Source organism: Methylomagnum ishizawai, assembly GCF_019670005.1.
Lineage (GTDB): Bacteria > Pseudomonadota > Gammaproteobacteria > Methylococcales > Methylococcaceae > Methylomagnum > Methylomagnum ishizawai.
In genome coordinates this window covers 1190046-1420731 of record NZ_AP019783.1, presented here as the reverse complement: position 1 = coordinate 1420731, position 230686 = coordinate 1190046, and the positions used below count along the sequence as shown (strand labels likewise).

Below are 230686 nucleotides of genomic sequence, written 5' to 3'. Positions count from 1 at the left end.
GGCCTTCTGCCGGGCGTCCATCTCCAGGTCGCCGATCTTGCGTTCCAGCGCGGCGGTTTCCAGGTCCGCGATCCGGTCCTCGAACCGCAGCACCGCCGAGAACAGCGACCGCGCCGAATACCGCGACGCCCCCTTGCTGTAGAACACCGTGGACGACAATTGCAGATAGCGCCCCACCACGTCCCCCCGCGCCTTGTCGCGGTTGATCTCGTGGCCGATGGCCGTCTCGAAATACTTCCGCTGCTCGAACAACTCCATCTGCCGCAAGGGATTCGTCTTGATCGACTCCGCCCCCAACCGCCGGTTGATGCTGGCGATTTGGGATTGGTAATGCGCGACCAGGCGCCCGGTCACGAAATTGTGGACCACCGCCAAGGCGTCGCGGGGCGGCTGGCCGGACGCCGCGGCGATGGCCCCCTCGGTCTTGAGCGCGTCCCGCGCCTCCCGGACCAGGGCTTGGTAATCCGCGCCGTCCTCCCAGCCCGGTTGTTCCGCGATGCCCAGCCCCGCCGCCGCCCGCCGCAACATCCGCCGCTCGGTCTCGCCCGGATCGACCCCGGTGATCGTCGCCTCCTGCAACAGCCCCGCCAGCGCGTCCGCCTCCGCCGGATGGGCCGCGTACAGCTTTTCGAACGGCAACCCGATCCGGCGGGCGAAATACTCCCGCACCTGCCCCGCCACCGCCTCCCGCGCCGCCATCGCGGGCACGAAGCGCTGTTCCAGCGTGGGCAGGTAGTCCCGCGCCAGTTCGGCGTTCATCCGCACCGTGAAGCCGCCCAGCGCCAGCGCCTGGGCCCCGTCGCCCAGCTTGTCGAAGCCGTCGCGGAAGTCCGCCATCCCGCGCTTCAACAGCCGCGCCGCCCGGCCCATTTCCCGTGCGGAGGCTTGGACCTCTGCGGGATCGGGTTCGGGGCGCTCCGGGTCGGCCCGGCTGAAACGGATATTGTCAATCCCATCATGCGGGCCTATAGTTGGATCGAATCCCGCGCCCATATTACGGTCGCTAGAGTCAGCCGCGATATGCGTAGCGCCGTCGGTGTCATTGGCCTCCACGGATGCACCGGGATTCACCCGCCACCCGCTCAAAACCCACGCATTGCTTCCACGGTTACGGACCAGCACGGCCTCGTAGCCGCCCTTGGCGATCACAGCCCTGATAGAACCGCCGGTTTCGTTCCTACGGATTTCCGTACCGGCGGCAATCGTTTCGATCAAATGATCGAACAGGCGCAACGCCTCCGCCTCCGCCATTCCATCCTTGCGCCCCCTGGCTTCCAGGATATGGGCCAACCCCATGCCGCCGACTGTTTTGCCCGAAGGCTTCACCCGCCCGGTTTTGCCCCAAACGAAATCGACCCATCCCAGGCCATTGCGGAACATGGCGCGATGCACGGAGGTTTTCTCCAAAACGGCCTTCGCCAGGGCGTCCCGCCCCCTGCGGATGTTGGCGTCTATGTCCTTCATCGCGGAGCGGCTGAACAACGGCTGCCCCTCCTCCAACGCCGCCAGCTTCATCGCGGGTGTAATATCGACCACATGGGCGTCCACCCCGCCGATCATGGCCCGGCCCGGCTTCGCCCCCCACTTCTTGACGTACTTCCCCACCTCTGCGGGCAGGATGCGGTCGTAGAATCCCGCCATGCCCCGCTCACGCTCCGGCCCGCCCGGAAACCGCTCCGCCTGCGCCGCCCCCGGCGTCCAGGCGATCCGGTCGAAGCCGTTTTCGGCGGCGTACCGGATCATCCGTTTCAGCGCCAACAACGGCCACGACTGCTTGAAGGGCGCATCGGGCACGCCTTCCGCGCCATACCCCCTCTTCCGTCCCTCCTGGTGCAAATCGCTCTGCGCCTCTTCCAGGAACAACACCCGCCGCCCCCCGGCATCCGTCCGCTCATTGAACCGGACATGCGCCAGCACACCCGGCTCGTCCCAATGCGGCGACTGGTATCCGCCACCCGGCAGGGTCAGCAGCAATTCCCGGTAGCCTTCCCCGCCCGGTAATTGCCGCTGCGCATACTTGGCGGTTTTCTTGGGGTCGCCGCCGACATAGGCGCTCCAAACGGGCTCATCCCGCTCGGCCTCCTCCACCCGCACCTCGTTCCCGGCCAGGAAATCCAGCAATTCCTGCTTGCCCACCGAACCCGCCCGCCCGGCCAGCCATTCCCCCACCCCCGACCACGCCACCTCCTCCGGCTTCACGCCCGGAGCCTTGCCGATCATCGCCATCCACTGCGCCCCCGGTGCCTTCGGCTGCTTCATGCCCTGCACGGCGCGGGTCAACGCCGAATAGAACATCGGTGCCCGATGGATCCGGCTCGCCATCGGGGGCGACGAATCCCCCGCATCCCAAACCGACCGCCGCACCGCCGCCCGCGCCAACGCCGCGAAATCCCGCGAGGTCAACCCGAACCCGCGCTTTCGCAGCCATTCCCCGAACGGCGAGGCATACAGCGCCGCCCGCAAGGCCGCGACCACCTCCCGGACCCAGGCCCGCACCCGCGCCGACAGCCGCGCCCGATCCTTGCCGTCCAGCCGGGCCACATACTCGACCAGATAGGCGATACGCTCCTCATCGGCGTCGGCGGGTTTGAGCGCACCATCGCGCAATAGCCGTTGCACCTGCGCCTCGGCCCGCACCGCCGCCGCGTCCCCGGCCCCGGCCAATTCATGGAACCGCGCCACGAATTCCGGGAAGCGCCCGCCCAGCCAATCCGCCAGCCCGCCATGCACCCCGGTCTCGTGCAGGAACACCCCGACCGCATCCCCCACCCGGATATTCGGCGCGACCAAGTACACCCGGCCCTCCGCGAACAGCGCCTTGTCGTTAGGTCCTGCATCGGGCGCGAACCGGCGCAGCGCCTGCCAGGAATCCAGGATATGCAGCCGCTTTGCCCGTTCCAGCCGCCGGATCAACCGGCCTCCGAAACGCCGGACCAGCTCGGCGCGGATGGATTCCGGCGTACCCCCGCCCTGGTCGGCCTCCCCGGAAAAGCGGGGGCGGCTGAAACGGTCGGACTTGCCATCGCCTAGAAGCTGGCGTAAGGTTAAACGGTCACTTGGCGGCGCGGGGTAGTTCGTCCGGCCTTGCCCGGATTGAGACCGGGAATATCCAACCGGGTCGCCAAGGCCGACTTCCCTGACTTGATGGTAGTAATACCCCCGCCCCCGCGCCTCGTCCCTCACCGTATCGACCAACACCCGGACCGAATACGGCTTCCCGTCGATTTCAACCGCGGCATAATAGGTTTCGTATCCCACCACGCCGGGCTTGGCTTCGGTCTTGATGTTGTCGGTATATTCCGCGAATATCGCTTTTCCCAACAAATCCGGCAACATGCCATATAAGCGCCGCGCCAGGGCGTTCCGGTTCTTCAAGGCGGCTTCCAGGCCACTGGCGAACACGCCGATCATCTGGCCGGTTTGCTCGTTCCGGTATTTTCCACCTTGGTATTTCTGTTTGAGATAGCGGCGTAACGCGGGGGTATCCGTGACATCCGGCATATCGGGGTCTGCGTGGAAGGGCAACACCTCGACGGGCGCGTCCAGATCGACGGCCTCCCCCCGGCTGAACCGCGCTGGCAACCCCGCTTCCCCTGCCGCCTCACGGGCGGGCGGTTGGGATATGCCGAGGGCGCGCCCCGTGGTCGGTTGACCTTGCCCGGCGTCCGAATTGGCGGACGTTAGGACAGGGACGGTTCCCGGCGCGGCGTCCCCCGCCCCGATCCGCGCCCGCTCCGTCCGCAGCGCTTCCAGCCGGTCGTCGATGGCCCGCACCTGGGCTTCGGCCCAGGCCATCCCGCCCGCCCGCAGTGCTTCCGCCGCCCGCAGCAGGGCCTCCCCCTCCGCCGGGTCGATCCGCCCCTGTGCGGTCAGGGTGTCCAGGTGTTTTTCCAGGCAATTCATCGGGGGGATACCTCGCGGGGAACAACGCTAACGATGGGCGTGTTAAGCGGCGTGCATTGCGCTGGCCGCAGGGTTGAAACCTTAAATTTCTTCCAGAAGATTCACGAAGGGATGCCGATTCTTCCAGCGGTAGGCATTGAAATCGCGCTGGTCGATGGAAACAATGCGCCCATGCCCCAGGTATTCGGCCAGAACGACCAGGGATGCGTCGGCGAAATCCATGGGCAGGTTGGCATATTGCCGCATGAGTTCCGCCATGCGTGGCAGGTGGCTTTCTTCGATGCTGAAAAGCCGGAACAGGCCATCCTGTTGGGCGAGCGGGAATTGCGCGGACACTTCCGGGCCACGGCGGGTTTGCAATAAATAGCAGACTTCGGTGACGACGGGCACGGTGGTGATGAGCGGTTCGGTGAGTTGGGCCGCTTTGGCCCTCACGCGGTCGTGTAGGTTATCGCGCCGGTCGAGTAAGGCCACCCAAAACCCGGTGTCGGCGATAATCACGGATTGCCCCATAGGTGGTTCTTGTAATCGACGGATAGTTGTCCATCGCCCTCCATGCAGCCGAGCAACCCGTGTTGTTCCAGGATGCGCAGTACCTTCCCGCCTTCGGTTTCCAGGGGCGGGGGGGTTTCGTCCAGGGCTTGGGCCAGGAGTTGGGCGACGATTTCCGATAAGGGTTGATCCGAGTGTTTTTGCAGTTCCAGCAGGCGGGCGGCGTGGATGTCGTCCAGTTCGGTTTCAATGTGCATTTCAGGTTCTCCAAAGAGGGGGCAGGGTTAGCCAGTTGGCCCGTATATGGAAGTAGGGTGGGCATGTACCCATGCCCACCACCTCCGAATATCACGATGGGCCGGTAATACCAGCCCGCCCTACCCGACTTCGATGATTATCAAACTCGACAAAAAATATATGAAATTAATAATAGAAATTCTGAAGATAATAATTAAAACCATGACAAGTATTTTTGCAGCCTTATTTCTTGTGGCATCATATATAATTATGTCAATATTTTTATATCGCTCAAGTTTTGGGCTTGAACGGACATCATTAGCTAATGACACTATAATTTATACGTATTGCCTGTTAATTTTTTCTATATTTTCGACATTTTTCTCTAACTTTCTTTGTAAGAAAGAAAGCTCACCAATTAAAATTGGAAAAATCGGATATTTTTATGTTGCCCTGGCTCCATTAGTGCTTTTTTCCATTTTAAATATCACTGGCAGAATTTGTGAAATAAAAGAAGCCAACAAATGCACGCCTTTATTCGCATATTTCTAACCAAAAACCTGCCCGCGTGGCTCCGATTAGCCCGGTAGGGTGGGCATGTACCCATGCCCACCACCTCCGAATATCACGATGGGCCGGGAATACCGACCCACCACCCGGCTATCCCCCCAGCGCTTGCAACGCCGCCCCAACCACCGCCACCAAACCCGGCCCGTATTTCGTCGCGGCATCGCTGGCGGCGGCGATTACGCTGATCCCATCCGCCACCGGCCCGACGTTGTTCTTGATGTTGCTGAGGAAGTGCTTCAGCCAGCCCTTGCCCTGCTCCTTGCCGGAACGAACGTCATTCAGGGTACGGATCGCGGTTTCCACCTCGAACGCGGCCACCTCGCTTTTTGCGGCTTGCAGGTCCGCCAGCAACTGCCCCAGCAGTTCGCCCAACTCATCCAGCGCCGGGCTTTGGTTCTGCTGGTAGAAATTATTGTGGTCGGCCCTGGCCTGTGAACCCGCCGCGCCGACTTGACTTTGTTTGATATTGAAGATGTCGCCCATACCTTGAACCCCTACCTGTTCGGCTTGATTAACATAGAAAACTTGCGTCAATCCGGCTTCCAAGCTTTTCCGCTCGTCTTCCGTCATGATGCCCAGCACCTTTTTCAAATCGTACTTGACCCCTTTTTCCCGATAGAACACCTCGCCGTCTAAGGAAGCGTGAAGGACGTTGATCCAACTCGCCCATAGCTCCTCCTCGCCCGGCCTTTCCCCGAACGGGCCGCGTTGCTCCACCCACGCCTCGTTCGGCAAGCGGATCAATTCCTCATAAGGCAATTCCGGCATGGTGCCAAGGATGTCCTTCACTTCCTGATAAAGCACCGCGAAATAACGGTCCAGCCCAGCGCCGATCACCCATAGGGTCAGGGTGCGGTAATGGGCGTCACCGCGCAGCAAGGCCCGAGCGCCGCCATGGTTGGCGGTGCGCAACAACACGCCATGCCGCCAGACCTTGCCCCGGTCGATATCGGCGTGGCGCTCCACGATCAATCGCGACAGCAGTTGCGGCGGCAGCAGCCCCTCAAAGCGGAACCGGAACGCCCGCGCTTGTGATTCCGGGAAATCCAGTTCGGGTTCCTGGGTGGGCAACAGACTGGGAATCTGCAAATAAGCGGAATTCCCCTTGTCCCGATAGGCCACTTTGAATTGCACCATCGCGTCCAGGATGTAACCGCAGCGCTCCCATGGATAGTCCAACTGATTGCCGAGGTTGTCGGTCACTTCGGCCTCAGCCAGCCAAGCGAAGGCGTCGGCCTCGCCGACCCTGGAATGTTTGCGGGTGATGATCTCGTACACGCCATAGGTCAGCCAGCGCGGATTGAGCAGGTATCCGTTCAGCCGCCCCAAGTGCGGAAAATGCGAGTGCGGGAAATGCAAGATGACGCCCAGGCTATCCAGCAAATCCAGCAAACCCTTCGGATCGGCCCGCAGCTTTTTTTCCTCACACAGCCGTTGGTAGTCGGCCTTGGGCAGGAAGGTTTCCTTGGGCGAGCGGCGGCGCAGTTCGCCCAGCACCTGGAATTCTTCCGGGCTGAATTGCACCTGCACCGTGCCCACTTTGTGCAAGGCATCCTGCAAGTCGCGCTTGAACCCGGCGAAGGCGTGGAAATGGCGGCTGCGCTCGTCCGTCCATTCGGAGCAGGCGAGTTGATAGAAGCCGCCGGGCCAGATGTTGGGGTATTTCGCGCATAGGCGGCTTTGGTTCCATTCCATGAGCGCTTGGTCGGACTTATTGCCCACCAGCAGCACCGGCGCTTGGGGCGCGAAGGCGCGGACATGTTCCAGCCAATAATCCGCTTCGTTGCCTTCGGCGGCGGCGCTGCGTCCGTCTAACACCAGGATGTAGACGCAGTTGGACCGCAGGAAGAATTGATGGGTGGCGTGGTACATGACCTGCCCGCCGAAATCCCAGAAATGCACGATGGGACTGTCTTCCCATTCGGTGGCCGGGCGGTAGTGGCCGGTGCGGGCGTCCAGGCAGGATTCGCGGATTTCGACGCCGGGGGTCATCCTCTCTTCTCCTTTCACCACCGGCTCACCATGCAGGGCGCGGAGCAGCGAGGTTTTGCCCGCCCCGCCGGGGCCGATCAGGATGGCGCGAACCCGGTTGAGCGGGCGTACCTCCTCCCCATCATCAGCATCAGCATCAGCATCAGCATCAGCTATAAGATCATAAGATGTCGTGAATTCGCTAACGACCCGGCGTTTCCGAAGCTTCAACAGATACGCATTGATGGCCGGGACTTCCTGCTTCAGGATTTCCTCGGGCAACAAGACTTGATCGCGGATTTCTTCCCAGATCACCCGCTCGCCCCTGAGCCGGGCCTCGTACCAATCGATCCAGTATTGGAAGCCGGGATCGAGTTCGAGCATGAAAGCTTGCAGTATCCGCCATTGTTTCGCGAACACGGGGGGTAGGGGTTGGACTTCGGGCCAGAGCGGCAGACCGGACAATTCGACGCCTTTGGCGAGGCGGGCTAGGTCGTCGTTCACAGAAGAAAAAATAAAAGCGGCGTAGGCGTAGACGTCGTCGTCGTCGTCGTCGTCGGCGGCGGCGGCGACTTTAGCGGCAGCGTAGGCGGCGTCGGCGGCGGCGGCGGCGGCGGCGGCGGCGACGGCACCGGCACCGGCGACGGCGACGGCGACGGCGACGGCGGCATAAGCGGCGTAGGCGGCGGCTCTGGCGACGGCATAGGCGGTGTAGGCGGCGGCGGAGGTGGCGGCGTAGGCGTAGGCGTAGGCGTAGGCGTCGTAGGCGTCGGCGGTGGCGTCGGCGTCGGCGTCGGCTTTGGCGGCGGCGTCGGCGTCGGCGGCTTTGGCGGCGTCGTCGTCGGCGACTTTGGCGGCGGCGGCGGCGGCGGCGTCGGCTTTGGCGGCGGCTTTGGCGGCGGCTTTGGCGTCGTCGGCGGCTTTGGCGTCGACGTCAGCACATTGATTCGCCCGAAAAACCCAAAGGATTAAGAAAATCGAATCCTCCCGAGGAACAACGGAAGTGGGTTGGGATTTTTTGCCAGCGATTCGCGCAAACAATCTGGCCTTTATGAATGTCACTGTTGTCAATCCCGCCAATACCGGCACCACCCGCATCGCCGCCCGCACCGCCACCGCCGCCGCCTGTTCCGGCGGTAATTCACGGATACGCCTAAGGATTTCCTTCTTCTGCTCTTCTATCGACACACCCGTCCCCCTTTTCCAGACAACCCCGCCCGATTAAACACCCCCGTGCCTCCTCTGTCGAGCCACCGCACACCCCGCCCCCGCTTGACAGCGCCCAAAACCCCCGCCTACGCTATCCCCGCCCCACATTGCTGGGGCCGGGCGTAGAAACCCGCGAAACCTTGTAGGCGCACAGCCCCAAATTCCGCGTAACGGGCGTTTTTTACGCCCGGAATCCGCATATCGAGTTCTGACGGGCGATGCTTGGGAAGGCGCGAGCCTTGCCGGTGCCTACAAGCCGGTTTTCTACCCCTCGCATCGTCCGTCTCCCATTCTGCGTAGAAACAGAACGAGACGGCTCCAAACCTTAATTTGTAGGAGTCCGCCATGCCTAATCTCATCATCTCGGACACCCGCACCCATCAAGTAGCCGGAATTCCGGCTATCTTTGCAAAACAAGGCAAGATGGGTAGGGTGGGTATGAGCGCCAAAGCCCTTGTCATTTCCAACCGCCGTACCTATGCTGTCTACAAGGTGCTGAACACACCCAAAGGCGGAAACGCCACCCGACAGCTTGGCTTTTTTTGCGCCCGCAATCTGCCCAAATTCCCGGTTATGGTTGCGGTGTTCCCTGTCCGTAAGGCTGGGAGCATGTCCTTTGCATGTGTTCAACCACCGCAACCGCCCTTCGGGGCTTTCCAGTTGAACGGAAACAAAGGAGGCAGCCATGCCTAATCTCATCATCTCGGACATTTCCGTCCGCCAAGACACTCAAGGGCGTTACTCCCTTAACGATCTGCACAAAGCCAGCGGCGGCGAGCGCCGCCACGAACCCGGCTTCTGGCTTGCCAACCAACAAACTCAGGATTTGATCGCGGAATTGAAGGGCGAGGAAAATACAGGAAATCCTGTAGTTTCCATAAAGGGCCGCAATGGCGGCACCTTCGTCGTCAAGGAACTGGTCTACGCCTACGCCATGTGGATCAGCGCTTCGTTCCACCTCAAGGTCATCCGTGCCTACAACGCGCTGGCGACCCAACCGCGCAACGCCCTGCGATACCTCCCCGACGCCCCCGCGCCCTTCGTGGACATCCCGCCCGACCTGGAAACCCGCATCGCCGCCCACGTCGCCGGGCTGGCCTACGTCTCGGTGCGCGACCTCATCGCCATGTTCCTCGGCGACCCCGACACCGACCCCCACCGCCGCGCCCACGCCCCCATGGGCAAGCTGCTCCACCGGCTCGGCTTCGTCCGCAAGAAAGCCGTCTGCCGCGAAGGCCGCGACGGCCCCCGCGACTACTACCTGCTCCGCGCCGCCGCCCAAACCGCGCGGGCCGCGCCTCCGGCAACCGCCGGGTGGGTCACGCTGACCGAAGAAGAACTGAACACCCTCTGCGCCCAGGTCCGCACGGCGGAAATCGGCGTCGCGGCGGCGATGGACGCCGTCCACGCCCTCGAAGCCCGCACCGGCCGCCCCTGGTACGGCAGGAGCCAAGCCCGCTGATCCAACACCGCACAGGGGGTCTAACCGCCCCGTGCTTCGCCTCGCGGGGGCACCCCACCCCCGCCCGATCCACCCCAGGAGAACCCCATGGACCCCACCACACCACCCCCCTTGCTGGCGACCCTGCGCCGCCAATACCCCCAAGCCTTCCCCGACGACCCGGACGCCGTGATGCCCCTCGCCATCGGCATCCGCGAAGCCCTCGCCGCCGAGGGCCACGACCTCGAAGCCGTCCGCGCCGCGCTGGCCCACTACACCGGCAGCGCCGCCTACCAACGCGCCCTGGCCGAGGGCACCAAGCCCCGCATCGGCCTCGACGGCCAGCCGGTCGGCCCGGTGTCGCACGCCGAACGCCAAAAAGCCGCTCACTACCTCGAACACCCCGGCAAGCCCTACCGCCGCCGCCGCCAGCGCCACGGCAAGAAGGCCCACGCCCGCATCCTGGAGACCCTCCACATGAAAGCCGTCCAAACCAAGCTCGCCATCACCCTGCAAAACGATTCGTTCCGCCAATCCCTGGACCACGCCACCGAGGGCGCGGCCAGCGTGCCCATCGCCGTCGATATCAACGGGCGCGAATTCACCGCCCACCTGAACCCCGCCAGCTTCCGCAAGGCGGTCGCGGCCTTCCGCGAGGCCGGGCAACCCGTGGTCGTGGTCGAAGGCGTCGTCAACCTGGACGCCCAGGAACCCCGGATCGACTCGGCCCATGTCCGCGTCAAGGACAAGAAGCCGCCCAACCGGCCCAAACCCCAAGCCACGCCCGCCCCGGCCCCGGACCCAAAGCCCGCCCCGGCCACCTCCGGGAAACCCGCTCCGGTGGTCACGGTCGCCAAGTCCCGCGCCCCGGCGCAGCCGCAGCCCCCGGCGGAACCGCCCCAACCCACCCCGTCCCCGCTCGGAAAACCAAAGCTGAGCCTGAAACCCAAGCCCAAACCCTAAGCCGCCACGCACCGCGCCACCCGCCGCCGCAGCGTCTCCAAGGCCCGGATGTCCCGGTCCAGCCGCGCCAGGGCGGTTTCCCGGCCTTCCCGTGGAACGGGCCTATCCCCAGCCCCCGCGCCGGACGCGCCCCCGCCCAGCTCTGCCGGGGTGCCCCCGCTTGCCACGCCATCGCCCGCCACTTCGGGCCGCTCTGCGGCGGCGGCGCTGGATGGGGTGGCTGGTTCATCGGTTCGCCCCTGGGTTTTGTCCGGCCCGGCGACCGGCGCCGCTTCCGCCGCCACCGCCCCACCCGCCGCATCCTGTACCGGCCCGGCCACGGCCTCGGGCGCGGCGGCTTCGCCCACACCGCCCCCCTCCGGCAAAACCCCGGACGGAGGCGGAACCACAGCCCCGCCTTCCCCATCGCTCCGCCGCCCCGGCCCGGCCCCTTCACCGGAGCCCCCCGGCGTCAGAATAGTTGTCGCCTCTAATTTTCCGAATGAAAGAGGAAAGAAGAGGACAATTGCCCATGATTACGACGTATTCCGCAGAGTTCAAAGAGCAAGCGCTTCGGAAGGTGTTTGCGCGTGGCCGCCGGTCGATAAAAGAGGTGGCCGAGGAACTGAACATGAACCACTTGACCTTGAAGGGCTGGATGAAAAAGAAATTACCCGAGGCGGTACGCGGCGCGGTGAAGCGGGAGAGGCGTCCCGGGGACTGGCGCCCGGAGGAACGGTTGGCGGCGTTGCAGGAGAGCCATGGCTTGGAAGGGGAAGCCCTGAACGCCTGGTGCCGGGAGCGCGGCCTGTTCGCCCACCAGCTGGACGGTTGGAAGCGGGACTTTTGCCGGGATCCAGGGGGCACGGGAGAGGCATCGACGAACGCCCGGGAACTGCGGGTCCTCAAGGAGCGCAACCAGAGCCTCGAACGGGAATTGGCGCGTAAGGACAAGGCGCTGGCGGAGGCGGCGGCGTTGCTGGTCCTTCAAAAAAAGTACCGGGCGCTCTTGGGGGGAGGGGAAGAATGACCCCGCCGCAAGAGCGCGAAACCGTGACCGCCCTGATCGACGAGGCCACCGCCGCCGGCGCGCGCCTGGAGCGGGCCTGCGGGGTGCTGGGGTTGTCCGCCCGCACCGTCCAGCGCTGGCGATCCGGGGACGGCGTCCAGGCCGACCGGCGGCCCGCGCGGGTGTACGTTCCACCCCACAAGCTGAGCGAGGCCGAGCGGGCCAAGGTGCTGGCGGTGGCCAACTCCCCCGAGTTCGGCCATTTGCCGCCGTGCCAGATCGTGCCCCGGCTGGCGGACCGGGGGGAATACCTGGCCTCGGAATCGACCTTCCACCGCATCCTCAAGGCCGAAAACCAGTTGGCGCACCGCCGGGCCGAACGGCCGGGACAGCCGCGCGGCAAGCCCAGGGCCCTGTGCGCCACGGCTCCCAATCAAGTCTACTGCTGGGACATCACCTATTTGCCCGCCGCGATCCGGGGCCAGTTCTTCTACCTCTATCTGTTCCTCGACCTGTTCAGCCGCAAGGTCGTGGGCTGGCAGGTCTACGGCGAGGAAAGCAGCGCCCTGGCCGGCGAACTCCTGCGCGACGTATGTCGGCGCGAGGGCGTGGCCCCGGGCCAGGTCGTCCTACATTCGGACAACGGCGGGCCCATGAAAGGCTCGACCATGCTCGCGACCTTGCAATCCCTCGGCGTCGCGGCGTCCTTCAGCCGGCCCGCCGTCAGCAACGACAACCCCTATGCCGAGGCGGTGTTCAAGACCCTGAAATACCGGCCCGACCATCCGGTTCGGCCGTTCGACGACCTGGCGGCGGCGCGCCGTTGGGCCGAAGGCCTGGTCCGGTGGTACAACCACGAGCACCGCCACGGCGCGATCCGCTTCGTCACCCCCGCCGAGCGGCATGCCGGCCAGGACGCCGACCTCCTGAAGCGGCGCCGAGCCGTCTATGAGGCCGCCCGCGCACGGCATCCGCAACGATGGACCGGTGGCCTCCGCAATTGGCGGCCGATCCCGGCCGTACACCTGAACCCGGAACGATCAGCCGCGCCAGCCAAGACCCAATCCGAGGTTCACGCCACGCCTCCAAAAGCGGCCTGAACCCACAACGGCGAGGCGACAACTACATTGAAATCTTCCGGAGCCGGGTTCGCCGACGCTCCCCCCGGTCGGCACCGGATCGTCGGGCCGCGCCCCCTCGGGCCCGGATTCCGCCGCCGGACGCCGGGTCTTACCACTTGCCAACCAGGACTTGAACCCGTCCGGCGACATCTCGGTCATCGCGCCCAGCCCCTTCCAGCCGCGAGCGTAATTCCGCAGATAGGCGCGTTCGGCCTCCTGGCGGCTGGAATACCCGGCCATCACCTTGTGTTCATCGAACCGGCCATCCCCATCCACCTGATCGACCACGAACAGCGGCCCCCCAGGGTCCGGCGACGTGCCCGGCTTGATGAACAGGTCGATGGGGTCCTTGTCCTTGCCCACGGTCCCCTTGATATATCCATAATGGTCGCGCATCCGCACCGACCAGGGCTTGCCCCCCGGATCGACCCCCTTGCGCTCCGAGCCCTCGGGGTTCTCGATGCTCAAATCCAGGCCGAACGCCCGCACATGGCCTTTTGGGTAATTGCCCGCCTCTTTCTGGGCCTGCGAAGGTTCCGGTAGCGGATTGCGCGGCGAGGTCGCGGCGGTATGCGCCGATTGGTCGATAACGCTGGCGGGTTTGTCGGCAACGATCCGCAACGCCCCGGCGGCGGGATCGCCCGCCTTCGCCATGGCCTTGACCCGCTCCCGGATACTTGCCCCATACGCCCGGACGGCGGGTCCGTCCCAGCCGGTATGGTCCTGGACGAACCGCAGATAATCCGCATCCCGCTTCGATTTCGTCGCCTGCGCCGTGATATACGCCGCCTTGTCCAGGTCGGACTCGAAATCCAACCCGAACCCCTGGCCCCGATACCCGAACCGGGGTTTCGCCCCCGCCAAATCCGCCGGGAGCTTGGCGTCGGGGCTTTGCGCCGCCGGGCCTGCCGGGGCCGCGACCGGAGCTTGCGCCGGGCCGGGCACCGCGGTCGATGGCCCGCCGCCGCCGGTCGGCCAGGACAGCGGCACGTCCTCGTCATAGGGCGCGGGCGCGGTGGGCGGCGGGGCCGGAGCGGTTTTCCCCGCCTTGGGCGTTTTCGCGGGCCGGGCCGCTGCGGGGGGCGGTTGCCGCTTCTCCTGCCTCATCCCCCGCAACCGCGCCTGGACCAGGATACCCTGCACTTCCTGCGGCAACTCGAAGAACGCCGTATCCGCCCACCCGTCGCCGGAAATGCCCAGCCGGTCCAAAGCCACCTGCCGCGCCTGCGGCGATAGTTTCCGGTCCCACTTCTCCCGCGCCGCGCCCACCGCTTCCCGGTAATCGGCGTCGGTGGGCGCGGTGCCCACGACCGGCCCCGGCGCGGCGGATGCAGGCGCGACCGGCTGGGTAGCGCCCCCAACCGCCTGGGAATCAACCCCCGGCGCGGTTTCCGGCGCGGACGGGGCAGCGCCCCGGACCGTCGCCGACCCGGCCTCCTCCCCCGCTGTCCGCGCCGGTTCGCTGGCCCCGCCCCCCGTGAATCCACCCGTGACGCCCCCGAGCAATCCCCCCACCGCCGCGCCCGTGGCGACGGCATTGGGCACACCCTCCCACAGGGATTGATTCGGATCGAGGTAATCCCGCTTGGCCTCGTTCTGGGCCCACTGCTCATAGCCACTCTGCGGCGCTTCCTGCCCCGCCTCGACCCAGGCGTTCTTGGCCATCCCGCCCACCGCCGTGCGCGACGGCGCTTCCAGGGCGCGGAACATCCCGCCGCCGGTCGCCGCGCTGGTCAAACCCACCACCGCGCCCGCCTTCGCCCCCACGTCCAGCGCCGCCCGTTCGGCCACCATCCGCCAGGCCCGCCCCTGCCGCTCCAACAGCGGCAAGTCGCGGTCGGTCTCCAGGAACGCCGCCCGGAACGCGGGCAGCCGGGTATAGCGCCCGGGCGGGATCGCCATGAAGTCCTGGAAGGTCTGCTCGGCATCCTGCGCCCCGGAAATCAAGCCCTCCGCGCCGCCATAGGCCGCGCCCGAAGTCGCCACCTTGCCGAGCCATCCGGCCAGCCCCGGCGCGATGCCGTGTTCGACGGCCTTGGCCGCCACCTGCTCCGCCGTGAAGCCCAGCCCGGACAGCGCCGCCTTGCCCAAGCCCCCCATGGCCAGGACGCCCGGCGCGGATTCCAAGGCACCGGACAGGATGGCCTGCCCCGGATGTCCGCCCAGGGCATACGAGGTTTCCCCCGTCGCCGGGTCGGTGTCGCCGCGGATCAACTCGCCGTTCAACAGTTGTTCCCGGCCCGCCGGGGACATCCCCGATTGCCAATACTCCCGCGTGGACTTCGCGAGGTCGCCCAGCCAGTTGAACACCGCCGCCCGCGCATCCCGCCCCAAGGGCCGCACGCCCAGCGCCCGTTCCGCCCCCAGTTCCATGCGCCCCAGCCCGGCCAGGGTCTCCGGCACCAACGCCCCGGCGCTCCCGGCCAGCACCCGCCCATAATCGCCCGCCGTGGGTGCCTGGCCCAGGGCTTCGCGATACTCCCGCAGCCGGTCGCCGATGTTCCGCGCATAGTTGGGGTCGGTGGCGTAGCCCCCCGCCTTCAGGCCATTGCCGTATTCCTCCACCGACTGCGGATGCAGCGCGGCGGCATAGCGCGGATTGCCCAGCGTCGCGCCCAGGTCGTCGAACGATTCGGCAAGGGAGGGATAGGCCTTGAACACCGCCCGGTCCGGCGTGCCCGCGCCCTCGGTGGTGCCGAGTTCCCGGCCCTGCCCGCGATACCGGCCCTTGATCCCGAACAGGTTGTTGCCGGGGACGTGCTTGCCCCAGCCGGTTTCCTGGGCCGCCTGGGCGATGAGATATTCCGGCGCGATGCCGAGCCGGGCACCGACCCGCTCCGCATGGGGGCGTAGCGCGTCGATGAAGTCCCGGCGCGATTGGGTGGCCGGGGAAGGCGTCGGGGCGGGGGTTTGCAGCAGCTTGGCCGCGCCCGCCAGTTCGGGCTCGGCCAGGGACAGGGCGGCTCCGGCCCAGCCCTTGACGCGCCCGGACAGCGGCGGGCTGTAAGGGCGTGCGGTGGAAGGATCGAACCGTGTCGTCCTCGCGGCGACAGGCTCCAACGGGGGCAACTCGAAATCATCGCCGCCGGAGGTCGAAGGAACAGCCGCAAGGGGCCGTGCGGTGGAAGGATCGAAGGCCATGACGAACCCCTGGATTCAGCGTGTTGGGCGGGTCGCGGCCCGCCGCGTTTATGGGTTATACCGGAGCTAGGCGGCGGCTTTCAGGGCGCATCACGGCAAATCCACCCACTTCCCGCCCTGATAAACCGCCTGGTTCCCCGCTCCATCCTGATAAACCTCCCCTTCCTTGTAATTCCCCGTGGCTCCCGATGGGTTCCCGCCCAAATCCCGCACCACGGCCCCATAAATCTGTTCCGCCGTGGCGTTCGGATACCGCGCCCGGTACTTCCCGGCCAACACCCGGCTCTGGTCCATCAATTCCCGCTGGTCCTTGGCGACACCTTCCAGGCTATCGGCGGCGAACCGCTTGTTCAGGAGGTCGTGGACCGATTTCAGCACCTTGTCGTGGGTTCCCGCCTCCGCCAGGTGCTTGACCGCCTCCGCCCGCTGGTTCGTGGCCTCGGCCTGTTTCAATTCGATCTCCGCCGCCTCTTTCGGCGTGTTCCGGCCCACCAGCATCGAATCGAACCCCGCCTTGAACTTGGGGTCCGTCAGATACCGGTGCTGGATTTGCAACAACGCCGCCGCATGGCCGCTGACATCGTTGCCGTCCAGCACGAGCGCCGGATCGTCGGCATGATGGGTGCCGAACAGCGACAAAGGCGCGTCGTAGGTATAGAGCTTGCCATCCGCGCCCTTCACCGTCGAAGTCACCCCGAAGACGAACCGCCCGGTGGGATTCCCCGCCCCGTCCGGCACGGGGATGACGTGGCTCAAGCGCTTGCCCACGATCTCGCCCTTCACGCCCTGGACCGGCGCACCGTCCACGCCCATGGCCTTCACGTCCGGCAAATCGATCTGGTCGCCGATCCCCCGCTGTAGCCGCGCCCCGAACATCCCGTTCGCGGCCTCGATGGCCTCCGGCGCGTTCGGGTCCAGCTTGCCGTCATGCACCGCGGTGAAGGTCCGTAGCAGCCCGTTCACCTGGCCATCGGCGAAGCCCATCGGGTCGATGCCGGTCGCGGTCTTCAAGGTCTGGTAATAGTCCTCCGCGCTGTTCGGATCGATCAACCCGCCCTGCATCTGGGCCAGGATGTTCATGGATTTCCGCACCGCCAGCGCCCTTTCGGACTCGGCCTGCGCCTGCCGGGCCTTCGCCAGTTCCAGTTCCGCGCCCTGCCGCTGCAAGGGGAACAGCGCCCGTTCCCGCCCCAATTTCTCGCTGGTGACTTGGTTCTCGAACGCCTGTTGCTGCCGGGCTTGTTTGAATTTGGACTCGTCCAAACCCAATGCCTGGGCCGCGATGCCGATCTGCCGGTCGGATTGCCCCTCCCGCGCCTGGGCCTGCCGGGTTTGCTCGGCCAACTGGTCTTGCTGCAACCGCAAGGCTTGGCCCCTCAAGCCTTGGCTGAACGCCTGTTCCTGCTCGGCCCGCGCATCCGCCCGGCCCTGGAGGTCCAGCGCGGCCTTCCGCAACGACATCTGGTCCCCCAATTCCAGCCCCTGGGCCAAGCCTTGGACCAAACCCGCACCCATCGAACCGTTCATGCCTCTGCCTCCTAAAGCAGTGCCGCCAGCCAAGACCAAGCAGCCCCAGCGGCATTACCAACCGCGTAAGCGCCATTTACCAATGCCGTGCCCAGGCCCGTCGAACTGGCCGTAGTGCCGCCCGCAGTTCCCGCCGTACCCCCTGCCGTAACACCGCCCGCGTTCGCCAAACCCGGCGTCAACGCCGCTTGCCCGGCGGCGGTGGCCTGGGGCGACAGCACCAAGGCATTCCCGCCCGCCGTCATGCCGGTCAATCCGGTCCCGGCCCCCGACGCGCCCAGCCCGCCCGTGGTCAACCCCCCAGTGACGCCGCCGCCCGCGCCGGTCAGGGTCAAGCCGCCGCCGCCCAATTGGCCGAGCGCATAGCTCGCCCCCACCCCGGCCAGCGTCCCCAACCCCTGCCCCAACGCCTGATTGCGCTGCCCCCGCAAGGCCCGGTTGGTGTTCGCCCGCTGCGTTTCCTGCGCGGAAAGCTCCCCCATGCTCTGCAAGGCCTGCCCGCGCAAGCCCCGCCCCATATCGACGATCCCCGGCATGGCCTAACCCCCCATCTGGATACCGCGCCCGGCGGACGACAACGTGCCACCCCCCACCAGCGCCGTATCGGTGTCCAGCACGCCCTGCCGCACCGCGTTCCGATTGGCCACCAAGGCGCTGGCCCGCCCCAGGTCGAACTGGCGGTCGCTGGCCACCCGTTGTTCGGGCGTCAACGCGAGGCCGCGCCGGGACAAATCCAGGTCGAATCCTTGTTCCTGGGCCTCGAACGCCTTATCCACCGTGTCCGCCGCCGCGTCGGCCTGGTGGTTGGCGTCCACGCCATCCGCCAGCAACGCGCCCGCGAGTTGCCGCTGGACCGGCACGAACCGGTCCTTGTAATCGCCCCAAAGGTTCCGGGCCACCCCCGCGAACCGGGCGCTCTGCGCGAATTCCTGCTTCGTCCCGCCACCATCGCCGCACATCTCAAACCTCCATCGCGAACAAAGCCCCGACCCGCCGGAAGCCCAGCTTGGCGTACAGCGCTTCCGCGCCCACCCCCGCCCCGCCCGTGGATACCCCCGGCCTGATCTGCTTGGCCCCGGCCTGTTTGGCCCACGCCACGAACGCCTTGGCCAACACCCAAGCCGCCCGCGACCCCCGCGCCTCCGGGGCCACGAACACCCCGTAGTCATGGGCCATCAGATCGGCCCCGAAACAACACCGGGACAGATACCCGGCATACCCGCCGACGATGCGCCCCTCCCGCTCATATACCGCCAGGAATTGCCCCTGGCCCAGCAGTTCCAGGAAGGTCGCCGCCATGATGTTCTCGTTGAAATCCAACCCGGCGAACCCGCTTTCCGCGTGCATCGCCTTCGCCAAGCCCACCAGGGCGGGCACATCCATCACCGTGGCCGACCGGACACCCATGACCCCGCCTCCTATCTCAACGCCGACGCCAAGGCCAGCCCGCCCACCGTGCCGACGCCCTGGCCCACGGCCAAATCGTTGGCCGTGTCGTATTCGAGCCGGGATTGGGCGCGGGACGCCTCCTGCCCGGCCAGCGCCGCCATGGAGGCGTCGGCCTGGCCCGCCTGCCCGTTGCCCAACCCCACCACATTGGTGAGTCCCGCCAAATACCGGGTCCGTTGCCCCATCTCCGCGCCGACCCCGGCGGAGGCCACCGCATCCCCGCCCGCACTCCTCAGCGCGGCGGAACGCATGACCGCCGCGCCGCTCCCCGCGCCCACGCCGGACACCCCCATGTCGCGCCGCGCGGCCTGGACCTTGGGGGAAAGCGCCTGCACCACCCCGCTTTCGGCCAATCCGACGGCCCTGGCGATCTGGGATGGGCTATCCATGTGCTCCACGCGGCCGATGTATTGGTTTTCGAGGGGCTTGAAATCCCTGCCATATAAATGGAGCTTATCTCCGGCGATGTCCGCCATCGCCGCTTGATACGGGGATTCCCTTTGCTCGGAACGCCGGGTTGTGCCGCACATGAATCCACCTCAATTGGGCTTTATAACGTATTCATTGCCAAAATAGCCTTGGCGAACAAACCCACCCGGCGGATGGATTGAATAAACACATACAGGACAACACAAAACCTAATAAACCCTGGTGACCTGCATATACCCATAATAGTACACCATACCACTTGTATTCCCTTTCATTTGCAGCTTGACTGTAGGGCTGGTGGCGGGACTCCCGACAACAAAACCACATTTTGCCGTCAACCACCTCAAATCCGCGGTGGAATTGGATTGGGTATTGCTTGACAGGGCGGTCGGGTTGGCATGGGTCAATGTGGTCGAGGTAGCCGTGGTTTCTATCACGAAATCGGTTGGGCCTATCGTTCCCGGACTGGACACCACAAATTGGAAATTCGGGACCACATTGGCCACGCTAAACGGACAATAGGTTAATACGGCTTCCGCAACATAATAATTATTGCCAGAGGCCATATCCGGCAGGGTAACCGAAAAACCACTGACATCGGCGAAGGTGGTATTCACGGTGAAGCCAAAGCTGGCCCCGACGATCACCCTGCCGCCGATCGTGGATAGTCCAGCGGTTGTCCCCCCCGTTCCATTCGCCGCCGCCGTCACCCGGCCCTTCGCGTCCACAGTGATCGACGCCAGCGTGTAACTGCCTGCGGCCACCCCCGACACGGGCAAATCCGCCGCCACCAAGTACCGGAATTCCCCTATCGCATCCGGCCCGGAGGCGGGACCGGCAAACACCATATTGGCCGCCTGGGCCTCGCTCAGGATGGCTTCCAGCGCCGCCACCCGGTCCACCAGCCCGTCAAAGTCCTGGTCCTCCAAGTCCTCGACCCGCTTATCGGCCAGCCCCTCCTCGTCCTCGGCCTGGACCGCGATGCGCTGCTGCAACTCGTCGTCCAGCATGTCCTGGTTGATGGACCCGCGCAGCATCGCCACCAAATCCGCCGTGGAAATCGTCTGCGTCACCGTCTGCGCCGCCGACTTCACCCCGGCCAGGGCTTGCTGGAGCCGGGTTTCCGTCACCGCCGCGCCCGCCGTCCCGCCGCGCTGTCCCAACAGGGTTTGCAGCGCCTCCCGCACCCGGTGCCCGAACTGCGGGTCCGTAGGCTGCGGAATGCCGGGGATTTTGGGCGGACGGGCGGTCATTTTTTAACCTTGGTCACAGGTTCCCACATATTGCAGCCAAAACCACCTTCACTTGCGACAGGCTCGTCGATATATTCAAGATTTCCACTTTCAGGGTCTTTATAAAGCCCAAGTTTTTCTTTTATCTTTGAATGACCGCATATTCCAAGAACATTTTCATCACTCCTAGATGCAAGCTCATCAATCCAATATTCACATGAAATACACTTGCTAACTGGATTAAAGTTTCTTGAAATCCTTCCGTGGTTTTCAATAATAAAAGCAGAATGCTTTTTCCCTTCCTGGCTTTCCAATTCCTGAAAAAGGTAATACTCCAACACTTGGGCCAATCGCCAATACGCTCCTCCGCATTGCCATCCGCGTCCACCATGGTTTTTCGGCTCATATTCAATTCGATCCATGGCTTGCCGCAACAGCAACACGGCCTCATCCTTTTTCATAATCCTTCCATCGGGCACAACCGGGGCTTTCTCGCTCATCCCGCCAACTCCTCCATCGTCGAAGCCGCCACCACCTGCCGCACCTGCGCGGTGCCGGACACTTCCACCTCGAACCCGAACCCCCGATACCCGCCCGGCAACCGGAACGCCCGGTGATTCAGCACGCTCTGGGTCAGCTTCAACACCCCATCGGCATACAACTTGAACGACACCGGATAGGCGTCCGCGTCCACCCTCGCGCACAAAGGCGTCATGGCCGCATCGACCAGCGCCCGGCCCGACTTCCACGTCAGCGTTTTGGCCGCGCCCTCGTTCCACGCGCCCAGGTCGCCCCCGGCCACCACGAACAGCCGGTCGGTGGCCGCATGGTTCCAGCACGCCGCCGCCACCACCTCGACCAGGGCGAGAAACCCGCCTTCCAGGTCGAACACAAAAGCCGCGGTCGTCTCCCCGGCATCGTAGAACCCCACATACCGGCCCTGCCAAAACCCGCCCACCAAGGACGAAGGCGCGAACCCCTGCCACTGCTCGCGGGTCAGAAGGCCCGCCGTCTCCAGCGCCGGGGAACCCGACCGGGTGGACATCAACCCATCCGGCGACGCCCACATCGCCCAGCCGCCCATATCCACCACCGACCGCGCCGACACGCACGCCGCCCGCTCCCGGATCAACTCCGGCACGGCGGAAGCGGGATCGAACCCCCGGCACAGGTAGGGATGATTTTGGGTCAGCACCAAAACGCCGCCATCCACCACCGCCAACGCCACCGGGTCGGGGACCGTGTAGCGATAAGCCACCGGGTAGGCGTAAGGCACATCCGTCTCGGAAAAAACCACCTGGTTTCCGGCGATCCCGGCCAACACCCCGTTGGGCAACCCCACCAGCCCTTGCAAATCGTCCGGCGGCGCATCCCACAACGTGGTTTCGATAGGGTCGCCCAGGTCTTCATCGGCCAAGGCGTCGACCCAATCCCCGACCGCCAAATCCAGCGTGGTCGCCAAGCGGAACGTCCCGGTCACATCCGTCCGGTACAGCCGCTTCTGCGTGATGTTGTCGTAGCCATCCGGCGCGGCGGTCGTCGTCGCGATGGAAGCCTCCTGCCACGGGTACAGGTCGAGGGTATTCGAGACCGGCGACGGCGCCGACTCCTCGCCCCAGGCCGACACCCAGGTTTGGACATAGGCCACCGACACCACCTCCGTATCCGCCTCGCTCACGATCTCCGCCGTGGGCGTGGCCGGAACCCCGGACAACCCCACCGTCCAATGCCCGATTTTCTGGCCCAGCTTCTTGGTGGGCTGGGTATCGCGCCACTGGGTCGCGTTCTTCGGAACCTTGGCGACGAGGCGCAAATCCCCGTTGCCATCGGTGCGGAACACCGCCTTGCGGATGCCGTGCGCCCCGTCCGGGAACGGCGTGGCGTAATCCTCCGCCATGTCCGCCACCAACACCGCATCGGCCTCGGTCACATCCGCCACCGTCGCCGCCGAGGACGCCGCCGTGCGCTTCCAGGTTCCGCCGGACTCCTGGTACAGCCAGCAATACACATAATCCCGGTCGTTCTTCGGGTCCGGCACCGCATCCACCGCCGCCGCCGAACCGCCCGAAGGCGCGACGATCTTGGCCGACTGGAACGCCGACGCCTTGTAGCGCTTCCCCCGCACCGTGCCATCGTCGGTGTAATCGGAATCGTCGTAGGCCAGCTTCTTCACCAGCACATAGGAGCCGGTCGCGGCGTCGTACTCCAACAGGAACTTGCGGAAGGTATTGGCTTTCGCCGTCGCGCCCCCGGTCGGGAACACCGTGGGGGGCGTGGTGTCCAGCCCCGAGAGATAGGCCGACTGCCCCGGCCCCACGCTGACGGTGATGTCGCTCGACTTCGTGCCCAACGTGGCCCGGTGGACCCAGCAATACACGAAGGTCCGGCTGACGCTGTATTCATCCGGCACATCCTCCGCGACGGTCACGACCGGCGCGGCCTCCGGCGCGGGCAACCCCAGCCGGTAGAAATGGGCCGGGTCCAAGGCGAAATCCCCGGCGATGTCCAGCAAGGCCGTATTCGACTGCTTCGGGTAGACGCCATCGGTCCAGAACACCCGGCCCGTGGTATCCGCCGCCACCACCCCCTCGACCACATTCACCGGGTCCGACCACAACAGCCACTTCCCGGAGGAATGCAGGAACAGCGCTTCCGCCGCGCCGACATCGGCGATTTCCACCGCCGGATCATGCAAGGGTTCCAGCATCCCCCGCCGCAAATCCACATTCAGCGCCGTCTGGGCGAAGCCCTGCGGCAACTGGTGCGGCGCGACACGGGGCGCTTCCCCCTTGAACCCGGAAAAGCGGATCAAGGCCATCAGCGTGGCTCCGTCCGTCCTTTGATGGCGATACCGGCCATGACGGCGGTCAGATACCCGCCCAACGCCCCGGCCAACCCGATCAAATCGACCGGCTGGACCAGGAACGGATTCAACAGCGCCGCGCCCGCCAGCAACACGAACCCCGCGAACCCCATCACCCGCCCGAACTCCCAGGTTTGGTTATCCGGGCCGGTCAGCAACACCTTCAAAAATTGCCCCATATCGACATCCCCCCGCTATTGGCTGCCGAATCCAGGCACACCCGCGCCGCCCTGGTTCCGCACGTTCGGCGAGCCGCCCACCAGATTCTTCAGTTTGATCCCCAACGCCTCCGCGAACTGCCGTTCCCAGTCCCGCGCCAAGTCGGGCTTTTGCGCCTTCTGCGCGGCCCGGCGCAACACCCCATACAGCAGCGCATTGGCGTACTGATCGGCCAACGGAATCGGGTCCGACAGCGCCACCACCTTCGTGGGCACCCGCACATAGACCAACTCGACCAGGGTGTAATCCCCCGCCGCCGGGTCGCCAGCGGGCGGGTAGGTGTAGAACACGGTCGGCTTGCGCTCGTCGTACATGAAGTTCTCGACCGTGACCGAGGGCGTGTCCGCCGACCATCCGGGGTTGTACGCCCGGACCACCTCCATCTCGGCCAGCCCGATACCACGCCCTCCCGAGAATTGTTCCGCCAAAACATCATCGGCAATCTTCATGCAGAACCTCCCCCTTAATTCCTAATCATCAATGCCATTCCAGCAGCGGTAGATACCCGATACACTGCGCCCACCGGTACACCCCCAGCAGCAGCAGCAGCGTTATCCGTGTAAAGTGGAATGTTTGTCGGATTCAGGATGATATAACCCCCTCCCTGCGCGGCCAACTTGAGGCTGGCGTCCGATCCGGTCCCCCTGGCCTTGAGTTGCGCCGGATTACCGGAAGTCGCCCCCAATGCCTCGATGGCGTTGACCTGATTTTCCGTGCTAGTCACCCGGAACGCTTCCGCATTCGGATCGCCCCCCAATGTGATATAGGTGCCCACATACCCATTCCGGCCCAGCCGGACCACGGTATTACTATCGGTCTCGGCAGAGTTGACCGCCCGGATAATAAATGAGCCATCATTGGTATTGTGGGTCGCGATATACCAAATTTGTTCATCGTCGTCCGCTAGTGGATCGCGGAAATACAAGCGCGGATTCGATGCGGGCGGGGCCAACCCCAGCCGGTTAAAGAACTGGCTTTCCCCCTGCCCCAACGGAGCCGCCGCCGGGCGGAAATTCAGCCCGGTATAGGCGTCCTGGATGATGAGCTTGCTTTCATCGTTGGTGATCGCCTGGGCAAAAGCCTTGCCCTCATACACCAGCCAATTACTGGTAGGCGTAGACCCATGCACGTCGCTGACGGCAATGGTAATCGTAGTATCGGTAATCGCCGTCATCGCCCCGGAAATCCAGACACTGGGATTCCCGGCTGAATTCAAAATGATGCCGGTGCCCGCCGTGGTCGAGAATCCCGGCGCGACGGTATCCGCGACATTCACCGTCAGCGTGCCGCCCACCACCGCATTCCCCGACCCTGGCGTCAGCGAATCCGTGGACGTGGTATTCACCCATCCCCAGTCGTACATATTCCCGATGAACATGACGCCATCCGTGGTCCCATCGGTTTCGATCAAGAACTTGGCGCGGAACGGCTGGGACGCCGGGGTGTGGTTTTGGAACTCACACCCCATCACGGACATCATCCGGGCATTATTCGCATAAATGTGGGAATAGTAATGTTCTTCCGACCCCGCCTTCAAAAAGCGGCACCCCTGAATAATCAGGGCCCCGCTGACGGTCTTGCTCCACCCCGGCGAGTTATAAACATTATATTCATCGTTCCCATCGAAGGCATTTGCGATGGAGAAAACCGTCTGCGTGCCCCCGGACCTATGTAATCCATTCCTGTGGTTGCCATAGAAATCACAACCCACCACCCGGCCAGCCGAAGCGTTAAAGAAAATCCCGTGACGGGAATTCAACCCCACATCGCAATCCACTACCCGGTGATCGAAAGCCGCCGAAAACGTGATTCCATCGCCATGAACATAAACTTGATAGATCGAAGTATTATCGGGGTCGGTATCCCAATCGCTATCGACATATACCCACTTCGTCGCCCCCACCGAAGTCGTAACGGTCCTGCTCTGCCCGGCCCCGGTGCCTTCGATAATATCCACCGTCGCGCCTTTGTAGGCGTCGTCCAAGGTATTGGCCCCTGAACGCAAAATAATATAGTTAGCGCCGCCGCCCTGCGCCGTCCCGGTGTCCCAAATGCCGTTATAGTTAATGAGGCACTTGTGGATATAAACATTGTTCCGGTTGGCATTGCAGAAAATCCCGGACCCCCGGAAATTCTCGATCCGGCAATTCCTGATATACCCGGATCGCTCCTTATGGGCGCTCGCGATGTTTTTAAAATAGATGCCTCGGCTCAACGCATACTGATGGGTCCGCGAGCCATGGAAAAATACATTTTCGATCAATAAATGGTTGCCATCCTCCACCACGACAAAATCGTCATCGACCCCATTGGCTTGGAGAAGCCGAGAACCGTTATTCGACGCGGGGCCATAGTCGATGTCCATGTTGCACGCCGCCCCCCTGAGCGCGGGCAAACGGCGGTCGTCGGTATAGCTGCGGAAAATCAACTGGGTGGCCGTATAATCCCGCGCCGCCAGCAGCACGGTACCCCCCACCCTGGCCATCGCATCCAGCGCCCGCTGCAACATACCGGTATCGGTATCGTCGCCCGCATCCGCCTCCGAGTCGGTAAAAAACTCCACGGGCGCGGCAGGCCCCAATAGCCAAGTCACCTCGTTCGCCGCTTCTTCCAGCGCGACCTGGATCAACCGATAGTTTTCCCGCAGTTTCGCGCTGGGCGAGGTGGTCCCCTGAACAGGAGCGGTTGGATCAATGTCCTGATATGCGATTGCGCTGCTGACCATCTAAAGCCCCCCGAAAATATCCAAAGTCGTTTCCCCGCCATCCAAAATCGTTTCCCCGTCATCCAGGGTCGTTTCCGGGGGCGGCAGCATGTTGCGCGGCACATCCACCAGCCGGATCGCATCCGGCGGCAAGGTCTGCCGCGCCCCCCGCTCCAACTGCGCCACCACCACGGCGGTGGATGCCTCGCCCAACGCCGCCGCCACGTCCAGCGCGGCATCGTTGACCCAACGCAGGAAATCCGCATCCGGGTAATCCAGGCCGATCTGGTCTAGCAACAACGCCCGCGCCCGGTCCACGACCTCGCCCACCAACACCGTCATACCATCGCCTCCGCCGTGGGCACCGGCTGCGCCATCGCGGCATCCACCGGCACCTTGCCGCCCATCAGGGCTTGGAACAGTTGGAAATACCCCGGCCCCTTGGCCCCCGCGATGTCCTTGGAGAACAACACCCCCAGCGCATAGGCCACCAGCGCGGGCCGGAACTGCTCCGGCACCGGCACCATGCTGGCCGTGGACACCAAGGCCGCGGGCGTTTTGCTGTAGATCAACGGCACCTTGCCCACCCCGGTGGCGGGCGGGAACACCATGAAATTCCGGGGAGACCGGGGATCGAAAAACACCGCTGTCGGCATGGCCGTAGCCGGGGTCGACCGCCACCCCGGATTCATCCGGGTGGTTTTTTCCAGGTCGCGGCGCTGGACCCCAGGCAAATCGATAAACGCCATCCCGCCGGACGGGAGGGTTTGCCGCCAGCCCGGCACCAGGGCGACATCCTCCATAACCGCGAACTGGTCGGGCCGCGCCGCCACCACCGCCAAGACCGCCTGATTCAGCGCGGCCAACCGTTCGGCGGCACTCCAGACGGTCGCGGCATCGTCGTTCAGCGCCGGGGCGATGTCGTCGTCGATGACGGTGGCGGCGGCAACCATCACAGCGTCTCCGCCAACTGGAACAGCGCCGACCGCTGTCCATCCGTCAACCCCAACGCCTGGGCGGCGGCAACGATCAACGGATTCTGGGAATGGATTCGCGGGGCGAAGCCATATTCGATCTGGACCGGGCGCGGCTGCGCGGCCACATACGCCTCCACCGCGTCGAGCAGGCCGCTTTGCAGCAAGGCGAGCCGGAACTGGCTGGGCGTCACCGCGATGTTGTCCTGGGGCGGCGGCATCGGTGGCAAATCGTCTCCGGGCAAATAGCAATCCCATGAACCATCGGCCTCCACATGGACGGCCAGGACCGGGTTGAGGGCGTCGCGTTCTTGGAGGGTCTTGACGTTCTGCATGGCGGCTAGGGTCCGGGGTGGTGGGTGATCGTCAATTCCTTGGTGGTCAGGGTTTCCCCCGCCGACCCGGCGTTCTTGTTGAAGGTGATGCTGAGATAGTTGTTGTTCGCGGCGATGTCCGGGATGGTCGTGTCGGACGCGCCCACGGCGGACGTGCCGCCGCTGAACGAGGTCGTCGAGCCGATGGTCGTGACCCGGATCGCCGTGGCCGAAGCGATCTTGAGGCGCGGGTTCTCGGCGGTGGCGGTATTGGTGGACCCATACCCCAGCGAGAAGACGCTGCTATCGACACCGATATCCCCGGTGCCGCCGAACCGGATATTCCGGGCGAACGCATCGGCGGTCCCCGATTTCAACGTGCGGATGACCAGCCCCAACACATCCCCCACCCGTAGCGAGTTGGCGGGGAACACGACCTGGGCCACCAGCGTGGCCCCGGCGTAGGTGCCGACGAAATCGGTCGTGGTGTTATAGACCTGCGTGGGACCGGCCAACCGCCACACCGAACCGTCGGAGAACCACAAGGAGCCGAAACCCACGCCGTAATCGGTGGCGCGGACCATCCGCCCGGCATAGGCGGCGGCGGGCAGGGCCAACAGCGCGGCGAGGGTGGTGGACGGGAATGCTCTGGGCGCGGAGATCATGGCCCTATAGCTCCGTCACACGGGCGGCCCCGTTGGCCGCGCTCCACACCGCGTCCACCCGCCCCGTATAGACTCCGAACGGCGGACTCTCGTAGGTCTCGTTGGGATAGAGCCTGAGGCTGAAGGAAGTGCTGGAAGCCCCCGCGCCGAACTTGAGGTACAGGATCGAGGCCGAGTCGTTAACGACGATGAGCCGCCTGCGGCGGGCATTGGCGGCCACCAGGACGACGCTGGCGGCGCTGGACGCCACATTGGTCAGGGTCGCGCTGGAAAGGCCGGTGGCCACGGAATCCACCACCTCGAACTCCGCCGCCCGCCCGGCGAAATAAGCCACGTCCGCCGCCTCCACATGGGCGCAGAACGTCCCGTCCGCCCGGCTGGAAAAATAATATTTATTGCCGTTGCCCGTCTCCACGCGGGCACCGCCCGACAACGCCCTCACCAGCACCATACCGTATCCCCGCTACCTAAAAACCGACCGCGTACCCAACGGCCTACACGTCCGCCCCCGCGCGACCACCGCCGCATAGCTCCCGATATCGGCCTGGAACCTCCGCCCATGCCACAGCGCCAACTGCGGATGGCTCCAAGGCTTCCCCGGTACCGCCAGCAACCGGGCCAAGGCCCCATGCGCGATGGTTTCCGGGTAATCCGCCAGCAACCAATCCGGCACCGTGGCCGCTGTCGGGGTGGGTTCCAGCGTCGCGAAGACCTTCAACAGCGCCGCCCCATCCCGCGCCGGGATCGGCACCAGGGCCAGCGTCCCCGGCCCCGGCACCAGATAATTCCGGGGCTCCCCGCGCAAAGCCGTGTCCCAACCCTCCCCATAGCGCTCCAGGGCGTCCTCCCGCGTCATCGGCCCCAGCCGGGCATCCCCCAGCCCCGCCTCCTCGACCCGCGCAACGGTCGCCCCGACCGGCACCGGCAAGGCGTATTCCATTTGCCCCGCCACCACATCCACCGGATCGAGCCAGGCCCGCCACACCCGCGCCTCGCGGCAGAACTGGATGCACGCCCGCAGGATGTCGAGCTTCGCCGCCAGGTCCGGGCATCCCGGCACCGTCGGCAGCACATGGCCCAGGAAGTCCCCCGGCGCGGCCATGGCCTAGCCCCGCGCCATCAATGTGCTGGCGATTTGCGTCCGCATGTCCTTCGGGTACAGTTTCCCGTCCAGGTCCAACTGCAACTCCTGCTGCGCGAATTCCATCAGCGCCCGCTTGTCCATCTTGTCCAGGTCCGGCACCTGCGGGATGGGAGGGGTTTCCGGCACGGGCGGGTCGGCGTTTGCGCCCGGTGCCAGCGGCTCCAACACCCCGGCCCGCGTCGGACCGGCTTCCAACCGTTGTATCCGCTCCTCCAGCAAGGCTTTTTCCTGCCGCAGCAAATACACTTCTTCGCGCAGTTGCGCGTTTTCCTCGCGCAACCGCGCCACTTCCAGGCCGCTGGACGCGGCCTCCGCCAACAGGTCGGGTTGATCCCGGCCGGTCACGTCCTCCCAAATATCCGGGTAGGCCACCAGCCTCGCCGCGACATGCGGCGCGACCACCAACACCGCGCCGGGGCCGGGCCAATGCAGGTCGGTTCCCGCCACCGTATCGCGCCGCCCCCCCGGCTTGCTGCCGATGTATTTGATCCGCCGGGCCACATTCCCCGCGCCGCTTGCAACTGCTGTGTTCATGTAAGCTCCAAAAACTCGAAAGGCGGGGGGAACCCCCGCCAAGTTCAAGGCCGGCCCGTGGCCCGCCCTTCCGCCTTGCCATAGACCGTACCGGTCGCCCCCGTGCCGGGTCCGGTGGTGACGACGATGTTCAGATAGGCATCCACATCGATCTGGACCGGCGGGAACAACTCATAGGTCGTGGTCGCCGCCGCTTGCGCCCATGCCCCCGCCGTCTTGACCTGGGTATCGTCGCCGGAAGCCCCCTCCGTCCCATCGGCGGGCGTGAACCCGATCTTGGCCGCGAGGGCGGGACTGCCGTTGCTGTCCAGGTCCGGGTTTTTAATGACGACGCGGTGGACCTCGGTCCCGGCGGGAATGAGTACCAGCCGGATTTCGTCGTCCTGGGCGGGCGCGGCGGATACCGCCACCCGCCCCGGATAGACCACCGCGCAACCATCGCCGGGCGTGTAGACCGGCACCGTCCGGTCCGTGTAATAAACCGTCATGGGGCCGCTCCTCACAAAGAGATTTTCTTGACCGCCGAATCGACGACGATGACGCCATGATCGGTGGGTTCGAGTTGGCCGTTGGCCGCTTGCGGGGTGAACCGGAGTTTCTGCATCCCCATACAGGTGAACCCCCCGATGGCGTTGCCCCGGTCGTAGTCGTACTTGCGCCGCTTCAACTCGAACCAATAGTTGTTCGACTTCAAGCCGCCTTCCAGGAACCCCAGCGCTTGCCCACCCATCAGCAAGGCCCGCTCCACCTGATAGCTGGAACCCAGCGAGCCATTCACGGTTTGATCGCTTTCGGTGCCCGTATACCGGTTCGCCTCGGTGACGATCCTGGTGGTGTCGCCGGGATTCCAGCCCACCACGTAGTTCACCGGCATTTCCTTGATGAGGATGCCCTTCCACAGCCCCGGCTCGCCGTCGAACAGTGGATGCGGCTCGGACATGCTGGATTTGCGGGCATAGGCCATCTTCACCATATCCGCCCAGGTCCGCCCGCTGTTCTGCGTGGTGAACTGGTTCATCTGCGCGGGGGTCAGGAACAGCACCGCCTTGATGGGCTTGTCCATCGCCGCCCGGTCGCCGGGGATGATGACCGGCTGGAGCGGCACGTCCAGCACGTTCAGCAGCAGCGCCAGATAGTCGATGTGGTCCAGGGTCCAAACGTCCCCCGAATCGATCGACCCCAGCCCCGCCCCGTTGTTGCCCGCGAACCCCGGTCCGTCGATGACCAAATGCCGGTTGTAGCTCGGCGCCAATATCCTGTTGACGGCGATCCGGTCGAAGTTGGCATCGGACGCCAACGGAATCACCCAATCGCCGCCCGTCCGGGTTCCGCGCGAACCCGCCACATGGATCAAGGCCAACTGGTTGTAGGCTTTGGGGAACCACCCGGCCAGCGCCGATTCCGCCATCGGCAACAGCTCGGTCACGATGCGCTTCTGATCCATGCGCTTACCGGCATCGACCCCCTGCCCCATCTCGTCCAGCCGGATATCCTGGCTGGACGACTCCAGGCTCTGTTCGTTGCCTTCCAGATTGCGGTTCCCCATGATCGGCGAACCCTTCAGCGTATCGAACAGGGTGACGCTGGCCTTGTCGCCCGGCGTATTGGCCAGGGCGCTGATCCGCACCACCGGCATGGTCGGCGTGCTGCGCCCTTCCAGGGCGTCCTGGGCTTGCACCTGCCCGGTCTGGGCGGGGCCGGTCAGGTTCTTGAACCATCCCGGTGCCCGTGCGATGCGGCCAAAGGTCGATACCGTATAAGCCTTCACGGCATCGACATGGCCCGCGGGTCTTTGTGTCTGCATACTTGCACCCAATCGAGTAAAGCCGTCCGGGGCCATCCCCGGACGGCGACATCGTTACCAGACGTGACGCCGCATGAACTCCTGCCGCTGCGCTTCGCTCATGGTGTTCATGAGGTTGGAAAGCTCCGACAGGCTCATATGGCCATAGCGGCCCTCGTCCGACTCCGGCGCGACCCCGCCGGGCAGGTCGGCAATCCGTGTCGGCACGAACTGTCCGGCCCGCGCCACGGCGGCGTCCGCTTGCTGCCTGAGGGTTTGGGAGGATTGGTATTCGGGGGGTAGGGCGACCTTGCCGACGGTCTGCTCAAGCTCCTGGGCCACGGCCTGGAAGAACCTCACCGATCCCGGGGGTTCGTCCCGCCAGCGCGGCAAGCCCTCGAACCGGTCGGCGATGTCCTTGGCCTCGGCCAGCAATCGGGCGCTGGCGGGATTGGCCCCCGCCGTCGCCCGCAAATAGCTCAGCACCGGCACTTGGTCCACGGCGGCTTGGATCGCCGCCATTTGCTCCTGCTCCTGGGTCTGGCGTTGCTGCTGGGCCTGTTGATGGATCGGGTCCACCCGCGCCTCCATCGCGGCGACCTTGTCTTGCAGGGTTTTCAGCACCGCTTGCTGGCTCCGGTAGGCTTTGGCCTGTTCCGGGAAGTCCTCCTCCAGGATCGCCAACTCATCTTCCGTCAGCCCGCCCGCCGCAGCGGCCTCCGCCGCCGGGGGCGGCGCGCCCGCTGGCTGCCCGGACCCGGCTTGCGCCGGGTCCGGGCCCAACTGGGCCTTCAGCCTCGCGATTTCCGCCTCCGCCTCGCGGTTGCGCTGCTCCATCGCCTGCAAATTCATCCGGGTGGTTTTCAACACCTCGTAGGGGATGGCGTGCTTGCCATCCGCCGTCAAGACCGGCCTGCCTTCCTCCTCGTTCGCGGGAGGGTTGGGCCGTTCGCCGCCGCCGTTGGCCCCGGTGGGCGCGACCGTGGCCGTTTGCTTATCGCCCGTTGCGACCCCACCGGTTTCCATCCGCCGCGCCAGTTCGGAAAGGCTCGGCCCGGTGGCTTCCGGCTGATATAAATCCCCGAATCCCGTGGAGTCGTCGTCCGCGTCGTCGAACGACACCCAATCCCCGCTATTCACACTCATCCCATTACCCTCGCCTAGTTTGTCGGATAGGTCCGAAAATCCCCCCGTATCGGCGGGGGAGCCGTAATCAGTGCCGGGCCGGTACGGCGGCGTCCGCCCCCGGCCTATGAATCTGGTCGATGGTTTCGAGGTGCAGCCTGTCGGTCTGCGCCCGCCTATGCTCGGCGTCGGCCCGCGCCCGCTCGGCCTCGGCCTGGGTCTTGGCGATGACCGGCGCTTGCTTGAGTTGCTCCAAGGCGGCGGTGAGTTGCTCGACCCGCTGCCGCAACGCCACCGTTTCGGGGTCGTCCCCGGAACCGTCCCCGCCCAGCCCCAGGACTTTCCGCATCGCCCCGGCCAACTCGTGTTTCCTGGGACTGTCGCCCAGCTCCACCCAATACGGCGCGGCGACGGCCTGTAGTTGGGGGGGCAGGCCCTTGATCATCTCGGCCATCATGGTTTGCTGCTGGGTGCGGTAGGTCGGCGTGGACGGCACATCCTCCAGCGCCACCTTCAGCTTGCAGCGCTCGGTGTCGTTTTCCAGGTAAACCAGGCCGGTCCGGGGGTCCACCGCAGGCCGGTTCAGGGTGATGATCGACCGGGGCTTGCCCCGTTCGCCCACCACCACGTCCACCTCCACGCCCTTGATGCGCTGGCGGATTTGGCTCAACAGCCGTTCGCCGACCAGCCGCCGGGCATAGCCGAGGTTGTCGAACAGTTCCGCCAGCCCCGTGGTGCCCTGGTTGATGAGCTGGTTGATCGCCGTGCCCGCCGTCACCGACCCGGCATCGCCGAGCATCTGCCCGAACACCCCGGCCACCGCCTGCAAGCCCTGTTCGGCGTCCTTCATCACCTCGAACTGCTGGTTCGCCAACTGGGCGTTGCGGCTGATGTTGAACCCGCCCGCCTTGTTGGTCCGGTTCGGGTCGAGGATCACCGCGAAGTCCGGGCGGGCCACCCGTTCCATGACATCGCCGATCGTGTTGTTCTTCTGGTCCAGGGCATCGGCGTCCATCTGCACCACCACCGACGACAGCATCCACATCAGCATCTGCCGCCGGGCGTTCACCTCGTCCTGCTGCGAGACCATGGTGCGGATCATCCCGTAGGGGATGCCCGTCAAATCCTCCCGGAACGCCCAGAACGGAATCCACGGCAACCCGTTGGGAACCTTGTCGCTGGCCGAAAGCCGATAGGGTCCGGCCCACAGGCTCACCTGCCACTTGGAATACAGCCGCGCCTCCGGCCTGACGCCCTGGTTGACCGCCAGGAGGTGCATCGGATTGTCCAGGTCCAACTCCACCACCCGGCCATCCGGCAGCGTGAGCACATACCCGCGCACATAGACCCGGTGCCGGACCTCGTGCAGGCACACCCGCCGCCGGGTCCGGTCGATCCACTCCATTTCCGTCAACGAGGACCGCGCGGGCTGTTCCGGCCCCTCGCCGAGCCAGGGCTGGCGGTCGCCGCTATCGATCCAGGCCCGGCCCCAGTTGTCGAACGCCGTGTCGAACACCCAGGCCCATTGCGGCAGCAGCCCCTTGAGGTAGTCCACCTCGTACCAGCGCCGCCGGATCAACCAGCCCGCGTCCTTCAGGTCCGGCTTCCGGGCGAACCAGTCCCACCACATTTCCCGGCGGTGGATGTATTCCACGGTGTCGGGATAGTCGAACGGGTCCGGGCTTTCCCCGACCTCCACCCAACCCAGCCCGGCCTTGACCGAAGCCCCGAACGCATCGGAAATCGCCCGGTCGGCCCGCGCCTCCCGCTCGGATTCGTGCAGCTTGCTCGACAGCCCCTCGGCGGTTTCCTCCACCTCGTCGGTATCGGCCTCCACCCGCCAGTCCCGTTTGTTCTGCGCCTCGATCCCCAGGACCAGATCGATGGTCGGCTTGACCAGGTTGCGGATCAGCGGCCCCATGCCCCGCGCTTCCAGCCGCGCCAGGGTCTCCCGGTCCAACTGGTTGTTGTCGTAGTAGTCGGCGCACCTGTCCGCCTCCACCCGCCAGTCCGGTTGATCCCGGATTTGCTGGGTGAACTTCTCGAACTGCGCCAGGCTCAGGCCATCGGAACGCGGGTCGCGGTCCCGGTCCAGCTTGTCCACCACCCGCTGCTGCATCCCGCCCTCCATCAGCGCCAACCCGCCTTGCGGCTGTAATAGCCGGACAGGGAGGCTTCCACCACGGGCCGGGTCCGGGCGAACCTGAGCATCATCAGCCCGTAGCGGCTGGCGTCGATCCGGTCGTCGTTGGTCTTCACGATCTTGCCTTTCTTGTCCCTTCGGTAGATGGCCTTTTCCTTCAGCCAGCCCTGGCACACCCGGAACACCTTCCAACGCCCGGTTTGCATCCGGGTCAACATCTCGTTCAGCCCGGCCTCGACGCTCACCCGGCTGGACTCCGTCTCGGTGCTTTCCCCCACCTCCGGGAACCTCGCGTGTTCGTGCAGCATCGCCACGCCTTCGGCCCGGTATTGCCCGGCCAACTGGGTGCCCGACCCCTTCTCGTGCTGCAATCCATCGGCGGGCCAGGCCACCGGGATCCAATCCCCCCGCGCCTTGATCGCCGAGGCATGGATCGGTGCCGACGATTCCGACGCCGCGTACTCGTCGTAGACGTACACGGTGTCGGTCTCCCGGTCCCAGGCCAGCCACACGTTGGCGTGCGGATGGTCCCACCCGAAATCCTGCCCGCAGATGCGCGGCCAATGGTCCGGGAGGGGGAACGGATCGACCACGATCCCCTCGTCGTCCACCGGGAAGACCAGCCCCGACCCCAGCACGGGCAGCCCCTGCGACCGCGCCGCCAACAACCTTTTCGGCGTTTCCGCCCGGCGCTTGGCGATTTCCTCCGGGCTCAAATGCGGCGCGTCGTCCCACCCCGCGTTGACCGTGTACTTGGTGGTGGACTCCGGCACCGGCCCGATGCCGATCCCCGGCATGAACAGCTCCACCACCTCGGTGATGCCGTCCAGCGGCGTGTAGGTCAGCATCGACAGCCCGCCGGTCGTCATGAGCCGGACCATCGCCTCGTCGTAGACCTCCCACGGCGGCTCCTCGTCGCCCCAGAACACATCGGCCTCGAACCCCTCGAACACCGCCCGGCCTTGCTCGTAGCTCTTCAACTTGCAAATCGAATAGCCATCCGGTTGGCCCTCCTTCCAATGGACGACATATACCGTGTCGGCCATCGGCGGGTTGATCCCCGTGCGCCACAGCGCCTTGGCGATATCGTCGCCCGGCACCAGGCCCGTGCCCGCGAACGCCTTGCCGCCGACCTGGTAGAGGATGGGACCGAACAATTTCTCCTGCACGATGTCGCGGGTGGATTCCTTCAGCTTGCCCGCCGCGATGGCCTTGACCGGCCTATCGAACCGCCGCCCCGGCCACCACTCCGGGTACCGGCCCGTCAGGTGCAGGGCGAACTCGTAGCCGCCCATCCCCTCGGTTTTGCCGATCCGGTTCGCCGCCATCGCGCAGCGCTCCTGGAAATCCTTCCCGGCCCGGAAAAACTCCAGGTGCTTGGGGTACAACCCGCGCCGGAGCGGGCCGGTCTCCGGGTAGTACGTGAACAACTTCCGCCGCGCCCGCCGCCGTTCCAGCTCAGCCAGCTCCCTATCCAGCGCCAACAATTCCGAGCGCTTCCTGGCGGCGGGCGATGCGTTGTTCGAGTTGCTCATCCGAAATGCTTTCCAGGTCCGCGAAAATATCGGTCTGCACCGACCCGTCCGGGTTGACCGTGACCCGCGCCCCGCCGCGCTTCCCCGCCGGGGGGTTCTTGGCGAGTTCGATCTTCTCCCACTCCGCTTCCAGCTTCGCCACGCCGAGCGCCGCCGACACCGTTTCCGACGCCGACAAGCCCATGACGATCCCGCCGACCACCCGTGGCCCGGCCTGGATTTCCTCGACCACCACCGCGATGGGATCGAACCCCCGCTCGCGGAACATCGCGCGGATTTGCGCCAGCCTCGACTCAACCCGTCCGGCCTGCGGCTTTTCCCCGGCTTCCATCGCTCAACCCCTCCTCGGCCAGGGCGAGGGCCGCGCCGACACGGGTCCGCGCGTCCAGGACGCCCCGGTCCGCCACCGCCGCCTCGATCAACCCATCCACATCGATGTCCACCCCGCGCAGACGGGCCTCCTCGATGGCCCGCGCCCGGACCTCCGCCAGATCGACCTTGACGGTCTTGGCGGGCGGGCGGGGCTTGCCGCGCCACAACGTGGCGATGCCCTCCCCCAGCGACGAATACCCTTGCGCGGCCATCAACCCACCCAATGCGCCTTGACGAAGCCGTAGAGCTTGTCGAAACCCACCAGCATCACGAAGGCGATCCCCGCCGCCAGCAGCCATCTCAATGCCCTGTAGGCGTTGATCAGCTCGTGGAAATCCGCGATGTCCTGGGTGGATAGCGTGCGGCCATCGTCGATATCCACGACCCGCACCCTGTCGTCCCCGTGCTGGCCTTCCTGGCCGGGCCTGCCTTTAGCCGCCATGGGATGCGTCCCGCGCGAAGAAACCCAGCGCGGCCACCGTCGCGGCCAGGATCAAATCCTCCGGCCCCGGGGATTGCCCGCCGGTCAGATAGGGTTGCCAAGCGACGGCGACCGCGCCGCCGAGTCCGCACAGGGTGGTTTTCCAGTTCCGCACGCGCCGCCTCCGGTAAAATTCGGGCCAAAAAAAAGCCCGCTATGGGCCATAGCGGGCTTTGGACATACCTATTCGATATTAGCTACTTTCTACCACAGCTCCGACACGGTTGCAACCCCCCTAGCGTATCGACTGGCGCAAACGATGACCCAGCAATTGCCCTACCCGTTCCACCGCCAGTTTCCGTAGCGATTGGTATTCCCGCTCGCCCATCCGCCCGCCGCCCGCGCCCACCAACCGCACATCCTCCCGTCCCGTGCGGCACGGCATCCGCAACTGGTAGCGCTGGCGCAGGATCACCCGCAACCGGGGTTCGATCTGGGGCAGGATTTCTTCGACCAATCCGGCCAGGGTCCGCACCTGGGCCGCCGCCGCCCGGTCCGGGTCGTGGCCGCAACGGCTGGAGCGCGGCGGGCGCGGGACGTGGGCGCTACGCCTGGGATAACCGCGTAACTCCGCGTCCGCCGCCGCCCCGGACGCCGCATATTCGCCCCAGAGCCTCAACGTGGCCTCCACCACGTCCAGGGCGACGATGGGCGTGACCGTTTTCTGGATTGGATTCCCCTGCCTCATTCCCTCATTCCCCGTTGCTAAACCGACCATCCCCCCACCTTCGTGGCGACAGGACCCAACCCCGACCGGCACCCACCGGATAAGCGGTAAGCGCACGCCGCCGGGCAGACTCCCAGACTCACGGCAAACTCACGGCAGACTCACGGGCGCAAGCCGATGATTTCCAAAGCATTCACCCTGCTTTGGTGAGTCTGGTGAGTCTGCTTTCCATATTCACGCGGAAGCTTTTTCATCCTTTCCCCCTGTGGGCCATGGCATTGCGCGAAACCGCCCGCGCGTAGAAATGGAATCCAAACTCAGCAGACTCACGGAAAGGCCATAAACCCCTTCCAATTCAATCGGTTATCCCCGTGAGTCTGCCGTGAGTCTGCCGTGAGTCTGGTACTTTGGGATTTCCAGGCTCACGCCTTGCCGACCTCGACCACCTTCCACTGCGTCTTGTGGCTTTTCTTCCCGGCATCCTCGAACCGCTTCCCATCGACCACCCGCTTGCCCTTGCGGCTGAGGTGGACGCCCAGGCGGTTGGCGTTGAACCCGCTTTTCTCGCCGCAAATGTCCTTCAGGACCCCGAGCAATTTCGCATTGGGTTCGTGCTTGGGCCGGTCCTCCATTTCCCGGCAAACCTCCTGCGCCGTCACGGGAATATCCCCGTAGCGCTCGCTCCAGGCTTCCAGCAGCCGCGCCAAGTCGGCCCGGTCCTCGTCCTGTTCCTTCCAGGCTTCCTGGGTCTTGCACGGGTCCGGCAATCCCAGCCAGCGCACGGCGGACGGCACCAGGGCCGCCCAGCGCTCGAAACTGCCCAGGCGCACCCCCATATCCGGCGAACCCGCCATGACATAGGCGTGCAGCAAGGTCAGGGCCGCGCACACCAGCTTCACCCGGTTTTCCTTGGCGTGCAGGATGGCGTCGCGGTCGAACACCCGGAGGTGCGGGTCCGCGCAGTTCGGATTCAGATAGCACCGCAGCCAGCGCCGCGAGCTGTCCGCCGATACCGTGACGTTGTTGCCCAGCGCCAGGAACAGGCTATCCGTGGGCCGCACGGTGGCGTTCTTCGACACCCCCAGCACCCGGTCGAACACCGTTTCCTGGGTCAGCATCGAATCCAAGGTCGGGGAGGCCAGCGTCCGCTTCACCTCGTCGATGCAGACGATGCGCTCGCCGCCCAACAAGGTCGCGAACAGCGCCTTCTTGAACTCCTTCTCGTCGGCCTTGCCCTTGGAATCCACCGGCATCGTCATCATGGGCACGGTGCGCCCGGTCAGGATGATGCCGATGATGTCCGCCAGCTTGCCCTTGCCCGAACCGAACACCGGGGCGGTGATGATGAACCCCGGCGCCGGGCCGCACTGGGTCTTGACCAGGCCGGTCAACACCGCCGTGATCAGCACCGCGATATCCGGCCCGGCCTCGGGCTTGAACGGGTTGAACAAGTCCTCGAACTGCGCCCGCGCCCATTGCACCGCCGTATCGGTCCCCGGATCGATCCTTCCGCCCTGGGTCCGGTTCGGCGGCAGCTTCCATTTCACCTCGCTGGCCAGATAAATCCCGGTCTTCGGATCGAAGCCCGGCCTCGATAGGATCGACCCATCCGGGCGCAAGACCGGGGCTTCCACCACGGCCCGCAGCACCGGCACCATCCATTCGTTGCCGTCGATGTACGATTCCGCGTACTCCTTCGGCAGGTTGCAGGGCAGCCAACTTTCGGCCCGGCTATTCCAGGACACGAACCTGCACGCCACCTGCATCCGCCGCCGTAGCCAACCCACGTTGACCGGCACCAGGGTCAAAGCGCCGGGTTCAACCACTACCTCGCCCTGGCGCTCGCGCACCCGGTCGATGTAGGCCGTCCGCGTCAATATCCCGCCCCGCTCGAAGAAGGGCGGGTCGGTGCCCGCGAACAGCACCCGCTCCGCTTCCAACATGGCGCTGATGAGCCGGTCGGGGCCGATCTTGACCTCCGGCCTGCCCTCGCCGCCTCCTCCGCCATCGTCCGGGCCGCCCCCTGGCCGCGCCGTATCGCCACCCAGCCTCGCGACACGCCCGGAACCATGCGACACGGTAGCCGGGGGTGGGGGACCATCATCGGTCCTACAGGTCTGGGTTCGATGCGCCTCGGGCGCGATGTGGACGGACCCTTTACGGATATGGGCCACCAGCGCGACGCCGGTCAGCCCCTCCCCGATGGCATCGGCGATGTCCCAGCCGTCCGGCTTCTCGCCGGGGCGGGGAATCGCCACCAAGTTCACCACCGCGGGCGGTTCCAGGGCGTGGAGTTGCGCGATGATCAGGCGCGCCGCCTTCATCCCCGGTTGCTCCGCCTCCGGCAGCAACGGTTTCGACAGCGGGTCCACGCCCGCCGCCGTTTCCTCGCGGGTCGGCTTGACCCGCTTGGCGTCGCAGTCCGGCCAGATCGCGACGATCCGGCCCGCCAACGGCGACCAATCGGCCTTATCGACGGCTTTGCCACCGCCGGGCCAGCTCACCACCACGAAATCCGTTTCGACGTGCGCGGATGCGACATCCACGCATTTTTCTCCCTCGACGATCAGCACCGGCCTGTCGCCGGGCAGCCGATCCAATCCATACAACGGGCGCGGCACCGGGAACGCCAGGTCGCGCCACATGCGCTCCCCCGCTTCGTTCCGCGCCCAGGTCAGCGGCAAGACTTCCTTGCCGCCGTCCGAGGTGCGGAAGCGCCGGGTGTAGCCCAGCAACCGCCCTTGTTGATCCCGGTAGGTGTACACCGCTTCCGGCATGCCCCGGTGCCCGTGGCTCAGTTTGGCCGCGAAGGCATCGGCATCCGCCGGGACGATGGGCGTCCAATCGCTACGGGCTTTCCGCGCTGGCGGGGCCGGGCTGGCCGGAGGCCTGGACGCGGGCGCGAACGCCCCGCCGCCCAGGATTTCCACCGCCTTGCGGAACCCCACCCGCTCATAGTCCCGCACGAACTTGATAGCGTCCCCGTTCGCGCCGCACCCGAAGCAGTGGTACATCTGCTTGGCCGGGTTCACCTTGAACGAGGGCGTCGCCTCGGTGTGGAACGGGCAGCACGCCGCCCATTCCGCGCCCTCCTTCCTGAGGGCGTCGCGGCCCAGGTAGCCGCGCACCACCTCGACAATATCCACCCCCGCCAGCAAGGCGCGGGTATCGATCCGGTCCGGGGCGGCCATCAACGCCTCCCGGCTTTTTGCTGAGTCTCCGTGTCCGCTTCAGCCCACGGGGTCCGGGGTTGGCCCGGATTCGGGCGAAAAAAAAACCGGGGCCCAGTCCCAAAAGGTGTCGCTGCGCGACGGCCATATTTCACCAGGGCGGCGGGCATTCCGAACCCCCATACCCGGCCCGGCCCGCGCCGGGCTGGCCATCCGGCACGGACGGCTTCGTGGCCTCCATTTCCGCCCAAACCGCCCGCACCTTCTCCTCGATGGCGTCCGCCATGAATTCATGCGGGGGGATATTCAACGCCAGGCATACCCGCAACACCCGTTCCTTGGTGGTGGGCGACAGCGGAACGGGATACCGGCAGGTCCGCCCCTTGGCGCGGCCTCCGGCGTGGGCTTTCCCGTGGGCGCGGTTGCGCTTCGGGGCTTTCAACGAACCCTCGGCCCGCATCCGCCGGGCCTCCTGTTCAAGGGCCAGGACTTGCGGGTCGGTTTCAGCCATGGCCCACCCCCCGGTCCCGCGCCTTGCCGTGCAAGGTCAAGCCGGTCACGGTCCGCAACTCGCCCACCAACGCCATGGCCTGCCCGGCGATCACGTCGAGGGTATTCACCGTGGCGCAGAGGTCCATCAGCAGTTGCGCCGACACGGGCACCGCATCCGGCGGCACGGGCCGCGACTCGACCACGCGGCCCTCTTCGAGGGTCAATAGGAGGCGGGAACGGGTGGGAATGGAGATAGGCGGGACGAGGATGGTTTGCTCTAATTCCGTCAAACGGTCGATGATCCTGGCACGCATTTTGACGCTATAGCCGGAGACCAGGATCAGGGTTTCGCGCTTCGGCAAGATGAAAACGGGATAGGTTTGGCTGTTCTGGGGATTCGTATGGGTGTCCTGAAAATTCAGGAGACCCGCCTCCCCATAAAGTTCAACCAACATCTTGCGGCAATCGGCCATTACATTGTCATGGCGCTTGCCACAAAGCTCCGCGATTTCGCGGGAGGACATGGAGACGACGGGCGGATTTTGGGTACGATTCGGCTGATTAGCCATGACGCACCCCCAAGATTTCCAGGGCTTCCACGAAGGACAGCACGCGCAGGCCCAGGGGGAAATCCTCCAGGGGCCGTCCGGTCAACACCAAGGCGCGGTCGGGAATCGGTGTGCCGGGACGCCATTCGTCCACCAGGGTTTCGCAGCCGAAAGCGGCCATGAAGCGGGCGGCGTTGCGGGTCTTGCCACAACCCCAAGGGCCGTGGATCAAAACGGCGCGGAATAGGGATGAGATTGCCGACTCAGCGTTGAATGGGCGGATTTCGGGCGCAATAGGGGCGTGGTTAGCCATGACGGACTCCAGATGTAAAGCTTGGAACCGTCACCGTCGCTGTCAAACGATATGGTGACGGGATGCGATAGGTTGACAGACCGGCCATCTGGGAACCGGCACACCTTGCGGTGTCCCATGCACCCCGCCATTGAACTCTGAGCGGATTCCGGGCGTAAAAAACGCCCGTTACGCGGAATTGGGGGCTATGCGCCAGATAGTTTTCCAGGCTGTCAAACCCGGCCCCGGATGCGTCCGGGGAGCGGAAAAGAGGATAGCGCCGGGCGGGATGGGTGTAAAGCACGGCCACGACGCCCCCTAATCGGCCAGGGGCAGGGCAAGCTGCTTCACAAGGCCACCCGATTCAGCAACCAGCCCAGCACGAACGACTCATCCTTCTCCCTACGCCCGGCCAGCTCAAGGTAGAACGCCCCTTGCTGGACATTCAACGCCCGGCATAACGCCTTCAAACCGTCCGTCTTGCGGCGCTGGTTCAAACCGAACAACGCACGGACGGTCACCGGCCCGACCTTGCCGTCCACCGACACATCCGGGTAATCGGTCCCGGCCCGGTTCAGCACGTTCAAAGCGCTCTGTAGGTTCCGCCCGGCGCGGGCGATACCCATGTTCACCCCCTGCTCGAACACCTCCAGCGCCACCTCCGGCGAGGTATCCGCGATGGCATCCAAATTCAACTTGTCCCAAAACTCCCCCTTGTAGATACGGCGGGCCTCGCTCAGCGGCATCAACTTCATAGGGCCGGTGTAGCCCGCCGCACGGGCGGTCGCCAGCGTGATGCCGTACAGGGTCTCCCCACCGGAATCCGCCGGATGGTTGCTATACCGCCCCTCGATGCCAACCACCTCGCGGAACGCCCGCAAAAACGCATTGCTCATTCCAGTCATCACTCGCACTCCGGGTCCGGGCCGGTTCCGGCCTGGGCCTGGAATCCGGCGATGAAATCGGCGACCAAGGCGTCCGTGTCCCCGCCCACCAAATGCTCGATGGCGACCTCCCGCGTAATGATCCGGGCCGCGAATTCCTCGACCGTGCATCCGCGCAGGTTCGCCGCCGACTCCAAGCGGAACCACAACCCCGCCGGAATCGGCAAGTCCAGCGTTATCGCTCGCACTTGCGGTGCGACCGTTCGAGCTGCTCCATCAGCTTCCGGGCCGTACAATCCTCGCCCAGCAACTTCTCCTCCAATATCTCGCTGGCCCGCGTCGCCAGTTTCACCCCGCGCCGCGCCGCCGACCGCTCCAAGGCATCGGCCACCGGCACCGACACGGTGAGCTTGAGATTGATGAACCGCTTATCCGGCACAGCATGGACTCCTGAAAAAAGCCGGGCCGCAGCCCGGCGCGAGAGGAGGAAACGACATCCCCGGCACGGTGGGCCTCACCGGACCGGAGGGGATTCGAGCGCGGGATACCGCCGCACATACCGGCGCTTCTGGCGGGGCGGGCCGTTCGCGGCGCAAATGCCCTCGATGCTCAACCCCAGGTCCAGCAGCGCACGGTGATACTTCGCCAACGGCACGCGGTCGCCGCGCCGCCAATCGGCGGCGGTACGGGGTTTCACCCCGCATGCCCCGGCCACGGCCTCATCGCCTTTTTGCCTAATGAAATCGCTCAAGGTCATCTTGCTCATGGAAACCCTATTCTTACGAGATATTCGTAATTGTCAAGACCAAAATTTACGAGATTATTTGATAGCCACCCGCCCATCCCCCGCTGACAATTTGACTATGGACGAAACCACCATCATCGGATTACGGCTCAAAGCTGCCCGCGACGCCAAAAATTGGACGCTCCAAGAGGTTTGCGACCGCGTGCCGGGCCTGAAACCCTCCACGCTGAACGGCTACGAACTCGGCAAGAGCGAAGCGAAGGTTTCGACCTACAAACGGCTGGCGAAAGTCTTGGAAGTCTCCGAGGCTTATGTGCTGAATTGCGACGAAGATTTGTTGAACGAACGGGAACGCCAGATCATCCAGGCCTTCCGTCAAACCAACGAACAAGGCAAGCGCACAATCTGGAACGTTGCGGAATCTCAACCTCAACCCGGTCGCACACCCGAAACAACCGAAACCCCAGCCAACGCCGCCTGACCCCGGCGCACACGATCCCGAGCAGCCGCCCAGCGGCTGATCCTTAACCCCCTCCAAAACCATCCCCCAACCCAGCCCGCTTTTCATCGCGGGCTTTTTACGTTTTATTCGTAAAATCCCCCGCTTGACTTTTACGATAAACTCGTAAAAATAGCCGCCAGCACGTCCCCAAGGCGTGTTGTTGTGAGCCTAACTCGGCGGGCCGGACCCACGGCCCGCGCTTTTCACATTCCACCCAACAGGAGCCATCCCATGCCCGCCCATCGACTCGGAATCCACATCGCCGCCAACGGCTTCGTCCTCATGACCAGTGAAAACGCCACCGATACCCACGTCTTCGGCAGCAAGTCCGCGCTGCTCGACCGCCTCGCGGCCATTTTGCCGGACCCCGCCAACGACGCGGACTCCGCCCAAAGCCCCGCCTTCCGCGAAGGCATGGCGGCGGGTAGGCTGGGACTGACCGCCGCCGACAACCCCTACCCCAAACCCGGCATCGGATATGGCGACTGGGAAACGGGCCGGGCCAGCGCCGCCCCGGACCCATCCGCCGGGACCGCGCAGACCGGACCCACCGCCACCGACAACCCCTACCCCATCGGCACCGCCGCGGCGATGGACCGGGAAGAAGGCCGCGCCGCCGTCGAAGCCGCGTTGGCCCACTGAGGGAGGCCCGCCGCCATGACCCTCCTTGCCCGCCGCCTCTACCTCGCATGGCTCCGCAACCGCCGGGACAAGGCGCGGGCCGCCGCCAAGCTCCACCACGGCCAAGCCCTGGACGCGCTCTACATGGAACACCTCCGCAGCCAGGAAGCCCTCGAACTCGACCGCGCCATCCGCCGCCTGGAACAAGGCACGTCCGAGCCGGAACCCGCGCCCCGAGCCACACGCGCACACTAACCACCCCCCAGCGGGGCCACGGACGGCCCCGCGATCTACCTTCCCCACTTGGAGGGAACCAATGCCCGAATTCCCCCCGCGCTTCATGCGCCCCACCGAAGCCGCCTACTACTGCGGCATGGGCCGGACCCTGTTCGACACCGAAATCCGCCCGCACATCCCGGCCATCCCCATCGGCAAGCAAGGCATCGGCTTCGACCGCATTGACCTGGACGCCGCGCTCGACAACTATAAGACCCGCAACCTGTCGCCGGGCGTGACCACCGACAACGAGGAGGAAACCCCATGGCGAAACGAAGCCACCCAGGGCTGTACTGGGACAAGAAAACCGGCGAAGGCAGCATCGACAAGCGCGTCGGCGGAATCCGCGTTCGACACCGCTTTAAAGCGGGCACGCGACAAGAAGCCGAAGCCGAATACCTCGCCGCCATCAACCGCGCCGAAACCGAACGGGCGCGGACCCGCCAACCCCGGAAGCTGACCTTCTTGGACGCCGCGACCCAATACCTGGAAACCGCCACCAAGGCCAGCATCGGGCGCGATGCCGACAGCCTCGCGGCGCTCCGCCCCCATATCGGCCACCTGCCGCTCGACCAAATCCACCAGGGCACCCTAGAGGATTTCATCGCGGCCCGGCGCGGGGAAGGCATCAAGTCCGGCACCGTCCGCCGCGACTTGGCCGTGGTCCGCATGGTGCTGACCAAAGCGGCGCGGGTCTGGCGCGACCCGGACGGCAAGCCCTGGCTACCCCAGGCCGTGCCGCTGCTGGAAACCCCCGACTGGGACGACGCCGCCGAACCCCACCCGCTCAAATGGGAAGAACAGCGGGCGCTGTTCCAAGCGCTCCCCAAGCACCTGGCCGAAATGGCCCTGTTCGCCGTCAACACCGGCCAACGGGAACAAGTCGTCTGCTCCCTACGCTGGGACTGGGAGGAAAGGATTCCCGAACTGGGCACGAAGGTGTTCGTGGTGCCGGGTCGCCCCGTCGCCCGCTACGGCTGGGAAGGCACCAAGAGCAAGGAAGATGGCGTGATCGTGCTGAACCGCACCGCCCGCGCCGTCGTCGAAGCCCGGCGCGGCCTCGACCCGGAATGGGTGTTCACCTACCGGGGCCACCGCATCGACCGCATGAACAACAGCGGTTGGCGGAAAGCCTGGGCGGCGGCGGGCCTGCCCCGCGACGACCGGACCCGCGCCGGGGTCCACAACCTCCGGCACACGTTCGCCCGCCGCCTGCGCCTCGCGGGCGTGCCGCTCGAAACCAGGAAGGCACTGATGGACCATGCGGACGGCGACATCACCGTCCACTACAGCCCGGCGGAACTCCGGGAACTGCTGGACGCGGTGGAGCGCATCGTGGAGATGGATGGAGCGCCGACCCTGTTGCGGGTGGCGCGGTGAACGGATTTACCCGGCAATTTACCCAGGCAAGAAAAAAGGCTTGGCGAGAAACCGCCAAGCCTTTGAATTCTTTGGTAGCAACGGCGGGACTCGAACCTGCGACACCCGCATTATGAATGCGGTGCTCTAACCGACTGAGCTACGTTGCCTTGGAAGACGCGCATCTTACGTTTCCGGCCATGCCGTGTCAATATCCACGGCCCGCGCCCATCCGCGTCGGATGGGCGCTTACCCTGAACGGAGGATGATCCGGGTGGAAGCATTGCAAGGCTCGTTCGCGCTGTGGAGCCTGTTCGCCAGCGCCTTCGTTTCGGCGACCTTGGCGCCGGGCGGTTCGGAGGCGGTGTTGGCCTATCTGGTCCATCAGGCCCGGCACGAGCCGCTGATCCTGCTGGGAACGGCCACCTTGGGCAATACCCTGGGGGCCGTCACCACCTGGCTGCTGGGCTGGCTGGCCGCTTGGCGCTATCCCGCCGAACGCCCCGCCGCCGACCCGCGCCGCCAGCGGGCCGTGGCCGCGGTGCGGCGGCATGGGGTCTATCTCCTATTGCTGTCCTGGCTGCCGGTGGTGGGCGACGGCTTTTGCTTCGCGGCGGGTTGGCTACGACTACCCTTCTGGCGCTGCTTGCCGGCGATGGCCTTGGGCAAGGGTTTGCGCTACGCCGCCATCGTCTACGCCTTCCTCTGATTCCCCCAAACTCAGCGCGGATCGCCCACCGGGGCGGCGAAGGCGTCCAGCACCAAGTCGCGGACATTGGACCCGGTCAAGGAATTCAGGAATTCGACCAGGTCGGCCACTTCACCGGCGTCGAGTTCCAAGGGCTTCATCAAAGGATCGAGGTTTTCATTGGGCACGCCGCCCCGGTTGTAGAACTCCACCACGGCCTTGAGCGTCGCCAGCGAGCCATCGTGCATATAGGGCGCGGTCAAGGCGATATTGCGCAAGGAGGGCGTCCGGTATTGCCAGCGGTCCGCCGGGTCCTGGGTGATTTCATAGCGTCCCAGGTCGTTGGGCTTGGGTTCGCTGACCGAGGCCAACGCGGCGGGATCGATGTTCACCGCGACCCCTGGCGCGACCTGGACCGGGGCGGCCGCCGCCGACCCCATGGCGGCGCGGTAGCCGACGCCGGTGTTGTGCAAGCCCTGGTCGGTGAACAGCGCATACTTTTCCCCCACCGTGTGGCAGGCGGAACAGCCGGCCTTGCCGGTGAATAGCGCGAACCCGCGCCGGGCGGCGGGACCGAGCGCCCCCGCCTGCTGGCCATAGCGCCAGCGGTCGAAGGGCGAATCGGCGGAATCCAGCGTCCGCTCGTAGGCGGCGATGGCCATGCCGAGGGTTTCCATGGACGGCCCGCGTCTATTGAAAGCCCGCTCGAACAGCCCGGCATAATCCGCCAAGCCCTTGAGCTTCCCGACCACATAGCCGACCGAGGGCGCGCCCATTTCGTTCCGGGCCAACAGCGGACCCCAGACCTGTTGCTCCAGGTTGTCCTCGCGGCCATCGTGGAACAGTCGTTGCAGATAGGCCGTGTTGTATAGGGTCGGGGCGTTGCGCCGCACGCTGCGGCCTTCGATGCCCACCGCCGTGGCCTGTTCGTTGCTAGCGAAACCCTGCTCCGGGATATGGCACATGGCGCAGGAAAAAGTATTGTTGAGCGAGAGGCGGCGGTCGTAGAACAGCTTGCGCCCGAGTTCGATCCTGGCCGGGGTGATAGGGTTGGCGGGCGGCACCGGCACGGGCGGCAAACCCAAGGGTGGATGGCTGACATAACGCCGCAAATCCGCCCGCCGGCCCTGGCGTTCGGTCAGCGCCACCGAGCGGGTTTGGTAGTCGCCGTGTTCGTAGCCAGCTTTGGCGTCGCCCGGACCCAAGGCACCGGCGGCGGGCGGGCCGGGGCGGGCGGCGGCGGTTTTGGGCCGTTCCAGCAGCAGCGTCCTCACATCGTTGAACAAGGTATCGGGATGCAGGAACGACACGGTATAAATGTTGCGGATGCGCCGCTCGCGGTCGATCAAATACACCCGGAGGATATGGGAAAATGTCCCGGTGAAATGGCCCTGGGCGTCGTAATCCTTTTGCGCCGTCTGGCCGTAGGCTTGCAGGATGGGCTGGATATCGGCCTCGGAACGGGTGGTGAGGAAGCGCCACTCCAGCCCCTCGCCGAAGGATTGGCCGTACCGGGCCATGACCTCGGGCGTATCGTGGCCGGGGTTGAAGCTCAAGGTGACGAGCCGCAGTTGGCTCGCGATATCGGGTTGGCGCAGCAGGCGCTTTTGCAGCTTGTGGAACACGGCGGTCGCCAGCGGACAGCCGTTCATATCGGCGCAGGCCGAATAGATGAAGCTCAACAACACCAGCTTGTCGCCGTAAAGCTGGTGCAGGTTCAAATCCCGGCCCGTGCTGTCCAACACGCGGCCATCGGCGGCCTGGCCCAAGGCGGGCAGTTCATAGGAGCCGGGTTCCGGCAACTTGAACGGGAGTTCTTGGTAGCCGGGCGCCAAAGGCTGGGCGGCTTCCCCGGCCCGGACGGAGCCCGCCATCAGGCAGGCGGCGGCGAGGAGCGCCGCGCTCTTGGATAGGATGCTATACATGGATCGCGTGGTCTGGATGGATGAAAAAAGCCAGGACAAGTTTAAGCGCTGTTCGGGCACGCCCCATCCCGGCCGGAGCCGGAATATCGCGCCGCCCCCATACCCGCCCCGCAACCGGGTTGTTCCAACCATCGATGGAGAAAAACATGAAGGAATTCCGCGATTCTTATGCCGTCTCCAATCCCAAGAATATCGGGGAACTGAAAACGGCCCTGGTCAACCGCCTGATCTATTCCATCGGCAAAGACCCCATCGACACCCACGAACGGGATTGGTTCTTCGCCCTGGCGCATGTGGTGCGCGACCAGATCACCCTGCGCTGGATGGAATCCATGCGCCAGTATTATTTGAGCGACGCCAAGCGGGTCTATTACCTGTCGATGGAGTTCCTCATAGGCCGCACCCTGGACCACGCCCTGCTCAATACCGGCGGCTACGAGGCTTTCCGCCTCGCCCTGGAAGACATGGGCATGAGCCTGGAGAACATCGGCGGCCAGGAGGAAGAAGCCGCGCTCGGCAATGGCGGCCTGGGGCGGCTGGCGGCCTGTTTCCTGGACTCGCTGGCCTCGCTCAGGATGCCGGGCTTCGGCTATGGCATCCGCTACGACTACGGTATTTTCTCCCAGCGCATCGAGGACGGCTGGCAGGTCGAGCACCCCGACAATTGGCTACGCTACGGCAATCCGTGGGAATTCGCCCGGCCCGAAGTGCTGTACCGGGTGCAATTCTACGGGCGGCTGGTGGAAACCAAGGATGCCAACGGCCAGCGCCGCTATCAATGGCTGGATACCCAGGACGTGATGGCGATGGCCTACGACCTGCCCATCCCCGGCTACGGCGAGGGCACGGTGAACAACCTCCGGCTGTGGGCCGCCAAGGCCACCCGCGATTTCGAGCTGCGCTATTTCAACGAAGGCAACTACATCAAGGCGGTGGAGCAGAAAACCTCGTCGGAGAACCTCTCGAAGGTGCTGTATCCCGACGACACCACCCAGATGGGCCGGGAACTGCGGCTGAAGCAGGAATATTTCTTCGTCAGCGCCTCGTTGCAGGACATCCTGGTCCATTTCGGCACCGAGCATCGGGACCTGGCGGAATTACCGGACGAGGTGGCGATCCAGCTCAACGATACCCATCCCGCCATCGCCATCGCCGAACTGATGCGTATCCTGCTGGACCAGCATGGGCTGGCCTGGGACCAGGCGTTCGGGATCACGGTGCGGATTTTCGCCTACACCAACCACACCCTGCTGCCGGAAGCCCTGGAAACCTGGCCGGTGCGTTTGTTCGAGCGGCTGTTGCCGCGCCATCTCCAGATCATCTACGACATCAACCAGAAATTCCTGGACGAGGTCGGGCGGCGCTTCCCCGGCGATGGCGGCTTGATCCGGCGGGTGTCCTTGATCGACGAGGACAACGGCAGACGGATCCGCATGTCGCACCTCGCCATCGTCGGCAGCCACAAGGTCAACGGCGTGGCCAAACTCCATAGCGAATTGATGCAAAGCACCATCTTCCGCGATTTCGCCCGCCTGTTCCCCGACCGCTTCATCAACATCACCAACGGCGTCACGCCCCGGCGCTGGCTGCACCAGGCCAATCCCGGCCTTGCGGGACTCATCACCGAAGCCTTGGGCGATAGCGCCTGGGTCTCGGATTTGGAGCGGCTGCGCGGTTTGGTCCCCTTGGCCGAGGACGCCGAATTCCGCCGCCGTTTCCGCGCCGCCAAGTTCGACAACAAGGCGCGGCTGGCCGGGCTGCTGAAACAACGGCTGGGCCTGGCACTCGACCCCCTGTCGCTGTTCGATGTGCAGATCAAGCGCATCCACGAATACAAGCGGCAATTGCTCAACCTCCTGCATGTGGTCACCCGCTACAACCGCATCAAGGACCAGCCCACGGCGGCCTGGATACCGCGCACCGTGATCCTGGGCGGCAAGGCCGCGCCGGGCTACCGCATGGCCAAGCTCGTCATCAAGCTCGCCAACGATATCGCCCGCGTGGTGGACCGCGACCCGGCGCTAAAAGGACGGCTGAAACTGGCGTTCGTGCCCGATTACAACGTATCGCGGGCCATGGAACTGATTCCCGCCGTGGACTTGTCGGAACAGATTTCGACGGCGGGCACCGAGGCGTCCGGCACCAGCAATATGAAGATGACGATGAACGGCGCCCTCACCATCGGCACCCTGGACGGGGCCAATATCGAAATCGCCGAGCAGGTGGGCCGGGACAATCTGTTCATCTTCGGCCTGACCGCCGGGGAATTGGCGGAACTGCGCCGCCGCGGCTACCAGCCCTGGGATTATTACCACGCCAACAGCGAACTGCGGCGGGCCTTGGACATGATCGCCTCCGGCTATTTCTCGCCGGAGGAGCCGGATCGGTTCAAGCCCCTGGTGGATTCCTTGCTGATGGGCGGCGACCAGTGGGCGGTGCTGGCCGATTACGCGGCCTATGTGGCGGCGCAGGAGGCGGTGGACCGGCTCTATGGGGACGAGGAGGCGTGGGCCAGGAAGGCGGTGTTGAATGTGGCGGGGTCGGGTTGGTTTTCCAGCGACCGCTCGATCCGGGAATATGCCGGGTCGATCTGGAACATCCAACCCCAGGCTGGACCGGGTGGATAGCGCGGGGAGCGGCGCTCCGCTCCCCGCCCAGGCTCAGGCCGCGGCCAATCCGGCTTCGGCCAGGCCTTCCTCGGCGTGCTTGCCGGTCTCGAAGTCTTTCTGCGCGGCTTTGAAGCCATCGCGGACGCCTTCGCCCATGGCGTTGTTGCTGGGGATGAGACTGCCGACCATCAGGGCGCCGAACACCACGCCGTAGGTGGCGTAGTAGAAGCCGGTATAAACCCCCTTGCGGACGAAGCCCTTGAGGCTGACCACGGCGGCGCGGGCATCGGACGCGCCCTCGCGGATCGCCTCGGAGAGACCTTCGCTGGGGGCCTGGGTGACTTCCAGGGCGGTGGTCTGGGCCGGGGCCGCTTCGGACTCCATGATGCCGGCGGCTTCCGGGGTTTCCACGGCCTCGCTGACGGTCACGGTGTCGGTGGTGATTTCCACGGCTTCGCTGAGTGCCACGGTTTCGGTGGTCTCGGTGGTGGTTTCCACGGTTTCCGGGGTGGTTCCGGTGGCTTCGGTGTCGGTGCTAGCGGAATGCTTTCTTGCCATCTTCGGTTGCTCCTTGGGGAGGATGGAACGGATTGAACGATCTCGCCGGTTCGGCGATTAACCCCTTTTATAAATCAAACCGGGCGGCTCCCGCTATCGCGAAATCGCCCGATCCGCGAATTTTCATAAAAACTTAACAAAGCGGTGCTAGCCGGCGCAGCCCGCCGAGTAGGCCGTAGATGTACCGCTATTCTCGGTTTGGGCCAAAGGCAACCTCGATAGCGTCGTTCCGGCAAGAATGCCGGAACGACGGATCGTCGTCGGAACCCCCCGCCTACTTCGATTCCTCCTCTATTTGCCGTCGCTGCGCCTCGGCGGCTTCCAAGGTCTGCTGTTCGACCGCGCGGGCCTGATCCAACGGTGCCTTGGTCGCATCCAGCAACACCCTATCCTCCGGTGGTGTTTCCTTGGGGGTTTTATCGGCACCGCCGGAACACCCACCCAACCACAGCGCCACCAGGGCGATGGGCAAAAACGCTTTCGATGACATAGCAAGCTCCGGTAATCTGGAACGACAAGATTTTCTCCACAAGGACGGAACAGGGCCGGGAATCGCCCCCGCCCCGCTCCAACATCAACCCCCGCTCAATCCTCCCAACGCCAATCCGCCACCTCGGGCAAATCCGTCCCGTGGGCGTAGGCATAATGGCGGCAGGCCAGTTGCCGATTCTTGAATTTCTCCTTGGCGTGCGCCCCGGCGACATGCAGCCGCGGCACCCGGTCGATCACATCGATGGCGAGGCTGAAACGGTCGATTTGATTGTTGATCGCCAATTCCAGGGGCGTGTTGATATTGCCCTTTTCCTTGTAGCCGCGGACATGCAGGTTCTTATGGTTGGTCCTACGGTAGGCGAGGCGGTGGATCAACCAGGGATAGCCGTGGAAATTGAAGATGATGGGCTTGTCCACGGTGAACAGGCTGTCGAAATCGCGGTCGGAAAGCCCGTGCGGATGCTCGGTGTCCGGTTGCAGCTTGAAGAGGTCCACCACGTTGACGAAGCGGAGCTTGAGGTCGGGGAATTCCGCCCGCAGCATGGCGACGGCGGCCAGCGCCTCCTTGGTCGGAATATCGCCCGCGCTGGCGATCACCACATCCGGCTCCACGCCCTGGTCGTTGCTGGCCCAGTCCCATAGCCCGATACCCTTGGTGCAATGGACGATGGCGCTCTCCATGTCCAGGTATTGCAGGTGGTTCTGCTTATCGCACACGATGACATTGACGTAGTTTTCGCTCCTGAGGCAATGGTCGGCCACCGACAGCAGGCAATTCACATCGGGCGGCAGATAGATGCGGGTCACTTCGGCGCTCTTGTTGACCACCACGTCGAGGAAACCGGGGTCTTGGTGGGTGAAGCCGTTATGGTCCTGCCGCCACACGGTGGAGGTGATGAGCAGGTTCAGCGAGGCGATGCCCGCCCGCCACGACAGATGGTTGCAGATCGACAGCCATTTGGCGTGCTGGTTGAACATGGAATCGATGACATGGACGAAGGCTTCATAGGTGGAAAAAAAGCCATGCCGCCCGGTCAGCAAATAACCCTCCAACATGCCTTCCAGGGTGTGCTCGCTCAGCATCTCCAGCACCCGGCCCTCGGTGTCCATCTCGGTGCCGTCGGCGTCCTCGGGGAAATACTCGGCGATCCAGAATTTCTTGGCGGCCTCGTACACCGCGTCGAGCTTGTTCGAGGTGTTCTCGTCCGGGCCGAACACCCGGAAGTTCTTCATATTGGCCTGCATGATATCGCGCAGGAACACGCCCAAGGGCCGGGTGTTCTCGGCCTCGATCCGGCCCGGCTGCTCGACCGCGAGGGCGTAATCGCGGAAATCCGGCATCCTGAGCGCCTTCTTGAGCAAGCCGCCATTGGCGTGGGGATTGGACCCCATGCGGCGGTTGCCGGCCGGGGCGTAGGCGCGGAGTTCCGGGACCGGAGCACCGTCGGCGTCGAATAATTCTTCCGGCCGGTAGCTGCGCATCCAGTCTTCCAGCAGTTTGAGGTGTTGGGGTTTCTTCTTCACATCGGCGATGGGCACCTGATGGGCGCGCCAGAAACCCTCGACCTTGTGGCCGTCGATCTCGCCGGGCGCGGTCCAGCCCTTGGGGCTGCGCAGCACGATCATGGGCCAGTGCGGGCGGCGGACCGGACCCCCGGCGCGGGCCGTGGCCCGGATGGCGCGGATGTCCTCGACGCAGCGGTCGATAGTCGCCGCCATGGCCTGGTGCATGGTGTCGGAGTCGGAGCCTTCCACGAAATACGGCGTCCAGCCGTAGCCCTCGAACAGCTTTTGCAACTCGGCATGGCCGATGCGGGCCAACAGGGTGGGATTGTTGATCTTGTAGCCGTTGAGGTTGAGGATCGGCAGCACCGCGCCGTCGCGGGCCGGGTTGAGGTATTTGTTGATATGCCAGGAGGTCGCCAAGGGCCCGGTCTCGGCCTCGCCATCGCCGACCACCGCCGCCACGATCAGCCCCGGATTATCGAACGCCGCCCCGCAGGCGTGGGACAGCACATAGCCCAGTTCGCCGCCCTCGTGGATGGAACCGGGGGTTTCCGGGGTGCAATGACTGCCGATGCCGCCGGGGAAAGAGAATTGCTTGAAGAAAGCCAGCAAGCCTTCTTCGTCCAGGCTCTTGTCGGGGTAGATTTCGGAATAACTGCCTTCGAGGTACACCGGACCCAGCACACCGGGCGCTCCATGGCCCGGCCCCGCCAGGAAGATGGCGTCGAGATCGTATTGCTTGATGGCGCGGTTGAGATGGGTGTAGGCGAAGGCCAGGGCCGGACTCGCGCCCCAATGGCCCAAGAGGCGGTTCTTGATATGCGCCGGCTTGAGCGGCTCGCGCAGCAGGGGATTGTCCTGGAGGTAGATCATGCCCAGGGCGAGGTAATTGCAAGCCCGCCAGAAGGCATGGGTTTGGCGCAATTCTTCGGGGCTTAGGGGCGCACCGGCCACGGTGGCGCGGGCCGGACCAAAAGCGGCGATGCTGGCATTGGCTTGTGCGGTATCCGACATGAGTCCCTCCTGGGATGTGTGGTTTTTGCGATCCGGCGGCAAGGGTACGCCGGTTTTTTGAAGGCTTTCAATACGGAAAGCGCGGATTTGGTATCCGCTAAACCGTTTGGAATCCAAAGCTCGCCTGGGTCGGGCGTGGTTTCCAAAGCAAGCTTTGGACTCCAGCGGCCCCAACGGGCGTATACGGCAAAGCCGCGGCTGTCGCCCGTGAAGGATAGCTTCTATGATGAAGCGGGCCAGACAAGGCCGCCCCCGTCCCCAACGCCAACCGCCACAACAAGGAAACAGCCTATGAATGCCTTGCCAACCGCCCAGACCTTCCGCATCGCCAGCCCGTCCGGCCTCGCGTTCCGATTCAACGCCGACGGTTCGCTCCACCGCATCGACCACGGCGATATCCTGCTGAATTTGTTTCCCGGCAACGCGGTCGAGGGCGGTCCGGCCAATCTGTATCTACGCCGGCTGGGCGCGACGGTCGAGGCGGTGCCGCTGCTGGGTCCGGGCGGCGGGGGCGTGGTCTGGCAGGAGGGAGAACGCCTGCGGCTACAAGGCGAATGGCGCGGCCTCCGCTACACGGTGACGCTGGCGCTGGCCGCGGCCCTGCCCGCGTGGTTCTGGCATATCGCCCTGGAAAATACCGGCGACACGGCGGCGGAACTGGACTTGATCCATGCCCAGGATGTGGGGCTGGCCCAGTATGGCACGGTACGGCTGAATGAATACTACGTCAGCCAATACGTGGACCACACGCCGCTGGAGCATCGGGAACGCGGCTGGGTCGTGGCTTCGCGGCAGAACCAAGCCATGGCGGGCCGCCATCCTTGGAGCCTGGTCGGCAGCCTGGGCCGGGGCGCGGACTACGCCACCGACGCCCTGCAAGTCCACGGACTGGCCCACCGGGCCGGAGCCATGCCGACGGGACTCGCCCAAGGCTTGCCCGGCAGCCGCCGCCAGCATGAGCATTCGATGGCGGCGATCCAGGACGCGCCCTGCCGGCTGGAACCGGGACAACGGGTCGAACGCGGCTTTTTCGGCGGTTTCGTGGCGGATCATCCGGCGGCGACCGCGACGGCGGATTTGGACTTTGTCGATACCCTGCTGGCCCTGCCGGAAGCCCAGGCTCCCGCAGCCGCCGCGCCGCCGGACGGCAGCGCCCCGCCCTGCCCCAGCCTGTTCGCCACCGCGCCGCCGCTGGCCGCGCTGGACCTCGACGCCGAGACCCTCGCCGCCTTGTTCGGGACCGATCTCCGGGCAGTCGAACGGGATGCGGACGGCCAAATCCTGTCCTTCTTCCATGGCGAGCGCCGCCATGTGGTACTGAAAGCCAAGGAGCTGAAGGTGTTGCGGCCCCACGGCCATATCCTCCGCACCGGAGCCTTGCCCACGCCGGACGAAACCGCCCTCACCTCCACCACCTGGATGAACGGCGTGTTCCATTCGATGTTGACCCAGGGCCATGTCAGCATCAACCGTTTCCTCTCGACCACCCATAGCTATCTCGGGCTGTTCCGCTCGCACGGGCAACGGGTGTTCGTGGAGTTGGCGGAAGGCTGGCGCTTGCTGGACCTGCCCTCGGCCTACGAAATCAGCCCGGACGGCTGCCGCTGGTTTTATCGCCACGCCGACGGCTTGCTCGAAGTCCGCGCCACCGCCCCGGCCCAACGCCATGAATTGGGGCTGGCCCTGATCGTGCGCTCGGGACCGGCCCCGAGATGCCTCGTCACCCACCACATCGCGCTGAATGGCGACGATGGCGCGGTGCCGGGACCGGCCAGTTTCGTCCAGGACGAGGAAGGCGTGTTCGTCCAGGCCCTCCCTGACAGCGATGTGGGCCGCCGCTTCCCGGAAGGCGGCTTCCGGGTCGATCCACTACCGGGCACGGTGTTGGAGCGGGTCGGCGGAGATGAACTGCTGTACGCCGACGGGTTATCCCGCGACCAGCCGTTCCTGTGCCTGGTCCTGGCACCGGCACCAGAGCAGCGCCTGCGGATCACCGGGCACCTCACCTCCGTCGAGACCGCGCTGGCCGACGCCAGCACGACCGATTCCGACACCTATTGGGCGGCGATGACGGGCGGCTTGCGCGTCCATCCGCCCGAAAACAGCCCCCTGGCCGCGGAACTGGCCGGTCTTGTGGAAATCCTGCCCTGGTTCGCCCATAACGCCTTGATCCACTATCTCAGCCCGCGTGGCCTGGAACAGTATTCCGGCGGCGGCTGGGGCACCCGCGATGTGTCCCAAGGCCCGGTGGAATTGCTGCTGGCCCTGGGCCAAACCGCGCCGATCCGCGACCTCCTGGTCCGGGTGTTCAAGAACCAGAACCCGGACGGCGATTGGCCGCAATGGTTCATGTTCTTCGAGCGCGAGCGCGGCATCAGGCCGGAGGATTCGCATGGCGATATCGTGTTCTGGCCGCTGTTGGCGCTGGGACAATATCTTTTGGCGAGCGGGGACGCCGGTTTCATCAACGAGATTTTGCCGTTCTTCCACCCGGAGGGCGAGGAAAAAGCCGAACGCGCCACCCTGGATATCCATGTCGAACGCGCCCTCGAAGTCATCGCCCGCCGCCGGATTCCCGGCACCCGGCTGGCGGCCTATGGGCACGGCGATTGGAACGACTCGCTGCAACCCGTCGATCCCGCCATGCGCGAACGGCTGTGCAGCGCCTGGACCGTGACCTTGCACCACCAAGTGCTGACCACCTTGGCGCAGGCGCTGCGGCGATTGGGCCACGACCTGCCGGCGGGACGGTTCGAGCGCGGGGCGGAAGCCGTGCTGAAGGATTTCCAGAAGCTTTTGATCGTGGATGGCGTGCTGGCCGGTTACGCCTATTTCCACGAAGACGGGCGCATCGACTACCTCCTGCATCCCCGCGACGGCCAAACCGGCCTGCATTACAGCCTGTTGCCGATGATCCACGCCATCGCCAACGGCTTGTTGCGCCCCGATCAAGCCCGGAAACACCTCGATATCATCCGCGCCCATTTGTCCGGCCCGGACGGTGCCCGTTTGTTCGACCGGCCCATGGCCTATCGCGGCGGGCCGCAGCGGTTCTTCCAACGCGCCGAGAGCAGTACCTACTTTGGCCGGGAAATCGGCCTGATGTACACCCACGCCCATTTGCGCTACGCCGAGGCGCTGGCCCGGCTGGGCGAGGCCGAACCCTTCTTCGCGGCCTTGTGCCTCGCCCATCCCATCGGCATCGCGGCGCGGGTGCCCGGTGCGCGGCCCCGGCAGGCGAATTGCTATTACTCCAGCTCGGACGCCGATTTCACCGACCGCTACCAAGCCTACGCCGAATACGGGAAGGCGCTGCGCGGTGAAATCGGGCTGGAAGGCGGCTGGCGGGTCTATTCCAGCGGGGCGGGGATCGGGCTGGGCTTGATCGTGCGCGGCTTGTTCGGGATACAGCGGGAAGACTCGGCCCTGGTGATCGATCCGGTGTTGCCCGCGGCCCTGGATGGCTTGCGGGTGGACACCCAGGTGGCGGGCCGTCCCTTGACGCTGCGCTACCGGGTCGGGACGCGGGGTTGCGGGGTGGAAGCCTTGAGCCTGAACGGAAGCGCACTGGCGTTCGAGCGCACGGCCAATCCCTACCGGCCCGGCGGGGCCGCGATACCGATGGCGGACCTGGTGCTACGCTTGGTCGAGGGGAGCAACGAATTGGCGGTGGGTATCGGCTAAGCCGCGGCACCGCCTGACCCCAAAACCCGGCCCCAAGCCCCGTGTTGCCCGGCGGCGGACCGAACCCAAGCGCCTCCTTCCGGAGTATCCGCCATGAACAAAACCCGCCTGATCGCCGCGCTCCTTCCCTTATGGATCTTGACCGCCTCCGGCCCCTCCCAAGCCAAGCAATGCCAAATCGCCTGGAACCCGCCCGCCGTCTCCAGCGGCACCGGCGATTTATCCGGCGTGGCCTGGGGCGCGGGCCGGTTCGTGGCCGTCGACCACCAGGGTTCCGTCAGCGCCAGTCCCACCGGCATGGCCTGGACCCCCACCGCGACCCTTGCCGGCCTCTATTTCGACATCGCCAGGGGCGGCAACAAGTTCGTGGCGGTGGGGGCGGACAGTCTGCAAACCGCCCAGCCAACCTGTAGCGACCCCGGCAACCCGTTCTCTTGTTTCCCCACGGACGGTGGTTATCAATCCTACGAGGGCAGGACCATCGCGATCAGCCCGAACGGCAAGCGCTGGACGCCCATCGCCGCCACCGGCAACCGGCTCCTCGCCGTGGCCTGGGGCCGTGGCCGGTTCGTAGCCGTGGGCGATTACGGGGCGATCCTCACCAGCCCGACCGGGAAACGCTGGACGGCGCGGCTACTTGGCAATACTTCGCTCAGTTCGCCCACGCTGACCGATATCGCCCGGGGCCATGGCCGGTTCGTGGTGGTCGGGATCGGGCTGGCGGGCGACGGGAGCCCTGTCGGCACTGTCCTGACCAGCCCGGACGGCCTCCATTGGACCGGGCACGATTCCGGGACCGATCAGTGGCTCATGGGCGTCGCTTGGGGGGCGGGGAAATTCGTCGCCGTGGGGGCGGGAGGTGCCATCCTGACCAGCCCGGACGGCGCGGTCTGGGACACCCAAACCTCGAACACCACCGCCACACTATATGGCGTGGCCTGGGGCGCGGGCCGGTTCGTGGCCGTGGGGGATCAAGGCGCGCTGTTGACCAGCCCGGATGGCGTGGCCTGGACGCTCCAAACCCCGGCCACCAGCGCCGCCTTGACCGATATCGCCTGGGCCCATGGCCGCTTCGTCGGCGTGGGCCAGGGCGGGACCATCCTCGTGGGCACCTGCCAATAAACCCGCGGCGGGAACAAACAGGATTGCGCGGAATCCGGGCCGGGGATTCCGCCCAGCCTCAAGCCAGCACGAACTTGAGTCCGATCAAAACCAGGATGCTCGCCAGGATGGGGCGCATGATGTGTTCGGGAATCCTGCCGCTCAAATGGCTCCCGACATAGATTCCCGGCAACGAGCCGATCAACAGGCTCCCCAACAGCTCGAAATTCACATTGCCCATGTGCAGATGGCCCAGCCCCGCCACGGCGGTCAAGGGAATGGCATGGGCCAGGTCGGTCCCCACCACCCGCACCGTCGCCAAGCGCGGATACAGGAACAACAAGGCCACCGTGCCCAAGGCCCCCGCCCCCACCGAGGACAAGGTCACCAACACCCCCAGCATCACGCCCACGCATACCGTGATCGGCGCTTGCCAGCGTCCGAAGCGCTCGCTGTGGGTTTTGCGCTGTAGGGCGGATTCGTGGGATTTCCTCATCAAGCGGTTGCGGAACAACAAGGCCACGGCGGTCAGCAGCAAGGCCACGCCCAGGGTCGTGGTCATGATCGCGGTGACGGCGGGGTCTTTCTTGAAGGTGGTTTCCAACAGGTACAGCACCACGCCCGCGGCCGGCAGGCTACCAAGGGCCAACCAGCCCACAATCTTCCATTCCACCGACTTGTGCTTGCCATGGTGGACCAAGGTGCCGCCGGTCTTGGTGATGGAGGCGAACAACAAATCGGTGCCGACCGCCGTGCTGGGCGCGAAACCGAACAAGAACACCAAGAGCGGGGTCATCAGGGAACCGCCGCCGACACCGGTCAACCCGACTAATACCCCGACCAGGACGCCGGAGACGATGTACGCTGTTTCCATAGGGAATGCCTTCGTTGGAATCGATATAGGAAAGGGGCACAGTATAAGTGCCATCCGTTATAACGGATGTCCTTCCGCTAACTTATAGCTATAACCTTTTGGCATAGGCTTATACGCATGTGCCCGCCGGACCCAGGCCCCGGAACGGCGGGAACAGTGGCGGGGCCCGGTACGGCATGGAAGAATGGACATTTCCACCCCCATCGGAACCGGCGCATGTCCCAATCACCCTTACAAATCCTGCGGACCGTGTTCGGCTACCGGCAATTCCGCGGCCCGCAAGCCGCCATCGTGGAGCGGGTGGTCCAGGGCGGCGATGCCCTGGTGTTGATGCCCACCGGCGGCGGCAAATCGCTGTGCTACCAGATTCCGGCCTTGATCCGGCCCGGCGTCGGCGTGGTGGTCTCGCCCTTGATCGCCTTGATGCAGGACCAGGTCGATGCCCTGCGCCAATTGGGGGTGCGGGCGGCCTTCCTGAATTCCACCCTGGCACCGGACCAACAACGCAAGGTCGAACGCCAGTTCCTCGACGGCGACCTGGATTTGCTGTACGTGGCCCCGGAACGGCTGACCACCGGGCGCTTCCTCGACACCCTGGCGCAAGCCGCCGTCAGCCTGTTCGCCATCGACGAGGCCCATTGCGTGTCGCAATGGGGCCATGATTTCCGCGCCGATTATTGGGAACTGTCCCTGCTGCACCAGCGCTTCCCCCAGATTCCCCGCATCGCCCTCACCGCCACCGCCGACGAGCGCACCCGCCAGGAAATCATCGCCCGGCTGGGCTTGGAGCGGGCCGAGGTGTTTTGCAGCGGCTTCGACCGGCCCAATATCCGCTACACCATCGCCGACAAGCGCAATCCCAAGGCACAGCTCCTGCATTTCCTCCGCGCCGAGCACCCGGAAGACGCCGGCATCGTCTATTGCCTGTCGCGCAAGAAGGTGGAGGACACCGCCGCCTTCCTGGAAAGCGAGGGCTTCACCGCCCTGCCCTACCACGCCGGTTTGCCGAGCGAAGAACGCCAGCGCCACCAACGCCGCTTCCTGATGGAGGAAGGCGTGGTCGTGGTCGCCACCATCGCCTTCGGCATGGGCATCGACAAGCCCAATGTGCGCTTCGTCGCCCATCTGGACCTCCCCAAGAGCGTGGAAGCCTATTACCAGGAAACGGGCCGGGCCGGGCGCGACGGCTTGGCGGCGGAGGCCTGGATGGTGTACGGGCTACAGGATGTCATCACCCTGCGCAAGCTGGTGGAGGACTCCGAGGCCGACGAAATCCACAAGCGGGTGGAACGCCACAAGCTGGAAGCCATGCTGGGACTGTGCGAGGTGACATCGTGCCGACGGCAGGCGCTGTTGCGCTACTTCGGCGAGGAACTCGCCGAACCCTGCGGCAACTGCGATAACTGCCTGGCGCCGCCCGCCACCTGGGACGCCACCGAAGCCGCCCGCAAGGCGCTGTCCTGCGTGTACCGGACGAATCAACGCTTCGGCACCCGCCATGTGATCGATGTGCTATTGGGCCGGGCGGGCGAGCGCATCCTGCGGCTGGGCCACGACCGGCTCAGCACCTACGGCATCGGCAAGGATTTGGACGAGAAACAATGGCTGTCGCTGTTCCGCCAACTCATCACCCTGGGCTATCTGGCGGTGGATCACGAGGCCCACGGCGTGGTGAAACTGACCGACGCCTGTAGGCCGGTGCTCAGGGGCGAGGCGCAACTCAAGCTCCGGCGCGACCCGGACCAGCCGGTCTCCAGCCGCGAGCGGCGCGGCGCGGCCAAGCCGCAAAGCCGGGGGACGGTGCCCGGCACCAGCCTGGCCCATCCCGACAACCACCGGCTCTGGGAAGCCTTGCGGGCCTTGCGCAAACGGCTGGCCTCCGAGCAAGGCGTGCCGCCCTATGTCATCTTCCACGATTCGGTGCTGATGGACATGGTGGAACTCCGGCCCAAGGATTTGGCGGAACTCGGGCGCTTGTCCGGCATCGGCGCGACCAAGCTGGAACGCTATGGCGCGGTGTTTTTGGCAACGATCCTGGAACAAGGACCCAAGCCGGTGGTGGACGGTGCCGGACTCGGCGGCACGGCGCAGGAATCCTTGGAGTTGCTGCGGCAGGGCTTGGACGTGGCGGCCATCGCCGGGCGGCGCGGCTTGAAACCGGCCACGGTGTATGGGCATTTGGCCGAGGCCATCGCCCAGGGTTTGGCCGATTCCAGCGCCGTGGTGGGTTTGGAGCTGGCCGAGATACGGCGGATCCAAGGCGTGTGGCGGAGCCTGCCGGAGGAGGAGCGCCAGGGCTTGAAACCCTTGTTCGAGGCTTTGGGCGGGCAGTATGGCTACGAAGTGCTGCGGTGTTTGCTGGCGGGCTGGACGCGGGACCACTGAACCAGCATCCCCTACACGCCCCGCCCAGCGAAACGCTCAATCAAAAGAACCGGACCTTCCCGCAAATTCAAGGCCATGGGCGAACCTGCTACCATACCGGGCTTCCACATCCCGCAGAAGGAGCCTCCCTTGAAACCGGCCCTGGAAATCGATACCCCCATGACCCGCGCCGAGGTCCGCGCCAGCCTGTCCCTGGCCGGTATCTATATGTTGAGGATGCTGGGAATGTTCCTGATCCTGCCGGTGTTCTCGGTGTTCGCCCGCGACCTGCCCGGCGCCACCCCGGCCCTGGTCGGCCTCGCCATCAGCGCCTACGGGCTGACCCAAGCCCTGTTCCAGATTCCCTTCGGCCTGTGGTCCGACCGCTATGGCCGCAAGCCCGTCATCACGATAGGACTCGTCCTGTTCGTGCTGGGCAGCGCCCTCGCCGCCCTGTCCGACGATATCTACGGCATCATCGCGGGCCGCGCCCTGCAAGGCGCGGGCGCGGTGGCGGCGGTGGTGATGGCCCTCGCCGCCGACCTCACCCGCGAGGAGCACCGCACCAAGGCCATGGCCTTGATCGGCGTCAGCATCGGCTTCTCCTTCGCCCTGTCGATGGTGGCGGGACCGATACTCTCGGCCTGGATGGGACTGAAGGGCTTGTTCTGGGTGGTCACCGCCTTGGCCGCGCTGGGCATCGTGGTGCTCTATACCGCCGTGCCCGATCCCGTGACCAGCCGCTTCCACCGCGACGCCGAGGTCAGGACCGCTTCGTTCGGCACGGTGCTGGGCAACCCGGAACTGTTGCGGCTCGACCTTGGCATCTTCTGCCTGCACCTGATCCTCACCGCCACTTTCGTGGTGCTGCCCCTGGTACTGCGCGACACGCTCGACCTGCCCACCGCCCAGCATTGGCATCTCTATTTGCCGGTGTTCGTGCTGGCGATGGCGAGCATGGTGCCTTTCGTGATCGTGGCCGAGAAAAAGCGCAAGATGAAGCCGGTGTTCCTCGGGGCCATCGCCGTGGTGGCGCTGGCCGACCTGGGTTTCCTGGGATTCGGCGCGAGTTTCTGGGCGGTGTTCGGGCTGCTCTACCTGTACTTCACCGGCTTCAACCTGCTGGAAGCCACCCTGCCCTCCATGGTGTCCAAGATCGCCCCGCCCGACCTCAAGGGCACGGCCATGGGCGTTTATTCCACCGCCCAATTCCTGGGCGCGTTCGCGGGCGGCGCGGGCGGGGGCTGGATTTACGGGCATCACGGCATCCCGGCGGTGTTCCTGTATTGCGCGGTGGCGGCCCTCATCTGGCTGGCGGTGGCCCTGGGGATGCGCCCGCCGCGCCATGTCAGCAGCCTCCTGGTCAATGTCGGCGCGTTGAGCCGGGAACAAGCCGCCACCCTCTCGGGCCGTTTGCTGCAAGTGCCGGGCGTGGCCGAGGCGGTGGTCCTGGCCGAGGATGGCGTGGCCTATCTCAAGGTGGATAAGGACACCCTGGACCGCGCGGCCCTGACCGAAGAATTGTTCCAAACCCAGGCGGCCTGATCCGCCCTCTACGACAGCAAGACCGGGGCGAACCCGGCATTGAACCGTCCGGGCCGCCCCTACGGCCCCGGACACCCCGAATGCACACTATCGGAGAAACTTCCCATGGCCTCTCGCGGCATCAACAAAGTCATCCTCATCGGCAATCTGGGCCGAGACCCCGAAGTCCGCTACATGCCCAACGGCGAAGCCGTGGCCAACGTCACCATCGCCACCAGCGACTCTTGGAAAGACCCGCAAGGCAACACCCAAGAGCGCACCGAATGGCATAACGTGGTGTTCTATCGCAAGCTGGCGGAAATCGTCGGCCAATACCTGAAGAAAGGCGGCAAGGTCTACGTCGAAGGCAGCCTCCGCACCCGCAAATGGCAGGATAAGAACGGCCAGGACCGCTACACCACCGAAATCATCGCCAACGAAATGCAGATGCTCGACCGCGCCGGTGGCGGCGGCGGCATGGGCGGAGGCGGCGGAGACCCCGGCCCCTGGTCGGAAGCGACACCGCCCACCGCCACCCGCGACCGCGATTCCGAACGCTACGCCCCGCCGCCCCAGACCACGACGGGTTCCCCGGCACCCCAACGCCCGCCCGCGCCACCGGCGGGCGGCGGCATGGATGATTTCGACGACGATATCCCGTTCTAGGTTCTACCATCAGAGCATTTATTAAGAATCTCTCCAAAGCCCGCTTCATGCGGGCTTTTTTTTGGTTTTCAGCTGTAGAATTTTGGGAGGCGGTAGTTAATTGATTTGGTTTTCAAACCGGTTTCCGATGATGTTTATTCTTAATCGGCTTTAACTTGCTGGAAACCTCGCCCACCAACGAAATCTCCTCCCCGGAAACCTGCTTGATGGGCATACCCTTGGCGAAATTGATTTTGCCGAGGTCGATCCAGAACATATTCGGGGAACCGGAAGCCTGGAAGAAGTAGAGCCGGTCGCCCGCGTCCGCCAATGTGGTCCACAAGGTGGGCCAAGTATCTTCGGAATGGACTCCCGCCGATGTATTTTCGGCACCGAGCGGAACCGAGACCGTTTTGACAATGCTGTAGACCTCGGCCAAAGCCTCCCGGATATCCTTGGGCGCGGGTATTGTTTTCAAAAAGGCCGAGGCGCGGACAAAGCGGCTGGCGGGGTCGATGTCGCCGGGCAGGGGTTCGGTCCCGCCGAAATACCTGTATTTTTTAAGATTGTTCAGTTGCCAATCCAAAGGCGGCTCATTGGTCATGACGGACGAATCCTTGCCGCGATGCACCACCTTGGCCCCGTTGACGAACTCGATGACGGCGGAATCGCCGGTGGCGTCGGAAATGGAGATGTGCAGCGGCCATTCCCGCCCCGCCGCCTTCACCGAGACGATTTGGACTTTGTCCAACTCCGCCAAGGCCTCGGCAACCGTGGCGGAAACATCCAAGAGGTATTGAAGCACCATGGCATTGGCCACGCCGGGGCGGGTATCCCTGGTTTCGTATTGGGAGTCATGCAGATAAAGGAGGTTCGCCACGAACCCCTTTTCGTTCATGCCATCGGAGGTGGCTATCCCTAAAGAATTCACCACCACGCTGCCGTATTTCGAGACCCAGCGCACCCCGTTGCCATCGGTAACGGCCCCATCCCTGGCAATGCCCCGGGGATAGGCCACGAGCTTGGGATGGTCCGGTATGTAAAGGTCCATGGTGCGGCCTACGACATGGCCATGGTCCGTGTTGAGCAGGATGCGCGAGCAAGCCGTGGCTGCTTGGTCCAGCAAGCCAAGGCTCAAGCTTGCGGAAAGGACCAGGACGGAAAGTTGTTTGGCGGTCATGGGGAGCGCTCCAAATAGGATTGGGTTGGGGATGCCAGACCATCCGGCACAGGGTAGGAAAAGCCCGGCAATTCTGGGGTGGTTATGCGCACGGACGGAAAATCCCATGGCAAATCCAGCCGGGTATCGATCCCGGCCAACCAGCGTACCAACAGATCCATCGGCAATCCTGGAAGAATCTGGAGGCGGTGGAATGGGCCACCCTGGCCTGGGTGGACGGGGTTCATCGGCGACATCACGCCCGCCGAGGCCGAAGCCGCCTACTACCGTAGCCTTACCGAGCCCGCCATCGCGGCGTGGCTCACAGCAAACAGCCTCCGGAATTTCCGGGGCGGTCCATCCCGCTATTGATCCAAAACTTCAAAGGCCGGATCAACCGTTATGAAGGCGTAAACGGGCCCGGAGCCAATGGTAGGTCAATCGAAGGCCGGTGATGAACAGCCCGGATAGGACCACCAAGAGGAGCAGCTTCCGGAATACGTAATCGACCAGGGCTTCGCCGGCCTCGCGCGAGGCTTGCGTGACCACCGCAAGCTGGTCTTTGTGGGTGGCGGAGACCGCCAGGCTTAAAAGCCCATGAAGCTCGGCGGACATATGGCTGACTTCCCCGGCGGCCTTGCCCCATTCCCGGATGTCGAACGGCGGCGCGTTGGGATCGTCGGGCGAATCCCGTAGCTGTTGCGCGATGCCTTCGTAGGATTTCAAGACCTGGGCGGTCGCCTGGGCCATGTGGGTGCCTTCCGCGAGGGTCTCTTTCGTGGCTTGGGCCAGACCGACCAGCCCGATGCGCTCCTGGGTGAAGGCCTTGAGGACGCTCTCCCGTTCCGAAGACAAAAAGGCCGGCAGGGATTCGAGGCTTTTGGAAAGCCGCTCGCTGGAACCGGCGATCTGGGAACCGCTGCCGACCAGGCTGGCGACTTCTGGGATCTCGGCGGAACGCAGGGCCAGGAGTTCCGCCTGCCATCCCATCGTCTGGGGGAGCCGTTGCCCGATGAAAAGGGCGCGCTCCGCGAAAAGACGGGTTTCCGCCAATTCGCGGGCGGCCGGATCGAGTCCCGCGAGGGGATCTATGCCGAGGAGTCCGAAGACACTGTTCGGCAGCGCGCTGGACCGGTTGACCTCCAATCCCTTGGTGATATCGTTGACCATCGCGATACCGGCGAAGGCTTCGGGGTCCGCGTTCGGTTCGGCGAAGCTCCGCCGCCACCGCTCGATTTCCTTCCGCAGTTCGGCGCGCATTTCCGGGCTGAGCGCCCGCTCCGCGATGGCCCAGATTTCCCTTTCCCGATCCTTGAAGCAGCGGAGCATGGGTTCCGCCGAGGGGCCATAGACCTTGGGCAGCCAGTAGTCCTCGACGCGGTGCCGGGCCTCCGAGGCGAGCACGGTCAGGCTGACCAGGTTGGAGATGGGATTGGAACCCGAAGCCAATCCGTAAACATCCGTGGCCAAGGCCGATTTGATGGCGAGGAGATCGGCCCTTTTGATCGGGCCTTCGCTGGTGGAGAGGTGCTCCGCCGCCTGCGTGGTCGAGAACACGAAATTGTCCGCGAAACGGAGCAGGTCGTCTTGGAGTTTGATGGGGTCGGCCGGCTCGGTTTCCGGCGCTCCGGGAAGTATTGCCACTACCATGCGGGCCGGGAGCTCCACGGTCTTATGGATCAGCGCACAACTACTCCCGAGCAGGCCCAACAACGGGGCTGTCATCGTCAGGGAACGTAGGCATCTGTGCGGCACGGTGTTGGTCGCGGGCGGCGCTTTTCCGGGGAGTTCACCTAGGCAGCTGGATTTCCGGGTGGACATCAACGTGGAACCCCATTGGCGGCGGTCGATAAGCGGCAATCAGCCCGGTCGATTTTCCCCACGGGCCTTTTCGGGAAACACCGCGCGGGCCTCGCGCACGAACAAGGCCCGGAGCTTGTCCCAAAAATCACCGCCCAGCACGAAGAGGCTGGCCAGGAATACCAGGTCGCTGGCAAGGTTCGCGTAAAAGCGCCAAGGCGAAGCATCCGGGAGCCATTCGGGAAAATAGCCTTGGATATAGGTCACGACCAGCGGCGACAGGAATAGCACCAGTCCGAAGGCATGGCGGACCGGCCCCACGTTGCCCGCTGGTTTCTGGCTGGCGAACCAACGCTTCACGGCGGACACGATGCGGTCGAAGTTCTCCTTGCCCATGATCGCCACCGCCGCCAAGGTTCCGATATCCGGCGCCAGCAGCAGGGAACCGGCCAAGGCTTTGAGCCATCCCGGCCAATGTTCTTGGATAAAAAACGGAACCGCGAACAGCAGATTGCTGACAATCAGTACGGCGAGGCCGAGCTTGAAACGGGCGTCGGCCCCGGTGACCGCATCGCCCTTATTTGCGTTGTTCCCACGTGCCATCAGGCTTCTTGCATACATCGAGGGTGGTTTCGGCGCTGTCCTTTTTGGATTTTCCTATCGCCAAGAACAGCGTGCGGCAACCGTTGTCGCCGGTCGCGGTGGGTTTGAAGGTTCCGGAATGATCGGTTTTGGGGTTGTGCCAAGTCTTGGCTTTGCCATCTTTCGCGTTATCCAAGGCGTCTTGGGCCGCTTTGTCGAACAGCCCCCAATCTTCGTCGGTAAAGGATTCGGCGGGCGACGCCTTGATCTTCCACTGGCCTTCGATCTTGCAGAAACTCAAGACCGATTTTTCCGAGATACCGCTCGCCGTTTTGGTGGCCAACGCGGTTTGTCGGCATGACAAACCGGAATCCTTATACGACAGTAGTACCTTGAACACCCCCTTGCTACCGGTTTTGGGGTTTTTCCAGCCTTTACTCGCACCATCCTTGCCGTGATCCAATATGTCCTGCCCGGTCTCCAGCATAAGCTGATAATCCTCGTCGTTCATATATCGGTCTGGAGACTGGGCTAATAGATATTCATATTGGAATGCCTGCGCGGACGAACTAAAACCTTGGGTTGCTAGCATTAAAGCTGCCGTGGCAATCAATTTGTAATTCATCGTAGCTCCTTTTTGTTTTGTCGCTTTGGAATTTATCGAATCCGGCGGGCGGCGTTGCGCCCAAATGAGAACACCATCCGACCCGCGAGCGGCGTTGCGGCCTCCCCCGATCTACTAAGCCTAGACGATTACAAGAAGGGTGTACTATTAAGGCAAGCCCCGCGTCGTGGGAGCGTTCTCAAAGCCACCACCGCCGGCGATTCCGTCAAGGATTTCCTGGAAGCCCGCGGCAAGCGGGCTTTTTTATGGCTGTATGAGTTTCGCGCGATTCATGGGAACGGGCCACCGAGGACGGGCGTCGCCGCCTCGTAGCCAAGAGGAAGGGTTACGGGCACAGGCAGGGCCGGGCAATCCGCGTCAGCGGTCCCGTGCCTGGAGGCCGATCTCGTCGTCGGCGAGATAGCAGCCGGGATCTTCGGCCCAGAAATCCCCGGTGGTCTGGTGGGCACGCACCCGCGTGTTGCCATTGCAAAGATCGAGATGGGCGCATTCCGCGCAGCGGCCCTTGACCGGGCGCGGACTGGCTTTCAGGCCCGCCATCAAGGGGTCCGACACATCCCGCCAAATCTCCGAAAAAGGCCGTTCCCGCACATTCCCCAGGCTGTAATGCCACCAGAAGGTGTCGGGATGGACGTTCCCCAGGTTGTCGATATTGGCGATGTTGACGCCGGAGGCATTGCCGCCCCATTGGGCCAGCCGGGCGCGCAGCCTTCCCGCTTGGTCGGGGAAGCGCCGCCGCGCCCAGTGCAACAGGTAAACCCCGTCGGCGTCGTTGTTGCCGGTGACGAATTCGGCGGGCCGCCCCGCCCGGAGCCGGTCCAGGCAGGTATCGAACAAGAGGTCCATGGCGGCGCGGGTCGTGGCGAACACCGCGTCGTCCTTGCGGTTGCGGTGGCCGCGACCGCCGTAGTTGAGGTGGGAGAGATAGAACTTGTCCACGCCTTCCCGTTCCATCAGGTCGAGCAGGGCGGGCAGGTCGGCGTGGTTGTCGCGGGTCAGGGTGAAGCGCAGGCCGACCTTGATGTCCCGTTCGCGGCAGAGCCGGACCCCATGCAGCGAACGCTCGAAGGAACCGGGACTCTGGCGGAAATCGTCGTGGGTCTTGCCTATGCCGTCCAGGCTGACGCCCACGTAGTCGAAGCCGGTGGCGGCGATGGCGGCGATGTTCTGTTCGGTGATGAGGGTGCCGTTGCTGGACAGCCCCACGTAGAAACCCATGGCCTTGGCGCGTTGGGCGATGGCGAAGATATCGGGCCGCAGCAGCGGCTCCCCACCGGACAGAATCAACACCGGCACCCAGAACGCCCTGAGGTCGTCCATCACCGCGAAGACCGCATCGGTATCGAGTTCGCCGGGGAAGTCGATATCCGCCGAGGTGGTGTAGCAATGCTTGCAGGCCAGATTGCAGCGGCGGATCAGGTTCCAAATCACCACGGGGCCGGGCATGACCCGGCGGCGTGGCGCGGCGGGAAGCGGTTCCGCCGGGGGATCCAGCAGTTCGGCGATGTATTGGGTGATGCGGAACATGGGGGGGTTAATCGCCGATACGCAAGCCGGTTTTCTTCAAGATGCGCGTGCTGTACAGCACGGCATGGCCCCGGTTGGCCTCGCCCAGCAAGGCCGCGATGCGGGCGGTTTCCCGCTCGACCTCTTCACGGGTCCGGCCATGGACCATGGCGAACAGGTTATACGGCCAGTCGGGCCGATGGCGCGGGCGGTGGTAGCAATGGCTGACCGCATCCAAGGCACCGACCCGCGCCCCGAGTGCGTCGATCGCTTCATCCGGCACATCCCAGACCGTCATGCCATTGGCCCGGTAGCCCAACTTGTAATGATTGGGCACCGCGCCGATGCGGCGGATCACCCCGCGTTCCTGCATCGCCCGCAGCCGCGCCATCACCACGTCGGCGGAGAGGCCCAGTTGTTCGGCGATGGCCGCGTAGGGCCGGGGCGTCAGCGGCAAACCGGCCTGGGTGGCGCGGATGATTTGGCGGTCGATCTCGTCGATGGCGTCGCGGTCTTGCATGGTCATACCTCCAGGCGCAGGCCCACGTAGTACTCGGCCAGTTTGGGCATATCGTGGACCTTCAAGCCGGTGGCGGCTTCTATCCCCGCGATGACTTCGGCCTTGCGCTCCGGCTTTTCGGTCGCGAGGACGAACCACATGTTCAAGGCATGGTCGCGGGCGTAGTTGTGGGCGACTTCCGGGAAAGCGTTGACCTCGGCCACCACCCGCTCGAAATCGGCCTCGGGCACGGCCAGCGCCGCCAGGCTCAGCGCCCCGCCCATGCGCTCGGCATGGTAGAGCGGCCCGAAGCGGCTCAGGATGCCTTGGTCCAACAAGCCGCGCAGTCCTTCGATGACTGCTTCCTCGGTCAAACCCAGGCGTTCCGCGACTGCCAAATAGGGCCGCTCGCAAATCGGGAAACCGCCTTGCAGGCCGTTGATGAGGGTGCGTTCCAGGGCGTTCATGGGGAGTGGGGAAAAGCTTAACGGTAGACCGCGCCGCGCTGCTTGAAACAGCGGCGGCTGAATAATACGGCGCGGGGCATGGCCTCCAGGCCGCAGGCGAGGGTCAACGCCTCCACCTGGGCTTCGACGGTGGCGCGATCCCGGCCATGGATCATGCAGAACAGATTATAGGGCCAGGCCTCGCCCCGGCGCGGACGGCGGTAACACAGCGTGACACAGGCGAAAGCGGCCAGCCGGGCACCGACGGCGCCGACCAGGGCGTCCGGTACGTCGAACACCACCATGGCGTTGGCGCGGTAGCCGAGTTTGCGATGGCGGACCACCACCCCCAGGCGTTTGACGATCCCGGTTGCGAGCCAGCGTTCCAGCCGTTCGATGACCTCGGCCTCGCTCAAACCCACCTGCCGCCCCAGTTCGGCATAGGGCCGGGGCACCAGGGGCAGGCCGTGCTGGACCGCCGCCAGCAAGCGTAGGTCGCTGGCCGCGTCGGGATGGGTTCCGCAATGGACCGGGGCCGGACCGGGAAACACGGCGGGGAAATCCACCGCCCGGAGTGGCATCCCGCTCATGTGGGTCCGCTCCCGAAGTCCAGCGGAAAACCCAGGTCGATATGGAAATCCTCCAGCAAGGGCAGCGACAACACGGCCAATCCCGTATGCCGCTCGATCCGGGCCAGCGCCGCGTCCAAGCGTTCCGGGTCGGCGGCGGTGAGGACGAACCACAGGTTGTAGCGGTGTTCCCGCTCGTAGTTGTGGTTCACTTCGGGGAGATCGCTGATCCAGGCGGCAACGGCTTCCAGGCGTTCCGCCGGTACGGCCAGGGCCGCCAGCGTGCTGGCTCCGACCCGCTGGGGCGCGAACACCGGCCCCACCCGGCTGACCATTTGGCTATCGCTCAAGACCCGAAGGTTTTCCAGCACCTCGGCCTCGTCCACGCCCAAAGTTTCGGCCAGGGCTTGGAAAGGCCGCGGCGACAGCGGGAAGCCGCGCTGGAAATCGTTGAGCAAGCGTTTTTGCAAAGGGGTCAGCGACAAGGCCTTGTCCTCACAAACCCAGGCGGTGGGCGCGCGCGGTGAAGAAAATGCCGCTGGGCTTGTCGGCCTTGATCCGGGCCAATTCGGCGAAGGTTTCGGTGTCGTAGACCATCACCCGGTCGTCGTCGCGCACCGAGACCCAGACCTCGTCGCCCTTGGGGGTGAATTCCATATGCAGCACCGCCTTGCCGGGATTCAAGCGCTTGACCACGCCGAGGTCGCGGGTATCGATGATTTCCAGCTTGTCGTTGTCGGGCAGGGCGAAATTGATCCAGACCTGGCGCTCGTCCGGCCTCGGGATGACGAACACCGGCTGGCCGTCCAGCGGGATTTTCTTCACCACCTTCCAATCGCGGCGGTCGATCACCAGCATTTCATGGCGGCCCACGGCGGGCAGGAACCAGTAATCGCCGATCAGCGCCCGGCCTTCCAGGTGGGGCATCTTGAACACGGGAAACTTGGGATCGTCCTTGGCATGTTCCGGCAGGATGCGCTTTACCCCTGAGTCCAGGTTCCACAGGTCCAACAAGGCCACGCCTTCTTCGCCGAACAGCCCGGCGATGTAATAGCGGCCCTCGGGGGAAATCAGCGCGTCGTAGGGCTCCTTGCCCGCCTTGAACTTCTGGAGTTTCGGGGCTTTGGGGTCGTGTAGATCGGCCACCCAGATTTCCCCGGCCTCGAACAGGCTGAACACGAAGCGCTGTCCGGGCGCGTCCACCAAGCCCACGACTTTGGAGGCTTTGCCATCGGCGGTCACGGAGGGGATATCGGCCACCTTGTCCAGGGTGTCGGCGGAGAACACCCGCACCCCACCCGGTTCGTAGTTGGAGGTGGCGATCCAGCGGCCATCCTGGGAAATCGCCCCGCCCACGCTGTTGTGGGCCTGCTCGATGCGCTTGACGATGCGGGCTTCCAGCAGATCGATCTTGGTCAAGGCCCCGTCGCGCCCGAACACATAGGCGTAGCGCTCGTCCGGGGAATACACCAAGCTGGCATGGGACAAATCGCCCAAGCCCTGCACCCGGCCCAGCGCGGTGCGGTGGGTGGTATCGACGATCTGCACGCTGCCCGCCGCCCGCTCGACCACCAAGCCCAGGTCGCCGGTGCCGCGTAGTTCGGCGGCGCGCCCATCCAGGGCCGTAACCAAGGTGAGTGACAGTGCCAGGGCGAGTTTCTTGATTCGGATCATGGCGTCTTCCGCAATTGCCCGACCAGCCACGCGGCTTCGTCCGGCGTCAACAAGCTCCGCCACGGCGGCATGGCCGTGCCGGGGCGTCCGTTCAGGATGGTTTCAACCAGGAAGGCATCGGGTTTCCCGGCCAGGGCCGCGGGCAACAGCGCCGGACCCAAGCCTCCGTGCAGGGTCATGCCGTGGCAGGAACCGCAATCCTGCCGCAGCAGATGGGTCAGCGCGGCCTGCCGTTCCGGCGACGGGTCCGCCGCCTGGGCGGAACCCAGCAGCAACCCGCCGCCGCAGGCGATCCAGGCCCAGGACCGTTTATTCACAACGCTTCAGCCCGGACAGATAAGCGGCGAGATCGGCGATATCCGCATCGGAAAGGCCAGCGGCTATATTGCCCATGATGGGATTCTTGCGGCTGCCGTCCTTGTAGGCGGTCAAGGCGGCTTGGAGATAAGCCTCTTTCTGGCCCGCCAGATTGGGAAAGGCCGGGGCGGCGCTGATGCCGGCGATGCCATGGCAAGCCGCGCAGACTGTTTCCACCTTGGCCTTGCCCGCTTCCGGGCTGGGGGCGGTGGTTCTGGAGGCAGCGATCTGCATAGCGGTGGTGATTGCCTCCGAATTGATGGCATTAGCGGTCCCGGCGCTGAATAGCAGGGCCATAAGTGTTGTTATGGCTAAACATTTCATAGGTTGATCCCCCTGTTGTGCGGGAGAGGGTTTTAGCCCGCTCCCACGGTTTTCACTTATTGGGCTTTCGCCAAATCGGCCTGCACCGCTTCCGGCGATAGGCCACGGGTCATGAATTTGGCGCGGGCGCGGGAGAAGATGCCCGCCGGGCTTTGCATGGGGAAGGACGCCACCCGTTCCAGGGTCTTGGAATCGAAAGCCACCACCTCGTCGCCGTTATAGCCCGCGCTGACATAGAGCCGGTCGCCCTTGGCGTTATATTCCGGGAAATAGGCATGGCCGCCCACGTCCAAGGTCTTGGCGACTTCCAGGGTGTTCTTGTCGATCAACTGGATGGTGCGGGCGCGGCGGTCCTTGCTGATGATATCCACCGCCACATAGGGCGCGTTGTAGTGCGCCGCCGGGGATTCGGTGCCGCCCGAGACCGGCACCTGCTTCACCACTTCCATCTTGTCCAAATCCCACACGCTGACCACTTCCTTGGCGCAGTCGCCGAAGTTGGTGCCGAAGCCCAGGGTCCGGCCATTCACCTGCACCACCGAGCCGCCGCCGACATGGGGCACGCAACCGGCGGGCAGCTTGGCCAGCACTTTCTTATCGGCGAGGTCGATGGCGGCGACGATGCTGTCGTCGTAGGAGGCGACCATCAGTTTGCGTCCGCCATGGGAGAGGAAGGCGTCGTGCAAATGGCGGCCCACGTTGGGAATCTGGGTGACGGGGAAATCCGGCTGGGTGAGGTCCACCACCCAGACCTGCCCGGCGTTTTCCAGGGCGATGGCGAAGATATCGGCATAGGGCGTGCCGGTGATCATGCCGGAATCGGAGGTGACGAACTTGCCGTCCGGGTCGGTGCCTTCCAGCTTGAAATATTTCAGCGGTTCCAAGGTGTTGGCGTCCAGCAGCACGGCGAAATGCGGCACGAAGGAACCCGCCATCAGGTATTTGCCATCGCGCGACACGCCCAGGGCCGGGCCGTTGAGGCCGGTCTTGATTTCGCGCACGATCTTCATGGAATAGAGATCGACCTTGTAGACCTCGGCGGTGTCGGTCTTGACGTAGGCCCAGCGCGGATTGACCGGATTGAATTCGATGATATGGGCGGCGGTTCGGGTGGGTACTTCGCCGACCTGGGTGTTGGTGGCGCTGTTGATGAACACCGCTTTGGAGCCTTCGCCCCGGCCATAGCGGCCGCGGGCGGCGACGCCGATCAGGTCGTCCATGTTGTCGATAGCGTAGCCGGGTTTGTCGGGCAGGGTGGACTCGTCGGCGACATGGACCTTCAGCGACTTCTTGATGTCGTCCAGGGTCCATTGCGGGTCGAGCTTGGGCGTGTTGAGGATGCGGTTGACCACCAGCCGGATGTCTTCGTCGGACAGCTTGCCGTAGAAGGGCGGCATCAGGGTGTCGAACGACCCGGCCATGATAAGGCTGCGGAGGCTGGTGGGGCTGCGGCCCTTGAGCCGGTCCTGGTTCAAGGGCGGGGCGAGGTAGCCGCCCAGGTCGTGGCCATGGCAGCTCGCGCAGTTGTCGTTGAAGATTTGCTCGGCGCGTTGTGGGTCGGCGGCGGTGAATTCGGTGGCGGATGCCGCGCCAGCCCCGAACAGGGCCGCCGCGATGCCAAATAGGATCGCTTTATTCATGGGGACAAAAAACCTCGCGCAAAGTGGGTCCGGCCATGGCCGCTGGATTTATTTTATGCGGGGGCCGGAAAACCAGCCCCGACCAATTATAGTATCGACTCTAAACAATTATTCCATCCCTGTCAACAGACCACCGGACCGGCCTGGATCCAACGCGGCCCTAACGCGCCGTCGCCTCCCCCAACGGTATGAACTGCCCGAACGCCCGGCTGCCATCGCCGGTCAGGATGGTTTTCTCGACCTTGAGGTTTTGGGCATCGACCACCGACACCGTGTTGTTGAACCAGTTGGCGACATAGACATGGCGGTCGTCCGGGTGCGAGGCGATGCCTTCCGGGTATTCGCCGACCTTGACGCTGGCCACGGTTTCCAGCTTCCGGGTATCGATCACCGACAGGGTGTTGTCGTACTGGTTGGTCACGAACACCCGCGAGCCGCCCAGGGCCGCGGCCAAGGCATAAGGCCGGTCGCCCACCGGGATGTGCTTCACCACTTCCATGCGCCCGGTATCGACCACCGACACATCGTTGCCTTCCACATTGGCCGCGAACAGGTGCTTGCCGACCACCAAAAGGCCGAACGGGTGTTTGCCGACCCGCACGGTCTTCCCCACTTCCAGCGTGGCGGCGTCGATGGCGGACACCGAATCGTCGTCGCGGTTCGCCACGTAGATTTTCGCGCCATCGGGGTCGACCAGCACGCCGGCGGGATGGCTGCCCACGGGAATCCGCTTAACGACCCGTTGCTCCGCCACGTCCAGCACCGACAGGTAGTTCTCGTAGAAATCGGCGACGAACACCCGGCCACCCCGCGCATCCATGGCCAGCCCCAACGGTCCCTCGCCCACGGGAAGGGAGGCCCACACGGATTGGGCGCGCCCGTCGATGAGGGTGATTTGCTTGCCGGCCGGATTGCTGATGGCGACCACCGCGCCATCGCGGCTGGTCGCCACGCCCGCCGGTTGCCCGCCGACGGCGAGGGTTTTCACCACCTGGCCGCTGGCGGTGTCGATGACCGAGACGGAATCGTCCTTCTGGTTGGTGATATAGGCGAACGGTGCCGCCGCCGCACCGCCACCCGCGCAAAAGCAAGCGGCGGCCAAGGCCGCCGCTTGCAGGGATTTTTCGCCGAGCGCGAACATGGCCGCTTATTTCTTTTCGACCAGGGCTTTCAGGTTGGCGAGGCTGTCCTTGTAGATCTTGCCGACCACGCTGTTGGCGGCTTCTTCGTTCTCGCCTTCGGGCGGGTTGTTGTTCAGGAACCAGCGGTAATAGGCCCCTTTCCACTCCACCTTGCTGCCGCCCGCGCCGTTGGCTTCGACGCTGATTTCGGAGGCGTAGTTGTTGACCGGCAGGACTTTGGGATCGGTCGGGTCGATGGCCTTGTACTTGAGGCTCATCTTGGCGGCGTCGATGTCCTTGAGTTCTTCTTTCAAGGTGCCGCCGGATTTGATGTGCAATTCGCGGACCGAGCCTTTTTCATTGCCGCTGGTGGTCGTGGTGCTTTCCACCGGGGGCATCCATTTTTCGGGATGGGCATAATCGCCGACCAAGGCCCACACGGCTTCCGGCGCGGCGTTGATCTCGATGGTTTCCACCATCTTCTGGCGGGTGGGGCCATGGGCTTCGGCCAGACCCGCCCACAACAAGGAACCGGCGGCGACGATGGACAACAGCTTTTTCATCAATATCTCCCAAGAGTTGTGGCGAACAAAGCGCGGAAGTATAAGGCAAACCCGCCAGCCGATTAAGGGAGGATTTCCCGGAGGTAGGCCGCGAGTTCGGCCAGCACCCGCCGATGTTCCGGCCCCGCGTCCGGCCCGGCTTCCAATTCCCGCAACCGGGCTTCATAAGCGCCTTGGGCGGCCCGCAGGCGTCCGCGGCGGAAGCTTTCCCAGCGGGCGGTTTCGGTGGCGTCGAGGGTTTCCGGGTAATTCCGCGCCCGGTAGCGGAACAGCATTTCCGGCAGGCGTTCATCCTCGAACACCGGCCTGGCCCGGCCCAATTCGGCGGGCGGCAGGCCGCGCAGATAATCCAGCGTGGCCCGGTCGCGGTCGCTGAAAAAACCGCCGCCGTAGAGCATTGTGTCGGGGTCGGTGGCGACGTCGGCCAGGACTTCTTCCCGTTCGCCGCCCACGATCTGCTGGACCTTGGCCGCGAGGTCGGGAGCGCCGCGCAGCATGTCCAGATGTTCGAGACAGCGCCGCATATCCAAGCCCAAACGCTCGCCATCCTGGGGTCGCATCGTTTGCAATGGTGCGAGGACCGGGCATTTATTGATATGCACGGTCTTGAGGTGCAGGCGCTCGACCCCCGCGGGCAAATCGGCCACCGGGGTATAAAGGCGCTGGCGCAGGGTGGCGGCGTCCAGCGTCAGCAGCGGCGTGGGATCGAAGGCGAGATCGTAGACCACGATGCCATTCGGATGGACCGGATGCCGCGCCAAAGCCACCACGACGCCGATGCAATGGCGCTCGGCGGGGAATTTCTCGGAAGCGTGGATCACCGGCGTCAGCTTGCCCAAGCCCAGCAAATCGGCGGCTTTCTGTTTGCTCCGGTGGTCCAGCAAGAACCGGAACAGCCTGGGCTGGCGTTCGCGCAGCAAGCGGGCCATGGCAATGGTGGCCTGGACATCGGCCAGCGCGTCGTGGGCATCGTCATGGGCGATGCCATTGGCCGCGGTCAGCGCCTGCAAGCGGAAACTGGGGCGTCCGGTGGTGGCGTCGTCGGGCCAGACGATGCCTTCGGGGCGCAAGGCGCGGGCCAATCGTAGCGGGTCGATTATATCCCAGCGGGAATTGCCGTTGCGCCATTCGCGGGCGTAGGGATCGAGCAGATTGCGGTAGAGGCTGTGGCGGGTCACTTCGTCGTCGAAGCGCAGATTGTTGAACCCGGCCACGCAGGTGCCGGGCAGCGAGAACTCGGCGTTGATTTCGGCGATGAATTCGGCTTCGGGCAGACCCTCGCGCCGGGCGACTTGCGGCGTGATGCCGGTAATCAGGCAGGCGTCGGGATGGGGCAGGCAATCCGGGGCGGGGCGGCAATACCGCACCAAGGGCGCGGCGATGGGATTCAGATCGGCGTCGGTGCGGAGTCCGGCGAATTGGGCGGGGCGATCCACCCGCGGATCGGCCCCGAAGGTTTCGTAGTCGTACCAGTAGAAGGTGGCGGTCACGGGCAGGGGCTCACCAGATTTTGATGACCGCTTTCAGCACGTCCACCCGGCTGAGGATACCCACCACATGGCTCCCATCCACCACGGGCAGGTTGCGCAAGGGGCTTTTGGCGAAGATTTCGGCGGCTTCGAGGATGCTGGTATCGCCGCCGACCGCTTTGAAATCGGTGGTCATGTTATCGCCCACCTTGCCCGGCATCCCCTCGTGATAGGACGCCTCCACCGCCAGCTTCATACAATCCAGTTCCGAAAACACCCCCACCAGCTTGCCCTTGGCGTCCACCACCGGCGCTCCGGTGATTTTATGGTCGATGAGCTGGCGTATCGCTTCGAATACGTCCAACTCCGGGCTGAATACCAAAGGATTCGCGGTCATGTGCTCGCGCACGCCGATGTTCGCCAACATGGTTCCTGCTCCTTCTTGTTCTTGGGCCGCTATGGGTCACGCAGCGGCGGATCGTGGGCGGGTGGAATGGAGCGCGGCGCCGGACCCGCCGCCGTCGCCGGCTATTCCTGGGCGGCCAGCTTGGTTTGTTCGGCCTCCCATTTCAGCCGCTTGTCGCACTTGGTGGCGCAGGCGCAATCGCTGTTGACCCCGCCGCAAGAACCTTTGATGGCGGCGCGGCCAAACATGACGCCGATGGCCATGAGCGCGATCACCACGGCGATGATGACGAAAGTAACCAGGAAGATAGCCATGATCGATCCTCGGAAAATATCGGTATTTGGGGTGGATGGAATGGGACGAGGAATTTACTCCTTTTCCCAAAAAATAAAAGCGGAGGGTGCCGAAACACCCTCCGCTTCCTCAAGCCATCGGACCCGGTGGGAATTAGCCGCCGAAGTCGTCCAGCATGATGTTTTCGCGGTCCACGCCGTTATCCACCAGCATCTTGATGACGGCGGAGTTCATCATGGGCGGGCCGCACATGTAGTACTCGCAGTCTTCCGGTGCCGGGTGGTTCTTGATGTAGTTCTCGAACAGGACGTTATGGATGAACCCGGTGTAGCCGGTCCAGTTGTCCTCCGGCTTCGGCTCGGACAGCGCGATATGCCAGGTGAAGTTCTCGTTCTCGGCCTGCAAGGTGTTGAAATCGTCCACGTAGAACATTTCGCGCAAGCTGCGGGCACCGTACCAGAAGGTTATCTTGCGCTTGGTCTTGATGCGGCGCAGCTGGTCGAAGATGTGCGAACGCATCGGGGCCATACCCGCGCCACCGCCGACGAACACCATTTCCTTGTCGGTCTCGCGGGCGAAGAATTCGCCGAACGGCCCGGAGATGGTGACCTTGTCGCCCGGCTTCAGGTTGAAGATATAGGACGACATGATGCCCGGCGGGATCTCGTCGCGGCCCGGAGGCGGCGTGGCGATACGCACGTTGAGCATGATGATATCGCTTTCTTCCGGGTAGTTGGCCATGGAATAGGCGCGGATGGCCGGTTCCTTGACCACGGACTCGTAGCGCCAAATGTTGTACTTGTCCCAATCCTCGTGGAAGCGCTCTTCCACCGCGAAGTCCTTGAACTTCGCATGGTAGGGCGGACATTCGATTTGGATGTAGCCACCCGCGCGGAAGTCCACGGTTTGGCCCTTCGGCAGTTCCAGCACCAGTTCCTTGATGAAGGTCGCCACGTTGTGGTTCGAACGCACCGTGGTTTCCCACTTCTTGACGCCGAACACATCGTCGTGGACGTGGATCTTCATGTTCTGCTTGACCGTGACCTGACAAGCCAGACGGTCGCCATCCTTCGCCTCGCGCTTGGAGATGTGCGAAAGCTCGGTCGGCAGGATATCGCCGCCGCCTTCATGCACCTTCACCTTGCACTGGCCGCAAGTGCCGCCGCCGCCACAGGCGGAGGACACGAACAGGTTGGCATCCGCGAGCCCGGTCAGCAGCTTGGCACCGATGGGCACTTGGATTTTCTTCTCGTCGTTAATCACAACTTCCACGGAGCCTTCCGCGACCAGCTTGGATTTCGCCCCCAAAATGACGAAGACCAAGGCGATCACGATCACCGTGAAAAACAATACACCCAGGATAATTTCCAACATCGTTTCCGCCCCGCCTTATAGCTGAATACCGGAGAAGGCCATGAAGCCCAAGGCCATCAGCCCCGCGGTGATGAACGTGATGCCCAGACCGCGCAAACCGGCGGGCACGTCGCTGTATTTCAGCTTTTCGCGCACACCGGCCATCAGCACGATGGCCAAGGCCCAGCCGAAGCCGCTGCCGACGCCGTACACCACGCTTTCCTTGAAGTTGTAATCGCGCTCGATCATGAAGAGGCTGCCGGCCAGGATCGCGCAGTTCACGGTGATGAGCGGGAGGAAGATGCCCAGCGCGTTGTAGAGCGCGGGGAAGAACTTATCCAGCACCATTTCCAGGATTTGCACGATGGCCGCGATCACGCCGATACAGGCCATCAGGGCGATGAACGACAGGTCCACGCCTTGGATGCCCGCCCAGGTCAGGGCGTTTTCCTTCAGGAGGTAGGAATAGATCACGTTGTTGGCCGGGACCGTCAGCGTTTGCACGATGACGACGGCGATGCCGAGGCCGACGGCGGTTTCGATCTTCTTCGACACGGCGATGAAGGTGCACATCCCCAGGAAGAAGGAGAGCGCCATGTTCTCGATGAAGACCGACTTAATAAAGAGGTTGATATAGGCTTCCATATCAATGGGCCTCCCCGTGAGCCAGACCATGGGCCGGTTGGATGGCGAAGTCGGCCTTTTCGACCTGCTTCGGCTTCCAGGAACGCACCGCCCAGATAATCAAACCGATCAGGAAGAAGGCGCTGGGCGGCAGCAGCAGCAGGCCGTTCGGGACGTACCAGCCGCCATCCTTGACCAAGGGCAGGATGTCCAACCCCAGCAATTTGCCGGAGCCGAACAGTTCGCGGACTACGGCGACGGTGACGAGGATCAGGCTGTAGCCCAGACCGTTGCCGATGCCGTCCAGGAAGCTTTCCCAGGGCGGATTCTTCATAGCATAGGCTTCGGCGCGGCCCATCACGATACAGTTGGTGATGATGAGACCGACGAACACCGACAGCTTTTTGCTGATGTCATAGGCGAACGCCTTGAGCATCTGGTCCACCACGATCACCAAGGACGCGATGATGACCATCTGCGCGATGATGCGGATGCTGCTCGGGATGTGGTTGCGGATCAAGGCGATCCCGGCGCTGGAGCAAGCCGTGACCGAGGTCAGCGCCAAGCTCATGATGAGCGCCGTGGACAATTGGGAAGTCACCGCCAGCGCCGAACAAATGCCCAACACCTGCAAGGTGATGGGATTGTTGTCCACCAACGGATCGACAAGAACTTTCTTGTGTTCTGCGTTCAGGTTCATGGGTTTATCCTCTTGCGCTTCTAAGCTTGGCGAGATAGATGCCGTAGCCTTCCTTGCCCATCCAGTACTGCACGAGATTGCTCACGCCGCGGCTGGTGAGGGTGGCGCCGGCCAGGGCGTCCACCTGGAATTCGGAACCGGGCTTGCCGGGTTCGACCGAACCTTTGACCAAGCCCAAAGCGACTTCGCCGATTTCGATGGCCTGGCCCTTTTCGCTCAGGTTGCTCTCGTGCAGTTCCTTGCCGGTGAAGTTGTAGACCTTCTTGCCTTTCCACAGGGCTTTCCATTTCGGGTTGACCACCTCGCCGCCGAGGCCGGGGGTTTCGGCCTGGTCGTAGAGGTTCATGCCGACCACGGTCTGGGCGTCCGCTTCCAGGGAAATGAAGCCGTACATGGTGGACCACAGGCCATAGCCATTGACCGGCAGGATCACCGACTTGAGCTGGCCGCCCTCTTTCACCAAGTAGACCTTGGCGTATTTGGGCTTGCGCTTGATGCTGGCGATGTCCTTTTCCGGCGGGATGGCGTCGCTCATGCCGGGGTCTTTCGCGGCCTTCCATTGATCGTAGGTCTTGGCATCGACCGAATCGACAGTGTCGCCGGTCGCGAGGTCCACGATCTTGGTTTCGATGTTGTTGAACACCGCGTCCACATCGGTGTCGGCCTTCAACAGGTCGGCGACTTCCAGGATGTTGACCTTCTCGTCGCGGGCCTTGTTGCTTTCCTGCAAGGGCTTGAGCGACACGGCAGAACCGGCGACCACGACCGCGCCCGCGAGGCACAGCCACAAAGCCACCATCACCGTCTTCTTGAAACTGTCGTTGGGCAGGTCGAGGATGGGCTGCATCCGCTGCTGCACCGTCTCGATATATTGCGCCAGCTTGCTTTTGGGCAGGGGCGGCGCGGCGTTGAGATTTTCCGAATTAGACATGGCGTCTGACCCTCCGGGCGATATTGGCCTTGATGACCGCGTAATCGATGAGCGGCGCGAAGATGTTGGAGAACAGGATCGCCAACATGATGCCTTCCGGGAACGCCGGGTTGACGACGCGGATCAGGACGGTCATGAAGCCGATCAAGGCACCGAAAATCCACCGGCCCGTGTTAGTTTGGGCCGCGCTGACCGGATCGGTGGCCATATAGACCGTGCCGAAGGCGAAACCGCCCAGGGTCAGGTGCCAATACCACGGCATGGAGAACATGGCGTTGGAATCGCTGCCAACGATGTTCAACAGGGTGGAAGTCGCGATCATGCCGACCAGGACGCCCGCGATGATGCGGTAGTTGGCGATGCGGGTGTAGAGCAAGAAAGCTGCGCCAATCAAGCAAGCAAAGGTGGAAGTTTCACCCATGGAGCCCTGTTCAAACCCGAAGAAGGTCTGAATCCAGGAAATGCCCGCATCGTGGATGCCTTGCACGCCGCCCATGGCCGCGACGCCCAAGGCGGTCGCGCCGCTGAAGCCGTCCACTGCCGTCCACACCGCGTCGCCCGACATGGAAGCCGGATACGCGAAGTAGAGGAAAGCGCGGCCCGTCAGGGCCGGGTTCAAGAAGTTCTTGCCGGTACCGCCGAAAATTTCCTTGCCGATGACCACGCCGAAGGAAATGCCAAGGGCGACTTGCCACAGGGGAATATCCGGCGGCAGGGTCAGGGCGAACAAAATGGAAGAAACAAAAAAGCCTTCGTTGACATCGTGCTTACGCACCACAGCGAACAACACTTCCCAGATACCACCCGCCACCAAGGTGACGATGTAGACCGGCAGGAAATACAAAGCGCCATGAACGAGGTCGGAAATGGGATTGTTCGGATTGAAGCCGAAGAAGTTCTGGATCAGACCGCGCCAATTCGGAACTTCGGTAAGCCCCAAAGCCTGCATGGCGGCGTTGGCCTGATAGCCGGTGTTGAACATCGCCATCAACATGCACGGCAGGGCCGCGATCCACACATAGGTCATCACCCGCTTCAGGTCCACCGCATCGCGGACATGGGCCGAGCCGTGGGTGACATCGGGCGGGCTATAGAGGAAGGTATCCACCATCTCGTAGACGGGATACAGCTTCTCCAACTTCCCGCCCTTGACGAAGTGCGGGTGTAGCTTGTCTAGAAATTGCCGGGTACTGGACATTAGCCTTCCTTCTCGATTTGGGTGAGATTGTTTCTGAGCACCGAACCGAAGTCATGCTTGCCCGGATCGACGAAGGTGCAAAGCGCCAAGTCCTCTTCGTCCAACTCAAGGCAGCCCAAAGCTTGGGCCATATCGGTGTCGCCCACGATCAAATAGCGCAGCAACTGGGTCGGCAGGATGTCCATCGGCACGACTTCTTCGTAGACGCCGACCGGCACGATGGCGCGGGGACTGCCGAGTTTGTTGGTGTTGAAGGCGAATTTGCGCCCGCGCTCTTTCGGCAGGCTGGACAGGAGGACGTTCAGGAACGAGTACTTCTCGCGGGAAGGAATGATCCAACCCATGAAATCCCTGGCGCGGCCTTCCTCGATGACGGTGACTTGGTTGCTGTAGCGGCCCAGGTAATCGGCCCAATCCTCGCCCTTGCGGCCATGCAGCACGGAACCAGAAATCACGCGGGCTTCCTTATCCGCCACCAATTGGCCTTTGACCAGATCGGACAGGTTGGCCCCCAAACGGGTCCGCACCAAGCGCGGACGCTCGACCAAAGTACCCGCCAATGACACCACGCGCTCGACATTCAAACTGCCCGTGGTGAACAAGGCACCGATGGCGATGACGGATTGATAATCGAGATGCCACACGGTCTTGCTCGGGCCGACCGGATCGAGGTGGTGGATATGGGTGCCGGGCAAACCCGCCGGATGCGGGCCGTCGAATTCGGCGATTTCCAGCTTGCCGACTTCGCCCGCCGGGAAGCTTTGGCCCGGAGCCTTGCACAGGAACACCTTGCCTTCGGTCAGTTTGGCGATAACGGTCAAGCCATTCTTGAAATCCTGCGCCCGTTCCGCGATGACCACGTCGGGGTTGGCGGCCAACGGATTGGTATCGATAGCAGTGACGAAAATAGAACGCGGCGCGGTATCGGGGTCGGGAACCTTGCTGTAGGGACGGGTGCGGAACGAAGTCCACAGCCCGGAAGCCAGCAGGTTATCTTTGACCTGATCGGCGGTCAGATTGGAGAGTTCGGATTCGGCGTAGGCGCTGAACTCGACGCTATCGTCGCCGTCCAGTTCGACGATGACGGCTTGCAGCACGCGGCGCGCGCCACGGACGATGGACTTGACCACGCCGCAGCCGGGGGACGTGTAGACCACCTTGGCGTTTTGCTTCTCGGAGAACAAAACATCGCCCAACTTGACCCGGTCGCCCTCGGCGACAGCCATGGTGGGCTTCAATCCGTTGTAATCCGGCCCCAACAGCGCCACGGAACTTACAACGCCACCGTCGTCGTAAATGGCCTGTTCGGGCTCTCCCGTGATAGGCAGATTCAACCCTTTCTTGGTTTTGATTAACATAAGTGAGCCTGTGGATCGCACAAATTAACGGCCAAACCACTCCTCATCGCGGCCCGCAATGGTTCACAAGGAAGACGCAGGGGGGAGTGCAAGGATTTCGTTCGGTTTAAGGCACGCCGAAAGGCGGGGAGCCGTCCCGGACATGGCCGGAATTCGGACACCGCGCAACGCGAGGTTCGCTCGGCGCAATCCTAAGACTTAGGTAAACCAGTCCGGTATTAGAACATAAATGCCCCACTGCCTCAACGCGGCGAGTCCTTGAGTTAGAAGGGAAAAACGGCGGTTTCGGGGGGGGCGGTGGGGGTTCCGAAAACCAGGCGGCGGGCAAAAAAAAGCGGGCTTCGGCAATGCCTTAGCCCGCAACACCATCCCAGAGGATTCGAAAATTCGGTGGATGTCACCCGGAATTGGGGGACAAGGAGTAGGGGAATGAATTCACTGTAAACCAGTGCTTCATCATTGGTGGTTAGGATAACGGCAAACCCTGGGCCACTTCTTGACTTGGATCAAGATATCCCCGCTTTTCGTGGTAGACTTGGCGGCGGAGTCGGCCAGGCAGCCGCTGCCCTTCGGGGTGGAGGAAAGTCCGGGCTCCACAGGACAGGGTGCCAGGTAATGCCTGGAAGGCGCGAGCCTATGGAAAGTGCCACAGAAAATATACCGCCCCATCGGTCCTTCCGGGCCGGCGGGGTAAGGGTGAAATGGTGCGGTAAGAGCGCACCGCACGGCCGGCAACGGCGGTGGCAGGGCAAACCCCACCCGGAGCAAGACCAAATAGGGGGGCATCGGGGTAACCCGGACGTGTGGTCCGCACGGCTCCCGGGTAGGTCGCTCGAGGCGCGTCGCGAGGCGCGTCCCAGATGAATGGCTGTCCAAGACAGAACCCGGCTTATCGGCCAACTCCACTTATTTCCCTACGCACCGGGGCCGACGCCCCGGTCCTCCTTCCCAATCCCGTCAAGCCGCCGCCAAACCCCGGTAGACCACCAGCGCCGCCCCCTGCGATTGCCTGCGGGTGTCGTAGCCGACCAGGCGCACATGGTTGTGGGGATGGGCGGCGCGGCAGGCCGCGGCCTCGGCCAGGATTTTATCCACATCGGTCTCGCCGAACAGCGGCAGCTTCCACATATACCAATAATGATCGAAGGCGTTCTCCGGCTCGCTATGCTCCACCGCCGGATTCCAACCCCGGCGCACGATGTACTCGACCTGCTTGCGGATGCGCTCCGGCTCCATCTCCTTCAGATAGGAAAAGGTTCCGAGCTTGCGGCTGGATGGGGAAAAATCCCGGATTTCGCTCATATCTTGGCTCCTCGTTGCTATCAAAATTAGTCGATGCTGATCGGGTTCCGCGCTCAGGGGCGGGCCACGTCGAGTTTGTCCACGGTGTCGAACTCGAACTTGATTTCCTTCCAAGTCTCCAAAGCGGCCTTGAGTTCGGGCGAATGCTCCGCCGCCGCCAGCAGGACCGCCCGGCCCTCCTGTTCCAGGGAGCGGCCTTCGTTGCGGGCCGCGACGCAGGCTTCCAGCGCGACCCGGTTGGCCGCCGCCCCCGCCGCGTTGCCCCAAGGATGGCCGAGCGTGCCGCCGCCGAACTGGAATACCGCGTCGTCGCCGAAAATCCCCAATAAGGCGGGCATATGCCAAACATGGATGCCGCCCGAACCCACCGTGAACACGCCGGGCATCGAACCCCAATCCTGGTCGAAGAAAATGCCCCGGCTCCGGTCTTCCTTGATATGGCGCTCGCGCAATAGGTCGATCACGCCCAGCACGGCGGCGCGGTCGCCTTCCAGTTTGCCGACCACGGTGCCGGTGTGGAGATGGTCGCCGCCCGACAGGCGCAGCACCTTCGCCAGCACGCGGAAATGGATGCCGTGGCTGGGATTGCGGTCGATGACGGCGTGCATGGCGCGGTGGATGTGCAGCAGCATCCCGTTCCCGCGGCACCAATTGGCCAGCCCGGTATTGGCGCAGAAACCGCCGCTGAGGAAATCGTGCATGATGATGCGCGAACCGATGGCCTTGGCGTATTCGGCCCGCTTATACATGTCTTCCGGGGTGGGCGCGGTCACGTTGAGGTAATGGCCTTTGCGCTCGCCGGTTTCGGCCTCGGCCTTATCGATGGCCTCCTGCACGAAATCGAAGCGTTGCCGCCAGCGCATGAACGGCTGGCTGTTGACGTTCTCGTCGTCCTTAGTGAAATCCAGCCCGCCGCGCAGGCATTCGTACACGGCGCGGCCATAGTTCTTGGCCGACAAACCGAGCTTGGGCTTGATGGTGCAACCCAGCAAGGGACGCCCATAGACATTCATGATGTCGCGCTCGACCTGGATGCCGTGGGGCGGCCCGCCGCAGGTCTTGATATAGGCGATGGGGAAATGCACGTCCTCCAGCCTCAGCCCGCGCACGGCCTTGAAGCCGAACACATTGCCGACCAAGGAAGTCAGCACGTTGACCACCGAGCCTTCCTCGAACAAATCGATGGGATAGGCGATGAAGGCGTAGAACTGTTCGGGATGGCCGGGCACGGCCTCGATGCGGTAGGCGCGGCCCTTGTAATAATCGAGATCGGTGAGGAGGTCGGTCCAGACCGTGGTCCAGGTGCCGGTGGAGGATTCGGAGGCGACGGCGGCGGCGGCTTCCTCGGGGTCCACGCCCGGTTGCGGGGTGATCTTGAACACCGCGAGCAAATCGGTGGCAGCGGGGGTGTAATCGGGGTCCCAGTAGGTCTCGCGATATTGCTTGACGCCCGCGCTATAGGTCTTCGTGGCCATGGCGGCCTTCCTCCTCGTTTTTTGGATTGTTGTTATGTGGCGGCTTCCATCCCGAGCCTCCCGCTCCCGCATCCCTATCCAGTGAACAGACTATAAGTGGACTGGTATATAAAGAAAATTAAATTGTCATGATTGAATCAATAACCAAGCCTTATAAATGACCTTCCGCCTTCCAGGGTTATCCTGGAAAACCCATCACCATCCCACTTTCCGCAGGCCAAAAAAACGGGCCGGTTGGAACACCGGCCCGTCCTTGGCGCGAAAACGGCTCGCGGATGCAGTGCCACCACGGCCCGCCATGCCTTATTGGGCGGCGGGACAACCGGGCTGGGACGGCAATTGGGAGGCCGTGATATTGACCGCCGTGGCGAGGGATTGGATACCGGCGGCACTCACCGTCATCTGATAATTCCCGGCGGCGAAACCGGCCGGCAGGCTGAAATCGGTGGTGACCAGGGCGTCGCCGGTCGCGATGCGGGTGGTGCTCCAATGGGTGGTTTTGGCGTAGAAGCCACCGCCCGCGGCGTCCTGGAACCGGACGATGGGATAGTTCTCGTCCATCTCGGCATCGTCGCCATAGGCCGCGCCCGCCGACTGCCCGGTGAGGCGCTTGCCGGTCAGGGTGAACTTGCCGCAACCCTGGGCGGCCAGTTTCTTCACCAAGGGACGGTAGGCCGCTTTGGGCGTGCCGTCCGGCGTGTAAACCCAGAGCCGGGTGGACGCCGTGGCCAGCAGCAATTGCCCGGTCGGCAACAACAGCAGCCTGATTTGATAAGCGGTATTGCCCAGGTCGTTCGATAAAGCGCTGGGCAGGGACAACCGGGCCATGGCTTGGGTGGCGGGATTGAAATCGAACAAGGGCCGCCCCCCGCCCCCTTCGGCCGCCAGGATCACATGGCCATTGGGCAGGATGGCGGCGGGCGCGTCGTTCACCGCCAAACCGCCGGGGACGCTGGGTCCGGCCATCCAGGTGCGGGTATCGGGCGCATAGAACGCGGTGCGGCCCGTGGCCCCGATCAGGAACATCCGACCATCGTATAGGCGCAGGATCGGCCCCATCTCGCCATCGCCCTGCCCCAGCAGAGGGATCGTGCCGGAGGCGGTGCCGTCGCTGGGACTGATGGAAACCCAGGGCCGGGTCGCGGGATCGCCGTCGGTGTAATGGGCGGGGTCGAACGCCTCGGCGTACATGCCGCCGCCGATGGCGGACGCCGTGGCGTTGCTCTTGTAGACATCGTAGGTCAACACCCGGCCATCGCCCATCAGCGCCCAGGATTCCTCGGCGCTGGAATCGGCATGGACCTTGGGAATCGCGCCCGACCAGGTATTGCTGGCGATATCGTAGAGGAAGGTGGAGCGGCCCGCGGCAAAGCCCGAACTCAGGATGGAACCGGCCAGGATTTTGCCCCCGTCCAGCAGCAGGGTCGGCACATCCCCGAACAAGGCCTGGGGATGCTTGGCGATGGGGGACCAGCGGTCGGCCACGGGATCGTAGATTTCCCCGGTGTTGAGGTGAACGGCGGTCGCGGAGGCGCTGTATTCGCCGCCCAAGACCCAGACCCGGCCATCCGGCAGCACATGCGAGGGGAAATACAGCCGGGGCGTGCCCATGGCCGCCAGTTTGGACCACGTCCCGGCGACATAGCCGCCGCCGGGGTCGGGGGACAGTTTCATCCATTGGGCGGTATTGCCCGCGCCGTTCTGCTGGACCATGACCGTGCCATCGGTCAGCAGCAGCATCGTGCCGGCCTTATCGGGCGCGGCGTTCCGCAGCGGCGTCCAGGTGGCGGCTCCGGCACCGTCCGCCATCCCCCATCCTCCCAGGCCCAAAACGGTCCCGAGCGCAAGCGCCCGCAGGCGTCCACGTTGCTTCGGCATGATTCAAGTCTCGCGTTAAATAAAACCGGCTCCCGTCGCGGAGCCTCGAATATCCCACCCTGGCGCGCCAGGACGCCGCGGCGCGGCCTCCCGCATGGCCGTCCTGCCATACCCGCGACCGGCTTCCAAGTTTAACCCATCGCCCTACCGGCAACCGCCACCCCGGAAATAGGTTCATATCCACCATCGCCGGTCCCAATCCACCGGATTCAAAGCGGCCCCGACCTTGGGAAGCGGCGATAAACGGCGCGATTTCATAGGCTTATCGGCCCGGCCCGGCCATGGCATGCAAGTCGCTAAAGAAGGCCATCGCCCCAGCACGAAAGCACGCCAGCCATGCCGCCCACGATGCCGGAGCCGTCGCGCCCCGAAACCCCTTAACCGAGGCAATACGGGGAATCCTCTTGCGGATTCCGCTTCGCCCCGCCTGGACCACCCTCAACCCATACTTTTTTCCTCCACACCGTCGCAATACACCAAGGTATGCCCAATTTCAACATCAAGAGCCTGATGATCTCCGCCACCGCCTACGCCGTCCTGGGCGCGAGTCCCGCCGCTCGCGCCGACGACCTCACCCAGGACGGCGGCTCCTGGGCGCAGGTGGTCGCCGAGGGCAGCCTGGGCTTCATCGATCCCAACCTGCAAAAAGGCCGCCTCTGGCTGGAAGGCCAGTCGCGCTGGGACGACAACTGGGACCATTGGTACCAGGGCATGGCCCGGGTGGCGCTCGGCTACTCGCTGGGCGAGCGGGCCACGGTGTGGATGGGCTATACCTTCCTGCCCACCCAGAACGTCGGCAAACCCTATTACGCCCAACAGGATTTGTGGCCCGCCTTCCGCTACGTCCTGCCGACCGATTTCGGCACCTTCACCTTCAGGACCCTGCTGGAGACCAATTTCATCGTCGCCGACTCGGTGCGGGTGCGACCCCGGCAAATGATCCGCTATATGCGCCCCTTCGAGTTCGAGCCGCGGCTGGCGTTGGTGGCCTGGGACGAGTTCTTCATACGCTTGAACAGCACCCCGGTCGGCGGCCAATCCGGCTTCGACCAGAACCGGGCCTTCCTCGGCGGAGCCTGGACCTTCAACCCGAACTTCCGCACCGAGTTGGGTTATCTGAACCAGTACATCGACAACGCCGACCATAGCGCCGAAACCATGCACCACCTCATCATGGGGTCTTTGTTCATCAATTTTTGAGCCGCATCCACCCCCATGAGGACCGCCCCGTCCCAACGCCCAACCCGTCCGGCCCGGCATCCCGCCGCCGGGGCGCTTTTCCGGGGGAGGCCGCGCCATGGACAATATCCCGCCCAGCCACAACGCGGCGCATCCCCATGGCCAACCACGACCCCGCCCGTTCCCGGAGGACCGGGCCATGAACCCCCGGTCCCGCTCGGCCCTGTCCGGCCTGGCCGCGGCCTTGTCCTTCGCGGCCGCCCACGCCGCCCCGACCGAAAACATCTTCGGCGCGGCGGGTTCGCTGAGCCTATCCGGCCACTTCGCGCGGCCCTGGCGCTGGCTGGTGGTAAACCAAGCCCGGCTGCGGGCCGACGATCCCGACGGCATCCGCCTGTCCGAGAACCTGCTGTTGGCCCAGGTGGGCTACGACCTCACCCCCTATTCGAGCCTTTGGCTTGGCTACCTGCATGATTGGGCGCATCCCTTGGACCGGCCCGCGCACCAGGAAAACCGTCCTTTCCAGGCTTATGGTTTCGGCCAGCCTTGGTTGGCGGGGCGCGTCACGGCGCGGCTCCGGCTGGAGGAGCGCATCAACCAAAGCACCGGGGATGTCGGCGTCCGCATCAGGCAGTCGCTGCAAATCAACTACCCCTTGCCCTGGCTGCGCGGCCTGGGTGCCTATCTGGGGGACGAGGTGTTGGTCTATGCCAACGACAGCGCTTTCGGCCAGGCCGGCTTCAGCGAAAACCGCGCCCTGGCGGGCTTGGCCTACGACTTCAGCCCCCGCCTCGGCCTCGATCTGGGCTATCTCGGCCAATATGTGTCGAACCCAGGCCAAAGCGATTTATTCATCCACAACCTGCAAACGAACCTGAGGTATGGCTTCTGACGCCCCGCCGCGGAGCCACCCGAACCATCCACGAGGACCGCCATGCCCAATAGCCTATTGCTTATCGAGGACGAAACCCTGCTCGGCCAGGAACTGACCCGCCACTACCGCCGCGGCGGTTGGGAGGTCGAATGGGTGCGCAGCCTGGCCGAGGCCCGCCGCTTGTTGCTGGACCAGCACTGCGAACCCTTGCTGATCCTGTCCGATATGAACCTGCCGGACGGCAACGCCCTGGACCTGATGGAACAGATCAAGGACCGGGTGCCGCATTGCGAATGGCTGTTCCTGACCGGCTATGGCAGCGTGCAGGATTCGGTGCGGGCCTTGCGGCTCGGCGCCTACGAATTCCTGGAAAAACCCTGCGAGATGGACCGGCTGGATTTGGTGATGGCCAGCGCCTCGCGCAGCGCCCTGGCCCAGCGCCGTTTGATCGAGCAGGCCGAACACGGCTACCGGCGCTATTCCCCGGAAGCCTTCGTGGGCCGCAGCCCCGCCGCCCGCAACGTGCGGGAAATGCTGGCCCGGCTGACCAAGGTGCCGTTCAGCGCCATCGTGATCGCCGGGGAAACCGGCACCGGCAAGGGGCTGGCGGCGCGCATCCTCCATTACGGCGGCAAGCGCGGACAAAGCCCTTTGGTGGAACTCAATTGCGCCGCCCTGCCCCGCGAACTGCTGGAATCGCAATTGTTCGGGCACGAGGCCGGCGCGTTCACCGGGGCCTCGGGCCGCCATCGCGGCCTGATCGAACAGGCCGACGGCGGCACCTTGTTCCTGGACGAGATCGGCGAGATGTCGATGGACTTGCAGGCCAAGCTGCTGAAAGCCATCGAGGACCGCAAATTCCGCCGCCTGGGTTCGGAGCGGGAAATCGCGGTGGACGTGCAAATCCTCGCCGCCAGCCACCGCGACCTGGAAACCATGGTCAAGAACGGCGAATTCCGCGGCGACCTTTATCACCGGCTCAGCGTGTTCAAGCTGGCCTTGCCGCCGCTGCGGGAAGTCAAGGAGGATTTGGAGGAGTTGGTGCCGATCTTCATCGCCGAGATCAACGCCAAGGCCGGCAAACAAGTGAAGATGGTGCCGCAGGAGGTCTGGACCGCGCTCCGCGCCCATGATTGGCCGGGCAATGTGCGCGAACTCCGCAACCTGGTCGAGCGCTGCGTTTTGTTCGCCGACGGGCCGGTGTTCCCGGCGCAATGGTTGCAATTGCCCGGCACCCAACCCGCGGCGGCGGTGCGTTCCGTGACCGAAGGCGGCGTGGACGGCCTGTTCATCCCGCTCGATGGCAGCATGGACCTGGACGACATGGACCGCTACATCATCGAAACCACGCTGAACCGGCACCAGGGCAACGTCACCGCCGCCGCCCGCGCCCTGGGCACCACGCGGGAGACCCTGCGCTACCGGGTGCGGAAATATGGGTTGCGGGAATCGGTGTAGCCGCCGCCGGTCGGCACGGGGCTCCCCCCTACTTTTTCCCCTTCCCTGACGGCTTGCGGGGCTTGCCCCCCAAGGGCGGCAAGCCCGTATGCTGGGTGCGGAACGGCTGGGGCTTACGCACGGCCCGCGCCCCTTCCGGCTGTACGCCCGTTCCGGCGGGCTGCCAACTCGGCACCAGATGGTGCTTGCCATTGCCGATCAAATCGGCCCGGCCCATGCGTTTCAAGGCTTCGCGCAGCAATGGCCAGTTCTCGGCGTCGTGGTAGCGCAGGAAAGCCTTGTGCAAACGGCGCTGCTTCATGTTCCTGGGGATATAGACGTCCTCGCTGTCGCGGCCAATGCGGTGCAGGGGATTCTTGCCGGTGTGGTACATGGCGGTCGCGGTCGCCAGCGGCGAAGGCAGGAACGCCTGCACCTGGTCGGCCCGGAAACCATTGCGCTTGAGCCACAGCGCCAGGTTCAGCATGTCCTGGTCGGTGGTGCCGGGATGGGCGGCGATGAAATAGGGAATCAGGTATTGCTCCTTGCCCGCCTCTTTCGAGTATTTGTCGAACAGCGCCTTGAAGCGGTCGTAGGTGCCCATCCCCGGCTTCATCATCTTGGACAAGGGGCCGGTTTCGGTATGCTCCGGGGCGATCTTGAGATAACCGCCGACATGGTGCGTCACCAATTCCTTCACGTATTCGGGCGATTCCACCGCCAAGTCGTAGCGCAGACCCGAGCCGATGGTGATTTTCTTGATGCCGGGCAAGGCGCGGGCGCGGCGGTATAGCTTGATGAGCGGGCCATGGTCGGTATCGAGGTTCTTGCAGATGCCGGGGTAGACGCAGGAGGGGCGGCGGCAGGACGCTTCGATCTTGGGGTCTTTGCAGGCCAGCCGGTACATATTGGCGGTGGGTCCGCCCAGGTCCGAGATATGGCCGGTAAAAGCCGGCGAAGTGTCGCGGATGGCTTCGAGTTCGCGGATGATCGAATCTTCCGAGCGGTTCTGGATGATGCGGCCCTCATGCTCGGTGATCGAGCAAAAGGTGCAACCACCGAAGCAGCCGCGCATGATCGTCACCGAATGCTGGATCATCTCGAAGGCCGGAATCTTGTTGCCACCGTAGGCTGGGTGCGGCTGGCGCGAATACGGCAGGCCGTAGACGCCGTCCATTTCCTGGGTGGTCAGCGGGATGGGCGGCGGATTGATCCAGACCTCGCGGTCGCCATGGCGCTGGACCAGGGCTCGGGCGTTGCCGGGGTTGGTTTCCTGATGCAGCACGCGGGAAGCGTGGGCATACAACACCGTGTCCGCCTTCACCGCCTCGAACGCGGGCAGGCGGATCACCGTGCGGGCGGGATCGATGGCGCGGCGGCGCTCGAAACGCAGCACGCCGGAAGCTTTGGGCGCGGATTCGGTGGCGCAGGTGGGCGGCGCTTCCTGATACGGATCGACCGGCGCGGCCAGCGGGCCGGGCGTGTCCACCTGGGTGGAATCCAATTCGGTCCAGCCTTCGGGCAGTGTTTTCCGCAGGAAGGCCGTGCCGCGGATATCGGTGAGCTCGGCGATAGCCGTGCCCGCCGCCAAACGGTGGGCGATTTCGACCACCTGCCGTTCGCCATTGCCATACACCAGCAAGTCGGCCTTGGCATCCACCAGCACCGAACGCCGCACCGTATCGGACCAATAATCGTAATGGGCGATGCGGCGCAAACTGGCCTCGATCCCGCCCAGCACGATGGGCACCTCCTTGAACGCCTCGCGGCAACGGTGCGAATACACGGTCACGCAGCGGTCGGGACGCTTATCGGCCTCGCCGCCGGGGGTGTAGGCGTCGTTGGAACGGATGCGGCGGTCGGAGGTATAGCGGTTGACCATGGAATCCATATTGCCGCCGGTGACGCCGAAGAACAGGTTGGGCCGCCCCAACCGCTTGAAATCCTCCGCCGAAGTCCAATCCGGCTGGGCCAGGATGCCGACCCGGAAGCCCTGCGCCTCCAACAGCCGCCCGATGATCGCCATGCCGAAGCTGGGATGGTCCACATAGGCATCGCCGGTCACGATCACGATATCGCAGGCATCCCAACCCAGCGCGTCCATTTCGGCGCGGCAGGTGGGCAGTTGCGGTGCCACGCCGAAGCGTTTGGCCCAGAATTTCCGGTAGGAGAAGAGGTCGGTGGCTGTGTTCATCGGGCGTGGGGCTGGGAAATCGGAACCGGCTATTGTAAGGCGATTTCCCGAGCATGGCGCTAGGAATTACGGCGCGGGCGCGCGGTAACGGGAGGAAGGCCCGGCAAGCGGCCAAAAAAAGGGCGGCTCATCGCCGCCCGAGTGCGCCTTTCGCTTACAACATCGTTTACATCATGGATTGCTGGTAGTTCTGGATGCCGATCTTGGCGATCAGGTCCAGCTGGGTTTCCAGCCAATCGACGTGTTCTTCCTCGCTGTCGAGGATATGCTCGAACAGCTCGCGGGTGACGAAATCCTGCACCTGCTCGCAATAGGCGATGGCTTCGCGCAGCAGGGGCATCGCCGCCAATTCCAGCGCCAAATCGCACTGGAGGATTTCCTGGGTATGCTCGCCGATCTTGAGCCTGCCGAGGTCTTGCAGGTTGGGCAGCCCCTCGAGGAACAGGATGCGCTCAATCAGCTTATCGGCGTGCTTCATCTCGTCGATGGATTCGTGGTACTCCTTCTCGTTGAGCTTGCTGAAGCCCCAATTCTTGAACATCCGCGCATGCAGGAAATACTGGTTGATCGCGGTCAGTTCGTTGGTCAGCACCTTGTTCAGGTATTCGATGACTTTGGTATCGCCCTTCATGGTCTTGTTCCTTCGGTAAGTTGATCGGTATGGAACCCGGTGTTCCCCATCCCTTTTAGGGTTGCGGAAGTCGGCGGCGTTCCGGGATGTCCCGCCGGTTCCAACCGCGATTTTACCGAAGATGCCCCGCCCGCGCCGGCCCGGATCGATAGGGCCGGAACCGATGCGGCGGGTTTGCGCCGGGCCAGCTTGCGACCGATGGAGGGCTTGTCGGCAACCAGGAAGCCCAGGGCAAGAAACCCGCCCGGTATTTTGCCTCGTGGGGCCGGAAGCCCATGTGGCCCGCAGTTCCGGGGGCTTTAAAATCTGCGGAAGCTTCCTCCCAAGAGCGATATAGGTTTAGCAAGCGGCGTGCCTGGACCGGGAAGCGGGCCGGGAAGGCTGGCAATCCCAGGCGGGACGGGGATTTGGGGGCCACAAGAGACGGCGTCCGGAACCGGCCCGCACGGCGGAGCGGGAAATCCCGCGCCAAAATGGGGCGGATTGTCGCAAGAAAGGGAGGAAACGGGGACCGGCGGGCCTGGAAACGCCGGATATAGGCCCGGCCATGCCAGACTGTTTCCAAAACAGAAACCAATCCCCCGTCCCAGCACGTCATCACGGCGGATATCCACGGCGATGGCGACCCAGAAATGGGCTGCGCCATCCTCCTGGCCTACAACGCGGAAAAACAGCCCCGATCCGGTGCCGATGCGTGGTGTGGTCTGTGGTCCCCCGGGCGCTAAGCGCTGGACTCCCATATTCCGTCGCATGACCGCATCGAAAAGGCCGCCAACGCGGTCTTTTCCTTTTCCCGCTTCTACTCCCCTGCGCTCGCTGGGCCGCTTCCCGCAAACCGTCCTGGACCAGTCCCGCGCCGTGCTTGCTTTCCGGCCAACGCCATCGCCCGCCAATGGACGGAGGACCCACGCCCTGACGGCGAGATCAACCCAAACCCAAGGAAGCGCGGATATTTCTGGTGGATTACAACCAGCCAACCGCGCCCACCACGTCGACGACATGGAAGTTTTATTTTAAATATCAACAGCTTATTATTTTAGGCACGGAAGATGCGGTATGGCCGACAACTTAACAAAATCAAACATCATCCGTATGTCCACGAACCACCACCAGCCTCGGGCTTGGGCCAGGAGCCCAGACCACCCCCAAGCACCAAAACCGTACCGACCCCGACCACAGCCGCCCTCCAACCCCCGCCAAAACCCACTTTTCCCCGGCAGCATATCTAGCTAAACCACGCCCGCCCCAGCTCCAGAGTTTCCTGCCCTAAGCGCCCTATTCCATGCTTATGAACCCTAAACACATTGCCAAAACACCCGTGGCCCTAAGCTTGATCGGCATCCTTTTGATGGGTTGCCACCCCCAAGAAACCGAAAAGCACGAAGAAACCCCGAAACTGGAGGCAACTATACCCCTCCATGAAAATACTTCCGTTTTCAAAGAATATGTCTGCCAAATCCGCGCCATCAGGCATATCGAGGTCCGCGCCCTGGAACGGGGATATTTACAGAGTATTTTCGTGGACGAAGGGCAAATAGTACATCACGGACAGCCGATGTTCAAAATCATGCCGAATATCTATCAAGCCGAGCTATTGAAGGCGAAAGCCGAAGCGAATAATATGAATATCGAATATCTCAATACCAAGGGACTGGCGGATCAAAAGATCGTCTCCCCCAATGAATTGGCCTTGGCGAAGGCGAAATTGGACAAGGCCGAGGCCGAGGTGAAATTGGCGGAAACCCATTTGAGTTTCACCGATATCAACGCGCCTTTCGACGGGATCATGGACCATCTATTCGCAAGGAACGGCAGCCTCCTCGATGAAGGCGACTTGCTGACCACGCTTTCGGATATCAGCAAACTATGGGTGTATTTCAATGTCCCGGAAGCGGAATACCTGGATTATACCGCCCATAAACAGGGCGACGCGCCGACCCAGGTACGGCTACGGATGGCCAATGGCCAGATTTTCAAGCAGGCCGGGACCATCGAGACCATCGAAGCGGATTTCGACAATACCGCCGGCAATATCGAATTCCGTGCCACTTTCTCCAACCCCGACAAACTGCTCCGGCATGGCGAAACCGGGACGATCCTGATGGAAAAGCCTTATCCCAACGCCCTATTGATCCCGCAAAAAGCGACCTTCGAAATCCTGGATAAAACCTATGTTTATGTCGTCACCCCGGAAGGCAAGCTAGAACAACGGCTCATCCATATCGAAGCCGAAATACCACATTTGTTTATCGTCAAGGATGGACTGAAAGACGACGACAAGGTTTTGCTCGAAGGTTTGCGTAAAGTCCATGCCGGCGAGACGGTGGAAATCGATTTGAAAGCGCCGGAAAAAATCCGCTCAGAGCTTGAGTTGTATACCGAGTAACCCTGCCGGAACCCATTGAGCCATGTTTAATATTTTCATCAAACGTCCGGTCATGGCGATTGTATTATCGCTATTATTCCTGTTCATGGGCGTGCTGGCGATCCGGTCATTACCCATTTCCCAATTCCCGGATATAGCGCCACCCCGCGTGACGATTTCATTATCGTTCCCCGGTGCCAGCGCCGATGTATTAGTACAATCCTCCTTGATTACCATCGAACGCGCCATCAACGGCGTGCCCGGTATGAAATATATCGTCTCGGACGCCACCAGCGCCGGGGAATCGACCATACAAGTCTTATTCGACCTGAGTGTCGATCCCAATATCGCGATGGTCAATGTGAAGACGCGGTTGGATCAAGTCATGAGCCGCTTGCCCAGTTTGGTGCAGTTGGAAGGCGTGATTGTCGAGCGGGTACAGCCGAGTATGCTGATGTATATCAATCTGTATAGCAAAGATAAAAACGCCGATGAGAAATTCCTATTCAACTATGCCAATGTCAATGTCATCCCGGAGGTTCAGCGCGTTTTCGGTATCGCCCAGGCCAAGATATTGGGTAGCCGCCAATATGCGATGCGGATTTGGCTGAATCCAGACCGGATGCGGGCCTATAACGTCTCGACCGAAGAGGTGATGAACGCCATCGCCAATCAAAGCATTATTGGCAGGCCGGGCCGGATCGGGCAAAGTACCGGCATGGCCGCCCAATCCAAGGAATATGTGCTGGTTTATCAGGGCCGCTACAATAAGCCAGAGCAATATGAGGATATTATCATCCGCGCCAACTCCAAGGGCGAGATATTACATCTGAAAGATATTGCCAAGATCGACCTGAACAGCGAATTTTATAATATCTATTCGGATAAGGATTCCTATCCTTCCGCCTCCATCGTGCTGAAGCAAAACTACGGCAGCAACGCCAGCAAGGTCATCGAGGACGTGAAGGAAAAGCTAAAGGAATTAAAAACCTCGTTCCCCGAGGGCATGGATTACGAAATCAACTACGATGTCTCCCGCTTCGTCGATGCCTCGATTGATAAGGTCCTGCACACCCTGGCGGAAGCCTTCGTCCTGGTGGCCTTGGTGGTATTCATATTCCTGGGCGATTGGCGTTCCACCTTGATTCCGATTTTGGCGGTGCCGGTTTCGCTGATTGGCTCTTTCGCCGTGATGTCGGCGTTCGGGCTTTCCATCAACCTGATTACCCTATTCGCCTTGGTATTGGCCATCGGTGTCGTGGTCGATGACGCCATCGTCGTGGTCGAGGCGGTACATGCCAAAATGGAAGCCGAACATGTTTCCCCCTATGTCGCCTCGCAAAAAGTCCTGGGGGAAATCGGCGGCGCCATTATCGCGATCACCCTGGTTATGACCTCGGTCTTCGTCCCCATCGCTTTCATGACCGGGCCGGTTGGCGTGTTTTACCGGCAATTTTCAATCGCCATGGCCTCGTCGATCATTATTTCGGCAATTGTGGCCTTATCGCTGGCCCCGGTCCTATGCGCGATGATTTTGAAAAATACCCACGGCCAACCCCGGAAAAAAACCCCGATCAACCTATTCATCGACGCCTTCAACTATATCTTCGAGAAAATCACGGGGCGCTATGTCAAGTTGCTGAATATCGTGGTCGCCCGGCGCATCGTGACCTTACTGGCTTTGGCCGGATTTTCCTTCGGTATTTTCATGGTGAATCAAACCTTGCCCGCCGGTTTCATCCCCGGCGAGGACCAAGGGATGATCTATGCGATTATCCAAACCCCCCCCGGATCGACGATAGAAGTCACCAACAAAGTGGCGCGGGAATTGGAAAGCGTGGCCAGCAAAATCGAGGGCGTACAATCGGTTTCTTCTTTAGCGGGTTACGAAGTCCTTACCGAAGGCCGCGGTTCCAATGCGGGCACTTGTATCATCAACCTCAAAGATTGGAAGGAACGCAAAGCATCCGTGCAGGATGTCATCCGCCAATTGGAGGAAAAAACCCATGACTTCGGTGCCATCATCGAGTTTTTCCAACCACCGGCGGTTCCCGGCTATGGCGCGGCTTCCGGTCTGGCTTTACGCTTATTGGATAAGACCGCCGATACCGATTATTACGAATTCGACAAGATCAACCAAGCCTTCATGGCGGAGTTACGCAAGCGCAAGGAACTTACCGGCCTATTTACCTTTTACGCGGCCAATTATCCGCAATACGAACTGGTGATCGACAATAAGCTCGCCATGCAAAAAGGGGTTTCCATCAACAAAGCGATGGATAACCTGGATATTATGATCGGCAGCACCTACGAACAAGGTTTTATCCGCTTCAATAATTTTTTCAAGGTTTATACCCAAGCCCTACCCGAATTCCGGCGCTTTCCTTCCGATGTATTGAATTACTATGTGAAAAACGAAGAAGGCGAAATGGTGCCTTACTCCGCTTTCATGACCATGAAGAAAAAGCAAGGCCCGAACGAAATCACCCGCTATAACCTTTATAACTCGGCGGCTATCCGCGCCGAACCCGCCCCCGGCTATACCACGGGCGATGCCATCAGCGCTGTCAAGGACGTCGCGACTAGGACCCTACCTCGGGGTTATGACATCGCCTGGGAAGGTTTATCTTTCGATGAGGCCGCGCGGGGCAACGAAGCCCTGGTGATTTTCGTGGTGGTATTGGTGTTCGTTTATTTTGTGCTGGCGGCTCAATATGAAAGCTTCATCTTGCCCCTGGCGGTATTGCTGTCCTTGCCCGCCGGTATTTTCGGGTCGTTTTTATTGCTCAAAGAAACCGGCCTCGCCAACGATGTCTATTCCCAAGTAGGCTTGGTGATGTTGATCGGCCTGCTCGGCAAGAACGCGGTATTGATCGTGGAATACGCGGTGCAAAAACAAGCCCAGGGCGTGTCGGTCAAGGAAGCGGCGATTGAAGGCGCGAAAGCGCGTTTCCGACCGATTTTGATGACTTCATTCGCTTTTATCGCGGGTTTGATTCCACTGGCGATAGCCACCGGGGCGGGCGCGGTCGGCAACCGGACAATTGGCACCTCGGCCCTGGGCGGAATGCTGTTCGGTACCCTATTCGGCGTCGTCCTGATTCCAGGGCTTTATTACATATTTGCCAAAATGATGGAAGGCAAGCGCTTGATTAGCGGCGAAGATGTTAATCCTTTGACCGAAACCTATCAGTATGGCTTGGGCGACGAGAGCGATTATGATTAAAGCATTCCATCTGATGGCACTGGCCTTGATAAGCTTGACGCTACAAGCCTGTGGTATCCCAGAATTGACCAAGAAACAAGCCGAAGTCCATTTGCCCGATAGTTTCAAGCCCGGCTTTTCGGAAAAGGCCAATTCGGGCACCGTGAAATGGAAGGACTTTTTCGAGGACCGGAACCTATCCAAGCTGATCGATATCGCGGTCGCGAATAACAAGGAAGTCAATATGATGCTGCAACGCATCAGCACCGCCGAAAACGAGATCCAAGCGCGGCAAGGTGCCTATTTGCCCTTCGTGGGTATCGGTGCCGGGGCGGACGGCGAGAAGGTCGGCAAATATACGCGCAACGGTGCGGTCGAGGACGGCTTGAAACTGGCGAATGGCCAATCCTTCCCCACGTTCTTGGGCAATTATCAATTCGGCTTGTTTTCAAGCTGGGAGATCGATATTTGGAAAAAGCTGAGGAATGCCAAAGAAGTGGCCGTATTGGATTATATGGCGACCCAGGAGGGGAAAAACTTTTTGGTGACCAATCTGGTCGGCGAAGTGGCCCATGCCTATTATGAGTTGGTCGCCTTGGACAACCAGCTTGAAAACCTGAATCAGAATATCGCGATCCAGCAAAACGGCTTGGAAGTGGTCAAGCAGCTCCAGATTTATGCGCGGACCAATACGCTCGCGGTCAAACGCTACCAGGCGGAAGTGGCGAAGAACCAAAGCCGGAGATTCGAGATCATGCAGCAGATCACCGTGGTCGAAAACCGCCTCAATTACTTATTGGGGCGGACGCCACAGCCTATCGAGCGTACTTCCATAGGATTCATGGAAATGAAACCCAAGGTGCCCGATGCCGGTATTCCATCGCAGTTGCTGCAAAACCGGCCCGATATCAGGAAAGCGGAACTCGAATTGAAAGCGGCCGATTTGAATATCGACGTGGCCAGGGCTGATTTCTATCCCAGCTTCGGCATCAAAGCCGGCATAGGGTTCGATGCTTTCGCCCTCAAATATCTCGTCAATACCCCGGAATCCTTGGCGGCCATGGTCGCCGGGGAATTGGTGGCTCCCTTGGTGAATAAGAACGCCATCATCGCGGAGTATAAAAACGCCAACGCCAAGCAGATCCAAACGGCTTACGAATATGAGCAAACCCTCCTCAACGCCTATGCCGAGGTCGCCAATCAGCTTTCGAACATCAATAATCTGGATAAGAACTACCAGCTTAAAAGGGCGCAGGTCGATTCCTTGGTACAATCCATCGATGTCGCCAATCAGTTATTCAAATCCGCCCGCGCCGATTACCTGGATGTGTTATTGACCCAAAGGGACGCCCTGGAGGCCAAACGGGAACTGATCGAAACCAAACAAAAGCAGGTCGATGCGGCGGTGGACCTTTATAAGGCGCTGGGTGGCGGTTGGCAGTAAGGGCATCGCGGGATATCCTAAACACCCATATATTGTGAGCATTGGAAATCCGCGGCTTTGGAAAAAACCCAACGACCGTCATTCCGGCAAGGATGACGGTTCCCTAGCCTTCCTGCGATTGCCGTGGATCGACTGCCGCCCGACCGCGCTGCAAGTGTCGCAATGGATTTTTATATCTTCGAATACCCCAGCCTGGCTTCCGCCTTGATCCAGTAACGGCGACGTTGGATAGGTCTTCGCCGTCTCCCGATTCCTCACCTACCACCGCATGCCATAATCCCGGCCAAACCCACGGCCATACCTTTGAATTTTTACGGATTAAAACCGCGACTTTTCCGCTATTTTTCAAGACATTGTATCTCAAACCGTAACCGCCTCGGATTCCGCTGCACTGTATCCGCCAACACGCGGCTTGGACGATTCCCCTACAGAATGCCGGTAGCAAAAAAGCGTCAGGCCAGCTCCCCTATTGTGCTTTTCAACCCTTTCCATAACACTTGGAGGATAATTCGGCCCGCGATCCGACCGAAACCCAGAGATATCCCATGACCCATCCACCATCCCCCCCCGACGGCGAAACGCCGCCCGCCCACCCCGCAGTCCCCCCAACGGAGGCGGCCCCCCCCATTCCCCCCAGTCTCATCATCGGCGTCGGCGCCTCGGCGGGCGGCTTCGAGGCCTTCAAGGAATTGCTGGAAGCCCTGCCGGTGCCCAACGGCCTGGCCTTCCTGTTCATCCAACACCAAGACCCCAACCACCAGAGCATGTTGCCGACGCTGCTGGGGCGCTGCACCCGGATGCGGGTGACCGAAGCCACCGACGGAGTGGTCCTGGAGGGCGACCACGTCTACGTCACGCCGGCCAACGCCAATGTGATCATCATGAACGGTACCCTGACCCTGCGCCCCATCGGGCAAATCGTCGCCCGCCACAAGGTCATCGACTTCTGCCTGCGCTCGCTGGCGAACGACCAGGGCAGCCGGGCGGTGGGCGTTTTATTGTCCGGCACCGCCTCGGATGGCGTTTTGGGACTCAAGGCCATCAAGGCCGAGGGCGGCATCACCCTGGTCCAGGAAGAACGCACCGCCAAATTCGATTCCATGCCCCGCAGCGCCATCATGGCCGGGGTGGCCGATTTGGTGCTGCCGCCGGCGGAGATCGCCCGGGAACTGCTCAACCTCAAAAACCATTATCCGCGCCTGACCACCCCACCGACCGTGTTCCAGGAGGAACCGCTGCCGCTCATGGGGGAAAAGGACGACCTCCGGCGCATCCTGGCCCTGGTCTGGACGGTCAGCCATGTGGATTTCTCGGCCTACAAGCAAAGCACGCTCAGGCGGCGCATCTTCCGGCGGATGGTCCTGCACAAGCTGGACAAGCTGGCCCACTACGTGCGTTTCCTGGAGGAAAACCCCAGCGAGGCCAAGGCGCTCTATCAGGATTTGGTAATCAACGTGACCAGCTTCTTCCGCGACCCGGATGTGTTCGAGGCATTGAAAGGGGAAATCCTCCCCAGCATCCTGGCCGGCAAATCGCCCAATACCCCGCTGCGGATTTGGATACCCGGCTGCTCCACCGGGGAGGAGGTCTATTCGCTGGCCATCACGGTGTTGGAAGCCCTGGGCGACAACAAACAGGCCACCGTGCATATACAACTGTTCGGCACCGATATCAGCGAGATGGCGGTGGACAAGGCCCGGGCCGGCATCTATCCCGACAATATCGAGGCCGACGTGTCCCCGGAACGGCTGCGGCGGTTCTTCACCAAGAGCGACTCGGGCTATCAGGTTTCCAAGCCGGTCCGCGACCTCTGCATCTTCGCCCGTCAGAACGTGTTCAAGGACCCGCCGTTCTCCAACCTGGACCTCATCAGCTGCCGCAACGTCCTGATCTATTTCGGCCAGGAACTGCAAAAGAAAGTCCTGCCGATGTTCCATTACGCCCTCAACCCCAACGGCTTCCTGTTGCTGGGCAATTCCGAGAGCATCGGCACCTTCGCCGACCTGTTCGCCCTGGCCCACAAGCGCCACAAGCTCTACAGCAAGAAGAGCATATCGCCCCGGCTGATCCTGGATCTGGCGCGGGGGGATTACAGCATGGAGCGGCAAAGCCTGCTGGCCCCCCTGGCCGAGGGCCTGCCCAAGAGCTTCGACCCCCAGAAGGAGGCGGACCGCTTGCTGCTGGACCGCTACAGCCCGCCGGGCGTCCTGGTCAACAGCGATCTGAACATCCTGCAATTCCGCGGCCGGACCGGCTGCTTCCTGGAACCGGCGCCGGGCGGGGCCAGCTTCAACCTGTTGCGGATGGCCCGCGAGGGCCTGATGATCCCCCTGCACACCGCCATCCACGAGGCCACCGAGTCGGGCCGGGCGGCGCGCAAGGAGGATGTGGTGTTCAAGGGCAACGGCAACGGCGACAGCTACCGGGCCAACCTGGAAATCATCCCCATCGTCAGCCCGCATATTTCCTCGGAAAAATTCTTCCTGGCGCTGTTCCAGGATTTGCGCCCGGCCAGCGAGCCGATCCTCCGCAGGGAGGCCACCGAACCCGCCCCGTCCCGCCCGCCCGAATCCCCCGACCGGGAACACGAACTCGAACGGCTGCGCCAGGAACTGGCCGCCACCAAGGAATACCTGCAATCGGTGATCGAATCCCAGGAAGCCTTCAACGAGGAACTGCGCTCGGCCAACGAGGAAATCCTGTCCAGCAACGAGGAATTGCAAAGCACCAACGAGGAACTGGAAACCGCCAAGGAAGAATTGCAATCGGCCAACGAGGAACTCACCACCCTCAACGAGGAATTGCAAACCCGCAACGAGGAACTCGCCAAGCTCAACGACGACCTCACCAACCTGCTCAACAGCACCAACATCGCCATCGTGATGCTGGACAACGACCTCCGGGTACGGCGCTTCACCCCCTGCGCGGAAAAGATGTTCAGCCTGATCCCCACCGACATCGGCCGGCCCTTCAGCGATATCAACCCGAGGATCAGCGTGCCCGACCTGGTGCCGTTCATCCACGACGTGCTGGACACCCTGGGCACCAAGGAAGTGGAGGTGAAGGACGGCCAGGGCCGCTGGTACAACCTCCGGGTGCGGCCCTACAAGACCCAGGACAACAAGATCGACGGCGCGGTGCTGGCCGTGGTGGACATCAACGCCTTGGTGCAGAGCGAGACCAACCTGGACGACACCGGCAAGGCGCTGAACCTGACCGAGATCATCATCAACGCCCTCCGGGAACCCTTCCTGGTGCTGGGCGACGATGGCCGGGTGAAGACGGCCAACCCCTCCTTCTACGAAACCTTCCGGACCACCCCCGACGGCGTCCAAGGGCGGAGCCTCTATACCCTCAACAACGGGCTATGGGACAAACCCGCCCTGCGCCTGTCCTTGCAGGATTTGGCCCACCAAGGCAACGCCTTCGAGGGCTGCGTGGTCGAACCCTATGACGCGGCCCCCGATGGACAGCGGATGGTCCTCAACGGTCGCCGCCTGGATTCGCACACGGGCGCCGAAACCTTGATCCTGCTGGGCATCGGGTTCGCCCCCCGATAAACCCGCCACGCCCCCAAAAATGGAAGGGCAATATGGATATGCATTCGCTTAGAAAATGGGTCGAGGAGGCCTTGGCGGAGCGGATCGAAACCCTCGCCCCCGAATCCACCACCCCAGAATCCCTCGAAACCACCCGCGAACAATTACGGGTCTTGCTCCACGAACTCCAGGTCTACGAGGCCGAGCTGGAAATCCAAAACCACGAACTCCGGCAAACCCAGATGGAACTGGAAAAATCCCGCGACCGCTACGCCGATTTGTTCGACTTCTCGCCGGTGGGCTATATCAATCTCGACCGGCACGGCGTGATCCAAGACATCAACCTCACCGCGGCCCAATTGCTGGGGCGGCCGCGCCAGCGCCTCGCCGGTTTCCCCCTGATCCATTTCATGGCGGCCGACAACAGGCCGCTGTTCCTGGACCACCTGCGCCGCTGCGCGCGGGAGAAGACCGGCGCCATCACCACCGAACTGCGCCTCGCCAGCGGGGACGGCGATTCCCGCATGGTGGAACTGCATAGCGTGGCCGAACCGGAGGAACGCGGCGGCCAATACCGCACCGCCATCACCTGCATCGCCCGGCGCAAGGCAGCCGAGGACGCCCTGCGCCAAGCGCGGGATAGCCTGGAACAGCGGGTCACGGAACGCACCGCCGCGCTCTCCGCCGCCAATGACGCCCTCAGGACCGGCCTGTCCGAGCGGGAACACCTGGCCCAGGAACTGCGCCTCCGCAACCAAGCCCTGGCCGACGCCGACCGCCACAAGGACGAATTCATGGCGATGCTGGCCCACGAATTACGGAACCCCCTGGCGGCCATCGCCAACGCCGGGGAAATCCTGAAGCGGCATACCGAAAGCCACCCCAAAGACGATGTCTGCGGGCGCACCGCCCGGATCATCGAGCAGCAGTGCGCCCATTTCAAGGTGCTGCTGGACGACCTCCTGGACGTGGCGCGGGTGACGCACGGCAAGATCGTGCTGGATAAGCGGGTCGCCGCGCTCGGCGATATCCTGGAACAAGCGGCGGCCACCCATCGCGGCTTGATCGAGGAACGCGGCCAGCGCCTATCCATCGACTTCCCGGCAACGCCGCTCCATGTCGAGGTCGATTTCACCCGCTGCGTGCAGTCCGTCGGCAACCTGCTGCATAACGCCGCCAAATTCACCCCGCGCGGCGGCTCCATCGAACTCGCGGCGTGGCGGGAGGGGGACGTAGCCGCGGTCCGGGTCCGCGACGATGGCACCGGGATCGCCGCCGAACTCCTGCCCCATATCTTCGAACCCTTCACCCAGGAGGACCGCAGCCTGGCCCGCTCCACCGGGGGCCTGGGCATCGGTTTGGCCCTGGTGCGGCGCTTGGTGGAAATGCACGGAGGACGGGTGGAAGCGGCCAGCGCGGGGCCGGGGCGGGGTAGCCAATTCACGCTCTGGCTGCCGGTGGTCGCGGCCCCCGGCACCGAAATGCCGCCGCCCCGGATCGATATCCCGAAGCCCCAAGCAGGCTGCCGGGTCTTCATCGTGGACGATAACGCCGATTACGCCGATTCGCTCGGGGTCTTGCTCGGCATGCAGGGCTATGAAACGGAGGTCTTCTATCAGGGCGAAACGGCCTTGCGCCGCGCCGCCGAACATCCGCCGGACGCGGTGCTGCTGGATATCGGCATGCCGGGGATCAGCGGCTACGAAGTGGCGCGGAGGCTGCGCGACGAATGCGGGCTGACCGGCACCCGTTTGATCGCCATCAGCGGCTACAGCGCGGAAAACGACCGCCAATTGGCTCAAGGCTCGGGCTTCGACCATTATTTGGTCAAGCCGGTGGAGATCGACGTCCTCTTGGGCCTGTTGCCTGGATAGCCCGGCCTATCCGGTTGCGCCGCCGCCCGTCCCGCCTTCGAGCAACACCCGCCGGATCACATCGGCGTTCCCCGCCGCCGCCTGCGACTGCTCGGCGAATTTGTCGCCGGAATAATGGCTGCCGGCCTGCTGGAAACGCAGGGCCATCCGCCGGAGCAGGGACGCCTGTTCCTCCAAGGCGCGGACCGCGCCCCAGAGCGCGGTTTCCAGGGTCTCCGAATGCATCGCCAGCAGCCCTTCCGCCGAAAACGCATGGCCGATATGGCAGCGGTAATGGGGCGCGCCGATGCCGGGCAATTCCCAGATGGCCCCACCGCACTCGGGGCAGGTCAGGCCGGTGGCTTCCGCCGAACCGGACCCCGCCTCGAACCGGCCGATCCTATCGTGGACGGCCTGTCCCCCGTCCCGCGCGTCCTGGGCCATAAAATCCCCTCCTCCCTCCAAGGGCTGCGTCGCCAACCTGACCAGCAGATGGGCGATTTCCCGGACCGGCAGGACATGATCGACCGACAGGCTGCCCATGGCGTTCAAGGGCATAGCGGCGAACACGGCCTCCTCCGGGTCTTGCACGATGGTCGTCCCCCCGCGGGCCTTGATGACTTGTAGGCCGTTGCTGCCATCCGCCAAGGTGCCGGACAGCACGACGCCGACCACCCGCGGCCCGAAATGGCGGGCCGCCGAGCGGAACAGCGGGTCGATGCCGGGGCGGAAGCCGTTTTCCCTGGGGCCCGCCACCAACGAGACCTGGGTATCGGTCAGCACCATATGGCGGTTGGGCGGGGCGACATAGATGCGTCCGGGCAGGATTTCGCCATCGGCGTCGGGATGGCAGGCGGGCAGCGGCCCTTTGCGGGCCAGTATCTCGGGCAGGAAGCTGATGGCGTTGGTGGAAACATGCAGCACCACGAACAGGCTGGCCGGGAAGTCGGCGGGCAAAGCGCCCACCAGCCGACTCAAGGCTTCCACGCCTCCGGCGGAAGCGCCAACCACCACGATATCACGAGTAGGCATGGATACCTCCAGCGGGGCCTTTCCCGCGCCAGGAACGGGCGGGATTCCAACCCCTCTTGCCATGAGACCCGCCAACTTGGAAAAGCGCGGGACCCAGGCCCGGATTCTCCGCCCCCCGCCGCATGAAAACCGCCCGCCACCCTTGCGCTCCCCCGCCCCCGCCCCTATGTTGAAGCCATTCCCCAACACCAGCGGAGAACAAGCATGCGCCTGGACGACGAGAACGAAAGCGACAACGTGGAAGACCGGCGGGGCGGGGACGGCGGAGGCGGCGGCTTCGGCGGCGGGGGTTTGGGGATCGGGGCCGTCGTGCTGGCCCTGGGCGCGAGCTATTTCCTGGGGGTCGATCCCTCGATGATGCTGGGCCTGGTACGGCAGGCCGAACGCCAGGTCGAGCAACACCAAGCCCAGCACGTCCAGGCCCACAAGCCGCCGCCCGGCGACGACATGGCCCGCTTCGTCTCCAAGGTGCTGCACAGCACCGAAACCACCTGGCGCGGCATCTTCCAGGAGATGGATCGCCAATACCTGGACCCCAAGCTGGTGCTGTTCACCGGGGCGACCCCCACCGCCTGCGGCACCGGACAGGCGGCGATGGGGCCGTTCTATTGCCCCGGCGACCGCAAGGTCTATATCGACCTCGCCTTCTACCGCGACCTGAAACAACGCTTCCATGCGCCGGGCGAATTCGCCGAGGCCTATGTCATCGCCCACGAGGTCGGCCACCACGTGCAGAACCTCCTGGGGATTTCCGGCAAGGTCCACGCCGCCCAGCAGCACGCCCGCGACAAGGCCCAGGCCAACGCGCTATCGGTGCGGCTGGAATTGCAGGCCGACTGCTTCGCCGGGGTCTGGGGCCGACACGCCGACAACCTGAAACACATCATCGAACCCGGCGACATCGAACAAGCCCTCACCGCCGCCACCGCCATCGGCGACGACCGCCTGCAACAGCAGGCCAAGGGCTACGCCGTGCCGGAAACCTTCACCCATGGCACCTCGGCCCAACGGGTGCGCTGGTTCAAACGCGGCATCGAAACCGGCGATATCCGCCAATGCGACACTTTCAAGGCGCGGGATTTGTAGGCGCGGGTTATCATGGCGGCTTTTCCCCATGGACCTTGCGGGAACGCTCCCCAGGACCGTTCCCGCGCCAGCCCCACGAGACGCCCATGCCGCTCCGCGAAACCCTGTTCTCCCTGCTCCAATATCCCCTGCCCCACCACGCCCTGTCCCGCTTGATGCACCATCTCACCCGCTGCGAGAACCGGGCGTGGAAAGACGCCTTCATCCGGCGGATCATCCAGCTCTATCGCGTGGACATGGCCGAAGCCCTACAGCCCGACCCCGCCGCCTATCCCAGCTTCAACGCCTTCTTCACCCGCGCCCTGAAACCGGACGCCCGCCCCTTGTGTCCCGACCCGGACGCCGTGCTCTGTCCCGCCGACGGGGCCATCAGCCAGATCGGCGACATCGAGGCGGGCTCGATCTTCCAGGCCAAGGGCAAAAGCTACACCGCCACCGAACTCCTGGGCGGCGACCCGGCGCGGGCGGCGGCGTTCCAAAACGGCAAGTTCGCCACGGTCTATCTCTCGCCCCGCGATTACCACCGCCTGCACATGCCGCTGGCCGGCACCCTGCGCGAGATGGTCCATGTGCCGGGGCGGCTGTTCAGCGTCAACAACGCCACCGCCCGCCAAGTCCCGAACCTGTTCGCCCGCAACGAACGGGTGGCGGCGATCTTCGAGACCGAAGCGGGGCCGATGGCGCTGGTGTTGGTGGGGGCGATCTTCGTGGCCAGCATCGAGACGGTGTGGCAGGGCGTGGTCACGCCGCCCGCCGGGACCACGGTGCGGACCTGGGATTACCGGGACACCCCGGTCAGGCTGGAACGCGGGCAGGAAATGGGCCGGTTCAACATGGGTTCGACCATCATCGTGCTGTTCGGGGAAAACGCCGTGGACTGGGAAGCCCTGGCGCATGGGGACAAGGTGAAGATGGGCGGGATATTGGGACGCCGCCCGCCGGTCGCCGTGGCCTCCCCATAGGAGTTTCTTGGCGGGATATGGGACATCCCATACCCCGCCTTCCGAAACCGCCGTGCAGGCCGGTCCTGGCCGCCCGCGAACCTCAGTGGTGGGACATGGTCCCCATGGCCTGGGCCGTCTGGCTCTCCGAACCGGTTTGTCCCTCTGGCACCTGCGGCGGCGTGAGATCGGCGTAGCGGTATCCGAACATCCGCGTTGGGCGGGCCATGCCGCCATTCGTCAACTTCGGATAAGGCCAGAGGATATCACCGATATTGTCGCCGCGTGGCCCCCCCGTTTTCGGGAGGTATTGATACCTGTGCTGCTTCCACCACATCTCCAGGAGCCGGTCCACGTTCGCGTGGTGGAGCCAAAAGATGGGATCGTTGGGCGAGGTCACGGTATCGGTGAGCGCCCCCGGATTGCCCTGGGCGTCCTGGCCTCCGATGTACATATGGCCTTGGGCATGCAGGCGCGAGGACGTGGCACCGACGATATCCCAGATAACACCGTCCTTGCATTCCAGGCCGGTCGCGTTGATACCGCCATCCAAGAAATTGCGGAAACTTTGGGCCGTGTCGGATGTGACGCCCCAAGGCGCGACATCGTACAAGGGGCGTTGCAGGAGCGCCACCACGTCCGCCGCCAACGGCGCGGTGGTCGCACCGGCCATATTGCCGGTCCCGCGGACCAGATCGTCGAACTGCCCCGGATTGTCGGTGGTGAACCCCTTGACGTTGATCTTCCAGCGTCCTTTCCTGAACGGGCCGGACATGACGACATAGCCGTCCTCGGCCTTGCCGCCCGGACCCATCATATCGTCCGCCAGCATCGCCGCCTCCGAGGCGGGATCGGTCCAATCCCAGTAGGGGATCGCGATGGGTTTCCTGGCGACCTTCCACAGGGCATATTCGAATTCGAGCAGGAACGCCCGGTGCCAGGTCAGGAGATCGGGACCGCTATGGCCCAGCCCGCCCTGGCCGGGCTGGTCGGTCCAGCACACCAGTTTGCGCATATGCTGGGCGACGAAATGGTCGTACCAGTTCCCCACCATGTCGCCGCCAGGGGCGCGGGTTTGCTTCAATGCCAGGATGGCGCCGACGAAATCGGCTTTTTCCTGTTTCGTCATATCCTTGACATTCTTGCGGACGAGGAGCGCATCCGCCGTGACCTTCGGATAGGGATGCATCGGGTCGAAAGGGGCGGCGGCCACCTCCATAGCCACACCGCCCAGCATACCCAGGAGGGCAACACCCCCGATAAACCTATGCGACGACATATCTCCACCTCGGATAGACAACAAGCCTGGTGTGCCCAGAAAAACCGCGCCTGGATGCGGGCCGCGGCACAATCGAACGCCAACGGTAACACATCCACAGGACATATCGATACCGGCCCAACCGTTCAAGCGCCCGCCTGTCGCACGGCGCAGCCCCCGCCCGCTACCCTTTTTCTCCGGAAAACCCATACTTCTTGAGCTTGTACCACAGGGTCCGCTCGCTGATTTTGAGGAGCCGCGCCGCCTTGGCCTTGTTGTCGCCGGACTCGGCCAGGGCGCGGGTCAACAAGCGCCGTTCCAGGGCTTCCACCCGCTGTTCCAGATCCAAATCCTCCGCCTCCGGCCCGGCGGACGCCGCCACCGGCGCGGCCACGGAAGGAACAACAGTTCCGGCGATTTCCAGCGGCAGATGGCGCGGCTCCACCGTCCCGCCCCGGCATAGCACCGCCGCCCGCTCCATCATGTTTTCCAGCTCCCGCACGTTGCCGGGCCACGGATAGGCCAGCAAGGACCGCTCCGCCGCCGGGTCCAGCCGCCCGCCGCCGCAACCGAGTTGGGTGCCATATTTCTCCAGGAAATGCGCGGCCAGGGCGGGAATATCCTCGCGGCGCTCGCGCAGCGGCGGCAGTTGGATGCCGAACACATTGAGCCGGTAGAACAAATCCTCGCGCAGCCGCCCTTCCCGCACCGACTCGCGGGGATCGCGGTTGGTAGCGGCGACGATGCGGATATCCACGCTGATGGGACGGTTGCAGCCCAGCCGGTCGATGGTGCTTTCCTGTAGCACGCGCAGCAGCTTGGCCTGCAAGGCCGGGCTCATCTCGGTGATTTCGTCCAGGAACAAGGTGCCGCCGTCGGCCAGCTCGAACTTGCCGACCCGGTCCTTGTTGGCCCCGGTGAACGCGCCCTTGGCGTAGCCGAACAGCTCGCTTTCCAAAATCTCGGCGGGGATGGCCGCGCAATTGATCGGCACGAACAAGCCCTCCCGCCCGGAATGGCGGTGGATGGCCCGCGCCGCCAATTCCTTGCCGGTGCCGGTTTCGCCCGTGACCAGGACGTTGGCCTTGGTCGGCGCGACCTGGCGGATGAGTTCGTAGACCTGGCGCATGGCGGCGCCCTGGCCGACGAACTCCTCCCAACCCCGGTCCATCTGGCCGCGCAGGAACAGGTTCTCCCGCACGATGCGCTGGCGGTCCAAGGCCCGCCGCACCACCAGTTCCACCTGGTCCAAATCCAGCGGGCGGATCAAATAATCGAACGCGCCCTGCTTCATCGCCGCCACCGCGGTTTCCACCGTGCCATAGGCCGTCACCAGGATGACCGGGACCGGGTTGCCTTCCTGCCTGAGCGCGGCCAAAAGGCCCAGCCCGTCCATCCGGGGCATGTTGAGGTCGGTGACGACCAGATGCACGGCGCCGCCATGGAGGATATCCAAAGCCTCCTGGCCGTCCGCCGCCGTCAACACTTGGCAGCCCAGCCGGGCCAGGAGGATTTCCAGCATCCGCCGGGCGTTGGCCTCGTCGTCCACCACCAAGACACGGGAATGGTTCATGACGCCTCCGCGCCGCGGGGCAAGCCCACCGCGAAAGCCGCCCCGCCCCAGGCCGATTCCGCCACTTCGATCCCGCCGCCATGGGACTCGACGATCTGCCGGGTCACCGCCAGCCCCAAGCCGATACCGCCCTCGCGCTGGGTGAAGAAGGGGTCGAACACCCGCTGGCGGTATTCCACCGGGACGCCCGGACCGTCGTCGATCACCTCGACCACGAGTTTCCGGGCGTCCCCCTGGGACCGCAGGCCGATCCTGGAGCCGGGGGACAGGATTTGGATGGCGTTCAGGATCAGATTCAAAAACACCTGCATCAATAACTCCTCGTCGCAGGGAACCACCGCGTCCTGGGCCGCGAGCCGCCATTCGAACGCGATGGATTTCTTACGGGCCTGGGCCGCGAGCAACTCGGCCACGCGGCGCAGGATGGCATGGACATCCTGGGGCTGTCGTTTGGGCGGACGGGGCCGGGCGCATTCCAGCAAGGTGGACACCAACCGTTCCAGCCGGCTCGATTCCTCCAGGATGAAGCGGGTCATCTCCCGGCCTTCGGGACTCAAATCCGCCTCCCGCCGCAGCATCTGGGCCGAGGTGTGCAGCACGCCCAGGGGCGTCCGCACCTCGTGCGCCATGATGGCGGCCATCTCCCCGACCACGGCCAGCTTGGCGGCATGGATCACCTGTTGCCGGGACTGCTCCAGATTATCGACCATCTGCCCGAACGCCGCGCCCAGTTCCCGGACTTCGCGGGTACCGCCGTCGGGCCGGACGGGCGGCGCGGCCTTCACCCCGCTCCGCGCCCAATCCCCCAGCGCCACCAGGGGCCGGGCGATGCGCCGGGCCACGATCCGGGCCGCGACCCCCGCCAACAAGCCGGTGAGCAGGAAGGCCAGCGAAAACAACCACAACAGGTTGCGGATGGGCCGGAACGCCTGCTCGGTGGATTGGAACACCAACAGCGACCAACCCACCCCCGGATACCCCTGGTAGCCCCGCGACACGGCATAACCCGCCAGCACCGGCCCTTGCCCGGCCTGGGCCGCGCCGTGGACGAACTGGGTCGCGCCATCCCCGCGCCAAGCGGCGAACGCATCGCCGAGGAGCAGGCCACCCTGGCGCAAGGACTCCGAGGCGGCGATCAAGCGGCCTTCCCGGTCCAGCAGCGCGACCCGCTTGCCGCCGGGTTCGGAACGCTCGGTCTGGTCGAACAGGCGGAAAATCCCGGCCAGATCGACCGCGCCGTACAAATCGCCGATCAAGCCCGGCCCATAGCGGTTATCGACCGGGGCGCGCACCCACAGGTCCAGGGCGTCCGCCGTGGGCAGGCGCAGGAACACCTCGCCAATCGGCACCCGGGTTTCCACCCAGACCGCCCGCTCCGGCAAGGGTTGGCCGATCCGGCCGGGATCGCTGGACGCCACCACCTTCCCGGCGGGGTCGGCGTAGAACACCTCGCGGTAGGCATCGCCATAGCCGGAGCGGATTTCGGCGAGGAACCCGGCCAGGCGCTTATCCACATCGCCAAGCCGGGCTTCCTGCATGATGTCGAGATGGCTCCAGGAATGCACGTTTTGCAGACGCTCGAACAGCAGCATATCGATCTGCTCCATCAACATGGCGGCGTCCTGGCCCAGGTTGAGGCCGATCTCGGTGGCCAAGGCCTGGCGCGAGGCGAAGAACGACAGCCCCGCCAGCACGGCCGACGCCAGGAAATTCAACAGCAGGAATGCGATCAACAACAGGCGGGCGATGCTCATGGCGGTATCGGGCGGTGGGGACGGTGGAGCCCCCCGGAATTTTCATGAATTCGTCGGGGTTTTCGGTGGCGGCGATAATGTACCATTCCCAACCCGCCGGACCCGGCACGGTATCGCAAAACGCCCGACCCGAATGGCCCTCCACCGCCCCATCGCGCCCGCCTTGCTGCTTCCGCTCCTGCTCTCCCCGCCGGTCCAGGCCGGGGACGGGGACGGCACGGACTACCGGCTGGGCCGGGGCTACGCCCTGGGCGACAGCGGCTTCCGGCTCGGCGGCTACGCCAGCGCCGTGGTGGCCGCGCCCCGCAACCTGCCCTGGCGCTTCGCGCTCAAAGACCTCAGCCTGTTCGTCACCTGGGAACGGGAACATTGGCGCTTCTTCTCCGAGACCGAGGTCAGCAACGCCCTCAGCGCCGGGCAGGGCCAATCCCTGGGCGTACACGAGGCCGAGGTCGAGATCGAACGGCTGTACCTGGACTATCTGCACGACGACGCCCTGGCGCTGCGTTTCGGCAAGTTCCTCACCCCCATAGGCCGCTGGAACCTATTGCACGCCGAACCCGTGGTCTGGACCACCACGCGGCCGGTGGCGACCTATCTGCTGTTCGCCACCAACGACACCGGGCTGATGCTGCATGGCAACGTGCCGCTGCTGGGCAAGCGGCTGGAATACCAGGTCTACGGCGGCCTGGGCAGCGCCCTGGACCCCAAGCAGCCGGACAACCCCTTCGCGAACAGCATCGGCGCCCATCTCAACCTGGCGCTCACCGACACCCTGGAACTCGGGCTGTCCTACGCCAATTTCCGGCTCGATGAAAACCACGCGCCATCCGGCACCCAGCCATCGGACAGCCTGGGCTATTCCAATATCACCGTCCTCTATCCGGTGGAATTCCCCGACCACGACGCCGACCAGCGCCAGAACCTGGTCGGCCTGGACGCGGCCTGGTCGTACCGGCGCTTCGAGGTCATGAGCGAATGGGTGTTCCGCGCCGGCGGACAGGAACGGTTCTGGCAGGGTTATGTGCAAGGCGTGGCCCCCCTGGCCGGAACGCCCTGGTACGCCGTGGGGCGGTATGAATATTTCCAGCAGGAATGGGGGCCGCCGGGGCAATTGGGCGTGTTCGGACTGGCGCTCAGGCCCATCCCGCCCCTGGTCTGGAAAGTGGAGTACCGGCTGGGTTCGCACAACGAGGCCATCGCCCCGGATGGCCTGTACGGCTCCATCGCGGTGTTGTTTTGAAAGCCCCGCGCCGCCTCGCGAGCCTGCTTTTCGCGCTGCTGCTCGGCTGCGCCCCGGCCGGCTTGGCCGAACCCCTGGCGGTCATCGCCGCCGCCCACGGCCCCCTGGACAAACTCGCGCCCGACACCCTCAAACGGGTCTACAGCCGCAAAAGCCAGCTAGACCCCCACGGCATCCGCTGGATCCCGGTGAACCTGCCCGCCGCCGATCCCCTGCGGCGGGCGTTCTCGCTGGCCGTGTTCGACGCCCTGCCGGAAGACCTGGAGGAATATTGGAACATCCAATATTTCCAAGGCATCAACCCGCCGCAAGTGCTGGCTTCCGAGGAGGCCGTGCTGCGCTTCGTCGCCGCCACGCCGGGCGCGATGGGCTATGTCCGCGCCCATCTGGTGGACGCGCGGGTGAAAGTGCTGCTGCTCCTGCCCATCCCGGACTTGCGGCACTGAGCCCAATCCATACCAAATTTGCAGTCCAGCTTTGCATGGATGCAGATCAGGAACGCCCCGCCCCTCCATAATCCCGCGCAAGCTGCTGATTTTACAAATAAATCAGCGTGGCATTGTTCATGCTTTCCATGCCGCAACAGCCGCGCTTCCCCGTACGGGAAGCGTGTTCGCAAGCTTCCAACCTGCCGCCGATGGTCGAGGCCATGTTGTTTCCCACTGAACCCGAAGGTATCCCGCGGGAATATAGAGGAAACCCTGGATCATCGAACCCAAGCGCCGCCGATGGGGGACCGGCCCCATCAAAAAGGATAGAGAGGAAACAATGATCGAGATCACCTGGGTGGAAATCATTTTAGCCACGTGGTTATTGGGCACCCTGGCCTTTTCCATAGGCTATTGCCTACGCCATTACCATCGCTTGCGGAATCATCCACCCGGCCTGTCATTAAAACCCCCCTCCCTCAAACCCAACGGCTTCCCTATGCTGACCCTAGACCGTCTACCCTCAGAACCCCCCATGGTTCCCGAGAAAACCCGGCGCCGATACTACATCGCCCTGCTCGCCGCCCTCGCTTCCCTCGCCTCGCTATTCCACGCCCATCCGGCCCACGCCATTCCCAGTTTCGCCCGGCAGACCGGCATGGCTTGCTCGTCCTGCCACACCAGCAGCTTCGGACCCAGCCTGACGCCGTTCGGGCGCAAATTCAAACTCGACGGCTATACCCAGGGCAGCGACGACAGCCAGGGACCGATGACCCACGGTATCCCGCCCCTCAGCGGCATGTTGATGGGCTCCTTCACCAATACCCAGAAAAACCAGGAACCGCAACCCACCACCGGACCCAGTTCGCCCAAGTTCGACAGCAATAACAACTTCGCGATGGACCAAGCCAGTTTCTTCTATGGTGGCCGGGTTTACGGGCCGGTCGGCGCGTTCGCCCAATTCACCTATGACGGGGTTGCCAATATCGTGGCGGTGGACAATATCGATCTGCGTTTCGCGCGCGGCACCGATATCCTGGGCCACAAGCTCGATTATGGTATTTCGCTGAACAATTCGCCCACGGTTTCCGACCTGTGGAATACCACCCCGGCCTGGGGCTTCCCGTTCGCCACCTCGCCCATCGCGCCCTCGCCCGGTGCCGGCCCCCTGGTTTCGGGAGCCTTGGCCCAGCAGGTCGGCGGCGGCAGCCTATACGCCATGATCGACAATTTCCTATATCTGGAAGCCGGAGCTTATGGGGATTTCTCGGTGAGCGCCCAGAAGAATATGGGCGTGTGGGATCCGGGCAACGCGCTGTTGAGCGGCGGAGCGCCTTATTGGCGGGTGGAATTACAACATAGCTGGGATAAGCAATATGTGGGGCTGGGCACCTTCGGCCTGGATACCACGACCTATGCCGACCGCCACAACAAGGGCGCGGGCACCAACCAATATACCGACCTGGGCGCGGACCTGACCTACCAATACCTGGGCACGATGGAACATATCTTCGAGTTCCGGGCCACTTATATCCGCGAACACCAAAGCCTGAACGGTTCACAGGCCATGGGGGCCGTGGCCAAGTCCAACCTGATGTTGAATACCCTGAACCTGAATGGTAGCTATACCTTCCAGCAAACCTATGTCGGCAACCTGGGATTCTTCGATATCAGCGGCAGCACCGATCCTTTGCTCTATGCCGACTATACCTCGTACCGGCCCAATAGCCAGGGTTTCATTGCCGAATTCGACTACGTCCCCTTCGGCAAGAGCTACGGCTTGGCGGAATCCTTCATGAACCTGCGGTTGGCGGTGCAGTATGTGGCCTATACCCAGTTCGACGGGGCGAACAAGGCGGCGGGCGATAACAATACCTTGTTCGTGAGCGGCTGGCTGGCGCTCTGAAGCGGCGACCGCGCGTATTCCCCCGCCAGGGACGGCGGGATTAACGCCAAGGATGGCAACCTCCCGCGTCCTCCATATCCCTCCACTATAAACTAAGGATGAATGCCATGAACAAATGCCTAAAAACCCTTTCCGGCCCGGCCGCCGCCCTCCTGGCCATGATCTGCGCCACACCGGGCCTCGCGTCCCAAGACGAGCGCGGCGGCACAGAAAACGAAAGCCATGCCAGCGGCTCCGACCACCATTCCGGGAATCGGTCCGACGATTCCCACGGGCACGCGGACGGCAAAACCGCCCTCGCGGCCACGCTCGGCGGCACCGTGCAAGCCGGGGCGTCCGGCCGGGCGAAGCTCGGGCAACAAACCCGCGCCACCCGCTTCGAGGCGGAACTCAGGATTCCCCTGCCCGCCGACGCGCTCGCCATCCCGGACCGCGCCACCGCCGAAACCGCCACCCTGAGCTTGACCTTGAGCCGCGCCGATGGCACGGCTTACGCCGAGTGCGATTTCGACCTGACCAAAACCAAGCGCAACAAGCGCTCCGGCCTCGTCAACGCCGAGTACAAAATCCAAATCGGCCTCCGCCGCGGCGTTTTGCAAGAACGCTTCGGCCTCTGCGATATCGACCTGTCCACGGAGGGGGCGCAGCAAGGCGTGCCCGCGGTCCAAGCCGGCGATAGCGCGACCGTGACCACCGACACCAACGGCGCGGCCTTCCTGCAAGGCACGTTCTAGCCATGCCGGGTTCCGGGGGCGGCCCCGGAACCCGGTCCCACCGCCCGTCCCAACCGAAGGAAGCCCCCATGCCCTCTTTCACAGCGAAAGCGTCCAGACTGCCCGGCCTGTTGCTGGCCGTGGCCCTCGTCGGCTCCGCGCCCCTGCTCACCGGCTACGACGCCGCCACCGGGGCCAGCAACACCACCAGCGCCCCGCCCGCGACGCCCACGGTCCAACGCATCGTGGCCCAGGCGCGGGACACCGCCGGCAGCTCGGCCCAGGGCAAGTTCACCCGCACCATAACCGGCAACAAGCAAACCTTCTCGGGCAGCTTGCGCATCCCCCTGCCCAACGCGGCGCTCGGGCTCGCCGACGCCGCCTCCGCGCAAAACGCCGAAATCCTGCTGAGGACCGGCCGCCAGGGCACCGCCTATGCCGAATGCGCGCTCGACTTCACGGGCGTCGGCGGCAAACCCCGGGCCGCCCATTACCGGCTCGATCTGGTCAAGCGCCGGGGCACGGTGCAGCAAAAGACGGGATTTTGCGAACTCAGCGTCGCCCCGGTGGGGCCGGGCCTGCCCCAGCCCCAGGCCCGCGATACGCTGACCCTGGTGCATGTCGCCCCGGACGGGGAGCGGACCTTCGCCCGCGGCGCGTTCGTCAAGAAATAACCAGGACCGGCGGCGTCCTCAAACAGGCTCCCCCTCCCCCCGGCCCGGCCCGCCCAGCCCCTCCCAGGACGTATACAGGCCCACCTCGATCCCGAACAAACCCAGGATGCGCCCGACCGTCTCGTCGATCAGGGCGGGCAGGGTCTTGGCCCCGCCGTAGAACGCGGGCAGGGGCGGATAGATGATGCCGCCCATTTCCGTGACCGCCGCCATGTTGCGGATATGGGCCAGGTTCAAAGGGGTTTCGCGCGGCACGACCACCAAGCGGCGGCGCTCCTTCAAGGCCACGTCGGCGGCGCGGGAAATCAGGTTGTCGCCGAAGCCATGGGCGACGGCGGCCAGGGTCTTCATCGAACAGGGCGCGATCACCATGCCCTCGGTCTTGAAGGCACCGCTGGCGATACTGGCGGCGATATCGTCGATATCGTGGACCACATCGGCCAGGGCGTGGATTTCGCGGCGCTTCATGCCGAGTTCGTGGAAAACGTTGAGCGCCCCGGCGGCGGACACCACCAAATGGGTTTCCCACCCGCCCAGATCGCGCAGCACCTCCAGCAAACGCTGGCCATAGACCGCGCCGGTCGCGCCGGTCATGCCGATGACGAGGCGCTTGTTCATGGCGCGAACCGCGCGGCCAGATCGTCGGCGGCGGCGACCAGGGCGCCGATCATCTCCTCGCCGCCGGCCACATGCCCGGAGCGCGGCAGGATGCGCAATTCCGACTGCGGCAGATGGCGGTGCAGGGTATGGGCCGCTTCCACAGGACAGACCAGATCGCGGCGGCCATGCAGGATGATGGCGGGGATGCGGGCCAGCTTGGCGCAACCGTCCAGCACGGCGTTTTCCTCCAGGAAATAGCGGTTCACGGCGTAATGCAGCTCGATACGGGCCTGTTGCAGCGTGGTGGCGGAAACCGGGTCGCTGGTTGCGTCGGGGGCGAAATCCTCGCCCAGCACCACCTGCCCGCTCCATAGGTTCCAGTCGCGGGCGGCGCGGCGGCGGGCCAGTTCGTCCGGGCCGGTCAGGCGGCGGTGGAGCGCGGCCACCGGGTCGCCGCGCTCGGCCTCGGGCAGGCCGGCCAGCAGATGCTCCCAGCGGTCGGGATAGACCCGGCGCACGCCCTCCTCGCCCACGAACCAATCCAGGTCGCGCCGCCGGGCCAGGAACGTCCCGCGCAGCACCAGCCCCGCCACCCTGGACGGATGCTTCTGCGCGTACAACAAGGCCAGGGTCGCGCCCCAGGAGCCGCCGAACAGCGCCCAGGTGTCGAGCCCGAGGTGCTGGCGGATGTATTCGAGGTCGCGGACCAGATCGGCGGTGGTGTTGTCCTCCAAGCCGCCGTGCGGCAGGGAGCGGCCCGCGCCGCGCTGGTCCAGGAGCAAGATGCGGTATTTTTCGGGATCGAAGAAACGGCGGTGGTAGGACTTGCAGCCGGAACCCGGCCCGCCGTGCAGGAACAGCACCGGCAAGCCTTGGGGGTTGCCGCATTGTTCCAGGTAAACCTGGTGCTTGCCGCGCTTGAGCAGCCCGGCGGCATAGGGCTCGATTTCGGGATAGAGGGATTTCATGTCGGACTGGAACGGCTGGGAAACACGGCGGGTCGGCAGGGCGGAAACGCCCGGACCGGATTCTACACCGTCGCCGCCGGGGCATGGGGGAATCGCGGGCACGAAAAAGGGGGCGGAACGCCCCCTCTCAACCCAGCTCGGACCGGCTTAGAAACCGAAGCCGAGGTAGGCACCGGTGGTGAAACCGTCGGTATCGGTCTTGTTCAAAAGAATCGTGCCGTTCGGCAAGGTGTACTTGGATTGCAGGTCGCCGCCGGTGAAGTTGTAGCGGAAGTCGAAACCGGCCCACAGGCTTTTCCAAACCCGGTATTCCATACCCGTGCCCAGCATCAGGCCCGGATTCAACACGGTGACGCCGCTGGAGGGCGGGCTGATGACGTTGATGCTCAGGCCGAACGGGATGATCCAGGGACGCAGGGCGCCATCCATCAGGTTGAACTTGAGCTTGGGGGAGGCGGCCAGGGTGAATTGGGTCACCTGGGCCTTGATGCCGCCGGTGAAGCCGGTGGTGCCCGCGGGCGCGCCCACCACCGGGCCGGTCAACTGGGAACTGACGAAGGCGTTGGTGGTGCTGCCGAAGTTCATGTACTGGAACATGACTTCGCCATCGACGGCGATCATGTCGGTCATGCCCCACATGTCGTTGGTCAAGCGGTGGTCGAAGCCCGCGCCCACGTACCAACCCGAGCCATTCTGGTCGGGCTGGTTCCCGGCGATGGGGGACAGGACGTTGTTGCTGGTCAGCAACTCGTTCTTGCGGTCGTGGGACATAGCCGCATAACCGCCGCGGAAGAACAACAGGTCGTTGTGGGTCTCTTCCTCTTGCTTGACCTGGGCCAGTTCCTGCTCGACCTGCTGCTGCTGGGCATCGACCTTTTCGGACGCCTGGCGGGCATCGGTGCGGGCGCGGGCCAGGTCGGAACGCAGCGACTGCATCTCGGCCTCCATCTGTTCCAGGCGGCGCTCCAGGCTGTTCACGGCGGAAGAGGAAGCGGTGGAAGAAGTCGTGGCGTGGTGATGCTTCTCGGCGGCGACCGCGCCCTGGGAAGCCAGGCCAGCGACCGCGCCGACAGCGATAATGGCGGCAATACCGGTGGTTTTTTGGATCGTTTTCATAGTCTTATTTACCCCCTCGAAGTGTTAGGAAGTTAACCCCGTTGCGTGTTAGCAACAAACCGTTGCGTAACGGCTGGATGCTAACAAAAATTTGCCCACACAACAATCGGTCCTTTTGTCCAATCTCAAAAAATCGCCCCATGGCCAAGAATGGCCTTTTCCACCCCGCCGCCGATCCGGTCCCGGCCCCCAACAGACCGATGATAAACAAGCTGTTACTCACTAGCGGAGCCACCCGGCCTTGCGGCTATAATGCCCCCTCCTCCGCATCGGGCATGAGCGTCTTCCGCACGACTCCGGGTCGCCGTCGCCAAAACTTTCGAGTGAGCTGGCCGGGTCAGCCCGACGGGAAGGCCGGCCCCGCTCGATCCCCCCCATCCGCCAGGCCGGACCTACCGGGCACCGCCCATCCCCCTACCCTATCCAGGAACGGGAAGAGGCCGCCCCGGATAATTATTTTGGAAACCCCGACGCGATATCCCATAAAAACCAGAGGCAACGCATGGCCGTTAAGAACCGTTTACACCGCAGCGAATTGGCAGTCCCCGGCAGCAACAAACGCATGTTGGAAAAAGCCCCCCATTCCGGGGCCGATATCGTCTTCCTCGACCTCGAAGACGCGGTCGCCCCGGACGACAAGGCACAAGCCCGCGCCAACATCATCGAAGCGCTGAACACCTACGACTGGTCCAAGTGCGCGGTGTCGATCCGCATGAACGGCCTCGATACCCATTACGCCTACCGCGACCTGGTCGATGTGGTCGAAGCCTGCGGCGACAAGCTCGACACCATCCTGATCCCCAAGGTGGGCAGCGCCGCCGACGTGCTGTTCGTGGCGACGATGCTGTCCCAGATCGAAGCCTACAAGGGCTATAAGCCGATCAACATCCACGTCCTGATCGAAACCGCCATGGGCATGGCCAACGTCGAGGACATCGCCCGCACCTGCCCCGAGCGCATGGAGGCCATGGTGTTCGGCGTGGCCGACTACGCCGCCTCCGTCCGCGCCCGCACCACCCAGATCGGCGGGGCCAATCCCGAATACGGCGTGTTGGCCGACGCCGACGACCACGGCTCCCGCGCCTACCACTGGGGCGACCAATGGCATTACGCCATCTCGCGCATGGTCTCGGCCTGCCGCGCCTATGGCCTCCGCCCCATCGACGGGCCGTTCGGCGATTTCGGCGACCCCGAAGGCTTCAAAGCCGCCGCCCGCCGCGCCGCCGCCCTGGGCTGCGAGGGCAAATGGGCCATCCATCCGTCCCAGGTCGCGCTCGCCAACGAGGTCTTCACCCCCACCGAAAAAGAAGTCGCCCGCGCCCGCCGCATCCTGGTCGAGATGGAACAGGCGGCGAAGGAAGGCAAGGGGGCCGTGTCCCTGGACGGGCGTTTGATCGACGCCGCCTCCATCCGCATGGCCGAGAACGTGGTGAAGCAGGTCGAGCAAATCGAATCCCGCAACGCATAACCGACCCCCGTAGGGCGGGTAAATCACCGCCGATCCGCCCACCCCATTCGAGACAGAGAGGAAAGCGAGCAGTGAACATCCATGAATACCAGGCCAAGGAGCTTTTGAAATCCTTCGGGGTTCCGGTGCCGAATGGCAATGTCGCCTTCAACGACAAGCAAGCCGCCCAGGTCGCCGAGGAACTCGGCGGCCACCGCTGGGTGGTCAAGGCGCAAATCCACGCCGGCGGCCGCGGCAAGGCGGGCGGCGTGAAGGTGGTCGATAGCCTCGACCAGGTCAGGAAAGCCGCCGACGCCATGATCGGCAGCCGCCTCGTCACCCACCAGACCGGCCCGGCGGGTTCGATGGTGCAGCGGGTGTGGATCGAACAGGCCAGCGACATCAAGCACGAGTTCTACCTGGGTTTCGTGATCGACCGCGCCACCCAGCGCATCACCGTGATCGCCTCCAGCGAGGGCGGCATGGACATCGAGGAGGTCGCCCAGGCCCATCCCGACAAGATCGTGAAAGAGGTCGTCGATCCCGCCATCGGCCTCCGCGACTTCCAATGCCGCAAGGTCGCCACCGCCATCGGCCTCAAGGGCAAACTGATGCCGCAGATGGTCAAGCTGATGAAGGCCATCTACCGCTGCATGCGGGACAAGGACGTGTTGCAGGCCGAAATCAACCCGCTGGCCGTGGTCGGCGACGGCGACGAGAAGCTGATGGTGCTGGACGCCAAATTCGGCTTCGACGACAACGCCCTGTTCCGCCAGCGCGGCGTGACCGATCTCCGCGACCTGGCCGAGGAAGACCCCAAGGAAGTCGAGGCCACCGGCCACGGCCTCAACTATATCGCCCTCGACGGCAACATCGGCTGCATCGTCAACGGCGCGGGGCTCGCCATGGCCTCGCTCGACGCCATCACCCTGCACGGCGGACGCCCGGCCAACTTCCTCGACGTGGGCGGCGGCGCTTCCCCCGAGAAGGTCACCAACGCCTGCCGCATCGTGCTGCAAGACCCCAACGTCAAATGCATCCTGGTCAACATCTTCGCCGGGATCAACCGCTGCGACTGGATCGCCCAGGGCTTGATCCAAGCCTGCAATAGCCTCCAGATCAAGGTGCCCTTGATCGTCCGGCTGGCCGGCACCAACGTCGAGGAAGGCCGCAAAATCCTGGCCGAGTCGGGACTTTCCTTCATCACCGCCGAGAATCTGGACGCCGCCGCCGCCAAAGCCGTGGCCACGGTACAAGGGTAAGCAGCACCATGAGCGTATTCGTAAATAAAAACTCCAAGGTCATCTTCCAGGGCTTCACCGGCGAACACGCCACCTTCCACGCCCAGGACGCCATGAAGATCGGCACCCAGGTGGTCGGCGGCGTCACCCCCGGCAAGGGCGGCACCACCCATTTGGGCCTCCCGGTGTTCGACACCGTGGCCGAGGCCGTGGCCGCCACGGGCGCGGATGTCTCCGCCGTGTTCGTGCCGCCGCCCTTCAACGCCGACGCGCTGATGGAAGCCATCGACGCCGGCATCAAGGTCGCCGTGACCATCGCCGACGGCGTGCCGATCCACGACATGATCCGCCTGCAACGCTACCGCGTGGGCCGCGACAGCATCCTGATCGGTCCCAACACCCCCGGCATCATCACCCCCGGCGAGTGCAAGGTCGGCATCATGCCCTCGCATATCTACCAGAAGGGCAATGTCGGCATCGTGTCGCGCTCCGGCACGCTGAACTACGAAGCCACCGAGCAGATGGCGGCGCTGGGCCTCGGCATCAGCACCTCGGTCGGCATCGGCGGCGACCCCATCAACGGCACCGATTTCGTGACCGTGCTGAAGGCGTTCGAGGCCGACCCCGAGACCGAGATCGTGGTGATGATCGGCGAGATCGGCGGGCCGCAGGAAGTCGCCGCCGCCCGCTGGGCCAAGGAGAACATGACCAAGCCGGTGGTCGGCTTCGTGGCCGGCATCGCCGCGCCCGCCGGACGCCGCATGGGCCACGCCGGGGCCATCATCTCCAGCGAGGCCGACACCGCCAGCGCCAAGATGGACGCCATGGAAGCCCTGGGCCTGTATGTCTCGCGCAATCCGGCGCATATCGGGCAAACGGTGCTGAGGGCGATGCGGGAGAAGGGGATCGCGGTGAAATAGGGCGATCCGCTTCACCCGCATCCGCGCGGAAAAGCCGCGGGTCTCCCGTGGACCGGCGGCTTTCTCGCAGACCCTGGACGGACCGGTCGGCTCCCCGCGGACCCGGTCCTCCCACGAACATTAGACTTTTACCATATTGTTATGCGTGAAATGCCGGAGCCCGCTTTCCCATGCATACCGTAGGTGAATGATTCCACTCGGCTTTCGATCCGGCCCGCAAATTGCTTTCCCCGTGGCGTTCCGCTCCTGCCCCCCGGCCCGGAGCGTTTTTTCAAAACTAGAGCCAAACGGGATATGCCATGAAACAAAACCTTCGCGCCACGGCCCTCGCCATCGTCCTGGGCGGCACCGCCCTGTGGGCCGCGCCCGCCGCCGTCCAAGCGGCCACCCAACCCTCCACCATCGCCCAATTCAGCGCCGAGCAACCCACCCATACGCTCAACGTGCGCTACAAATCCTGGCGCGACCCGGCCTTCGGCGACATGGGCTGGACCCACTTCTCCGACTGGGGTTCGTTCCAGGGCACCGCCGGCCAGACCGCCACCCTCACCCTGGTCTCCAACAACCCGGACCTGCACCCCGGCGTCACCGTCTGGGCCCGCTGCAAGGCCGATACCGCGCCCGACACCTATGTCACCGACCATTTCTACGCCCAGAACGCCCAGCAGTTCGAACTGGGCGCGGTGGACGAAAGCACCGGGCAGACCGTGGGCAATATCGTCATGCAGATCAAAAACTACGGCTACGACCTGGATGGCGTGGCCAAGGCCTCGAAAGTCGTCGGCCTGCACGGGGTCAAGGACGGCGTGCCGGGACGGCTGGTCAGGACTTTCACCCTCGGGAGAACCTGTAACTACATGTTCGTGGTCGGCGGCTTCGCCCCTGGAGCCGGCGCCAGCGATTCCACCGCCCGCTACCCGGTCGATGTCACGCTGTCCCTGCAATAACGGGCCTGTCCCGGCTCCGCGCCGGACCCGCGCCGCTTAAGCCCAACCCGGCGGGGACAAGCCGACCCTTGCCTTCCCCGCCATATCGACGGCCCGGCCCCGGTCCGGGCCGTCCCCGCATCCACACGACAGGCTCGCCATGCTTCAAATTCAGCGCTTGGTAACGGACCGGACCCGCCGGACCCGGATAATTCTTGGATGGCTCGCTCCCCTCTGCTGGGCCATGCTGCCCTGGGGCGAGGCCGGGGCGCACGGTGCCTCCCCACCCTCGCTCAAAGGCGTCCAGGTGCCCACGACACCGGGCTTGCTGGACGGGACCAACCCCATCGTGGTCGATAGCGCCGCCGCCGTGGTCCTGGGCAAGGCCTTGTTCTGGGACATCGATGTCGGCAGCGATGGCATGGCCTGCGCCAGTTGCCATTTCCATGCCGGGGCCGACCGCCGCACCACCAACCAACTGGCCCCCGGCACCTTCCATACGAGCGCCGCCACCGGGCAGAGCTTCGAAAAAACCGCCTCGGGAGCCAAGGGCGGGCCGGGCTATTCACTACGGCTGGACGATTTCCCTTTGCACCGGATCGCCAACCCGGACGACAAAACCTCGGCGGTGCTGTACGACACCGACGATGTGGTCGCTTCCGCCGGGGTGTTCCACGCCGACTTCCAAGCGGCGGCGGGCGACGGTTCCCGCGATACCTGCCTCTCCAGCGCCGACCCGCTGTTCCACCGCCGGGATTTGAACACGCGCCGGGTCGAACCCCGCAACACCCCGACCGTCATCAACGCGGCCTTCAATTTCCGCAACTTCTGGGATGGCCGCGCCAACAATATCTTCAACGGGGAAACGCCGTTCGGTGCCCGCGACGGCGCCGCCGGGGTCTGGGTCGCCCAGAAGCCCGGCGGCAAGGCGCAAAAGCAGCAGGTGCGTTTGGAAAACGCCGCCCTGGCCTCGCAGGCGATGGCCCCGCCGGTCAACGACATCGAAATGTCCTGCGCGGGCCGGACCTTCCCCGAACTGGGCCGGAAGCTCCTGCAACGCCGCCCCCTGGCCACCCAGGCGGTCCACAAGCAAGACAGCGTCCTCGGCCCGTCCCGCCACGCCTCCGGCCAGGGCTTGGACACCACCTACGCCGCCCTGGTCCAAAAAGCCTTCGCCCCGCGCTATTGGTCGGGCACCGGGAAGTTCGGCGCTCCGCCCCAAGGCGGCGCCTACACCCAAATGGAAGCCAATTTCTCGTTCTTCTTCGGACTGGCCCTGCAACTCTATCAAGAGACCCTGATTTCCGACGATTCGCCCTTCGACACCCCCAGGGACGCCAACGACATGCCCCTGGGCTTGAACGAACAGCAGGCCCGCGGCCTCGCCTTGTTCGTGGACGCGCATTGTCCGATCTGCCACCGGGGGCCGACCCTGTCGTCGGCGGCGCATCCCTATGTCTATAGCTATCCCGCCGCCACCGGGCCGCAACTGGTCAACCGCAAGACCCTGCGGGGTTCGTTCACCGGCCAGGGGGTCGCCTTCGCCCTGATGGACGAGGGTTTCGCCAACACCAGCGTGACACCCGACGCCTACGATCCCGGCCTCGGCGGCACCGATCCTTTCGGCAACCCGCTGTCCTTCACCGCGCAATACCTGGAACTGCTGACGGGTTCGCGCACGGCCTTGACGGACCCCATCGCCATCAAGGCCTGCTCCTTCGATGTGCCGTTCACCAGCGATTATGTCGCGGCGGAGCGGGTGGACGATCCGCTCGGGAGCGAGGGCTGCGGGGCGCGGCTACCCTATGCCAAGGTGCCCGCCAGCGCCGTGTTGGCGGCGGAATTGACCAAGCCGGGCCAGGGCCGCGCCCTCGCCTCGGTGCAAGGGGCGTTCAAAATCCCCAGCCTGCGCAATGTCGAGTTGACCGGTCCCTACATGCACAACGGCGGGATGAAGACGCTGGAAGAAGTGGTGGATTTCTATAGCCGGGGCGGCAATTTCGACAATCCCGAGCATTTCGCCACCGTGGTGTTTCCCCAGGGCTTCAGCGCCTTGCAAAAGGCGGATTTGGTGGCCTTCCTGAAATCGCTGACCGACGAGCGGGTCCGCTGGGAACGCGCGCCCTTCGACCATCCGGCCCTGCCGATACCACAGGGCCCGACCAACCAGCCCTCGGCGCAAGACCCGCAGCAGGCGGGCGACAAAATGCTGAACATCCCCGCCGTGGGGAAACTAGGCCGTCCGGCCAGCCGTGGCCCCCTGCAACCGTTCGAGAGCTTCCTGCGGCCCTGAGCGGATTGCCCCACCCGGCATGGCAAGCCCAGCGTGCCATGCCGGGCATAAAAACGGCGGGATGGATACCCAACCCGCCGCCCTCATCCCCCCGTTTGGGAACCGCTCATCCCGCCGCTTGCTTCGGCAAGCGCCAAGACACCAACACCGTCATCAACCACACCAGCCCGCTCAGGCCGAAAATGGTCGCCACCGGCCCCGCCCCATGGCCGGCGGCCAAGCTATAAGCCCCCACGCTGACCAACATCGCCGCGTTCTGGAAGAAATTCTGCACCGCCACCGCGCTGCCGCTGCCCACGGTGCGATAGCCGATTTGCTGGATGGCCGCGTTCAAGGGCACCACCATGATGCCGCCGAACACCCCGACCCCCAACAAAGCCGCCCGCGCCGGCCACAGGCTATCCACGAAGGCCAGCGCCAGGAACGCACAACCCAGCCCATAACCCGCGAACCGCACCCGCCGCACCTGTGCCAGCGGAATCAAGCGCGGCACGACGCCGGAGCCGATCACGATGCCGATGGAGAGGTACAACGTGAGTTCGGCGATATCGCTGGCGGTCTGGCTATGCAGCACGGCGGGCGCCCAGGCCACCAAGGCCACGCGCAAGGTCGCGGCGCAGGCCCAGAACAGGCTCAGCGCCAGCAGGATCAAGCGGGCGCGTTGGGTGTCCAGCAAGCCCCGGATCAAACCCCACAGCTTGCCCAGGGGCGAACCCGGCGACACGCCCCGCGCCGCCAGTTTCGGCAACAGCAACACCGCCAAAGCCGACACCAGGAACAAGCCGACACTGACCGCGAGGCCCAGGTCGATGGAATGATCGGCCAGCCTGGCCCCCGCCACGGTGCCGAGCAGGATCGCCGCGATGGTCGCGCCCTCCACCCAGCTATTGGCTTTCACCAAGTGTTCGGTGTCGGTGAGTTCAGGCAGGATGCCGTATTTGGCCGGGCTATAGGCCGCCGCGCCCATGCCGACCACGCCATAGGCGAACAAGGGGTCCACACCCAACAGGATCAAGCCGCCGCCGACCGCCTTCACCGCGTTGGCCGCGATCAAAATCCAGGGTTTGGGGAAACGGTCGGCCAGATGGCCCACCCACGGCGTCAGCACCACATAGGCGATGAGGAACACGCTCTGCAAGGCCGGAACGTACCAAGCCGGGGTCGCCTTGTTCTGCATCACGATGGCGATAACGGTGAACAGGATGGCGTTGTCGGCGAAGGCCGATAGGAATTGCGAGCCCACCAAGGCATAGAGTCCCCGGTTCATGCCTCCACCTCGTCGGCGCGGATTTGGGCGGTCAGGGTCGGATAATCGACCTTGCCGGTGGGCAGCAGCGGTAGCTCCTTGAATATCCGCACGGCCTTGGGTTGATAAAGCTCGGTATAGCCCAGGCGCTGGGCTTCCTTGGCCAAGGCGTTGCGGTTGGCGTCCTTGGCCTGGCTGGCGAGGACGATGCGCTCGCCCTTCTTCTCGTCGGGCACAGTGACGGCGGCGTGGATATGGCCGGGCCACAGCCGCGCCGCCAGTTCCTCGATCACGCCCAGCGACACCATTTCCCCGCCGATCTTGGCGAAGCGCTTGACCCGGCCCAGGATGGTGACGAAACCTTCCGCGTCCACATGGACGATATCGCCGGTGTCGTACCACCCCACCCCGAACACCGACACCGGCGGCTGCAATTCGCCCGGACGCTCCGGCTTGAGATAGCCCAGCATGATGTTCGGCCCGGCCACATGCAGCCTGCCGCCGCCCTCCACCCCCGCCACCGGCTCCAAGCGCCATTGGACGCCCGGCATGAAGCGCCCGACCGTGCCCTCCTTGTAGAACATCGGGGTATTGGCCGAGAGGATGGGCGAGGTTTCGGTCGCGCCATAGCCTTCCAGGATGCGCAGCCCGAACTTGTCGGCCCAGAGCTTGCGGGTATCGGCTTGCAGTTTCTCCGCCCCGGCGAACACGTAGCGCACGCTGTAGAAATCGTAAGGGTGGGCGTGCTTGGCATAGCCCGCCAGGAAGGTATTGGTGCCGAACAACAGGGTTGCGTTGATCTCGTAGGCAACCTCGGGGATGATCCGGTAATGCAGCGGACTGGGATAGAGGAAGGTGTACATCCCATTCAACAGCGGCAGCAAGGTGCCCGCCGTCAGCCCGAAGGCATGGAACATCGGCAGGGCGTTGAGGATGGTGTCGCGGGCGTTGAGGTCCAGCCGCGCCGCTAGCTGTTCGCGGTTCGCCAACAGGTTCTGATGGGACAGCACCACGCCCTTGGGCTCGCCCTCCGAACCCGAGGTGAACAACACCACCGCCGGATCGTCCGCGCCGGGCCGGTGCGGCTGGCGGGCGTACCAAGCCTCGGCGCTAAAAGCGGTCGCCAGGGCGCGGAGCTTGTCCTTTTTGCCGATGCCCGCCGCCAAATCTTCCAGGTAAAGCACCCGCGCCTGGGCGGCCAGGGTCGCCACCGTGTCCTCCAGCTTGGCGTTCTCGACGAAACGGCGGGCGGTGACGAGGGTCTTGATCTTGGCCGTGGCCAGGGCCGAGGCCATTTGCTTGACCCCGGTGCTGAAATTCAACATGGCGGGCACCCGGCCATGGACTTGCAGCCCGAACAAGCTCGCCACCGTGCTATTGAGATTGGGCAACAACAGGCCCACGGTTTCGCCGGCTTCGGTCTCCGCCGCCAGCTTTTCGCCCAAGGCCAGGATTTGGGCGATCAACCGGTTATAGCTGAGCGGCTGGCGGCGGATATCCTCCAACAGGACGTGGCCCCCGCCGTGGATTTTGCGGGCGTCGAGCAAGGCCGCGAACAGGGTTTGCCGATGGTTGCCGGTCTCGAACACCATATCGCTCATGATGTCCGACAGCAGGAAACCGGCCAGATGCCGCCGGTCGTGGCCGTGGCTTTCCGGCGGCAGGTCGATGGCCTGCGGCGGCAGGATATTGATGCTGATGGGCGGGAACCAACGCTGCCGCACCACGCCGCGCAAGCGGGATACCGGGGTGTATTGCGCCCCGTCGATACGGACCGGCAGCACCCGCGCCCCGGCTTTGTCGGCGATGAGGCCCGCGCCTTCGTAAATCTTCATCAAAGCCCCGGTCACGGTGATACGGCCTTCCGGGAAGATCGCCGCCTTGCGGCCCTCCTTCACATAATGGGTCAGCGCCTTGACCGACAAGGGCTGCATCGGGTCCATGGGGAACACCTTGGAAAACCACAACCCGGGCCGGACCCACCATTGCTGGGCGATGTGGGTATTGATGGCGAAAGTGACATCGTCCGGCAGGAAGACCCACAGCAGGATGGGGTCCAGATAGGAGGTGTGGTTGGCGACGATCAATACCCGTTCGCCGGCCTTGTGATAATTCTCGATGCCGTTGAGCCTGACCCGGAACAGCCGGGACAGCAGCCAACGCAGCCCTTGTTTGACCATCGCGCTTCCTCTCGTTGAGTAGTGTTTATTTCTATCCAGGGCGCATTCCCTTTGCGGTAGGCCGGGCTTGGTACAAGCCCGCCGCCGGACCATACTATCCCGCTCCACCCCTCCCGTCCGACACCTATGTTAAAGCATCGCCCCATCCCTCCGCTGATCGCCCTCGGACTGCTCCTGCCCCTATGGCTGGGCGGCTGCGCCGCCTTGCCCCGGCCCGGCCCGGCACAGCACCAAGAACCCAAGCTCGCCCGCGCCCATTTCATCGCCTCCGACGGCACGGTGCTGCCGGTGCGCTCCTGGCTGCCCAAAGGCGAACCCAAGGCCGTGATTGTGTGCCTGCATGGTTTCAACGATTACAGCCGCGCTTTCGAGCCGCCGGGCCGCTATCTCGGGGAACATGGCCTCGCGGTCTACGCCTACGACCAGCGCGGTTTCGGGCTGGCACCGGGCCGGGGCCGTTGGGCGGGCATCGAAGCCTATACCCACGACCTCGCCGAATTCGTGGCCCAAATCCGCAAGCGCCATGGCAAAACGCCGCTCTACCTCTTGGGCGAGAGCATGGGCGGGGCGGTCGCCCTGGTCGCGCTGACCTCGCCCCAGCCACCGGACGCCGATGGCGCGATCCTCTCGGCCCCCGCCGTATGGGCGCGGGACACCATGCCTTGGTATCAACGGGCCTTGCTGTCGATCACCGCGCACATGCTGCCGGAACTGGAACTGACCGGCTCCGGGCTCAAGGTCCAAGCCTCCGACAATATCCCCATGCTGATCGGCCTGGGCCGCGATCCCCTGGTCATCAAGGCCACGCGGGCGGACGCCATCGCCGGGCTGGCCGATTTGATGGACGCGGCCCAACAGGACGCGGCCAAGTTGGACAAGCCGGTGCTGGTGCTATACGGAGCCAAGGACGAGATCATCCCGCAAGAGCCGATCCGGCTGATGCTGGGCAAGCTGCCCAAGACCACCCCGGCCCGGATCGGCTATTACGAGGGGGGTTATCACTTGCTGCTCAGGGATTTGGGGGCGGAGCGGCCCTGGGCCGATATCGCGGCCTGGGCCGTGGACCACGGGGGCGTCTTGCCTTCGGGGGCGGACCTCAAGGCTGCGGCGCTGCGGCCCGAGGCGGTGGGAAATAGCGGGGCATGGACCGGGCAAGGCGGGGCGGCGGTCGGGAAATAGCGATGCAATATCGTGAACGTCAAATTCCGCAGGCGGCTTTGATCCGGCTTTCCAAAGCCTGGATATCTTCCGGACAAAGCTGGCGAATTCGGACATAGCGCTTGGACGCTTCGATGCCCAAGGTCCGCCGCCCTTCGCCTGGTTCGTCCAGCAACCCGCGCCGCTCGGCAATGGGTTTGAAATAACGCTCCTTGGGATCTCGTTCGGCGCGGATGTCCTGCCACGCCCACTCCTTGGGCAAATCCAACAAACCGGCCAAGGCCCAAACCTCCAATTCCTGCCAAGCATTCTCGGCCAGGAATATCCGGTTTTCCGGCAGGATTTCCCGTGCTTGGTTTTCCAGGTTATCCAGCCGTAAGCGGCGGCTTGCCTCGCCGTCGCGGTCCACGCACAGCAAGAACAAATCCACCATGCCCCGATAACGCTCGACGATGGGTTTAAGTTGCTGGAAATCCAGCGCCCGCGCCACTCCACCCAGCAAAGGGTCTTTCAATACCGTGACCTTGGCGCGGGGCTTGCCGAGATAATCCAACAGGGCAGCGACAATGGGTTGAAGCAGGTATTGGTCCTTGCGGAAATCTTCGGGGATGATGAGTACATTCACGCCGCCGTGTCCTCGTCGCTGGTGAAATAGGCGGCGTCTTCCAACCAGCCGGTAGCGTGCAGTTTGGCGATATCCTGCTGTTCGATGACTTCGGCGGCCCCCGGTATATCGAGGATGCGTTTGATCCGGCCTTCGTGGCTGTCGGGCAGGCGGTAGATCAGCGAGGCGTGCTCCAGGGTCTTGCGGTCGAGCAAGGCGAGCAATTCGGGGGAATGGGTCGTCGCCACCACTTGCACCTTGCCCAGCGCGGCCTGCCGTTCGAGCAAGCCCAAGAGCAAATGCAAGCGGGCCGGATGGATACCGTTGTCCAGCTCCTCGAAAAAATAGAAGCGGGAAGCGTCCGGCCCGAGCAAGGCCGCGATCATGGCGAGGAAGCGCAAGGTGCCATCGGAGGCGCTGTAGGCCGAAATCCGCTGACCGCTCCTTTCCACCAACGTAAGCAGGACACGCCCGGCATGGTCCGCCGGGAACTCGAAATCGATGGCATCCATGGGCGTGAGTTCGGCGACCCAGGACAACAGCGCGGCTTTCGATTCCGGTTGCTGGCAAATGGCTTGCAGGACCGAAGAGAGGTTTTCGCCCTTGTCGCCCAGGATGGTTTGGCCGGGGATGGAGGGACGGCGCAGGGCTTCGGGGTCTAGGTCGAGGAAGCGCATGGAGGCGAAGGCACCCAACGTTTTCCTTGCGGCCTCGTGGGTATCTAGAAAAATATTGGAGATGTTTTCCAAGGCTATTTGGTTAAGTACCGTAAAATACCTCAGACATTGAACCGACACCGCAAGATCTTCGTCATTCCCCGCAAGATGGACATCCAGAAATCCTGGATTTCCTGGGTCGGCATCAATACTCTGAAAAATCACCCGCCCCCCGGATCGCAGTCTTTCGCCAACCACTTTGGGGGGGTTTCCGCCACTCTCAATACGTATTTCCAAGGCATAGTTATAGGTTTCTTGGCCTAGGGAAAAGCTAGCTTCGAACGCACAAAGGTTATCGCCTTGAAAGGCGAATTCACGGATTCCCCCACGAATCCCCCGCCACACCCGCTCCCCACCCTCGCCATATTTCTCGCCGATAATCTCCGCCAATGAATACCCCCGTGCGATCCCATGCAGGAACCTGAAGGCATCCCGCAGATTGCTTTTCCCCGAAGCATTGGCCCCGACCAGCAAGGTCAACGGCCCCATTTCCAAGGTGGCATCGCGGAAATTCTTGAATCCAACCAAGCGCAGCGAAATCAACATGTCCAGCCCCAACAATCAGCTTTGCATGAGTAAAAGACCAAGTTAGCACCCCCCATAGCCATCCCCAACCCGCCGGTGTAGCCTGATAAACCTTACAACCCCCACCCGGAGCAAACCCATGGCCCGCGCCAAAATCAGCAAAGGACGCTGCGCCTTCTGCCAGCAGGACATCGCCAAGAACATGGCTGCCCGCCACTTCCCGGCCTGCCCGGCCTGGAAGGAAGCCACCGCCCACGCCGAGGGCAGCAAGCGGAAAGCCGAAACCCTCTACCACCTCCGGGTGCAGGCCGAGGGGCAGCCGGAATTCTGGCTGGACCTGGAAATGCGCGGTTCGGCCAAACTCAAGGACTTGGACGAATACCTCCGGGCCATCTGGCTGGAATGCTGCGGCCATATGAGCCAGTTTTCCCACGGCGGCTGGGGCGGCGAGGAACTGTCCATGAACCGGACCCTGGCCTCGGCGCTAACAGGCGGCGAGTTGACCCATATCTATGATTTCGGGACCGAGTCGGTCTCCCAGATCAAAGCACTCGACCAGCGCGAGGGCAAATCCATCAGCAAGCATCCCATCACCCTCTTGATCCGCAACCTCATGCCGCCCGCCGCCTGCATCGAATGCCAGGAACCCGCCACCTGGTTGTGCATGGAATGCCTGATCGACGACGAGACCGAAGGGACGCTATGCGACCGCCACGCCCAAAACCATCCCCACGACAACTACGGCGACCCCATTCCCTTGGTGAATTCGCCCCGGCTGGGGCTGTGTGGCTACGAGGGACCGGCGGACCCGCCTTATTGATTTATTCCGGCAAGCGGAACGGCTGCTCCGCGAACTTCTCCTTCAAGAACCGGCCATGCACCAGCAAGCCCCCGGCGTCCTGCTCGAACAGGCTTTTCGCCAGATCGTGCAAGGTGGTATCGAGCAGGCCCAGTTGCTCGTTCAGGGCTTCCTCGGCGGTCTTGCCGCTGTTGAGGCGTTGGCTGCGGGCCATGGACGGCGGCAAGGCCAGATATTGGTTCAGCGCGTCCGGCAGATAATCGAAGGCGATCTTGCGCACCTCGAAAGGCCGCAGGTCGAACATTTCCCCGCCCTGCGCCAGCCGTTCCAGCAGGAAGGCCAGCTTCTCCTCGATCCCCGCCAACACGCCCAGCGTGTCCGGGCCGACCCGCTCTTGCAAACGGTCGCGCATCGGGCGCAGCTTGTCGCGCCAGGCCGAAAGTTCCGGGGATTCGTCGGTGCGCTCCCGGAAGCTGGCTTTGAATTCCTGTTCCACCTGCGCCGTGGCCACCTGTTGGACTTGTTCGTGGAGTTCGATCAACTGGTTCAACAAAGTCCCGGCGGCGGTGTTGATGGCCCCGTTGCCGCCCGCGAACGCCTGGGCGGGGGTCGCGCCGATCCGTTCCAACAGCTTGGGGAAACGCACCAGCACCGCCTCGCGCACTTCCGCGCCGACCGGGGCGTCGCCGGGTTGCTCGAAGCGCGGGGCGATCAACTTGATGGCGTCGAACGCCTGCTGGGCCAGATCGGCGATGGCGGGATCGTGGCGGCGGTGCAGCTTGGCGATCTTGTCGTCCATGCGCCGCAGTTCGCGCCCCAATTCCCAGGACACCTTCGGCATCGGCGTCTCGGTCGTGGCGGGCAACAAGAACCACAACGCCAGATAGACCCAGACGATCAAGCTGCCCGTCAGCGGGATCAGCAGCAGGAATATGAAGCGCACCAGGGTCGGATTCATGCCCAGGTAATCGGCGATCCCGGCGCAGACCCCGCCCAGGCGTTTGCGGCGGCGGTTGCGTTGCAGGGCACGGCGGGCAGTCTTGGGTAGGGATGGCGTGGACATACGGGCTTACGCTATGGAGGGTGGGAAAATGGGGACCGACGGCGGAGGCATTGTACCCCACGGGTCCGCGCCCCAAGCCGCCGGATATGGTGTATCGTCTGCCCGCTGATTTTTCAAGGAGCCCTCCCCACCATGACCCCATCCACCTACCCCCCGGATTCGCTACGCGCCCACCTCGCCCACGAACCCCGCGCCGCCGGTTTCGGCACCAGCGGACGCCGGGGCGAAGTCGTCCACCTGACCCAGTTGGAAATCTACATCTGCGCCCTCGGGGAACTGGAATACCTGCAATCCCTGCCGGTCGCGGACGGCGGCATCGTGCCGGGCGAAGAATTTTTCTACGCCTACGATCTCAGGCCCAGTTCCAGCGCCTATGTCGGCAATAATCCCCGGCGCGGCGAACTGGCCCAGGCGGTCGAAGCCGCCATCCGCGCCGCCGGGATGTCGCCCGTCAACCTGGGCCGCATCCCCACCCCGGCCTTGACCTGCTACGCCCTCGCCCAAGGCAAGGGCAGCATGATGATCACCGGCAGCCATATCCCGTTCGACCGCAACGGCTACAAGACCAACACCTCGCGCGGCGAATTGCTGAAGCAGCACGAAGCCCCGGTCAACGCCCAGGTGCAAACGGTGCGGGAACGGCTGTATGCCGAACCCTATGCAAGCTCGCCCTTCGACGCCGACGGCCTGTTCAAGACCGGCCAGCGCGAGCTGGCCCCGGAAAACCCCGCCGCCGCCCTGGCCTATGTGCGGCGCAGCGTGGATTTCTTCGGGGCGGGCGCGTTGGCGGGCGTCCGGCTGTTGGCCTACCAACATTCGGCGGTGGGGCGGGATATCGTCGTGGATATCCTGCGCGGACTCGGGGCCGAGGTGTTCCCGGCGGGCCGCAGCGAAACCTTCGTGCCCATCGACACCGAGAACATCGACGCCGCGCAATTGGCGACGCTCCAAGCCCTGCACGATGCCGCCGTGGCCGCACACGGCCCGGTGGACGCCGTGGTTTCCACCGATGGCGACAGCGACCGCCCCTTGATCCTGGGGGTGGATTCGGGCGCGGTGCGGTTCTTCGGCGGCGATCTGGTCGGCATGATCGCGGCGGAATACCTGGGCGCGGATGCCGTGGTGGTGCCCATCAGCTGCAACGACGCCATCGACCGGGGACCGCTGCGGACCTTGCTGGAACCCAAGACCCGGATCGGCTCGCCCTTCGTCATCGCCGGGATGGAAGCGGCCCGCGCCCAGGGCAAGCACGCCGTGTGCGGCTGGGAAGCCAACGGCGGTTTCCTGACCGGCTCGGATATCATGAAACAGGGGCGGATGCTCGCGGCCCTGCCGACACGGGACGCGGTGTTACCCATCGTCGCCGTGCTGGTGGCGGCCAAGGAACGCGGTTTGCCCTTGACGGCATTGTTCGGGCTGCTGCCCCAGCGCTATAGCCGCGCCGCCTTGCTCAAGGATTTCCCGAGGCCGGTGAGCCTCCGCATCCTGGCGCGGTTCACGCCGGAAAATCCCGCGATCCGCGCACTGGTGTTCGCGCAAGAGGCCCTCTCGGCCCTGGATGAGAATCAGCGGGCCGTGGCGCTGACCGCGGCGGAAACTTCCGCCTGCGCCGCCCTCCGCGCCGAACTGGCGGAATATTTCGGGGCGGCGGCGGGCTTCGGCGCGATCACCGCCCTCAATTATGTGGACGGCGTGCGGGTGTATTTCGCCAACGGCGATGTGGCGCACCTGCGGCCTTCCGGCAATGCCGACGAACTGCGGATTTACGCGGTGGCCGACACCCAGGCGCGGGCCGATGCCATCGCGGCCTGGGCGGTGGCGGAACCCGACGGGGTGTTGCGGCGCTTGGAGCGCCTGGTCGGATAGGCGGGAGGGAATCCGCGCCCAGGCCACGGAGGGCCGTCGATCCGGCGCGACCGCGCCATCCCCCCCGACCCACCGGAGGCGATATGTCGAAGCTGACCCCCCTGCTCCAATGGGCATTCCTCGCCATCCCCGGCTGGGCGGCGCTACGGGCGCTACGCGCCAAATTCGCCGACGGCGGGCGGCGGAAACGGCGCGACTACATCGACGGCTACGCCTTCCCGCCCGGACTCATCCAGCGGGCGGCGAAAAAACGGCCCGGTTTGGCCCCGGACGATTGGGCACTGGTCGAGCGGGGCTTGCGCCAATTTTTCCGGGCCTACCTCGATGGCGGCCAAAAATTCGTGTCCATGCCTTCCCAGATCGTGGACGAGGTCTGGCACGAATTCATCCTCTACACCAAGAATTACGAGTTGTTCTGTGGCCGGGCCTTCGGGCGCTTTTTGCACCACACGCCCGCCGCCGTCCTCGGCCCGGCGCGGCGCAAGAGCAACGAAGGCCTGCGCCGGACCTGGTGGTACGCCTGCCGGGCCGAGGGCATCGACCCCAAAGCCCCGCACCGGCTACCCTTGCTGTTCGCGCTGGACGCCCAGTTGGGCATCGCCGACGGCTTCCATTACGTCCCCGATTGCGCGGCCCTGCGCCGCAACGGACGCGGCGATTGCTATTGCGGCGGGGATTTCTCGGACAGCGGGATCGATGGCGACCTGGACGGCTTCGGCGGCGAGGGCGATTCCGGGGATGGCGATTCCGGCGGCGACGGCGGCTGCGGCGGGGGATGCGGCGGAGACTGATCCGGCCCGCCGGGGAACCTTGCGTCCCGCTCGGTTATCATACCGGCCATCCCACCCACGCCCGGAAGCCGACCATGATCTTCAAAACCTCCGATCTCTGCGATCAATTCGCCGAATCCAAACGCCTACAAATCGCCGAACCGCTGTTGCGCTCCTTCGGCGGGCATACCGCCTTCTCGGGCCGCATCACCACGCTCAAGGTCTTCGAGGACCCTGTGAAAATCCGCGAAACCCTGGGCGAAAAATCCGAAAACGGCGTCCTGGTGGTGGACGGCGGCGGCTCCCACCGCTGCGCCCTCCTGGGGGCGGACCTCGCCAAGCTGGCCTGCGACCACGGCTGGCAGGGCATCATCGTCTACGGCTGCATCCGCGATTCGGTCGAGATCGGCCGCCTGCCCCTCGGCGTCCGCGCCCTGCACACCCATCCGCTCCGGAGCCACAAGCGCGGCACGGGTGAAAGGGATATCCTCATCACCTTCGCCGGGGTCAATTTCCGCACCGGCCATTACCTCTACGCCGACGAGGATGGCATCGTCGTCGCCGACGATCCCTTGGTGTAAGCCATGGGCCACCGACTCACCCGCATCTACACCCGCACCGGCGACACCGGCACCACCGGCCTCGGCGACGGCAGCCGCATCGACAAGGACGCCCCCCGCGTCGCGGCCTATGGCGAGCTGGACGAACTCAACAGCCATCTCGGGCTGGTCCTGGCCCATGGCCTCCCCGACGAAGTCCGCGATTGCCTGATCGAAGTCCAGCACCGGCTGTTCGACCTGGGCGGCGACCTCTGCATCCCCGGCCGCGCCAGCCTGGAGCAAAACCATGTCGATGGGCTGGAACGCTGGCTGGATTATTTCAACGAGCGCCTGCCGCCGCTCAAGGACTTCATCCTGCCCGGCGGCGGCCCATCCGCCGCCCATTGCCAGGTGGCCCGCACCGTCTGCCGCCGCGCCGAACGGACGCTCACCACCCTGGCCCGCGCCGAGCCGGTCGCCCCCCTGGCCCTGGCCTGGGTCAACCGGCTGTCGGACCTGTTGTTCGTGCTGGCGCGGATATTGGCCGAGGGCGGCGAAACCCTGTGGCAACCCGGACGCCCTCCCGCCCTGCCGCCGCGTTGATTCACACGGGACGGCGTGTGAGAATTCCCTAGTTTTTTACTCAGACTCATCGGTAAACCCATGGAAATCATTCTCGCCAATCCCCGCGGCTTCTGCGCGGGCGTGGACCGCGCCATCGAAATCGTCGAACGCGGCATCGAAGTCTTCGGCGCGCCGCTCTACGTGCGCCACGAAGTGGTCCACAACACCCATGTGGTGGACGGACTGCGCAAACGGGGCGCGGTGTTCGTGGAGGAATTGGCGGAGGTGCCCGAGAATTCCACGGTGATCTTCAGCGCCCACGGGGTCTCGAAAGCCATCCAGGAAGAAGCCAAGGAACGCGGCCTGCAAGTGTTCGACGCCACCTGCCCCCTCGTCACCAAGGTCCATATCGAAGTCCACCACCACGCCCACGCCGGCCGCGAAATCATCTTCATCGGCCACGCCGGCCACCCGGAAGTGGAAGGCACCATGGGCCAGTACGACAATCCCGAAGGCGGCATCTACCTGGTGGAATCGCCCGCCGACGTGGCGGATTTGCAGGTGAAGAACCCGGACAACCTGGCCTATGTGACCCAGACCACCCTGTCGCTGGACGACACCCAGGCCGTGGTCGACACCCTGAAAGCCCGCTTCCCCAACATCAACGGGCCGAAGAAGGACGATATCTGCTACGCCACCCAGAACCGCCAGGACGCGGTGAAGAAGCTGGCGGGGCGCTGCGATGTGATCCTGGTGGTGGGTTCCCCGAACAGCTCGAACTCGAACCGGCTGCGGGAAATCGCCGAGAAACTGGGCAAGGCGGCCTATCTGATCGACGACGCCGATGAACTCAAGCGGGAATGGGTGGAAGGCATGAACGCCATCGGCGTCACCGCCGGCGCCTCGGCCCCGGAAACCCTGGTGGCCCAGGTGGTGGCCAAGCTCAAGGAATGGGGCGGCGTCGCCGTGACCGAGAACCAGGGCATCGAGGAAAAAGTGGTGTTCTCCCTGCCCAAGGAACTGCGCCGCTCGGCCTGACCGCCCTGGGAATCCCGGCGGGGCCGGGATTCCCCATCACTCCCGCTTGCCCGGCCCGAACAGGCTCCGCAAGCCCCCCAGCAAACCCTGCTCCGTCGACTTCTTGTCCTTTTCCTGCGTCAGCGCCAACAGCCGCTCCTGGCGGGCTTTTTCCTCCGCCGCCCGTTGCCGCAGGCGGGCGCGGGCCTCCTCCGAGATTTCCAGATAGCCCAGGGTCTTGGCCTCGCGCAGCAGGTAGCGGCCCATGTCGTCCAGCCAGGCGGCGTCGATCCTCGCATAGTCGAAGGAATACTCGCGGATCGACAAGCCCTCGAAGTTGTAGCTGATGACCCGGACCTTGGACGCCTCGATATCGGCCTCGAAACTGAGGCCGGCCCGCACCCTGAGCTTGGCCTGGAACAGCAGCATCTGGACCGGACCCGTCCCGCCCCGCACCGGCCATTCGGTGAACATGACCTGGTTGGAAATGAGGTGTTGGCGCAAAGGCTCGGCCTCGCCGAGGGGGACGGTGAATTTGCGCTCTTCCGGGAGGACGCAATCGCAATTCAGGGTGACTTTCTTGGGCGTGCCATGGCCGTCGATCCGCAAGGTGTAGGCTTCCTGGCGGAAGCCTTCGACCCGGCCCAGCGCGGGAATATCGAAGGCGGCGGCCACCGGACGCTCGGCATCTTCGAGATGCTTGAGCATCTCGCCCAGGTAGCGATGGACCTGGGTCAGGCGGGGCGCGATCTCGGCCCGGAAAATCCGGTCCAGCCCGGCCTGGCGCAAGGTTTCCGCTTCCTTGGCGGTGCGGGCCTGGTCGGCTTCGCGCTTCAAATCGTCTAACAGTCCCACGAATCCTCCTGTCACCCTGATGGGAGGGTTGATAATCGAAACTCAGGGCGCGGATAAGCGCCATAGGGCGGGGAACGTGAAAATAGCCTAGCCATCGATCATAAAGCCTATTCCCTCCGCCAAGTCGTCCCCCCCGCCCCATCTTCCAGCACAACCCCCTGTTCCTTCAACTCATTGCGGATACGATCCGCCTCGGCCCAGTTCTTATTTTTGCGGGCATCCAGCCGTTGCTGGATCAAGGCTTCGATGGCGGCGGCGTCCAGCCCGGACTCCCGCTCGGCCACACCGCCCTGGTGGAATTCCTCCGGGTCGGTCCCCAGCAAGCCCAATACCGCGCCCAACTCCCGCAACACCGCCGCCAGCCCCGCCGCTTCCTCCGGCTTCTCGGTACGCGCCTTGTTCAGCTCGCGGGCCAGTTCGAACAACACCGCCACGGCCTCGGGCGTATTGAAATCATCGTCCATCGCCGCGCCGAACCGCGCCCGGTAGGCCGCGCCGATCCCGTCCCGCGCCACCGGCTCCACGCCACGCAGCGCGGTATACAACCGGGTCAGGGCCGCGTTGGCTTCGTCCAGGTTCTCGTCGCAATAGTTCAAAGGACTGCGGTAATGGCTGTTGAGGATGAAGAAGCGCACGGCCTCCGGGCGATAGCGGTTCAGGATTTCCCGCACCGTGAAGAAGTTGCCGAGCGACTTCGACATCTTCTCCTCGTTCACCCGCACGAAGCCATTGTGCATCCACAGGTTCACGAATTTCTCGCCGGTCGCGCCTTCCGACTGGGCGATCTCGTTCTCGTGATGCGGGAATTGTAGGTCCATGCCGCCGCCGTGGATATCGAAATGGTTCCCCAGGCAGCAGGTGGACATGGCCGAGCATTCGATATGCCAACCGGGACGGCCCGGCCCCCACGGCGACTCCCACGAAGGCTCGCCCGGCTTCGCCCGCTTCCACAGCACGAAATCCAAAGGATCGCGCTTGGCCGCGTCCACGTCCACCCGCTCGCCGGCCCGGAGTTCGTCCAGGTTCTTGCCGGACAAGCGTCCATAGCCCTGGAACTTGGACACGGCATAGAACACATCGCCATTGCCGCCGACATAGGCATAGCCGCGCCCGATCAAGGTCTCGATCATCGCCAGCATCTCGGCGATGGAGCCGGTGGCGCGGGGTTCCAGATCGGGCGGCAACACGCCCAAGGCCCGCTCGTCCGCGTGCATGGCCTCGATGAAGCGCCCGGTCAGGGCGGTATAGGATTCGCCATTGTCGTTGGCCCGTTTGATGATCTTATCGTCGATATCGGTGACATTGCGGACATAGGTGACGTCAAAACCCAGATGCCGGAGATAACGGGCCACGATATCGAACACCACCATCACCCTGGCATGGCCCAGATGGCAATAGTCGTACACGGTCATGCCGCAGACATACAGGCGGGCCCGGCCCGGCTCGATGGGAACGAAGGTTTCTTTCTGGCGGGTGAGGGTGTTGTAGATGGTCAGCATGATTCGGACTCAATCATTCGGATTCATAGGTGAATTCGGCCAGGCGGCGGTGCAAGCGGGCGGGTTCCAGGATGCGGTACACGGCACCGAGTTCCGGGCCGTCGTGGCGGCCCGTAAGGGCGGCGCGGAGCGGCAGGAACAAGCCCTTGCCCTTGGCGGAGGTCTTGGCCTTGAGCGCTTTCATGAAGGCGTCGAAATCTTCCCCGGATGCGGTGGCGGCATCGAGCGCGGCCAGGAAGAAGGCTTCCCCCGCGCTCCGCGCCGCCGCCGCCATGTCCGGCTCGGCCTTCAATTCGTCGGCGAACAGGATACGCGCCCATCCATCGGCCTGGTCCGGGAACAGGCAATTGCTGCGGACGATATCGAGGAAGGCGGGGAATTTATCTTCCGGCACCAGGGCGCGGGTTTCGGCGTGCAGCCAGGGCTTGAGCGCGGCGGGGTCCGCCGCCCGCACCGCTATGTGCTGCCAGTGCTTGAGATGGTCGTTATCGAAACGGGCCGGGGATTTGCCCAGGCGCGAAAGATCGAACCGCGCCTTGAGCGCGGCGAAATCCATGATGTCCTCGCTGTCGTAATGGTGGCCGAGCCGGGCCAGCATATTGAGCAAGGCCAACGGGAAATAACCCTCTTCCCGCAACTGGGCGATGCTGCGGCTGCCGTTGCGCTTGGACAAGGGCGCGCCATCGTCGCCCAGGATCAGCGAATTATGGGCGTATTGCGGCAGCGGCAGGTCCAGGGCTTTCAGCACCAGCAACTGCCGGGGCGTATTGGCGAGATGGTCCTCGCCGCGCAAGACATGGGTCACGCCCATCAAGGCGTCGTCGATGGCATTGCAGAAGAAGAACGCGGCGCTGCCATCGGCCCGGCGGATGATGAAATCGCCGATATCGTCGGTGGCGAACTTCTGCGGCCCGCGCACCAAATCCAGGAATTCCACGGTCTCCCGCCGCGGCACCTTGAACCGCAGGGTGGGTTCCAAGCCTTCGGCGCGTTTGCGGGCCACTTCCTCGGGATCGAGGCGGGCGCATTTGCCGGTGTAGCGCGGCGGCCGGCCGGAACTCTGTTGGGTTTTGCGGGAGATTTCCAATTCGAGCGGCGAGCAAAAGCACGGATAGGCCAAACCTTTCCGCTCCAATTCGTCGTAATAGCGCTGGTAGATCGCGCCGCGCCGGGACTGGAAATAATCCGGGCCGGGTTCGCCGGTTTCGGGGCCTTCCTGCCAGGCGAGGCCCATCCAGCGCAAATCGGCCAGGAGTTCATCGACGAATTCGCGGCGGCTGCGTTCGGCGTCGGTGTCCTCGATGCGGAGCAGGAAACTCCCGCCATAGAGGGCGCTGAACAAGGCCGTGCGGGCGTTGCCGATGTGCATCAGCCCGGTCGGACTGGGGGCGAAACGGGTTTTGGTCGGGTTCATGGAAGCGATGGAGGAAAGGAGGATGGCCGGGAACTTTAGCAACAAGGGTTTGGGCGGGGCAACCTTGGCCCAAGCTCCGGGAGCGGCTTGATTTGACACCGATACCCCCCTTCGCTCGGTTCGGGACGGGATATCCGTCCGCGCAACATCAGCCGGAGCATCTTGCACGAAAGACTGTCGAAGCCAACACGGCCAAGGGGAAGGCAGTACGCAGCCTTCACAAGTGTGTGGAAATTAATGGGTCGTTTTTCACATCCGGAGTGAACTTGTGCTACTTTCTTTCAATTATTATTAGTAATAAAGATAAGCAACCCGCCTAAGTCGCTAAAATCGCTATAAGACGATGTCATTCCAAGTTTTTTAAAGTAACTACAGGATTGGAAATTTTTCTAAAAAATCCACCTAGCTCGCGGGCATGCTGACGAGGACGGACAACCCCCCACTTCAAGCATGATATGGCAGCAATACAACATAAACCCATACAAATCAAGAGGAAAATACAAAAATCACTGCAATAATACATAAACCAATCACTTTTGGCTTTACGGTAGGAACGGACTTGTGACGATAGCAAAAAGACATTGCAGCATGAAAGAGAGTTCCGACCTGCCGATCAGCAAGAACCTTTTCGCATACTACTTTGTCCATGACTCGCAGGTACGCAATGAACAACCCACATACCCCCCCTTCTCTCCTTCCCATTCGGATCGCCTTATGCGGACTTTCCAACCCCGACGAGGCCGACGTTCTGAATAACCTGTTTTCCCGCGCCAACCGCTGGCAACAGCCCTGGCAAGTCGTACCGGACGCCGATATGGCGGATTTGCTGCTGGTGACGGCGGGTTCCTCCGAAGAACTGGCTTACTGGCATAGCGATACAGGCGGCTTCACACAAGACCGCTTGATTTGTTACTCCCCGCAGCGGCCACAAGAAGCGCGTTGGCATCTGCGCCGCCCTCCGCAAGGACAAACGCCCTCCCCCCTCGAATTCACCATCCTGCTCAAGGAAATCAGCCAAACGTTGGCCCTCGCCACGCCGGTGCCGACCCGGCCACAACCGGCCACACGACCCCGCGCCCAGCCGTTCGACTGGCGGGAAAAGCTGAAAATATTGATCGTGGGCAGCGTCGGTTCGGGCAAGACCACCGCCATCGCCACCCTGTGCGGCGACAAGGTGATCTCCACCGAAGCCGCGCCCAGCGACCAAACCCAGTTACATAAGCAATCCACCACCGTGGCCATGGACTTCGGCACCCTGGCCCTGAACGAGGACACCCAACTCCATGTGTATGGCGCTCCCGGCCAACGGCGTTTCGATTTCATGAGCGAAATACTCATCCAGAAAGCCCTGGGAATCATCATCCTGGTCAGCAACGCGGCCAGCGATTCCATCAAGGAGCTGAATTATTACCTGGATGCCCACCGTGAATTCCTGGCGGACCACCACGCCGTGATCGGCGTCACCCATAACGACCTCAGCCCCACGCCCTCGCTCAACGAATATACCCGCGCCCTCCAAGCCAGGGGGGCGTCCTGGCCGGTCATCAAGGTCGATGCCCGCCAGCGCGGCGATTTGATGCAGTTGGTCACGACCCTGCTCGGCTCGACCATCGCCCATGGTTGACCAAGCTATCCTTCTCAAAACCTTCAAGGACCTTTTCCGCCGCGAAAGCCATGAAGGACTCTCCCTCGCGGCAACCCATACCCATAAGGAAACTCAATCTATGGCAAATACCGTTGACTCTCTCAAAAAACTGGATGGTTTCATCGCCGCCGCCCTGGTCGATTCCAGCAGCGGCATGATGCTCGAATCGCTGGTGGTCGGTACTTATCCGGTGGAAATCGCCGCGGCGGCCAATACCGAAGTGTTGCAGTCCAAGCTCAAGGCGATGGATGCCATCGGCCTCGGCGACGACAATATCGAAGACATCCTGATCAGCCTCGGCAGCCAGTATCATTTGCTGCGTCCCCTGACTTCCAACCGCGAAATCTTCATCTATCTCGCCCTGGAGCGCGCCCGCGCCAACCTGGCGATGGCCCGGCTGGAATTGAAGAAGGTGGAAGGCTCGGTCAAGCGCATCTAACCCGTCCCCCGGTTCGATAGCGATCTCGGTCTATCCAGCCTAAACCGCATTGGCGGAACGCCCGGCGTTCCGCCAATGCGGCCCCTCTCCCAGCCCCTTGCGGTCCAAATCGACCGTCCCGGCCTACGCCAACTCCAGGCAACCGGCAAACCGCTTTCCTGGCAGCGCTACCCGACCTCGATTATCTGATTTTTTGGGTGGGCGGCTATGAAATCGAACCCAGATATACCCATTCCATTGGCTTTTGCCTGTCCGCCTCCGTCCTGGCCATCGCTTTCAATCGGCTCGCCGGTATAAAACCGCTGGCAAGCCTGGAACCGCCCCACCTCATCTTGATTCCCCTTTCGCACTTGGTGCTGGACTATCTTGTAGGCGTACACAAGAGTCCTTTCCTATGGCCCTTGTCGTCCGAAGTCTTCACCTCCCGGATCGGGATTCTACCCAGCGCCGGAAGCCTGAATATCCTTAACGGCTATTTTTGGCGTAACCTCTCCATAGAAATCCTTATTTTGCTCCCCATCTCGTTTTACATCGCCTTGAGGGACGGCTTTGGCAAAATATCCCCCTTATCGCATTTGTGCTTGATGGCCGCCATAACGCTGGGTTGCCTACTTGGACTTGGGCTGAGCCGCTGATCGGAATCCAACTTCTTTTGCATCGAGCCCATAGCGTTTTTAGCGGAAATACCCCCTTCAAAGCGACCCCCATAACCTCCGCAAACACCTGCCACTAACCTTCCCATAACCGGGAACGCATCCACGCGACCCCCCGCACGCAGAAAAAATAACATTTATAATCATATGCTTATAAAAAACAAAACCCATAGCCGACGGCTTGGCGGATTTTGCCCGCCAAAACGCCCAGCATGGTCTATGCTCTGGACAATTGTATTTCCCCGTCCGCCAGGATGGGGCATGGCATGGAAACTCCAGGCGTGTGGCGAAACCCGAGCGGCCCGATGGATAAGCATCGCCCGCGCCCATTCCAAGACCCGATGGCCCATTATCGGTGGGACGGGCTTGGTTCGGCCTTTTCCGGCGGCGCGAAATTGACCCGACAGCCACCGGCGAGGCGGCGGCATCATTCTTATGGCGGTTTTCCAGTTTTCGACACGAATAATCGGAGGCATTATGTTCAAAACCATGAACGCAAAAACTAAGCTAGGATTCGGACTTATCATTATTTTACTGCTTGGCATATCGACCAAATCCATTATAACCCTTTCCCAGGTCGCCCTTACCCTGGAGGAAATCACCCAGGACCGCTATCCCAAAACCGTCATCGCCAACGAAATCATCAAGCGCACCCTGGACAATGGACGATTGGCGCGCAACCTGGTCTTGCTCAGCGACATGGCGGCGACCGAGCAAACCATCAAAGCCATGGAAGAGAACCGGAGGAAAAACACCGAAACCCTCGAACAACTCGACAAGATGATCAATACCGCCCGCGGCCGCGAGCTATTCAATGTCATCGTCGCCAAACGCTCCACCGTGAGCGCCCTATACGACCCGCTATACCAACTGGTCAAAACCGACCGCCAGAAAGCCGCCCAATTCATCCTGCACGACTTCGCTCCGGCCAATACCGCCTATTGGAACGCTTTGGAAGAAATGGCGAAGTTCCAAGGGGGGCTGATGAAAACCCTGTCCGACACCACGATAGAAAACATGGCGCAATCGCGTATCTGGTTGATCGGCTTGGCCACCAGCGCCTTGATTATCGCCCTGGGCACGGCCATCTGGATCATCCGCCTGATGAACCAGCAAGTCGCCAAGCTCGCGGAAACCGTGGGCAGGATCGCGAACGCCTCGGAACAAGTGAACACCACGGCGCAAACCCTGAGCCAGGGGGCCAGCGAGCAATCGGCCAGCGTGGAGGAAACCAGCGCCTCGCTCGAAGAAATCACGGCCTCGGTGACCCAGAACACCGAGAACGCGAAAGTCACCAACGGCGTGGCGACCCAGGCTTCCTCGGTGGCCGCCGACGGTGCCCAAGCCATGCGGGAGACGGTGGCGGCGATGCAACAAATCGCCGAGCGGATCGGGATCATCGACGACATCGCCTACCAAACCAACCTCCTGGCGCTGAACGCGGCCATCGAGGCGGCCCGCGCCGGGGAATACGGCCGGGGATTCGCGGTGGTGGCCGCCGAGGTGCGGAAGCTGGCCGAACGCAGCCAAGTGGCGGCCCAGGAAATCGGCGCGGTGGCGGACAAGAGCGTGCGGCTCTCGGAACAGGCCGGGCAACTCATCATCGGCAATATCGTGCCCTCGATCCAGAAAACCTCGGACCTCATCCAGGAGATCACGGCGGCTTCGGAAGAACAATCGGCGGGAGTCGGCCAAATCAACACCGCCCTGGCGCAGATCAGCCTGGCCACCCAGCAAACCGCCGCGGCCTCGGAAGAACTGGCGGCGACGGCCCAGGAGATGAAGCACCAGACGGTGGAATTGAAACAGGTGATCGCGCTGTTCACAGGGACCGGGGGCGAACAGGACCTCGTTCCCCAATCCACGGCCCATATGGCCCAGATGCCCCAATCGCGCTCCGGCTTGCCGCAGCAGGGCAAATTCACGCCGTTCTAGCCGGTCCCGCCCCCCGGTGGAAAACCGGGGGGATTCCGCCCGCGCACCTTGGTCCCCGGTTCAAATCCCCCTCCGGTCCCGCCGTCCCAGCCGAAAACCCAATGCGATGGTTTTCCTAAACCAGCGTCCGTGGTATTTTTGAACCACCCCATCCCACTTTAAACCACACGCCCTCTCCGGCAAGGCCCGGACCTCCTCCGAATATCCATGCAAATCCTGAGTTTGATCCTGTGGACACCGTTCCTGGGCGCCTTGGCCTTGGCCTTCGTGCCGCCTTGGCGCAGGCGCTTGATCCGCCGCATCGCCTTCGCCAGCGCCGGGCTGGCCGCGCTGCTGGCCTGCGGCCTGCCCTGGGGCTTCGATACCACGGTGCCCAGCGTGCAATTCACGGAATCCAAGGTCTGGAACCCGGAACTCGGCAGTTACTACGCCCTGGGCGTGGATGGCGTTTCCCTGCCCATGGTGCTGCTGTCCAGCGTGCTATGCCTGGTGGCCCTGGTGGCCTCGGGCGGCGTGAAGCAACGCGCCAAGGGTTACCACATCGCCTTGCTGGCCCTGGAATTCGGGATGCTCGGGGTGTTCATGGCGCAGGATTGGTCGCTGTTCTTCGTGTTCTGGGAACTGACCTTGATTCCCTTGTTCTTCCTCATCGACCAATGGGGCGGGCCGCGCCGCCACGCCGCCAGCCTCAATTTCGTGCTGTACACCATGGGTGGTTCGGTGTTCATGCTGATGAGCCTTTTGCTGGTCTTCACCCTCTCGGCGGAGCATTCCACCGGCATGGACGCCATGCTCCGCACCGCCCGCGCCCTGCCCCGCGAGCAACAACTGTGGGTGTTCCTGGGATTCCTGATCGGCTTCGGGGTCAAGATGCCGGTCTTCCCCCTGCATGGCTGGCTACCCCTGGCCCATGTCGAAGCGCCCAGCCCGGTCAGCATCCTGTTGTCCGGGGCCATGCTCAAGATGGGTGCCTATGGACTCATCAAGGCCACCGGGATGCTCCCGGCCGCCGCCTTGGAACTACACGGTTGGCTGGCGGGAATGGCCCTGGTCAGCATCCTCTACGGGGCTTTGCTGGCGTTCCGGCAGACCGACCTCAAGGCCATGATCGCCTATTCCTCGGTCAGCCATATGGGCGTGGTCCTGCTCGGCATCGCCTCCCTGAACCAGGCCGGATTGCTGGGCGCGGTCCTGCAAATGAGCGCCCATGGCTTGATCGCCGCCATCCTGTTCCTGTTGGCCGGGCTGTTGTACGAGCGTACCCATACCCGCGCCATCGCCGATTACGGCGCATTGGCCCAGGCCGCGCCGCGCTTCGCCGGGTTCGCCACCCTGGCCCTGCTGGCGGCGATGGGCTTGCCGGGTTCGGCGGGCTTCGTGGCGGAATTGCACGCGCTCGTCGGCGGTTTCCAGCGCTTCGGCTGGACCGTGGCCTGCGCCAGCGTGGGCGTCCTGGTCGGCGCGGCCTATGGCTTGCGCGTGGTGGACGGTTTGTTCGCCGGGATTCCGCGGCCCGGCCTGAATGGCATCGCCGATTTGCGCGGCCACGAACTCGCCGCCGCCGGGGTCTTGGCGCTCGGCATCCTGTGGCTGGGCTTGGCCCCGGCCGGCGCCATCGCCTTGATGAGCGCCAAGGTGGGCGAACTCAGCGCCTTGTTCGTCCCCAAATTCATGCCGCCGCTCTGAGGGGGAAGCCATGTCCGCGCCGCACGCCCCGACCGCTCTTCCCACCACCGACGATCCCCGCGCCCTGCTGGAAGCGGCGGTGGCCCGGCTCGACCCCATCCTGCCCGGCCAGGCACCGATCCTGGATTTCGTCCACCACAACACTTTGCACGGCTATCAACACCTGCCGTTTCCGGCGGCGCTGGACGCCGCCGAGCGCCTGACCGGGAACCGGGGCTATCTGCCGGAATCCGGGTTCCGCCGTTTTTACGCCCAGGGCCGCATCCTGGACGAAGACCTGGATGCCGTCCTGGCGGAACATGCCGACGGGGCCGAAAGCTGGACGGTGAACGGACGCGCCATCGCCCGGCAAGCGGTGTACCGCATCGCCCTGGTCCATGGCGTGGAGCCGCTCGCGCCCGCCGAACTGGCTTGGCGGGCCGCGGAATTCCAGGTTCTGGAGCGCCTGCAAGACGATCTGCCCGCGACGGCGCGCCGCCACCTCCTCGACGCCTATCGACGCGGATTGGCCGACCCCAAAGCCGCGGTCAACGAGCGGGCGCTGGTGGGCGAGCTATGGAACGCTTGCCTGGAAACACTGGGCATCGCGGATGGGGCGGCACCGCCCGGTCCGGCAGTCCCGCCAACCGTGGACCTACCGGCCCACCGCCAGATGCGCGAAGCCGCCCGCGCCCTGCTGGAAACCACCTGGGCCGACCTGGGCGAGGGCACCACCCTGCGCGGCCTGATCCTCGGCCTGACCGGAACCGATGTGCTGGACACGGTGCGCCCGGCCTTGATCCGCCACACCGCCGCCCACCTGGACCAAGGCTTGGCCGCCTGGACCGTCCCGGACCGCGGCGCGGGGCTCTACGCCGGTTGGCGCGGATTGGCCGTGGACGATGTGGGCCATCTGCTGGCCGAAACCCCCGATTGGCGGGCCACGCTCCAAGCCTTGCCGGTCCAGGCCGTGGACGCCGTCGCGGGCGAACTCACCCGGCTGGGGCTGCCGCGCGAACGTTGGGAAGGCTATCTGCGGCGGCTGGCGCTGGAATTGCCGGGCTGGTCCGGCTTGGTGAACTGGCGGGCCACCCATCCCGGCTACGCGGCCAACCGCGCCGCGCCCACCGCCCTGATGGATTATCTGGCGATCCGGCTGGTGTTGGACCGGCTGGCCCTGGAACGGGTGTGCCGGCCAACCTGGGGCGTTGCCGCCACCCTGCCCGCCCTGCGCGGCCATTTCGAGCGCAACTTCTCGGAATTCCTGGTGCGGCACAGCCTGTTCCAAGGCCGCTTGCCGGAATCCCTGGCCCATGCCGCCCGCCGCGCGCTGGCCGAGGCCGGGAACGAACCCGCCGACCGCGAGCGTTGGCGCGGACTGGCCGACCAGGTTTTCGCCTGGAACCAACGGGCCGGCCGGCCCCAGGCACCGACCCCGCACGGCGACGGCTGGCGCTTGTTCCGCCTGGCCCAGCACCTCGGTTGGTGCGGGCGGGATATCCGCGCTGTTGCGTCCACCGGCTGCGCGGAATTGTTGTCCACCCTGGATGGATTCACGCCCTCCCGGCGCGGCTTCCTCTGGCTCAACGCCTACGAACGCCGCTACCGGGAAGAACTCTTCAACGCCCTCGCCCACAACCGGGGCCGCGGTCCCTGGGCCGAACGTAGGGAACGACCCGAGGCGCAAATCATCTTCTGCATGGACGACCGCGAGGAAGGCTTCCGCCGCCATCTGGAGGAACTCAATCCCCGGTTGGAAACCCTGGGCGCGGCGGGTTTCTTCGGGGTGGCGATGAATTGGCGGGGCTTGGACGACGCCCAGGTCACGCCGCTCTGCCCCGTCGTGGTCACGCCGGCGCACGAAGTCCGGGAAACACCCCGCGCCGGGCAAACCGCCGCGCAAGACCGCCATGAGCGGGGCCGCGCTTTCTGGCGGAAACTCTCGGCCCTGTTCCATCAGGAAATCCGCCGCAACCTCGTCACCTCGTCCTGGCTGATGCCGGTCCTGGCCCCCGGCGTCCTGCTGAACCTCTGCGCCAAGCTGGTCCTGCCCCTGCGCCAAGCCGGGCTGGCCGGATGGATCGAAACCCGGCTGGTGCCCCAAGTCCCCACCCAACTCGCGCTCACCGCCCCGGACGACGGCGCGCCCGCCACGCCCGCCCGGCCCCGGCTGGGCTTCACCGATGCCGAGCAAGCCGACCGGGTGGCCGGTTTCCTCCGCAACACCGGGCTGACCTATGGTTTCGGCCCCTGGGTGGTGCTGATGGGCCATGGTTCCAGCAGCCAGAACAATCCCCATCTCGCGGCCTACGATTGCGGGGCGTGCAGCGGACGCCACGGCGGTCCCAACGCCCGCGCCTTCGCCGCCATGGCCAACCGCCCGGAAGTGCGGGCGCTCCTGGCCGGGCGCGGCATCATGATCCCCGCCGACACCCGGTTCATCGGGGCGGAACACAACACCTGCAACGAGGATATCGAATGGTTCGACCTGGCGGACCTGCCGCCCGCCGCCCGGCCCGGCTTCGACCGGCTCAAGGCCGAACTGGACCGGGCGCGGCAACTTTCCGCCCACGAACGCTGCCGCAGATTGGCCTCGGCCCCGCGCCGGCCCAGCCCCGCCCGCGCCCTGGCCCATATCCAAGGCCGCGCCGCCGATTTCAGCCAAGCCCGCCCGGAACTGGGCCATGCCACCAACGCCGCCGCCGTGATCGGACGGCGTTCCCTGAGCCGGGGGGTGTTCTTCGACCGGCGGGTGTTCCTGATTTCCTACGATCCCAGCCAAGACCCCACCGGCACGGTGTTGGAGGGCATCTTGCTCGCGGTGGGTCCGGTGGGGGCGGGAATCAACCTCGAATATTACTTTTCCACCGTCGATAACGAACGCTATGGCTGCGGGACCAAGGTACCGCATAACGTGGCGGGCTTGTTCGGGGTGATGGAAGGCACGGCCAGCGACCTGCGTACCGGATTGCCCCGGCAGATGGTCGAAATCCACGAGGCCATGCGCTTGCAAGTCGTGGTGGAGCATCAACCGGAGGTGCTGGCGGCGATCTACCAACGCCAGCCGCCGCTCCGGGAATTGATCGGCAATGGCTGGCTGCATCTGGCCAGCCTCGACCCCGCCAGCGGGATGATAGCCCGGTTCGTGCCGGGCCGGGGCTTCGAGCCTTGGACGCAAGAACTACGGCCCTTGACGGAAGTGGCGCGGTCCGGGGATTGGTATGCGGGGAAAAGCGGGGCCTTGGGACCGGCCTTGATCCGGCCAACGCGAGGCGCGGAATGAAGACTGCTATGATGGCCCGCAGCCTCAAAATCCAAGCATAACCCCATCACTCCCATCCATGGCAGAAACCCACATCTATCAAAACCGCATCCGCCGCCTCGGCTGGAACGAATTACGCCAACTCTGGGAGGGCATCGCCCGCCGCGATACCCCGGACTGGGCGTCGGGGAAAGCCTTCGAGTATTTGATACTCCGGGCGTTCGAGTTGGATGGGGCCGAAATCAGCTGGCCTTACCGGGTGGAAATCTTCGGCGAGGAAGTCGAACAAATCGATGGGGCGATTTATTGCGAAGGGCTTTCCTGTCTAGTCGAAAGTAAGGATTTCTCGGACAAGAAAATCGATATAGCACCGATAGCCAAACTCCGCAATCAATTGTTACGGCGTCCCGGCAATACCATAGGCGTGATATTCAGCCGGACCGGCTTCACCGAGGCGGCGCGGATTCTGGCCCAGTTTTCCTTTCCACAAACCCTGCTGCTGTGGCATGGCGAAGAAATCAGCTACGCCTTGGAACAACAAACCTTCTCGGCCCTGCTCAAGCTTAAGCACCGCAAATGTATAGAGCTCGCGTTGCCGGATTACGATGTCAGATTGAGGGATATTCTATGATCGCCTATGTCATCACCGAAGGACCATCTGACCAAGCCTTGCTGAAAGCGGTATTGCCCGAGCATTTGCTACGGGAGGTGCGCTTCGTGGCGGCGGGCGGACTATCGTCCATGGCTTCCCTCGCCCGCTCGTTATTGGCCGACCGGCGCGTTCCCGTGCTGATCGTCGCCGATGCCGATACCATCGATCCTGAATCGATCCAAGATCGCCGCCAGAGTATCGAAGAAGCCGTGGCCTATGTGGCCCATAGTATTCCGGTCAAGGTGGTTCTCGCCGTCCCCGAGATCGAAAGCGTTTTCTTCCGGGATGCCGCCTTGTTAAGCCGCTGGCTAGGCTATTCCCCATCCCCCGAGCTTTTAGCCATGGCGCATTATCAACCGCGCCAAGCCTTACTGAAACTGCTCGCCCCGGCGCAAAAAGAGATTATCCATCTGCTCTCCGACCCCTTGCATGAATCCGAGATAGAAACGCTGCGCGACATTCCCTTCATACGCGAAATCATCCAATTCTTGAGCGCCATCTCCCCGGATAGGGCTACCCTCCCGCAATCCAAGCCTATCCAAAACCATGCTTGATTGGCTCGTCCCCGCCATCATCCTACCCCCCATCCTGGCCGCGGCCGCGCTGGGCCTCGGCCTGCTCGCGGGCCGAATCCAGGGCGAAACCTGGGAACGCGCCAGCGCCCGGCTGGTCACGGGCGCAACCGCATCGAGCCTGCTCGTCGCGCTCGCCGCGGCCTTCTGGCACGGCCAGGGCTCGATCCCGGAACAAATCAACTTCGGCCCCTGGCTGGAAAGCGGCGATTACCGTATCGACATTAGCTTCCACGCCGACGGCCTGGGGCTTGGGCTCTCGTTGTTGTTCGGGCTGTTCGCCTGGATGGCGGCGCGGTTCTCGGTCCATTACCTGCACCGGGAAACCGGGTTCCACCGCTTTTTCATGATCCTGGCCCTGTTCGCCGGAGCCATGCAATTGATCGTGCTGGCGGGCAACGCGCCCCTGGCCTTCGCGGGCTGGGAACTGGCGGGGGTCTGTTCCTATCTGCTCATCGCCTACGCCTACGACCGCCCGACGGCGGCGGGCAACGCCACCCGCGCCTTTGTCACCAACCGGGTCGGGGACGCCGGTTTCATACTGGGGATTTATTTCGCCTATGTCTGGACCGGAGGCGTGGAATGGCCGCAAATCCTGGCCCAGGGCGCGGTCTTGGAACCGGCCAAGGCGGGCGTCCTCGCCGCCTGTTTCCTGCTGGCGGCGACGGCCAAATCGGCCCAAATACCCTTCGCGCCCTGGCTGGCCCGCGCCATGGAAGGACCGACGCCTTCGAGCGCCATCTTCTACGGCGCGGTGATGGTCCATGCCGGGGTGTATTTGGTGCTGCGGCTGGAGTCGGTGTTTTCCCAAGCCCCGCTGGTCATGGCCTTGATGGCATTGCTGGGGCTGGCGACGGCGTTGTATGGCTTCCTGTGCGGACTGGTGCAGACCGATGTGAAATCGGCCCTGGTGTTTTCGACAATGGGCCAAGTCGGGCTGATGTTCCTGGAATGCGGGCTGGGGCTGTGGAGCCTCGCGGCTTGGCATCTCGCGGCCCATGCCGTGGTGCGCGGCTATCAATTCCTCACCGCGCCCGCGCTCATGCACCACATCGCCGGGATGCCCACCCGCCCGCCACCCGCCTGGATGGCGCGGCAGCGCTGGCTGTATCTGGCGGCGACGCGGCGGTTCTGGCTGGAGGAGGCGGTGGATATCTTCACCACCCGGCAAGTCCAGGGCTATGCCGCCGATTTGGAGCGCTTCGATGGCAGCGTGGTCGATCCCCTGGTCGGTCTATCGAGTCCCGCCGCGCCCAGCGTGGACGGCGGCGCTCCGCACCTGGGCGGCTTGCCGGGGCGGGTCCTCCAACGCATCGCCGAAAGCCTGCATTGGTTCGAGGAACGGCTGGTGCTGGCGGGCGTGGGCCGCGATTTGATCGCCCAGGGCCGCAGGCTCGGCACCCAACTCAACCGCATCGAGGCGGGCCTGTTGCGGCCCCGCTATCCGACCCTTTTGGTCATCATCGTTTTGCTCGCCTGTTTATGACCGCCATGCCCATCGCCCCCGGCCCAGCGCTTCCGGTCTGCACCCTGCTGATCGTCCTGCCCTTGCTGGGCCTGTGGATCTTGCCCTTGACCCGCGACCGCCGCCAAACCCTCTGGGCCGCCCTGTTGATCGCCGGGCTGGAATTGGCCTTGGCGGGCTATGTGCTGTACGCGCTGGACCCCGGTTCGGCCCAGGCGCAATTCGTGGAGCGCGTCGCCTTGTTGCCTTTTTTGAATTGGCACACCGGCATCGACGGGCTGAACGCGCTATTCATCGCGGCCACGGCCTTGTCGGGCCTGTGGTTGGTGTTATACGGGCATGTGGCCGGGGCCAAGCCGCCCGGCCAGTACATGGCGGCGATCTTCGGCTACGAGGCGGTGTTGATGGGCTTGTTCACGGCGCTGGACGCCCTGCAATTCTGGCTGCTGGCCGGGGTCGAAATGCTGCCCGCCGCCTATCTCTCGCTGCGCTGGGGCCGGGGCCGCGAACGGCGGCGGGCCACGGGGCTGTATGTGCATTTCATCGCCAGCGGCTTGTTCCTGCTGGGGGTGGGACTCGCCATCCTGGGCTGGAACCATGCCGACGCGACCGGGGATTGGTCGTTCGAGCTGGCCGACCTCGCCGCCACGCCGCCCGCGGGGAGCCTGCAAAACCTGGCGTTCGCCTTCGTGTTCTTCGGGCTGGGGGTAAGGATGGCGCAATTCCCGTTCCATGCCTGGCTGCCCGAACTGTCCCAGCACGGCACCCTGGCCACCGCCGGGGTGTTCCTGGTCGGCACCAAGTTGGGCATCTATGCCTTGCTGCGGTTCCTGCCGCTACTGCCCGAGGCCGTCCATGCCTTCAAGCCGCTGGCGGCGGGCCTGGGGCTGTGCGGGATTTTCTACGGGGCGCTGCTGGCCCTGATGCAATTGAACCTGCGCCGCCTCCTGGCTTTCGCGGCGGTCAGCCATACCGGCATGTTGGTGATCGGGGTGTTCTGCCTGAACCGGGAGGGCTTGGCCGGGGCGCTGCTGTTGGCGGTCAATTTCGGGGTGGCGGCGAGCGCCTTGTTGTTCGCCTCGGGCTTGGTGCTGCACCGGGCCGGCAGCGCCTTGCTGCCGCGGCTGGGGGAATTGTTCGATCCCATGCCGCTGCTGGGCCTGACCTTCCTGCTGGCCGCGCTCAGCACCATGGCGATGCCGGGCACGCCCGGTTTCGACGCCGCCCATCTGCTGCTGGAAGGGGCCATCGAAACCCATGACTGGGGCGTGGCGACCGCGCTCGCCATCGGCAACGTGCTGGCGGCGGCGTTCTTGCTGCGGGCGTTCCAACAAGCGTTTTTGGCCCCGCGCCGGGAAACCGTGATCCGCCCGCTCAAAACCCAGCTCGGCCCGGCGGAAGCCTTGCTGACCGGCAGCTTGTGCGCGGTGCTGGTGGGCGTGGGGTTCTATTCCGAGCCTTGGCTGGCCCTGGTGGAAACCTCGGTGGGGGCGCTGGCGGCACGGTTCGATCCCACTCCCACTCCTTGACAGGCTCCCGGATGCATCCCGCTGGTTTTCCCTATCTTTCCCTGCTGATCCTGCTGCCGCTCGCCGCCGTCCCGTTGTTGTTCGGCTGCCGCGAGGCGGGTACGGCCCGGCGCTACGCCCTGGCCATGGCGGGCGTGGAATTAGCATTGTCCCTCGGCCTGTTCGCGGAATTCGACGCCACCTCCACCGGGATGCAATTCATCGAACGCCATCCTTGGATACCCAGCTTGAACCTCGAATACGCCTTGGGGCTGGATGGCTTGTCGCTGCCGTTCCCGGCCCTGACGGCGCTGTTGACCCTCGCGGTGATGGTGGCATCCTGGACCGCGGTGCGGACCCAGGTGCAGCTGTATCTGGCCCTGCTATTGCTGTTGGAAAGCGCCACCCTGGGCGTGTTCTGCGCCATCGACCTGGGCTTGTTCTTCCTGTTCTGGGAACTGACCCTGGTGCCGATTTTCTTCCTCACCAGCCTATGGGGCATCGGGCCGGAGCGCCGCCATGCCGCCCTGAAATACACCTTGTTCATGCTGGGCGGCGGGATTCCCCTGCTGTTCGGCATCCTGCTCTTGGCCTTCGAGCATGGGCAGCAAATGGGGCTGCCCATGCCGGGCGGGTTGTCGTTCGATTATCCGACCCTGCTCAAACTGGCCCCGGCGGAGGAACCGCGCACGGCGGCCTTCCTGCTGCTGTTGTTGGGCTTCGCGGTGAAAGCGCCCTTGGTCCCGTTCCACACCTGGCTACCGACGGTGGCGATGGAAGGCCCGGCGGGACTCGCGGCCTTGCTGACCGGGTTGAAGCTGGGCTTGTTCGGGATACTGCGCTACGCCCTGCCCTTGGTGCCGGAAGCGGCCCAGCACCATGCTTGGCTCCTGGGTTTCCTGGGCAGCGTGGGCGTGGTGTATGGCGCTTTGCTGGCGCTCCGGCAAACCAACCTGCGGCGCTTGCTGGCCTATTCCAGCGTCAGCCACGCCGGCTTGGTGGTGATCGGCCTCGCCACGTTGAACCCGCAGGGCGTGCAGGGGGCGCTGTTCCAACTCATCAATTTCCCGCTGATCTCGGGCGGCTTGTTCTTGCTGGCGGGATTCCTGCACCAGCGGCTGGGTTCGACCGATCTGGCCCATGTGGGCGGCACGGCCCGGACCTTGCCGCGCTGGGCCGCGTTCCTGTTCCTGTTCGGGTTGGCGTCCATGGGGGTGCCGGGCACCAATGGTTTCGCCGCCGAGCATTTGATCGTGATCGGGGCGTTCATCGCCCATCCCGGTTCGGGGTTCGCGGCCTTGCTCGGGGTGGTGCTGGGCGCGGCGTATTGCCTGGGTTTCTATAGGCGGGCGGGCTTCGGGCCGGTGTCGGCGGATGCTGGCCAGAGCGGGTTGGACCTGCGTCCCCGCGAAACGCTGTTGATGGCGGTCCTGGCCGGCTTGGCGCTGTGGCTGGGCCTCGCGCCCGGCGTGGTGCTGGACGCCAGCCGGGCCGCGGTAGAGGCTTGGGTCTACCATGTGAACCAGGTCGAGGACGCGCCCGCCTATGCCGATGGCCTGGGTTCGCCGCTGCGCTATCTGGTGCCCTAGGCCACCGGCTCCGGCCCGTTCCCAGACCGGGGCGTGGAACCCGCAAATCCCTGCTATCCATCCCGCCAGAGGTGCGATACATTCCGCGCCATCCCCTAAAATCCCATGGACCTTCAATCTGGCCCCACCATCAAGGAAACGCCGCCATGAGACCCTACGAACGCTTGCTATTGGAAAACAAAGCCTGGGCGGAAGAGAAGACCGTCCGCGAACCCGAGTATTTCATGCGCCTCGCCAAGGAACAGACCCCGGATTTCCTGTGGATCGGCTGTTCCGATAGCCGGGTGCCCGCCGAGCTCACCATCAACGCCGAGCCGGGCGAAATCTTCGTCCACCGCAATATCGCCAACCAAGTCATCACCACCGATTTCAACAGCCTCAGCGTGGTGCAGTTCGCGGTGGCGGTGCTGAAGGTCAAGCACGTCATCGTCTGCGGCCATTACAACTGCGGCGGCGTGAAAGCCGCCCTGCAAAAACAGCGCCCCGACCTGACCCTGGTCAACAAATGGCTGATGCACATCAAGGACGTGTACCGCTTGCACCAGGACGAGATCGAAATCCTGCCGACCCGCGAGGCGCAAGTGGATAGGTTGGTGGAACACAACATCATCGAGCAGGTGTACCGGCTGGCCCATACCTCGATCATCCAACAGGCGTGGAAGCAGGAACGCCGCCCGTCCCTGCACGGCTGGGTCTACGGGCTCAACGACGGCATCATCAAGGAATTGATCACCCTGACCCCGGACCATAGGATCGAGTCGATCTACCAATACGCCGATCCAGACTGAGGGCGCGGGATGAACCCCAAACGCCCCACGGACTATCTCGCCCATCTCGGCCACGATGTACCCGCCGGGATCGTGGTGTTCCTGGTCGCCCTGCCCTTGTGCCTGGGCGTGGCCCTGGCTTCGGGCGCGCCCTTGCTGGCGGGCTTGGTGGCCGGCCTGGTCGGCGGTTTGGTGGTGACCTGGGCCAGCGGTTCCCAGCTCAGCGTCAGCGGCCCGGCGGCGGGACTCACGGTCATCGTGCTGGGTTCCATCGAAAAGCTGGGGAGCTATCCGGCCTTCCTCTATAGCGTGGTGGTGGCGGGCCTCATGCAAGTCGTGCTGGGCTTGCTGCGGGCCGGGGTGATCGGAGCGTACTTCCCGGCGGCGGTCATCAAGGGCATGTTGGCGGCCATCGGCTTGATCCTGATCCTCAAGCAGATTCCGCACGCCGTGGGCTACGACGCCGACTACGAGGGCGACGAAGCCTTCGCCCAGAGCGACGCCCACACCACCTTCTCGGAACTGGCCTATTCGCTGGACGCGCTGTGTCCAGGGGCCATGGTGGTCAGCCTGGGGGCGATCCTGGTCATGCGGCTATGGGAAACCGACGGGTTCAAGCGCAACCCGGTGTTGGCGCTGGTGCCCGGACCCTTGGTCGCCGTGGCCTGGGGCATCGGTTTCAACCTATACAGCCGCGACCACGCGCCCGGCTTCGCCATCCCGCCGGAACATCTGGTCAGCCTGCCGGGCTTCCAGGGCATCCAAGGCTTCCTGGGGCAACTGACCCCGCCGGATTTCGGCCAATGGAACAATCCCGAAGCCTATACCGTGGCCCTCACCCTGGCCTTGGTCGCCAGCCTGGAATCGCTGTTGAGCCTCGAAGCCGTGGACAAGCTCGACCCCTGGAAACGGGTCGCGCCCACCGACCGCGAACTACGGGCGCAGGGCCTTGGCAATATCCTCAGCGGGCTGCTGGGCGGCTTGCCGATGACCTCGGTGATCGTGCGCAGTTCGGCCAATGTGATGGCGGGCGGCAGGACCAAGGTGGCGAGTTTCGTCCATGGCCTGCTCTTGCTCTTGAGCGTGTTGTTGCTGCCGGCCTATCTGAACCTGATCCCCCTGGCCTGCCTCGCCGCCATTTTGATCCTGACCGGCTACAAGCTGGCCCGGCCCCGGCTGTTCGTGGCGCTATACCACAAGGGCACCAGCCAGTTCGCGCCCTTCCTCGTGACCCTGTTGGCGATCCTCCTGACCGATCTGCTCGAAGGCATCGCCATCGGCATGGCGTGCGGCATGTTCTATGTGGTCCGCGCCAATTTCCACGCCGCCATCACCCTGACCCGCGATGGCCGCCATTACCTGTTGCGGCTGCACAAGGACGTGTCCTTCCTGAACAAGGCACCGCTGCGCGATCTGCTGGGACGGATCGAGGATGGCGGCTATGTCATCGTCGATGGCGGGCGGGCGCAATTCATCGACCAGGATATTCTGGAAACCCTGGACGATTTCGTGGTCGCGGCCCAGGACCGGGATATCACGGTGGAATACAAGCACCTGGACGGGCATTCCGGGGTGGTGGCGGAAGCCGGGACGCGGGCAGCCAGTGCCGGGCCTGGGCGGCCCGCGCCCACGGACGCCCAAGCTCCGCTTGGGAACCGGCGGAAGCGGGGTTAAACTTGCGCCCTCTGGCGACCCCGCCATGGTTTTCCGAGCCTTCCGATCCATCACGAGCGAACCACGATGCGAGTACCAGCCGCCTTGTTCCTATGCGCCCTTGGCCTGACGCTGAACTGCCAAGCCGCCGATAAACCCAAACCCCAGGAGAAACCCAAAGTGACCGACACCTCCCCCCAAGTGAAACTGGAAACCAGCCTCGGCGAAATCGTCATCAAGCTGGATGCCGCCAAGGCCCCCGCGACCGTCCAGAACTTCCTGGCCTATGTCAAGGAAGGCCATTACAACGGCACCATCTTCCACCGCGTCATCCCCGGCTTCATGGCCCAGGGCGGCGGCTTCACGGCGGATTTCACCCAGAAGCCCACCCACGCCCCCATCAAGAACGAAGCCGACAACGGCCTCAAGAACCTGCGCGGTACCCTCGCCATGGCCCGCACCCCGGACCCGGACTCCGCCTCCGCGCAGTTCTTCATCAACTACAAGGACAACGGTTTCCTCGACTTCAAGAGCAAAACCCCGCAGGGCTGGGGCTATGCCGTGTTCGGCGAAGTGACCTCGGGCATGGACGTGGTGGACAAGATGGCGACCATCCCCACCGGCAACCACGGCCCCTACGGCGACGTGCCCAAAACCCCCATCACCATCGAAAAAGCCAGCGTGATCGGCGAATAGGCCCCATGCGCCGGGAAACGCTGTTCGTCTCCGACCTGCACCTCTCGGCCGCGAGGCCGGACACGGCACGGCGTTTCCTGCGCTTCCTCGACGCCCAGGCCCAAGGGGCCGAAAGGCTCTACATCCTGGGCGATTTGTTCGATGCCTATCTCGGCGACGACGACGATTCCCGGCCCAACCGCGAGGTCAAAGCGGGCTTGAAGCGATTGGTGGAGAGCGGCACCGAGGTGTTCTTCCAGCATGGCAACCGCGACTTCCTGTTGGGCCAGCGCTTCGCGGAGGAAACCGGCGTCCGGTTGCTCGGCGATTACGCCGTGATCGACCTCTACGGCGCGCCCACCCTCCTCACCCACGGCGATCTGCTCTGCACCGACGATGTGCAATACCAAACGGCCCGCGCCAGAATCCGTACGGAAGCCTGGAAACGGGACGCATTGGGCAAACCCTTGTGGCTGCGGCGGCTCTATGCCCGCTGGTACCGCTTCAAGAGCGGCCTGGACAAAAGCGGCAAAACCTACGAGATCATGGACGTGAACGGGCAAACGGTGGCGGAAGCCCTGCGCGGCGCGGGCGTGGCCCGGTTGATCCATGGCCATACCCACAGACCCCAGGTGCATGAACTGAATATCGAGGGGAACAACTGCCAGCGCTTCGTGCTGCCCGAATGGAACGGGGAGGAATGGGCGCTGTGCTTCGACGCGGCGGGCTTCAGGCGGGAACGGATCGCCTGAGGCCCGGCCCAGCGCTCAGGACGCGGTGGAGCGGGCCAGCCAAGCGGCGGCGCAGGATACGCAGCAGCATATCGGCCTCGCCCCCGACGACCCACCCCTTCGCCCTCGGCGAGCACCGCCTGATAAAACCGCGCATCCTTCCACTCGACATCGATCAAGCGCAGCATGGTTCCGATCTCCTCCCGCGTCAGGCGGGGTAATCCGCAGGAGGGTATATCGGCCTAATGGCTGTGCCCGCACATCCCGGAACCACAGCCCCCCGCCGCCGGTACGCCACAGGGCGCGAATTCTTGGCGGCTGCTAGAACCACCATGCACCGCCGGGGCCGATAACAGCTTCTTCACCTCGGTGCTGCCGCATTCCGGGCAAGGCGGGGCGGATTCGCTGATCTTGTGCATAGCGGTATAGGGATGAGAACAGGCTTGGCATTGATAATCGTAGGTCGGCATGGCTTTCTCCTAAAGATGAACAAGGTCGCGGCGGGCTTCAAAACGGCTTGACCACCGCCAGCAACACGATGGCGAACAGGAACAACACCGGGACTTCGTTGGCCCAGCGGTAATAAACATGGCTGCGGACATTGCGGTCGTGCTTGAAGTCGGCCAACCACTGGCCGCACATGAAGTGATAACCCACCAGCAACGCCAGCAAGCCCAGCTTGGCGTGGAGCCAACCCTGGCTGCCGTAAGCGGCCCAGGCATAATCGGCCAGCATCCAAACCCCGAACACGAAGGTCAACACCATCCCCGGCGTCATGATGCCATAGTAGAGCTTGCGCTCCATGAGCTTGAAGCGCTCGATGCCGACCGCGTCGGAACTCATGGCGTGATAGACGAACAAGCGCGGCAGGTAGAACAAACCGGCGAACCAAGTCACCATGAAAATCAAATGGAAGGCTTTCAACCACATGGAATCAGTTCTCCCCTAGCATGGGTTCGATCAAAGGACAGAGTTCCCCGGCGGCCATCCGCCCCAGCTTATGGAGGGCGACGCGGCCCTGGGGATCGAGCAGGAAATGATTGGGCACCAGTTCGACCCCGCCAAAAGCGGCGGCGATTTCCCCCAAGGGGTCCAGCGCCACCCCATAGGGCAATCGCGCCGCCCGCGACAACTCGACCACATGGTTCGGCAGGTCGTAGCGCATCGCCACCGCGATCAGCTTGAAGCCGCGCCCGGCGTAATCGCGGTGGAGCGCGGCCAGTTCGGGCATTTCCTCGACACAGGCCCGGCAATCGCTGGCCCAGAAGCTTACCAGTACCGGATGGCCCCGCAAGTCCCCGAGCCGGATACGCTCGCCCTGGAGGCTCATGAACACCACCTCGGGGGAGACCCGGTCCGCGAACCCGCGCCAAACCCATACGGCGATCCAGACCACCGCCAACAACACACCGAGCTTCTTTTTCATAACGCCCCAAACACGACGGGGCCGACCGGGACGGTAATCATCCCGGCCGGCCCCGTCGGCGGTTATCAGGCTTCCACTTGCTGGATGCCGTCCAGGAACCAAGTCGGCTGGCGGCTATTGCGGGGCCGCGTGAAATGCCAGACCTCGCGGACCTGGGCCGGGGCTTCGCCCGGCGCTTCCCGCAGCATGGTATCGAACAGCACCGCCACTTCCCGATCCGCCCCGCTATCGCGGACTTCGAGGATTTCGGCCTCGACCTGGAGCAGTTCGGTCTGGTTGGGGGCACCGCCACGGGCACGCAGTTGATCCTGCAATTCGCCGAACACCTTGTCGGTGGTCAGGGAGCGGAGGTCGGCCAGATCGCCCCGGTCCCAAGCCTGCTGCATCAGGGCATAGGCCGCCTTGGCCCCGTTCAGGAACGCCGCCGCGTCGAAATCGGCGGGCAACGCCGCCGCGGCTTGGAAACCGGCGGCCCCGCCCACGCGGGTTTTATTGGCCATCACATCGGTATCGAAACCGGCCCCGGCTTGGCGCTGATAGGACTGCGGTTCGGCCTCCGGCTCGGGCGGATAATAGCCCTGGGCCGGTGCGGGACGGCCCATCGCGGCACCGCGCCGCGCCGCGAACAGCTTGAACAAGAGGAAAGCGACCCCGGCGAACAGCAGGATATCGAGGAAGTTGATGCCCTCGAAACCGCCGCCGAACAGCATCGCCCCGAGCAAGCCGCCCAAGGCCAGACCGCCCAGCATCCGCATGAACCCGCCGCGCTGGGCCAGGGAATCGCGGATGCCCTGGTTCCGTTGCGCCGCCGGGGAATAGGCCGGTTGCTGGGCCGTGTTGTAGCCCGGCTGTGCGCTGGGCGTGGTGGAGCGGTTATAGGGTTGGCTATAGGACGGACGGCTGCCGAAGGAGGAACCGCCGCCCAGGCGTTTGGCATAGGCATCGCCGGTGCCCGACACCGCCAGGGCGGAGGCGACCAAGATGCTGAATATCAATCCGGTGAGTTTCTTCATGGATAACAACCTACAGGGGTGCTGGGGAATTGCTGCTTTATATGGTGTTGATCTGGGTAAAATCAAGCCCGCGAGGAGGATACTGGACACATCCCTTCTGACCAAACCCGGCCACGGCGGTTCAAGTTCGACCATAGGTTTCCAGGATGCGGAAACAGGCTTCGAGCGCCCCGAAGTGGGCGATTTCATAGCCATGGGTGTTATCGGCGGGAAAACCCAAACACGCGGCCCGTGGCACATGGCCCCATTTCATCGACACCGAGGCGTCGCTGCCGAATTGGCAGAGGATGGCGTGCTGGACGGCCACCCCGGCCCCGCGGGCGGCGGCTTTGAGCCGGGCGTTGAGGCCTTCGTCGTACATGCCATAGCTGTCCTGGGATAACAACACCGGGTCATGGTCGGAAACGATGGGATACTCGGAAGACTTGGGGGCAATATCCAGGGCGATCAGTTCGCCGACAGGGTTGCGCTGGGTGAAATACAGGGCACCGATGCCGCCCACTTCTTCTTTCGAGGAAAACACCAAATACAGCTCCGGCCCCGGATGTTTGAGGGATTCGGCCAGGAGCAGCAACACCGCCACCACCGCCTTATTGTCCAGGGCGTAGCTGGCGATGTAGTCGCCGCCCAGGCGGAACGGCTGTTTGCGGTGCTTGCCCACCACCACGCGGGTACCGGGCCGGATGCCGGCCTCCGCCAAATCGGAACGGCTGCATTTGCAATCCACCCACACGGTTTCCCAACGCGGCGGGCGCTCCTCCTCGTAGACCTTTTGCGGGGATTCGTGGGAGACATGGCGAGAGCCGAAGCTCAAGACGCCGGGCAAGGTGGCGCGGTCGCCCAGAAGGTCCACCACGCCCTCGCCCCACACCCAGGGGAACGCCCCGCCCAGCTTGCGGACCTCGATCCGGCCATTGTCGCGGATGCCTTTGACGATACCGCCGATTTCGTCCTTGTGGGCGGTGATGGCCAGGGTTCTGGAACCATCACGGCCCGGAATGCGGACGATGATATTGCCCGCCGCGTCCTGGCTGGCGGGGATGCCGCGCTCGCCCAGCCAGGCCAGCAGATAGGCGTCGATCTCCTGCTCCGCGCCGCTGGGCGAATGGCATAGCACCAGGTCGGCGATCAATCGGAACAAGCGCTCGCGGAACGGATCGGACATGGTGGATTTCCTAGATCGGGGATTTTGCACGGCTGGAAAAAACTACTGTACCATTTTCCGGTCTCTATCCATCGTTCAACAACCCAAGGAGCTACCTTAATGAACGAAGTGAATGTGGCTTATCCGCGCGCCCAAGCGGGCGTCTTGGAAACCAACAAGGTCATCCGCAACACCTACCTGTTGTTGTCGATGACCTTGCTGTTCAGCGCCCTGACCGCCGGGCTGTCCATGGCTTTCGACCTGCCGCATCCGGGGCTGGTCGTGACCTTGGTCGGCTATTTCGGGCTGCTGTTCCTGACCACCAAATTCCGCAACAGCGCCCTCGGCATCGGCTTCGTGTTCGCGCTGACCGGCTTCATGGGGCTGACCCTGGGACCGATCCTCAACGCCTATATCGGCCATTACGCCAACGGCACCCAGTTGGTGATGACCGCCCTCGGCGGCACCGGCGTGACCTTCGTCGGGCTTTCGGCCTATGCCTTGACCACCCGCAAGGACTTCAGCTACCTGGGCGGGATGTTGATGGCGGGCGTGCTGGTGGCGTTCCTGGCGGGACTCGGCGCGATCTTCTTCGAGATTCCGGGGCTGTCGCTGGCGGTATCGGCCATGTTCATCGTGCTGATGGCGGGCATGATCCTGTTCGAGACCAGCCAGATCGTCCACGGCGGCGAAACCAACTACATCATGGCGACGGTGAGCCTGTACGTGTCGATCTACAACCTGTTCACCAGCCTGCTGCAAATCCTGGGCGTGCTGGGCGGGGACGACTGATCCGGGTGCTTTCCGGGCCAGACCCGCGGGCGGCTTGGGCCGCCCGCCTCCCTTCCCACCCCCGCCTTTCCAGACACCGGCTCCCGGTAGTTCATCACCCCCATCCTTGCAAGGTGGATTTCCGGCAAATAGTACGCCCCAAAACCGGGCAATAGGCCACGGAAACCCCCGCCCCCACCGCCTAAGCTCTCCCACCTGGCCGGTATTCGTCCCGGCACCGAATCCATCAACCCCCACCATCCGGGCCCAAACCCGCGAGGAGAGCTTATGAACCGCAAAACCGCCCCCCTGGGCCTCGTCCTGCTGGCGCTTGGGTCTCCCGGCCACGCCGCCGTCACCACGCCCTATCCCATCGCCTTCGTGACCCAGGTGCCGGTCCCTGGGGATTTCTGCACGATGAACTCGACCTTCTGCAACCAATCCGCCGCCATCGGCGGTTCCGGGCGCGGCGGCGATTTGTGGATCCGCTATCCCGACGGCACGCTCAAGAACCTGACCCAGGCCGCCGGCTATGGCCAGGCCGGCCCGCAGGGCAACTCGTCGATCCAGGTGCGCGACCCCGCCGTGCACTGGAAAGGCAAAAAAATCATCTTCAGCATGGCCATCGGCGCACCCCAGCAATACCAATGGAACGAGTACCGCTGGCAGCTCTACGAAGTCACGGGACTCGGCAAGAACGAACAGCCGGTCATCACCAAGGTGCCTAACCAACCGGTCTACAACAACATCAACCCCACCTACGGCACCGACGAGCAAATCATCTTCGCCTCCGACCAGCCCCGTGGCGGACAGGCCCATCTCTATCCGCAGTTGGACGAGTACGAGGAAGCCCCCGCCATCACCGGGCTGTGGAAGCTCAACCCCAAGACCGGCAAGCAAACCATGCTGACGCATTCGCCTTCCGGGGATTTCAAGCCGTTCGTGGATAGCTATGGCCGGGTGACCTTCACCCGCTGGGACCATTTGCAACAGGACCAGCAAGCCGCCAGCGACCGCAATTTCGGCGATTACTACGGGACGTTCAACTATTCCAGCGAAGCCGCCAACGCCAAAATCCTCAACAGCCGCGCCGAGGTGTTCCCGGAACCCCTGGCCTCCGACACGGTGTCCCTGGCCGGCACCCATCTGAACGGACTCCGCTTCAACCATTTCTTCCCCTGGCAGGTGCACGAGGACGGCACCGTCTTGGAACTGGTCAACCATATCGGCCGCCACGAACTAGGGGGCTCCTACGTCCAGGGTGTCTTCAAGGACGATCCGGCCCTGACCGACCAGACCAATCCCGCCAACCCCAACAAGATCGAAAATTTCCTCCAGATCGCCCAAGACCCGACCCAGCCGGACGATTTCATCGGCATCGACGCCCCCGAGTTCGGCACCCACGCCGCCGGCCAGATCGTGCGCCTGAGCCACGTCAACCCGCTCTACAACGCCGACCAGATGCGGACCGCCTATCTCACCGACAAAAGCACCGCTTCGTTCACCGGGGACGGCGAGCAGCCGACGCCCGAAAATAGCGGCCATTACCGCGACCCGGCCATCCTCTCCGACGGCAAGCTGCTGGCCACCCACACCTTCGAAACCCGGGCCGACCGCGACGAAGGCACCCAGGCGGCGGATGGCTTCCATCCCAAATCGCGCTACGCCTTCCGCATCCGCCTCGTGCAACAACAGCCGGGCGGCACCTGGGCGGCGGGACCGACCCTCACCGATGGCATCAGCAAGGACGTGAGCTACTACAACCCGGATTCCCTGATCCATTACTCGGGCGAGCTATGGGAATTGCAGCCGGTGGAAATCAAGGCCCGGACCAAGCCCGCCCAGCCACCGTCGAACCTGGAAGCGCCGGAAGCCCAGGTCTTGCAGGAAGCGGGCGTGGACGAGGCGGCCCTGCGGCAATACCTCAAAAGCAAGGGACTGGCCTTGGCCGTGATGCGCAACGTCACCCGCCGCGACCATAGCGACAAGCAACAGCCCTTCAACCTGAAGGTGGCCGATGGTGGCGTCCAGACCGTGACTCCGGTCGGCAAGGTCTACGAGGTCGCGCATTTCCAGGCATTCCAGGCCGACCAGATCCGTGGCTTGAAAGGTTCGGACGGGCCGCGCCCCGGTCGGCGGGTGCTGGCCCAACCCCTGCACAGCGTCAAGGCCAATCCGCCGCAAGCCGCGGACGCGCCCCAAGGCAGCGTGAAGATCGCCAGCGATGGCTCGGTGGCGATGCTCCTGCCCACCCGCCGGGCGCTGACGTGGCAATTGACCGACAAGGACGGCAACTTCGTGGTGCGGGAGCGCAATTGGCTATCGCTGCAACCGGGCGAAATCCGCACCTGCCCGGCCTGCCATGGCGTCAATAGCGCCGACCAACTCGGCCAGCCCACGCCGACCAACAAGCCGGAGGCGTTGCGGGAGTTGCTGGCTTATTTGAAGAGCATCGGGAGCCTGTGATCTGTGACGGCGGGGGGCGGATTCAAACCCTCCGCCCCCCGTCGATCCCGACCGGCCCCAAACCCGTGGCAACCACATCGAGATTTCACATCCCGGACCGTCAGCCGTCTTATCCATCGAAGTGAGGCATCCAGCCAAGCATCGACGACCGGGAGCGACCCATGGCCAAACAACCCTCGAACGGTAGCCTCTACGTCCTGTGCTATGCGGGGGGCGACTCCGGCCCCTTGCTCTTGATGACCCGTCGGCAATTGATCCAGAAACAGGTCAACGGACGACCCGTGGACGGTGTGATCCCCGATTGGGCGGGACAATCGGCCCCCATCGCCGGCCTGCCCACCACGGTCTCGCCCTTGGACGCCGCTGCCTATTCCCTATTCCTGGCCCTTACCGGCATCGATCTCGCCGACCCCAACACCGCCCAGACCTACGGCGTGCTACATGCCACGCTCAAGCAACCGCAGGACGCCAACTACAACCCGGTCCCGGTGCTGTACGTGGAATGCCCGGCTTCGGGATTGACGGCCTTGGCGCGGGACATCCAGGCCAATATACAGAAGCTCGTCCCCCGCGAAGGCATCCTGCAAAGCGTCGCGACCCAGCGCGTCCCGGAAGCCAAGAATTCGCTCGGCCCGGTCCCGGCCCCGCCGGATGGCTGGCAAGGCTATGTGGTGCAGAACTATTACAAGGGCAGGCAACCGGGGCAGTTCAACACCCAAATCGATGTTTTGGCCAAAACCCTCGGCGAGAACAGCGCCCATTCGGCGGTGCCATTCCAAATCGCCATCGATAATCTGCCCACTCCGACACCAACCCCAACCCCCACGCCCGCGCCAACCCCAGCGCCAACCCCAGCGCCGACGCCCACACCCACGCCACCCCCCGCGCCCGTGGAGACTTATACGATGATCGCCAACAACAATCCCTATCCCATCCGGGTGAAGGCGGGCATCGCCAATCCAGGCGACTGGGCCTCGACCACCCACCGGCCCGATAAAACCTTCCCAGGCGTCAATATCGATGCTTTCGGCGTGGTGACGGGCCGGGCCGATATCGCCAGCACGGCGGCCTCGGCGGTGGTCCAGATCGAGATGACGGTCGAGGGCGGCGGCACGCCGATCACCTTCAGCTACAACCAGAAAGATGCCCTGTCGTTGCTCAACAACCAATTGCTCGGCACCTTCGGCGGTAGCACCAAATACACCGTGTATGAATCGACCCAGACGACCGGCGCGGGCAAACCGCAGTTGGTCCTGATCATTACCGAAGCGAGGGGGTAGCAGCCATGCCGTGGATGACGGACCTATACAACAATGCGGTCGGATTCAACGCCCGGCCCTTGCACCAAATCACCATTCCCGGCACGCACGATGCTGGATGTTATGTAGATCATCTCTATGGCAACTTCCAATCACGCACCCAAACCCAGACCATAGGGCAGCAACTCGCGGGCGGAATCCGCTATTTCGACCTGCGCCCCTATCAAGCCAACTATGTCACCGGCAGATCGTTTTGGACGTTCCATGGCCCCTTCTATACCGGCGGTCAAATCGACGGCCCCAATGGAATACTCGCCCAAATCACCAATTTCATGGCTAATCTGGCACCTGGAGACCGGGAGCTTGTCATCCTCAATTTTTCGCACTTCAATCTCAAATTAAACTTCAGCAATGCCGACCACCAAGCGTTAATCAATACGATCACCCTTGCCTTAGGCAACCATCTCGTCCCTTATACCCAAGCCCAAATCAACCTATTCGATGCCCCGTACTGGCAATTACTTTCAAATCCCGCAGTCGGCGGGGGGCCACCTGGCGTGATGGGAGCCACCCCCCAATCATCCCGGGTCGCCATTTTGTACGATGGCGCACTCGACCAAAACCTGGAAGGCTATGTTACTGCCAATGTCAACGCGCTTCCGCCGGGTTTCTTTGTGATTTCACCCAAGTATGCCCCTGCCGCCAATCCGATATTCCTCTTCGACCAATACTCGGCTACCGGCAGCTTGAACATACTACGCGCAAACCAGATCGACAAACTATTGAACCGGGCCAATTATCCCTACAGCACAAAAGCCTGGGCCGCAGCGGCCGGAAATTGGCCCCCGAACGCTGCGGGTGGGGTAGCCAGCACCCTCCATTTGTTTTCTTGGACACTCACGCCACAACCGTATGGCGATCCAATTCCCGCGGCAGCCAATACCTCCAACCCAGCCCTACCCGGAATATTCTCGGTCGGCACCCGTGTGATTGATAGCGCTGGCAGTCACCATCCCTGTTCTGGCGTGGACCAATGGGCGGCTTGGAATTACGATCCGGCCAACGATCCCAAAATCAACATTCTGTATGTCGATCACTACACCTCGCACTCATACAGCAATCCGGCCTCACCGCTCAACGGAGTGCCCATACCCGTGGCCTTCGCCGCAAGGCTCAACGTAGGCCCGATCTGGCCGATGACTTGGTGACATCCCCCCAGAATCCGGGCATCCCGCCCGCCGCCCGGATTCCCCAACGCCCCCGCCCGCGAACACTCCGGCACCGCCCCGGCCCCGTGCCACGCCCCGCCATTTCTGCTATAAACACCCCCTCACGCGGCCCGCCCACGCACACCCGATGCCGGTCCCGCCCCTTCTTCTCCACCCCCGCGAAGGTCAGAAATCATGTTTAGCAAAGGTATGGAAATCGCCGGTTTCGACGACGAACTGTGGTCGGCCATCCAGAACGAAGTGGACCGCCAGGAACACCACATCGAACTCATCGCCTCTGAAAACTACGCCAGCCCCCGCGTCCTCCAGGCCCAGGGTACGGTGCTGACCAACAAATACGCCGAAGGCTATCCCGCCAAGCGCTATTACGGCGGCTGCGAATACGTCGATGTGGTCGAAAGCCTCGCCATCGACCGCGCCAAGCAATTGTTCGGGGCCGACTTCGCCAACGTCCAGCCGCATTCCGGTTCCCAGGCCAACGCCGCCGTCTACATGGCCCTGCTCAACCCCGGCGACACCGTGCTGGGCATGAGCCTCGCCCACGGCGGCCACCTGACCCACGGGGCCAAGGTCAATTTCTCCGGCAAAATCTACAACGCCTTCCAATACGGCCTCGACACCAGCACCGGCTATATCGATTACGAGCAAGTCGCGGCCCTCGCCCAGGAGCATCAGCCCAAGATGATCGTGGCCGGTTTCTCCGCCTATAGCCGCGTGGTCGATTGGCAGCGCTTCCGCGAGATCGCCGATTCGGTGGGCGCTTTCCTCCTGGTGGACATGGCCCATGTCGCGGGCCTGGTCGCCACCGGCCATTACCCCAGCCCGGTGCAGATCGCCGATGTCACCACCACCACCACCCACAAGACCCTGCGCGGCCCGCGCGGCGGCCTGATCCTGGCCAAGGCCAACGAGGAGATCGAGAAGAAGCTGAATTCGCTGGTGTTCCCCGGCATCCAGGGCGGTCCCTTGATGCACGTCATCGCCGCCAAGGCCGTGGCGCTGAAGGAAGCCCTGCAACCCGAGTTCAAGGAATACCAACAGCGCGTGGTGGACAACGCCAAGGCCATGGCCCAGCGCTTCGTGGACCGGGGCCTCCAAATCGTCTCCGGCGGCACCGACAACCACCTGATGCTGGTGGACCTGATCGCCAAGGGCATCACCGGCAAGGCCGCCGACGCCGCCCTGGGCCGCGCCCATATCACGGTCAACAAGAACGCCGTGCCCAACGATCCGCAATCGCCCTTCGTCACCAGCGGCATCCGGGTCGGCACCCCGGCGGTGACCACCCGCGGCTTCAACGTGCAGGATTGCGAAACCCTGGCCGATTGGATGTGCGATGTGCTGGACGACCTGGAGAACGAGGCGGTCATCGCCAGGGTCCGGGACAACGTCAGCGAGATTTGCCGCCGCTATCCGGTCTATGCCGATTAACCAGGCGGGCATCCGGCGGGCGGCCCGCGCCGCCCCCGGCCCCGTGCGCGAGGCCAACCCGATATGCGCTGTCCCTTTTGCGGAGCCCACGATACCCGCGTCATCGACTCCCGGCTGTCCCAGGAAGGCGACCAAGTCCGCCGGCGGCGCGAATGCGTCGAATGCAAGGAGCGCTTCACCACCTACGAAGCCGCCGAACTCAACCTGCCGCGCATCGTCAAGAGCAATGGTAGCCGCGAGCCGTTCCGGGAAGAAAAGCTCCGCGCCGGGATGCTCCGGGCCTTGGAGAAACGCCCCGTCGGCAGCGACCGCATCGAAGCCGCCATCAACCGCATCAAGAAGCAACTGCTGGCCCGCGGCGAGCGCGAAATCCCCTCCCGGCTGATCGGCGAAAACGTGATGCGCGAACTGGGCGAACTCGACCATGTGGCCTATGTGCGCTTCGCCTCGGTCTACCGTAGCTTCCAGGACGTGAACGCCTTCCGCGAAGTCATCGACCAGTTGGAAAACCCCCAAGACGGCGGCGCGGCCCATCCCTCCGATCCCCCCGCCGCTTCCTGAAACCCCCGATGAATGCCCACATCCCTTGCTCCCGCGCCGACGCGGACTACATGGCCCGCGCCCTCCGCCTCGCCGAACGCGGCCTCTATACCACCGATCCCAACCCCAGGGTGGGCTGCGTCCTGGTGAAGGCGGGCCGCATCGTCGGCGAAGGCTGGCACCGCAAGGCCGGGGGTCCGCACGCCGAAATCGAAGCCGTGGCCGTGGCCGGGACCGAAGCGCGGGGCGCGACCGCCTATGTCAGCCTGGAACCCTGTTGCCACCACGGCAGGACGCCCCCCTGCACCGAAGCCCTGATCGCCGCCGGGGTAACGCGGGTGGTGGCCGCGCTGGAAGACCCCAATCCCAAGGTGGCGGGCGCGGGCATGGCCCGCTTGGCCGCGGCGGGCATCGACACCCATTGCGGCCTGTTGGCGGGCGACGCCTTGAACCTGAACCGGGGTTTCTGCCAGCGCATGGCCACCGGACGCCCTTGGCTCCGCAGCAAGCTGGCGATGAGCCTGGATGGCCGCACCGCGATGGCCTCGGGCGAAAGCCGGTGGATCACCGGAGCCGATGCCCGCCGCGATGTGCATCGGCTGCGGGCGCGGAGTTCGGCCATCGTCACCGGCATCGGCACCGCCCTGGCCGACGACCCCGAACTCACGGCCCGGCTCGGCGAAGATGCGGGCGCAATCGTCCAGCCCATCCGCATCGTGCTGGATTCCCGCCTGCGCCTGCCTTCCACGGCCCGGCTCGCCGATGGCCGGGTCCGCACCGTGGTCCTGACCACGGCGGCGGGCCGCGCGGCGCGGCAGGATATCCCCGCCACGCTGGAGATGGCCGTCCTGCCCACGGACGCGGAAGACCGGATAGACTTAACGGCGGTGGTCGAATGGCTGGGCCGGGCCGGTTGCAACGAGGTCTTGGTCGAGTCCGGCCCCACCCTGAACGGCGCCCTGTTGCGGGCCGGACTGGTGGACGAGTGGATCGTCTATCTGGCCCCGGTGGTCCTGGGCGACCAAGCCCGCGGCCTGTTCCATCTGCCGGGGCTATCCCGCATGGCCGACCGTCATGAATTGCGGCTGGCCGATACCCGGCAGGTCGGGCAGGATATCCGGCTGACCTTCCTCAAAGCGTGATGCCACCCCATCCCCCCAAAATACCCATAGGCCTACCCCATGAGTAATATCACCCTGCTGTTGTTGAGCGCCGTCCTGTTGCTGGTGGTGCCCATCGGATTGATGCTGTTCTACAAACCCCTGGTCTTCCACGTCTCCCGGCTGTTGGCCTCCTTCCTCCACAAACAGGGCCGGTTCGACCAAGCCCTGCCCCTGCACCTGAAAACCCTGGCCCGCCTCGAAAAGAGATTCGGCAAATCCCATTTCAAGCTGGTCGATACCCTGAACAGCATCGGTGATATCCACGCCGCCAAGAAGCAGCACGACAAGGCCATGGATTATTACCAAAGGGCGCTGGCGATCCAGGAACGCAAATACGGCCAGGACCATATGAACATCGTGGATTGCCTCAACAACGTGGCCGATGTCTACCGCTCGCAGGGCCGCCACGACAACTCCCTGCCCTTATACAAACGGGCGTTCGAGATCACCGAATCCAGCCTCGGCAAGGACCATCCCAATGTCGCGATGAGCCTGGACAACCTGGCCGGTGCCTACCATGCCAAGGGCCAGCACGATATCGCCCTGCCGCTGTATGCGCGGGCCTTGGATATCGCCCAGCGGAAATTCGGCAAGAAACACGACCAGACCCAGGCCATCGCCGAGCATCAGGCGTTCTGCGCCCAGCGGATGAGCAAATAGGCGGCCACCCTCCGGCGGGCGGACGCTATACCCGCAGCGCCACGCAACCGGCCTTGGCCAGATGGGCACAAGCGGCCAAGGCGGCATCGGTCGGGATACCGGCCCGCTGGGCCAGCCGCTCCACGGTCAGCGGCGCACCTTCGGCGAGCGGGGCGAGCAGGGTTTCGGCCAGTTCCGGGCTGGGCAGGAAGGCTTCGGCATAGACGAACAAGGGATGTCGGCGCAAAACCGGCCAGTCGGCGGCGGCGGGCAGGCGCGACACCACGGTGTGCGGTGTCAATATATGGCTGGGATAGCTGGCGAAAGCCCGGCAGGGGTCCATGCGTTGCGGCACGCCGCCGGACAGGGGATAGGCCGGGAATTCCGGGCCATGGGCGCGGATATCGGCCAGATGGTCCCATAGCGCACGGTAGCGGGCATAGACCACCGACCAATCGAATTCGGTGCGGGCCCGCAGGCGTCCCGCCCCGCCCAGGCGATGGCGCAAACCGGGGTCCGCCAGCAACGCGGTCAGGCGCTCGGCCAATTGCCGGTGATCGACCGCGACGTGCTGGCAGACCGCCCCCAGGTAGAAATCGTAATCGTACACCCCCGCCTCGTGGCGCAAGGCATACGGCTCGCCCAAGGGCGCGGGCGGCATCCAGGTCGCGATACGGAAACCATCGACCCCGTCGCGCACCGTTTCCCTATAGCCATCCCAATCCGTGACCACCGCCGGCAAACCCGCCGCCATCGCCTCGACCGGCGTCAGACCGAAGGTCTCCTGGATATTGTCCACCAGCGATAGGAACAAATCCGCCGCCGCCCAGGCTTGCTGGCGGGCCGTGGCGTCGCGGCCATCGGTCCACAGCGGGCGCACCGTGGGCGCGAATTCCGCCGCCGCGCCCTTGAAGACTTCCTCGATATTGGGATTGGAAAACCAACCGCAATGCAATAGCACGGCTTTGCGGCCGCTTTGCCGGGCGGCGGTTTCCATGCCCCGGTACATGGCGTGGGGATGGGTTTTGGCGTGGAAGCTGAGCCGCCCCAAGAACAGCGCCACCACCTCGTCCTCGGCGATGCCCAAGGCGGCGCGGGCGGCCTGGCGGGCTTCCGGGGTTTGGGCGAAGTCGTTGCAATGCACCCCGAGCGGGATCACCGGCAATTGTGGCAGGGTGAAGCGCTGCGCCCCCAACCGCCACCGCAGATAGTCCGCCTGGGCCTCCAGCAAGGTCCGCACGGTGGCGCCCACCGATTGCGAAGTGCAGATCAAGGCGTCCCAGGGCATCACCGGCCCGGCCAACAGCCCGGTGATCGAATTCATCGCCCCGTGCGAGGCCGTGGTATGCGTCACCCCGACCGCCGACCAAGCGCGGGGGTCCACCCGCAGGCGCAGGTTGGCGAGTTGGGAGATATCGGGATCGGGACGGTAGACGGTGCCGAGTTGGCCCAGGAGGTCCGGGCGGTCGGCGGGTGCCCAGCCGGTGGGCGTGTTGGGATCGATCTCCGCGACCCTGGAGGCGAAAATATCCGCCAGCTTGCGGTCCCTGGCATAGACCCAGAGCGCTTCGTTGGGCAGGCGGCCCGCCACGGCGGCGCGGAGGAAGCCATGGCCGGCGGCTTGCCGCCCCATAAGCTTGCCGCCCTTGATGTTATAGGCATCCGGTTCGAAGACGATGGCGACATTGGCCCGGCGTGGGGTGGATTCGGCGCTGCTCATAGGGGTGTGGCATTTTCCGGCGGTGGTCTCGGGGACGGACGGGGCGGGGCGCTCGGGAGAAACCGGCGGGGGCGGGAACGGGGGTTTCCCGTCCATGTCCCGGTGCCGCGCATCCGTCGATACGCCGCGCAACCCCGTGGCCGCGTTGGCGGTGCATTCTACAACGCCGCGCGGGGGGATTTGCGCCAGGCGGAATTCCATACGCCCTCCCCCATGGAGACATAGCCCATCCCCGCCACAGCCCCCTTTCCCCACCTGTGCCATCCGCCCGCCCATGGGCGTGTATACTCATTCAAAAAATGGTATTTTAAGCCGCCCCAAAAAGGTGGATTACCGTATCCGACCGATGCCAAGCCCTTGATTCAAAAATAAATCATCGGCACACATCGGGTTCGTGGCCCCAGGTCCGGGCGCTGCGGCTAAAAGCCCCGGTACACCTGGATACAATACTCCACATCCCGCCCCAACCACCCCGCAGGAGACCCGTCACGATGGTATCGTAAGCAGGTCAACACGACCCAACCCGAGAATAATAAGCACGGATAATCATATCGGTTTCGCCGCCCCGTCCGCATCCGCGGCACCCGCCCCCCCCCGAATCCACCCCGGCACCGCCAGGACGCGCCCCCGTCCGTGCCGCAGGGTATCGAGCGCGGGCAGGCCCAGGCGATAACCCCGAATAACACAGAGAATTCACCAGGGTATCCAGTTATGAAACCAGCCACCCGTTTCCCCCTCCTCCTGATCGGGCTGAGTTCGGCGCTCCTCCAAACCCAGGCCGTGGCCGGACCGCCCGCCCTCATGACGGCCACCGTACACAAGCAAGCCTCCAGCACCACCGACTGCCAGCTCAAGGCCACCGAAATCCTGGAAAAGCTGCACCTCGAAATCGAAGACCACGGCAACGGGACCGTGTTCGGCTACGGCGAGCGCAGCACCGTCTCGGTGAACTGCCAGGCGATAGGCGACGATGTCTACATCCCCATCGCCGTGGCCAGCCAAAAGGAAGAAGCGGCGGACCTCATCATGGGCTATGTCCGGGACTATATGAAAGGCAAGTCCAAGCCCCTCGCCGAGGCCCCCATCGACGCCTCCAAACCCCGCCGCTCCGCCGACTAGGCCGACCCAAGGAAAGCAGCCCCATGAAGCGCCTTTGCCTGATCCTGGCGGTATTGCCGATGCTCCCCGCCTGCACCCGCCAAGCCCAACCCAATAAAGGCCCGACCCTCCCGCCGCTCAGCACGGTGGCCGCGTCCATCGCGCCGGGAATGAACCTGCAAGAAGCGGAAAAGAAACTCTCCGGGCATAAACCCGCGCTGATGTTCACCAGCCAGGATGGACAGCGGGGGGTCTGGGAACTCAACGAGCGCGAAACCAACCCCCGCACCAACGCCATCCACGCCTACCGGCTGCTCCTGCAATTCGACGCCCAGGGCAAGCTCCAACGGCCCCTGCTGTCGGAATGCCAGTTCCCCGACCAGGAAACCAAGGGCGCCTCCTCCACCCCCTCCACCCTGTGCTACCGGCGGCTGCTGCTGCCGTTCGAGAAGCCGGTGGTCTACGACGCCCTCAAACGGCTGCTGCTCAACTCGAACTTCCAGATCGAACATTCCGAGCTCGATTCCGGGATCATCACCGCCAACGGGATGCAACCCACCAAGGACGAGGACGAGGTGATGTATATGAAGGTGTCGATCAACTTCAGCCCGCGCGCGGAAAACACCACCGAGCTGGTGATGGCGGCGACCTTCAATGTCGTGGAAAAGCAGATGGTCTGGGTGCAGATCGGCGGGGCCGGCATCAACCTCCCCATGCCCCTGCCGTTCCAGAAAACCGAGGAATGGGCCGACACCGGGCTGGCGACCCCCAAGTTCTACATGAACTTCTACGACGCGCTGGAACAATTGCTGGCCTCGGAATTCCTACGCTACCAAGCGCCGCCGCCCCAGCGCGCGGAGGTCAAAGCCGCGCCACCGCCCTCCCCCCGGACCGACGCCCCCGAGGACACCGAGGACACCAACCCGGAGGGCGCCTCCCCCGACGATATCGCGGCCGGCCCCATCGACAGCCCCCGCAACATGGGCCGCCCGCCCAAGAAACCGGCCCCCCGCAAAGCGGCGAAATCCAAGCCCATCGACGCCGCCGACGCCGCGCCGATGAACCTCACCGACCAGGATTCCTCCCAGCCCGAGGAAGAAGCGGCCCCGCCCATGGACAGCGAGGCCGCCCTGGAAGGCGTCCCGGACGATGCCCCCGTGGACGCCGAACCCAAGGCCAAACCGGCCAAGCACGCTTCGAGCGCCAAGAAGAAACCCGGCAAGCATTGACCGGCCACCGCTTTCCTCAACCCGAGTCCAGCCAGGATATCCAGATGAAAACCTCCGCCGCACTCCTCCCCATCGGCCTCGCGCTCCTCGCCGGCTGCGCGAACAAACACATCTACGAAGGGGAAAACTTCAAACCCAAGGAGTTCTATTCCCATGTCTTCGAGGCACCCCCGCCGGTGGTGCTGCGGGCCGCCCGCAATACCGCCCTGCAAGCGCACTACGTGGTGCAGAGCGAAGACAACGAACACCACGCCATCAAGGTCTTCAAATCCAACCAGATCGAGGGCGAGGACGACCGCTACGGCGGCCTGACCGTCGAAATGAACATCGCCTACGCCTCGGCGGCCTCGTCCACCGTGCGCTGCGTCGCGGTCGAACGCCAATACGAAGTCACCAAGAACAAGGAAACGGCGGAGATGGGGGTGGGACCGATCATCACCATCCCCCTGCCCACCGGCGAAACCCAGACCGTCACCGAAATCCGCCGCGACACCGTGGACGAGGCCGATTTCTACGAGGCGATGTACAAGGCCATCGACAAGGAACTCGATCAAGCCAAGATCGAACTGGACCTGGAAGCGACCCACCTCAACCACAAATAAACCCGGCCGCCGGGGGGAGGCCGCCAGATGACCCATTCCAAGCGCATCCTGCTGCGGCTCGCCCCGCTGCTTTGCCTCGTCCCGCCCATTCCCGGCGGCTGCGCCCAGGACAGGCTGCAAACCGAGATCCAACGCCTGGACCGGGCTTGGGTGGAGGCGCAATACACGGAACTGCCCGGAGAACAACGGGAACAACGCTTCAAGGCGCTGCTGGCGGACGCCGAGAAACTCGAACTGCACCATCCCGGCCATGCCGAACCCCTGGCCCTGCAAGGACTGCTGCTGAGCAGCCTGGCGGCGACGACGGCCAACCTCGATTCCCTGTTCCACCTGGAGGAAGCCAGGAAACGCCTGGAAAAATCCATCGCCCTCGACCCCGGCGCGCTCAACTCCAGCGCCCAGATCACCCTCGGGGCGCTGTTCCATTGCGCCCCGCCCTTGATTTCGTTCCGCGACGACGGCAAGGCCCGGCATTTGTTCGAGGATGCGCTCGAGCGCCATCCCGAAACCAGCGACGCCAATTACTACCTCGGTGCCTTCCTGCTGGAACAAGGCGAGTTCGGGCCGGCCCTGCCCTATCTGGAAAAAGCCGCCCACCTGCTGGCCCAGGACGACGGACGCCTCGACAACCGTTATTTCAGCCAGCAGGCTTCCACCCTGTTGATCGCGGCCCGCCAGCGCCGGATCGTGGAACTGATCTGCGCCGAGCCTTGAACCGGGCGTTTCACGCCCGGTCCACCGGGAACGCCAGCACCCCCCCGATTTCTTCCTCGCCCACCAGCAACATCAACCAACGGTCCAAGCCTATCGCCACGCCCGAGCAATCCGGCAGGCCATGGCGCAGGGCCGCCAGCAAACGGCCATCCTTGGGCGGCAAGGCCGCGCCCCGCGCCCGCCGCCCGGCCAAGTCGGCATCGAAGCGGGCCTCCTGCTCCACGGCGTCGGCCAGTTCGTGGAAGCCGTTGCCGAGTTCCATGCCTTCCAGGAACACCTCGACCCGCTCCACCACCCTTGGATCGTCCGGGCGCTTGCGGGCCAGCGACGGCAGGCAAGCGGGATAGTCGTACACGAACGCCACCCGGCCCCGCCCCAAATGCGGCTGCACAAAATAACTGAACAGCAAATCCAGCCAAACGCCGCGGTCCTCGCCGCACAGGGCTTCGGCCTCGTGGAAGCCCCGCACCGCCGCGCAACCCACGAAATCGGCGATATCGGCGGTCAAGGGATCGATGCCCAGATGGCGCTCGAACAGGTCCGAATAGGCGTGGCGCTCGGCGGCCGCCAGCGGATCGCCGCCCCCACGGACCGCGGCGAACAAGTCTTCGATCTCGTCCATCAAATCGGCCAGCGAGAACCCCACCCGGTACCATTCCAGCAGGGTGAATTCCGGGTTGTGGTACCGCCCGGCCTCCTCGTCGCGGAAGGCTTTGCAGATTTGATAGATCGAACCGCTGCCCGCCGCCAGCAAGCGCTTCATGGCGAATTCGGGGGAGGTTTGGAGATAGAGGGCGCGGCCCTCGCGGGCACCGGGCGGCAGAAAACGCGTGGTAAAGGCGTGCAGGTTGGGATCGGTGACGGCGGCATGGCAGAGCAGCGGGGTTTCGACCTCCAGCACATCGCGCCCGGCGAAAAAGCGGCGGACCGCGGCCAGGAGTTCCGCCCGGCGCCGCAGGATCGCCGGGGCACAGGCCGGTCTCCAATCAAGTTCGGCGCTCATGGCGTCCTCCCAAAAACAAAGGCCGCGATTGGCTCGATCCAATCGCGGCCTGGCAACCGCCCACGGCGAACCGGCGCTTATTTGCCGACGCGGGACACGTATTCTCCCTTGCGGGTATCGACCTTGATGACTTCGTCGGTCTGGATGAACAGGGGCACGCGCACCACGGCCCCGGTTTCCAGGGTGGCGGGCTTGCCGCCGCCGCCGGAGGTGTCGCCCCGCACGCCCGGATCGGTCTCGACGATCTTGAGTTCCACGAAATTGGGCGGGATCACGCCGATGGGCGAGTTGTTGTACAGGGTGACTTGGCAAACATCCTGTTCCTTCAGCCATTTGGCGGCATCGGCCACGGCGGCGGCGTCGGCCTCGTACTGCTCGAAGGTCTCGACCACCATGAAATGCCAGCGCTCTCCGTCGTTGTAGAGGTACTGCATGTCGGTATCGACCACGTCGGCGGTCTCGAAGGTGTCGCCGGACTTGAAGGTGCGCTCCAGGACGCGGCCGGTCTTGAGGTTGCGGAGCTTCACGCGGTTGAACGCCTGGCCCTTGCCGGGCTTGACGAATTCGTTCTCGAGCATGTTGTACGGGTCGCCGTCGAGCATGATCTTCAAACCGCCCTTGAATTCGTTGGTGCTGACTGTCGCCATTCTTGCCTCGTTGCTGAATTAGCCCAAAAAAATCACGCCATTATAATGGAGCGCCTTGCGCTTACCAAACCACAGCCGCGATGTATCCCTCCTGGCAGGCCGAACTGGCCGATTCCTTCACCCAGCCCCGAACCCTGCTCCAATCCCTCGCGCTCGACCCCGCCGACTTCCCCGGATTGGACGCCGCCGCCCTGGATTTCCCGTTCCGCGTGACCCGCTGCTATGCCGCCCGCATGGAGCCCGGCAACCCGGACGACCCCCTCTTGCGGCAGGTGTTGCCGCTGGGCGCGGAACTCCGGGAATACCCCGGTTTCCTGGCCGATCCGGTGGGGGATTTGGCGGCGGTGGCGGCCCCCGGCCTGTTGCACAAATACCGGGGCCGGGTCTTGCTGATCGCGACCGGAGCTTGCGCCATCCATTGCCGCTATTGCTTCCGCCGCGGCTTCCCCTATGAAGACAACCTCTTGGGCCGGAGCCGCGAGCAGGCGGCCCTGGATCATATCGCCAGGGACGCCAGCATCCGCGAAGTCATCCTTAGCGGCGGCGATCCCTTGGTGTTGAACGATGAACGCTTGGAACGGCTGGTCGCGGCGCTGGAAGCCATTCCCCAGGTGCAACGGCTGCGGCTACACAGCCGCTTGCCGGTGGTGCTGCCGAGCCGGGTGACGGAGGCTTTGCTGCGCCGCCTCGCGGACAGCCGTTTGCGGGTGGTCTTGGTGATCCACGCCAACCATGCGCGGGAATTCGATGGCGCGGTCGGGGCGGCGCTATCGGCCCTGCGCGGCGCGGGCGCGACCCTGCTCAACCAGGCCGTGTTGTTGCGCGGCATCAACGACGCCGCCGACACCCTGGCCGAACTCGGCGAAACCCTGTTCGCCCACGGCGTCCTGCCTTATTACCTACACCTTTTGGACCGGGCGCGGGGCACGGCGCATTTCGAGGTGGACGAGGCGCGGGCCACGGCCTTGCTGCGGGAATTGCGGGCGTCGCTACCCGGTTATCTGGTGCCGAAACTGGTGCGGGAAGTCGAGGGCGAGGCGTTCAAGCGGCCCGTCGCCTGATGCGGGAAATCCCCTATACTGCCGCCTCGCCATAACAATCATCCCAGGAGAGAGCGATGCGTTTATCCCTGTTATTGACGGCGGGGCTGGTCCTCGCCACGACCGGCGCCGGGGCCGCGCCCTTGGTTTTCGAGTTGCACAAGATCGACCCGCAAGGCGTGGGCGCAAGCTTGGGCACCGTCACCGCCGCGGACGGCCCGGCGGGCCTGGTGCTGACCCCCGACCTCAAAGGCTTGCCGCCGGGGCCGCACGGTTTCCATGTCCACGAAAGCCCGGCCTGCGGTCCGGGCGAAAAGGACGGCAAACCCGCCGCCGGACTGGCCGCCGGCAGCCACTACGATCCCGCCAAGACCGGACAGCATCTCGGACCGGAAGGCGCGGGGCATCTGGGCGACTTGCCCCTACTGACGGTGGCGGCGGATGGCGGCACCCAGACGGCGGTCACGGCCAAGCGGTTGCATGTCGCCGACTTGGCGGGCCGGGCCTTGGTGATCCATGCCGAGGCCGACAACTACGCCGACCAGCCGGGGGGCGGGCGGATCGCCTGTGGCGTGGCGAAATAACGCAAGCGGTGCGCCCGGAGCGCCGTTCCCCGCACAAGGAACGGCGTTATACCGCCACCCGCATCAAGCCGCGATGGCGGTGTTTTCCGCCAAAACGGGAATTGCCGATCCACCGTAAAAGCAGCGTTTCCCTGGTGAACCCCGTATAATCATTGCCTGTTTCAGGCCACGCTGTAACCGGAAACTTTACCTTCCATGGCTTTAATGCCGGGAGGGTGTGAAAACGGCTTTTCGCACCGCTTTGCACCAAGATAATGATTCACATCAGGCAACATATACCCACAACCATTGCATCAGGAAAGCAATATGGAAAATCTCAAAGAGAATAAAGACGACGTCGCCAGTGCCGAGCTTTATAATCCGGCTTTTCTTAAAAGCCTCTCGCTCAATGTCAAAACGGTGATCGATGTGGGGGTCCGTTTTGGCACGCCTCCGCTTTATAAAGCCTTCCCCGACGCGGATTTTATTCTTGTAGACCCCCAAAAAGAGGCGGAAAAGATTCTGAAGGTCGCACCCAAAAAATATGTTTTCAAAAACGTCGCCCTGGGCGCGAACCGGGGCACTTTGATACTCAACGAAGCCAGCGGACGCTCCTCCATCCTCGAAAGGACCGAACTCACATCAGGGCAGATAAAAGCGCGCTATACCGTGGACGTCATAACATTCGACGATCTTATAGACGAGTTCAATCCCGAAGGCCCGTTTGGGCTGAAAATCGACACGGAAGGATTCGAGATCGAAGTATTGAAAGGCATTAAAAAACACTCGAAAGAAATAAAATTCATAATATGCGAAGCCAGCATCAAAAACAGATTTGTAAACGGCTATCGATTTAGCGAACTCATAGCCACGCTTGCCGCGAATGGCTTTGAGCTTTTTTCGGTGTTGAATATACCGAAAAGGGTATCCAGGTTTTACGATTGCTTGTTCCTCCAGCGCGACCACCCGCTGTTCGATGGCAAGCGAGAGAACGCGCAGGATTGACGGCGGCCGATAATCCCCAACCATACCACCGGGCAGGCATGGCCTCGGCAAGCCGGGCGGCGGCCCGACCCCCATCAACCGTTGGCATCGACCATGAACACCCGATCCCTTGGCACCTGCCTCCTCGCCACCCCCCTCCTGCTCGCGGCCTGCGCCGCCCCGAAACCGCCGGCCCTCCCCACCGCCTCCCCGCCCGCGGCACAATCCTGCGCGGACTCCATCGCGGCGGCCCTGGGCCGGCGTTTCGCCCTGATGCCCCAGGTCGCCGCCGCCAAGCGCCGCGAGGGCGTAGCGCTCACGGACCCGGCACAGGAAACCAAGGTCTTGCGGCAGGCGCGGGCCGACGCCACCCGGCAAGGACTGTCCGCGGCGGCGGCGGAACGGCTGTTCGCCGTGTTGATCGACCTGTCCAAAGCGGTACAGGCCCAAACGCCCGACGGCGATGCCACCGGGCCGGACCTCGCCACCCTGCGCCGGGCCGTGGCGGCGGCGGGCGGCAGCTTGCTGCCCGAAATCCACCGTTGCGCCCCGCTGCTGGCCGGCCATCCCGATACGATGGCGGCGGCGCTGCGGCGCGATCTCGGCCCTTGGTTGGATGCCGGGCAAATCGGGGCGCTGCTGGACGCGCTACCGCCACGGGCGTTCCCACCGCGCTGAGGCGGCCTCCTCGGCAACCCCCTATCGACCCCGCAAACCCGGTCGGGGATGGCGCAATCCGATGAAGAATTTCCTGGGCCTGATCCTCATGGCCTTGGGCGCGATGGCCACCCTTTATTGCGGTTTGGTCAGCCTGGGCTTTATCGGCATCTCCCTGATCGGGTTTATCGGCACCCTGGGCCGGGAGGGTGGCCGGGATTTGATCCTCTATGGCGGATTCGGCGGCTTGGCGACCCTGCTCAGCCTCGGCGTTTATCTTTTGGGGAAAGCGTTAAGGAACGCCCCGCCCCGCCCGCGTCAAAACCCCTATTCCCGCTATTTCTGAGCAATCCCACCCCCGGACGGCACCGCCCGTACAACCCGGCTCCGGCCCGTGCCGCGCCGCCCGCACGGACAGGTGCGGCGAGTTGAAAAGCCACTATGTCGATGGCATACCGGTTTTACGATAGAATATCGAAATTAGCGATTACCCCAGAGAAAAACAGCCCCCGTGAACCCAATGCCCACCGCCACCCTGATCCCCGAATGGGCCGAGCAAGCGGCCACCCTCATCGCCTGGCCCTACCCGGAAAGCGACTTCCAACCCTGGTTGGCCGCCGTGGAACAAACCTACGCCCATATCGGCGCGGAAATCGCCCGGCGGGAAACCTTGATCGTCGCCTGCCACGACGAGGCCCACCGCGCCCATATCGCCGCCGCGCTGGCCGGACGGGGCGTCGATACCGGGCGGGTCCGCTACGCGATACTGCCCTATGAAGATGTATGGGTACGGGATACCGCGCCGCTTTCGGTCGCGGCCCCGGAAGGCGGACGGAAACTCCTGGATTTCCGCTTCAACGGCTGGGGCGGCAAATACGGACATGGCGCCGACGCGGCCCTGGCGCGGAACCTCCATGCCACGGGACTGCTGGGCAATATACCCTTGACCGGCGTGGATTTCGTGCTGGAGGGCGGCAGCGTCGAATCCGACGGGCTGGGTACGCTGTTAACCACTACCCGCTGCTTGTTGAACCCCAACCGCAACCCCTCCCTGGACCCAGCCCAAATCGAGGCCCGGCTGCGGGAGTATCTCGGCGCGGAAAAGGTGTTATGGCTGGAACACGGCCACGCCGAAGGCGACGACACCGACGCCCATATCGACACCCTGGCCCGGCTCTGCGCGCCCGATACCCTCGCCTATACCGCCGTCGAAAACCCGGCGGACCCCCTATATCCCGAGTTCCAGAAGATGGCGGCGCAACTCGCGACTTTCACCACGCATTCCGGGACCGCCTACCGCCTGGTGCCGCTGCCCATACCCCAACCGATCCATAGCGAAGCGGGCGACCGCCTACCCGCCACCTATGCCAATTTCCTGATTATCAACGGCGCGGTCCTGGTGCCCACCTATAACGACCCCGCCGACGCCATCGCGCTGGAACGGCTGGCCGGTTGTTTCCCCGGCCGGGATGTGGTCGGCATCGATTGCGTGCCCTTGATCCGCCAATACGGCAGCCTGCACTGCATGACCATGCAATTCCCGCTCTAACCCCCGAGGATTCCCCAAGCCATGCACGCCACCCTCAAACTGGGATTCGTCCAACAAGCCTGCGGCGACGCCGACCCCGCCCGCAACCTGGAAACCTCCCTCCAGGGTATCCGCGAAGCCGCCGCGCAAGGCGCGGAATTGGTATTGTTGCCGGAATTGCACCTCGGTCCTTATTTCTGCCAAACCGAGGATTGCGCCCGCTTCGACCTGGCCGAACCCATCCCCGGCCCCACCACCGGCCACCTCGCCGCGCTGGCCCTGGAACTCGGCGTGGTCATCGTCGCCTCGCTGTTCGAGAAACGCGCCCCCGGCCTCTACCACAACACCGCCGTGGTGCTGGAACGCGATGGCAGTTTGGCCGGCAAATACCGCAAGATGCACATCCCGGACGATCCGGGCTATTACGAAAAGTTCTATTTCACCCCCGGCGACCTGGGCTTCGCGCCGATCCGCACCTCGGTGGGCAAGTTGGGCGTCCTAGTGTGCTGGGACCAGTGGTACCCGGAAGCGGCGCGGTTGATGGCCCTGGCCGGGGCCGACCTCCTGCTCTACCCCACCGCCATCGGCTGGAACCCGGACGACCCCGAGGCCGAGCGCCAACGCCAGTTGGAAGCCTGGGTCACGGTGCAGCGCGGCCACGCGGTCGCCAACGGCCTGCCGGTGGTGGCCTGCAACCGCATCGGCCACGAAGCCGACCCCAGCGGACACAGCCCCGGCATCCACTTCTGGGGCAATAGCTTCGCGGCGGGTCCGCAGGGCGAATTCCTGTGCCGGGCCGACGCCCAGGACAGCCGGGTGCTGATCGTGGATATCGACCGCCGCCGTTCCGAGGAGGTGCGGCGCATCTGGCCCTTCCTGCGCGACCGCCGGATCGACGAATACGGCGGCCTGACCCGGCGCTTCCTGGATTGATCCAGGGCACCGGCCCGTGGGAGCGCGCTCCCGGTGGATACCCGAATATCGACCCCGCCGCGGTCCCTGGGCCACATTCCACCCGCCCGGCCTATTTTCCTCCGGCCAGGCTTTTTTCAACATGCCGATAAAAACCGAACCCCTGGCCGGAATTGGGGGTATTCGCCCCTTACCACAGGGGAATCGGGTGTTTTGAGCCAGAGTCCGATAGTGGGATTATGCCGCGGGCATGGGAATTCTTCCCCCCCGCCAATGTCCATACCGCCCATCCACCGATAGCCGCCGTCCAAAACCTCCGGGCATAAAAAAACGCCCCCCGGCATTCCGCCGGGGGGCGTGGATCCGTCGGCTCAAGCGCCGAGTTCGAATTCCTTGATGTCGCGGCCTTCTTCGAGCAGGGCTTGCAGCCACTTGGGCTTCATGCCGCGCCCGGTCCACTTCTGGGAAAGGTTCTGGGGATTCTGATATTTCACCGGAACCTTGCTACCTTTTCTGCCCACCGGCTTGGTGATTTCGGTGATATCCACGTTCACGCCGATGGAAGTCGCTAACTCCTTGATCTTGGTGACAACTTCCTTGCGCTTATTATCGTGTTTCTCCCTGAGCGCTTTCTGGGCATTGTCGATCATGCTGGCCAACTCGGATTCGGAAAACTCGGCAAAGTTGCTCTTCATGGGAAACCTCTATGTTTGGATTTAGGACTGGGGGCATGTTAACCATGTCAGTTAACACGTCCATAGTATATTATGAATTCTGTCATATGAGAACCATTCTTGGTGGGAAGCTTCCAAGTTTTCCCAGGGTTAGCTTTTAATACGCCGATGCCTTATGGCAAGGCCGACCACGGCCATTCCCCAAGGCATGGTCCTGGCGAGCCACCCATTACGCCGGGCAATCCCAGGCTTTCCGCGCCGACATACCGCCCGCCCCAACACCCCGGCATCGGCCCAGGTTCGCCGATGGCGCGGCCCATGGGCCGATCCTGCCAAAGCGGCGATAATCGTACCCGATCCCCGCAAGCGGGATCGGCAATACAAGGAATCCCGCCCCGGCAAATCCCCTGGTTTAAACTATCGGCATGCCTGTTCATTCCGAACTTCCGGGTTAGAGCCGCACGCATGAAAGCTTTTCCCGCCATTTCCGGCGATAATCCCGGATTCCCGAATAGCCTCCGCACGGATTTCCCAGCATGAACCCAGCCCCACCCACCACTCCTTTGACTCCCACGACCCCAGCCTCCACCCAGGACGCGGGCGGTCCGGCCCTTTGGCGGAACCTTTTAGGCTGTGCCGACGCGCTGGCCTTGGCCCAGGCGGTTTTGCGGGAAAAGCGGCTGTTCCTGGTGGCCACCGAGGACACCCAAACGGCGGTGCGCCTGGAACACGAGATCGCCTTCTTCCTGGGCGGGGCGGCCCCGGTGCTGCATTTCCCGGATTGGGAAATCCTGCCCTACGATATTTTTTCGCCGCTGCCCGAGATCGTATCGGAGCGGCTCAAGACCCTGGCCGCGCTGGCGCGGGCCGGACAGGGCGTGTTGCTCACTCCCGTGGCGACGCTGATGCAACGCTTGACGCCGCGCAGCCACGTCCTGGGCAATACCTTCGTCCTGAAACCGGGCCACCGCCTGAGCCTCGAAGAAACCCGCCAACGCCTGGAAAGCGTCGGCTATCAATGCGTGTCGCAAGTGTTGCAGCATGGGGAATTCGCGGTGCGCGGGGCCATCCTCGACCTGTTCCCGATGGGGAGCGGGGTGCCCTACCGCATCGAACTGTTCGACGAGGAAGTGGAATCGATCCGCACCTTCGATGTGGAAACCCAGCGCTCGGCGCAGAAGGTCGGCGAGATCAACCTGTTCCCGGCACGGGAATTCCCCTTCGACGAGACCGCCATCACGCGCTTCCGCAAGGCGTTCCGCCTCCACTTCCCGGACGCCTCGTCCAACAACCCGCTGTATCTGGATGTCAGCAAGGGCATCGCGCCGGGCGGGATCGAGTATTACCTGCCGCTGTTCGTGGACACCACGGAAACCCTGTTCGATTACCTGCCCAAGGGCGCGGTGGTGGTACTGCGCGGGGCGGCACGGGCCGCCGCCAGCGCCTTCCATGCCGAAACCGAAGCGCGTTACCGCCAGCGTTCCGGCCATATCGACAAGCCGCCGCTGCCGCCCGCGGCGCTATTCCTGGACCCCGAAACGCTGGAACAACGGCTCTCGGCCTATCCCCGGATCGAAATCGACCCGGCGGATTCGGATGCCGAAGGCACGGTCTACGCCTGCAAGCCGCTACCCCCGCTCGCCCTCGACCCCAAGCAAAAGCAACCCGCCGCCGCCCTCTCCGCCTTCATCGCCGAACTGCGGGGCCGGGTGTTGTTCGTGGCCGAGACCGCCGGCCACCGCGAGGCTTTGCTGGAACAACTCGGCAAGACCGGGCTGCGGCCCAAGGTGGTGGAAAGCTGGCGGGAATTCCTCGACCGGCCCGAAGGTCCCTGCCTGGTCATCGCGCCGATGGACCACGGGTTATGGTTGGAGGAACCGCCGCTCGCCATCGTCACCGAAACCCAGCTGTCCGGCGAAAAGGTCCAGCAGCGCCGCCGCCGCCGCCGCGCCGGGGGCCATAAGCTCGACCAAATCCTCCGCAACCTGGAAGAACTGGATGTCGGCTCCCCGGTCGTGCATCAGGACCACGGCGTGGGCCGCTACCTGGGACTGGCCAAGCTCACCGTGGGCGGTATCGACACCGAATTCCTGGCCCTGGAATACGCGGGCGGCGACAAACTCTACGTGCCGGTGTCCTCGCTGCATTTGATCGGCCGCTACAGCGGGGCCGACCCGGACGCGGCCCCCCTCCACAAACTCGGCGGCGAACAATGGCGCAAAGCCCGCCGCAAAGCCCTGGAACGGGTGCGCGACGTGGCGGCGGAATTGCTCGACATCCACGCCAAACGCGCCGCCCGGCTCGGCTTCGGCCATCAAACCCAGACCGAGGAATATCTGGCCTTCGCCGCCGCCTTCCCGTTCGAGGAAACCCCGGACCAGGAAAGCGCCATCCTCGATTGCCTGGGCGACATGGCCTCGCCCCGGCCCATGGACCGGGTGGTGTGCGGCGACGTGGGGTTCGGCAAGACCGAGGTGGCGATGCGGGCCGCCTTCGTGGCGGTGCAGAACGGCAAGCAGGTGGCGGTGCTGGTGCCGACCACGCTCCTGGCCCAGCAGCATTATCAGAACTTCCGCGACCGCTTCGCCGACTGGCCGATCCGGGTCGAGACCGTGTCGCGCTTCGTCGGCAAGAAGCAGCAGGACCAGGCGCTGAAGGAATTGGCCGAGGGCAAGCTCGATATCCTCATCGGCACCCACAAGGTGTTGCAGAAGGATGTGAAGTTCAAGGATTTGGGGCTGGTGATCGTGGACGAGGAACACCGTTTCGGCGTGACCCAGAAGGAGCATTTCAAAAAGCTCAGGAGCGAGGTGGATTTCCTGGCCCTGACCGCGACCCCGATCCCGCGCACCTTGAACCTCGCCATGTCGGGGCTACGGGATATTTCCCTCATCGCCACCCCGCCGCCCAACCGCCATGCCATCAAGACCTTCGTCAGCGAATGGGACGACGCCTTGGTGCAAGAGGCTTTGCTGCGCGAGATCAAGCGCGGCGGCCAAGCCTATTTCCTCCATAACAAGATCGAGACCATGGACAAGATGGCGCGGGAATTGGCGAAACTGGTGCCCATCGCCCGCATCCGCACCGCCCACGGCCAGATGCCGGAACGCGAACTCGAAGCCATCATGCTGGATTTCTACCACCAGCGCTTCAACGTGCTGATTTGCACCACCATCATCGAAAGCGGCATCGACGTGCCCAGCGCCAACACCATCGTCATCAACCGCGCCGACACCCTGGGCCTGGCGCAATTGCACCAGATCCGGGGCCGGGTCGGGCGCTCGCACCACCGGGCCTATGCCTATCTGATGGTGCCGTCCAAGGCGCTGATGACCGCCGACGCCATCAAGCGCCTGGAAGCCATCGAGGCCAGCGGCGAACTGGGCGCGGGTTTCATGCTGTCCTCGCACGATCTCGAAATCCGCGGCGCGGGCGAATTGCTGGGCGACGAGCAGAGCGGGCAAATCCAGGAAATCGGCCTGACGATGTATACCGAAATGCTGGAGCGGGCGGTGGCAGCGCTCCAATCCGGGCGGCAACCCGACCTCGACCTGCTCCCGCACGAAGCCGGCCCCGAGATCGATCTGCAAGCCCCGGCCCTGATCCCCGACGATTACCTGTGGGACGCCCACACCCGCTTGGTGCTGTACAAGCGCATCGCCAACGCCCGCGACGACGCAGGACTCCGGGCGCTGCAAGTGGAGATGATCGACCGCTTCGGCCTATTGCCGCCGCAGACCAAGGTGCTGTTCGCCATCACCGCGCTCAAACTCAAGGCGGAGAGGCTGGGTATCCGCAAGATCGAGGCGGGACCGACCGGCGGGCGGATTCTGTTCCATCCGAATCCGCCCATCGATCCGCTCAAAGTGATCCGCCTGATCCAAACCCAACCCAAGGTCTACAAGTTGGACGGGCCGGACAAACTGCGTTTCACGGCTAGCTTCGACGGACCGGAGGCGAAACTTGGATTCGTGGAGAAATTGGTGGGGGAATTGGCGGGATAATGAAAGCACGTTACCTATAGGGTGGGCACGTATGCCGTGCCCACCGGGATAACGCAAAAATGGTGGGCATGGTGACATGCCCACCCTACGGCCGAGGGGTAAACCCAAATCGGAAATACTCTAGCTTTTACCGGGAATCAACCCCGCCGAGCCGGGTTTGAGCCGTTTGCAAGATACCTCGACATCCTCCACATGGCAGCGATACCCCGCATCGGTCCCGGCGCAGGGTTCGCAAACCAGCTTGCCCGGCGCTTTTTGCTCCGATACATACCAGCCATAGCCCTGGGTTTCGCAGAAACGCTTGGCGAACTTGCCGATGGTATAGGCATCGCTGGCCCGCTGTTCGGCGTCGGGTTTGGCCGCGCACTGCCGCGAGGCCAAGGTATTGCCCAACAGGTCGCGGTAGATATATTCCGAAGCCGGGGCGCTGCCACAATATAGGGCCAGCGCCGCCGCCAGGGACAAACCGGATTTCATCAGGATATTCATCGTCCAGCCCTCCCGCTCAATGGATCACGCGGATATTCATCTGCGCGGTTTCTTCCGCCTGTTGCTGGCGGATGGGATCGTACTTGTCGTTCTCGCTCAACTTGACCATCGCCACCACCACCACCAGCAATGTGGTCACCAGCGCCACATAGCCCCAGAATAAATCTTTCTCTTCGCTGACTTGTGCGTTCATGGCTGTTTCCTCTCTCTTTGGATTATCGACGCCCCACAATAGCCCCAGGCCATGGATACCGATTCCGGCAGGGTCAAAAAACCTCGGACAATGCCCTATCCATCCGCGCCTTTTATTCATCCAGGGCGGTATCGAGAAATCCGGGGAACGATGATGGCAAAAGCCCAGACCACTATTGTTTCGTGTCGAAACTTTAGTGGGGAACACCGGGCTTGTCAAGCCCTGGGATGTGTCTCCGATAGGCCGTAGGCGGGGGCGTTTTTTCCGCGATGAATGCGCTTGGCAACAATTTCCCGGAAAAGTCGGTGGTTTTTCCAGGATGATTCTAATCAGTGCCGCCTCGCATCGTGGCTGGAAACGGCCACCGTAGTTACCGCGGAATTTAATCCGATCCACGCTGTCTAAAGTTTTATAAGTTACTCCCTTGGGATTAACAATGGCTACCTTTTTATTCAAAATCAAAGGAGTCCATCCATGAACAAGCTCATAGCCACCCTCATCATGACCATAACCCTGATCATTACGGGCTGCATCTCTTATACACCCGGCCCGCCCAGATACGATCATGAGGCTGTCTTGGAAAGGGAATACGAAGATTGTTTGGCGATGCCCGACACGGATTGCTCGGACGAAAGGCATGAACTACGGCAACATCAGCAATGGGAGTTGCTCGACCGCAGTTCATAGGCTGGAACCGTTGGGTTATCCCCCGGTATAAATCCGGACCGCTTGTTCAAAGGTATACCTGAGAAACAATCAGGTATACCGCTTCCCCGTCGGCGTAATTACCCACCCCGCCTTTCCTGGAGGGCCGGTGGGTTTTTTCCGGGTTTCCGCCGTTGCCCGCGCAGCAAGTTCAGGAACTCGACGAACGCCGAAAAGACTATCGCGAAATAAAGATATCCACGAGGGATGTGGAATCCGAGCCCATCGGCAACCAAGGCGATGCCGATCATCAGCAAAAAGGCGAGCGCCAACATCTTGGTCGTCGGATGCCGTTCGATAAATCTCGACAGCGGCCCCGAAGCCACCAACATCACAAGGATGGACAAGAACACCGCGGCCACCATCACCCCGAGGACGTCGCTCATACCGATGGCGGTCAACACCGAATCAATCGAAAAAACCAGGTCGAGCAATACGATCTGGACAATCACCAGACCGAACAGCCGGGCAGGCGCGGTCTTGGAGTCCGCTTCCCGGCTTTCGACGGTGCCATGGATTTCGGTGGTGGCCTTGCCGATCAGGAAGACACCGCCCGCGAGCAGGATCAGATCGCGCCAGGAGAACGTCATCCCGGCGACCTCGGCCACCGGCTCCACCAAACGGGTCAGCCAGACCACCCCCATCAAGAACAGCACCCGTAGCACCAGCGCGAAGCCCAGGCCAACCACGCGAGCGGAAAACTGCCGGGCGACCGGGAGTTTGGCCACCAGGATGGAAATGAATAGGATATTGTCGATGCCCAGCACGATTTCCATGAACGCGAGGGCAATGAAAGAAAACCAGATTTCGGGGGACGATATATCTACATTGAAAATGTCCATAGGAATCCATTCCTGGCGATAGACGAACATTGAGGTTCGAGCCGGATTCTACTCCGATCAACCCGGCATCTGTTGCACTGCGGAAAACCCATCGTCGCCAAGGGCGCGGCGAAGCGATAGCCTACCCTATTCCGTTCGTAGGATAGGGAAGGGTGTCATTCCCGCCGGACGTGCTTGGCAACCGAATATTCGCTTGTCACAACTGCGGGGATACCGCAGCCTACCGATTGCGCGGAATAGCAGGTCAGGCTGTTACAATTTTACGGGCCATCGATGGTTGCTTTGCAAAGCGTGCTTGCGTACCTTTGAAGAACCGCCGGTCGAGGCCATTCCATCGAACAGGAGCATAGATGACCGCACCCATCTTTCTAACCCGCGTGGTGCTCCGCAACTATAAGAGCATCGCCGTCTGCGATGTGCGCTTGGGGCCGCTGACCTATATGGTCGGGGCCAATGGTTCCGGCAAAAGCAATTTCCTAGATGCCCTGCATTTCGTGCGCGATGCCCTGGCGAGCACGCTGGATAACGCCCTAGACGAGCGGGGTGGACTCTCCGAAGTGCGGCGCCGTTCCAGCGGCCATCCGACCCATTTCGGCATCCGGTTGGAATTCATCCTGCGGGACGGGCAAACCGGGCATTACGCCTTCAATGTGGGCGCTTTGTCCAAAGGAGGCTACGAAGTTCAAACCGAGGAATGTGCGTTGCCGGGCAAAGGCAAAGGGCCATATTTCCGGCTCGAACGCGGCAAACTGAAGGAATCCAGTGAATCAGTATTTCCAGTGGTTACGGCGGATAGGTTGGCGTTGGTTGCGGTGTCTGGATTGGCTGCGTTCCATCCGGTTTATGAAGCCTTGACCGCCATGGGCTTTTATAACTTGAATCCCAAACTTATCCGCGAATTACAAAAACCCCAGGATGGCCGCCTGCTAAAGCCTGTTGGAGAAAATATCGCCAGTGTCTGGAACCATTTGCGGCGCAGCAAGCCCGAGTCTATCGAAATCATTGAAGAGTATCTACGAACCGTCGTCCCCATGGTCCGCGGCGTTAAGCGCATTCAGGTGGGACCGATGGAATCGCTGGAATTTCGTCAAGACGTGGCGGGTTCGAAATATCCTTGGGAATTCCACGCGATCAACATGTCGGATGGAACCTTGCGGGCGCTCGGCGTACTCACCGCCCTGTTCCAAGGCAACCAGGATTATTCCCCTTCGCTGATCGGCATCGAGGAACCGGAAACCGCCCTGCATCCGGCGGCGGCATCGGCTTTGCGCGAGGCGCTGCAACGGGCCTCGGAGCAAACCCAGGTGATCGTCACCAGCCATAGCCCGGACCTGCTGGATTCTTCCTCAGTACCCGCCGAATCCCTGCTGGCCGTCATTTCCGAAAGCGGCGAAACCCGGATCGCCCCTGTGGACCCGGCCTCCCGCGAAGCCCTGAACGGACATTTGTTCTCGGCGGGCGAACTGCTGCGGCTCAACCAATTGGAGCCGGACCGGGCTTGGCTGGACCAACAAAAAAACCGGCAACCCGACCTATTCGGATCCATCGAGCCATGACAAAGGTGTCTCCCATCGTCGAGGGCGATGGCGAAGTGCGGGCCTTGCCGGTGCTGCTGCGCCGTTTGGCGCTGTGGCTATCGCCGGACCAGTGGATCGACGTGCTGAATCCGATCAAAACCCGCCGCGACCGCTTCTTGAACCGCGATGAGGAATTCAGGCGGATGTTGCTGTTGGCCGCCGCCAAATGCGGCGATTCGGGCTGGATTTTGATCTTGTTGGACGCGGACGACGATTGCCCCGCCCAACTCGGCGCGGAGGTCTTGGAACGGGCCAAGCAAGTCGTGCCGCATCGCCGCGTATCGGTGGTCATCGCGAACCGGGAATACGAGGCGTGGTTCATCGCCGCAGCCCTTTCCCTGGATGGCAAGCGTGGTTTCTGCTTTTCGGGACAACCCATCGATCCCGAAATCAACCGCGACGCCAAAGGCTGGATCAAGCAACGCAAGCGGGATGGCCGCTACGATGAAATCAACGATCAATCCGCTTTCTCCCAACTCATCGACCTCGAACAAGCCCGCCGGAATAGCCGCTCTTTCCGCAAGCTTTGCGACGAATGGAAACGGCAATGCCTTGGACCTTCCCCGGAGGAGTAGTCACATAGCAAGGGCGGGGCCGAATCCCCCATTCTGTGCTAGCATCCCCACCCCTTTAACCAGCACAGGAAACCCCAACGACCATGCGCGAACTCAACCCGCTCTACAACCAAATCAAAGACCTGAGGGGCCGCCAGGAGGCCCTTAGGGGGTATCTTTGACTTCGAAATCAAAGCCGAACGCCTGACCGAAGTCCTCCGCGAACTCGAAGACCCCAAAATCTGGGATAAGCCCGAACTCGCCCAAGCCCTGGGCAAGGAACGCACCCTGCTCGAAGGCGTGGTCAATACCCTCACCTCGCTCCAACAAGGCATCGCCGACGCCGAGGAACTTTTGGAACTCGCCGTGGAAGAAAACGACGAGGACAGCGTCGAATCGGTCGCCGCCGACCTCGCGAAGTTCGAATCCCAAGTCGCGGGACTCGAATTCCGCCGCATGTTCGCCGGCGAAATGGACCCCAACAACGCCTTCCTCGACATCCAAGCCGGGTCCGGCGGCACCGAAGCCCAGGATTGGGCCGCGATGCTGGAACGCATGTACCTGCGCTGGGGCGAGCGCCGCGGCTTCAAGACCGAACTGGTGGAAGAATCCTCTGGCGACGTGGCCGGTATCAAAAGCGCCACCATCCGCTTCGAGGGCGAATACGCCTACGGCTGGCTACGCACCGAAACCGGCGTCCACCGCCTGGTCAGGAAATCGCCGTTCGATTCCGGCAACCGCCGCCACACCTCGTTTTCCTCGGTGTTCGTCTCGCCCGAGATCGACGACAACATCGACATCGACATCAACCCCGCCGACCTCCGCACCGATGTCTACCGGGCCTCCGGCGCGGGCGGCCAGCACGTCAACCGCACCGAATCCGCCGTGCGCATCACCCATGTCCCCAGCGGGATCGTGGTGCAATGCCAAAGCCAGCGCTCCCAGCACGCCAACCGCGATTGGTGTATGAAGCAACTCCGCGCCAAGCTCTACGAAATGGAAATCCAGAAGCGCAACGCCGAGAAACAGAAACTGGAGGATTCCAAATCGGATATCGGCTGGGGCAGCCAAATCCGGTCGTATGTGCTGGATCAATCCCGCATCAAGGATTTGCGCACCGGCTACGAAACCAGCAACCCGCAGCCCGTGTTGGATGGCGACCTCGATCCCTTCATCGAGGCCAGTTTGAAGAGTGGTTTATAAGATGAGCAACGAAGAACAATTGGAAACCCAAGCGGCGGAAGCCAACCCGGAAGACAACCGCCTGATCGCCCAGCGCCGCGAGAAGCTGGCCGCGATCCGCGAACAAGGCGTGGCCTTCCCCAACGATTTCCGCCGCGACGCCCTGGCGCAGGAACTCCACGCCAAGTTCGGCGAGGAAACCGCCGAGAACCTCGAAGCCCTAGCCCTGCCCGCCAAACTGGCCGGGCGCTTGATGGCCAAGCGCATCATGGGCAAGGCCTCGTTCGCGCATCTCCAGGACATGTCGGGCCGCATCCAAATCTTCCTGCAACGCGACGGCCTGCCGGAAGGCGCTTACCAGGAATTCAAGGGCTGGGATTTGGGCGATATCGTCGGGGTCGAGGGCACGCTGTTCAAAACCAAGACCGGCGAACTTTCGCTCAAGGCGCACAGCGTCCGCCTGTTGTCGAAGTCGCTGCGGCCCTTGCCGGAGAAATTCCACGGCCTCACCGACAACGAAACCCGCTACCGCCAGCGCTATGTCGATCTCATCATGAACGAGGATTCGCGGCGGGTGTTCCTGCTGCGTAGCGCCATCGTGCGCCATATCCGGGAGTTCCTGGCCGAGCGCGGCTTCCTGGAAGTGGAAACCCCGATGATGCAGGTGATTCCGGGCGGTGCCCGCGCCAAGCCCTTCATCACCCATCACAACGCGCTGGACATGGATTTGTACCTGCGGATCGCGCCGGAGCTTTATCTGAAGCGCTTGGTGGTGGGCGGGTTCGAGAAGGTGTTCGAGATCAACCGCAGCTTCCGCAACGAGGGGCTATCGACCAAGCACAACCCCGAGTTCACCATGATCGAGTTCTATCAGGCTTACGCGGATTACCGCGACCTGATGGATCTGACCGAGGAATTGCTGCGCGGCATCGCCCAGAGCCTCGTGGGGACGCTGGAAATTCCCTATCAAGGCGAAACCTACGACCTGTCCCAGCCGTTCCGGCGGATGACGGTGCTGGAATCGATCCTGCATTACAACCCCGAGATCAAGGCGGAAGATTTGGCCGAGCGCGACAGCGCCGTCCGTATCGCCCAAGGCTTGGGCATCAAGATCGCGGCGGGCGATGGCCTGGGCAAGGTCCAGACCGAGATTTTCGAGAAGACCGTCGAGGACAAGCTGTTCGAGCCGACCTTCATCACCGAATATCCGGCGGAAGTATCGCCCCTGGCCCGGCGGAACGATGAAAATCCCTTCATCACCGACCGCTTCGAGTTCTTCGTCGGCGGGCGGGAGTTGGCGAACGGCTTCTCCGAGTTGAACGACGCCGAGGACCAGGCCGAGCGCTTCAAGCGGCAGGTGGAGGACAAGGATTCCGGCGACGAGGAGGCGATGCACTACGACGCCGACTATATCCGCGCCCTGGAATACGGCCTGCCCCCGACCGCCGGGGAAGGCATCGGCATCGACCGCTTGGTGATGTTCTTCAGCGATAGCCCGTCGATCCGGGATGTGATCTTGTTCCCGCATATGCGGCGGGAAGTGTAAAAGCTACCAAGCGCGTTCCCCGCCCTCCCGGCGGGGAACGCCCTCACCAAATCCGCCGAATCCCGTACTGATCGAACAAGGTTTCGTTGCTTATCAGCGGAACCCCCTCCGCTTGGGATTGGGCGATCAACATCCGGTCGAACGGGTCGCGATGGGAACCGGGCAGGTTTCCAGCCCGCACCGCGTGATCCAGGGAAATCGCCAAAGGCGTGAAACCCTGGGCGGCCAAGCATTTTCGGAAATCCGCCGCCACCGCGACCGCCCCCGGCAGCTTGCCCAAACGCGCCTTGGTGGTGATTTCCCAGGCCGAGGCCGCGCTGACCAAAACGATATTGTCCTCATTCCAGATCAGTTCCCGACACGGCTCCGGCAGACGCTCATCCCCATCCAGCCACCACAACAAGGCATGGGTATCCAGCAATAACTTCATGATTCCCACGCCCGCAACTCGTCTTCCGGCAAAGGCTCGAAAAACGCCTCGGTCACGCTGGCGCGACCCTTCATGGCCCCGAACACCCGTGCGGGCGGTTTGGCCTCTATCGGCACCAACTTGACCAACGGCTGCTTGCCACGGGCGATGACGACTTCCTCGCCGGCGCAAGCCTCCTCGATGAGCCGGGAAAAGTGGGTTTTGGCGGAATAAATCGTATAAGTACTCATCTCTTTACCTGACCAAGTTAGGTTGACCCACCCATGATGTCGGGATGCCGGGGTAAATACAAGACACCCATCGCAATCCGGTTTTTCGCCATTGAAATCCCCCGCCGCCGCCCCCATTTCCTTGGGTGGAACAGGCCGGAACCGGCCTCCCCACGTTGGTTATGAGATTAAAGGAGCAAGATCATGGCTACCGAACTCAACACCCAGCAACCCACCCAAAACCAAACCGTCCCCCAAACTCCGAAGGGCCAAGTCCTGAGCCCGCTCGACGAGTTCGACCAATGGTTCGACGAGGTCCGGCGTCATTGGCTATCGCCCATGTTCATAGGCCGTCACTGGCCGGAATTGGGCGCATCCCCCGTTTTCGGCGGGCGGATGCCCAAAGTGGACGTGATCGACCGCGACACCGAATACTGCGTCCGGGCCGAACTCCCCGGCGTCAGCAAGGACCACCTGGAAGTGAGCTTGGAAGAAAGCACCCTGAGCCTCAAGGCCACGGTCCAGAAGGACGAGCAGGAAGAAAAAGGCCAATATCACCGGCGCGAAACGAGCCGGGGCGAATTCCAGCGCATCATCCAACTGCCGGGCGCGGTGGATAGCGAGAACACCAAGGCCAGCTTCAAGGATGGCGTCCTGGAGCTGACGATCCCCAAGGTCCAGAGCGCCAAACGCCAATCCATCAAGGTCGAATGACCTTCACGGGCCGCGGCCCCAAGGGTCGCGGCCCCGCCCTTCCCTATACCCGCCACACCCGCCCATGCGTTCTCCCTTCTCGCCCCTCTATCTATTCCTGTTCATGGGCCTGTTGCTGTGGCTGGTCTTCAGCATCAACCTCGGGCTGATCGCCCTGAGCTTCGAGAAATTAGGGCTAGACCCCGACTCCGCCTTCACCCTGTTGCTGACCTCCCTGCTCGGCAGCGCCATCAACCTGCCGCTGTTCAGCCTGAAAGCCGACCCGCCCCATCCCGACATCGACCGCCTGTACCACGGGCTGCTACGGCGTCCGCTGCTGCCATTCACGGGCCGCATCCAGATCGCGGTGAACGTGGGCGGCTGTTTGGTGCCGGTGTTCTTCTCGGGCTTCCTGCTGCGCCACGCGGCGATTCCGCCCCTGCATGTGCTGGGCGCGACGGCGGCGGTCGCCGCCATCAGCTACGCGCTGAGCCGCCCGATCCCCGGCATCGGCATCGGGATGCCGATGCTGGTGGCCCCGGTGTCGGCGGCGCTGCTGGCGGTATGGCTGGGCGGCGAATACCGCGCCGCGCTGGCCTATATCTCGGGTTCGCTGGGGGTGTTGATCGGGGCCGATTTGCTCAGGCTCAAGGATGTGCGGGCGATGAACGCGCCGATGGCCTCCATCGGCGGGGCCGGGACGTTCGATGGGATATTCATCACCGGGCTGGTGGCGGTGTTGTTGAGTTGAGCGGCGGTTTTTGATCGACATCCGCCCGCGCACCCCGGATGATGCCGCCCAGGGCCGATGCGGCCCGCGCCCCGGATTCCATCCGGGCCATACACCCATCCCATCGAGGAGCGAATCCGAATGCAACCGCGCCATTCCTGTTTTGTATGCGCCGCGCTGGCCTTGGGCGTGGCCGGGCTGTTCCCTCCGGCCCAAGCCGCCAACCTGGGCAGCTTCCACGCCGATACCGCCTGCGAAGCCTATCTCTCGAAAAATAAAAAGACCAATCCCGACCACGTCCAAACCCGGCCCGGCACCGATTACCCCGTCATCCAATTCAACAGGCCCACCGACCCCGATTATTACCAGATCGAGGTGCCGGGCGCGAAGGACGGCACCGCCCGCTGGGTCGGCAAAGCCTGCGGCAGCTTCACGGCCCAAGGTTCCGCGCCGCCACCCGCCAACGGCGATGCCTGCCACATCGCCCGCCATGCCGACAGCCACGTCCTGGCCCTAAGCTGGCAACCGGCCTTCTGCCAAAGCCATGGCGAGAAAAGCGAATGCGGGATCGACGACCGCAAGGCGTTCCAGGCCCGCAACTTCACCCTGCACGGCCTATGGCCCAACCAGAAGGGCTGCGGCCAAAGACAGGGCTATTACACCTATTGCGGCGCGGTGAAGGACAAACCGGCAGGCGGCTTCTGCGCTTATCCCCCGGTGGAATTGGGCGGGCCGGTGCGCGCAGGATTGGGGGTGGTGATGCCCAGCGTCTCCGCCGATTCCTGCCTGGAACGGCATGAATGGCATAAGCATGGGACTTGCGGGGATTGGGCACCCGATGAATATTTCGCGCTGGCGATCCGGCTGGACCATGAATTCAACGACTCGGGCCTGGCCCGCTTCGTCGGCGACCATATCGGCCAGTCGGTGGAGACGGCGGAATTCTTCCAACAGGTGGATGCGGCGCTGGGCGCGGGCGCGAGCCAAAAGATAAGCCTGGGTTGCAAAAAAGGGCTATTGGTCGATGTCGCCATCAACCTGCCCGCCCCGCTCGATCCCAAGGGCGACTTGAAAACCTTGGTCGCGCAGGCCGAACCCAGCCCCGGCGCGGGCGACTGCGGCCAGCGCTTCAAGATCGACGCCATCGGCCAATAACACACAACCCCGCCCGCGCCGATGTCCAGGCGCGGACGGGGTTCGATCCCGCAGCTATTCCGCGAACAAAGCCTCGATGAACTGCTTGGCGTCGAAGTCCTGCAAATCGTCGATGCCCTCGCCCACGCCGATATAGCGGATGGGAATCCCGAACTGCTTGGCCAGCGCGAAGATCACCCCGCCCTTGGCCGTGCCGTCCAGCTTGGTCAGGGCGATGCCGGTCAGGCCCACGGCGTCGTTGAACTGCCGCGCCTGGTTGATGGCGTTCTGCCCGGTGCCAGAATCCACCACCAACAACACCTCGTGCGGGGCGGTCTCGTCCAGACGGCGCATGATGCGCTTGATCTTGCTGAGTTCGTCCATCAGGTTGGACTTGGTGTGCAGGCGTCCGGCGGTGTCGGCGATCAAGACATCGATATTGCGGGCCTGGGCCGCCTGCACCGCGTCGAAGATCACCGAGGCCGAATCCGCCCCGGTATGCTGGGCCACCACATGGACATGGTTGCGCTCGCCCCAGGTCTGCAATTGCTCCACCGCCGCGGCGCGGAAGGTATCGCCCGCCGCCAGCATCACGCTATGCCCATCCTGCTGGAAGCGCTTGGCCAGCTTGCCGATGGTGGTGGTCTTGCCCACGCCGTTGACGCCCACGACCAGGATGACATAGGGCCGGGTCTCGGGCGGAATCACCAAGGGCGCATCGACCGGGGCCAGGATGTCGTAGAGGTATTCGCGCAACTTGGCGGTCAAGGTGCGCACATCAGCCAGTTGGTTGCGGTCCAGGCTGTCGGTGAGGTGATCGACGATATCGCGGGTGGCGGTGACGCCGATGTCGGCGGTCAGCAACTGGGCTTCGATATCGTCCAGCAAATCGCGGTCGATGGCCTTCTTGCCCAGGGCCAGATCGGCCAGGAAGCCGGTCAAGCCGCCGCGGGTCTTGCCCAGGCCGCTCCTGAGCCTGCCGAACAGGTTGTCCGCCGGGACGGGCGCCGGAACCTCCAACTTCGGCGGTGGCACCAAGGTGGGCGGCAACTCGATTTCGGTGGGCAGCTCGCCGATAGGGGTTTCCTTCCCGACCGGCAGCGGACGTCGCGCGGGTGCCTCGGCCCGGCGCGGCACGCCCAGGAAGTATTGGATATGCACCAAGACCAGCAGCAGCAAGGCAGCGACCACGCTATGGGCCACGGCCACCGCCACCGGCAGGCGCAACAGCACCGCCGCCACCCCCAGCCCGACCTGCACCAGCAACAGGAAACTCAGCAGCAAACCGGCCTTGCTCAGGCGCGGCACCTTGGGATTGGAGGTCACGCCCATGGCGAGGATGCTGAGCAGCACGAACACCACCCCGGCCCCGATCCGGTGCGCCCAATGCACGGCGACCAAGGCGGACGGCGGCAACAAAGCCCCGAGATAGCCCGGTTCCAGCGCCCGCAAAATCTCGAAACCCCCGGCGTAATCGGCCTCGGGCCAGGGTTCGCCCAGGCAGGTCGGGAAATCGGGACAGGACAGCGCGGCGTAATTCGACGACACCCAGCCGCCCAGGAATAGCTGCGCGAACAAAGCCAGCATCCCGAACCGGCCCAGCCAGCGCAGGCCCGTGGTCTCGCCGACCGGGGCGTGCTGCGGCCCCACGGTCAGGAACAGCCGGTACAAGCAAGCCAGGGTCAACAAACCCAGCAACAGATGCCCCGTCACCACCGGCGGCAGCACATGCAGCCTCACGGTCCACATCCCCAGCGCGGCCTGCCCCGCCACCAGCACCAGCCCGGTGTAGGTCCAGGCGATGGCCCGGCCCCGGTTCTCGCGCACGGTGAACACCAGCCCCGCCAGGACCAGCATCAAAACGCCCAAGGCACCGGCCAGATAGCGATGGCCCATTTCCTTCCAGGCCTTCACCGCGTCGAAGCCCGCTCCGGCCCCGCCGGAACCGGGCTGGGGCGGCTCGACCCATAGCTTGCCGTAGCAGCCGGGCCAATCCGGGCAACCCAGGCCGGCATCGGAAATACGCACATAGGCGCCCGCCGCCACCACGCAGAAGGCCAGCAACAGGGTTAAAAAGGTCAGTTTTCTGAACATGGTCCTAGCTTGTCGTTTCTTGTTATTTATCGCGTCGTTGCGATGGGCGGGGTTGTCCCGCCGCCGCCCTGGAAAGGGTCCGGTTCAGCCGATCTGGGAGGCTTTGAGCAAATGCTTGAGGTCTTTCAATAGCCCGTAGGGATCGAAGCCGCCCGTGTACCACAGCACCAGATTGCCCAAGGGATCGAGCAGGTACACCCGGTCGTCGGCGACCGGCCCCTCCGCGGCTTCGGCCAGGATGCGGGCCACGGCCTCGGAAGCGCCCGCCACCACCAGATCGTCGTCGCCCCGCAAGGCCGCATCGGCCTGGACCGGGGTGCCGGCGGGCAGCAGCAGCAGGCGTTTGACCCTGGCGATATCCTTGTTGACCATCAACCGGACCTGATGGGTCTTGTGCAGGGTGTCGGCGCACACCGCCCCGCACCCGCCCGACGCCACATGCAGCAATACCCAGCGCCCTTTGATCCCGGCCAGGGCTTCCGGTGGGCTGACCGGGTTTTTCAGCAACCCGGCGGGATCGATGGGCCGGGGCGGCAGGACGAGCCGACCGTAATTGCTGCGGCTGGCGATGAGTTCGGGATGCTTGGCGTAATACCAAGCCAGGACGAAAGGAATCACCGCCAGCAGGGCGATGATGACGATCACGGCGCGGCTGCGCCATTGGGAGGGATGCGGTCGTGGTGTCATGGGCAGGGTCAGTCGATGGGGTCGGGGCTCGCGGCGCGTTTCCCGGCGACGAAGCCATGCCGGACATACAGCACAGCCGCCACCAGGGCGAACAGGAACCATTGCAGGGCGTAGCCCAGATTCTTTTCCGGCGTCAGGCGGTTCTCCCGCCAAGCGCGGACATAGCCCTCGCCTGCCGATTCGTCCAATAATACCTGATACGGCAACACCGGATAACCAAGCCGTCCGGCCAGCGCCTCCGGTTCCGCCACCTGCACCAGGGCGGGCCAGCCGGGCGCGGGCACCTCCGCCCCCTTGAGCTTGAATCCCACCGCCGGAAAATGTTCCACCACGCCGGACAGCCGCACCGCCGTCGCCCCCAGCGTGGGTTCGGGGGGCCGGGCGCGGTCCCGGCCCAGGGGCATCCAACCCCGGTTGACCAGGACCGCCATCCCGCTGCCGGCGATGCGCAAGGGCGTCAACACCTCGTAGCCCGGCTGCTGCCCGCGCATCCGGTTGTCGAGCAGGAATTGATGGGCGGCATCGTATTCGCCCGCGACAACGACCCGGCGGTAGCGCAGCGCTTCCAGGTCGGCCTGCTGTCCATCCAGGCGCAGCGGGGTATCCTGGCCGCGCGATTCGCGGGCGGCCATCAAAGCCTTCTTCTCGTCGGCGCGATGCAATTGCCAAATCCCCAAGGACAGGAACAAACCCAAGCCCATGGCAAATAGCAGGGACATACCCCAACCCGGTTTAAAGCTATAATGATTCAAACATCACCCCCGTCGCGCAAAGCCCGGAACCCCCGGAATTCCGGCAAACACATCGGCATCTATTTCCCGTGAAGGCAATTATCCTCTTGATACTCCTGGTCATCGTCGTCAGCCTCGGCTCGGCGCTGTATTACTTGCTCAAAGACCCCAACCGCTCCGAGCGCACGGTCAAGGCGCTCACGGTCCGCATCGCGTTGTCCATCGGGTTGTTCTTGCTGCTATTGCTGGCCTATGCCACCGGGATCATCCAGCCCCATGGACTGCGCGGGCATAGCCCAGGAGCGCCTCTGGCCGGCCCCGCCCAAAACCCCGGCAATTTACCCTAAGTCCCGGTCGCGACCAATGGGACGCCTGCGTTTCCAGCCACGCGCTTCCTCGGGATACGGGTTTTACCGCGGAATCCTCCCCATCCGGCAGTGGATGTATCGCGGCCACGCATCGCCACCATGGCAAGCCCGATAAAAACCCCATCGCCCGGCTTTCCGCATCCCGCGCAATTCCCAGCATAAATCACGAGACTGCATACGATGGACCCTTACAAAACCCATTCCAGCGATACAGAGGCGGCACACCAAGGCATACTCCCGCGTTACCTGGATTTATTGCGGGCTTGCCGGGACCGGGTGGTCGAGGGGTTCGGCGGGTTGTTCGAGGCCATGTTCGATGAATTGGACGATTTCATGCTGCAACTGGCCGAAAACGCCGAAACCAACCAGCAGCGCGGCCATTATTTCGAGGTCATGCATACCGCCCTGCTCAACCAAGCGGGCCTCCGGCAAATCTTCACCGGGGAAATCGCCAAGGGTTTCGATAATTTCGCCGCCGGGCAGGCCGAACCGCTCAGGACCCCGGTGGCCCAGCAGCAACGCAAACTCAGCCTGATCGACCAGGACGACTACGAGGTTTCCCTGGCCTATGGCGAGGTGACGCGCAAGGCCAACGAAGCCTACATGGGCCAGTTGCTGGCCCTGAACCACCGGCTGGCGGTACTGGCCGGGGGCGTCAAGCTGGGCGAGTCCCATCCGGGCCTGCCGGGCTGCCCCGCGCAAATCTGCGACGCCATGCAAACCGCCCTGGAAGCCCTGGGACCGGAGGTGGAATCCGGCCTGTTGATCCAATGGGCGGGGGAGTTCGAGCGGCGCATCATGCAGCAGGCGGACGGACTCTACCAAGCCTACAACCAGGAACTCGTCCTGGGCGGCATCCTGCCCCACCTGTCGCTGGAGGCCATCGGCTTCGAGTCCGCGACCGCCGGCTCCAGCCTGCTCAAGCCGACACCGCCCCAACCCGTCGAACCCCCTCCCGCCCCCGCCCCGCCCCCGCCCCAACCCGAAGACGAGGAACCCGAAGCCACCCCGGAACATGAATTGTTCCAGGGCATCCAGGATTTATTGGCGCACCGGCGGCGGGAGCCCCTGCCCCCCCTCGTCCCCCTGGACGACGAGGGGGACGGCGAATACCCGCTTCCCGGCCACGCCCCGGAGGAAGCGGCACCCGCCCCCGTGGCGCGGCCGGCGCGGGCCGTCGGCGCGGCGCACACCGATTACGCCAGCCTGATGCGGTCGCTCAACACCCTGCAATCCAACGTCCCGCCGCTGGCCCAGGTGTCGTTCGCCCAGATGCCCCTGGACGCGGTCAAGGAAAACTTCGCCCAGCAGTCCGCCGCGCTGGCCACCTTGGTGCAGGAACAACAGGTCTCGAGCGCCGACGCCGATATCATCGACCTGGTGGGGATGCTGTTCGAGTTCATCCTCAACGACAAGAGCCTGCCCGATTCGATCAAGGCGCTGCTCAGCCACCTGCATACGCCCTACCTCAAGGTCGCGATGCTGGACCGCAAGATTTTCTTCCGCAACAAACATCCGGCCCGCCGCCTGCTGAACGCCCTGTCCCAGGCCGGGGCGTTGTGCAACGGCGAGGGCGACGCCCAAGGCATCTTCGCCAGGATGCGCGGGGTGGTCGAGCGCGTCGTCCAGGATTTCGAGGACGACACCCGGTTGTTCAACACCCTGCTGGAGGACTTCACCGCCTTCGTCGACCAGTTCGGCCACCGCTCCGAGGCCATGGAAAAGCGCTCGGTGGAAGCCGCCAAGGGCCGCGAGCGCCTCAGGGAAGCCCGGCAGGCGGTGTCCAGGGCGCTGGTCGATATGACCTGGGACCATCCCCTGCCCAAGACCATCGATACCCTGGTCATGGGTTCCTGGGCCAACCTCCTGGTGCTGATCTACCTGCGCAACGGCCAGGACAGCCCGCAATGGCGGGACGGCATCCAGGTGGTGACCGATCTCGTCTGGAGCGTGCAACCCAAACCCAGCCCGGCGGAGCGGCACAAACTGCGGGATACGCTCCCCGGACTCAAGGGCCGCATCCAGGACGGCCTCGCCCTCATCGGCGACCCCGAGGTCAACACCAAGTCGGTGATAAACGATATCGACGCCGTGTTCCACGACCTCCTGAGCGCAAAAGAGGAAGAGGAAACGCGCAACCTGCTGGAGCCGCCGCCCGGCCCGCTACCCGATATCCAACTGGATATCACCCCCGCCCCGCCGGAAATCCAATCCGACCGCGCGGTCTGGAGCGATATCGACCCGCCGCTCCCGCCCACCGAGCCGCTCTCCAAACACCTGCCGCCGGACGTGGCCCGGTACGCCGAAATCCTCAAGGTGGTCAAGCTCGGCACCTGGTTCGAGTTCGGCGTCCCCGAGACCAAGGCCCGCATCCGGGCCAAGCTGTCCTGGTTCAGCCCCCACACCTCGTATTACATCTTCGTGGACCAGGGCGGCATCCAGGTCGCGGTCAAATCCATGCGCACCCTCTGCCACGAGATGGCGCGGGGCGAGACCCGGATCGTGCCCATCGCCAAGAAGCCCTTGATGGACCGGGCCTTGGAAGCGGTCCACAGCCTGCTCGGCCAGCCCGACAAAGAACCGGCCTGATCCCGTCCCCGGCCGCCACCCGGTCGAGCGGTATATTCGGGGTCCAAAGCCCGCTTTGGACCCCGCCCGATAACGGGCACAAAAAAGCCCGGCCTCGCGACCGGGCTTTCCGACCGGCTAAAGGCTCAGCCTTCCAGGTGGTAGGAAACCACCCGCGCCACCTCGTTCTTGGAACCCAGGATCACCGGCACGCGCTGATGCACGCTAACCGGCTGGATGTCCAGGATGCGCTCGCGGCCCGTGGAGGCCATGCCGCCGGCCTGCTCCACGATGAAGGACATCGGGTTGGCCTCGTACAGGAGGCGCAGGCGGCCGCCCTTGGTCTTGAGCTTCTCGTCCATCGGATAGGTGAACAGGCCGCCGCGCATCAAGACGCGGTAGACCTCGGCCACCATCGACGCCAGCCAGCGCATGTTGAAATCCTTCTCGCGCCCGCCGGACTTGCCCGCCACGCACTCGTCCACATAGCGCCGCATCGGGGCTTCCCAGAAGCGGTGGTTGGACATGTTGATGGCGAACTCGGAGGTATCCTCGGGGATGGTGATGTTCGGGTGGGTGAGGATGAACTCGCCGACGTTGCGGTCCAGGGTGAAGCCGTTGACGCCGTTGCCGGTGGTCAGGATCAGGATGGTGGTGGGACCGTAGATGCAAAAGCCCGCCGCCACCTGTTTCGTGCCCGGCTGCAGGAAATCCTCGGCGGTGGGATTGTCGTTCGGGGCCAACAACACCGAGAAGATGGTGCCGATGCTGAGGTTCACCTCGATATTGCCGGAACCGTCCAAGGGATCGAAACAGATCAGGTATTTGCCCCTGGGATAGCCTTCCGGGATCGGGATGATCTCGTCGTGTTCCTCGGAGGCCATCCCGGCCAGATGGCCGGTCCAGCTCAGCGAATTGACGAAGATTTCATCCGACAGCACGTCCAGCTTCTTCTGGACCTCGCCCTGGATGTTCTCGTGGCTGCCGATGCTGTCCAGGTTGCCCGCCAGGGCGCCGCGGTTCACCTCGTGGCCGATGCCCTTGCACGCCCCGGCGATATCGGTCAGCAACAGGGTCAACTCGCCTGTGCCGCCCACCCGGCGTTGCTCGGAAATCAGGAATTGGGTCAGGTGTTGGCCTTTCATTGTCTCCCTCCTGTTTGATTTTCTTAGGATTTACTGCAACCAGGACATAAGTCCTTCCAGTTTTCCGGGGCCGCCGCGATGATGTCGGTCACATGGGCGATCTTCATGGCGTTGGTGCCGCCGGTATGGCCGCTCAGGTCGCCCTTGGTCAGGATCAAGGTATCGGACTCGTCCACCAGGCCGCGTCGCATGAATTCCTCGACGATGGCGCGGTTCAACACCGCGTGGTCGTGGATGCCATGCTCGTCGAAGCTGATGGGATAAACGCCCCGGAACAGGGTAACGCGCCGACAGGTCTTCTCGTGCGAGGTCAGCGCGAAGATCGGGATGCCCGAACTGATGCGCGACATCCACAAGGGGGTGGAACCGCTCTCGGTCAAAGCGCCGATGGCGCGGACCCCGAGATGGTTGGCGGCGTACATCGCCGACATGGCGATGGTTTCGTCGATACGGCTGAACGACTCGTGCAGGCGGTGCTTGGAGCGCTCGCGGGGATATTTCTCGGCCTCCACGCAGACGCGGGCCATGGCTTCCACCGCCGCGTCCGGGAAATCGCCGGAAGCGGTCTCGGCGGACAGCATCACCGCGTCGGTGCCGTCGAACACCGCGTTGGCCACGTCCGACACCTCGGCGCGGGTCGGCAAGGGGTTGTTGATCATCGACTCCATCATCTGGGTGGCGGTGATCGCGACCTTGTTGTAGGTGCGGGCCAGCTTGATCATGTGTTTCTGCACATGCGGCAGCCGGGCGTCGCCGATCTCGACGCCGAGATCGCCCCGCGCCACCATAATGGCGTCGGACGCCTGGATGATGCCGATCAAGGTTTCCTCGATGATGGCCTCGGCGCGTTCGACCTTGGCCACCAGGCGCATGTCGCTGCCTTCCTGATCCAACAGGGCGCGGGCCTCCTCCATGTCCTCGCGGGAGCGCGGGAAGGAGATCGCCAGATAATCGGCCCCGATGGAGACGGCGGTCTTGAGGTCTTGCTTGTCCTTGTCGGTCAGGGCCGGGGCGGACAAGCCGCCACCTTGCTTGTTGATGCCCTTGTGGTTGGAGAGGACGCCGCCCACAGTCACGGTGCAGCTGATGCGGTTGCCGACCACGCTATCGACCTGCATGGCGATCAGGCCGTCGTTCAGCAACAGCATATCGCCGGACTGCACATCCTTGGGCAGGTCCTTGTAATCGCAACCGACCTGGGTTTCGTCGCCCACGTCCTTGGGCAGGTCGGTGTCGAGATCGAATTTCTGGCCGCGCACCAGGGTAACCTTGCGGTTGTCCTTGAAGCGGGCGACGCGGATTTTCGGACCCTGCAAATCCGCCAGGATCGCCACATGGCGCTTCAGCCGCTTGGAAATCTCGCGCACCCGCTCGGCGCGGGCGCGGTGTTCGTCGGCGGTGCCATGGGAAAAATTGAGCCGGACCACGTCGGCCCCGGCGCGGAGAATCTTTTCGAGCATCTCGGGCGACTCGGAAGCCGGGCCCAAGGTGGCGATGATCTTGGTTCTACGGAAGACCTTGTTCATTCGATTTAACTGGCCTCTGATAATAGGGACCGCCCCGTGGGGCGGTCCCGGTCAAGCGAACAGGAAAGCGGGAGCAACCCCCGGTCCGGTGTTAGCCGGCGTTCATCAGGGCCACGGTGGTATCCAACATGCGGTTGGAGAAGCCCCATTCGTTGTCGTACCAGGACAGCACCTTCACCAGATTGCCGATCACCTGGGTCTGGGTGGAATCGAAGTTGGAGGAAGTGGTGCTGTGGTTGAAGTCGCTGGAAACCAAGGGCTCGACGTTATAGCCCAGGATGCCCTTCAAGTAGCCCTCGGAAGCTTCCTTCAGGATGGCGTTGACTTCGTCCTTGGTGGTTTCGCGGCCCGCGACAAAGGTCAGATCGACCACGGAGACGTTCGGGGTCGGCACGCGGATGGCGAAGCCGGACAGCTTGCCGTTCAGTTCCGGCAGCACCAGGCCCACGGCCTGGGCCGCGCCGGTCTTGGTCGGGATCATGTTGAGGGCGGCGGCGCGGGCGCGGTACAGGTCGCTGTGATAGACGTCGGTCAGCACCTGGTCGTTGGTGTAGGCGTGGATGGTGGTCATCAGGCCGGACACCAGGCCGATCTTGTCGTTCAGCGGCTTGACCAAGGGGGCCAGGCAGTTGGTGGTGCAGGAGGCGTTGGAGATGACCTGATGCTCGGCCTTCAACACGTCATGGTTGACGCCGTAGACGACGGTGGCGTCGGCTTCGTTCTTGTCGGCGGGGGCGGAGATGATGACCTTCTTGGCGCCGGCTTGGATATGCGGCATGCACTTGGCCTTGTTGCGGAAGATGCCGGTGCATTCCAGCACCACGTCCACGCCCATCGCGCCCCAGGGCAGCTTGGAAGGATCGCGCTCGGAGAAGGCCTTGATGCTCTTGCCGTTGACGACGATTTCGCCTTCGCCCAGCACGACGGTGCCTTTGAACGGACCGTGGACGGTATCGTGCTTGGTCAGATGGGCGTTGATCTTGGCATCGCCCAGATCGTTGATGGCGACGATTTCAACGTCCTGGCGGCCGGACTCGAACAATGCGCGCAGCACGTTGCGTCCGATGCGGCCATATCCGTTGATTGCAACTTTGATCGTCATGGGTTTTTCTCCAAAGGGTTAGGGAAAGGATGGGGAGCGGGATGGAGGTTCCGGCAATCCCGGCTCCTAGGGCCTGTGCGCCGCCGGGAAACGCGGGAAGGCGGATTGCGGGCCGGGTTACAGGCGCGTCGCGGATCGGTCGCCCGTCCCGCCAAACCCCGGCTTTTCCTGATAATTTAGCCGGGGAATATAACAAACGCGCCTCATTTTCGGAAGCCGGTTTCTTAGGGGACATCCGGGCGTCTTTGACGGATAAGGCGATGATGATGATCCATGCACAAACGACCAAGGACGGGGAAGATCAGCAGATCGCCGCCTGAACAACACCCAGCCATACACCAGAATTGACGATAGCTCCCACTTTGGCCTTGAAACTCGCTGAGTGGTTGCGGCGTGGTCCGCGCCACGTCTGGCTTGTACAGTTTTGACGGTATCAGGGTCGGGGAAGTGTTGGCCTATCGTCAAAAATACCGCCAAGGGCGACGGTATGTAGGGGGCCGCTCTGAGACGGCATGATACAACAAAAAACCCGTAAGACATTGAATCTTACGGGTTTTGGGTCGGGATGGGATTCCCTGAAATGCTGGTTTGGTGGGGTGGCGGGAATTGAACCCTAGACCGCCGGGAGTCCAGAAAAACAAGCCCAGCATAATCAACGGCTTGGATAAGCAAAGATACGCAGAGCGGCGACAAACTGGCGAAAGTGGAGACAGACGGCCTCCACTCTGGGCGGGAACCAGTGTGCGGCAGGGAAAGAATAGGAGCGAAGAAGGATGCACGCGCATGGATTCGAGGGAGTTCCCGCGCACGCACACACCCACACACGGGGAAATCTGAAAAGTTTGCTGGCCTAGGGAACACCGTTAATCGTGCAACATAATCCAAAAAGCGTGATTTTCCCTTTCAGATTCAGTAGGTTGTAGAAAGTGTTAAATGCAATATCAGTGCAATATCGTGCAACAAATATTGCACGGCGAGGTGTCGGCAATATTGCACTACCAAGGCGGCGCAAAACCCGCTTTAAAGCCTTTGCGGATCAACGGCTTAGGTCTGATCCGCCGAAAACCCAGGTTGCACGATATTACACCAATATTGCACTAACCGATGATGGTGTAAGCTTCTGATTTTAAAAGATAAAACCCCACTTTTCAGGTGCCATATTGCACGATTAACGGGGTTCCCGTGGTCACGACAGGATGGAGGGCGCGGGGCTAGGTCAGCGGCTAGCCGCTACACAGCACAGGCTAGCCGCTACACAGCACAGGCTAGCCTCTACGCTGTAGAGGTATTCCGCTGGGCTTTGCTTTCTGCTAGGCGAGCGGGTTCAAGCGGATGGCATCGGCCAGATGTTCGGGGGCGAGGTGGGCGTAGCGCATGGTCATCTTGATATCGCTGTGCCCCAAAATCTTCTGCAAGGTCAACAGGTTGCCGCCGCCCATCATGAAATGGGAGGCGAAGGAATGCCGTAGGATGTGGCTGCATTGCCCGCTCGGAAGCTCCAACCCGGCCCGCACCACCGCCCGGCGGAACGCGCCGATGCAGCCGGTGAACAGCCGGGCCTCGGGCGACTTGGCCCCGGCATAGTCCAGGAGCTGCTTGAAGAACACCGGATCGAGCGGAACCGTCCGGGTTTTCTTCGACTTGGTGAACTCGAAAGTCACCCGCCCGTTGTGCAGGTGTTTCCGCCTCAACCCTTCGGCCTCGCCCCACCGCGCCCCGGTACGGATGCAAATCTGCGCCACCCACCAGGTGGATTCATTCAGACACCCGCTGCTGATGGTGTCCATCAACGCCCCGATTTCATCCTTACTCAGGTAGGAAAGCTGGCGCTCTTGAATCTTGATGGCCTCGACTTCCACCAGGGGGCACTCGTAGGCGATCACCTTCAGCTTGCGGAGTTTGTGGAACACCGCCGCCAGATAGCCTTGGTGGTTATTGAAGGTCTTGGCCGTGATCCGTTGTTCCGGTGGATCGGTGACGGTGCGCCGGTAGCGAAATTTCACCCAATCCTCGGCGGTCAAGCGGGCCGCGATGGGGTTGCCCAGGGCGGCGCAAATCGCGTCCAGGCACCGCCGCCGCTTGGCGTGGTCGGCGAGGTTGATGCCGTGGTATTGGTCCCACAGGCCGATCAACTCCGAAAGCTTGCGGCGGTCTTCATCGGCCCCGGCCTTGGGCAGGTGTTGGGCCAGATATTCCCGCTCGAATGCCTCGGCCAGGGCGCGGGTGGCGAATTTCTTCCGCACCCGCTTGATGCCCTTGCGGTCGATGTCGGCTTCAAAGCGCCCATCGACCAATACCTTCACCGCCATCGGCTACCCCTTCCACCCCTTGGTGTAGCGCAGTTCCCCGGACTGCCAGCGTTCCAGCACATAGGGCTGGGCCAGCTTGAACAAATCCAGCCGGGTGTAATCCTCGCCCGGCACGGCCCCGGCGTCGATCAAGGCGTCTTCGATATTGCGGGCGAACAGCAACAGCGTATCGTGGAAGGTGGTTTCGTCGGTGGATTCAAAGGGGGGGATCAAGGGAGACAGGGCCATGTTCACCTCTTGGGGGATTGTGTCAGGTGATCGAAATCGGAACCGGATATCTCAAATCGGCGGGCATCCATGGCGGCACACCGTGCGCCGTCGAAGTCGCACAGGTAAACCGCCACCTGCAAAACCGCTTTACGGGTGGAAGGGTCAAGTGATTCGATAGCGATGAAATGTGTACTGCCCAGCTGAGCGTTATCGAGGAAGTGAACGCCGGACCGGAAGGCATCGGCATGGGCATAGCCTGGATTTTTGCCGTGCGTGGCGGACTCGAAACCGGCGCGGATATCTTCGCGGCGCAGAGTGATATCCAAGTGGTCGGTGTCATCCCCGCCCAGCTTGACGATGACAATGGGTTTACCGCTGGCCTGCATGTCGGTATCGGATACTGATAGCACATGGTCCACGTCCAGCGTCTCGGTTTCCCCGCATCCTGCCACCATCAAGGCTATCCCGGCCAGCCATCCCCAGCGGATTGGGTCAATGTCCATGCGCCCCCCTTTCAATGTCCGCAGATGGATTCGCACGGAACCCCATCGTGATCGCGGTCGAGTTTCGATAGGCCGCAATCGTTCAGGTAGTGTCGCGCCTCCGCGCAACTCGACATTTGCCCGCAGGTGCTTTTCAATCCGCACGCCCCGCCGCCGCCGGTTCCTCCGGTGCTGGCGGTGTTGGTCTTGGGTTTCTTCTGGCCTCCGTGGCGGTATTCCCAGGGTGGTGTAGGATTCGCGTCGGCCCACAGCCCCGCGCCGTCTGCGCGGGCTTTTTCTTCCGCCGCACGGATGGCCGGATCGTGGCCGTACTGGACATAGAACCAAGCCATCCCCTGTTCAGCCTGTTTGAGGTTGGCGTCCACGCCATTGCAGGCCACCCGGCCCAGCGTCCTGCCGTACTTGTCCCTGCCTTGGTCCTGTACAGTCGCATCTTTGCCAAAGCACAGGTCCGATAGACTTTGCTTGGAGCGTTGCCCGTAGTCCTGGTCGGATTCCGGCGCGTCGATTTCCACTAAACGCACCTTGGTTCCCTTACCGTTCTGCATGACGGTGAGGGTGTCCCCGTCATGAACCCCCACAACCTTTCCCGTCCAATCGGCAGCGCATGGGCCGCTCATCACGATCAACAGCGCGGCGCTATAAATCCCCCGCATGGCTTCCCCCTTTTGTCAACGTGAATATTCACGTTCAAAAACGTGTGACCCGGTTCACATAATCGTGTGTAGTCCCTTAACTCGCCTTGCGGAAACGCCGGACTACTTTATCCCTGGCCGTTTTCGCTTGTTCAACTTTTTCGACAAGTTCCTCGATTTCGTCCCGCTCTTCGGGGTCGAGCATTCGCAGTTTCGCGACAATCACCTTTTCCTGTTGTGAATACTCTTCCGTGGGGGGTGGCGGGGCTGGCGCTGGCGTCTGGGGCTGCATCCTGGCTCCGGTCAAGACATAGAAAACATCCGCCCCCACCTTCTCGATAGCCTGCAAATACTCAATATCCGGGGAGCTTTTCCCCTGTTCATACGCTATTTGCGTCTGCTTTTTGACTCCACCGAACCCGCCAAAAATGGGCTGGGAGTGCCCCAGTCGCTCCCGTTCCTCGCGTAGCCGTGCGTGCCAACCATCGGCAAAGAACATTTTTTTAGACCTTCGCTTGCATGGTCGATTTTTTTCGACCACAATGAATCCACACAAGGTTTTCCCAGAATCCACAAAACACAATACGTAGGAACCCACGTTAGCGGCGCGGGGATGACTGTCTAGGTATTGGAAAGTTTTGTGTTTTCTTGGGAGTTTACCACAGCCCGGAAGCTCCCCATGACCCAGAAAAAGAACGCGATCAAGGCTACAAGAACCCGCCAACAAGCCCGCGAATGGCTCCGCCGACAAGGGAAGTCGGTCCCCCAGTTCTGCCGGGAAACCGGCCTGGATGAACAGGCCGTTTACGACCTGCTGAATGGACGGTCAGCGGGCAAGATCGGCAAATCCCACCGCGCCGCCGTCGCCCTCGGCTTGAAGCTGCCGCCGCCCGAGTCCTAGGCCCGGCCTAGCGTAGGCCATCCCCACCCATCCCAAAATCGGACACCCACCCTAGGACAAACCACCGATGGACAGCCTCCCCCATGACCTGCTGGCCGAACTGATCGACCCCGGCCCTTGTACCCCACGCGAGGCGGAAGTCCTACGCCAGCTTTGCGAGGGCCAGCCCGTCAAGGGCATCGCCCGCCGCCTGGGCTGCACACCGAAAACGGTGTCCACCCACCTGGAGCATGTGCGGTTCAAGCTGGGGGCGCATAGCCCGGTGCAGGTGGCCTTGATCGCGGTGGCCGATGGCTTGGTGCGGGTGTCGCGGCGCTACGGGGGCGTGGTGTTCGCGCTGGCGATGGGCTGGCAGGCGCTGGACGACGACGCGCTCAGGCCCAGGGCTGCGCGGCATCATCGGACGGGCGTGCGGGTGTCGCAGACCTTTACGCGGGCCGGGGCCGGGAGGGCGTTATGTTGATCCTGAACAATCCCGGCCTGTGCCCCCGTTGCGGCTTACGCCACACCCATCCCAAGCACAAAGGTTGCGCCGCGCTCAATCAAGCCGAGTTCGCCGCCACGCCGAGGCCCGCGAAACCCGCGCCCGCGCTGCTGCCGTTCAAGACGCCCAGTCGCAGGGCAGACAACAACCGCCGCAAGGGGCTGCTGTCGCGGAAGCCCTGGCGCTGATCGATCAACCCCGCTGCTCCCGGCGGAATCTCGGGAGGATAACCGGAGGGTGTCGCCGTGGGATCGGCAAACTTCCGGCACTTGGACCCACCGCCGCCGGTGACTCTCTCCCGGCGGCGGCGCGGCCCTTCCACCACACCAGGAACCGGACCATGAGCGACGATCCCTACAAGACCCTCACCTTCCTGCGGGAAGCCCTTCGCGTCAACGCGGTGGAAACCAACAAGGTCCGGGCGCAGAACGAGCGCCTGGAAAATGATTTACGGCGCACCCGGCTGGAACTGGCCGATGCGCGGAAAGAGATTGCCCGGCTTGCGGGCGTAAGGCAGACCTAAAAGGACCGATGGGCAGGATGCCAAGCCAAACAGCGCAAACAGTAGAGAAGGCGGGATGCCGAAACAAAAAGGGCGGGGTTTCCAGGGGAAGGAAACCGCCGCCCATTCCGTCCGCCGGGGATGCTGAATCCATCCCAGGCCGATACCGAACAGGAGCATCATAATGTCCACGATACCGAATGTCACCCAGGGGCAAAATCCGCCCGCATCCCCCAAAGAACCGCGCTTTGCCGTATTCGTCGCGGACCTCATCGCGGCGGACAGGCTCGCCGACGCCTATCACGCGGTCATTTCCTACGGGATTTGGCTGGAAGCCTATGGCGCTTTCGCCCGCTACGCCATCGGCAATGAAGAATCCGTCTGGGTGAACCACGATCTGGAGACCATCCAAGACCCCGACGAAGCCGAGCGCGAAGCCGAAGAGGCCGCTTGCGGGGACAACGAAGCGGGGGAATTCTGATGGACGCCCTCGCCCAAGAAAAAACCTGCCCCAACTGCGGCGGCGACGGCTACGTACCGGCCCAGGACCGGACCGGCATCGGTGCCCAGCCCTGTGAAATCTGCGACGCGGCGGGCACCCTCCCGCCCCACACCCCGCTGTACCTGGAAGCGCTGGACGCCCGCGCCCAGCGGCTGAACCTCAAGCACCAAGCCACCGCCAAGCGCGGCGACCTGGAACGCCACGACGCCCAGGCCCGCAAGCTGGCGAACATCACCGCCGACCGCACCGCCGAGGTGGTGCAAATCCTGTTCCGCGAAGGCCCGCTTTCCCCCGATTTGAAGCTGGCCGCGCTGGACCTGCAAACCGCCGTGAACGTGCTGGTGGAGGTGGTGTCATGAGCGCCACCATCTACCGCTTCCCCGCCCCGCAACCCGCGCCGCGCCCGCCGATGCCCTTGGATCAAGTGCTTCCCATCCTGCCCCAGATGCTGGCCCAAATCGCCCGGCGTGTCGCCCACGACCAGCCCCGCCAACTCGCCACCGCCCACGCCGAGCTTGCGGCGCTGGCCGACTACTTCACCCAAATCAGCGGGGGACGCCATGGTTAAGGAACGTCCCATCCTGTTTTCTGGCCCGATGGTCCGCGCCCTCTTGGAGGACCGGAAAACCCAGACGCGACGCATCATCAAACCCCAGCCTGTGGGCCGGATTGATCCGGTTGAAAGCTACGGCCCCAAGGGGCTGGAAATCGCGTTCGGGCCGGATAACCGCCGGGCCGATGGTGGGCTTCGGTGGTGGCGGTGTCCTTACGGCCAGATTGGCGACCGGCTATGGGTACGAGAGACGTGGGCCTATGACCTTGCTGCGGTGAACTCCGCCAATGATAAGAATGGCCCTTTTGTTTACCGGGCTGATCTGCTTTCCGAGCAATGTCGCCTTGATGGCCGTTGGCATCCCTCAATCCATATGCCCCGCTACGCTTCCCGCATCCTGCTGGAAATCACCGACATCCGGTTCGAGCGAGTCCAGGAAATCAGCGAAGCCGACGCCGAAGCCGAAGGCGTGCCGGACGTGGACCATTACCGTTGCCTGTGGGAAAGCTTGCATGGGCGCATCGGCGAAACCTGGGGGCATAACCCGTGGGTTCGGGTGATCCAGTTCAAGCGGGTTGAGGTGGCCCATGGTTAAGCCAGCCTACAAGCCAGTGGACTGTCTATCCTGCGACGGGCGCGGCTTTGCGTCCCTGTCCCTGCGGGTGTGGGCCTGCCGCCAATGCCACGGCACCGGCAAGGTATGCCCCGGATGCCACGGCTACAGCGCCCTGGCCCGGCCTCTTGAGGATTCCGCCGAACGCTGCGAAGTCTGCGGCCAATGGTTGGAGGTGCCGTTCTGAGGGGCGTCCCGCCCCACCGCCAAGCCTGAATCCCTCACCTCCGGTTCCCGCCCGGCCCCGCGCCGGGCGCGGACCCTGCACGCCAAGAACAACGCCATGGGCACACCACACACCCGCATCGACCTAGCCCCCGAGATCGCCGACCGGCTGATCCGGGAATATTCCATGAAGCAAGAGGGCACCCATCTACGCAAGGGCGTTTGTCCCGCTTGCGGCAAGAAAGAACTGTGGACCTGGGCCGAAAAGCCCTTCCACATCCAATGCGCCCGCCTGTCCAAATGCGGCTGGGAATCCGGCGCCAAAGCCCTGTTCCCGGAACTCTTCACCGAATTCAACCGCCGCTATCCCGCCACCCCGGCGGACCCGCTCGCCACCGCCCGCGCCTACCTGCAATATCACCGCGGATTCGATCCGGCGGCGCTGGACGGCCTATTCACCCAAGGCACCTACTGGAACCTGCACGGCGATAAGGGCACCGCCACCGTGCGCTTTGCCCTGGCCGAGGGCGTCTACTGGGAAAAGCTGATCGAACCCGTCCGCATCCAAGCCCCCGGCGAGGAACCCGAAACCCGCGGTGAAAATTTCGGCGGCAAATACAAGGGGCTGGCCTGGGCACCGCCCGGCCTGGAACTGGCCCAGGGCGACAAGCTGTACATGGCCGAGGGGATATTCGACGCCCTGGCCCTGCGTGCCGCCGGAAAGAAAGCCATCGCCCTCATGTCCTGCGCCAACTTCCCCGAACATTTCATCGCCGATCATCGCGACCTGGGTATCACCTGGATTCTGGCCCTCGACCCCGATCCCGCCGGGCGCAAGTCCACCTTGAAGCACATCGCCCGCCTGAAGGACATGGGCCAGAAAACCGGCTGTGTCCTGCCATCCGAAGGCGAGGCCAAGGTGGATTGGAACGATCTGTACCAGCAAGGCAGGCTTGAGGAACCCAGCGCCTGGAAGAACTTCCGCTATTACGGGGCGCTGCTGACCGCCGAGACCCGAGAAGACAAGGCCCGGACCATCTTCCAGCACAAGGGACTGAACAGCTTCATATTCGAGTTCGGCAACCGCACCCACGCCTTCAAGCTGGACGCCGACAAGTACACCAAGGCGCTGTCTGAGGCGGCGGATATTCCCACCATGGCGGGCGATGAAGAAGCGCAGAAGCGCTACGCCCTCGAAGCCTCGGGCAACATCAAGGAAATCGCCACGGTGGCGATGGAATTCCGCTATGTCGAGGTGGCCGAGGAAACCGAAGAAAGCTTGAACTTCCTACGCATCCGCTACCCGAACGGCACCCCGCCGCAGAACGTGGGCCTGCCCGGCAACGTGTTCGCCAGCGCGTCCGACTTCAAGAAACGCCTACTGTCGGTGGCCCCCGGTGCCCAATGGACCGGCACGAGCGACCACCTGGACACGATCTATCGCGGCTGGTTCCTCAAGCGCCACACCACCATCAAATCCATCGACTACATCGGCTATGACCGCACCGTGGGCGCGTACCTCTATCACGACTTCGCCATCCTGGCCGGGAAGCTCATCCCCAAGAACGCCGATGATTATTTCGACCTGGGCAAGATCGGGGGCATGAAGACCACCAGCGCCATCGGCCTCCGGCTGTCCACCGACACCGACCTATCATGGTTCGCCGACTACCGGACCGCCTTCGGCTGGCGCGGCTTGGTCGGCCTCGCGTGGTGGCTGGGTTCGCTGTTCGCCGAACAAATCCGCGAGCGCCACGAGAGCTATCCCTTTTTCGAGATGTGCGGCGAACCCGGCTCCGGCAAATCCCGGATGCTGGAATTCCTGTGGAAGCTGGTGGGCCGCAACAATTACGAGGGGTTCAACCCGAACCTATCCACCATGATCGGGCGGTCCCGCGAGTTCGCCCAGGTGTCCAACCTGCCCGTGGTGCTGATCGAAGCCAACCACTATGACGACCGGCCCCACGTCCGCGTGATGAACTGGGAAGAGTTGTTGACCCTGTTCGATGGGCAAATCGGGCGCGTGTCCGGCGTCAAGAACCAGGGCACCACCACGCGGAACCCGCCGTTCCGGGGGGCGCTCGCCATGAGCCAGAACACCCCGATCAACGCGAGCGAGGCGTTCCTGTCCCGCTTGGTGCAAGTCCGCTTCGACAAGCGCGACCACACCCCGGCGGGCCGCGATGCCTCCGACCGGCTGAACCTGATGCCTGTGGAACGGCTGTCCGGCTTCCTGAAGCTGGCGGTGTGCCGGGAAAAGGAAATCATGGACCTGTTCAACAGCAAGGTGCGCGGCCATGAAAAGTGGATACTCGGGGCGGGTGGGGTATCGATGGTCCGCATTGCGACCAACCACGCCTATCTGATGGCCCTGGCCGAATGCCTCGCCCTGTTGTTGCCGCTGTCCGCTGATGATGTGACCCGCATCCATGGCCATCTTTATCAACTCGCCATCGACCGCCAGAACGCGCTCAGTTCGGACCACGAGGTGATCGAACGCTTCTGGAACGTGTTTGAGCTACTGGACCGGAGCGCGGGCAAGGACGCGCTCGGCCAGCCTGTTGAGTTGGAGGGCGGGCAGAACCACAGCCGGAACCCGGATACCGAGATCGCGGTGAATATCGAATCGTTCCAGGCGGCGTGCAGCAAGGCGGGGATCGAGGCGTTCCGGGAGAAGGATTTGCGGGCGCTGTTCCCGGATTCCAAACGGTATAAATTCCTTGAAAACAAGCATGTGAATTCCCGGATTACCGGGACCACGTTGCGGTGTTGGGTGTTTTCCAAGTCGGGAGGAAAGTGATATGTATAAATTTAAATTTAGAGTTCTGAAACCTGGGAAATCTAAAAATGCTTGGGAAGTAACCAATGATATAGATACTTGCGTTGCAAGTTGTTATGGTTTTGATAGAGATATTGCTGGTGGAGAGGAATTAGCCAGGAGGATTGCCGCATGTTTAAACTTTTTATCTGGAATTCCCACGGCAGAATTAGAAGATAAAGTGATTGGATGGAGACCCATAGAAACCGCGCCAAAAGACGGAACTGAAATACTCGCATACCTAACAACAACATGCCAAAGTATTAAGCATATGGATGTCATTCATTATGGAAGAGTTGGTTTAGAGGAGAAAGATAGGTGGCTTACCAATGATGCCGGTGAAGTATATTCAATTCCATATTATTGGATGCCATTACCAGAAAAACCAGAGGAATAGCCCGATTATCCCGCGTAGCCCGCGTAGCTCCGATTAGCGAAGTGTAATCGGAGGCATTGAAACCGTGCGATTACGCTACGCTAATCGCACCTACGCGAGCTAATCTGCGATGATCATTTCGGGCTGAGTCAGCACGATCGGCTTTGCTAGCCAGCCATCTGTTTCTGGTAATAGAACCATTGCCTGACCCTGATTGTTGCATGTAGTCACATGATAGAGAAATCGCGTTTGCCGGATTCCATCTACGTGTGGAGACTTATAGTTTATACAGCCATAGACAACAGGTGAAATAACCTTAAAATCTTTCTGCGCAATGTCTGTGCGAATATCTGCGTGGGATAGGAA

At 63.7% G+C, this 230686-nt stretch carries 215 protein-coding genes, 1 tRNA gene, 1 other RNA gene and 2 pseudogenes (2 of these 219 only partly in view); 101 read left to right on the top strand and 118 right to left on the bottom strand.

Annotated elements, in window-relative coordinates; all coding sequences use genetic code 11:
- The 4 genes from K5658_RS23920 to K5658_RS06535 all read right to left on the bottom strand — a co-directional run.
- On the bottom strand, positions 1–3903 hold the 5' portion of the coding sequence (locus K5658_RS23920) for a PLxRFG domain-containing protein (RefSeq protein WP_221066156.1). The gene continues 2142 nt to the left of window position 1, outside the view; only the first 3903 of its 6045 coding nucleotides appear in the window; it begins with the start codon at positions 3901–3903; its stop codon lies off the left edge, out of view.
- Between the two features lie 81 nt (positions 3904–3984).
- On the bottom strand, positions 3985–4416 hold the full coding sequence (locus K5658_RS06545) for a type II toxin-antitoxin system VapC family toxin (protein WP_246628584.1): 432 nt from the start codon (positions 4414–4416) through the stop codon (positions 3985–3987).
- The gene (locus K5658_RS06540; protein WP_221066155.1) at positions 4401–4652 is read right to left on the bottom strand and encodes a hypothetical protein; all 252 of its coding nucleotides are present in this window, start codon (positions 4650–4652) and stop codon (positions 4401–4403) included. The genes K5658_RS06545 and K5658_RS06540 overlap by 16 nt, the downstream gene beginning before the upstream one ends.
- A 640-nt stretch (positions 4653–5292) precedes the next feature.
- Positions 5293–8361 carry a COR domain-containing protein gene (locus K5658_RS06535; protein ID WP_221066154.1) on the bottom strand — a complete coding sequence of 1023 codons (3069 nt, stop codon included), beginning with the start codon at positions 8359–8361 and terminating at the stop codon, positions 5293–5295.
- Between the two features lie 366 nt (positions 8362–8727).
- On the opposite strand from K5658_RS06535, the gene K5658_RS06530 reads away from it, so the two are divergent.
- The 3 genes from K5658_RS06530 to K5658_RS06520 all read left to right on the top strand — a co-directional run bounded on the left by K5658_RS06530 (position 8728) and on the right by K5658_RS06520 (position 10786).
- Positions 8728–9075, top strand: coding sequence for a hypothetical protein (locus K5658_RS06530; RefSeq protein WP_221066153.1), 348 nt, complete (start codon positions 8728–8730; stop codon positions 9073–9075).
- Entirely contained in the window at positions 9068–9844 is a 777-nt protein-coding gene (locus K5658_RS06525) for a KilA-N domain-containing protein (protein ID WP_221066152.1), read from the top strand. The genes K5658_RS06530 and K5658_RS06525 overlap by 8 nt, the downstream gene beginning before the upstream one ends.
- An 87-nt stretch (positions 9845–9931) precedes the next feature.
- Entirely contained in the window at positions 9932–10786 is an 855-nt protein-coding gene (locus K5658_RS06520; protein WP_221066151.1) for a ProQ/FinO family protein, read from the top strand.
- Here the strand turns inward: K5658_RS06520 and K5658_RS06515 are convergent.
- Positions 10783–11133, bottom strand: coding sequence for a hypothetical protein (locus tag K5658_RS06515; RefSeq protein ID WP_221066150.1), 351 nt, complete (start codon positions 11131–11133; stop codon positions 10783–10785). The genes K5658_RS06520 and K5658_RS06515 overlap by 4 nt on opposite strands.
- Before the next feature lie 164 nt (positions 11134–11297).
- On the opposite strand from K5658_RS06515, the pseudogene K5658_RS06510 reads away from it, so the two are divergent.
- Positions 11298–12874: pseudogene (locus tag K5658_RS06510) on the top strand (IS3 family transposase).
- Here K5658_RS06510 and K5658_RS06505 read toward each other — a convergent pair.
- From K5658_RS06505 to K5658_RS06325, 37 genes are all read right to left on the bottom strand, one after another.
- On the bottom strand, positions 12815–16036 hold the full coding sequence (locus K5658_RS06505; protein ID WP_221066149.1) for a glucosaminidase domain-containing protein: 3222 nt from the start codon (positions 16034–16036) through the stop codon (positions 12815–12817). The pseudogene K5658_RS06510 and the gene K5658_RS06505 sit on opposite strands and share 60 nt — an antisense overlap.
- A 90-nt stretch (positions 16037–16126) precedes the next feature.
- A complete protein-coding gene (locus K5658_RS06500) occupies positions 16127–17563 on the bottom strand; it encodes a cell envelope integrity TolA family protein (RefSeq protein WP_221066148.1) in 1437 nt (478 codons plus the stop codon).
- A gap of 11 nt (positions 17564–17574) precedes the next feature.
- Complete coding sequence (locus K5658_RS06495) at positions 17575–18099, bottom strand: hypothetical protein (protein WP_221066147.1); 525 nt, start codon at positions 18097–18099, stop codon at positions 17575–17577.
- 3 nt (positions 18100–18102) lie between these two features.
- Complete coding sequence (locus tag K5658_RS06490) at positions 18103–18522, bottom strand: hypothetical protein (protein ID WP_221066146.1); 420 nt, start codon at positions 18520–18522, stop codon at positions 18103–18105.
- A 1-nt stretch (position 18523) separates the two neighbouring features.
- Complete coding sequence (locus tag K5658_RS06485; protein ID WP_221066145.1) at positions 18524–18970, bottom strand: GNAT family N-acetyltransferase; 447 nt, start codon at positions 18968–18970, stop codon at positions 18524–18526.
- 11 nt (positions 18971–18981) lie between these two features.
- Entirely contained in the window at positions 18982–19542 is a 561-nt protein-coding gene (locus K5658_RS06480; protein WP_221066144.1) for a hypothetical protein, read from the bottom strand.
- A 108-nt stretch (positions 19543–19650) separates the two neighbouring features.
- Positions 19651–20694, bottom strand: coding sequence for a hypothetical protein (locus tag K5658_RS06475; protein ID WP_221066143.1), 1044 nt, complete (start codon positions 20692–20694; stop codon positions 19651–19653).
- Positions 20691–21173 (bottom strand): hypothetical protein, encoded by a 483-nt coding sequence (locus K5658_RS06470; protein WP_221066142.1) that lies wholly within the window; start codon positions 21171–21173, stop codon positions 20691–20693. The genes K5658_RS06475 and K5658_RS06470 overlap by 4 nt, the downstream gene beginning before the upstream one ends.
- Positions 21170–23491: a hypothetical protein gene (locus tag K5658_RS06465; RefSeq protein WP_221066141.1), complete on the bottom strand. Its 2322-nt coding sequence runs from the start codon at positions 23489–23491 to the stop codon at positions 21170–21172. The genes K5658_RS06470 and K5658_RS06465 overlap by 4 nt, the downstream gene beginning before the upstream one ends.
- Complete coding sequence (locus tag K5658_RS06460) at positions 23491–23715, bottom strand: hypothetical protein (RefSeq protein WP_221066140.1); 225 nt, start codon at positions 23713–23715, stop codon at positions 23491–23493. Before K5658_RS06460 ends, K5658_RS06465 begins: the two co-directional genes overlap by 1 nt.
- Before the next feature lie 15 nt (positions 23716–23730).
- A complete protein-coding gene (locus tag K5658_RS06455) occupies positions 23731–24204 on the bottom strand; it encodes a phage adaptor protein (protein ID WP_221066139.1) in 474 nt (157 codons plus the stop codon).
- Positions 24205–24218: 14 nt separating this feature from the next.
- Entirely contained in the window at positions 24219–26480 is a 2262-nt protein-coding gene (locus tag K5658_RS06450) for a hypothetical protein (protein WP_221066138.1), read from the bottom strand.
- Complete coding sequence (locus tag K5658_RS06445; RefSeq protein ID WP_221066137.1) at positions 26481–26801, bottom strand: phage adaptor protein; 321 nt, start codon at positions 26799–26801, stop codon at positions 26481–26483.
- Positions 26798–27412 carry a phage adaptor protein gene (locus K5658_RS06440; protein WP_221066136.1) on the bottom strand — a complete coding sequence of 205 codons (615 nt, stop codon included), beginning with the start codon at positions 27410–27412 and terminating at the stop codon, positions 26798–26800. The genes K5658_RS06445 and K5658_RS06440 overlap by 4 nt, the downstream gene beginning before the upstream one ends.
- Entirely contained in the window at positions 27412–27768 is a 357-nt protein-coding gene (locus K5658_RS06435) for a hypothetical protein (protein ID WP_221066135.1), read from the bottom strand. Before K5658_RS06435 ends, K5658_RS06440 begins: the two co-directional genes overlap by 1 nt.
- Before the next feature lie 5 nt (positions 27769–27773).
- Entirely contained in the window at positions 27774–28412 is a 639-nt protein-coding gene (locus tag K5658_RS06430; RefSeq protein WP_221066134.1) for a hypothetical protein, read from the bottom strand.
- Between the two features lie 4 nt (positions 28413–28416).
- Positions 28417–28863 carry a hypothetical protein gene (locus K5658_RS06425; protein WP_221066133.1) on the bottom strand — a complete coding sequence of 149 codons (447 nt, stop codon included), beginning with the start codon at positions 28861–28863 and terminating at the stop codon, positions 28417–28419.
- A gap of 12 nt (positions 28864–28875) precedes the next feature.
- A complete protein-coding gene (locus K5658_RS06420) occupies positions 28876–29514 on the bottom strand; it encodes a phage adaptor protein (protein WP_221066132.1) in 639 nt (212 codons plus the stop codon).
- Between the two features lie 3 nt (positions 29515–29517).
- Positions 29518–30090: a hypothetical protein gene (locus K5658_RS06415; protein WP_221066131.1), complete on the bottom strand. Its 573-nt coding sequence runs from the start codon at positions 30088–30090 to the stop codon at positions 29518–29520.
- Between the two features lie 44 nt (positions 30091–30134).
- Positions 30135–30578 (bottom strand): hypothetical protein, encoded by a 444-nt coding sequence (locus K5658_RS06410; protein ID WP_221066130.1) that lies wholly within the window; start codon positions 30576–30578, stop codon positions 30135–30137.
- A gap of 11 nt (positions 30579–30589) precedes the next feature.
- Complete coding sequence (locus tag K5658_RS06405) at positions 30590–31894, bottom strand: phage capsid family protein (protein WP_221066129.1); 1305 nt, start codon at positions 31892–31894, stop codon at positions 30590–30592.
- A 54-nt stretch (positions 31895–31948) separates the two neighbouring features.
- Entirely contained in the window at positions 31949–33019 is a 1071-nt protein-coding gene (locus K5658_RS06400) for a hypothetical protein (protein ID WP_221066128.1), read from the bottom strand.
- Between the two features lie 67 nt (positions 33020–33086).
- Positions 33087–35117, bottom strand: coding sequence for a portal protein (locus K5658_RS06395; RefSeq protein WP_221066127.1), 2031 nt, complete (start codon positions 35115–35117; stop codon positions 33087–33089).
- 11 nt (positions 35118–35128) lie between these two features.
- On the bottom strand, positions 35129–36676 hold the full coding sequence (locus K5658_RS06390; protein WP_221066126.1) for a phage terminase large subunit family protein: 1548 nt from the start codon (positions 36674–36676) through the stop codon (positions 35129–35131).
- The gene (locus K5658_RS06385; protein WP_221066125.1) at positions 36612–37007 is read right to left on the bottom strand and encodes a hypothetical protein; all 396 of its coding nucleotides are present in this window, start codon (positions 37005–37007) and stop codon (positions 36612–36614) included. Before K5658_RS06385 ends, K5658_RS06390 begins: the two co-directional genes overlap by 65 nt.
- Positions 36970–37260, bottom strand: coding sequence for a hypothetical protein (locus tag K5658_RS06380; protein WP_221066124.1), 291 nt, complete (start codon positions 37258–37260; stop codon positions 36970–36972). Before K5658_RS06380 ends, K5658_RS06385 begins: the two co-directional genes overlap by 38 nt.
- A complete protein-coding gene (locus tag K5658_RS06375; protein ID WP_221066123.1) occupies positions 37260–37490 on the bottom strand; it encodes a hypothetical protein in 231 nt (76 codons plus the stop codon). Before K5658_RS06375 ends, K5658_RS06380 begins: the two co-directional genes overlap by 1 nt.
- Positions 37480–37644 carry a hypothetical protein gene (locus K5658_RS06370; protein WP_221066122.1) on the bottom strand — a complete coding sequence of 55 codons (165 nt, stop codon included), beginning with the start codon at positions 37642–37644 and terminating at the stop codon, positions 37480–37482. Before K5658_RS06370 ends, K5658_RS06375 begins: the two co-directional genes overlap by 11 nt.
- Before the next feature lie 120 nt (positions 37645–37764).
- Positions 37765–38217, bottom strand: a complete 453-nt coding sequence (locus K5658_RS06365; protein WP_221066121.1) for a hypothetical protein — start codon at positions 38215–38217, stop codon at positions 37765–37767.
- Positions 38218–38618: 401 nt separating this feature from the next.
- The gene (locus K5658_RS06360; RefSeq protein WP_221066120.1) at positions 38619–41387 is read right to left on the bottom strand and encodes a CHC2 zinc finger domain-containing protein; all 2769 of its coding nucleotides are present in this window, start codon (positions 41385–41387) and stop codon (positions 38619–38621) included.
- 130 nt (positions 41388–41517) lie between these two features.
- Positions 41518–41877, bottom strand: coding sequence for a hypothetical protein (locus tag K5658_RS06355; protein ID WP_221066119.1), 360 nt, complete (start codon positions 41875–41877; stop codon positions 41518–41520).
- Complete coding sequence (locus K5658_RS06350) at positions 41870–42382, bottom strand: Rha family transcriptional regulator (protein WP_281425979.1); 513 nt, start codon at positions 42380–42382, stop codon at positions 41870–41872. Before K5658_RS06350 ends, K5658_RS06355 begins: the two co-directional genes overlap by 8 nt.
- A 37-nt stretch (positions 42383–42419) precedes the next feature.
- Positions 42420–42719, bottom strand: a complete 300-nt coding sequence (locus K5658_RS06345; protein ID WP_221066117.1) for a hypothetical protein — start codon at positions 42717–42719, stop codon at positions 42420–42422.
- A 326-nt stretch (positions 42720–43045) separates the two neighbouring features.
- Positions 43046–43603 carry a glycoside hydrolase family 108 protein gene (locus K5658_RS06340; RefSeq protein WP_221066116.1) on the bottom strand — a complete coding sequence of 186 codons (558 nt, stop codon included), beginning with the start codon at positions 43601–43603 and terminating at the stop codon, positions 43046–43048.
- Positions 43603–43830, bottom strand: a complete 228-nt coding sequence (locus K5658_RS06335) for a hypothetical protein (protein WP_221066115.1) — start codon at positions 43828–43830, stop codon at positions 43603–43605. Before K5658_RS06335 ends, K5658_RS06340 begins: the two co-directional genes overlap by 1 nt.
- Positions 43818–44021, bottom strand: a complete 204-nt coding sequence (locus tag K5658_RS06330) for a hypothetical protein (protein WP_221066114.1) — start codon at positions 44019–44021, stop codon at positions 43818–43820. Before K5658_RS06330 ends, K5658_RS06335 begins: the two co-directional genes overlap by 13 nt.
- Positions 44022–44096: 75 nt before the next feature.
- The gene (locus tag K5658_RS06325) at positions 44097–44348 is read right to left on the bottom strand and encodes a hypothetical protein (protein WP_125468873.1); all 252 of its coding nucleotides are present in this window, start codon (positions 44346–44348) and stop codon (positions 44097–44099) included.
- Positions 44349–44445: 97 nt separating this feature from the next.
- Here K5658_RS06325 and K5658_RS06320 point away from each other — a divergent pair, with 97 nt between their 5' ends.
- The 5 genes from K5658_RS06320 to K5658_RS06305 all read left to right on the top strand — a co-directional run bounded on the left by K5658_RS06320 (position 44446) and on the right by K5658_RS06305 (position 47106).
- Entirely contained in the window at positions 44446–44808 is a 363-nt protein-coding gene (locus tag K5658_RS06320; RefSeq protein ID WP_176225160.1) for a helix-turn-helix domain-containing protein, read from the top strand.
- A 252-nt stretch (positions 44809–45060) separates the two neighbouring features.
- Positions 45061–45471 carry a hypothetical protein gene (locus K5658_RS06315; protein ID WP_221066113.1) on the top strand — a complete coding sequence of 137 codons (411 nt, stop codon included), beginning with the start codon at positions 45061–45063 and terminating at the stop codon, positions 45469–45471.
- Positions 45472–45486: 15 nt separating this feature from the next.
- The gene (locus K5658_RS06310; protein WP_221066112.1) at positions 45487–45705 is read left to right on the top strand and encodes a hypothetical protein; all 219 of its coding nucleotides are present in this window, start codon (positions 45487–45489) and stop codon (positions 45703–45705) included.
- Between the two features lie 61 nt (positions 45706–45766).
- Positions 45767–46186 carry a hypothetical protein gene (locus K5658_RS23460; protein WP_246628583.1) on the top strand — a complete coding sequence of 140 codons (420 nt, stop codon included), beginning with the start codon at positions 45767–45769 and terminating at the stop codon, positions 46184–46186.
- 5 nt (positions 46187–46191) lie between these two features.
- Entirely contained in the window at positions 46192–47106 is a 915-nt protein-coding gene (locus K5658_RS06305) for a tyrosine-type recombinase/integrase (RefSeq protein ID WP_246628582.1), read from the top strand.
- Positions 47107–47178: 72 nt separating this feature from the next.
- Here the strand turns inward: K5658_RS06305 and K5658_RS06300 are convergent.
- Positions 47179–47255: transfer RNA gene (locus K5658_RS06300), tRNA-Met, on the bottom strand.
- A gap of 104 nt (positions 47256–47359) precedes the next feature.
- Between K5658_RS06300 and K5658_RS06295 the strand changes: the two genes are divergently transcribed.
- Positions 47360–47794, top strand: coding sequence for a YqaA family protein (locus tag K5658_RS06295; RefSeq protein WP_343223302.1), 435 nt, complete (start codon positions 47360–47362; stop codon positions 47792–47794).
- A gap of 11 nt (positions 47795–47805) precedes the next feature.
- On the opposite strand, the gene K5658_RS06290 is transcribed toward K5658_RS06295, so the two are convergent.
- A complete protein-coding gene (locus tag K5658_RS06290) occupies positions 47806–49698 on the bottom strand; it encodes a cytochrome c peroxidase (RefSeq protein WP_221066109.1) in 1893 nt (630 codons plus the stop codon).
- Between the two features lie 146 nt (positions 49699–49844).
- On the opposite strand from K5658_RS06290, the gene K5658_RS06285 reads away from it, so the two are divergent.
- Entirely contained in the window at positions 49845–52325 is a 2481-nt protein-coding gene (locus K5658_RS06285) for a glycogen/starch/alpha-glucan phosphorylase (protein ID WP_221066108.1), read from the top strand.
- Positions 52326–52358: 33 nt separating this feature from the next.
- Here K5658_RS06285 and K5658_RS06280 read toward each other — a convergent pair whose 3' ends face one another.
- The 3 genes from K5658_RS06280 to K5658_RS06270 form a co-directional block, all read right to left on the bottom strand.
- Entirely contained in the window at positions 52359–52865 is a 507-nt protein-coding gene (locus K5658_RS06280; RefSeq protein ID WP_221066107.1) for a hypothetical protein, read from the bottom strand.
- A 274-nt stretch (positions 52866–53139) separates the two neighbouring features.
- A complete protein-coding gene (locus K5658_RS06275) occupies positions 53140–53355 on the bottom strand; it encodes a hypothetical protein (protein WP_221066106.1) in 216 nt (71 codons plus the stop codon).
- A 95-nt stretch (positions 53356–53450) separates the two neighbouring features.
- Positions 53451–55877: a phosphoketolase family protein gene (locus K5658_RS06270; RefSeq protein WP_221066105.1), complete on the bottom strand. Its 2427-nt coding sequence runs from the start codon at positions 55875–55877 to the stop codon at positions 53451–53453.
- 291 nt (positions 55878–56168) lie between these two features.
- On the opposite strand from K5658_RS06270, the gene K5658_RS06265 reads away from it, so the two are divergent.
- On the top strand, positions 56169–59561 hold the full coding sequence (locus tag K5658_RS06265) for a GH36-type glycosyl hydrolase domain-containing protein (RefSeq protein WP_221066104.1): 3393 nt from the start codon (positions 56169–56171) through the stop codon (positions 59559–59561).
- A 93-nt stretch (positions 59562–59654) separates the two neighbouring features.
- Positions 59655–60683: a WD40/YVTN/BNR-like repeat-containing protein gene (locus tag K5658_RS06260; protein WP_221066103.1), complete on the top strand. Its 1029-nt coding sequence runs from the start codon at positions 59655–59657 to the stop codon at positions 60681–60683.
- Positions 60684–60741: 58 nt separating this feature from the next.
- Here K5658_RS06260 and K5658_RS06255 read toward each other — a convergent pair whose 3' ends face one another.
- Complete coding sequence (locus K5658_RS06255) at positions 60742–61536, bottom strand: sulfite exporter TauE/SafE family protein (RefSeq protein ID WP_221066102.1); 795 nt, start codon at positions 61534–61536, stop codon at positions 60742–60744.
- A 216-nt stretch (positions 61537–61752) separates the two neighbouring features.
- Between K5658_RS06255 and recQ the strand changes: the two genes are divergently transcribed.
- The 3 genes from recQ (at position 61753) to ssb (ending at position 66090) form a co-directional block, all read left to right on the top strand.
- The gene (gene recQ, locus K5658_RS06250; protein ID WP_221066101.1) at positions 61753–63921 is read left to right on the top strand and encodes a DNA helicase RecQ; all 2169 of its coding nucleotides are present in this window, start codon (positions 61753–61755) and stop codon (positions 63919–63921) included.
- 159 nt (positions 63922–64080) lie between these two features.
- Positions 64081–65445 (top strand): MFS transporter, encoded by a 1365-nt coding sequence (locus K5658_RS06245; protein ID WP_221066917.1) that lies wholly within the window; start codon positions 64081–64083, stop codon positions 65443–65445.
- A gap of 105 nt (positions 65446–65550) precedes the next feature.
- Positions 65551–66090, top strand: coding sequence for a single-stranded DNA-binding protein (gene ssb, locus K5658_RS06240; protein ID WP_221066100.1), 540 nt, complete (start codon positions 65551–65553; stop codon positions 66088–66090).
- Between the two features lie 112 nt (positions 66091–66202).
- Here the strand turns inward: ssb and K5658_RS06235 are convergent, their stop codons facing one another.
- Complete coding sequence (locus tag K5658_RS06235; RefSeq protein WP_221066099.1) at positions 66203–67249, bottom strand: linear amide C-N hydrolase; 1047 nt, start codon at positions 67247–67249, stop codon at positions 66203–66205.
- 155 nt (positions 67250–67404) lie between these two features.
- Here K5658_RS06235 and K5658_RS06230 point away from each other — a divergent pair.
- A pseudogene (locus K5658_RS06230) lies at positions 67405–67600 on the top strand (hypothetical protein); the annotation flags it as partial.
- A 21-nt stretch (positions 67601–67621) separates the two neighbouring features.
- Here K5658_RS06230 and K5658_RS06225 read toward each other — a convergent pair.
- The 23 genes from K5658_RS06225 to K5658_RS06115 all read right to left on the bottom strand — a co-directional run bounded on the left by K5658_RS06225 (position 67622) and on the right by K5658_RS06115 (position 87267).
- Positions 67622–68878: a hypothetical protein gene (locus K5658_RS06225; protein WP_221066098.1), complete on the bottom strand. Its 1257-nt coding sequence runs from the start codon at positions 68876–68878 to the stop codon at positions 67622–67624.
- A 210-nt stretch (positions 68879–69088) separates the two neighbouring features.
- Complete coding sequence (locus K5658_RS06220) at positions 69089–69631, bottom strand: hypothetical protein (RefSeq protein ID WP_221066097.1); 543 nt, start codon at positions 69629–69631, stop codon at positions 69089–69091.
- Positions 69606–70235: an RT0821/Lpp0805 family surface protein gene (locus K5658_RS06215; protein ID WP_221066096.1), complete on the bottom strand. Its 630-nt coding sequence runs from the start codon at positions 70233–70235 to the stop codon at positions 69606–69608. The genes K5658_RS06220 and K5658_RS06215 overlap by 26 nt, the downstream gene beginning before the upstream one ends.
- Before the next feature lie 357 nt (positions 70236–70592).
- Positions 70593–71762, bottom strand: coding sequence for a heme d1 biosynthesis radical SAM protein NirJ (gene nirJ, locus K5658_RS06210; protein ID WP_221066095.1), 1170 nt, complete (start codon positions 71760–71762; stop codon positions 70593–70595).
- A 7-nt stretch (positions 71763–71769) separates the two neighbouring features.
- Positions 71770–72261, bottom strand: a complete 492-nt coding sequence (gene ahbB / locus K5658_RS06205) for a siroheme decarboxylase subunit beta (RefSeq protein ID WP_221066094.1) — start codon at positions 72259–72261, stop codon at positions 71770–71772.
- A 2-nt stretch (positions 72262–72263) separates the two neighbouring features.
- Positions 72264–72707 carry an Lrp/AsnC family transcriptional regulator gene (locus K5658_RS06200; RefSeq protein WP_221066093.1) on the bottom strand — a complete coding sequence of 148 codons (444 nt, stop codon included), beginning with the start codon at positions 72705–72707 and terminating at the stop codon, positions 72264–72266.
- A gap of 17 nt (positions 72708–72724) precedes the next feature.
- A complete protein-coding gene (gene ahbB / locus K5658_RS06195; protein ID WP_246628581.1) occupies positions 72725–73276 on the bottom strand; it encodes a siroheme decarboxylase subunit beta in 552 nt (183 codons plus the stop codon).
- Positions 73273–73740 (bottom strand): Lrp/AsnC family transcriptional regulator, encoded by a 468-nt coding sequence (locus K5658_RS06190; RefSeq protein ID WP_246628580.1) that lies wholly within the window; start codon positions 73738–73740, stop codon positions 73273–73275. Before K5658_RS06190 ends, ahbB (K5658_RS06195) begins: the two co-directional genes overlap by 4 nt.
- Before the next feature lie 10 nt (positions 73741–73750).
- A complete protein-coding gene (locus tag K5658_RS06185; RefSeq protein WP_281425951.1) occupies positions 73751–74929 on the bottom strand; it encodes a cytochrome D1 domain-containing protein in 1179 nt (392 codons plus the stop codon).
- Positions 74926–75246 carry a c-type cytochrome gene (locus K5658_RS06180; protein ID WP_221066092.1) on the bottom strand — a complete coding sequence of 107 codons (321 nt, stop codon included), beginning with the start codon at positions 75244–75246 and terminating at the stop codon, positions 74926–74928. The genes K5658_RS06185 and K5658_RS06180 overlap by 4 nt, the downstream gene beginning before the upstream one ends.
- Positions 75239–75520, bottom strand: a complete 282-nt coding sequence (locus K5658_RS06175; RefSeq protein WP_221066091.1) for a c-type cytochrome — start codon at positions 75518–75520, stop codon at positions 75239–75241. Before K5658_RS06175 ends, K5658_RS06180 begins: the two co-directional genes overlap by 8 nt.
- A gap of 146 nt (positions 75521–75666) precedes the next feature.
- The gene (locus K5658_RS06170) at positions 75667–77250 is read right to left on the bottom strand and encodes a nitrite reductase (protein WP_221066090.1); all 1584 of its coding nucleotides are present in this window, start codon (positions 77248–77250) and stop codon (positions 75667–75669) included.
- Positions 77251–77410: 160 nt separating this feature from the next.
- A complete protein-coding gene (locus tag K5658_RS06165) occupies positions 77411–78391 on the bottom strand; it encodes a YncE family protein (RefSeq protein WP_221066089.1) in 981 nt (326 codons plus the stop codon).
- Between the two features lie 6 nt (positions 78392–78397).
- Positions 78398–78934 carry an SRPBCC family protein gene (locus K5658_RS06160; RefSeq protein WP_221066088.1) on the bottom strand — a complete coding sequence of 179 codons (537 nt, stop codon included), beginning with the start codon at positions 78932–78934 and terminating at the stop codon, positions 78398–78400.
- A gap of 62 nt (positions 78935–78996) precedes the next feature.
- Entirely contained in the window at positions 78997–80424 is a 1428-nt protein-coding gene (sbcB, locus tag K5658_RS06155; protein WP_221066087.1) for an exodeoxyribonuclease I, read from the bottom strand.
- A 10-nt stretch (positions 80425–80434) separates the two neighbouring features.
- Positions 80435–80830, bottom strand: coding sequence for a CBS domain-containing protein (locus K5658_RS06150; RefSeq protein ID WP_221066086.1), 396 nt, complete (start codon positions 80828–80830; stop codon positions 80435–80437).
- Between the two features lie 101 nt (positions 80831–80931).
- Positions 80932–81123: a (Na+)-NQR maturation NqrM gene (gene nqrM / locus K5658_RS06145; RefSeq protein ID WP_221066085.1), complete on the bottom strand. Its 192-nt coding sequence runs from the start codon at positions 81121–81123 to the stop codon at positions 80932–80934.
- Positions 81124–81256: 133 nt separating this feature from the next.
- Positions 81257–82477, bottom strand: a complete 1221-nt coding sequence (nqrF, locus tag K5658_RS06140) for an NADH:ubiquinone reductase (Na(+)-transporting) subunit F (RefSeq protein ID WP_221066084.1) — start codon at positions 82475–82477, stop codon at positions 81257–81259.
- Positions 82478–82492: 15 nt separating this feature from the next.
- On the bottom strand, positions 82493–83101 hold the full coding sequence (nqrE, locus tag K5658_RS06135; RefSeq protein WP_085212033.1) for an NADH:ubiquinone reductase (Na(+)-transporting) subunit E: 609 nt from the start codon (positions 83099–83101) through the stop codon (positions 82493–82495).
- Between the two features lies 1 nt (position 83102).
- On the bottom strand, positions 83103–83780 hold the full coding sequence (locus K5658_RS06130) for an NADH:ubiquinone reductase (Na(+)-transporting) subunit D (protein ID WP_221066083.1): 678 nt from the start codon (positions 83778–83780) through the stop codon (positions 83103–83105).
- 4 nt (positions 83781–83784) lie between these two features.
- Positions 83785–84627 (bottom strand): Na(+)-translocating NADH-quinone reductase subunit C, encoded by an 843-nt coding sequence (locus K5658_RS06125; RefSeq protein WP_221066913.1) that lies wholly within the window; start codon positions 84625–84627, stop codon positions 83785–83787.
- A 76-nt stretch (positions 84628–84703) separates the two neighbouring features.
- Positions 84704–85909 carry an NADH:ubiquinone reductase (Na(+)-transporting) subunit B gene (locus K5658_RS06120; protein ID WP_221066082.1) on the bottom strand — a complete coding sequence of 402 codons (1206 nt, stop codon included), beginning with the start codon at positions 85907–85909 and terminating at the stop codon, positions 84704–84706.
- A complete protein-coding gene (locus K5658_RS06115) occupies positions 85909–87267 on the bottom strand; it encodes a Na(+)-translocating NADH-quinone reductase subunit A (RefSeq protein ID WP_221066081.1) in 1359 nt (452 codons plus the stop codon). The genes K5658_RS06120 and K5658_RS06115 overlap by 1 nt, the downstream gene beginning before the upstream one ends.
- Positions 87268–87810: 543 nt before the next feature.
- Here K5658_RS06115 and rnpB point away from each other — a divergent pair.
- Positions 87811–88175: RNase P RNA component class A (gene rnpB / locus K5658_RS06110), an RNA gene on the top strand.
- A gap of 49 nt (positions 88176–88224) precedes the next feature.
- On the opposite strand, the gene K5658_RS06105 is transcribed toward rnpB, so the two are convergent.
- From K5658_RS06105 to K5658_RS06095, 3 genes are all read right to left on the bottom strand, one after another.
- Complete coding sequence (locus K5658_RS06105; protein ID WP_085212022.1) at positions 88225–88569, bottom strand: ribulose bisphosphate carboxylase small subunit; 345 nt, start codon at positions 88567–88569, stop codon at positions 88225–88227.
- Positions 88570–88622: 53 nt separating this feature from the next.
- Positions 88623–90044, bottom strand: coding sequence for a form I ribulose bisphosphate carboxylase large subunit (locus K5658_RS06100; protein ID WP_221066080.1), 1422 nt, complete (start codon positions 90042–90044; stop codon positions 88623–88625).
- Between the two features lie 303 nt (positions 90045–90347).
- A complete protein-coding gene (locus tag K5658_RS06095; RefSeq protein ID WP_221066079.1) occupies positions 90348–91922 on the bottom strand; it encodes a Kelch repeat-containing protein in 1575 nt (524 codons plus the stop codon).
- Positions 91923–92405: 483 nt separating this feature from the next.
- Here K5658_RS06095 and K5658_RS06090 point away from each other — a divergent pair, with 483 nt between their 5' ends.
- The 3 genes from K5658_RS06090 to K5658_RS06080 all read left to right on the top strand — a co-directional run bounded on the left by K5658_RS06090 (position 92406) and on the right by K5658_RS06080 (position 95433).
- Positions 92406–93122, top strand: coding sequence for a DUF2490 domain-containing protein (locus K5658_RS06090; RefSeq protein WP_343223297.1), 717 nt, complete (start codon positions 92406–92408; stop codon positions 93120–93122).
- 178 nt (positions 93123–93300) lie between these two features.
- A complete protein-coding gene (locus tag K5658_RS06085; protein ID WP_221066078.1) occupies positions 93301–93993 on the top strand; it encodes a DUF2490 domain-containing protein in 693 nt (230 codons plus the stop codon).
- A 42-nt stretch (positions 93994–94035) separates the two neighbouring features.
- The gene (locus K5658_RS06080) at positions 94036–95433 is read left to right on the top strand and encodes a sigma-54-dependent transcriptional regulator (RefSeq protein WP_221066077.1); all 1398 of its coding nucleotides are present in this window, start codon (positions 94036–94038) and stop codon (positions 95431–95433) included.
- Positions 95434–95461: 28 nt separating this feature from the next.
- On the opposite strand, the gene K5658_RS06075 is transcribed toward K5658_RS06080, so the two are convergent.
- Positions 95462–97606: a YgiQ family radical SAM protein gene (locus K5658_RS06075; RefSeq protein ID WP_221066076.1), complete on the bottom strand. Its 2145-nt coding sequence runs from the start codon at positions 97604–97606 to the stop codon at positions 95462–95464.
- A 166-nt stretch (positions 97607–97772) separates the two neighbouring features.
- On the bottom strand, positions 97773–98237 hold the full coding sequence (bfr, locus tag K5658_RS06070; RefSeq protein ID WP_221066075.1) for a bacterioferritin: 465 nt from the start codon (positions 98235–98237) through the stop codon (positions 97773–97775).
- A gap of 1348 nt (positions 98238–99585) precedes the next feature.
- On the opposite strand from bfr, the gene K5658_RS06065 reads away from it, so the two are divergent.
- The 5 genes from K5658_RS06065 (at position 99586) to K5658_RS06045 (ending at position 110664) form a co-directional block, all read left to right on the top strand.
- Positions 99586–100623, top strand: a complete 1038-nt coding sequence (locus K5658_RS06065; RefSeq protein WP_246628579.1) for an efflux RND transporter periplasmic adaptor subunit — start codon at positions 99586–99588, stop codon at positions 100621–100623.
- A gap of 22 nt (positions 100624–100645) precedes the next feature.
- A complete protein-coding gene (locus K5658_RS06060; RefSeq protein ID WP_221066073.1) occupies positions 100646–103828 on the top strand; it encodes an efflux RND transporter permease subunit in 3183 nt (1060 codons plus the stop codon).
- Positions 103821–105251, top strand: a complete 1431-nt coding sequence (locus K5658_RS06055; protein WP_221066072.1) for a TolC family protein — start codon at positions 103821–103823, stop codon at positions 105249–105251. Before K5658_RS06060 ends, K5658_RS06055 begins: the two co-directional genes overlap by 8 nt.
- A 545-nt stretch (positions 105252–105796) precedes the next feature.
- Positions 105797–108811, top strand: coding sequence for a CheR family methyltransferase (locus K5658_RS06050; protein WP_221066071.1), 3015 nt, complete (start codon positions 105797–105799; stop codon positions 108809–108811).
- Positions 108812–108849: 38 nt separating this feature from the next.
- On the top strand, positions 108850–110664 hold the full coding sequence (locus tag K5658_RS06045; protein ID WP_221066070.1) for a hybrid sensor histidine kinase/response regulator: 1815 nt from the start codon (positions 108850–108852) through the stop codon (positions 110662–110664).
- Between the two features lie 6 nt (positions 110665–110670).
- Here the strand turns inward: K5658_RS06045 and K5658_RS06040 are convergent, their stop codons facing one another.
- Complete coding sequence (locus K5658_RS06040) at positions 110671–111675, bottom strand: chemotaxis protein CheB (protein ID WP_221066069.1); 1005 nt, start codon at positions 111673–111675, stop codon at positions 110671–110673.
- Positions 111676–111879: 204 nt separating this feature from the next.
- Here K5658_RS06040 and ypfJ point away from each other — a divergent pair, with 204 nt between their 5' ends.
- Positions 111880–112761 carry a KPN_02809 family neutral zinc metallopeptidase gene (gene ypfJ, locus K5658_RS06035; protein ID WP_221066068.1) on the top strand — a complete coding sequence of 294 codons (882 nt, stop codon included), beginning with the start codon at positions 111880–111882 and terminating at the stop codon, positions 112759–112761.
- An 86-nt stretch (positions 112762–112847) separates the two neighbouring features.
- Positions 112848–113723, top strand: coding sequence for an archaetidylserine decarboxylase (asd, locus tag K5658_RS06030; protein ID WP_221066067.1), 876 nt, complete (start codon positions 112848–112850; stop codon positions 113721–113723).
- An 82-nt stretch (positions 113724–113805) separates the two neighbouring features.
- Here asd and K5658_RS06025 read toward each other — a convergent pair whose 3' ends face one another.
- The 3 genes from K5658_RS06025 to K5658_RS06015 form a co-directional block, all read right to left on the bottom strand.
- Positions 113806–114915: a tyrosinase family protein gene (locus K5658_RS06025; RefSeq protein ID WP_221066066.1), complete on the bottom strand. Its 1110-nt coding sequence runs from the start codon at positions 114913–114915 to the stop codon at positions 113806–113808.
- Between the two features lie 229 nt (positions 114916–115144).
- Entirely contained in the window at positions 115145–116533 is a 1389-nt protein-coding gene (locus K5658_RS23915; RefSeq protein WP_221066065.1) for a sigma-54-dependent transcriptional regulator, read from the bottom strand.
- Complete coding sequence (locus K5658_RS06015; protein WP_221066064.1) at positions 116530–118287, bottom strand: sensor histidine kinase; 1758 nt, start codon at positions 118285–118287, stop codon at positions 116530–116532. The genes K5658_RS23915 and K5658_RS06015 overlap by 4 nt, the downstream gene beginning before the upstream one ends.
- A gap of 133 nt (positions 118288–118420) precedes the next feature.
- On the opposite strand from K5658_RS06015, the gene K5658_RS06010 reads away from it, so the two are divergent.
- From K5658_RS06010 to K5658_RS05990, 5 genes are all read left to right on the top strand, one after another.
- Positions 118421–119530, top strand: coding sequence for a hypothetical protein (locus tag K5658_RS06010; RefSeq protein ID WP_246628578.1), 1110 nt, complete (start codon positions 118421–118423; stop codon positions 119528–119530).
- Complete coding sequence (locus K5658_RS06005) at positions 119527–119976, top strand: type 2 periplasmic-binding domain-containing protein (RefSeq protein ID WP_246628577.1); 450 nt, start codon at positions 119527–119529, stop codon at positions 119974–119976. The genes K5658_RS06010 and K5658_RS06005 overlap by 4 nt, the downstream gene beginning before the upstream one ends.
- 517 nt (positions 119977–120493) lie before the next feature.
- Positions 120494–121864 (top strand): cytochrome C, encoded by a 1371-nt coding sequence (locus K5658_RS06000; RefSeq protein ID WP_246628576.1) that lies wholly within the window; start codon positions 120494–120496, stop codon positions 121862–121864.
- Positions 121865–121971: 107 nt separating this feature from the next.
- Positions 121972–122598 (top strand): hypothetical protein, encoded by a 627-nt coding sequence (locus K5658_RS05995; protein WP_221066063.1) that lies wholly within the window; start codon positions 121972–121974, stop codon positions 122596–122598.
- A gap of 68 nt (positions 122599–122666) precedes the next feature.
- A complete protein-coding gene (locus K5658_RS05990; protein WP_221066062.1) occupies positions 122667–123251 on the top strand; it encodes a hypothetical protein in 585 nt (194 codons plus the stop codon).
- Between the two features lie 18 nt (positions 123252–123269).
- Here the strand turns inward: K5658_RS05990 and K5658_RS05985 are convergent, their stop codons facing one another.
- The 3 genes from K5658_RS05985 to K5658_RS05975 form a co-directional block, all read right to left on the bottom strand.
- On the bottom strand, positions 123270–123869 hold the full coding sequence (locus tag K5658_RS05985) for a UbiX family flavin prenyltransferase (RefSeq protein WP_221066061.1): 600 nt from the start codon (positions 123867–123869) through the stop codon (positions 123270–123272).
- Complete coding sequence (gene pip / locus K5658_RS05980; RefSeq protein WP_221066060.1) at positions 123866–124819, bottom strand: prolyl aminopeptidase; 954 nt, start codon at positions 124817–124819, stop codon at positions 123866–123868. Before pip ends, K5658_RS05985 begins: the two co-directional genes overlap by 4 nt.
- 147 nt (positions 124820–124966) lie before the next feature.
- Positions 124967–125935: a hypothetical protein gene (locus tag K5658_RS05975; protein ID WP_221066059.1), complete on the bottom strand. Its 969-nt coding sequence runs from the start codon at positions 125933–125935 to the stop codon at positions 124967–124969.
- A 502-nt stretch (positions 125936–126437) separates the two neighbouring features.
- Between K5658_RS05975 and K5658_RS05970 the strand changes: the two genes are divergently transcribed.
- The 5 genes from K5658_RS05970 to K5658_RS05950 all read left to right on the top strand — a co-directional run bounded on the left by K5658_RS05970 (position 126438) and on the right by K5658_RS05950 (position 132762).
- A complete protein-coding gene (locus K5658_RS05970) occupies positions 126438–127403 on the top strand; it encodes an HpcH/HpaI aldolase/citrate lyase family protein (RefSeq protein WP_221066058.1) in 966 nt (321 codons plus the stop codon).
- A 71-nt stretch (positions 127404–127474) separates the two neighbouring features.
- Positions 127475–128644 (top strand): ADP-forming succinate--CoA ligase subunit beta, encoded by a 1170-nt coding sequence (gene sucC / locus K5658_RS05965; RefSeq protein WP_221066057.1) that lies wholly within the window; start codon positions 127475–127477, stop codon positions 128642–128644.
- 8 nt (positions 128645–128652) lie between these two features.
- On the top strand, positions 128653–129543 hold the full coding sequence (sucD, locus tag K5658_RS05960) for a succinate--CoA ligase subunit alpha (RefSeq protein ID WP_221066056.1): 891 nt from the start codon (positions 128653–128655) through the stop codon (positions 129541–129543).
- A 299-nt stretch (positions 129544–129842) separates the two neighbouring features.
- A complete protein-coding gene (gene corA / locus K5658_RS05955; protein ID WP_221066055.1) occupies positions 129843–130490 on the top strand; it encodes a copper(I)-binding protein CorA in 648 nt (215 codons plus the stop codon).
- 223 nt (positions 130491–130713) lie between these two features.
- Positions 130714–132762 carry a cytochrome-c peroxidase gene (locus K5658_RS05950; RefSeq protein ID WP_221066054.1) on the top strand — a complete coding sequence of 683 codons (2049 nt, stop codon included), beginning with the start codon at positions 130714–130716 and terminating at the stop codon, positions 132760–132762.
- Positions 132763–132868: 106 nt separating this feature from the next.
- Here the strand turns inward: K5658_RS05950 and lplT are convergent, their stop codons facing one another.
- Together lplT and K5658_RS05940 are read right to left on the bottom strand one after the other, a co-directional pair.
- Positions 132869–134029, bottom strand: a complete 1161-nt coding sequence (gene lplT, locus K5658_RS05945) for a lysophospholipid transporter LplT (protein WP_221066053.1) — start codon at positions 134027–134029, stop codon at positions 132869–132871.
- On the bottom strand, positions 134026–136188 hold the full coding sequence (locus K5658_RS05940; protein ID WP_221066052.1) for an AMP-binding protein: 2163 nt from the start codon (positions 136186–136188) through the stop codon (positions 134026–134028). The genes lplT and K5658_RS05940 overlap by 4 nt, the downstream gene beginning before the upstream one ends.
- 126 nt (positions 136189–136314) lie before the next feature.
- On the opposite strand from K5658_RS05940, the gene K5658_RS05935 reads away from it, so the two are divergent.
- A complete protein-coding gene (locus K5658_RS05935) occupies positions 136315–137367 on the top strand; it encodes an alpha/beta hydrolase (RefSeq protein WP_221066051.1) in 1053 nt (350 codons plus the stop codon).
- A gap of 19 nt (positions 137368–137386) precedes the next feature.
- Here the strand turns inward: K5658_RS05935 and K5658_RS05930 are convergent, their stop codons facing one another.
- Together K5658_RS05930 and K5658_RS05925 are read right to left on the bottom strand one after the other, a co-directional pair.
- On the bottom strand, positions 137387–137971 hold the full coding sequence (locus tag K5658_RS05930) for a hypothetical protein (protein ID WP_221066050.1): 585 nt from the start codon (positions 137969–137971) through the stop codon (positions 137387–137389).
- Positions 137968–139155, bottom strand: coding sequence for an AAA family ATPase (locus K5658_RS05925; RefSeq protein WP_246628623.1), 1188 nt, complete (start codon positions 139153–139155; stop codon positions 137968–137970). The genes K5658_RS05930 and K5658_RS05925 overlap by 4 nt, the downstream gene beginning before the upstream one ends.
- A gap of 175 nt (positions 139156–139330) precedes the next feature.
- On the opposite strand from K5658_RS05925, the gene K5658_RS05920 reads away from it, so the two are divergent.
- The gene (locus tag K5658_RS05920; RefSeq protein WP_221066048.1) at positions 139331–140011 is read left to right on the top strand and encodes a hypothetical protein; all 681 of its coding nucleotides are present in this window, start codon (positions 139331–139333) and stop codon (positions 140009–140011) included.
- A gap of 1 nt (position 140012) precedes the next feature.
- Here K5658_RS05920 and K5658_RS05915 read toward each other — a convergent pair whose 3' ends face one another.
- Positions 140013–141053, bottom strand: coding sequence for a PspC domain-containing protein (locus K5658_RS05915; protein ID WP_221066047.1), 1041 nt, complete (start codon positions 141051–141053; stop codon positions 140013–140015).
- A gap of 132 nt (positions 141054–141185) precedes the next feature.
- On the opposite strand from K5658_RS05915, the gene K5658_RS05910 reads away from it, so the two are divergent.
- The 5 genes from K5658_RS05910 to ispH all read left to right on the top strand — a co-directional run bounded on the left by K5658_RS05910 (position 141186) and on the right by ispH (position 145830).
- Positions 141186–142919: a phosphohexomutase domain-containing protein gene (locus K5658_RS05910; RefSeq protein ID WP_221066046.1), complete on the top strand. Its 1734-nt coding sequence runs from the start codon at positions 141186–141188 to the stop codon at positions 142917–142919.
- An 83-nt stretch (positions 142920–143002) separates the two neighbouring features.
- The gene (locus K5658_RS05905) at positions 143003–143710 is read left to right on the top strand and encodes a glycine-rich domain-containing protein (protein WP_221066045.1); all 708 of its coding nucleotides are present in this window, start codon (positions 143003–143005) and stop codon (positions 143708–143710) included.
- A 74-nt stretch (positions 143711–143784) separates the two neighbouring features.
- Positions 143785–144270 carry a ribonuclease E activity regulator RraA gene (gene rraA / locus K5658_RS05900; RefSeq protein WP_221066044.1) on the top strand — a complete coding sequence of 162 codons (486 nt, stop codon included), beginning with the start codon at positions 143785–143787 and terminating at the stop codon, positions 144268–144270.
- A gap of 3 nt (positions 144271–144273) precedes the next feature.
- Positions 144274–144831, top strand: a complete 558-nt coding sequence (locus K5658_RS05895) for a cob(I)yrinic acid a,c-diamide adenosyltransferase (protein ID WP_221066043.1) — start codon at positions 144274–144276, stop codon at positions 144829–144831.
- A 60-nt stretch (positions 144832–144891) separates the two neighbouring features.
- Positions 144892–145830, top strand: a complete 939-nt coding sequence (gene ispH / locus K5658_RS05890) for a 4-hydroxy-3-methylbut-2-enyl diphosphate reductase (RefSeq protein WP_221066042.1) — start codon at positions 144892–144894, stop codon at positions 145828–145830.
- A gap of 36 nt (positions 145831–145866) precedes the next feature.
- Here the strand turns inward: ispH and K5658_RS05885 are convergent, their stop codons facing one another.
- From K5658_RS05885 to gltX, 3 genes are all read right to left on the bottom strand, one after another.
- Positions 145867–146664, bottom strand: coding sequence for a hypothetical protein (locus K5658_RS05885; RefSeq protein WP_221066041.1), 798 nt, complete (start codon positions 146662–146664; stop codon positions 145867–145869).
- A gap of 107 nt (positions 146665–146771) precedes the next feature.
- Positions 146772–148163: a cysteine--tRNA ligase gene (gene cysS, locus K5658_RS05880; protein ID WP_221066040.1), complete on the bottom strand. Its 1392-nt coding sequence runs from the start codon at positions 148161–148163 to the stop codon at positions 146772–146774.
- 13 nt (positions 148164–148176) lie between these two features.
- On the bottom strand, positions 148177–149577 hold the full coding sequence (gltX, locus tag K5658_RS05875) for a glutamate--tRNA ligase (protein ID WP_221066039.1): 1401 nt from the start codon (positions 149575–149577) through the stop codon (positions 148177–148179).
- 664 nt (positions 149578–150241) lie between these two features.
- Here gltX and K5658_RS05870 point away from each other — a divergent pair.
- From K5658_RS05870 to K5658_RS05805, 15 genes are all read left to right on the top strand, one after another.
- Positions 150242–151201 carry a GTP-binding protein gene (locus tag K5658_RS05870; RefSeq protein ID WP_221066038.1) on the top strand — a complete coding sequence of 320 codons (960 nt, stop codon included), beginning with the start codon at positions 150242–150244 and terminating at the stop codon, positions 151199–151201.
- Positions 151202–151301: 100 nt separating this feature from the next.
- On the top strand, positions 151302–151661 hold the full coding sequence (locus K5658_RS05865; RefSeq protein WP_221066037.1) for a hypothetical protein: 360 nt from the start codon (positions 151302–151304) through the stop codon (positions 151659–151661).
- 32 nt (positions 151662–151693) lie between these two features.
- Positions 151694–152296: a metal-dependent hydrolase gene (locus K5658_RS24150; RefSeq protein WP_425515947.1), complete on the top strand. Its 603-nt coding sequence runs from the start codon at positions 151694–151696 to the stop codon at positions 152294–152296.
- A 507-nt stretch (positions 152297–152803) separates the two neighbouring features.
- The gene (locus K5658_RS23910; RefSeq protein ID WP_221066036.1) at positions 152804–154249 is read left to right on the top strand and encodes a methyl-accepting chemotaxis protein; all 1446 of its coding nucleotides are present in this window, start codon (positions 152804–152806) and stop codon (positions 154247–154249) included.
- Positions 154250–154456: 207 nt separating this feature from the next.
- Entirely contained in the window at positions 154457–155935 is a 1479-nt protein-coding gene (locus K5658_RS05855; protein WP_221066035.1) for a complex I subunit 4 family protein, read from the top strand.
- Between the two features lie 10 nt (positions 155936–155945).
- On the top strand, positions 155946–159197 hold the full coding sequence (locus K5658_RS05850) for a DUF2309 domain-containing protein (RefSeq protein WP_221066034.1): 3252 nt from the start codon (positions 155946–155948) through the stop codon (positions 159195–159197).
- 58 nt (positions 159198–159255) lie between these two features.
- Entirely contained in the window at positions 159256–159807 is a 552-nt protein-coding gene (locus tag K5658_RS05845) for a restriction endonuclease (RefSeq protein WP_221066033.1), read from the top strand.
- The gene (locus K5658_RS05840; RefSeq protein WP_221066032.1) at positions 159804–160382 is read left to right on the top strand and encodes a hypothetical protein; all 579 of its coding nucleotides are present in this window, start codon (positions 159804–159806) and stop codon (positions 160380–160382) included. The genes K5658_RS05845 and K5658_RS05840 overlap by 4 nt, the downstream gene beginning before the upstream one ends.
- Entirely contained in the window at positions 160375–161886 is a 1512-nt protein-coding gene (locus K5658_RS05835; protein ID WP_221066031.1) for a proton-conducting transporter transmembrane domain-containing protein, read from the top strand. The genes K5658_RS05840 and K5658_RS05835 overlap by 8 nt, the downstream gene beginning before the upstream one ends.
- Positions 161883–163394 (top strand): complex I subunit 4 family protein, encoded by a 1512-nt coding sequence (locus K5658_RS05830; protein ID WP_221066030.1) that lies wholly within the window; start codon positions 161883–161885, stop codon positions 163392–163394. Before K5658_RS05835 ends, K5658_RS05830 begins: the two co-directional genes overlap by 4 nt.
- Before the next feature lie 11 nt (positions 163395–163405).
- Positions 163406–164962, top strand: a complete 1557-nt coding sequence (locus K5658_RS05825; protein ID WP_221066029.1) for a complex I subunit 4 family protein — start codon at positions 163406–163408, stop codon at positions 164960–164962.
- A 146-nt stretch (positions 164963–165108) separates the two neighbouring features.
- On the top strand, positions 165109–165750 hold the full coding sequence (locus tag K5658_RS05820) for a carbonic anhydrase (RefSeq protein WP_221066028.1): 642 nt from the start codon (positions 165109–165111) through the stop codon (positions 165748–165750).
- A 9-nt stretch (positions 165751–165759) separates the two neighbouring features.
- Positions 165760–167403, top strand: a complete 1644-nt coding sequence (locus tag K5658_RS05815) for a SulP family inorganic anion transporter (RefSeq protein WP_221066027.1) — start codon at positions 165760–165762, stop codon at positions 167401–167403.
- A gap of 66 nt (positions 167404–167469) precedes the next feature.
- Positions 167470–168078, top strand: a complete 609-nt coding sequence (locus K5658_RS05810) for a peptidylprolyl isomerase (protein WP_221066026.1) — start codon at positions 167470–167472, stop codon at positions 168076–168078.
- A gap of 5 nt (positions 168079–168083) precedes the next feature.
- Complete coding sequence (locus K5658_RS05805; protein WP_221066025.1) at positions 168084–168809, top strand: UDP-2,3-diacylglucosamine diphosphatase; 726 nt, start codon at positions 168084–168086, stop codon at positions 168807–168809.
- A gap of 221 nt (positions 168810–169030) precedes the next feature.
- On the opposite strand, the gene K5658_RS05800 is transcribed toward K5658_RS05805, so the two are convergent.
- The 5 genes from K5658_RS05800 to K5658_RS05780 form a co-directional block, all read right to left on the bottom strand.
- Positions 169031–169258 (bottom strand): FmdB family zinc ribbon protein, encoded by a 228-nt coding sequence (locus K5658_RS05800; protein ID WP_221066024.1) that lies wholly within the window; start codon positions 169256–169258, stop codon positions 169031–169033.
- Positions 169259–169295: 37 nt separating this feature from the next.
- Positions 169296–169718: a protoporphyrinogen oxidase HemJ gene (hemJ, locus tag K5658_RS05795; protein ID WP_221066023.1), complete on the bottom strand. Its 423-nt coding sequence runs from the start codon at positions 169716–169718 to the stop codon at positions 169296–169298.
- A 4-nt stretch (positions 169719–169722) separates the two neighbouring features.
- Positions 169723–170214 (bottom strand): TlpA disulfide reductase family protein, encoded by a 492-nt coding sequence (locus K5658_RS05790; protein WP_221066022.1) that lies wholly within the window; start codon positions 170212–170214, stop codon positions 169723–169725.
- Between the two features lie 65 nt (positions 170215–170279).
- On the bottom strand, positions 170280–171227 hold the full coding sequence (locus K5658_RS05785) for a Tim44 domain-containing protein (protein WP_221066021.1): 948 nt from the start codon (positions 171225–171227) through the stop codon (positions 170280–170282).
- Positions 171228–171348: 121 nt separating this feature from the next.
- Positions 171349–172392: a M42 family metallopeptidase gene (locus tag K5658_RS05780; protein ID WP_221066020.1), complete on the bottom strand. Its 1044-nt coding sequence runs from the start codon at positions 172390–172392 to the stop codon at positions 171349–171351.
- Between the two features lie 99 nt (positions 172393–172491).
- On the opposite strand from K5658_RS05780, the gene K5658_RS05775 reads away from it, so the two are divergent.
- From K5658_RS05775 to K5658_RS05740, 8 genes are all read left to right on the top strand, one after another.
- Positions 172492–173163 carry a Bax inhibitor-1/YccA family protein gene (locus tag K5658_RS05775; protein WP_221066019.1) on the top strand — a complete coding sequence of 224 codons (672 nt, stop codon included), beginning with the start codon at positions 172492–172494 and terminating at the stop codon, positions 173161–173163.
- Between the two features lie 267 nt (positions 173164–173430).
- Positions 173431–175608 (top strand): HzsA-related protein, encoded by a 2178-nt coding sequence (locus tag K5658_RS05770; RefSeq protein WP_221066018.1) that lies wholly within the window; start codon positions 173431–173433, stop codon positions 175606–175608.
- A gap of 161 nt (positions 175609–175769) precedes the next feature.
- Entirely contained in the window at positions 175770–176888 is a 1119-nt protein-coding gene (locus tag K5658_RS05765; protein ID WP_221066017.1) for a hypothetical protein, read from the top strand.
- Between the two features lie 14 nt (positions 176889–176902).
- Complete coding sequence (locus K5658_RS05760; RefSeq protein WP_221066016.1) at positions 176903–178075, top strand: PI-PLC domain-containing protein; 1173 nt, start codon at positions 176903–176905, stop codon at positions 178073–178075.
- A gap of 195 nt (positions 178076–178270) precedes the next feature.
- Positions 178271–179527 (top strand): serine hydroxymethyltransferase, encoded by a 1257-nt coding sequence (gene glyA / locus K5658_RS05755; RefSeq protein WP_221066015.1) that lies wholly within the window; start codon positions 178271–178273, stop codon positions 179525–179527.
- A gap of 63 nt (positions 179528–179590) precedes the next feature.
- Positions 179591–180088 (top strand): transcriptional regulator NrdR, encoded by a 498-nt coding sequence (nrdR, locus tag K5658_RS05750; RefSeq protein WP_221066014.1) that lies wholly within the window; start codon positions 179591–179593, stop codon positions 180086–180088.
- A gap of 8 nt (positions 180089–180096) precedes the next feature.
- Complete coding sequence (ribD, locus tag K5658_RS05745; protein ID WP_221066013.1) at positions 180097–181209, top strand: bifunctional diaminohydroxyphosphoribosylaminopyrimidine deaminase/5-amino-6-(5-phosphoribosylamino)uracil reductase RibD; 1113 nt, start codon at positions 180097–180099, stop codon at positions 181207–181209.
- A gap of 39 nt (positions 181210–181248) precedes the next feature.
- Positions 181249–181890: a tetratricopeptide repeat protein gene (locus K5658_RS05740; RefSeq protein WP_221066012.1), complete on the top strand. Its 642-nt coding sequence runs from the start codon at positions 181249–181251 to the stop codon at positions 181888–181890.
- A 25-nt stretch (positions 181891–181915) separates the two neighbouring features.
- On the opposite strand, the gene K5658_RS05735 is transcribed toward K5658_RS05740, so the two are convergent.
- On the bottom strand, positions 181916–183589 hold the full coding sequence (locus tag K5658_RS05735) for a glycosyltransferase family 4 protein (protein ID WP_221066011.1): 1674 nt from the start codon (positions 183587–183589) through the stop codon (positions 181916–181918).
- A 711-nt stretch (positions 183590–184300) separates the two neighbouring features.
- Between K5658_RS05735 and K5658_RS05730 the strand changes: the two genes are divergently transcribed.
- The 4 genes from K5658_RS05730 to K5658_RS05715 are packed head-to-tail and all read left to right on the top strand — an operon-like array spanning position 184301 to position 187232.
- The gene (locus K5658_RS05730) at positions 184301–184708 is read left to right on the top strand and encodes a hypothetical protein (RefSeq protein ID WP_221066010.1); all 408 of its coding nucleotides are present in this window, start codon (positions 184301–184303) and stop codon (positions 184706–184708) included.
- A gap of 23 nt (positions 184709–184731) precedes the next feature.
- Complete coding sequence (locus K5658_RS05725; RefSeq protein WP_221066009.1) at positions 184732–185916, top strand: hypothetical protein; 1185 nt, start codon at positions 184732–184734, stop codon at positions 185914–185916.
- Positions 185917–185960: 44 nt separating this feature from the next.
- Complete coding sequence (locus tag K5658_RS05720; RefSeq protein WP_221066008.1) at positions 185961–186518, top strand: DUF2242 domain-containing protein; 558 nt, start codon at positions 185961–185963, stop codon at positions 186516–186518.
- A 27-nt stretch (positions 186519–186545) separates the two neighbouring features.
- On the top strand, positions 186546–187232 hold the full coding sequence (locus K5658_RS05715; RefSeq protein WP_221066007.1) for a tetratricopeptide repeat protein: 687 nt from the start codon (positions 186546–186548) through the stop codon (positions 187230–187232).
- A 10-nt stretch (positions 187233–187242) separates the two neighbouring features.
- Here K5658_RS05715 and epmA read toward each other — a convergent pair whose 3' ends face one another.
- Positions 187243–188235, bottom strand: coding sequence for an EF-P lysine aminoacylase EpmA (gene epmA, locus K5658_RS05710; RefSeq protein WP_221066006.1), 993 nt, complete (start codon positions 188233–188235; stop codon positions 187243–187245).
- 77 nt (positions 188236–188312) lie between these two features.
- Positions 188313–188882, bottom strand: coding sequence for an elongation factor P (gene efp / locus K5658_RS05705; protein WP_221066005.1), 570 nt, complete (start codon positions 188880–188882; stop codon positions 188313–188315).
- An 80-nt stretch (positions 188883–188962) separates the two neighbouring features.
- Here efp and epmB point away from each other — a divergent pair, with 80 nt between their 5' ends.
- The 7 genes from epmB (at position 188963) to K5658_RS05670 (ending at position 194587) form a co-directional block, all read left to right on the top strand.
- Entirely contained in the window at positions 188963–189943 is a 981-nt protein-coding gene (gene epmB, locus K5658_RS05700; protein ID WP_221066004.1) for an EF-P beta-lysylation protein EpmB, read from the top strand.
- Positions 189944–189999: 56 nt separating this feature from the next.
- On the top strand, positions 190000–190506 hold the full coding sequence (locus K5658_RS05695; protein WP_221066003.1) for a superoxide dismutase family protein: 507 nt from the start codon (positions 190000–190002) through the stop codon (positions 190504–190506).
- 306 nt (positions 190507–190812) lie between these two features.
- On the top strand, positions 190813–191490 hold the full coding sequence (locus tag K5658_RS05690; protein ID WP_221066002.1) for an FkbM family methyltransferase: 678 nt from the start codon (positions 190813–190815) through the stop codon (positions 191488–191490).
- Positions 191491–191583: 93 nt separating this feature from the next.
- Positions 191584–192147: a chorismate mutase gene (locus tag K5658_RS05685; RefSeq protein WP_221066001.1), complete on the top strand. Its 564-nt coding sequence runs from the start codon at positions 191584–191586 to the stop codon at positions 192145–192147.
- Positions 192148–192208: 61 nt separating this feature from the next.
- Positions 192209–192472 (top strand): hypothetical protein, encoded by a 264-nt coding sequence (locus K5658_RS05680; RefSeq protein ID WP_221066000.1) that lies wholly within the window; start codon positions 192209–192211, stop codon positions 192470–192472.
- Between the two features lie 174 nt (positions 192473–192646).
- Positions 192647–193675, top strand: a complete 1029-nt coding sequence (locus K5658_RS05675; protein ID WP_221066908.1) for an agmatine deiminase family protein — start codon at positions 192647–192649, stop codon at positions 193673–193675.
- Positions 193676–193696: 21 nt separating this feature from the next.
- A complete protein-coding gene (locus K5658_RS05670) occupies positions 193697–194587 on the top strand; it encodes a carbon-nitrogen hydrolase (RefSeq protein ID WP_221065999.1) in 891 nt (296 codons plus the stop codon).
- A gap of 350 nt (positions 194588–194937) precedes the next feature.
- Here the strand turns inward: K5658_RS05670 and K5658_RS05665 are convergent, their stop codons facing one another.
- Positions 194938–195261, bottom strand: a complete 324-nt coding sequence (locus K5658_RS05665) for an H-NS histone family protein (RefSeq protein ID WP_221065998.1) — start codon at positions 195259–195261, stop codon at positions 194938–194940.
- 515 nt (positions 195262–195776) lie between these two features.
- On the opposite strand from K5658_RS05665, the gene mfd reads away from it, so the two are divergent.
- Positions 195777–199244: a transcription-repair coupling factor gene (mfd, locus tag K5658_RS05660; RefSeq protein ID WP_221065997.1), complete on the top strand. Its 3468-nt coding sequence runs from the start codon at positions 195777–195779 to the stop codon at positions 199242–199244.
- 120 nt (positions 199245–199364) lie between these two features.
- Here the strand turns inward: mfd and K5658_RS05655 are convergent, their stop codons facing one another.
- Positions 199365–199733: a hypothetical protein gene (locus K5658_RS05655; RefSeq protein WP_246628575.1), complete on the bottom strand. Its 369-nt coding sequence runs from the start codon at positions 199731–199733 to the stop codon at positions 199365–199367.
- A gap of 16 nt (positions 199734–199749) precedes the next feature.
- Positions 199750–199926, bottom strand: coding sequence for a hypothetical protein (locus K5658_RS05650; protein ID WP_221065996.1), 177 nt, complete (start codon positions 199924–199926; stop codon positions 199750–199752).
- 474 nt (positions 199927–200400) lie between these two features.
- Here K5658_RS05650 and K5658_RS05645 point away from each other — a divergent pair, with 474 nt between their 5' ends.
- On the top strand, positions 200401–200613 hold the full coding sequence (locus K5658_RS05645; protein WP_221065995.1) for a hypothetical protein: 213 nt from the start codon (positions 200401–200403) through the stop codon (positions 200611–200613).
- A gap of 98 nt (positions 200614–200711) precedes the next feature.
- Here the strand turns inward: K5658_RS05645 and K5658_RS05640 are convergent, their stop codons facing one another.
- Positions 200712–201473, bottom strand: a complete 762-nt coding sequence (locus K5658_RS05640; protein WP_221065994.1) for a TerC family protein — start codon at positions 201471–201473, stop codon at positions 200712–200714.
- A gap of 350 nt (positions 201474–201823) precedes the next feature.
- Between K5658_RS05640 and K5658_RS05635 the strand changes: the two genes are divergently transcribed.
- The 4 genes from K5658_RS05635 (at position 201824) to lysS (ending at position 206332) form a co-directional block, all read left to right on the top strand.
- Complete coding sequence (locus K5658_RS05635; protein WP_221065993.1) at positions 201824–203029, top strand: AAA family ATPase; 1206 nt, start codon at positions 201824–201826, stop codon at positions 203027–203029.
- Positions 203026–203625, top strand: coding sequence for a DUF4276 family protein (locus K5658_RS05630; RefSeq protein ID WP_221065992.1), 600 nt, complete (start codon positions 203026–203028; stop codon positions 203623–203625). Before K5658_RS05635 ends, K5658_RS05630 begins: the two co-directional genes overlap by 4 nt.
- An 83-nt stretch (positions 203626–203708) precedes the next feature.
- Positions 203709–204807 (top strand): peptide chain release factor 2 gene (gene prfB / locus K5658_RS05625; RefSeq protein WP_221065991.1). Its coding sequence is split into 2 segments (ribosomal slippage): positions 203709–203783 and positions 203785–204807, totalling 1098 coding nucleotides; the frame shifts between segments, so codons are not numbered across the junction.
- 1 nt (position 204808) lies between these two features.
- Positions 204809–206332, top strand: coding sequence for a lysine--tRNA ligase (lysS, locus tag K5658_RS05620; protein ID WP_221065990.1), 1524 nt, complete (start codon positions 204809–204811; stop codon positions 206330–206332).
- A gap of 43 nt (positions 206333–206375) precedes the next feature.
- Here lysS and K5658_RS05615 read toward each other — a convergent pair whose 3' ends face one another.
- Entirely contained in the window at positions 206376–206762 is a 387-nt protein-coding gene (locus K5658_RS05615) for a type II toxin-antitoxin system VapC family toxin (protein WP_221065989.1), read from the bottom strand.
- Positions 206759–206992: a type II toxin-antitoxin system Phd/YefM family antitoxin gene (locus K5658_RS05610; RefSeq protein ID WP_221065988.1), complete on the bottom strand. Its 234-nt coding sequence runs from the start codon at positions 206990–206992 to the stop codon at positions 206759–206761. Before K5658_RS05610 ends, K5658_RS05615 begins: the two co-directional genes overlap by 4 nt.
- A gap of 183 nt (positions 206993–207175) precedes the next feature.
- On the opposite strand from K5658_RS05610, the gene K5658_RS05605 reads away from it, so the two are divergent.
- The 3 genes from K5658_RS05605 to K5658_RS05595 all read left to right on the top strand — a co-directional run bounded on the left by K5658_RS05605 (position 207176) and on the right by K5658_RS05595 (position 209549).
- The gene (locus K5658_RS05605; RefSeq protein ID WP_221065987.1) at positions 207176–207685 is read left to right on the top strand and encodes an Hsp20/alpha crystallin family protein; all 510 of its coding nucleotides are present in this window, start codon (positions 207176–207178) and stop codon (positions 207683–207685) included.
- Between the two features lie 64 nt (positions 207686–207749).
- On the top strand, positions 207750–208415 hold the full coding sequence (locus tag K5658_RS05600; protein ID WP_221065986.1) for a DUF1614 domain-containing protein: 666 nt from the start codon (positions 207750–207752) through the stop codon (positions 208413–208415).
- 120 nt (positions 208416–208535) lie between these two features.
- Positions 208536–209549 carry a ribonuclease T2 family protein gene (locus tag K5658_RS05595; RefSeq protein ID WP_221065985.1) on the top strand — a complete coding sequence of 338 codons (1014 nt, stop codon included), beginning with the start codon at positions 208536–208538 and terminating at the stop codon, positions 209547–209549.
- Positions 209550–209603: 54 nt separating this feature from the next.
- On the opposite strand, the gene ftsY is transcribed toward K5658_RS05595, so the two are convergent.
- The 3 genes from ftsY to K5658_RS05580 all read right to left on the bottom strand — a co-directional run bounded on the left by ftsY (position 209604) and on the right by K5658_RS05580 (position 213028).
- The gene (gene ftsY, locus K5658_RS05590; protein WP_221065984.1) at positions 209604–211622 is read right to left on the bottom strand and encodes a signal recognition particle-docking protein FtsY; all 2019 of its coding nucleotides are present in this window, start codon (positions 211620–211622) and stop codon (positions 209604–209606) included.
- Between the two features lie 84 nt (positions 211623–211706).
- Positions 211707–212309 (bottom strand): hypothetical protein, encoded by a 603-nt coding sequence (locus tag K5658_RS05585; RefSeq protein WP_221065983.1) that lies wholly within the window; start codon positions 212307–212309, stop codon positions 211707–211709.
- Between the two features lie 8 nt (positions 212310–212317).
- Positions 212318–213028, bottom strand: coding sequence for an SURF1 family protein (locus tag K5658_RS05580; RefSeq protein WP_246628574.1), 711 nt, complete (start codon positions 213026–213028; stop codon positions 212318–212320).
- A 101-nt stretch (positions 213029–213129) separates the two neighbouring features.
- On the opposite strand from K5658_RS05580, the gene K5658_RS05575 reads away from it, so the two are divergent.
- Both K5658_RS05575 and K5658_RS05570 read left to right on the top strand, forming a co-directional pair.
- Positions 213130–213387: a twin transmembrane helix small protein gene (locus K5658_RS05575; RefSeq protein WP_246628573.1), complete on the top strand. Its 258-nt coding sequence runs from the start codon at positions 213130–213132 to the stop codon at positions 213385–213387.
- A 201-nt stretch (positions 213388–213588) separates the two neighbouring features.
- Positions 213589–215997, top strand: a complete 2409-nt coding sequence (locus tag K5658_RS05570; RefSeq protein WP_221065982.1) for a DUF1631 domain-containing protein — start codon at positions 213589–213591, stop codon at positions 215995–215997.
- Positions 215998–216122: 125 nt separating this feature from the next.
- On the opposite strand, the gene K5658_RS05565 is transcribed toward K5658_RS05570, so the two are convergent.
- From K5658_RS05565 to K5658_RS05530, 8 genes are all read right to left on the bottom strand, one after another.
- The gene (locus tag K5658_RS05565) at positions 216123–217121 is read right to left on the bottom strand and encodes a class 1 fructose-bisphosphatase (RefSeq protein ID WP_221065981.1); all 999 of its coding nucleotides are present in this window, start codon (positions 217119–217121) and stop codon (positions 216123–216125) included.
- Between the two features lie 23 nt (positions 217122–217144).
- On the bottom strand, positions 217145–218647 hold the full coding sequence (pyk, locus tag K5658_RS05560) for a pyruvate kinase (RefSeq protein WP_221065980.1): 1503 nt from the start codon (positions 218645–218647) through the stop codon (positions 217145–217147).
- 91 nt (positions 218648–218738) lie between these two features.
- Positions 218739–219749 (bottom strand): type I glyceraldehyde-3-phosphate dehydrogenase, encoded by a 1011-nt coding sequence (gap, locus tag K5658_RS05555; protein WP_221065979.1) that lies wholly within the window; start codon positions 219747–219749, stop codon positions 218739–218741.
- Between the two features lie 1310 nt (positions 219750–221059).
- Positions 221060–222058: a phage integrase gene (locus K5658_RS05550; RefSeq protein ID WP_221065978.1), complete on the bottom strand. Its 999-nt coding sequence runs from the start codon at positions 222056–222058 to the stop codon at positions 221060–221062.
- 3 nt (positions 222059–222061) lie between these two features.
- Positions 222062–222286, bottom strand: a complete 225-nt coding sequence (locus K5658_RS05545) for a hypothetical protein (protein ID WP_221065977.1) — start codon at positions 222284–222286, stop codon at positions 222062–222064.
- A 2-nt stretch (positions 222287–222288) separates the two neighbouring features.
- Positions 222289–222771 (bottom strand): hypothetical protein, encoded by a 483-nt coding sequence (locus K5658_RS05540; protein WP_221065976.1) that lies wholly within the window; start codon positions 222769–222771, stop codon positions 222289–222291.
- Positions 222772–222782: 11 nt separating this feature from the next.
- Positions 222783–223295: a thermonuclease family protein gene (locus K5658_RS05535; RefSeq protein ID WP_221065975.1), complete on the bottom strand. Its 513-nt coding sequence runs from the start codon at positions 223293–223295 to the stop codon at positions 222783–222785.
- 208 nt (positions 223296–223503) lie between these two features.
- Positions 223504–223905 (bottom strand): helix-turn-helix domain-containing protein, encoded by a 402-nt coding sequence (locus K5658_RS05530; RefSeq protein ID WP_221065974.1) that lies wholly within the window; start codon positions 223903–223905, stop codon positions 223504–223506.
- A gap of 180 nt (positions 223906–224085) precedes the next feature.
- Between K5658_RS05530 and K5658_RS05525 the strand changes: the two genes are divergently transcribed.
- From K5658_RS05525 to K5658_RS05475, 11 genes are all read left to right on the top strand, one after another.
- Positions 224086–224307 (top strand): DNA-binding protein, encoded by a 222-nt coding sequence (locus tag K5658_RS05525; protein ID WP_221065973.1) that lies wholly within the window; start codon positions 224086–224088, stop codon positions 224305–224307.
- Positions 224308–224374: 67 nt separating this feature from the next.
- Positions 224375–224770 (top strand): LuxR C-terminal-related transcriptional regulator, encoded by a 396-nt coding sequence (locus K5658_RS05520; RefSeq protein WP_221065972.1) that lies wholly within the window; start codon positions 224375–224377, stop codon positions 224768–224770.
- Entirely contained in the window at positions 224764–224979 is a 216-nt protein-coding gene (locus tag K5658_RS05515; RefSeq protein ID WP_221065971.1) for a hypothetical protein, read from the top strand. The genes K5658_RS05520 and K5658_RS05515 overlap by 7 nt, the downstream gene beginning before the upstream one ends.
- A 152-nt stretch (positions 224980–225131) precedes the next feature.
- Entirely contained in the window at positions 225132–225314 is a 183-nt protein-coding gene (locus K5658_RS05510; RefSeq protein ID WP_221065970.1) for a hypothetical protein, read from the top strand.
- Between the two features lie 163 nt (positions 225315–225477).
- Positions 225478–225774 carry a hypothetical protein gene (locus K5658_RS05505; RefSeq protein WP_221065969.1) on the top strand — a complete coding sequence of 99 codons (297 nt, stop codon included), beginning with the start codon at positions 225478–225480 and terminating at the stop codon, positions 225772–225774.
- Entirely contained in the window at positions 225774–226154 is a 381-nt protein-coding gene (locus tag K5658_RS05500; protein ID WP_221065968.1) for a DnaJ-like cysteine-rich domain-containing protein, read from the top strand. The genes K5658_RS05505 and K5658_RS05500 overlap by 1 nt, the downstream gene beginning before the upstream one ends.
- A complete protein-coding gene (locus K5658_RS05495; protein ID WP_221065967.1) occupies positions 226151–226363 on the top strand; it encodes a hypothetical protein in 213 nt (70 codons plus the stop codon). Before K5658_RS05500 ends, K5658_RS05495 begins: the two co-directional genes overlap by 4 nt.
- A 28-nt stretch (positions 226364–226391) precedes the next feature.
- Positions 226392–226943 carry an ASCH domain-containing protein gene (locus K5658_RS05490; protein WP_221065966.1) on the top strand — a complete coding sequence of 184 codons (552 nt, stop codon included), beginning with the start codon at positions 226392–226394 and terminating at the stop codon, positions 226941–226943.
- Complete coding sequence (locus K5658_RS05485; protein ID WP_221065965.1) at positions 226936–227148, top strand: hypothetical protein; 213 nt, start codon at positions 226936–226938, stop codon at positions 227146–227148. The genes K5658_RS05490 and K5658_RS05485 overlap by 8 nt, the downstream gene beginning before the upstream one ends.
- Positions 227149–227244: 96 nt before the next feature.
- On the top strand, positions 227245–229926 hold the full coding sequence (locus tag K5658_RS05480; protein WP_221065964.1) for a toprim domain-containing protein: 2682 nt from the start codon (positions 227245–227247) through the stop codon (positions 229924–229926).
- Between the two features lies 1 nt (position 229927).
- On the top strand, positions 229928–230341 hold the full coding sequence (locus tag K5658_RS05475) for a hypothetical protein (RefSeq protein WP_221065963.1): 414 nt from the start codon (positions 229928–229930) through the stop codon (positions 230339–230341).
- A 99-nt stretch (positions 230342–230440) separates the two neighbouring features.
- Here the strand turns inward: K5658_RS05475 and K5658_RS05470 are convergent, their stop codons facing one another.
- Positions 230441–230686: the 3' end of a hypothetical protein gene (locus K5658_RS05470; protein WP_221065962.1), read on the bottom strand. 555 nt of this gene lie beyond the right edge of the window; the window shows 246 of its 801 coding nt (coding positions 556–801); the start codon falls outside the window, past its right edge; it ends in the stop codon at positions 230441–230443.

What these genes read in the sequence shown, in the direction of transcription:
- K5658_RS06545 (WP_246628584.1), bottom strand. Translation starts at nt 4,416, where the DNA reads ATGGGGCAATCCGTGATTATCGCCGACACCGGGTTTTGGGTGGCCTTA.
- K5658_RS06540 (WP_221066155.1), bottom strand. Translation starts at nt 4,652, where the DNA reads ATGCACATTGAAACCGAACTGGACGACATCCACGCCGCCCGCCTGCTG.
- K5658_RS06530 (WP_221066153.1), top strand. Translation starts at nt 8,728, where the DNA reads ATGCCTAATCTCATCATCTCGGACACCCGCACCCATCAAGTAGCCGGA.
- K5658_RS06525 (WP_221066152.1), top strand. Translation starts at nt 9,068, where the DNA reads ATGCCTAATCTCATCATCTCGGACATTTCCGTCCGCCAAGACACTCAA.
- K5658_RS06520 (WP_221066151.1), top strand. Translation starts at nt 9,932, where the DNA reads ATGGACCCCACCACACCACCCCCCTTGCTGGCGACCCTGCGCCGCCAA.
- K5658_RS06505 (WP_221066149.1), bottom strand. Translation starts at nt 16,036, where the DNA reads ATGGCCTTCGATCCTTCCACCGCACGGCCCCTTGCGGCTGTTCCTTCG.
- K5658_RS06500 (WP_221066148.1), bottom strand. Translation starts at nt 17,563, where the DNA reads ATGAACGGTTCGATGGGTGCGGGTTTGGTCCAAGGCTTGGCCCAGGGG.
- K5658_RS06495 (WP_221066147.1), bottom strand. Translation starts at nt 18,099, where the DNA reads ATGCCGGGGATCGTCGATATGGGGCGGGGCTTGCGCGGGCAGGCCTTG.
- K5658_RS06490 (WP_221066146.1), bottom strand. Translation starts at nt 18,522, where the DNA reads ATGTGCGGCGATGGTGGCGGGACGAAGCAGGAATTCGCGCAGAGCGCC.
- K5658_RS06485 (WP_221066145.1), bottom strand. Translation starts at nt 18,970, where the DNA reads ATGGGTGTCCGGTCGGCCACGGTGATGGATGTGCCCGCCCTGGTGGGC.
- K5658_RS06480 (WP_221066144.1), bottom strand. Translation starts at nt 19,542, where the DNA reads ATGTGCGGCACAACCCGGCGTTCCGAGCAAAGGGAATCCCCGTATCAA.
- K5658_RS06475 (WP_221066143.1), bottom strand. Translation starts at nt 20,694, where the DNA reads ATGACCGCCCGTCCGCCCAAAATCCCCGGCATTCCGCAGCCTACGGAC.
- K5658_RS06470 (WP_221066142.1), bottom strand. Translation starts at nt 21,173, where the DNA reads ATGAGCGAGAAAGCCCCGGTTGTGCCCGATGGAAGGATTATGAAAAAG.
- K5658_RS06465 (WP_221066141.1), bottom strand. Translation starts at nt 23,491, where the DNA reads ATGGCCTTGATCCGCTTTTCCGGGTTCAAGGGGGAAGCGCCCCGTGTC.
- K5658_RS06460 (WP_221066140.1), bottom strand. Translation starts at nt 23,715, where the DNA reads ATGGGGCAATTTTTGAAGGTGTTGCTGACCGGCCCGGATAACCAAACC.
- K5658_RS06455 (WP_221066139.1), bottom strand. Translation starts at nt 24,204, where the DNA reads ATGAAGATTGCCGATGATGTTTTGGCGGAACAATTCTCGGGAGGGCGT.
- K5658_RS06450 (WP_221066138.1), bottom strand. Translation starts at nt 26,480, where the DNA reads ATGGTCAGCAGCGCAATCGCATATCAGGACATTGATCCAACCGCTCCT.
- K5658_RS06445 (WP_221066137.1), bottom strand. Translation starts at nt 26,801, where the DNA reads ATGACGGTGTTGGTGGGCGAGGTCGTGGACCGGGCGCGGGCGTTGTTG.
- K5658_RS06440 (WP_221066136.1), bottom strand. Translation starts at nt 27,412, where the DNA reads ATGGTTGCCGCCGCCACCGTCATCGACGACGACATCGCCCCGGCGCTG.
- K5658_RS06435 (WP_221066135.1), bottom strand. Translation starts at nt 27,768, where the DNA reads ATGCAGAACGTCAAGACCCTCCAAGAACGCGACGCCCTCAACCCGGTC.
- K5658_RS06430 (WP_221066134.1), bottom strand. Translation starts at nt 28,412, where the DNA reads ATGATCTCCGCGCCCAGAGCATTCCCGTCCACCACCCTCGCCGCGCTG.
- K5658_RS06425 (WP_221066133.1), bottom strand. Translation starts at nt 28,863, where the DNA reads ATGGTGCTGGTGAGGGCGTTGTCGGGCGGTGCCCGCGTGGAGACGGGC.
- K5658_RS06420 (WP_221066132.1), bottom strand. Translation starts at nt 29,514, where the DNA reads ATGGCCGCGCCGGGGGACTTCCTGGGCCATGTGCTGCCGACGGTGCCG.
- K5658_RS06415 (WP_221066131.1), bottom strand. Translation starts at nt 30,090, where the DNA reads ATGAACACAGCAGTTGCAAGCGGCGCGGGGAATGTGGCCCGGCGGATC.
- K5658_RS06410 (WP_221066130.1), bottom strand. Translation starts at nt 30,578, where the DNA reads ATGACGGTTTATTACACGGACCGGACGGTGCCGGTCTACACGCCCGGC.
- K5658_RS06405 (WP_221066129.1), bottom strand. Translation starts at nt 31,894, where the DNA reads ATGCAGACACAAAGACCCGCGGGCCATGTCGATGCCGTGAAGGCTTAT.
- K5658_RS06400 (WP_221066128.1), bottom strand. Translation starts at nt 33,019, where the DNA reads ATGAGTGTGAATAGCGGGGATTGGGTGTCGTTCGACGACGCGGACGAC.
- K5658_RS06395 (WP_221066127.1), bottom strand. Translation starts at nt 35,117, where the DNA reads ATGCAGCAGCGGGTGGTGGACAAGCTGGACCGGGACCGCGACCCGCGT.
- K5658_RS06390 (WP_221066126.1), bottom strand. Translation starts at nt 36,676, where the DNA reads ATGAGCAACTCGAACAACGCATCGCCCGCCGCCAGGAAGCGCTCGGAA.
- K5658_RS06385 (WP_221066125.1), bottom strand. Translation starts at nt 37,007, where the DNA reads ATGGAAGCCGGGGAAAAGCCGCAGGCCGGACGGGTTGAGTCGAGGCTG.
- K5658_RS06380 (WP_221066124.1), bottom strand. Translation starts at nt 37,260, where the DNA reads ATGGCCGCGCAAGGGTATTCGTCGCTGGGGGAGGGCATCGCCACGTTG.
- K5658_RS06375 (WP_221066123.1), bottom strand. Translation starts at nt 37,490, where the DNA reads ATGGCGGCTAAAGGCAGGCCCGGCCAGGAAGGCCAGCACGGGGACGAC.
- K5658_RS06365 (WP_221066121.1), bottom strand. Translation starts at nt 38,217, where the DNA reads ATGAGGCAGGGGAATCCAATCCAGAAAACGGTCACGCCCATCGTCGCC.
- K5658_RS06360 (WP_221066120.1), bottom strand. Translation starts at nt 41,387, where the DNA reads ATGGCCGCCCCGGACCGGATCGATACCCGCGCCTTGCTGGCGGGGGTG.
- K5658_RS06355 (WP_221066119.1), bottom strand. Translation starts at nt 41,877, where the DNA reads ATGGCTGAAACCGACCCGCAAGTCCTGGCCCTTGAACAGGAGGCCCGG.
- K5658_RS06350 (WP_281425979.1), bottom strand. Translation starts at nt 42,382, where the DNA reads ATGTCCTCCCGCGAAATCGCGGAGCTTTGTGGCAAGCGCCATGACAAT.
- K5658_RS06345 (WP_221066117.1), bottom strand. Translation starts at nt 42,719, where the DNA reads ATGGCTAACCACGCCCCTATTGCGCCCGAAATCCGCCCATTCAACGCT.
- K5658_RS06340 (WP_221066116.1), bottom strand. Translation starts at nt 43,603, where the DNA reads ATGACTGGAATGAGCAATGCGTTTTTGCGGGCGTTCCGCGAGGTGGTT.
- K5658_RS06325 (WP_125468873.1), bottom strand. Translation starts at nt 44,348, where the DNA reads ATGAGCAAGATGACCTTGAGCGATTTCATTAGGCAAAAAGGCGATGAG.
- K5658_RS06320 (WP_176225160.1), top strand. Translation starts at nt 44,446, where the DNA reads ATGGACGAAACCACCATCATCGGATTACGGCTCAAAGCTGCCCGCGAC.
- K5658_RS06315 (WP_221066113.1), top strand. Translation starts at nt 45,061, where the DNA reads ATGCCCGCCCATCGACTCGGAATCCACATCGCCGCCAACGGCTTCGTC.
- K5658_RS06310 (WP_221066112.1), top strand. Translation starts at nt 45,487, where the DNA reads ATGACCCTCCTTGCCCGCCGCCTCTACCTCGCATGGCTCCGCAACCGC.
- K5658_RS23460 (WP_246628583.1), top strand. Translation starts at nt 45,767, where the DNA reads ATGCCCGAATTCCCCCCGCGCTTCATGCGCCCCACCGAAGCCGCCTAC.
- K5658_RS06290 (WP_221066109.1), bottom strand. Translation starts at nt 49,698, where the DNA reads ATGTATAGCATCCTATCCAAGAGCGCGGCGCTCCTCGCCGCCGCCTGC.
- K5658_RS06285 (WP_221066108.1), top strand. Translation starts at nt 49,845, where the DNA reads ATGAAGGAATTCCGCGATTCTTATGCCGTCTCCAATCCCAAGAATATC.
- K5658_RS06280 (WP_221066107.1), bottom strand. Translation starts at nt 52,865, where the DNA reads ATGGCAAGAAAGCATTCCGCTAGCACCGACACCGAAGCCACCGGAACC.
- K5658_RS06275 (WP_221066106.1), bottom strand. Translation starts at nt 53,355, where the DNA reads ATGTCATCGAAAGCGTTTTTGCCCATCGCCCTGGTGGCGCTGTGGTTG.
- K5658_RS06270 (WP_221066105.1), bottom strand. Translation starts at nt 55,877, where the DNA reads ATGTCGGATACCGCACAAGCCAATGCCAGCATCGCCGCTTTTGGTCCG.
- K5658_RS06265 (WP_221066104.1), top strand. Translation starts at nt 56,169, where the DNA reads ATGAATGCCTTGCCAACCGCCCAGACCTTCCGCATCGCCAGCCCGTCC.
- K5658_RS06260 (WP_221066103.1), top strand. Translation starts at nt 59,655, where the DNA reads ATGAACAAAACCCGCCTGATCGCCGCGCTCCTTCCCTTATGGATCTTG.
- K5658_RS06255 (WP_221066102.1), bottom strand. Translation starts at nt 61,536, where the DNA reads ATGGAAACAGCGTACATCGTCTCCGGCGTCCTGGTCGGGGTATTAGTC.
- recQ (WP_221066101.1), top strand. Translation starts at nt 61,753, where the DNA reads ATGTCCCAATCACCCTTACAAATCCTGCGGACCGTGTTCGGCTACCGG.
- K5658_RS06245 (WP_221066917.1), top strand. Translation starts at nt 64,081, where the DNA reads ATGACCCGCGCCGAGGTCCGCGCCAGCCTGTCCCTGGCCGGTATCTAT.
- ssb (WP_221066100.1), top strand. Translation starts at nt 65,551, where the DNA reads ATGGCCTCTCGCGGCATCAACAAAGTCATCCTCATCGGCAATCTGGGC.
- K5658_RS06235 (WP_221066099.1), bottom strand. Translation starts at nt 67,249, where the DNA reads ATGACCGCCAAACAACTTTCCGTCCTGGTCCTTTCCGCAAGCTTGAGC.
- K5658_RS06225 (WP_221066098.1), bottom strand. Translation starts at nt 68,878, where the DNA reads ATGGTAGTGGCAATACTTCCCGGAGCGCCGGAAACCGAGCCGGCCGAC.
- K5658_RS06220 (WP_221066097.1), bottom strand. Translation starts at nt 69,631, where the DNA reads ATGGCACGTGGGAACAACGCAAATAAGGGCGATGCGGTCACCGGGGCC.
- K5658_RS06215 (WP_221066096.1), bottom strand. Translation starts at nt 70,235, where the DNA reads ATGAATTACAAATTGATTGCCACGGCAGCTTTAATGCTAGCAACCCAA.
- nirJ (WP_221066095.1), bottom strand. Translation starts at nt 71,762, where the DNA reads ATGTTCCGCATCACCCAATACATCGCCGAACTGCTGGATCCCCCGGCG.
- ahbB (WP_221066094.1), bottom strand. Translation starts at nt 72,261, where the DNA reads ATGCAAGACCGCGACGCCATCGACGAGATCGACCGCCAAATCATCCGC.
- K5658_RS06200 (WP_221066093.1), bottom strand. Translation starts at nt 72,707, where the DNA reads ATGAACGCCCTGGAACGCACCCTCATCAACGGCCTGCAAGGCGGTTTC.
- ahbB (WP_246628581.1), bottom strand. Translation starts at nt 73,276, where the DNA reads ATGAGCGGGATGCCACTCCGGGCGGTGGATTTCCCCGCCGTGTTTCCC.
- K5658_RS06185 (WP_281425951.1), bottom strand. Translation starts at nt 74,929, where the DNA reads ATGATCCGAATCAAGAAACTCGCCCTGGCACTGTCACTCACCTTGGTT.
- K5658_RS06175 (WP_221066091.1), bottom strand. Translation starts at nt 75,520, where the DNA reads ATGCAGATCGCTGCCTCCAGAACCACCGCCCCCAGCCCGGAAGCGGGC.
- K5658_RS06170 (WP_221066090.1), bottom strand. Translation starts at nt 77,250, where the DNA reads ATGAATAAAGCGATCCTATTTGGCATCGCGGCGGCCCTGTTCGGGGCT.
- K5658_RS06165 (WP_221066089.1), bottom strand. Translation starts at nt 78,391, where the DNA reads ATGTTCGCGCTCGGCGAAAAATCCCTGCAAGCGGCGGCCTTGGCCGCC.
- K5658_RS06160 (WP_221066088.1), bottom strand. Translation starts at nt 78,934, where the DNA reads ATGAAAAAGCTGTTGTCCATCGTCGCCGCCGGTTCCTTGTTGTGGGCG.
- K5658_RS06150 (WP_221066086.1), bottom strand. Translation starts at nt 80,830, where the DNA reads ATGTTGGCGAACATCGGCGTGCGCGAGCACATGACCGCGAATCCTTTG.
- nqrM (WP_221066085.1), bottom strand. Translation starts at nt 81,123, where the DNA reads ATGGCTATCTTCCTGGTTACTTTCGTCATCATCGCCGTGGTGATCGCG.
- nqrF (WP_221066084.1), bottom strand. Translation starts at nt 82,477, where the DNA reads ATGTTGGAAATTATCCTGGGTGTATTGTTTTTCACGGTGATCGTGATC.
- nqrE (WP_085212033.1), bottom strand. Translation starts at nt 83,101, where the DNA reads ATGGAAGCCTATATCAACCTCTTTATTAAGTCGGTCTTCATCGAGAAC.
- K5658_RS06130 (WP_221066083.1), bottom strand. Translation starts at nt 83,780, where the DNA reads ATGAACCTGAACGCAGAACACAAGAAAGTTCTTGTCGATCCGTTGGTG.
- K5658_RS06125 (WP_221066913.1), bottom strand. Translation starts at nt 84,627, where the DNA reads ATGCAGCCCATCCTCGACCTGCCCAACGACAGTTTCAAGAAGACGGTG.
- K5658_RS06120 (WP_221066082.1), bottom strand. Translation starts at nt 85,909, where the DNA reads ATGTCCAGTACCCGGCAATTTCTAGACAAGCTACACCCGCACTTCGTC.
- K5658_RS06115 (WP_221066081.1), bottom strand. Translation starts at nt 87,267, where the DNA reads ATGTTAATCAAAACCAAGAAAGGGTTGAATCTGCCTATCACGGGAGAG.
- K5658_RS06105 (WP_085212022.1), bottom strand. Translation starts at nt 88,569, where the DNA reads ATGAGCGAAATCCGGGATTTTTCCCCATCCAGCCGCAAGCTCGGAACC.
- K5658_RS06100 (WP_221066080.1), bottom strand. Translation starts at nt 90,044, where the DNA reads ATGGCCACGAAGACCTATAGCGCGGGCGTCAAGCAATATCGCGAGACC.
- K5658_RS06095 (WP_221066079.1), bottom strand. Translation starts at nt 91,922, where the DNA reads ATGCCGAAGCAACGTGGACGCCTGCGGGCGCTTGCGCTCGGGACCGTT.
- K5658_RS06090 (WP_343223297.1), top strand. Translation starts at nt 92,406, where the DNA reads ATGCCCAATTTCAACATCAAGAGCCTGATGATCTCCGCCACCGCCTAC.
- K5658_RS06085 (WP_221066078.1), top strand. Translation starts at nt 93,301, where the DNA reads ATGAACCCCCGGTCCCGCTCGGCCCTGTCCGGCCTGGCCGCGGCCTTG.
- K5658_RS06080 (WP_221066077.1), top strand. Translation starts at nt 94,036, where the DNA reads ATGCCCAATAGCCTATTGCTTATCGAGGACGAAACCCTGCTCGGCCAG.
- K5658_RS06075 (WP_221066076.1), bottom strand. Translation starts at nt 97,606, where the DNA reads ATGAACACAGCCACCGACCTCTTCTCCTACCGGAAATTCTGGGCCAAA.
- bfr (WP_221066075.1), bottom strand. Translation starts at nt 98,237, where the DNA reads ATGAAGGGCGATACCAAAGTCATCGAATACCTGAACAAGGTGCTGACC.
- K5658_RS06065 (WP_246628579.1), top strand. Translation starts at nt 99,586, where the DNA reads ATGGGTTGCCACCCCCAAGAAACCGAAAAGCACGAAGAAACCCCGAAA.
- K5658_RS06060 (WP_221066073.1), top strand. Translation starts at nt 100,646, where the DNA reads ATGTTTAATATTTTCATCAAACGTCCGGTCATGGCGATTGTATTATCG.
- K5658_RS06055 (WP_221066072.1), top strand. Translation starts at nt 103,821, where the DNA reads ATGATTAAAGCATTCCATCTGATGGCACTGGCCTTGATAAGCTTGACG.
- K5658_RS06050 (WP_221066071.1), top strand. Translation starts at nt 105,797, where the DNA reads ATGACCCATCCACCATCCCCCCCCGACGGCGAAACGCCGCCCGCCCAC.
- K5658_RS06045 (WP_221066070.1), top strand. Translation starts at nt 108,850, where the DNA reads ATGCATTCGCTTAGAAAATGGGTCGAGGAGGCCTTGGCGGAGCGGATC.
- K5658_RS06040 (WP_221066069.1), bottom strand. Translation starts at nt 111,675, where the DNA reads ATGCCTACTCGTGATATCGTGGTGGTTGGCGCTTCCGCCGGAGGCGTG.
- ypfJ (WP_221066068.1), top strand. Translation starts at nt 111,880, where the DNA reads ATGCGCCTGGACGACGAGAACGAAAGCGACAACGTGGAAGACCGGCGG.
- asd (WP_221066067.1), top strand. Translation starts at nt 112,848, where the DNA reads ATGCCGCTCCGCGAAACCCTGTTCTCCCTGCTCCAATATCCCCTGCCC.
- K5658_RS23915 (WP_221066065.1), bottom strand. Translation starts at nt 116,533, where the DNA reads ATGAACCATTCCCGTGTCTTGGTGGTGGACGACGAGGCCAACGCCCGG.
- K5658_RS06015 (WP_221066064.1), bottom strand. Translation starts at nt 118,287, where the DNA reads ATGAGCATCGCCCGCCTGTTGTTGATCGCATTCCTGCTGTTGAATTTC.
- K5658_RS06010 (WP_246628578.1), top strand. Translation starts at nt 118,421, where the DNA reads ATGGCCCTCCACCGCCCCATCGCGCCCGCCTTGCTGCTTCCGCTCCTG.
- K5658_RS06000 (WP_246628576.1), top strand. Translation starts at nt 120,494, where the DNA reads ATGGTTCCCGAGAAAACCCGGCGCCGATACTACATCGCCCTGCTCGCC.
- K5658_RS05995 (WP_221066063.1), top strand. Translation starts at nt 121,972, where the DNA reads ATGAACAAATGCCTAAAAACCCTTTCCGGCCCGGCCGCCGCCCTCCTG.
- K5658_RS05990 (WP_221066062.1), top strand. Translation starts at nt 122,667, where the DNA reads ATGCCCTCTTTCACAGCGAAAGCGTCCAGACTGCCCGGCCTGTTGCTG.
- K5658_RS05985 (WP_221066061.1), bottom strand. Translation starts at nt 123,869, where the DNA reads ATGAACAAGCGCCTCGTCATCGGCATGACCGGCGCGACCGGCGCGGTC.
- pip (WP_221066060.1), bottom strand. Translation starts at nt 124,819, where the DNA reads ATGAAATCCCTCTATCCCGAAATCGAGCCCTATGCCGCCGGGCTGCTC.
- K5658_RS05975 (WP_221066059.1), bottom strand. Translation starts at nt 125,935, where the DNA reads ATGAAAACGATCCAAAAAACCACCGGTATTGCCGCCATTATCGCTGTC.
- K5658_RS05970 (WP_221066058.1), top strand. Translation starts at nt 126,438, where the DNA reads ATGGCCGTTAAGAACCGTTTACACCGCAGCGAATTGGCAGTCCCCGGC.
- sucD (WP_221066056.1), top strand. Translation starts at nt 128,653, where the DNA reads ATGAGCGTATTCGTAAATAAAAACTCCAAGGTCATCTTCCAGGGCTTC.
- corA (WP_221066055.1), top strand. Translation starts at nt 129,843, where the DNA reads ATGAAACAAAACCTTCGCGCCACGGCCCTCGCCATCGTCCTGGGCGGC.
- K5658_RS05950 (WP_221066054.1), top strand. Translation starts at nt 130,714, where the DNA reads ATGCTGCCCTGGGGCGAGGCCGGGGCGCACGGTGCCTCCCCACCCTCG.
- lplT (WP_221066053.1), bottom strand. Translation starts at nt 134,029, where the DNA reads ATGAACCGGGGACTCTATGCCTTGGTGGGCTCGCAATTCCTATCGGCC.
- K5658_RS05940 (WP_221066052.1), bottom strand. Translation starts at nt 136,188, where the DNA reads ATGGTCAAACAAGGGCTGCGTTGGCTGCTGTCCCGGCTGTTCCGGGTC.
- K5658_RS05935 (WP_221066051.1), top strand. Translation starts at nt 136,315, where the DNA reads ATGTTAAAGCATCGCCCCATCCCTCCGCTGATCGCCCTCGGACTGCTC.
- K5658_RS05925 (WP_246628623.1), bottom strand. Translation starts at nt 139,155, where the DNA reads ATGGGGCCGTTGACCTTGCTGGTCGGGGCCAATGCTTCGGGGAAAAGC.
- K5658_RS05920 (WP_221066048.1), top strand. Translation starts at nt 139,331, where the DNA reads ATGGCCCGCGCCAAAATCAGCAAAGGACGCTGCGCCTTCTGCCAGCAG.
- K5658_RS05915 (WP_221066047.1), bottom strand. Translation starts at nt 141,053, where the DNA reads ATGTCCACGCCATCCCTACCCAAGACTGCCCGCCGTGCCCTGCAACGC.
- K5658_RS05910 (WP_221066046.1), top strand. Translation starts at nt 141,186, where the DNA reads ATGACCCCATCCACCTACCCCCCGGATTCGCTACGCGCCCACCTCGCC.
- K5658_RS05905 (WP_221066045.1), top strand. Translation starts at nt 143,003, where the DNA reads ATGTCGAAGCTGACCCCCCTGCTCCAATGGGCATTCCTCGCCATCCCC.
- rraA (WP_221066044.1), top strand. Translation starts at nt 143,785, where the DNA reads ATGATCTTCAAAACCTCCGATCTCTGCGATCAATTCGCCGAATCCAAA.
- K5658_RS05895 (WP_221066043.1), top strand. Translation starts at nt 144,274, where the DNA reads ATGGGCCACCGACTCACCCGCATCTACACCCGCACCGGCGACACCGGC.
- ispH (WP_221066042.1), top strand. Translation starts at nt 144,892, where the DNA reads ATGGAAATCATTCTCGCCAATCCCCGCGGCTTCTGCGCGGGCGTGGAC.
- cysS (WP_221066040.1), bottom strand. Translation starts at nt 148,163, where the DNA reads ATGCTGACCATCTACAACACCCTCACCCGCCAGAAAGAAACCTTCGTT.
- gltX (WP_221066039.1), bottom strand. Translation starts at nt 149,577, where the DNA reads ATGAACCCGACCAAAACCCGTTTCGCCCCCAGTCCGACCGGGCTGATG.
- K5658_RS05870 (WP_221066038.1), top strand. Translation starts at nt 150,242, where the DNA reads ATGAACAACCCACATACCCCCCCTTCTCTCCTTCCCATTCGGATCGCC.
- K5658_RS05865 (WP_221066037.1), top strand. Translation starts at nt 151,302, where the DNA reads ATGGCAAATACCGTTGACTCTCTCAAAAAACTGGATGGTTTCATCGCC.
- K5658_RS23910 (WP_221066036.1), top strand. Translation starts at nt 152,804, where the DNA reads ATGAACGCAAAAACTAAGCTAGGATTCGGACTTATCATTATTTTACTG.
- K5658_RS05855 (WP_221066035.1), top strand. Translation starts at nt 154,457, where the DNA reads ATGCAAATCCTGAGTTTGATCCTGTGGACACCGTTCCTGGGCGCCTTG.
- K5658_RS05850 (WP_221066034.1), top strand. Translation starts at nt 155,946, where the DNA reads ATGTCCGCGCCGCACGCCCCGACCGCTCTTCCCACCACCGACGATCCC.
- K5658_RS05845 (WP_221066033.1), top strand. Translation starts at nt 159,256, where the DNA reads ATGGCAGAAACCCACATCTATCAAAACCGCATCCGCCGCCTCGGCTGG.
- K5658_RS05840 (WP_221066032.1), top strand. Translation starts at nt 159,804, where the DNA reads ATGATCGCCTATGTCATCACCGAAGGACCATCTGACCAAGCCTTGCTG.
- K5658_RS05835 (WP_221066031.1), top strand. Translation starts at nt 160,375, where the DNA reads ATGCTTGATTGGCTCGTCCCCGCCATCATCCTACCCCCCATCCTGGCC.
- K5658_RS05830 (WP_221066030.1), top strand. Translation starts at nt 161,883, where the DNA reads ATGACCGCCATGCCCATCGCCCCCGGCCCAGCGCTTCCGGTCTGCACC.
- K5658_RS05825 (WP_221066029.1), top strand. Translation starts at nt 163,406, where the DNA reads ATGCATCCCGCTGGTTTTCCCTATCTTTCCCTGCTGATCCTGCTGCCG.
- K5658_RS05820 (WP_221066028.1), top strand. Translation starts at nt 165,109, where the DNA reads ATGAGACCCTACGAACGCTTGCTATTGGAAAACAAAGCCTGGGCGGAA.
- K5658_RS05815 (WP_221066027.1), top strand. Translation starts at nt 165,760, where the DNA reads ATGAACCCCAAACGCCCCACGGACTATCTCGCCCATCTCGGCCACGAT.
- K5658_RS05810 (WP_221066026.1), top strand. Translation starts at nt 167,470, where the DNA reads ATGCGAGTACCAGCCGCCTTGTTCCTATGCGCCCTTGGCCTGACGCTG.
- K5658_RS05805 (WP_221066025.1), top strand. Translation starts at nt 168,084, where the DNA reads ATGCGCCGGGAAACGCTGTTCGTCTCCGACCTGCACCTCTCGGCCGCG.
- K5658_RS05800 (WP_221066024.1), bottom strand. Translation starts at nt 169,258, where the DNA reads ATGCCGACCTACGATTATCAATGCCAAGCCTGTTCTCATCCCTATACC.
- hemJ (WP_221066023.1), bottom strand. Translation starts at nt 169,718, where the DNA reads ATGTGGTTGAAAGCCTTCCATTTGATTTTCATGGTGACTTGGTTCGCC.
- K5658_RS05790 (WP_221066022.1), bottom strand. Translation starts at nt 170,214, where the DNA reads ATGAAAAAGAAGCTCGGTGTGTTGTTGGCGGTGGTCTGGATCGCCGTA.
- K5658_RS05785 (WP_221066021.1), bottom strand. Translation starts at nt 171,227, where the DNA reads ATGAAGAAACTCACCGGATTGATATTCAGCATCTTGGTCGCCTCCGCC.
- K5658_RS05780 (WP_221066020.1), bottom strand. Translation starts at nt 172,392, where the DNA reads ATGTCCGATCCGTTCCGCGAGCGCTTGTTCCGATTGATCGCCGACCTG.
- K5658_RS05775 (WP_221066019.1), top strand. Translation starts at nt 172,492, where the DNA reads ATGAACGAAGTGAATGTGGCTTATCCGCGCGCCCAAGCGGGCGTCTTG.
- K5658_RS05770 (WP_221066018.1), top strand. Translation starts at nt 173,431, where the DNA reads ATGAACCGCAAAACCGCCCCCCTGGGCCTCGTCCTGCTGGCGCTTGGG.
- K5658_RS05765 (WP_221066017.1), top strand. Translation starts at nt 175,770, where the DNA reads ATGGCCAAACAACCCTCGAACGGTAGCCTCTACGTCCTGTGCTATGCG.
- K5658_RS05760 (WP_221066016.1), top strand. Translation starts at nt 176,903, where the DNA reads ATGACGGACCTATACAACAATGCGGTCGGATTCAACGCCCGGCCCTTG.
- glyA (WP_221066015.1), top strand. Translation starts at nt 178,271, where the DNA reads ATGTTTAGCAAAGGTATGGAAATCGCCGGTTTCGACGACGAACTGTGG.
- nrdR (WP_221066014.1), top strand. Translation starts at nt 179,591, where the DNA reads ATGCGCTGTCCCTTTTGCGGAGCCCACGATACCCGCGTCATCGACTCC.
- ribD (WP_221066013.1), top strand. Translation starts at nt 180,097, where the DNA reads ATGAATGCCCACATCCCTTGCTCCCGCGCCGACGCGGACTACATGGCC.
- K5658_RS05740 (WP_221066012.1), top strand. Translation starts at nt 181,249, where the DNA reads ATGAGTAATATCACCCTGCTGTTGTTGAGCGCCGTCCTGTTGCTGGTG.
- K5658_RS05735 (WP_221066011.1), bottom strand. Translation starts at nt 183,589, where the DNA reads ATGAGCAGCGCCGAATCCACCCCACGCCGGGCCAATGTCGCCATCGTC.
- K5658_RS05730 (WP_221066010.1), top strand. Translation starts at nt 184,301, where the DNA reads ATGAAACCAGCCACCCGTTTCCCCCTCCTCCTGATCGGGCTGAGTTCG.
- K5658_RS05725 (WP_221066009.1), top strand. Translation starts at nt 184,732, where the DNA reads ATGAAGCGCCTTTGCCTGATCCTGGCGGTATTGCCGATGCTCCCCGCC.
- K5658_RS05720 (WP_221066008.1), top strand. Translation starts at nt 185,961, where the DNA reads ATGAAAACCTCCGCCGCACTCCTCCCCATCGGCCTCGCGCTCCTCGCC.
- K5658_RS05715 (WP_221066007.1), top strand. Translation starts at nt 186,546, where the DNA reads ATGACCCATTCCAAGCGCATCCTGCTGCGGCTCGCCCCGCTGCTTTGC.
- epmA (WP_221066006.1), bottom strand. Translation starts at nt 188,235, where the DNA reads ATGAGCGCCGAACTTGATTGGAGACCGGCCTGTGCCCCGGCGATCCTG.
- efp (WP_221066005.1), bottom strand. Translation starts at nt 188,882, where the DNA reads ATGGCGACAGTCAGCACCAACGAATTCAAGGGCGGTTTGAAGATCATG.
- epmB (WP_221066004.1), top strand. Translation starts at nt 188,963, where the DNA reads ATGTATCCCTCCTGGCAGGCCGAACTGGCCGATTCCTTCACCCAGCCC.
- K5658_RS05695 (WP_221066003.1), top strand. Translation starts at nt 190,000, where the DNA reads ATGCGTTTATCCCTGTTATTGACGGCGGGGCTGGTCCTCGCCACGACC.
- K5658_RS05690 (WP_221066002.1), top strand. Translation starts at nt 190,813, where the DNA reads ATGGAAAATCTCAAAGAGAATAAAGACGACGTCGCCAGTGCCGAGCTT.
- K5658_RS05685 (WP_221066001.1), top strand. Translation starts at nt 191,584, where the DNA reads ATGAACACCCGATCCCTTGGCACCTGCCTCCTCGCCACCCCCCTCCTG.
- K5658_RS05680 (WP_221066000.1), top strand. Translation starts at nt 192,209, where the DNA reads ATGAAGAATTTCCTGGGCCTGATCCTCATGGCCTTGGGCGCGATGGCC.
- K5658_RS05675 (WP_221066908.1), top strand. Translation starts at nt 192,647, where the DNA reads ATGCCCACCGCCACCCTGATCCCCGAATGGGCCGAGCAAGCGGCCACC.
- K5658_RS05670 (WP_221065999.1), top strand. Translation starts at nt 193,697, where the DNA reads ATGCACGCCACCCTCAAACTGGGATTCGTCCAACAAGCCTGCGGCGAC.
- K5658_RS05665 (WP_221065998.1), bottom strand. Translation starts at nt 195,261, where the DNA reads ATGAAGAGCAACTTTGCCGAGTTTTCCGAATCCGAGTTGGCCAGCATG.
- mfd (WP_221065997.1), top strand. Translation starts at nt 195,777, where the DNA reads ATGAACCCAGCCCCACCCACCACTCCTTTGACTCCCACGACCCCAGCC.
- K5658_RS05655 (WP_246628575.1), bottom strand. Translation starts at nt 199,733, where the DNA reads ATGAATATCCTGATGAAATCCGGTTTGTCCCTGGCGGCGGCGCTGGCC.
- K5658_RS05650 (WP_221065996.1), bottom strand. Translation starts at nt 199,926, where the DNA reads ATGAACGCACAAGTCAGCGAAGAGAAAGATTTATTCTGGGGCTATGTG.
- K5658_RS05645 (WP_221065995.1), top strand. Translation starts at nt 200,401, where the DNA reads ATGAACAAGCTCATAGCCACCCTCATCATGACCATAACCCTGATCATT.
- K5658_RS05640 (WP_221065994.1), bottom strand. Translation starts at nt 201,473, where the DNA reads ATGGACATTTTCAATGTAGATATATCGTCCCCCGAAATCTGGTTTTCT.
- K5658_RS05635 (WP_221065993.1), top strand. Translation starts at nt 201,824, where the DNA reads ATGACCGCACCCATCTTTCTAACCCGCGTGGTGCTCCGCAACTATAAG.
- K5658_RS05630 (WP_221065992.1), top strand. Translation starts at nt 203,026, where the DNA reads ATGACAAAGGTGTCTCCCATCGTCGAGGGCGATGGCGAAGTGCGGGCC.
- lysS (WP_221065990.1), top strand. Translation starts at nt 204,809, where the DNA reads ATGAGCAACGAAGAACAATTGGAAACCCAAGCGGCGGAAGCCAACCCG.
- K5658_RS05615 (WP_221065989.1), bottom strand. Translation starts at nt 206,762, where the DNA reads ATGAAGTTATTGCTGGATACCCATGCCTTGTTGTGGTGGCTGGATGGG.
- K5658_RS05610 (WP_221065988.1), bottom strand. Translation starts at nt 206,992, where the DNA reads ATGAGTACTTATACGATTTATTCCGCCAAAACCCACTTTTCCCGGCTC.
- K5658_RS05605 (WP_221065987.1), top strand. Translation starts at nt 207,176, where the DNA reads ATGGCTACCGAACTCAACACCCAGCAACCCACCCAAAACCAAACCGTC.
- K5658_RS05600 (WP_221065986.1), top strand. Translation starts at nt 207,750, where the DNA reads ATGCGTTCTCCCTTCTCGCCCCTCTATCTATTCCTGTTCATGGGCCTG.
- K5658_RS05595 (WP_221065985.1), top strand. Translation starts at nt 208,536, where the DNA reads ATGCAACCGCGCCATTCCTGTTTTGTATGCGCCGCGCTGGCCTTGGGC.
- ftsY (WP_221065984.1), bottom strand. Translation starts at nt 211,622, where the DNA reads ATGTTCAGAAAACTGACCTTTTTAACCCTGTTGCTGGCCTTCTGCGTG.
- K5658_RS05585 (WP_221065983.1), bottom strand. Translation starts at nt 212,309, where the DNA reads ATGACACCACGACCGCATCCCTCCCAATGGCGCAGCCGCGCCGTGATC.
- K5658_RS05580 (WP_246628574.1), bottom strand. Translation starts at nt 213,028, where the DNA reads ATGTCCCTGCTATTTGCCATGGGCTTGGGTTTGTTCCTGTCCTTGGGG.
- K5658_RS05570 (WP_221065982.1), top strand. Translation starts at nt 213,589, where the DNA reads ATGGACCCTTACAAAACCCATTCCAGCGATACAGAGGCGGCACACCAA.
- K5658_RS05565 (WP_221065981.1), bottom strand. Translation starts at nt 217,121, where the DNA reads ATGAAAGGCCAACACCTGACCCAATTCCTGATTTCCGAGCAACGCCGG.
- pyk (WP_221065980.1), bottom strand. Translation starts at nt 218,647, where the DNA reads ATGAACAAGGTCTTCCGTAGAACCAAGATCATCGCCACCTTGGGCCCG.
- gap (WP_221065979.1), bottom strand. Translation starts at nt 219,749, where the DNA reads ATGACGATCAAAGTTGCAATCAACGGATATGGCCGCATCGGACGCAAC.
- K5658_RS05550 (WP_221065978.1), bottom strand. Translation starts at nt 222,058, where the DNA reads ATGGCGGTGAAGGTATTGGTCGATGGGCGCTTTGAAGCCGACATCGAC.
- K5658_RS05545 (WP_221065977.1), bottom strand. Translation starts at nt 222,286, where the DNA reads ATGGCCCTGTCTCCCTTGATCCCCCCCTTTGAATCCACCGACGAAACC.
- K5658_RS05540 (WP_221065976.1), bottom strand. Translation starts at nt 222,771, where the DNA reads ATGGACATTGACCCAATCCGCTGGGGATGGCTGGCCGGGATAGCCTTG.
- K5658_RS05530 (WP_221065974.1), bottom strand. Translation starts at nt 223,905, where the DNA reads ATGTTCTTTGCCGATGGTTGGCACGCACGGCTACGCGAGGAACGGGAG.
- K5658_RS05525 (WP_221065973.1), top strand. Translation starts at nt 224,086, where the DNA reads ATGACCCAGAAAAAGAACGCGATCAAGGCTACAAGAACCCGCCAACAA.
- K5658_RS05520 (WP_221065972.1), top strand. Translation starts at nt 224,375, where the DNA reads ATGGACAGCCTCCCCCATGACCTGCTGGCCGAACTGATCGACCCCGGC.
- K5658_RS05515 (WP_221065971.1), top strand. Translation starts at nt 224,764, where the DNA reads ATGTTGATCCTGAACAATCCCGGCCTGTGCCCCCGTTGCGGCTTACGC.
- K5658_RS05510 (WP_221065970.1), top strand. Translation starts at nt 225,132, where the DNA reads ATGAGCGACGATCCCTACAAGACCCTCACCTTCCTGCGGGAAGCCCTT.
- K5658_RS05505 (WP_221065969.1), top strand. Translation starts at nt 225,478, where the DNA reads ATGTCCACGATACCGAATGTCACCCAGGGGCAAAATCCGCCCGCATCC.
- K5658_RS05500 (WP_221065968.1), top strand. Translation starts at nt 225,774, where the DNA reads ATGGACGCCCTCGCCCAAGAAAAAACCTGCCCCAACTGCGGCGGCGAC.
- K5658_RS05495 (WP_221065967.1), top strand. Translation starts at nt 226,151, where the DNA reads ATGAGCGCCACCATCTACCGCTTCCCCGCCCCGCAACCCGCGCCGCGC.
- K5658_RS05490 (WP_221065966.1), top strand. Translation starts at nt 226,392, where the DNA reads ATGGTCCGCGCCCTCTTGGAGGACCGGAAAACCCAGACGCGACGCATC.
- K5658_RS05485 (WP_221065965.1), top strand. Translation starts at nt 226,936, where the DNA reads ATGGTTAAGCCAGCCTACAAGCCAGTGGACTGTCTATCCTGCGACGGG.
- K5658_RS05480 (WP_221065964.1), top strand. Translation starts at nt 227,245, where the DNA reads ATGGGCACACCACACACCCGCATCGACCTAGCCCCCGAGATCGCCGAC.
- K5658_RS05475 (WP_221065963.1), top strand. Translation starts at nt 229,928, where the DNA reads ATGTATAAATTTAAATTTAGAGTTCTGAAACCTGGGAAATCTAAAAAT.